This window comes from Pseudanabaena sp. PCC 6802, from assembly GCF_000332175.1.
In the GTDB taxonomy this organism is placed as follows: Bacteria; Cyanobacteriota; Cyanobacteriia; order Pseudanabaenales; family Pseudanabaenaceae; genus PCC-6802.
Genome location: NZ_KB235914.1, coordinates 1,662,382 through 1,893,067 on the forward strand (window position 1 = coordinate 1,662,382; position 230,686 = coordinate 1,893,067).

224 protein-coding genes, 3 tRNA genes, 5 pseudogenes and 1 CRISPR repeat array (1 of these 233 cut by a window edge) are annotated in these 230,686 nt (G+C 48.1%); of the genes and pseudogenes, 93 read left to right on the plus strand and 139 right to left on the minus strand.

The window, feature by feature from the left end:
- The 3 genes from PSE6802_RS28845 to PSE6802_RS0112765 all read right to left on the minus strand — a co-directional run.
- Positions 1-1,094 carry the 5' portion of a GTPase gene (locus tag PSE6802_RS28845; RefSeq protein ID WP_019500449.1) on the minus strand. It extends 58 nt beyond the left edge of the window, so 1,094 of the gene's 1,152 nt are visible here — the first part of the coding sequence; it begins with the start codon at positions 1,092-1,094; its stop codon lies beyond the left edge, outside the window.
- Between the two features lie 81 nt (positions 1,095-1,175).
- The gene (locus tag PSE6802_RS0112760; protein ID WP_019500450.1) at positions 1,176-1,913 is read right to left on the minus strand and encodes a type 1 glutamine amidotransferase; all 738 of its coding nucleotides are present in this window, start codon (positions 1,911-1,913) and stop codon (positions 1,176-1,178) included.
- A 288-nt stretch (positions 1,914-2,201) separates the two neighbouring features.
- A complete protein-coding gene (locus PSE6802_RS0112765) occupies positions 2,202-2,756 on the minus strand; it encodes a TetR/AcrR family transcriptional regulator (protein ID WP_019500451.1) in 555 nt (184 codons plus the stop codon).
- A gap of 100 nt (positions 2,757-2,856) precedes the next feature.
- Between PSE6802_RS0112765 and PSE6802_RS0112770 the strand changes: the two genes are divergently transcribed.
- Positions 2,857-3,516 (plus strand): DJ-1/PfpI family protein, encoded by a 660-nt coding sequence (locus PSE6802_RS0112770; protein WP_019500452.1) that lies wholly within the window; start codon positions 2,857-2,859, stop codon positions 3,514-3,516.
- Between the two features lie 262 nt (positions 3,517-3,778).
- On the opposite strand, the gene PSE6802_RS0112775 is transcribed toward PSE6802_RS0112770, so the two are convergent.
- From PSE6802_RS0112775 to psbA, 5 genes are all read right to left on the minus strand, one after another.
- Positions 3,779-5,416, minus strand: a complete 1,638-nt coding sequence (locus tag PSE6802_RS0112775; protein ID WP_019500453.1) for an acetolactate synthase large subunit — start codon at positions 5,414-5,416, stop codon at positions 3,779-3,781.
- Positions 5,413-6,780: an NAD-dependent succinate-semialdehyde dehydrogenase gene (locus tag PSE6802_RS0112780; RefSeq protein WP_026103270.1), complete on the minus strand. Its 1,368-nt coding sequence runs from the start codon at positions 6,778-6,780 to the stop codon at positions 5,413-5,415. Before PSE6802_RS0112780 ends, PSE6802_RS0112775 begins: the two co-directional genes overlap by 4 nt.
- A 185-nt stretch (positions 6,781-6,965) precedes the next feature.
- Entirely contained in the window at positions 6,966-7,709 is a 744-nt protein-coding gene (locus tag PSE6802_RS0112785; RefSeq protein WP_019500455.1) for a Uma2 family endonuclease, read from the minus strand.
- Positions 7,710-7,788: 79 nt separating this feature from the next.
- Positions 7,789-9,300, minus strand: a complete 1,512-nt coding sequence (gene ilvA, locus PSE6802_RS0112790) for a threonine ammonia-lyase, biosynthetic (protein ID WP_019500456.1) — start codon at positions 9,298-9,300, stop codon at positions 7,789-7,791.
- 254 nt (positions 9,301-9,554) lie between these two features.
- A complete protein-coding gene (gene psbA / locus PSE6802_RS0112795) occupies positions 9,555-10,640 on the minus strand; it encodes a photosystem II q(b) protein (protein WP_019500457.1) in 1,086 nt (361 codons plus the stop codon).
- A gap of 279 nt (positions 10,641-10,919) precedes the next feature.
- On the opposite strand from psbA, the gene PSE6802_RS0112800 reads away from it, so the two are divergent.
- Positions 10,920-11,432, plus strand: a complete 513-nt coding sequence (locus PSE6802_RS0112800) for a methyltransferase family protein (protein WP_019500458.1) — start codon at positions 10,920-10,922, stop codon at positions 11,430-11,432.
- A gap of 357 nt (positions 11,433-11,789) precedes the next feature.
- Here the strand turns inward: PSE6802_RS0112800 and PSE6802_RS0112805 are convergent, their stop codons facing one another.
- The 14 genes and pseudogenes from PSE6802_RS0112805 to cas6 all read right to left on the minus strand — a co-directional run bounded on the left by PSE6802_RS0112805 (position 11,790) and on the right by cas6 (position 27,181).
- A complete protein-coding gene (locus PSE6802_RS0112805) occupies positions 11,790-12,191 on the minus strand; it encodes a hypothetical protein (protein WP_225902674.1) in 402 nt (133 codons plus the stop codon).
- A 245-nt stretch (positions 12,192-12,436) separates the two neighbouring features.
- A pseudogene (locus PSE6802_RS28850) lies at positions 12,437-13,229 on the minus strand (transposase).
- Between the two features lie 123 nt (positions 13,230-13,352).
- A CRISPR array of direct repeats spans positions 13,353-16,626; the repeat unit is 36 nt; unit sequence GTGCTCAACGCCTTGCGGCATCAGAGGTTCGATCGC.
- Positions 16,627-16,877: 251 nt separating this feature from the next.
- Entirely contained in the window at positions 16,878-17,171 is a 294-nt protein-coding gene (cas2, locus tag PSE6802_RS0112820) for a CRISPR-associated endonuclease Cas2 (RefSeq protein ID WP_019500460.1), read from the minus strand.
- Positions 17,172-17,174: 3 nt separating this feature from the next.
- Positions 17,175-18,833 (minus strand): type I-MYXAN CRISPR-associated endonuclease Cas4/Cas1, encoded by a 1,659-nt coding sequence (locus PSE6802_RS0112825; RefSeq protein WP_019500461.1) that lies wholly within the window; start codon positions 18,831-18,833, stop codon positions 17,175-17,177.
- 172 nt (positions 18,834-19,005) lie between these two features.
- Complete coding sequence (locus PSE6802_RS0112830; RefSeq protein WP_019500462.1) at positions 19,006-19,218, minus strand: hypothetical protein; 213 nt, start codon at positions 19,216-19,218, stop codon at positions 19,006-19,008.
- 147 nt (positions 19,219-19,365) lie between these two features.
- On the minus strand, positions 19,366-19,668 hold the full coding sequence (locus PSE6802_RS33415) for a hypothetical protein (RefSeq protein ID WP_156815508.1): 303 nt from the start codon (positions 19,666-19,668) through the stop codon (positions 19,366-19,368).
- A 212-nt stretch (positions 19,669-19,880) separates the two neighbouring features.
- Positions 19,881-20,525 (minus strand): type I-MYXAN CRISPR-associated protein Cas5/Cmx5/DevS, encoded by a 645-nt coding sequence (gene cas5, locus PSE6802_RS0112840; protein WP_019500464.1) that lies wholly within the window; start codon positions 20,523-20,525, stop codon positions 19,881-19,883.
- A gap of 25 nt (positions 20,526-20,550) precedes the next feature.
- Complete coding sequence (locus tag PSE6802_RS0112845; RefSeq protein ID WP_019500465.1) at positions 20,551-20,922, minus strand: DUF5615 family PIN-like protein; 372 nt, start codon at positions 20,920-20,922, stop codon at positions 20,551-20,553.
- Positions 20,919-21,149, minus strand: coding sequence for a DUF433 domain-containing protein (locus tag PSE6802_RS0112850; RefSeq protein WP_019500466.1), 231 nt, complete (start codon positions 21,147-21,149; stop codon positions 20,919-20,921). The genes PSE6802_RS0112845 and PSE6802_RS0112850 overlap by 4 nt, the downstream gene beginning before the upstream one ends.
- Before the next feature lie 18 nt (positions 21,150-21,167).
- On the minus strand, positions 21,168-22,067 hold the full coding sequence (gene cas7i / locus PSE6802_RS0112855; protein WP_019500467.1) for a type I-B CRISPR-associated protein Cas7/Cst2/DevR: 900 nt from the start codon (positions 22,065-22,067) through the stop codon (positions 21,168-21,170).
- A gap of 195 nt (positions 22,068-22,262) precedes the next feature.
- Complete coding sequence (locus PSE6802_RS34090) at positions 22,263-22,466, minus strand: DUF433 domain-containing protein (protein ID WP_162139223.1); 204 nt, start codon at positions 22,464-22,466, stop codon at positions 22,263-22,265.
- A gap of 13 nt (positions 22,467-22,479) precedes the next feature.
- On the minus strand, positions 22,480-24,126 hold the full coding sequence (gene cas8a1 / locus PSE6802_RS0112865; protein WP_019500468.1) for a type I-MYXAN CRISPR-associated Cas8a1/Cmx1: 1,647 nt from the start codon (positions 24,124-24,126) through the stop codon (positions 22,480-22,482).
- Positions 24,114-26,522, minus strand: coding sequence for a CRISPR-associated helicase/endonuclease Cas3 (locus tag PSE6802_RS0112870; protein ID WP_019500469.1), 2,409 nt, complete (start codon positions 26,520-26,522; stop codon positions 24,114-24,116). The genes cas8a1 and PSE6802_RS0112870 overlap by 13 nt, the downstream gene beginning before the upstream one ends.
- Complete coding sequence (cas6, locus tag PSE6802_RS0112875; protein WP_019500470.1) at positions 26,522-27,181, minus strand: type I-MYXAN CRISPR-associated protein Cas6/Cmx6; 660 nt, start codon at positions 27,179-27,181, stop codon at positions 26,522-26,524. The genes PSE6802_RS0112870 and cas6 overlap by 1 nt, the downstream gene beginning before the upstream one ends.
- A gap of 674 nt (positions 27,182-27,855) precedes the next feature.
- On the opposite strand from cas6, the gene PSE6802_RS0112885 reads away from it, so the two are divergent.
- Positions 27,856-28,038 carry a hypothetical protein gene (locus PSE6802_RS0112885; protein ID WP_156815510.1) on the plus strand — a complete coding sequence of 61 codons (183 nt, stop codon included), beginning with the start codon at positions 27,856-27,858 and terminating at the stop codon, positions 28,036-28,038.
- A 117-nt stretch (positions 28,039-28,155) separates the two neighbouring features.
- On the opposite strand, the gene PSE6802_RS0112890 is transcribed toward PSE6802_RS0112885, so the two are convergent.
- Positions 28,156-28,719, minus strand: coding sequence for a Uma2 family endonuclease (locus PSE6802_RS0112890; protein ID WP_019500473.1), 564 nt, complete (start codon positions 28,717-28,719; stop codon positions 28,156-28,158).
- A gap of 40 nt (positions 28,720-28,759) precedes the next feature.
- Positions 28,760-30,508, minus strand: coding sequence for an arginine--tRNA ligase (argS, locus tag PSE6802_RS0112895; protein WP_019500474.1), 1,749 nt, complete (start codon positions 30,506-30,508; stop codon positions 28,760-28,762).
- An 88-nt stretch (positions 30,509-30,596) separates the two neighbouring features.
- Between argS and PSE6802_RS0112900 the strand changes: the two genes are divergently transcribed.
- Positions 30,597-30,947 carry a histidine triad nucleotide-binding protein gene (locus tag PSE6802_RS0112900; RefSeq protein ID WP_019500475.1) on the plus strand — a complete coding sequence of 117 codons (351 nt, stop codon included), beginning with the start codon at positions 30,597-30,599 and terminating at the stop codon, positions 30,945-30,947.
- On the opposite strand, the gene PSE6802_RS33420 is transcribed toward PSE6802_RS0112900, so the two are convergent.
- Positions 30,944-31,120 (minus strand): hypothetical protein, encoded by a 177-nt coding sequence (locus tag PSE6802_RS33420; RefSeq protein WP_019500476.1) that lies wholly within the window; start codon positions 31,118-31,120, stop codon positions 30,944-30,946. The genes PSE6802_RS0112900 and PSE6802_RS33420 overlap by 4 nt on opposite strands.
- A 23-nt stretch (positions 31,121-31,143) precedes the next feature.
- On the opposite strand from PSE6802_RS33420, the gene PSE6802_RS0112910 reads away from it, so the two are divergent.
- Positions 31,144-31,926: a Uma2 family endonuclease gene (locus tag PSE6802_RS0112910; RefSeq protein ID WP_019500477.1), complete on the plus strand. Its 783-nt coding sequence runs from the start codon at positions 31,144-31,146 to the stop codon at positions 31,924-31,926.
- A gap of 20 nt (positions 31,927-31,946) precedes the next feature.
- Here PSE6802_RS0112910 and PSE6802_RS0112915 read toward each other — a convergent pair whose 3' ends face one another.
- Positions 31,947-33,275, minus strand: coding sequence for a four-carbon acid sugar kinase family protein (locus tag PSE6802_RS0112915; RefSeq protein ID WP_019500478.1), 1,329 nt, complete (start codon positions 33,273-33,275; stop codon positions 31,947-31,949).
- A 177-nt stretch (positions 33,276-33,452) separates the two neighbouring features.
- On the opposite strand from PSE6802_RS0112915, the gene PSE6802_RS28860 reads away from it, so the two are divergent.
- The 4 genes from PSE6802_RS28860 (at position 33,453) to PSE6802_RS0112935 (ending at position 37,840) form a co-directional block, all read left to right on the plus strand.
- Entirely contained in the window at positions 33,453-34,511 is a 1,059-nt protein-coding gene (locus tag PSE6802_RS28860; protein WP_071592292.1) for a DMT family transporter, read from the plus strand.
- Positions 34,512-34,531: 20 nt separating this feature from the next.
- Positions 34,532-35,623: a glycosyltransferase family protein gene (locus PSE6802_RS0112925; RefSeq protein ID WP_019500480.1), complete on the plus strand. Its 1,092-nt coding sequence runs from the start codon at positions 34,532-34,534 to the stop codon at positions 35,621-35,623.
- Between the two features lie 61 nt (positions 35,624-35,684).
- A complete protein-coding gene (locus PSE6802_RS0112930) occupies positions 35,685-36,902 on the plus strand; it encodes an NAD(P)/FAD-dependent oxidoreductase (protein WP_019500481.1) in 1,218 nt (405 codons plus the stop codon).
- Positions 36,903-36,913: 11 nt separating this feature from the next.
- A complete protein-coding gene (locus PSE6802_RS0112935) occupies positions 36,914-37,840 on the plus strand; it encodes a VOC family protein (protein WP_019500482.1) in 927 nt (308 codons plus the stop codon).
- Positions 37,841-37,951: 111 nt separating this feature from the next.
- On the opposite strand, the gene glyQ is transcribed toward PSE6802_RS0112935, so the two are convergent.
- Complete coding sequence (gene glyQ / locus PSE6802_RS0112940; protein ID WP_019500483.1) at positions 37,952-38,866, minus strand: glycine--tRNA ligase subunit alpha; 915 nt, start codon at positions 38,864-38,866, stop codon at positions 37,952-37,954.
- A 181-nt stretch (positions 38,867-39,047) separates the two neighbouring features.
- Positions 39,048-39,689 (minus strand): response regulator, encoded by a 642-nt coding sequence (locus PSE6802_RS0112945; protein ID WP_019500484.1) that lies wholly within the window; start codon positions 39,687-39,689, stop codon positions 39,048-39,050.
- A gap of 669 nt (positions 39,690-40,358) precedes the next feature.
- Here PSE6802_RS0112945 and PSE6802_RS28865 point away from each other — a divergent pair.
- The gene (locus tag PSE6802_RS28865; protein WP_051050576.1) at positions 40,359-41,771 is read left to right on the plus strand and encodes an LCP family protein; all 1,413 of its coding nucleotides are present in this window, start codon (positions 40,359-40,361) and stop codon (positions 41,769-41,771) included.
- 421 nt (positions 41,772-42,192) lie between these two features.
- Here the strand turns inward: PSE6802_RS28865 and PSE6802_RS0112955 are convergent, their stop codons facing one another.
- The 5 genes from PSE6802_RS0112955 to PSE6802_RS0112975 form a co-directional block, all read right to left on the minus strand.
- On the minus strand, positions 42,193-42,624 hold the full coding sequence (locus tag PSE6802_RS0112955; protein WP_026103275.1) for a YidH family protein: 432 nt from the start codon (positions 42,622-42,624) through the stop codon (positions 42,193-42,195).
- Between the two features lie 88 nt (positions 42,625-42,712).
- Complete coding sequence (locus PSE6802_RS0112960) at positions 42,713-43,357, minus strand: hypothetical protein (protein WP_019500487.1); 645 nt, start codon at positions 43,355-43,357, stop codon at positions 42,713-42,715.
- A gap of 77 nt (positions 43,358-43,434) precedes the next feature.
- Positions 43,435-44,106 carry a cadmium resistance transporter gene (locus PSE6802_RS0112965; RefSeq protein WP_019500488.1) on the minus strand — a complete coding sequence of 224 codons (672 nt, stop codon included), beginning with the start codon at positions 44,104-44,106 and terminating at the stop codon, positions 43,435-43,437.
- Positions 44,107-44,128: 22 nt separating this feature from the next.
- Positions 44,129-44,830 (minus strand): cadmium resistance transporter, encoded by a 702-nt coding sequence (locus tag PSE6802_RS0112970; RefSeq protein ID WP_019500489.1) that lies wholly within the window; start codon positions 44,828-44,830, stop codon positions 44,129-44,131.
- A gap of 23 nt (positions 44,831-44,853) precedes the next feature.
- Complete coding sequence (locus tag PSE6802_RS0112975; RefSeq protein WP_019500490.1) at positions 44,854-46,308, minus strand: APC family permease; 1,455 nt, start codon at positions 46,306-46,308, stop codon at positions 44,854-44,856.
- 484 nt (positions 46,309-46,792) lie between these two features.
- Between PSE6802_RS0112975 and cysK the strand changes: the two genes are divergently transcribed.
- The 4 genes from cysK to PSE6802_RS0112995 all read left to right on the plus strand — a co-directional run bounded on the left by cysK (position 46,793) and on the right by PSE6802_RS0112995 (position 50,316).
- Positions 46,793-47,755 (plus strand): cysteine synthase A, encoded by a 963-nt coding sequence (gene cysK, locus PSE6802_RS0112980; RefSeq protein ID WP_019500491.1) that lies wholly within the window; start codon positions 46,793-46,795, stop codon positions 47,753-47,755.
- Positions 47,756-47,786: 31 nt separating this feature from the next.
- Positions 47,787-48,713, plus strand: a complete 927-nt coding sequence (locus tag PSE6802_RS0112985; RefSeq protein WP_026103277.1) for a LysR substrate-binding domain-containing protein — start codon at positions 47,787-47,789, stop codon at positions 48,711-48,713.
- A gap of 312 nt (positions 48,714-49,025) precedes the next feature.
- Positions 49,026-49,517 carry a hypothetical protein gene (locus PSE6802_RS0112990; protein WP_019500493.1) on the plus strand — a complete coding sequence of 164 codons (492 nt, stop codon included), beginning with the start codon at positions 49,026-49,028 and terminating at the stop codon, positions 49,515-49,517.
- A gap of 4 nt (positions 49,518-49,521) precedes the next feature.
- Positions 49,522-50,316, plus strand: a complete 795-nt coding sequence (locus tag PSE6802_RS0112995) for a sulfite exporter TauE/SafE family protein (RefSeq protein WP_019500494.1) — start codon at positions 49,522-49,524, stop codon at positions 50,314-50,316.
- 106 nt (positions 50,317-50,422) lie between these two features.
- Here the strand turns inward: PSE6802_RS0112995 and PSE6802_RS31975 are convergent, their stop codons facing one another.
- Positions 50,423-50,638, minus strand: a complete 216-nt coding sequence (locus tag PSE6802_RS31975) for a hypothetical protein (protein ID WP_071592294.1) — start codon at positions 50,636-50,638, stop codon at positions 50,423-50,425.
- A 401-nt stretch (positions 50,639-51,039) separates the two neighbouring features.
- Here PSE6802_RS31975 and cysE point away from each other — a divergent pair, with 401 nt between their 5' ends.
- Entirely contained in the window at positions 51,040-51,882 is an 843-nt protein-coding gene (gene cysE / locus PSE6802_RS0113005; protein WP_019500496.1) for a serine O-acetyltransferase, read from the plus strand.
- A 38-nt stretch (positions 51,883-51,920) separates the two neighbouring features.
- Positions 51,921-52,253: an NIL domain-containing protein gene (locus PSE6802_RS0113010; protein ID WP_019500497.1), complete on the plus strand. Its 333-nt coding sequence runs from the start codon at positions 51,921-51,923 to the stop codon at positions 52,251-52,253.
- Between the two features lie 135 nt (positions 52,254-52,388).
- Here the strand turns inward: PSE6802_RS0113010 and PSE6802_RS0113015 are convergent, their stop codons facing one another.
- Entirely contained in the window at positions 52,389-52,979 is a 591-nt protein-coding gene (locus PSE6802_RS0113015) for a Crp/Fnr family transcriptional regulator (protein WP_019500498.1), read from the minus strand.
- Positions 52,980-53,735: 756 nt separating this feature from the next.
- Here PSE6802_RS0113015 and phaA point away from each other — a divergent pair.
- The 4 genes from phaA to PSE6802_RS0113035 all read left to right on the plus strand — a co-directional run bounded on the left by phaA (position 53,736) and on the right by PSE6802_RS0113035 (position 58,388).
- Positions 53,736-54,926: an acetyl-CoA acetyltransferase PhaA gene (phaA, locus tag PSE6802_RS0113020; protein ID WP_019500499.1), complete on the plus strand. Its 1,191-nt coding sequence runs from the start codon at positions 53,736-53,738 to the stop codon at positions 54,924-54,926.
- 95 nt (positions 54,927-55,021) lie between these two features.
- Complete coding sequence (gene phaB / locus PSE6802_RS0113025; protein ID WP_019500500.1) at positions 55,022-55,744, plus strand: acetoacetyl-CoA reductase PhaB; 723 nt, start codon at positions 55,022-55,024, stop codon at positions 55,742-55,744.
- A 352-nt stretch (positions 55,745-56,096) separates the two neighbouring features.
- Positions 56,097-57,269 (plus strand): class III poly(R)-hydroxyalkanoic acid synthase subunit PhaE, encoded by a 1,173-nt coding sequence (phaE, locus tag PSE6802_RS0113030; protein WP_019500501.1) that lies wholly within the window; start codon positions 56,097-56,099, stop codon positions 57,267-57,269.
- 21 nt (positions 57,270-57,290) lie between these two features.
- Positions 57,291-58,388 (plus strand): class III poly(R)-hydroxyalkanoic acid synthase subunit PhaC, encoded by a 1,098-nt coding sequence (locus PSE6802_RS0113035; protein ID WP_019500502.1) that lies wholly within the window; start codon positions 57,291-57,293, stop codon positions 58,386-58,388.
- Between the two features lie 402 nt (positions 58,389-58,790).
- Here the strand turns inward: PSE6802_RS0113035 and PSE6802_RS0113045 are convergent, their stop codons facing one another.
- Positions 58,791-59,075, minus strand: coding sequence for a hypothetical protein (locus PSE6802_RS0113045; RefSeq protein WP_019500503.1), 285 nt, complete (start codon positions 59,073-59,075; stop codon positions 58,791-58,793).
- Positions 59,076-59,522: 447 nt separating this feature from the next.
- Entirely contained in the window at positions 59,523-59,858 is a 336-nt protein-coding gene (locus tag PSE6802_RS0113050; RefSeq protein WP_019500504.1) for an antibiotic biosynthesis monooxygenase family protein, read from the minus strand.
- A 380-nt stretch (positions 59,859-60,238) separates the two neighbouring features.
- Here PSE6802_RS0113050 and PSE6802_RS0113055 point away from each other — a divergent pair, with 380 nt between their 5' ends.
- Positions 60,239-61,417 (plus strand): low temperature requirement protein A, encoded by a 1,179-nt coding sequence (locus PSE6802_RS0113055; protein ID WP_036946141.1) that lies wholly within the window; start codon positions 60,239-60,241, stop codon positions 61,415-61,417.
- 10 nt (positions 61,418-61,427) lie between these two features.
- Here PSE6802_RS0113055 and PSE6802_RS0113060 read toward each other — a convergent pair whose 3' ends face one another.
- From PSE6802_RS0113060 to PSE6802_RS0113070, 3 genes are all read right to left on the minus strand, one after another.
- Positions 61,428-62,018, minus strand: a complete 591-nt coding sequence (locus PSE6802_RS0113060; RefSeq protein ID WP_019500506.1) for a rhomboid family intramembrane serine protease — start codon at positions 62,016-62,018, stop codon at positions 61,428-61,430.
- Positions 62,019-62,330: 312 nt separating this feature from the next.
- Positions 62,331-62,403, minus strand: a tRNA-Glu gene (locus PSE6802_RS0113065).
- A gap of 215 nt (positions 62,404-62,618) precedes the next feature.
- On the minus strand, positions 62,619-63,047 hold the full coding sequence (locus PSE6802_RS0113070; protein WP_019500507.1) for an NUDIX domain-containing protein: 429 nt from the start codon (positions 63,045-63,047) through the stop codon (positions 62,619-62,621).
- Positions 63,048-63,444: 397 nt separating this feature from the next.
- Here PSE6802_RS0113070 and PSE6802_RS0113075 point away from each other — a divergent pair, with 397 nt between their 5' ends.
- The gene (locus PSE6802_RS0113075) at positions 63,445-64,248 is read left to right on the plus strand and encodes a response regulator transcription factor (protein ID WP_019500508.1); all 804 of its coding nucleotides are present in this window, start codon (positions 63,445-63,447) and stop codon (positions 64,246-64,248) included.
- A gap of 3 nt (positions 64,249-64,251) precedes the next feature.
- Here the strand turns inward: PSE6802_RS0113075 and PSE6802_RS0113080 are convergent, their stop codons facing one another.
- Together PSE6802_RS0113080 and PSE6802_RS0113085 are read right to left on the minus strand one after the other, a co-directional pair.
- On the minus strand, positions 64,252-65,394 hold the full coding sequence (locus PSE6802_RS0113080) for a DUF1501 domain-containing protein (protein WP_036945639.1): 1,143 nt from the start codon (positions 65,392-65,394) through the stop codon (positions 64,252-64,254).
- Between the two features lie 62 nt (positions 65,395-65,456).
- Positions 65,457-66,704 (minus strand): DUF1800 domain-containing protein, encoded by a 1,248-nt coding sequence (locus PSE6802_RS0113085; RefSeq protein ID WP_019500510.1) that lies wholly within the window; start codon positions 66,702-66,704, stop codon positions 65,457-65,459.
- A 172-nt stretch (positions 66,705-66,876) separates the two neighbouring features.
- Here PSE6802_RS0113085 and PSE6802_RS0113090 point away from each other — a divergent pair, with 172 nt between their 5' ends.
- The 4 genes from PSE6802_RS0113090 to PSE6802_RS0113105 are packed head-to-tail and all read left to right on the plus strand — an operon-like array spanning position 66,877 to position 70,490.
- Positions 66,877-67,188, plus strand: coding sequence for a TMEM14 family protein (locus PSE6802_RS0113090; protein ID WP_019500511.1), 312 nt, complete (start codon positions 66,877-66,879; stop codon positions 67,186-67,188).
- A gap of 46 nt (positions 67,189-67,234) precedes the next feature.
- Positions 67,235-68,980 (plus strand): ABC transporter ATP-binding protein, encoded by a 1,746-nt coding sequence (locus tag PSE6802_RS0113095; protein ID WP_019500512.1) that lies wholly within the window; start codon positions 67,235-67,237, stop codon positions 68,978-68,980.
- Between the two features lie 19 nt (positions 68,981-68,999).
- Positions 69,000-70,082: a hemolysin family protein gene (locus PSE6802_RS0113100; protein ID WP_019500513.1), complete on the plus strand. Its 1,083-nt coding sequence runs from the start codon at positions 69,000-69,002 to the stop codon at positions 70,080-70,082.
- Positions 70,083-70,097: 15 nt separating this feature from the next.
- Positions 70,098-70,490, plus strand: a complete 393-nt coding sequence (locus PSE6802_RS0113105) for an Npun_F0494 family protein (RefSeq protein ID WP_019500514.1) — start codon at positions 70,098-70,100, stop codon at positions 70,488-70,490.
- 31 nt (positions 70,491-70,521) lie between these two features.
- Here the strand turns inward: PSE6802_RS0113105 and PSE6802_RS0113110 are convergent, their stop codons facing one another.
- From PSE6802_RS0113110 to purN, 7 genes are all read right to left on the minus strand, one after another.
- The gene (locus PSE6802_RS0113110) at positions 70,522-71,868 is read right to left on the minus strand and encodes an ATP-binding protein (protein WP_019500515.1); all 1,347 of its coding nucleotides are present in this window, start codon (positions 71,866-71,868) and stop codon (positions 70,522-70,524) included.
- A 5-nt stretch (positions 71,869-71,873) separates the two neighbouring features.
- Positions 71,874-72,272, minus strand: coding sequence for a hypothetical protein (locus tag PSE6802_RS0113115; protein ID WP_225902676.1), 399 nt, complete (start codon positions 72,270-72,272; stop codon positions 71,874-71,876).
- A gap of 204 nt (positions 72,273-72,476) precedes the next feature.
- A complete protein-coding gene (locus tag PSE6802_RS0113120) occupies positions 72,477-73,508 on the minus strand; it encodes a M23 family metallopeptidase (RefSeq protein WP_026103282.1) in 1,032 nt (343 codons plus the stop codon).
- A 79-nt stretch (positions 73,509-73,587) separates the two neighbouring features.
- Positions 73,588-75,777: a TolC family protein gene (locus PSE6802_RS31080; protein ID WP_019500518.1), complete on the minus strand. Its 2,190-nt coding sequence runs from the start codon at positions 75,775-75,777 to the stop codon at positions 73,588-73,590.
- A gap of 236 nt (positions 75,778-76,013) precedes the next feature.
- Positions 76,014-76,379 (minus strand): hypothetical protein, encoded by a 366-nt coding sequence (locus PSE6802_RS0113130; RefSeq protein ID WP_019500519.1) that lies wholly within the window; start codon positions 76,377-76,379, stop codon positions 76,014-76,016.
- Positions 76,380-76,532: 153 nt separating this feature from the next.
- Complete coding sequence (locus tag PSE6802_RS0113135; RefSeq protein WP_156815512.1) at positions 76,533-77,327, minus strand: 4'-phosphopantetheinyl transferase family protein; 795 nt, start codon at positions 77,325-77,327, stop codon at positions 76,533-76,535.
- Positions 77,328-77,330: 3 nt separating this feature from the next.
- Positions 77,331-78,002: a phosphoribosylglycinamide formyltransferase gene (gene purN / locus PSE6802_RS0113140; protein WP_019500521.1), complete on the minus strand. Its 672-nt coding sequence runs from the start codon at positions 78,000-78,002 to the stop codon at positions 77,331-77,333.
- A gap of 95 nt (positions 78,003-78,097) precedes the next feature.
- Between purN and PSE6802_RS0113145 the strand changes: the two genes are divergently transcribed.
- From PSE6802_RS0113145 to PSE6802_RS0113160, 4 genes are all read left to right on the plus strand, one after another.
- Positions 78,098-78,484 carry a DUF4346 domain-containing protein gene (locus PSE6802_RS0113145; protein ID WP_019500522.1) on the plus strand — a complete coding sequence of 129 codons (387 nt, stop codon included), beginning with the start codon at positions 78,098-78,100 and terminating at the stop codon, positions 78,482-78,484.
- Between the two features lie 84 nt (positions 78,485-78,568).
- Positions 78,569-79,486 (plus strand): 50S ribosomal protein L11 methyltransferase, encoded by a 918-nt coding sequence (gene prmA, locus PSE6802_RS0113150; protein WP_019500523.1) that lies wholly within the window; start codon positions 78,569-78,571, stop codon positions 79,484-79,486.
- 2 nt (positions 79,487-79,488) lie between these two features.
- Positions 79,489-82,410 (plus strand): excinuclease ABC subunit UvrA, encoded by a 2,922-nt coding sequence (gene uvrA, locus PSE6802_RS0113155; RefSeq protein ID WP_019500524.1) that lies wholly within the window; start codon positions 79,489-79,491, stop codon positions 82,408-82,410.
- A 59-nt stretch (positions 82,411-82,469) separates the two neighbouring features.
- Positions 82,470-83,282 (plus strand): Uma2 family endonuclease, encoded by an 813-nt coding sequence (locus tag PSE6802_RS0113160; protein WP_019500525.1) that lies wholly within the window; start codon positions 82,470-82,472, stop codon positions 83,280-83,282.
- A 17-nt stretch (positions 83,283-83,299) separates the two neighbouring features.
- On the opposite strand, the gene PSE6802_RS34810 is transcribed toward PSE6802_RS0113160, so the two are convergent.
- Entirely contained in the window at positions 83,300-83,965 is a 666-nt protein-coding gene (locus PSE6802_RS34810; RefSeq protein WP_019500526.1) for a hypothetical protein, read from the minus strand.
- A gap of 120 nt (positions 83,966-84,085) precedes the next feature.
- Here PSE6802_RS34810 and PSE6802_RS0113170 point away from each other — a divergent pair, with 120 nt between their 5' ends.
- Entirely contained in the window at positions 84,086-85,609 is a 1,524-nt protein-coding gene (locus PSE6802_RS0113170) for a peptide ligase PGM1-related protein (protein WP_019500527.1), read from the plus strand.
- A gap of 39 nt (positions 85,610-85,648) precedes the next feature.
- On the opposite strand, the gene PSE6802_RS0113175 is transcribed toward PSE6802_RS0113170, so the two are convergent.
- Positions 85,649-89,446, minus strand: coding sequence for a hydantoinase B/oxoprolinase family protein (locus tag PSE6802_RS0113175; protein WP_019500528.1), 3,798 nt, complete (start codon positions 89,444-89,446; stop codon positions 85,649-85,651).
- The gene (locus PSE6802_RS0113180; RefSeq protein ID WP_019500529.1) at positions 89,447-90,091 is read right to left on the minus strand and encodes a bifunctional 4-hydroxy-2-oxoglutarate aldolase/2-dehydro-3-deoxy-phosphogluconate aldolase; all 645 of its coding nucleotides are present in this window, start codon (positions 90,089-90,091) and stop codon (positions 89,447-89,449) included.
- A gap of 121 nt (positions 90,092-90,212) precedes the next feature.
- Between PSE6802_RS0113180 and PSE6802_RS0113185 the strand changes: the two genes are divergently transcribed.
- From PSE6802_RS0113185 to PSE6802_RS0113195, 3 genes are all read left to right on the plus strand, one after another.
- Positions 90,213-90,908: a J domain-containing protein gene (locus tag PSE6802_RS0113185; protein WP_019500530.1), complete on the plus strand. Its 696-nt coding sequence runs from the start codon at positions 90,213-90,215 to the stop codon at positions 90,906-90,908.
- A 26-nt stretch (positions 90,909-90,934) separates the two neighbouring features.
- On the plus strand, positions 90,935-91,501 hold the full coding sequence (locus PSE6802_RS0113190; protein WP_019500531.1) for a Uma2 family endonuclease: 567 nt from the start codon (positions 90,935-90,937) through the stop codon (positions 91,499-91,501).
- 125 nt (positions 91,502-91,626) lie between these two features.
- Positions 91,627-93,117, plus strand: coding sequence for a multicopper oxidase family protein (locus tag PSE6802_RS0113195; RefSeq protein ID WP_019500532.1), 1,491 nt, complete (start codon positions 91,627-91,629; stop codon positions 93,115-93,117).
- Between the two features lie 449 nt (positions 93,118-93,566).
- Here the strand turns inward: PSE6802_RS0113195 and PSE6802_RS0113205 are convergent, their stop codons facing one another.
- Positions 93,567-94,817 (minus strand): M16 family metallopeptidase, encoded by a 1,251-nt coding sequence (locus tag PSE6802_RS0113205; protein ID WP_019500534.1) that lies wholly within the window; start codon positions 94,815-94,817, stop codon positions 93,567-93,569.
- Between the two features lie 217 nt (positions 94,818-95,034).
- Positions 95,035-96,351: a M16 family metallopeptidase gene (locus PSE6802_RS0113210; protein WP_019500535.1), complete on the minus strand. Its 1,317-nt coding sequence runs from the start codon at positions 96,349-96,351 to the stop codon at positions 95,035-95,037.
- Between the two features lie 174 nt (positions 96,352-96,525).
- Between PSE6802_RS0113210 and PSE6802_RS0113215 the strand changes: the two genes are divergently transcribed.
- The 14 genes from PSE6802_RS0113215 to hisS all read left to right on the plus strand — a co-directional run bounded on the left by PSE6802_RS0113215 (position 96,526) and on the right by hisS (position 107,742).
- On the plus strand, positions 96,526-97,035 hold the full coding sequence (locus PSE6802_RS0113215; RefSeq protein ID WP_019500536.1) for an NUDIX hydrolase: 510 nt from the start codon (positions 96,526-96,528) through the stop codon (positions 97,033-97,035).
- Positions 97,036-97,129: 94 nt separating this feature from the next.
- Positions 97,130-97,438, plus strand: coding sequence for an RNA recognition motif domain-containing protein (locus PSE6802_RS0113220; protein WP_019500537.1), 309 nt, complete (start codon positions 97,130-97,132; stop codon positions 97,436-97,438).
- A gap of 113 nt (positions 97,439-97,551) precedes the next feature.
- Positions 97,552-97,749: a 30S ribosomal protein S21 gene (rpsU, locus tag PSE6802_RS0113225; RefSeq protein WP_019500538.1), complete on the plus strand. Its 198-nt coding sequence runs from the start codon at positions 97,552-97,554 to the stop codon at positions 97,747-97,749.
- Between the two features lie 128 nt (positions 97,750-97,877).
- Positions 97,878-98,954, plus strand: coding sequence for a PstS family phosphate ABC transporter substrate-binding protein (locus PSE6802_RS0113230; RefSeq protein ID WP_019500539.1), 1,077 nt, complete (start codon positions 97,878-97,880; stop codon positions 98,952-98,954).
- A 19-nt stretch (positions 98,955-98,973) separates the two neighbouring features.
- Positions 98,974-99,933, plus strand: coding sequence for a phosphate ABC transporter permease subunit PstC (gene pstC / locus PSE6802_RS0113235; protein ID WP_019500540.1), 960 nt, complete (start codon positions 98,974-98,976; stop codon positions 99,931-99,933).
- 5 nt (positions 99,934-99,938) lie between these two features.
- Positions 99,939-100,901, plus strand: a complete 963-nt coding sequence (gene pstA / locus PSE6802_RS0113240) for a phosphate ABC transporter permease PstA (protein ID WP_019500541.1) — start codon at positions 99,939-99,941, stop codon at positions 100,899-100,901.
- A gap of 57 nt (positions 100,902-100,958) precedes the next feature.
- Positions 100,959-101,765, plus strand: coding sequence for a phosphate ABC transporter ATP-binding protein PstB (gene pstB, locus PSE6802_RS0113245; RefSeq protein ID WP_019500542.1), 807 nt, complete (start codon positions 100,959-100,961; stop codon positions 101,763-101,765).
- A gap of 373 nt (positions 101,766-102,138) precedes the next feature.
- Positions 102,139-102,951: an ABC transporter ATP-binding protein gene (locus PSE6802_RS0113250; RefSeq protein WP_019500543.1), complete on the plus strand. Its 813-nt coding sequence runs from the start codon at positions 102,139-102,141 to the stop codon at positions 102,949-102,951.
- Positions 102,952-102,956: 5 nt separating this feature from the next.
- The gene (locus PSE6802_RS0113255) at positions 102,957-104,180 is read left to right on the plus strand and encodes an MlaD family protein (RefSeq protein WP_019500544.1); all 1,224 of its coding nucleotides are present in this window, start codon (positions 102,957-102,959) and stop codon (positions 104,178-104,180) included.
- Positions 104,181-104,193: 13 nt separating this feature from the next.
- Positions 104,194-105,075 carry a prolipoprotein diacylglyceryl transferase gene (gene lgt, locus PSE6802_RS0113260; RefSeq protein ID WP_019500545.1) on the plus strand — a complete coding sequence of 294 codons (882 nt, stop codon included), beginning with the start codon at positions 104,194-104,196 and terminating at the stop codon, positions 105,073-105,075.
- A complete protein-coding gene (locus PSE6802_RS28880) occupies positions 105,068-105,697 on the plus strand; it encodes a DUF2232 domain-containing protein (RefSeq protein WP_019500546.1) in 630 nt (209 codons plus the stop codon). Before lgt ends, PSE6802_RS28880 begins: the two co-directional genes overlap by 8 nt.
- 151 nt (positions 105,698-105,848) lie before the next feature.
- A complete protein-coding gene (pedR, locus tag PSE6802_RS0113270) occupies positions 105,849-106,163 on the plus strand; it encodes a photosynthetic electron transport-dependent transcriptional regulator PedR (protein WP_019500547.1) in 315 nt (104 codons plus the stop codon).
- Positions 106,156-106,428, plus strand: coding sequence for a hypothetical protein (locus tag PSE6802_RS0113275; RefSeq protein WP_019500548.1), 273 nt, complete (start codon positions 106,156-106,158; stop codon positions 106,426-106,428). Before pedR ends, PSE6802_RS0113275 begins: the two co-directional genes overlap by 8 nt.
- 33 nt (positions 106,429-106,461) lie before the next feature.
- A complete protein-coding gene (gene hisS / locus PSE6802_RS0113280) occupies positions 106,462-107,742 on the plus strand; it encodes a histidine--tRNA ligase (RefSeq protein ID WP_019500549.1) in 1,281 nt (426 codons plus the stop codon).
- 69 nt (positions 107,743-107,811) lie between these two features.
- Here the strand turns inward: hisS and aroF are convergent, their stop codons facing one another.
- The 6 genes from aroF to lipA all read right to left on the minus strand — a co-directional run bounded on the left by aroF (position 107,812) and on the right by lipA (position 112,353).
- Entirely contained in the window at positions 107,812-108,873 is a 1,062-nt protein-coding gene (gene aroF / locus PSE6802_RS0113285) for a 3-deoxy-7-phosphoheptulonate synthase (RefSeq protein WP_019500550.1), read from the minus strand.
- A gap of 343 nt (positions 108,874-109,216) precedes the next feature.
- Positions 109,217-109,642: a PAM68 family protein gene (locus PSE6802_RS0113290; RefSeq protein WP_019500551.1), complete on the minus strand. Its 426-nt coding sequence runs from the start codon at positions 109,640-109,642 to the stop codon at positions 109,217-109,219.
- 1 nt (position 109,643) lies between these two features.
- Positions 109,644-109,913 carry a 30S ribosomal protein S15 gene (rpsO, locus tag PSE6802_RS0113295; protein WP_019500552.1) on the minus strand — a complete coding sequence of 90 codons (270 nt, stop codon included), beginning with the start codon at positions 109,911-109,913 and terminating at the stop codon, positions 109,644-109,646.
- Between the two features lie 196 nt (positions 109,914-110,109).
- Positions 110,110-110,244, minus strand: coding sequence for a membrane protein (locus tag PSE6802_RS35350; RefSeq protein ID WP_036945642.1), 135 nt, complete (start codon positions 110,242-110,244; stop codon positions 110,110-110,112).
- A gap of 242 nt (positions 110,245-110,486) precedes the next feature.
- On the minus strand, positions 110,487-111,137 hold the full coding sequence (upp, locus tag PSE6802_RS0113300; RefSeq protein ID WP_026103289.1) for a uracil phosphoribosyltransferase: 651 nt from the start codon (positions 111,135-111,137) through the stop codon (positions 110,487-110,489).
- Positions 111,138-111,429: 292 nt separating this feature from the next.
- Positions 111,430-112,353 carry a lipoyl synthase gene (gene lipA / locus PSE6802_RS0113310; RefSeq protein ID WP_019500555.1) on the minus strand — a complete coding sequence of 308 codons (924 nt, stop codon included), beginning with the start codon at positions 112,351-112,353 and terminating at the stop codon, positions 111,430-111,432.
- A 130-nt stretch (positions 112,354-112,483) separates the two neighbouring features.
- On the opposite strand from lipA, the gene PSE6802_RS0113315 reads away from it, so the two are divergent.
- Complete coding sequence (locus PSE6802_RS0113315; protein ID WP_026103291.1) at positions 112,484-113,089, plus strand: response regulator; 606 nt, start codon at positions 112,484-112,486, stop codon at positions 113,087-113,089.
- A 165-nt stretch (positions 113,090-113,254) separates the two neighbouring features.
- On the opposite strand, the gene PSE6802_RS0113320 is transcribed toward PSE6802_RS0113315, so the two are convergent.
- Both PSE6802_RS0113320 and PSE6802_RS31085 read right to left on the minus strand, forming a co-directional pair.
- Positions 113,255-113,539 carry a DUF3288 family protein gene (locus PSE6802_RS0113320; protein WP_019500557.1) on the minus strand — a complete coding sequence of 95 codons (285 nt, stop codon included), beginning with the start codon at positions 113,537-113,539 and terminating at the stop codon, positions 113,255-113,257.
- Positions 113,540-113,639: 100 nt separating this feature from the next.
- On the minus strand, positions 113,640-114,803 hold the full coding sequence (locus PSE6802_RS31085; RefSeq protein ID WP_019500558.1) for a hypothetical protein: 1,164 nt from the start codon (positions 114,801-114,803) through the stop codon (positions 113,640-113,642).
- Positions 114,804-115,195: 392 nt separating this feature from the next.
- Here PSE6802_RS31085 and PSE6802_RS28895 point away from each other — a divergent pair, with 392 nt between their 5' ends.
- The 3 genes from PSE6802_RS28895 to PSE6802_RS0113340 all read left to right on the plus strand — a co-directional run bounded on the left by PSE6802_RS28895 (position 115,196) and on the right by PSE6802_RS0113340 (position 119,220).
- Positions 115,196-116,743: a diguanylate cyclase domain-containing protein gene (locus PSE6802_RS28895; protein WP_019500559.1), complete on the plus strand. Its 1,548-nt coding sequence runs from the start codon at positions 115,196-115,198 to the stop codon at positions 116,741-116,743.
- A gap of 97 nt (positions 116,744-116,840) precedes the next feature.
- Positions 116,841-118,019, plus strand: a complete 1,179-nt coding sequence (locus PSE6802_RS0113335; RefSeq protein WP_019500560.1) for a glycosyltransferase family 4 protein — start codon at positions 116,841-116,843, stop codon at positions 118,017-118,019.
- A gap of 250 nt (positions 118,020-118,269) precedes the next feature.
- Positions 118,270-119,220 carry a F0F1 ATP synthase subunit gamma gene (locus PSE6802_RS0113340; protein ID WP_019500561.1) on the plus strand — a complete coding sequence of 317 codons (951 nt, stop codon included), beginning with the start codon at positions 118,270-118,272 and terminating at the stop codon, positions 119,218-119,220.
- Positions 119,221-119,465: 245 nt separating this feature from the next.
- Here PSE6802_RS0113340 and PSE6802_RS28900 read toward each other — a convergent pair whose 3' ends face one another.
- The 4 genes and pseudogenes from PSE6802_RS28900 to PSE6802_RS0113360 form a co-directional block, all read right to left on the minus strand.
- A complete protein-coding gene (locus PSE6802_RS28900) occupies positions 119,466-119,711 on the minus strand; it encodes a tetratricopeptide repeat protein (protein WP_019500562.1) in 246 nt (81 codons plus the stop codon).
- 15 nt (positions 119,712-119,726) lie between these two features.
- Positions 119,727-119,924 carry a hypothetical protein gene (locus PSE6802_RS28905; RefSeq protein WP_202950781.1) on the minus strand — a complete coding sequence of 66 codons (198 nt, stop codon included), beginning with the start codon at positions 119,922-119,924 and terminating at the stop codon, positions 119,727-119,729.
- Positions 119,908-120,165, minus strand: a pseudogene (locus tag PSE6802_RS28910) (DCC1-like thiol-disulfide oxidoreductase family protein); the annotation flags it as partial. The gene PSE6802_RS28905 and the pseudogene PSE6802_RS28910, both read right to left, overlap by 17 nt.
- 27 nt (positions 120,166-120,192) lie before the next feature.
- Positions 120,193-120,594 carry a hypothetical protein gene (locus tag PSE6802_RS0113360; RefSeq protein WP_026103292.1) on the minus strand — a complete coding sequence of 134 codons (402 nt, stop codon included), beginning with the start codon at positions 120,592-120,594 and terminating at the stop codon, positions 120,193-120,195.
- Between the two features lie 492 nt (positions 120,595-121,086).
- Between PSE6802_RS0113360 and PSE6802_RS0113365 the strand changes: the two genes are divergently transcribed.
- Positions 121,087-121,323: a hypothetical protein gene (locus PSE6802_RS0113365; RefSeq protein ID WP_019500565.1), complete on the plus strand. Its 237-nt coding sequence runs from the start codon at positions 121,087-121,089 to the stop codon at positions 121,321-121,323.
- Here the strand turns inward: PSE6802_RS0113365 and PSE6802_RS0113370 are convergent.
- Both PSE6802_RS0113370 and sbcD read right to left on the minus strand, forming a co-directional pair.
- Positions 121,320-122,186, minus strand: coding sequence for an alpha/beta fold hydrolase (locus PSE6802_RS0113370; protein WP_019500566.1), 867 nt, complete (start codon positions 122,184-122,186; stop codon positions 121,320-121,322). The two genes, PSE6802_RS0113365 and PSE6802_RS0113370, sit on opposite strands and share 4 nt — an antisense overlap.
- 13 nt (positions 122,187-122,199) lie before the next feature.
- On the minus strand, positions 122,200-123,513 hold the full coding sequence (sbcD, locus tag PSE6802_RS0113375; protein ID WP_019500567.1) for an exonuclease subunit SbcD: 1,314 nt from the start codon (positions 123,511-123,513) through the stop codon (positions 122,200-122,202).
- Positions 123,514-123,748: 235 nt separating this feature from the next.
- On the opposite strand from sbcD, the gene PSE6802_RS0113380 reads away from it, so the two are divergent.
- Positions 123,749-124,096, plus strand: coding sequence for a hypothetical protein (locus PSE6802_RS0113380; RefSeq protein WP_019500568.1), 348 nt, complete (start codon positions 123,749-123,751; stop codon positions 124,094-124,096).
- Between the two features lie 16 nt (positions 124,097-124,112).
- Entirely contained in the window at positions 124,113-124,571 is a 459-nt protein-coding gene (smpB, locus tag PSE6802_RS0113385; RefSeq protein WP_019500569.1) for an SsrA-binding protein SmpB, read from the plus strand.
- A gap of 477 nt (positions 124,572-125,048) precedes the next feature.
- Here smpB and PSE6802_RS0113390 read toward each other — a convergent pair whose 3' ends face one another.
- From PSE6802_RS0113390 to PSE6802_RS31090, 5 genes and pseudogenes are all read right to left on the minus strand, one after another.
- Complete coding sequence (locus PSE6802_RS0113390) at positions 125,049-125,462, minus strand: ester cyclase (protein ID WP_162139224.1); 414 nt, start codon at positions 125,460-125,462, stop codon at positions 125,049-125,051.
- 158 nt (positions 125,463-125,620) lie between these two features.
- Complete coding sequence (locus tag PSE6802_RS0113395; protein ID WP_019500571.1) at positions 125,621-127,912, minus strand: CHASE2 domain-containing protein; 2,292 nt, start codon at positions 127,910-127,912, stop codon at positions 125,621-125,623.
- 15 nt (positions 127,913-127,927) lie between these two features.
- Positions 127,928-129,049, minus strand: a complete 1,122-nt coding sequence (locus tag PSE6802_RS35825; RefSeq protein WP_412973443.1) for an ATP-binding response regulator — start codon at positions 129,047-129,049, stop codon at positions 127,928-127,930.
- Between the two features lie 36 nt (positions 129,050-129,085).
- Positions 129,086-135,646, minus strand: a pseudogene (locus tag PSE6802_RS0113400) (Hpt domain-containing protein); the annotation flags it as partial.
- Positions 135,647-135,708: 62 nt separating this feature from the next.
- Entirely contained in the window at positions 135,709-139,833 is a 4,125-nt protein-coding gene (locus PSE6802_RS31090; protein ID WP_019500573.1) for a methyl-accepting chemotaxis protein, read from the minus strand.
- Between the two features lie 540 nt (positions 139,834-140,373).
- Between PSE6802_RS31090 and PSE6802_RS0113410 the strand changes: the two genes are divergently transcribed.
- The gene (locus tag PSE6802_RS0113410) at positions 140,374-141,426 is read left to right on the plus strand and encodes a 1,9-bis(guanidino)-5-aza-nonane synthase (protein WP_019500574.1); all 1,053 of its coding nucleotides are present in this window, start codon (positions 140,374-140,376) and stop codon (positions 141,424-141,426) included.
- A 55-nt stretch (positions 141,427-141,481) separates the two neighbouring features.
- Here PSE6802_RS0113410 and PSE6802_RS0113415 read toward each other — a convergent pair whose 3' ends face one another.
- Positions 141,482-142,666, minus strand: coding sequence for an AAA family ATPase (locus tag PSE6802_RS0113415; RefSeq protein WP_162139225.1), 1,185 nt, complete (start codon positions 142,664-142,666; stop codon positions 141,482-141,484).
- Positions 142,667-142,970: 304 nt separating this feature from the next.
- Between PSE6802_RS0113415 and PSE6802_RS28920 the strand changes: the two genes are divergently transcribed.
- Both PSE6802_RS28920 and PSE6802_RS0113435 read left to right on the plus strand, forming a co-directional pair.
- Positions 142,971-143,525: a hypothetical protein gene (locus PSE6802_RS28920; RefSeq protein ID WP_156815514.1), complete on the plus strand. Its 555-nt coding sequence runs from the start codon at positions 142,971-142,973 to the stop codon at positions 143,523-143,525.
- Positions 143,526-143,613: 88 nt separating this feature from the next.
- Positions 143,614-144,689 (plus strand): ISKra4 family transposase gene (locus tag PSE6802_RS0113435; RefSeq protein ID WP_156815358.1). Its coding sequence is split into 2 segments (ribosomal slippage): positions 143,614-143,769 and positions 143,772-144,689, totalling 1,074 coding nucleotides; the frame shifts between segments, so codons are not numbered across the junction.
- A gap of 129 nt (positions 144,690-144,818) precedes the next feature.
- Here PSE6802_RS0113435 and PSE6802_RS0113440 read toward each other — a convergent pair.
- Both PSE6802_RS0113440 and PSE6802_RS0113445 read right to left on the minus strand, forming a co-directional pair.
- Positions 144,819-146,159, minus strand: coding sequence for an SCP2 sterol-binding domain-containing protein (locus PSE6802_RS0113440; protein WP_019500578.1), 1,341 nt, complete (start codon positions 146,157-146,159; stop codon positions 144,819-144,821).
- A 57-nt stretch (positions 146,160-146,216) separates the two neighbouring features.
- Entirely contained in the window at positions 146,217-146,672 is a 456-nt protein-coding gene (locus PSE6802_RS0113445) for a MarR family winged helix-turn-helix transcriptional regulator (RefSeq protein WP_019500579.1), read from the minus strand.
- A gap of 274 nt (positions 146,673-146,946) precedes the next feature.
- On the opposite strand from PSE6802_RS0113445, the gene PSE6802_RS0113450 reads away from it, so the two are divergent.
- Together PSE6802_RS0113450 and PSE6802_RS0113455 are read left to right on the plus strand one after the other, a co-directional pair.
- Positions 146,947-148,104 carry a pyridoxal-phosphate-dependent aminotransferase family protein gene (locus PSE6802_RS0113450; protein ID WP_019500580.1) on the plus strand — a complete coding sequence of 386 codons (1,158 nt, stop codon included), beginning with the start codon at positions 146,947-146,949 and terminating at the stop codon, positions 148,102-148,104.
- A gap of 190 nt (positions 148,105-148,294) precedes the next feature.
- The gene (locus PSE6802_RS0113455) at positions 148,295-148,570 is read left to right on the plus strand and encodes a hypothetical protein (protein ID WP_019500581.1); all 276 of its coding nucleotides are present in this window, start codon (positions 148,295-148,297) and stop codon (positions 148,568-148,570) included.
- Positions 148,571-148,593: 23 nt separating this feature from the next.
- Here the strand turns inward: PSE6802_RS0113455 and PSE6802_RS0113460 are convergent, their stop codons facing one another.
- Complete coding sequence (locus PSE6802_RS0113460; protein ID WP_019500582.1) at positions 148,594-148,950, minus strand: nuclear transport factor 2 family protein; 357 nt, start codon at positions 148,948-148,950, stop codon at positions 148,594-148,596.
- Between the two features lie 230 nt (positions 148,951-149,180).
- On the minus strand, positions 149,181-149,864 hold the full coding sequence (locus tag PSE6802_RS0113465) for a diacylglycerol/polyprenol kinase family protein (protein ID WP_019500583.1): 684 nt from the start codon (positions 149,862-149,864) through the stop codon (positions 149,181-149,183).
- A gap of 156 nt (positions 149,865-150,020) precedes the next feature.
- On the opposite strand from PSE6802_RS0113465, the gene PSE6802_RS0113470 reads away from it, so the two are divergent.
- Together PSE6802_RS0113470 and PSE6802_RS0113475 are read left to right on the plus strand one after the other, a co-directional pair.
- A complete protein-coding gene (locus tag PSE6802_RS0113470) occupies positions 150,021-150,332 on the plus strand; it encodes a hypothetical protein (RefSeq protein WP_019500584.1) in 312 nt (103 codons plus the stop codon).
- 40 nt (positions 150,333-150,372) lie between these two features.
- Positions 150,373-150,747 carry a cysteine peptidase family C39 domain-containing protein gene (locus PSE6802_RS0113475; RefSeq protein WP_019500585.1) on the plus strand — a complete coding sequence of 125 codons (375 nt, stop codon included), beginning with the start codon at positions 150,373-150,375 and terminating at the stop codon, positions 150,745-150,747.
- A gap of 13 nt (positions 150,748-150,760) precedes the next feature.
- Here the strand turns inward: PSE6802_RS0113475 and PSE6802_RS0113480 are convergent, their stop codons facing one another.
- The 4 genes from PSE6802_RS0113480 to PSE6802_RS31095 all read right to left on the minus strand — a co-directional run bounded on the left by PSE6802_RS0113480 (position 150,761) and on the right by PSE6802_RS31095 (position 154,920).
- A complete protein-coding gene (locus PSE6802_RS0113480; protein ID WP_019500586.1) occupies positions 150,761-151,885 on the minus strand; it encodes a metallophosphoesterase family protein in 1,125 nt (374 codons plus the stop codon).
- 18 nt (positions 151,886-151,903) lie between these two features.
- The gene (locus PSE6802_RS0113485) at positions 151,904-152,239 is read right to left on the minus strand and encodes a XisI protein (protein ID WP_019500587.1); all 336 of its coding nucleotides are present in this window, start codon (positions 152,237-152,239) and stop codon (positions 151,904-151,906) included.
- Positions 152,227-152,643, minus strand: coding sequence for a XisH family protein (locus tag PSE6802_RS0113490; RefSeq protein WP_019500588.1), 417 nt, complete (start codon positions 152,641-152,643; stop codon positions 152,227-152,229). Before PSE6802_RS0113490 ends, PSE6802_RS0113485 begins: the two co-directional genes overlap by 13 nt.
- A 117-nt stretch (positions 152,644-152,760) precedes the next feature.
- Positions 152,761-154,920: a pentapeptide repeat-containing protein gene (locus PSE6802_RS31095; RefSeq protein ID WP_019500589.1), complete on the minus strand. Its 2,160-nt coding sequence runs from the start codon at positions 154,918-154,920 to the stop codon at positions 152,761-152,763.
- A 137-nt stretch (positions 154,921-155,057) separates the two neighbouring features.
- Between PSE6802_RS31095 and PSE6802_RS0113500 the strand changes: the two genes are divergently transcribed.
- From PSE6802_RS0113500 to hemC, 6 genes are all read left to right on the plus strand, one after another.
- The gene (locus PSE6802_RS0113500; RefSeq protein WP_019500590.1) at positions 155,058-155,600 is read left to right on the plus strand and encodes a hypothetical protein; all 543 of its coding nucleotides are present in this window, start codon (positions 155,058-155,060) and stop codon (positions 155,598-155,600) included.
- Positions 155,601-155,641: 41 nt separating this feature from the next.
- Complete coding sequence (hflX, locus tag PSE6802_RS0113505; RefSeq protein ID WP_026103293.1) at positions 155,642-157,294, plus strand: GTPase HflX; 1,653 nt, start codon at positions 155,642-155,644, stop codon at positions 157,292-157,294.
- A 226-nt stretch (positions 157,295-157,520) separates the two neighbouring features.
- On the plus strand, positions 157,521-158,882 hold the full coding sequence (locus PSE6802_RS0113510; protein ID WP_019500592.1) for an MFS transporter: 1,362 nt from the start codon (positions 157,521-157,523) through the stop codon (positions 158,880-158,882).
- 323 nt (positions 158,883-159,205) lie between these two features.
- Positions 159,206-159,409, plus strand: a complete 204-nt coding sequence (locus tag PSE6802_RS0113515) for a hypothetical protein (RefSeq protein WP_019500593.1) — start codon at positions 159,206-159,208, stop codon at positions 159,407-159,409.
- A 62-nt stretch (positions 159,410-159,471) separates the two neighbouring features.
- Positions 159,472-160,143 carry a magnesium protoporphyrin IX methyltransferase gene (bchM, locus tag PSE6802_RS0113520; protein WP_019500594.1) on the plus strand — a complete coding sequence of 224 codons (672 nt, stop codon included), beginning with the start codon at positions 159,472-159,474 and terminating at the stop codon, positions 160,141-160,143.
- Between the two features lie 323 nt (positions 160,144-160,466).
- Complete coding sequence (gene hemC, locus PSE6802_RS0113525) at positions 160,467-161,414, plus strand: hydroxymethylbilane synthase (RefSeq protein WP_019500595.1); 948 nt, start codon at positions 160,467-160,469, stop codon at positions 161,412-161,414.
- 97 nt (positions 161,415-161,511) lie between these two features.
- Here the strand turns inward: hemC and PSE6802_RS28930 are convergent, their stop codons facing one another.
- The 8 genes and pseudogenes from PSE6802_RS28930 to ssuD form a co-directional block, all read right to left on the minus strand.
- On the minus strand, positions 161,512-162,933 hold the full coding sequence (locus PSE6802_RS28930; RefSeq protein ID WP_019500596.1) for an FAD/NAD(P)-binding protein: 1,422 nt from the start codon (positions 162,931-162,933) through the stop codon (positions 161,512-161,514).
- Positions 162,934-163,183: 250 nt separating this feature from the next.
- Positions 163,184-164,395, minus strand: a complete 1,212-nt coding sequence (locus PSE6802_RS0113535; RefSeq protein WP_019500597.1) for an acyl-CoA dehydrogenase family protein — start codon at positions 164,393-164,395, stop codon at positions 163,184-163,186.
- Positions 164,396-164,659: 264 nt separating this feature from the next.
- A pseudogene (ribBA, locus tag PSE6802_RS28935) lies at positions 164,660-165,952 on the minus strand (bifunctional 3,4-dihydroxy-2-butanone-4-phosphate synthase/GTP cyclohydrolase II); the annotation flags it as partial.
- 28 nt (positions 165,953-165,980) lie between these two features.
- On the minus strand, positions 165,981-167,195 hold the full coding sequence (locus tag PSE6802_RS0113545; protein WP_019500599.1) for an SfnB family sulfur acquisition oxidoreductase: 1,215 nt from the start codon (positions 167,193-167,195) through the stop codon (positions 165,981-165,983).
- A gap of 226 nt (positions 167,196-167,421) precedes the next feature.
- On the minus strand, positions 167,422-168,522 hold the full coding sequence (gene sfnG, locus PSE6802_RS0113550) for a dimethylsulfone monooxygenase SfnG (RefSeq protein WP_019500600.1): 1,101 nt from the start codon (positions 168,520-168,522) through the stop codon (positions 167,422-167,424).
- A 550-nt stretch (positions 168,523-169,072) separates the two neighbouring features.
- Positions 169,073-170,374 carry an NF041680 family putative transposase gene (locus tag PSE6802_RS0113555; RefSeq protein ID WP_019500601.1) on the minus strand — a complete coding sequence of 434 codons (1,302 nt, stop codon included), beginning with the start codon at positions 170,372-170,374 and terminating at the stop codon, positions 169,073-169,075.
- 146 nt (positions 170,375-170,520) lie between these two features.
- On the minus strand, positions 170,521-171,129 hold the full coding sequence (gene ssuE, locus PSE6802_RS0113560; protein WP_019500602.1) for an NADPH-dependent FMN reductase: 609 nt from the start codon (positions 171,127-171,129) through the stop codon (positions 170,521-170,523).
- Between the two features lie 51 nt (positions 171,130-171,180).
- Complete coding sequence (ssuD, locus tag PSE6802_RS0113565) at positions 171,181-172,344, minus strand: FMNH2-dependent alkanesulfonate monooxygenase (protein WP_019500603.1); 1,164 nt, start codon at positions 172,342-172,344, stop codon at positions 171,181-171,183.
- A gap of 390 nt (positions 172,345-172,734) precedes the next feature.
- Here ssuD and PSE6802_RS0113575 point away from each other — a divergent pair, with 390 nt between their 5' ends.
- Entirely contained in the window at positions 172,735-174,033 is a 1,299-nt protein-coding gene (locus tag PSE6802_RS0113575) for a dihydroorotase (RefSeq protein ID WP_019500605.1), read from the plus strand.
- On the opposite strand, the gene PSE6802_RS0113580 is transcribed toward PSE6802_RS0113575, so the two are convergent.
- The 3 genes from PSE6802_RS0113580 to rpsT all read right to left on the minus strand — a co-directional run bounded on the left by PSE6802_RS0113580 (position 174,011) and on the right by rpsT (position 176,143).
- Positions 174,011-174,241, minus strand: a complete 231-nt coding sequence (locus tag PSE6802_RS0113580) for a DUF7219 family protein (RefSeq protein ID WP_019500606.1) — start codon at positions 174,239-174,241, stop codon at positions 174,011-174,013. The genes PSE6802_RS0113575 and PSE6802_RS0113580 overlap by 23 nt on opposite strands.
- Positions 174,242-174,506: 265 nt before the next feature.
- Positions 174,507-175,313, minus strand: coding sequence for a calcium-binding protein (locus PSE6802_RS28940; protein ID WP_019500607.1), 807 nt, complete (start codon positions 175,311-175,313; stop codon positions 174,507-174,509).
- A gap of 542 nt (positions 175,314-175,855) precedes the next feature.
- Positions 175,856-176,143: a 30S ribosomal protein S20 gene (gene rpsT / locus PSE6802_RS0113590; protein ID WP_019500608.1), complete on the minus strand. Its 288-nt coding sequence runs from the start codon at positions 176,141-176,143 to the stop codon at positions 175,856-175,858.
- 192 nt (positions 176,144-176,335) lie between these two features.
- Between rpsT and PSE6802_RS0113595 the strand changes: the two genes are divergently transcribed.
- From PSE6802_RS0113595 to PSE6802_RS0113605, 3 genes are all read left to right on the plus strand, one after another.
- Positions 176,336-176,614 carry a hypothetical protein gene (locus PSE6802_RS0113595; protein WP_019500609.1) on the plus strand — a complete coding sequence of 93 codons (279 nt, stop codon included), beginning with the start codon at positions 176,336-176,338 and terminating at the stop codon, positions 176,612-176,614.
- Positions 176,615-176,852: 238 nt separating this feature from the next.
- Entirely contained in the window at positions 176,853-178,157 is a 1,305-nt protein-coding gene (locus PSE6802_RS0113600) for a condensation domain-containing protein (RefSeq protein ID WP_019500610.1), read from the plus strand.
- A 78-nt stretch (positions 178,158-178,235) separates the two neighbouring features.
- Positions 178,236-179,156, plus strand: a complete 921-nt coding sequence (locus PSE6802_RS0113605; protein WP_019500611.1) for an alpha/beta fold hydrolase — start codon at positions 178,236-178,238, stop codon at positions 179,154-179,156.
- A 394-nt stretch (positions 179,157-179,550) separates the two neighbouring features.
- On the opposite strand, the gene PSE6802_RS0113610 is transcribed toward PSE6802_RS0113605, so the two are convergent.
- From PSE6802_RS0113610 to tsaD, 4 genes are all read right to left on the minus strand, one after another.
- Positions 179,551-179,970 carry a DUF4019 domain-containing protein gene (locus PSE6802_RS0113610; RefSeq protein ID WP_026103296.1) on the minus strand — a complete coding sequence of 140 codons (420 nt, stop codon included), beginning with the start codon at positions 179,968-179,970 and terminating at the stop codon, positions 179,551-179,553.
- A gap of 71 nt (positions 179,971-180,041) precedes the next feature.
- The gene (locus PSE6802_RS0113615) at positions 180,042-180,770 is read right to left on the minus strand and encodes a potassium channel family protein (protein WP_019500613.1); all 729 of its coding nucleotides are present in this window, start codon (positions 180,768-180,770) and stop codon (positions 180,042-180,044) included.
- Between the two features lie 39 nt (positions 180,771-180,809).
- Positions 180,810-182,141: a TrkH family potassium uptake protein gene (locus PSE6802_RS0113620; RefSeq protein ID WP_019500614.1), complete on the minus strand. Its 1,332-nt coding sequence runs from the start codon at positions 182,139-182,141 to the stop codon at positions 180,810-180,812.
- Between the two features lie 28 nt (positions 182,142-182,169).
- A complete protein-coding gene (tsaD, locus tag PSE6802_RS0113625; protein WP_019500615.1) occupies positions 182,170-183,198 on the minus strand; it encodes a tRNA (adenosine(37)-N6)-threonylcarbamoyltransferase complex transferase subunit TsaD in 1,029 nt (342 codons plus the stop codon).
- A gap of 276 nt (positions 183,199-183,474) precedes the next feature.
- Between tsaD and PSE6802_RS0113630 the strand changes: the two genes are divergently transcribed.
- The 3 genes from PSE6802_RS0113630 to PSE6802_RS31100 all read left to right on the plus strand — a co-directional run bounded on the left by PSE6802_RS0113630 (position 183,475) and on the right by PSE6802_RS31100 (position 186,709).
- Positions 183,475-184,044, plus strand: a complete 570-nt coding sequence (locus PSE6802_RS0113630; protein WP_019500616.1) for a hypothetical protein — start codon at positions 183,475-183,477, stop codon at positions 184,042-184,044.
- Between the two features lie 32 nt (positions 184,045-184,076).
- Positions 184,077-184,193: a hypothetical protein gene (locus tag PSE6802_RS0113635; protein ID WP_019500617.1), complete on the plus strand. Its 117-nt coding sequence runs from the start codon at positions 184,077-184,079 to the stop codon at positions 184,191-184,193.
- Positions 184,194-184,669: 476 nt separating this feature from the next.
- Positions 184,670-186,709: a DUF1574 family protein gene (locus PSE6802_RS31100; protein WP_019500618.1), complete on the plus strand. Its 2,040-nt coding sequence runs from the start codon at positions 184,670-184,672 to the stop codon at positions 186,707-186,709.
- A gap of 27 nt (positions 186,710-186,736) precedes the next feature.
- Here PSE6802_RS31100 and PSE6802_RS28950 read toward each other — a convergent pair whose 3' ends face one another.
- From PSE6802_RS28950 to recF, 4 genes are all read right to left on the minus strand, one after another.
- Positions 186,737-187,246 carry a diacylglycerol kinase family protein gene (locus PSE6802_RS28950; RefSeq protein ID WP_083901760.1) on the minus strand — a complete coding sequence of 170 codons (510 nt, stop codon included), beginning with the start codon at positions 187,244-187,246 and terminating at the stop codon, positions 186,737-186,739.
- A gap of 32 nt (positions 187,247-187,278) precedes the next feature.
- A complete protein-coding gene (gene ybeY, locus PSE6802_RS0113650) occupies positions 187,279-187,830 on the minus strand; it encodes an rRNA maturation RNase YbeY (RefSeq protein ID WP_156815515.1) in 552 nt (183 codons plus the stop codon).
- Between the two features lie 102 nt (positions 187,831-187,932).
- Positions 187,933-188,115: a DUF3285 domain-containing protein gene (locus PSE6802_RS0113655; RefSeq protein ID WP_019500621.1), complete on the minus strand. Its 183-nt coding sequence runs from the start codon at positions 188,113-188,115 to the stop codon at positions 187,933-187,935.
- A gap of 79 nt (positions 188,116-188,194) precedes the next feature.
- Complete coding sequence (recF, locus tag PSE6802_RS0113660; protein ID WP_026103298.1) at positions 188,195-189,319, minus strand: DNA replication/repair protein RecF; 1,125 nt, start codon at positions 189,317-189,319, stop codon at positions 188,195-188,197.
- A 14-nt stretch (positions 189,320-189,333) separates the two neighbouring features.
- Between recF and PSE6802_RS0113665 the strand changes: the two genes are divergently transcribed.
- Positions 189,334-190,011: a DUF2459 domain-containing protein gene (locus PSE6802_RS0113665; RefSeq protein ID WP_156815516.1), complete on the plus strand. Its 678-nt coding sequence runs from the start codon at positions 189,334-189,336 to the stop codon at positions 190,009-190,011.
- 122 nt (positions 190,012-190,133) lie between these two features.
- Here PSE6802_RS0113665 and PSE6802_RS0113670 read toward each other — a convergent pair whose 3' ends face one another.
- Genes PSE6802_RS0113670 through PSE6802_RS0113680 form a run of 3 tightly spaced genes read right to left on the minus strand, consistent with a single transcriptional unit; the run spans position 190,134 to position 193,109 of the window.
- Positions 190,134-190,331, minus strand: a complete 198-nt coding sequence (locus PSE6802_RS0113670; protein WP_019500624.1) for a hypothetical protein — start codon at positions 190,329-190,331, stop codon at positions 190,134-190,136.
- 2 nt (positions 190,332-190,333) lie between these two features.
- Complete coding sequence (locus PSE6802_RS0113675) at positions 190,334-191,872, minus strand: site-2 protease family protein (RefSeq protein WP_019500625.1); 1,539 nt, start codon at positions 191,870-191,872, stop codon at positions 190,334-190,336.
- Positions 191,873-191,897: 25 nt separating this feature from the next.
- Positions 191,898-193,109, minus strand: a complete 1,212-nt coding sequence (locus PSE6802_RS0113680; RefSeq protein ID WP_019500626.1) for a glycosyltransferase family 4 protein — start codon at positions 193,107-193,109, stop codon at positions 191,898-191,900.
- Between the two features lie 448 nt (positions 193,110-193,557).
- On the opposite strand from PSE6802_RS0113680, the gene PSE6802_RS28955 reads away from it, so the two are divergent.
- The 3 genes from PSE6802_RS28955 (at position 193,558) to PSE6802_RS0113695 (ending at position 196,974) form a co-directional block, all read left to right on the plus strand.
- Positions 193,558-193,818, plus strand: a complete 261-nt coding sequence (locus PSE6802_RS28955) for a DUF1830 domain-containing protein (protein WP_019500627.1) — start codon at positions 193,558-193,560, stop codon at positions 193,816-193,818.
- 46 nt (positions 193,819-193,864) lie between these two features.
- On the plus strand, positions 193,865-196,444 hold the full coding sequence (gene leuS, locus PSE6802_RS0113690; protein ID WP_019500628.1) for a leucine--tRNA ligase: 2,580 nt from the start codon (positions 193,865-193,867) through the stop codon (positions 196,442-196,444).
- 89 nt (positions 196,445-196,533) lie between these two features.
- Positions 196,534-196,974, plus strand: coding sequence for a DUF29 domain-containing protein (locus tag PSE6802_RS0113695; RefSeq protein WP_019500629.1), 441 nt, complete (start codon positions 196,534-196,536; stop codon positions 196,972-196,974).
- 137 nt (positions 196,975-197,111) lie between these two features.
- Here PSE6802_RS0113695 and PSE6802_RS0113705 read toward each other — a convergent pair whose 3' ends face one another.
- A complete protein-coding gene (locus tag PSE6802_RS0113705; protein WP_019500630.1) occupies positions 197,112-197,738 on the minus strand; it encodes a Uma2 family endonuclease in 627 nt (208 codons plus the stop codon).
- 364 nt (positions 197,739-198,102) lie between these two features.
- Positions 198,103-198,174: transfer RNA gene (locus PSE6802_RS0113710), tRNA-Ile, on the minus strand.
- A gap of 210 nt (positions 198,175-198,384) precedes the next feature.
- On the opposite strand from PSE6802_RS0113710, the gene PSE6802_RS0113715 reads away from it, so the two are divergent.
- The 3 genes from PSE6802_RS0113715 (at position 198,385) to PSE6802_RS0113725 (ending at position 202,548) form a co-directional block, all read left to right on the plus strand.
- Entirely contained in the window at positions 198,385-198,780 is a 396-nt protein-coding gene (locus tag PSE6802_RS0113715; protein ID WP_019500631.1) for a hypothetical protein, read from the plus strand.
- Positions 198,781-200,208, plus strand: a complete 1,428-nt coding sequence (locus tag PSE6802_RS0113720; protein WP_019500632.1) for a hemolysin family protein — start codon at positions 198,781-198,783, stop codon at positions 200,206-200,208.
- An 87-nt stretch (positions 200,209-200,295) separates the two neighbouring features.
- Positions 200,296-202,548, plus strand: coding sequence for a PhoX family protein (locus tag PSE6802_RS0113725; RefSeq protein WP_019500633.1), 2,253 nt, complete (start codon positions 200,296-200,298; stop codon positions 202,546-202,548).
- A gap of 65 nt (positions 202,549-202,613) precedes the next feature.
- On the opposite strand, the gene PSE6802_RS0113730 is transcribed toward PSE6802_RS0113725, so the two are convergent.
- The 3 genes from PSE6802_RS0113730 to PSE6802_RS0113740 all read right to left on the minus strand — a co-directional run bounded on the left by PSE6802_RS0113730 (position 202,614) and on the right by PSE6802_RS0113740 (position 203,683).
- Entirely contained in the window at positions 202,614-203,009 is a 396-nt protein-coding gene (locus PSE6802_RS0113730; protein WP_019500634.1) for a YidB family protein, read from the minus strand.
- A 114-nt stretch (positions 203,010-203,123) separates the two neighbouring features.
- On the minus strand, positions 203,124-203,426 hold the full coding sequence (locus PSE6802_RS0113735) for a type II toxin-antitoxin system RelE/ParE family toxin (RefSeq protein ID WP_036946189.1): 303 nt from the start codon (positions 203,424-203,426) through the stop codon (positions 203,124-203,126).
- 8 nt (positions 203,427-203,434) lie between these two features.
- Positions 203,435-203,683: a type II toxin-antitoxin system ParD family antitoxin gene (locus tag PSE6802_RS0113740; RefSeq protein ID WP_019500636.1), complete on the minus strand. Its 249-nt coding sequence runs from the start codon at positions 203,681-203,683 to the stop codon at positions 203,435-203,437.
- 123 nt (positions 203,684-203,806) lie between these two features.
- On the opposite strand from PSE6802_RS0113740, the gene PSE6802_RS33430 reads away from it, so the two are divergent.
- The 5 genes from PSE6802_RS33430 to PSE6802_RS0113760 all read left to right on the plus strand — a co-directional run bounded on the left by PSE6802_RS33430 (position 203,807) and on the right by PSE6802_RS0113760 (position 207,329).
- Positions 203,807-203,953 (plus strand): hypothetical protein, encoded by a 147-nt coding sequence (locus PSE6802_RS33430; RefSeq protein ID WP_156815517.1) that lies wholly within the window; start codon positions 203,807-203,809, stop codon positions 203,951-203,953.
- Positions 203,954-204,011: 58 nt separating this feature from the next.
- Entirely contained in the window at positions 204,012-204,809 is a 798-nt protein-coding gene (locus PSE6802_RS0113745; protein WP_019500637.1) for a cation diffusion facilitator family transporter, read from the plus strand.
- Between the two features lie 130 nt (positions 204,810-204,939).
- Positions 204,940-206,739, plus strand: a complete 1,800-nt coding sequence (locus PSE6802_RS0113750) for an EAL domain-containing response regulator (protein WP_019500638.1) — start codon at positions 204,940-204,942, stop codon at positions 206,737-206,739.
- Positions 206,740-206,944: 205 nt separating this feature from the next.
- Positions 206,945-207,133, plus strand: coding sequence for a DUF6888 family protein (locus PSE6802_RS0113755; protein WP_019500639.1), 189 nt, complete (start codon positions 206,945-206,947; stop codon positions 207,131-207,133).
- Positions 207,117-207,329 carry a DUF6887 family protein gene (locus tag PSE6802_RS0113760; protein WP_019500640.1) on the plus strand — a complete coding sequence of 71 codons (213 nt, stop codon included), beginning with the start codon at positions 207,117-207,119 and terminating at the stop codon, positions 207,327-207,329. Before PSE6802_RS0113755 ends, PSE6802_RS0113760 begins: the two co-directional genes overlap by 17 nt.
- 13 nt (positions 207,330-207,342) lie before the next feature.
- Here PSE6802_RS0113760 and PSE6802_RS0113765 read toward each other — a convergent pair whose 3' ends face one another.
- Positions 207,343-208,815 (minus strand): alpha-amylase family glycosyl hydrolase, encoded by a 1,473-nt coding sequence (locus PSE6802_RS0113765; protein WP_019500641.1) that lies wholly within the window; start codon positions 208,813-208,815, stop codon positions 207,343-207,345.
- 262 nt (positions 208,816-209,077) lie between these two features.
- Positions 209,078-209,221 carry a transposase gene (locus PSE6802_RS31980; RefSeq protein ID WP_083901702.1) on the minus strand — a complete coding sequence of 48 codons (144 nt, stop codon included), beginning with the start codon at positions 209,219-209,221 and terminating at the stop codon, positions 209,078-209,080.
- A 549-nt stretch (positions 209,222-209,770) separates the two neighbouring features.
- Here PSE6802_RS31980 and PSE6802_RS0113770 point away from each other — a divergent pair.
- Positions 209,771-210,460, plus strand: coding sequence for a Uma2 family endonuclease (locus tag PSE6802_RS0113770; protein WP_019500642.1), 690 nt, complete (start codon positions 209,771-209,773; stop codon positions 210,458-210,460).
- Positions 210,461-210,498: 38 nt separating this feature from the next.
- Here PSE6802_RS0113770 and PSE6802_RS0113775 read toward each other — a convergent pair whose 3' ends face one another.
- Positions 210,499-211,800 (minus strand): NF041680 family putative transposase, encoded by a 1,302-nt coding sequence (locus PSE6802_RS0113775; protein WP_019498766.1) that lies wholly within the window; start codon positions 211,798-211,800, stop codon positions 210,499-210,501.
- A 102-nt stretch (positions 211,801-211,902) separates the two neighbouring features.
- Between PSE6802_RS0113775 and PSE6802_RS35830 the strand changes: the two are divergent.
- Together PSE6802_RS35830 and PSE6802_RS35355 are read left to right on the plus strand one after the other, a co-directional pair.
- Positions 211,903-212,019: pseudogene (locus PSE6802_RS35830) on the plus strand (Uma2 family endonuclease); the annotation flags it as partial.
- Between the two features lie 9 nt (positions 212,020-212,028).
- Entirely contained in the window at positions 212,029-212,157 is a 129-nt protein-coding gene (locus PSE6802_RS35355; protein WP_019500643.1) for a hypothetical protein, read from the plus strand.
- A 214-nt stretch (positions 212,158-212,371) separates the two neighbouring features.
- Here PSE6802_RS35355 and PSE6802_RS0113790 read toward each other — a convergent pair.
- Both PSE6802_RS0113790 and PSE6802_RS0113795 read right to left on the minus strand, forming a co-directional pair.
- Positions 212,372-212,442 (minus strand) — tRNA-Gly (locus PSE6802_RS0113790).
- Positions 212,443-212,496: 54 nt separating this feature from the next.
- Positions 212,497-212,865 carry a hypothetical protein gene (locus tag PSE6802_RS0113795; protein ID WP_019500645.1) on the minus strand — a complete coding sequence of 123 codons (369 nt, stop codon included), beginning with the start codon at positions 212,863-212,865 and terminating at the stop codon, positions 212,497-212,499.
- Between the two features lie 38 nt (positions 212,866-212,903).
- Here PSE6802_RS0113795 and xseA point away from each other — a divergent pair, with 38 nt between their 5' ends.
- Positions 212,904-214,169 (plus strand): exodeoxyribonuclease VII large subunit, encoded by a 1,266-nt coding sequence (gene xseA / locus PSE6802_RS0113800; RefSeq protein WP_019500646.1) that lies wholly within the window; start codon positions 212,904-212,906, stop codon positions 214,167-214,169.
- A 10-nt stretch (positions 214,170-214,179) separates the two neighbouring features.
- A complete protein-coding gene (gene xseB / locus PSE6802_RS28960) occupies positions 214,180-214,428 on the plus strand; it encodes an exodeoxyribonuclease VII small subunit (protein ID WP_019500647.1) in 249 nt (82 codons plus the stop codon).
- 15 nt (positions 214,429-214,443) lie between these two features.
- Here the strand turns inward: xseB and infA are convergent, their stop codons facing one another.
- From infA to PSE6802_RS31110, 23 genes are all read right to left on the minus strand, one after another.
- A complete protein-coding gene (infA, locus tag PSE6802_RS0113810) occupies positions 214,444-214,680 on the minus strand; it encodes a translation initiation factor IF-1 (RefSeq protein WP_019500648.1) in 237 nt (78 codons plus the stop codon).
- Positions 214,681-214,695: 15 nt separating this feature from the next.
- Positions 214,696-215,259 carry an adenylate kinase gene (locus PSE6802_RS0113815; RefSeq protein WP_019500649.1) on the minus strand — a complete coding sequence of 188 codons (564 nt, stop codon included), beginning with the start codon at positions 215,257-215,259 and terminating at the stop codon, positions 214,696-214,698.
- The gene (gene secY / locus PSE6802_RS0113820; protein ID WP_019500650.1) at positions 215,259-216,575 is read right to left on the minus strand and encodes a preprotein translocase subunit SecY; all 1,317 of its coding nucleotides are present in this window, start codon (positions 216,573-216,575) and stop codon (positions 215,259-215,261) included. The genes PSE6802_RS0113815 and secY overlap by 1 nt, the downstream gene beginning before the upstream one ends.
- Before the next feature lie 128 nt (positions 216,576-216,703).
- Positions 216,704-217,153 carry a 50S ribosomal protein L15 gene (rplO, locus tag PSE6802_RS0113825; RefSeq protein WP_019500651.1) on the minus strand — a complete coding sequence of 150 codons (450 nt, stop codon included), beginning with the start codon at positions 217,151-217,153 and terminating at the stop codon, positions 216,704-216,706.
- A 124-nt stretch (positions 217,154-217,277) separates the two neighbouring features.
- Entirely contained in the window at positions 217,278-217,892 is a 615-nt protein-coding gene (gene rpsE, locus PSE6802_RS0113830; RefSeq protein ID WP_019500652.1) for a 30S ribosomal protein S5, read from the minus strand.
- Between the two features lie 54 nt (positions 217,893-217,946).
- Positions 217,947-218,309 carry a 50S ribosomal protein L18 gene (rplR, locus tag PSE6802_RS0113835; protein ID WP_019500653.1) on the minus strand — a complete coding sequence of 121 codons (363 nt, stop codon included), beginning with the start codon at positions 218,307-218,309 and terminating at the stop codon, positions 217,947-217,949.
- Between the two features lie 34 nt (positions 218,310-218,343).
- Complete coding sequence (rplF, locus tag PSE6802_RS0113840; protein WP_019500654.1) at positions 218,344-218,883, minus strand: 50S ribosomal protein L6; 540 nt, start codon at positions 218,881-218,883, stop codon at positions 218,344-218,346.
- A gap of 30 nt (positions 218,884-218,913) precedes the next feature.
- Positions 218,914-219,315 carry a 30S ribosomal protein S8 gene (gene rpsH / locus PSE6802_RS0113845; RefSeq protein ID WP_019500655.1) on the minus strand — a complete coding sequence of 134 codons (402 nt, stop codon included), beginning with the start codon at positions 219,313-219,315 and terminating at the stop codon, positions 218,914-218,916.
- A 23-nt stretch (positions 219,316-219,338) separates the two neighbouring features.
- On the minus strand, positions 219,339-219,884 hold the full coding sequence (gene rplE / locus PSE6802_RS0113850) for a 50S ribosomal protein L5 (protein ID WP_019500656.1): 546 nt from the start codon (positions 219,882-219,884) through the stop codon (positions 219,339-219,341).
- Between the two features lie 81 nt (positions 219,885-219,965).
- Positions 219,966-220,328 carry a 50S ribosomal protein L24 gene (rplX, locus tag PSE6802_RS0113855; RefSeq protein WP_019500657.1) on the minus strand — a complete coding sequence of 121 codons (363 nt, stop codon included), beginning with the start codon at positions 220,326-220,328 and terminating at the stop codon, positions 219,966-219,968.
- Positions 220,329-220,330: 2 nt separating this feature from the next.
- Complete coding sequence (rplN, locus tag PSE6802_RS0113860; RefSeq protein WP_019500658.1) at positions 220,331-220,699, minus strand: 50S ribosomal protein L14; 369 nt, start codon at positions 220,697-220,699, stop codon at positions 220,331-220,333.
- Positions 220,700-220,792: 93 nt separating this feature from the next.
- Entirely contained in the window at positions 220,793-221,041 is a 249-nt protein-coding gene (gene rpsQ, locus PSE6802_RS0113865) for a 30S ribosomal protein S17 (RefSeq protein WP_019500659.1), read from the minus strand.
- Between the two features lie 3 nt (positions 221,042-221,044).
- On the minus strand, positions 221,045-221,266 hold the full coding sequence (gene rpmC, locus PSE6802_RS0113870) for a 50S ribosomal protein L29 (RefSeq protein WP_019500660.1): 222 nt from the start codon (positions 221,264-221,266) through the stop codon (positions 221,045-221,047).
- A 4-nt stretch (positions 221,267-221,270) separates the two neighbouring features.
- Positions 221,271-221,684 (minus strand): 50S ribosomal protein L16, encoded by a 414-nt coding sequence (rplP, locus tag PSE6802_RS0113875; protein WP_019500661.1) that lies wholly within the window; start codon positions 221,682-221,684, stop codon positions 221,271-221,273.
- Positions 221,685-221,698: 14 nt separating this feature from the next.
- Positions 221,699-222,448, minus strand: a complete 750-nt coding sequence (gene rpsC, locus PSE6802_RS0113880) for a 30S ribosomal protein S3 (RefSeq protein ID WP_019500662.1) — start codon at positions 222,446-222,448, stop codon at positions 221,699-221,701.
- Positions 222,449-222,451: 3 nt separating this feature from the next.
- Entirely contained in the window at positions 222,452-222,811 is a 360-nt protein-coding gene (rplV, locus tag PSE6802_RS0113885) for a 50S ribosomal protein L22 (protein WP_019500663.1), read from the minus strand.
- A gap of 3 nt (positions 222,812-222,814) precedes the next feature.
- Positions 222,815-223,093 carry a 30S ribosomal protein S19 gene (gene rpsS, locus PSE6802_RS0113890; RefSeq protein ID WP_019500664.1) on the minus strand — a complete coding sequence of 93 codons (279 nt, stop codon included), beginning with the start codon at positions 223,091-223,093 and terminating at the stop codon, positions 222,815-222,817.
- An 82-nt stretch (positions 223,094-223,175) separates the two neighbouring features.
- Positions 223,176-224,039 (minus strand): 50S ribosomal protein L2, encoded by an 864-nt coding sequence (gene rplB / locus PSE6802_RS0113895; RefSeq protein ID WP_019500665.1) that lies wholly within the window; start codon positions 224,037-224,039, stop codon positions 223,176-223,178.
- A 94-nt stretch (positions 224,040-224,133) separates the two neighbouring features.
- The gene (locus tag PSE6802_RS0113900; protein ID WP_019500666.1) at positions 224,134-224,448 is read right to left on the minus strand and encodes a 50S ribosomal protein L23; all 315 of its coding nucleotides are present in this window, start codon (positions 224,446-224,448) and stop codon (positions 224,134-224,136) included.
- Between the two features lie 14 nt (positions 224,449-224,462).
- Positions 224,463-225,095, minus strand: coding sequence for a 50S ribosomal protein L4 (gene rplD, locus PSE6802_RS0113905; RefSeq protein WP_019500667.1), 633 nt, complete (start codon positions 225,093-225,095; stop codon positions 224,463-224,465).
- An 18-nt stretch (positions 225,096-225,113) separates the two neighbouring features.
- The gene (gene rplC / locus PSE6802_RS0113910; protein ID WP_019500668.1) at positions 225,114-225,755 is read right to left on the minus strand and encodes a 50S ribosomal protein L3; all 642 of its coding nucleotides are present in this window, start codon (positions 225,753-225,755) and stop codon (positions 225,114-225,116) included.
- A 364-nt stretch (positions 225,756-226,119) separates the two neighbouring features.
- Positions 226,120-227,028, minus strand: coding sequence for a hypothetical protein (locus PSE6802_RS31105; protein ID WP_019500669.1), 909 nt, complete (start codon positions 227,026-227,028; stop codon positions 226,120-226,122).
- A 338-nt stretch (positions 227,029-227,366) separates the two neighbouring features.
- Positions 227,367-228,086, minus strand: coding sequence for a hypothetical protein (locus PSE6802_RS31110; protein ID WP_019500670.1), 720 nt, complete (start codon positions 228,084-228,086; stop codon positions 227,367-227,369).
- 480 nt (positions 228,087-228,566) lie between these two features.
- Here PSE6802_RS31110 and PSE6802_RS0113930 point away from each other — a divergent pair, with 480 nt between their 5' ends.
- On the plus strand, positions 228,567-229,328 hold the full coding sequence (locus tag PSE6802_RS0113930; protein WP_019500672.1) for a superoxide dismutase: 762 nt from the start codon (positions 228,567-228,569) through the stop codon (positions 229,326-229,328).
- Positions 229,329-229,365: 37 nt separating this feature from the next.
- Here PSE6802_RS0113930 and PSE6802_RS0113935 read toward each other — a convergent pair whose 3' ends face one another.
- Positions 229,366-230,046 carry a response regulator gene (locus tag PSE6802_RS0113935; protein ID WP_019500673.1) on the minus strand — a complete coding sequence of 227 codons (681 nt, stop codon included), beginning with the start codon at positions 230,044-230,046 and terminating at the stop codon, positions 229,366-229,368.
- Positions 230,047-230,137: 91 nt separating this feature from the next.
- Positions 230,138-230,677: a peptide deformylase gene (gene def, locus PSE6802_RS0113940; protein WP_019500674.1), complete on the minus strand. Its 540-nt coding sequence runs from the start codon at positions 230,675-230,677 to the stop codon at positions 230,138-230,140.
- Positions 230,678-230,686: the final 9 nt, after the last annotated feature.

Here is a 230,686-nt window from a genome sequence, read left to right on the forward strand (position 1 = left end):
TCCTGCCATTTGTCTGGAGTTGTCTCGGTCAAACTAGTGACAACGGTATTAAGATGTCGCGCTAACTCTGCTTCGCCATTGCCTTGGGTGAATTTTACTTGCTGGCGCAACATTTCAACCAGGGTGAGCAACATGGCTAAACCATCGGCGATCGCATCCCTAGTGGTGGGAATATCCAGACTCAGATGCGGCGACGAGCCGCCAACCCACAGGAACCCCCAGGCGCATGGTTCGCCCGATGCCAGCAATGCCATGATCTTTCTGGTTTCCGCTCCCGAGGGAGTTTTACCGTGGAATAAATGCTGGATCTCGGTGACGGCGATCGCCAGCGTACCGAGTATGTAGGGGCTGGACTGCGGCTTTAGTGCCTGCTCTGCCAGCTTCACCATTGCCTTAGCAATAATATCGAGGATCGCGGTTCTGGTTTCGCTAAAGGCACGGGCATTGACGATATCTTGCCATCTTTGCTGCAGGAGGCTCTCTATATCCGCCCTCAGAACATCAACGCCACGAATGTCTAACTGCATGGCATAGTTAACTTCAGGATCGTAACCAAAAGCACAAGTAGGGTAGATGGTCTCAACGCCCAAATCCTGTTTCCATTGTGCAATAACACGTTCTAAGACAATAGGCTGCCACTTGTCATACTCATCAATTTTGTTGAATACCACAAATACGTGGGCGCATTGCCGCCGCAGATCGTCTAAATGTTGCTTTTGTCTGGCATCAGAGGAACCATCCACAACCAGGATGCCTACGTCAACCCGTTCGAGGAACTTGCGCGTAATACTGCTATGGTCGGCGCGCACGTCATCCAGGCCAGGTGAGTCGATTAACCGGACGCGATCGTTGAGGCGGAGACACTGTACTTTTTGCGTTACGCCAGATTCTGCTCTGACTTTAAATAAGGAATTCTTACGAACCTTGCCCAGTAAAGCATTAATGAGGGAGCTTTTACCGGAGCTAACTCTACCAATCACGATTATATTTAACGTATCTAGACCATCTTGCATCTCTTCTTCAAATCGGGCATGGCTGCTTTCAAAGAAAGAGCTAGCAACCTCACGGTTAACGCGGTCTGATTGTTGCGACATAGAACTAAGTACAATATGGGGATTGGCAAATCAGACTATATATTTTAGGCTGATTTAGTCCTGAGCAAATAATTTGAGCCGTTAGCGAATTAATATGCGCTCGACAAACTTGGCTAAAAGGCGGTGGGATTCTGGTGTTTCAGCCGCGCTATCCAACACTGATTGGAGTTGATCGTCGCTCTCAGTGTACTTGTGTTTGTAAATAGTCAGGCGTTCTACCAACGTGGCGCGATCTACTTCAGGGTGAAATTGGAATGCCCAAAATGGCTTATCCGTAACGCGAAAAGCATGGCAACAAGCAGATGTATAAGCTAGAGGCTGACAGCCTGCTGGTGCTCGTACGGCGCGCTCGCGGTGTACGGAAACAGCAAGGAAGGGATCGGGAGTATCGCACAAAAGGGGATCGCTGGTGGCCGATCCAGTGAGCTGGATGGGAATCGTTCCCATTTCAAAATCTCGCTCGTCGCGCAGGATCTTGCCGCCCAAAGCTACTGTTGCCAGTTGAAACCCAAAGCAGGAAGCAAAAACGGGAATATCCGACTCAACGCAATGGCGCAGAAGATTCTGGCTGGGGGTAAGAAAGCTATAGTTTTCGGGTTCTAGAACGCTAGCTTCGCTAGCACCACCGACAAAGAGAGCATCGTAGGTTTCAGCGCTGTGGATGGGAAAGTCTGGCGTATCGAAGACGTTCAATACATCAATTTGCGACACATGTAGACCAGTGTGGCGGGCAAAGCTGGCAAGTTCCTCGCAGCGTACTTTTTGTTCGTTGCGAATTTGCAGGAGTAAGACACGGAGCTTATGTTTTTTATCGAGCATATCATTCAGAACAACTAACCAGCTTGGGAGGGACAGAATCCCCTTTAAGTCAGCACGCACTCGCCCATGTTATACCAATTTTCTACAGATTGCGGTAAGGGCGAACGATCGCAGGCCACTATATATAGCTGCATTCAACAGGCTCAGGACGGTGCGTGGGCGCTGTGCCCCACACCCCCTGTCCTAACAGATCTGCATACGGCTATAAATTAACGCATAGTTCTATTTTGAATAATGGGTATAAATCCGCATGTTGCGAAAGCTACCATTCCACCATTGTCGAAATCGCTACCGATCGCTTTTTAACAATTCCAGCGGTAAAGTCTGCATAAGCCGCAGAAAAGGCTCGGTGCGATCGAGTCCTCGTACCAATACTAAAGCCCCCTGAATTCGTAAAACTGCATCTTCAGCACGATATTTTGCTAACCGATTTTCTAGCCCGGCCTCTTCTAATACGGATGCGATCGCTTCGATCCATTGGCAGAGCGATCGCCCGATCTGCTGGTGAAACAAATCGTTGCTAGATCTACCCAATGCCAAAACTGCCCATAGACAGGAGTTATGCCCTTCGTTAAAAAATTGCTTCACTTGCTCGCACATGGTCTGTAGTTTGTCGATCGGCTTTGCCTTGCTATTCAAATTAGCCAAAATACTTGTCTCCAGCCACAGGTCGACTCGTTCGAGCGCAGCTTCTGCCATCTCCTGCTTGCCGCCTGGGAAATAGTGATAAAGATTGGTTTTACCCACGCCCGTCGCTTTAGCAATGTTGGTTAGACTAGCTCCGTCATATCCATACACGCGAAATACATCCACTAGTTGACCGACAAGTTTCTCTCTAGACATTGGGGGAATCAGGTGAATTGCAGGCTTGACATTTTAACGAACGTTCAGTAAGTTAATTGTAACAAAGCTTCGGTAAATTATTCAACACCAGGAAAAATTCATGTCTCACAAGATTGCTGGCTTTCGTTTGGGGATTTATGTTTTTAAAGATGCCGAAATCGTTGACTATGCTGCACCCTATGGCGTGTTTTCGGTAGCGCGGCGGTTCGATCCAGAGCTAGATGCTTTCCTAATCGCAGAGAATCTACGCCCAGTTCAAACCCAGGCAGGGTTTACCGTAATGCCCAATTACGGCTTTAGCGATCGCCCGGACATGGATGCATTTTTGATTCCAGGTGGATTTGGCACGCGCCAGGAGCTGCACAATAAAAATTTGCATAATTTTATTCGCCAGTTACCGGAATCGTGCTTGCTGACAAGCGTTTGCACTGGATCTTGGATTTACGGCAAAATGGGATTGTTAGATGGGCTGCCAGCCACCAATCGCAAGGAACCGGATCGCTTAGAAGCCTCAGCAATGGGAAAAGTGCCATTGGATAGACTCGCGGCGATCGCACCTGCTTGTCGCATTAGCCGTGCCAGAGTTGTAGATGCAGGGCGCATCATTACGGCGGGAGGGATTTCTTCAGGAATGGAAATGGGATTCTATCTGCTCAAGCGCGCCGGGTATGACGATGCCTTCATCCAGGATGTCGCTCGCACCATGGAATATCAACAAGCCTACGAGTTATATCGTCACGACATCGAGATCGCCAATTAATACCAAATTCTGGCTTGTTAGCCCCTTTTCTCAGAGTCTGCGAAGGCAGACTTTGCTCGTGTAGCCGCGACTTCTAGTCGCCAGGCAATACAGAGATATAGCGGTTTTCAGATGAAAACGAGAAGGGGGTTTGGGGGCGTTGCCCCCAAGAAGGGGTTCTACCCCTTCACCCCATCAATAAAACCCGTTCTCAATTGCAAAGCGCTATAATGGGTGCAGATTTGGGATAATTCAGTTTCTGGGCAGTATGATGATTGGCAACCTAAATCGCACAACTCTGATCGGTTGACTTCCGCGTGAATAATAGATTCTCGCGATAGTCCACCGGACAGTCAATAATGGTCGGAACTGACTGCTCTAATGCCTCTTTGAGCGTCGGCACCAGATCGATTGTAGATTCAATGCGATAACCTTTGAGTCCCATGCTGTCCGCTAGCTTAACGAAATCGGGATTGCCAAATTGGATGAATGCCGACTCGCCATAGTGAACTTGTTGTTTCCATTCAATCAAGCCATAACCACCATCGTTAAAGATCAGCGTTACGAATGGCGTACCGATGCGAACGGCGGTTTCCAGTTCCTGCATGTTCATCATGAATCCACCATCACCCGTTACCGCAATCACCTTGCGATTTGGATAAACTAGTTTGGCCGCGATCGCACCCGGAATTGCAATGCCCATGGCCGCAAATCCGTTAGAGATAATGCAGGTGTTGGGGCGATCGCAGTGGTAGTGTCGTGCCATCCACATCTTGTGGGCACCCACATCGCAAATCACGATATCGTCTGGACCCATCACCTGCCGCACGTCATAGACGATTTTTTGGGGTTTGACGGGAAATCCCTCATCACGGGCGTATTGCTCGTAGTCGGCGCGAATACTGGTGCGCAAATGCACCGCATGGGGTTCCGGCTTGCCAGAGCGATCGGCACGATGCAAGATTTCAATCAGCGCATCTGAGATATCGCCTACTACTTCCACGGTGGGGACGTAACTGCTATCTACTTCTGCGGGCGTCTCACCAATGTGGATAATTGGCACCTTGCCAGTGAAATTCCATTTCTTGGGTGAAAACTCAATCAGATCGTAGCCGATCGCGATCACTAGGTCGGTTTCCTCAAACGCACAGGTAATGAAATCGCGTTGCTGCAATCCCATCGTCCATAGTGCCAGGGGATGGGTGTAGGGAATCACTCCTTTACCCATAAACGTATTCACCACCGGAATATTAAGCCGCGTGGCAAATTCCGTCAGTACTTCGCTCGCTTGGGAGCGAATTGTCCCATTACCAGCCAGGATTAAGGGATTTTTGGCTTTAGAGACTAATACTGCCGCTTCGCCCAGACTGCGGTAGGAAGCATAGATTTTACCCGTATCCGTCGTGCAAAGTGGAGCGCCTTCAACTTCCATCGCTGCGATGTTTTCAGGCAGGTCAATGTGAACGGCACCGGGTTTTTCAGATTGCGATACTTTAAATGCTTTGCGCACGATTTCCGGCGTAATGCTGGGGCGCACAATTTGGGCGTTCCATTTCGTGATCGGTTCAAACAACGCCACTAGATCGAGGTACTGATGCGATTCAATATGCATTCTATCCGTGCCCACCTGACCCGTAATTGCCACCAACGGCGCGCAATCGAGATCCGCGTCGGCAACGCCAGTCATTAAGTTAGTAGCGCCAGGTCCCAGAGTAGATAGACACACGCCAGGCTTGCTCGTCAGCCTGCCATAGACATCTGCCATAAATGCCGCACCCTGCTCGTGACGGGTGGTGATAAATCGAATCGAGGATTTAGAGAGTGCCTTCAGCACCTCCATATTCTCCTCGCCAGGCAGGCCGAAAATATACTCTACGCCTTCATTTTCCAAACAACGTACCAATAGCTCTGCTGTGTTCATTTAACCCACACCGTTTTAATATTGACGAATTCTTGAATACCATGAAGCCCTAACTCGCGCCCGTAACCCGATCGCTTCACGCCACCAAACGGCATCCTGGGATCGGACTTGACCATGCCATTAACGAACACGGCACCTGCTTCTATCTCCGCGATCGCGCGTTCCTGTTCCTGTAGGTCATTTGTCCAGACGCTAGCGCCCAAACCAAAGGAAGTATCGTTGGCAATTTTAATTGCCATATCTAAATTCGGTACCCGAAATAGAGCCGCGACTGGACCAAACAATTCCTCGTCATAGGCAACACTAGTGGGAGGGATATTCGTCAGGATCGTAGGAGGATAAAAATTTCCAGCGCGATCGCTCAGTGGCTCGCCACCCAATAGAACCTTACATCCTTGCTGAATGGATAACTGTACCTGTTTATGCAGATCTGTCAACATTTGTGGTGTTGCCAGTGGCCCGATATTAGTTTCCGGTAGAAGCGGATCGCCCACTTTCAGGGCTTGAAACTTCTGTACTAACAGTTCCGTAAAGGCATCAGCGATCGCCTCTTCAACAATAAAGCGCTTCGCCGCAATGCAAGACTGTCCGTTATTCAGCATTCTTGCCGTGACAGCAGTACTCGCGGCCAATTCCAGATCGGCGCTTTTGAGTACGATGAATGGATCGCTGCCACCTAGTTCCAAAACCGTCTTTTTCAACTCGTGGCTGGCAATGGAAGCCAGACTTTGCCCTGCTGCCTCGCTACCCGTCAGTGTCGCTGCCTTTACGCGCGGATCTTTGAGCAAATTGGCAACGCGATCGGCTCCAACTAGCAAGGTTTGGAATACGCCGGGCGGAAATCCTGCCTCTAGCAAAACCGCTTCAATTGCTAAGGCGGACTGCGGTACGTTAGAAGCGTGTTTGAGCAAACCCACATTACCCGCCATTAGTGCTGGCGCGGCAAATCGAAATACCTGCCAAAGTGGGAAGTTCCAAGGCATCACTGCCAGAATAATTCCCAGTGGTTGATAGCGCACGTAGCTATGACTGGCATCCGTGGCAATGGCAACATCTGCTAGAAATTGGGCAGCATGTTCGGCATAGTAACGACACACAAGCGCGCATTTTTCGACTTCAGCGATCGCAGAATTAATTGGTTTGCCCATTTCCAGGGTCATTATTTCTGCGTACTGCTGCTTATTTGTCTCCAAAATCTTGGCAGCGTTGTTGAGCCATTCACCTCTTTGGGCAAAGTTTGTCTGTCTGTAGGTGGAAAAAGCCCGCTCGGCATTGTCTAACTTGGCGGCAATTTCTGCATCAGTCAATGGCGTAAAAGTCTTTAGCGTTTCTCCTGTGGTCGGGTTGATGGAAGCAATAGCCATACCCTCATCCTCATAAACCCTGTCTTTCTCTATTCCACTCCTTTTAATCAGATTGGGAACGGAATAGTTACAAAACTTAATGCTTGCGGCGAACATTTTAGAGGTAGGAGGCAACGCAGTTAGCCTTCCTTAAGTCCGAGCGATCGCCCCCCTGCAAATACTAGAAAAATTGTTGACGATCGCCTCTAATCTTCGGGGAGGCGATCCGGATCGAATCCTTGCGATCGCAAAAATGCCTCTAATTGTTCGCGTCGTCGTCGCTCGGCTTCGGCGCGTTGTCGCTCCGTATCTGCGCGTTGTCGTTCGTCTGCGGCTCGCTCTTCTGCAGTGAGGTAGCGATCGCCCTTGACATCAAACCAGGCTAACTGCTCTTGCAACTCGCGATCGAACATCACCTGACTTCGGCCAATGCCTAATCCCACCTCTGGCATCCAGTACGGCTCCCCCTTCTGTAGCTGATATTTGCCCCCTGTCAGCTTGTAAACTTCAAACGGCTGATGCTGGCTCTGTTGCCAATACTCTGGGTTATACACCACATAGTACAGCACCCCTAGCTTGGCATAGATGTTCATCTTTGTGCCGTACTCCCCTCTAGGGGTTTGCGACACCATTTCCAATACCATAATCGGGACAACCTCAGCTTCTTCCCACACGGCATAGCTTTTGCGGGATTTGCCTCCTTTTTTACGCTCCACGCCAATGCTCAAAAAGGCATCGGGAACCACAGGAATGCGGGGATTGTTTCCTGTGGTGTGATAAACTGCCATATCTACGCCAAAGTACCAATCCATCCGCTGTGCCCAGATCGCTTTGAGCAGAAATAACAAGATATTAGGTAGTAGATTCTGGTCTTCGTTATCCACAGGTGTATCGTCAGAATCTGGGAGTTCATCCGTGGTGGGCAGGTTTTTCAGGTCTATCTGAAGCATGAGCAAACCTCAATCGTCCTGGATATACTAAATTATAGGCGATCGCCACCAAGCCCCAATCGGTGCCAGGATCGTTGTGCTAGCCCAAAAACAGCTTATAGGCGGGGTTCTGGCTTTCATCCCAATAACGATAGCCGAGGGTATCGAGAAATGCCTGCCACTCCGCCATCTCAGCCGGAGGTACCTGCATCCCTACAACAATGCGTCCGTAATCGGCACCGTTGTTGCGATAGTGGAACATGCTGATATTCCAGTTGGGACTCATGGAGTTGACGAACTTCATGAGCGCGCCCGGTCGTTCGGGGAACTCAAACCGATAGAGGAGTTCGTCGTGTGCCAAGGAGGAATGGCCGCCCACCATGTGGCGGAGATGCAATTTGGTTAGTTCGTCATCCGTGAGGTCGATGGTTTTGAAGCCGCGCGACTCGAATGTTTTCACCATCGCGATCGCATCGGCACGGTTCTGAATTTGCAACCCCACAAAAATATGCGCTTCTTCTTTATCGGCAATGCGATAACTGAATTCAGTCAAGTTACGCTTGCCCAGGCATTCACAAAACCGACGCAGGCTACCCGGCTGCTCGGGAATTTCCACGGCAAAGATAGCCTCGCGGCGTTCGCCAAACTCAGCGCGTTCAGCCACAAAGCGCAGGCGATCGAAATTCATATTGGCACCGCAGGCCACAGCCACTAAGGTTTTATCCTGGATTTGTTCGCGCTCTACATAGGCTTTGGCTCCAGCGATCGCTAAAGCCCCGGCTGGCTCTAAAATCGAGCGCGTATCTTCAAATACATCTTTAATTGCGGCACAGGTATCGTCAGTATCGACCAGAATAATCTCATCGACGTACTCTTGGCAGAGGCGAAAGGTTTCTTCTCCCACCTGGCGGACTGCCACGCCATCCGCGAATAAGCCCACATTAGCCAGACGCACTCGATGACCCGCCTGAAGGGATTGGTGCATGGCATCGGCATCGACTGGCTCCACGCCAATAATTTTAATTTCAGGATGCAAGCGTTTGACGTAGGCGGCAATTCCTGAGATTAGACCGCCTCCGCCGATCGCGACAAAAATAGCATGGATAGGTTGCTGGCACTGCCGCAGAATCTCCATCCCGATCGTGCCCTGCCCCGCAATTACATCTGGATCGTCAAAAGGATGAATGAAAGTCAAGCCCTTTTCTTCTTCCAATAGTCGGGCATGGGCATAGGCATCGTCGTAGGTATCGCCATGCAAAACCACCTCTGCCCCGAGCGCTTTCACCGCGTCCACTTTCACCTGCGGTGTAGTTATGGGCATCACAATAATTGCCCTTGTCCCCAGTCGAGATGCCCCTAAAGCCACGCCCTGAGCGTGATTTCCTGCCGAGGCAGCAATAACACCCTGTTTGAGCAAATCCGGCGGTAGGTTTGCCATTTTGTTGTAAGCGCCGCGCAACTTAAATGAAAAAACCGACTGCATGTCCTCGCGCTTGAGCAGGAGTTTGTTATGCAGTCGTTTAGAGAGGTTAGGAGCGCATTCAAGCGGTGACTCTTGCGCCACATCATAGACGCGGGCAGTCAGGATCTGTACCAGGTAGTCGCAAAACATGGAGTCAAAAAGCGAGCAAATGCCGTATGAGAGACAATTTTACTCTATAGCGGTTAATCGCCACAATGAATCAAAACGTCACCATCAGCCCAATTCAACCAACGCCGATCGCTCTTAATTTTACCAACTCACCCTCAAGCAGAAGTTTTGAAACCATCATCCCTATACCCTTTTCCTACAAAAGAGGGGAACAGCACCAAGTACCAAAGCGGAGGCTATGCCACTGCCCCCCTTGAGCATAGGCATCTTATAGATTAGCTAGGGATAGCCGGAGCGACTAGCGCGATCGGCTCAACTTCACTGAAAGCCAGATCTAGTGGGAAATTGTGGGCGTTACGTTCGTGCATTACTTCAATTCCTAGATTGGCTCTGTTGATAACATCAGCCCAGGTAGGAACTACACGTCCGCGAGCGTCCTGAATGGATTGATTGAAGTTAAATCCATTCAGGTTGAAAGACATGGTACTGATACCCAACGAAGCAAACCAGATACCGATTACGGGCCAGGCCGTCAAGAAGAAATGGAGCGATCGCGAGTTGTTAAAGGAGGCGTATTGGAAAATCAGGCGACCGAAGTAGCCGTGAGCAGCAACGATGTTGTACGTCTCCTCCTCTTGACCAAACTTGTAGCCGTAATTTTGAGACTCGTCTTCAGTTGTTTCGCGGATTAGCGAAGACGTGACTAGAGAACCGTGCATGGCAGAGAATAAGGCTCCCCCAAACACCCCGATTACGCCTAGCATGTGGAAAGGATGCATGAGTACGTTATGCTCTGCCGTAAACACGATCATAAAGTTGAAGGTTCCCGAAATACCCAACATCAAGCCATCGGAAAAGCTTCCCTGACCGATTGGATAGATCAGTAATACGGCTGTAGCTGCTGAAGCAGGTGCAGAAAACGCAATGGGAATCCAGGGACGCATTCCCAGTCGGTAGCTTAGCTCCCATTGCCGCCCTAAATAGGCATAAATGGCAATGAGAAAGTGGAAGATTATCATCTGATAGGGGCCGCCATTATAGAGCCACTCGTCCATACTGACGGCTTCCCAAACGGGGTAAAAGTGCAGCCCGATCGCATTAGATGTCGGAACGACCGTAGCGGTAATCAAATTATTCCCATAAAGCAGCGATCCACTTACTGGTTCGCGGATACCATCGATATCAACTGGAGGAGCGGCAATAAATGCCAGTACAAACACCGTTGCCGCAGCTAGGGCTGTCGGAATCAATAGCACTCCAAACCAACCAATGTATAAGCGGTTGTTCGTGCTCGTTATCCAATCGCAGAAACGATCCCATAAACTGGCATCGTTTCTATGCTGTTTCAAAGCAGTAGTCATAATTTCAAAGAGTATGAGTAGAAATTTAGCTTATCAAATAATTATATAACTATAAAAGAATATAAATGTCAATGACTTTAGCTTTGCAGCAAATCAGTTTTAGAAGCCAAACTACTTTATAGCTTTATAGTAATATATATGTATTGCAAACTTGCCTGACTCAGAAGTTTGGCAAACCTCACTCTTAACCCTTCTCCCTCAGGAGAGAGGTTAGGGGACAGAACAGGGGCTGTGCCCCCTGCGATCGCTACCGAATAAACCAGGGAAAATGCTATGAATATGAATCAACTCAAACAATGGGGATTCTCAGCCCAATGGTGGCGCGGTGAAAGAGGCGAATACTGGGTAATTGCACAGATCGCTCTCTTCATCGGTTTTATCCTGTTACCCGTCTATCCTGCTGTTGCTCTAGATAGTTTGTCTCCTATTTGGAAATACACGGGTTGGATAATGACTGGTCTTTTTAGTTTGATTGCCACATTGCTATTATTTGGGGGAGCGATCGCGTTAGGGACAAATCTTACACCCTTGCCCCACCCCAAGGACGATGGGGAATTAGTTACCAATGGAGTTTACGGAATTGTCAGACACCCTATTTATAGTGGCGTATTTTTTTTAGCGATCGCCTATAGTTGCTGGCAATGGAGTTTATCTCACGCGATCGGAGCCATTCTCTTGCTGCTATTTTTGGACTTCAAAGCTAGAAAAGAAGAATTCTGGCTGAAGAACAAGTTTTCTGACTATGATGCCTATCGCTCGCGAGTCAAAAAACTAATTCCTTGGATCTATTAAGTCTGACACGCCAACTCTGAATATTATTCACTTCGGCTTTTGAGTGCGAATCGCCATCTTAATGCCATCAATGCCGTGCAACTTGTCCATCACTTGCACTACGCTGCCATGACGGGTATCTTCATCTGCTTCGATTGAGACAACAACATCTTGTCCCTGGCTTTTACTAACAACTTCCTTTAGTCCGGGTTTAACCTACCGCGTGGCGCTCCAAAGTAAGTTCTAAGCAGATATATATAGCGGTTTTCATATGAGAACATTTTTGGGGGTGAAACCCCTTGTTGGGGCACTGGCCCCATACCCCATACTCTTTTCGATCTGAAAACCGCCATACTCCATACTCATCGCATGCGCATTCTATTCAGCCTCAGCCTCCTGAGGCAATGCCTGGCTGTCCTCGGTTGACTCTGCTTCTGGCTGAGCTTCTGCTTCAGTCACTTCCTCAATAACTGGGGGCTTAGCTTTGACAGGTTTTGGCCCGCGCATCAAGGCTGGATTTACCGCTTTTGGTTCCTCGGGTTTGCCACCCTTACCTCTGCCACCTTTACCACGATCGCGGTCTTTGCTACGGCTAGAGCGATCGGCACGAGGCTGTTCTGAAGGTTGGGAAGAAAAGCGATCGCCGCCGTCACTAGAGGAGTTTTTAGCTTGTTGCTCGGATTTTTTAATTGGACGCTCTACCATATGTTTATTTAAACCGTCAGCCATATCATACCCTGAAACCTGAGCTAGCGTTGAAGGTAGAGATCGTATAACCATAGACAGATCTATTAGGACATGGGGCGCAGCCCCCACACCCCCACGCAGCGGTGGAACCCCTGCACCCCGTCCTAACCTGCATTATTCATGAGGTGTATGAAGAGAAACAAATTTTGGCTAATTCTGGGAAATAGGGATAGTTGTAAAGAGTAAGAAAGGGAGCAAGCGCTATCAAATGCCTCGAAAAGGCTAAAAATGCCTAAATTCACTACAAATGGACACACTAATCCTATGCAGGCTAAGAGCTACTCAAATTTCAGAGTCTGGGATGTGGATAAGCGCTGAGCAATCAGACGCAGTTCCTTGGCAAAAGGACAGAACGTTGCCAACTCCACCAGAACGCGACGAGCCGAGACCGTCACCTTGGCCGCTCCTTTAATCAGGAGCAAGCGGAGGCGCTCTACCTGAGCGTTTGCCAGTTGAGTTCCAGCCGCAGCTTGGCGAATGGCGATGGTCAGAATGTAAGCGGCCTGAGAAAGCAGCAAGCGAAACTGATTGGCAATAAAGGTAGTGCAACTGAGGCGATCTGCTTTTCAATTGCTGATGGCCATGCGTCGGATCGTCCCAGCCGTCAATATCTAACACAATCTCTTCAGGTGCAGTCTTGTAACCCTGGATAAATCCATCCACCATCCGGCGGCGCATCGCTGCCACTTCCGCTTTGCTGACATGGTTCTCCAGTCGCGTTATCGTTGCTTGGCTTGCCAATAAATCTTGCTCTGCTATTGGCAGTCGTTCGCAAGCTATTTTGTAAATGGGGTCGTGCCGCAATACATTACTATCATTGGCATCTTCATATCCTCCTACCAGTTGATACACTTGTTGGCTGACCAACTGATTCAGGCTATGCGTGATTTTGCTGGGGTCGCGCCATTCCTCAATACACTCTGATATCCCCAGACAGACTTGCACTTGTTCTTCCGCTTGACGAGCAAGCAATATACCTGCATCTGAACTTAATTCCAGCCCTGAAAATCGAACCACTAGCCCTCGGCGTGAGTAAAAATCATAGGGCAGTTCCGAATTACACTCTGTCATGGCAAAATGAATGTACTAAAAATTCTAGAGAGCTTGATTCTAAATCGTTTCAAGCTCTTTTTTTGTTCTCTTTCTTCTTTCTTATGAATTATTCAGGTTAGGCTCTCAGCACGTTAAAGTAACGTGCTCAACGCCTTGCGGCATCAGAGGTTCGATCGCTAATTTTTTACTGTCGCTTTGTGTTAGATATAGTCTCGTGCTCAACGCCTTGCGGCATCAGAGGTTCGATCGCAGTCCTTGGGCAAACTGAGTAAAGCTTCATCAGCTAGTGCTCAACGCCTTGCGGCATCAGAGGTTCGATCGCTCGTAGGCAATCTGGAAATCCCTGTTTATGGCTAGTGCTCAACGCCTTGCGGCATCAGAGGTTCGATCGCATCCCAGCGCCGCTGTACCTCGGCGATCCATTTCCGGTGCTCAACGCCTTGCGGCATAAGAGGTTCGATCGCAACATAGATTTCAAAAACAATACTTCGACCAGCAGTGCTCAACGCCTTGCGGCATCAGAGGTTCGATCGCTTATTGCTAAGCATAGTTTCTTCTACTATTAAGAAAGTGCTCAACGCCTTGCGGCATCAGAGGTTCGATCGCCATATCGGCCACAACTACACCCAAAAGCACGTAACTATTGTGCTCAACGCCTTGCGGCATCAGAGGTTCGATCGCGGGGTAACCCAACAAAGGCACATTGCGATTCTGTGCCGTGCTCAACGCCTTGCGGCATCAGAGGTTCGATCGCAACCAGATAAAAAGACCTACTCCTAGCGTATTTAGGCAGTGCTCAACGCCTTGCGGCATCAGAGGTTCGATCGCAGAGTACAATGTGACTTCTCCCATGACATTTAAGTTGTGCTCAACGCCTTGCGGCATCAGAGGTTCGATCGCCCACATTAGTGCCGATCGCCGCTACTTTGTACTGAAGTGCTCAACGCCTTGCGGCATCAGAGGTTCGATCGCAAAAAAGCGTCATTAGACACGCCTAAGCCCACACGTGCTCAACGCCTTGCGGCATCAGAGGTTCGATCGCATCGAGCAAAAGCAGGCAGCAAATTAAGTGCAAAAGGTGCTCAACGCCTTGCGGCATCAGAGGTTCGATCGCTTGATTACCCTCTTCCAAGAACATGTAGCGATCTTGTGCTCAACGCCTTGCGGCATCAGAGGTTCGATCGCTAATCCTCTCGAATTGATTTATCAATTTTTTTAGCCGTGCTCAACGCCTTGCGGCATCAGAGGTTCGATCGCGGCTAATACCACATGTGGCTGCTGTTAGGCTATGGAGTGCTCAACGCCTTGCGGCATCAGAGGTTCGATCGCTTCTGTGGTGGGTGTATCCACATTACCCGCATTTAGGTGCTCAACGCCTTGCGGCATCAGAGGTTCGATCGCTCCACAAAGGGGTAAGGATTGCTGTAAGGAGGATTGTGCTCAACGCCTTGCGGCATCAGAGGTTCGATCGCAAAATCTTACCATCGATCCATCACCTAACTCTCCCAGTGCTCAACGCCTTGCGGCATCAGAGGTTCGATCGCAAGTCTTCGTTAGAAACTGAAAGGCTCTATTTGCTTGTGCTCAACGCCTTGCGGCATCAGAGGTTCGATCGCAATATAAGACTTTTAGAAATATGTCAATACTTTTTTGTGCTCAACGCCTTGCGGCATCAGAGGTTCGATCGCATTTTGATCGTCTCATGATGATATTCCGTATTTGGTGTGCTCAACGCCTTGCGGCATCAGAGGTTCGATCGCAGCGGATTGGTAACGGATATACGCCGAAAGAGTTAGTGCTCAACGCCTTGCGGCATCAGAGGTTCGATCGCACCTATTCGGCAATCAACCATTTGTGCTGCTGCTGTGCTCAACGCCTTGCGGCATCAGAGGTTCGATCGCGTGCTGACTGTCGCTATTCTAGACTGTTTTACCAGTGCTCAACGCCTTGCGGCATCAGAGGTTCGATCGCTGGAGGGCTTGCCCATAAAAGAGATACTTCAGGTATCTGTGCTCAACGCCTTGCGGCATCAGAGGTTCGATCGCACGTCCTCATCTGGAGGGTACCAGCACCACCATCTTCGTGCTCAACGCCTTGCGGCATCAGAGGTTCGATCGCTGTATTGATTGCTTTTGCTTTTCGGTTAGAGTCGTTAGTGCTCAACGCCTTGCGGCATCAGAGGTTCGATCGCACTCTCTTAGTGGCACATAGAAAAAATTATGAAAGAGTGCTCAACGCCTTGCGGCATCAGAGGTTCGATCGCCGCGGCTGAAATTTGGTTCAGATCCTCCCATTAAATAGTGCTCAACGCCTTGCGGCATCAGAGGTTCGATCGCGGTGTTCCAAGATTGATCCTTGTTCTATAATACCGTGCTCAACGCCTTGCGGCATCAGAGGTTCGATCGCGACGATCGCTATAACCTTAAAGCTTTCAGCGCTTGGTGCTCAACGCCTTGCGGCATCAGAGGTTCGATCGCTCTCTTATTGCTAAATGAGGGCAACAGTTTGTCGCGTGCTCAACGCCTTGCGGCATCAGAGGTTCGATCGCAAGACCTATGCAAGCGATTTAGTACGGGGCTTAAGAGTGCTCAACGCCTTGCGGCATCAGAGGTTCGATCGCGTTCAAAAGGTTGAGATCCTTTGAGTATTCCTTTTGGGTGCTCAACGCCTTGCGGCATCAGAGGTTCGATCGCGTTATCAAGGCAATGGGCGATCGCTCAAGAATACCCGTGCTCAACGCCTTGCGGCATCAGAGGTTCGATCGCGTCTCAAGTTGAGACTGATGAGACACAGCCCTAGACAGTGCTCAACGCCTTGCGGCATCAGAGGTTCGATCGCAAATCGAAGCAGGTATTATCTTCACGATTGGGAAAGTGCTCAACGCCTTGCGGCATCAGAGGTTCGATCGCTCCTATGGCTAGCTGCATAGTGCGCGGCAGAGTGTCGTGCTCAACGCCTTGCGGCATCAGAGGTTCGATCGCCTTAATATTTCTTAACATGCAACAAACAGAAGCCCGTGCTCAACGCCTTGCGGCATCAGAGGTTCGATCGCATCGGCTACAACTACACCCAAAGACACGTAACTGTCGTGCTCAACGCCTTGCGGCATCAGAGGTTCGATCGCAGAACGGTAAAAGGCTTAAACGAAATAGAGTTTTTACCGTGCTCAACGCCTTGCGGCATCAGAGGTTCGATCGCCTGGCCAAGTTTTTCTTCGGTATCGCAGCGATCGCAGTGCTCAACGCCTTGCGGCATCAGAGGTTCGATCGCATATTAGTTAATCAGTTGAGTCAATCGAATTGTATGTGCTCAACGCCTTGCGGCATCAGAGGTTCGATCGCCTGTTCGAGACACCGAACCAAATTAGGGCATCTGTTTGGTGCTCAACGCCTTGCGGCATCAGAGGTTCGATCGCGCCGATGGCTCGAAGCCCTATAGGGCAAGCCACCGTAGACGAACTTGCAAGAACCACCTTAAGACTACCAGACTTATCCATTTCGTTAAAGTACAGTATGACAAAGTGCAGTGTCAAACCCTTATACAGAAAGACTTTCATCAAATACATGTACCTATAACCTTCAGCTAAAGGCCACACGTAGCTACCTGCAAAGCGATCGGAGACAACGTTTGCGTAACAGACTTTCACAAACAGCGATCCTTGCATTTCTAGATAATCCGATGGCGATCGCAAGGAGCAGACCAAACTTCCGGGCGATTACAAGCGATCGTTCTTTCCACACAGCGATTGCACAAGCCTGCCAGCAAAAGACTATCCTCAGGTTTAAGAATCTTCTCAAGCTCCCAACGCAGTTTCTCTCGCTCTCGCATGGTTAGCGCGCAGCGAAAGATAGAATATTGAACTCTCTCACCATATCCCTGTACGAGTTTGTATGCCTTACGCCAGCGCTTGGGTTCGCGAATGTCGTAGCACACCAAATACCAGTTTTTAGACTCAGCCATAACTTACCTCAAAATCAACTGAGCGAACAATCCCTCCTCTCCACACCATTCCTTTTCCAACAAACGTACCTCCAACTCAAATAACCGACGATAAGTAAGCGAATAACCCAAAGCAGGATGTTTCCAACTTTCTTCCTTGCGCTTTTCATAGAGGTCGATCGACTTGCGCCGCCCCGCATCGCTTAACCATACCTGCTCCCCTCGCACGTCAAAATCCTCCCGCACGTTCCACTGCCCCCGGTTAATCGAACCGACAATGGGTAAGTCCACCAATGGAACGCGAAAGATTTCTAGCAAATCTAAAGCTAAAGGTGGAGCTTGCGTGCGCGGCTGGTGATAGAAGCCCAGAGCAGGTTCCAAACCAACCGTTAAGATCGCACTCATCACATCTTTCAGCAAAAGTGCGTAGCCAAAACTCAGCAAAGCGTTGAAGCGGTCTTTGGGAGGACGGCGATTGCGACCGTCAAAACGCATTTCTGGCGGTACATCTGCACCAAGCAAGTAAGGTATAGCCCCAAAATATGCCGCCGCTAAGTTTCCCTCTAAGCCCAATAAAGATTCCAAAGAAGGCGCTTGCGTTACTTGTTTGAGTAGTGTTTTCATATGGGCGATCGCTTTCTCCAGCCCTTCAGGAACCCGTGCCATGCCCCGCTGTCCCCGCATCAGAAACTTACGCTGCCCTTGCCCTCGACAAGCAACGAGTTTTCGGGCTAGCTCCAAACACTTTGCCGAATCGCTCAAAGCACCGTACTGGCGGATGCGTCTTTGAATGCTGCCCTGCCGACTGTCGAAACTCCCAACGTACCGCCCGCCGCCAGACACGAAATGTACGCCGATGCCCTGGTGCGCGCAAAAATGCAACGCCTGGGTAGAAATTTGCGAAAAACTGTGCAGGACAACCTGAGCGATCTGGCGGGCGGGAACGATCTCGACTGGCCGATCGCGACGAGAGATTTTCAGTTGCTCGCCCGTTCGACCCACACTGGTACCAGCCTCAAGGACGTGCACGATGTCGCGATCGTCGTCTTTGGGAAATAGACGAACTGGCTGCCACGCACGATCGTGGGCTAGCCTCGCCTCCTCTGGCAAGCATACAGGCGCAAGCGAGCACCGAGCGCATAGCCGCTCGTTTGCCGTTACAGGTGGGCGATATGGAGAGATGCGTAGTTCGCGGGCACGGGCGATCGCCGCTCTCACCTCTGCCCTCCCCGCATCATCCAGCGGTACGCGCACCAGCACGTTATCGGCATGGTAGCGAATCCTCCCCTCTTGAATGGGAATTCCTAACGCCGACTCCATCAAACACGCATAGGCTAGAATTTGCAGGCGATCGCTTTCCCAGGCTTGCGGTTGTTTGCGATCGTCCCGTGCCGCTTTACCGCGCTTGTGTTCGTAGGGAATTGTCTGGCGATCGCGGGTTCTGAGCGCATCGACTTTGCCCCGCAAGCCTAATTCTGCACTTTCGAGAAACAGTTCTTCCCAGTCTTCATCTTCTTGCTTTTCTAGTTCGACATGCAGCCTGCGTCCGGCAAACACAGCGGCATCTTGAGTATAGAGTTCCTCTACCTCTTCGAGATAAAACAGGCGCGGGCAATAGGCCAGCGCATGGAGGGCAGAGACACGAATGGTGTCCTGCGCAATATCGATAGCAGGCGCAAACATAATTGGAATTCCTTGTAAATAATAATCAGTTCAACGCCTGACGGCATCAGCGGTAGGATAGTAGCAGTATCAAAGGGTCAGTTGATTCCAGTTCTGTAAATACAATCGCCTCAACTCTTTCTTGCCCATCTTTAGGCAGTTTGGAAGTTCTTTTAGAAATCTTTTGGTGTATTCAGCTTTCCACATGGTTGGCTTTCAACGATTGGTAATAATTTCTCGCGTCTTCTCCAGATAGATGGTCTTCATCGGCCACTTCATCAATCAGTTTAGCCAAGCCGAAGTTTTCTAGTATTTCCTCGATTTTCTCGAATTCGACAATAGGAATCTGGACGGCAAGAGGAACTTGATTTTCATCCACTACATAGGTTTTATGAATTTGCAACATTTTAGTTCCTTAGATATTTAAGTTTACTGCAAGTGTATCAGGTCGTCAGGAGGCGAAAGTCCAAGTTTTTTTGTGAATTAATTGATGGTTATGAAATTCATCAAAATAGATAATTCGTGGTTTTACTGCGATCGAGGCGATCGCTACCTACAACAACCCTAACAGTTCTAGTATTCTCTCTGCCCACAATTGCGATCGCGCAGCTACCTTTTCCCTCTCTTCGGGATTCTGCCAGATAGTTGACCAATGGAACTGCCAATGAGAAAGTTGTCTTTGCAGTTCGAGCAACTCGACAGAAGTATCAATATCTACTTCTATTGCTGCCCATTCGATGAAATATTTACTTTCTTGCGAGAGGTACTCAACAGTTGTAAGACTGAGGGCTTTTCGCGTGAGCGTCTTGATTTGGCTCAGATTATCTGCCATGTTACCGATTCGCGTTGGAGACATATCCCTCAAATATCGCACTTTTAGACTATTCCAATCCTTCATTGGCTTCCAACCTCTCTCTGACAATTTTCTCAATTTCGCTACGGATCTCAGGATCTTGAATCTCGTTACTCCTGTTATTCTGTGAGGGACAAATGTTGAATCATCTATCTGTAGTTGATTTAGATTGTCTGGATACTTTTGTTCGGACTTTTTGGTGTCTATCCCAAGCATCAGTGGGTGAAACTATACTTGGTGCTAATCGATGTCCATGCCAATGTCGGCGGCTCATATTCTTGACTTGCTTCCCTTAAGTTGTAGCGTCGCTCTCGAGTACCTTTTGAGCCAACATGATCTACCCAATAAGGCAAAGTTAGTATACCGTCTTCGTCTTGCACGAGCCATCGCCAAGAATCAGTGCGATCGCTCTCTTTTAGAAGCTGCACGGAATTGACTAAATCTCGACTTTCTCCTAAGCATAAACCGCCAAATCGAGAAATAGACTGTGGGCTAGCAAATGCCGACCGTAGGCGATCGCATAAATTAGGTGCGGCAAGATCGGCTCCCTTCTCAAGAAACACAACCAATTCAATATCAGTAAGCAATTCCTGGTAATCAGGGCGAGCATTAGTTGGATCGGCTATTTCTTTTTTCTTAAATCGGCGAAATGTGCGAATCACTGTTGATTTCACTGGGTTTGAAAGCATTGCGATCGCTAGCTCTACTCCACAGTGCTTATAGCGATCCATTTCGCCAACCATAGATAGTAGCATCCCATAAATTGTCGATGGCGGCGGGACTGGATAAGTTTCTGCGTATTCGCGAGCGCGAGACTGGCGAAAGCAAGCAATTGGAACTTCAATTTTTAATGAAATCATTCTGATAAACCTGCAGTTTCAATATTCATAACCTTCCAATCGGCAAGATGCGAACTCTCGAACGCAATGCATCTACAGATACAAGAGCGCCAGCCTCAAGCTCGGTCTGAAATTGGCGAAGTGCCGAAATCACCAGAGTGGCGATCGCATCTGGTAGGGGGTCCTGTATGCGAACTTGAATAACGCTGGGAGCTTCTGCTTGCGTTGCGGCCAGCAAGGTGCCAAAGTCCAGGTCGTGGGTAAAGATAATATAGCCATTGCTCGAGGCGTACGACGCGATCGCGCGATCGGTTGCGCGAATATCGCCAACTGTTGACCAGTGTACGGACTCGATACCTGCATCTGCGAATGCCTGCACCCAATCGGGTGACAAATTCATATCGATTAAGATTTTCATGCAGAAGCGAGTGGAATATCAACCTCTTCAACGCGCCAGGCAGCGTAGGCCAGGGCTTCGTAGATGTCAGCCAGTTCCAAATATGGATAAGCTTTGAGAATTTCCTCCGGCGTATGCCTGGATGCGATCAAGCCGACGATCGTGCCAACGGTGACGCGCATTCCTCGAATGCATGGCTTACCGCCCATTACTTCGGGATTAAATGTGATGCGAGTGAGTTTTTGCATACAGAGATTCTCCTTTATTTATAGCTTTAGATCCGATGCAATTCGTGACTTCAAATCCTCTACAGCGGCCTTAATACCTCTAAATACGTTTGCCCCCTGTGTTTCCAGCGTATCGCCTGCTTTGGTATTAGCGATTGCACCTGCAACCCATACTTCCTGTGGATCTACGTCTTCTGCCTCAATGCGACGGATCAGATCGGGAACTGAAATGTCTCTATCTTTTTCTGCAAAGCAGTAGAGAAGGCGAGGAGAGAAATCATGCGTCCATCGAAACACTAAACTGTCAGGTGAAAAATCATAGAGAAAGCGCGAGTGATTCCCAGCTACACCACCAATAGAAATCAATCCATCTAGGATGGCATGAATGCGAGATTTATCTTTTAGGCGATCGGGCGTGAGGGCAAAGCCATATTGATAGCGGGTAGCATGAACTTCCGTACCATAAAGTGAGGTGCGATTTTTCTGTCCGCTAGCGGCATTGAAAGTAACATCCCCTTCATAGGGAAGTATAGACACAGCACGAGTCACTTCGAGTACCCCACGCTTTGCATTAGTTGTTCCTTTAGGTGCTTTTTTGCCTTTTTGCTTTGGTTCATCTGAGGCTTCGACTTTCGCCCCTTCTGCTTTCATATAGCCAAGTACATCATCATCAATGTAAAGCTCATCATCAAAAGCAGGATCTTTCCATATGTTGTCATTCTTTGCATCATCCCACTGACGATTAACCAGATCGCCATTTCCTGACGTTTGCCAGTAGTAACGCAATGCCCAACGAATCGCCTCTGCCGAGACGGTTGTATGAACCTCGCCTTGCCAGATCATCTTTTGCAAAGTTGTAATATTGCCTTCATTCTCACCGCGATTATTTGCTGCGGTGCCATAGTTTGTAAGAATGTTACCGAAAAGATGCCAAGTCATAATTTTTACCCTGAAATAGATTTGTGGATTTTGTGTTCTTACGCCGTATGGCATCTAAGGAAAAAATATCTAGAGGAACTGAAGTCGAATTTGTATAGTCATGTTCCACTTGCTTTAGGATGCTTGAGTACTTGCGATTTCCAAAGCTCTACATCTGAAGCATTGGTAAGCTCTTGATCGATCTCCTGCTGATGGTCAAAATAATACGCTAGGGCAGAATGTACCTGTGAAGGTCTTAAATGGGGGCAGCGTTGTCAAAATTTCATCAACGCTCATACCCATTTGGTAATAGCCTGCGATCGCTCGAACTGCGATGCGCGTGCCTTCAATAATTGGCACACCGCCTAAAATAGTTGCATTGGTTGTGATGTATGGATAAACCGTTGCTGCATAACTCATAGTAATTTCCTCTTTAATCTTCGTCATCAAATTCAAAGTTCTTAATTCCTGGAGAAATAGATGAGTTTTTGGGAACTTCAAGAACTGGGGGGAATGTTTCTTGATTTTCTGATTCTTCGGTAATAGATACGTTGAAGTCATAATTATCTCTGCCTTTGTAGCTAACTAGAGCAAGCAAAGCCAGATCTCTTGCTGCTTTCCAATCATTCATCATGAACTGCATAAAGGTTTCCCAGTTAGATTGTACCGTAGGTAATCTCCCCGCTCTAGCCCAGAAGTCCATCACAAATTCGCGTACAGCATTAGGGGTCTTACAACGACTAAGACGAGTTCTAAATCGCTCGTTTACTTTGTCAAAACGAATTTGCTCATCTGCTTGGGTGCGACTTGACAATTGCCCATAGGTATAGCTTAGGGCTTCATGAAATGCTTGCACAAATAGACGATGACTAGGATCGCTCCATTCCACTTTTTTGTTTTGGATCATTTGGTTTAGTCCTTCTCGCTCGTAGTTTAGTTTTTCAAATAAATCCTTACTCGTAATTTTGCTAGAAAGCTCTGCATACCAAGGCTTACCCCTAGCAAGGTTGTCAGCAATTAACTCTCTCGCCAGACTTGTAGCAATAAAGCTATCTCCATCTCTATCTCTAGCAATCACTTTATCCTGCAAACATTCTCGACTTACTTTGTAAGTTCGAGCGATTTCTTCCCCTGTCCGATCGTCAACCTTGACAAGATACAGATCGGTACGTGTTTTTTGTTGGGTTGACCATGCGACTGTTCCCATCGTCACGACTTGACAAGATAACAGATCGTAATCGCGAGCTAGCTTTTCTGTCATTGTCAGAAATTGCAATCCTGCATCTCCCAAACTTGATGCCCAAAATTCCTTAAAAGTTCGATTGCGGAGACTCATGCGATATTTAGCATATTTTTCCAGATCGCAGATTTCAGGAATTACAAGCGCATATTGGGCGCGTTGTTCGCGGAGGCGCGATCGCAAAACGAAATAGCAACAGGCAACAGGAGCAAATAGCAGGATTAGAGCTAGATGAGCGGGTTCTTCAAAACTAGTATCGCTGCTAAATGCGGTATGACGAACGGCTGCACCTGGGTTAAGCCAGCCCGCAATACTAATTGGCTTGGTTAAGAGATTTCCACCCTTATCGCAAAGATTTCCAGCAAATTCTTGATAGACATAGGATGTCAATGCTTTGTACCGAACAATAATTGGATAGGATTCCTCATCTTCGTAGTAAATCTTGGTTTGCACTCCCATACTTTTGTGGGTGCTGTTGTGTTGGAGTAACGTACCTAAAATACCTTGATGGGCGATCGCTAAATATTGCGGTGGCATTTGCCTAGCATCCAGTCCGCGCAAGCAAATCATGCCATCTTGTAACTGAAAAGATTGCTCAAATAACCATTTTAAGGCATCAAGAGCTTTACCTTCCCAGCGTAAAGTTATAGATCTTCGATCGAGCGTCCATTGCAAAGGAATCTGTGAATTATGTTGGAAATTCTGATTTTCGCGATCGAGTTGTCGAAGTGTCATGTATAACCCTGCTAAACCAGCACGATGCATTAAAGTCATCTGTGGATCGGCGAGATCGAAAGTAAGTGCTTGTACTTCAGTGTCTAATGGGTTTAATGTCTGCATGGCTCTGCTCCCATTTCTTCACTGTATTGAACTGCATCACCTGGTGCTCTCAGATAGAATTTACAGCGCTTCCAAGTTTCCCATCCTTTCACCAGCCGGATTGGCACGCTCCAAGCCTGAGTTTCTTGCATGAACGATTTTTGGTTAGCTTGTGATGCTTCCTTGATTGCTGCCATATCATCTTCAAGAAGAACTGTTATCGTTCCACCACCTTCACGTAAGGGCACAGGATAATTTTCCCAATCAAGTTCGAGCCAAGCTGAAGATATATCTTCTTTTTTAGGAATAGGTAGAGCAATTTCCTTAGCAGTGCTGGCAAGATCCTCTTGGCTAATTGCGTCATAATCGTTCAATGCTTCAACCAAACGAATTCCTGTCCTCATTTCTTCATTGGTATAAGGCATTCCATCCCAAGCATAAAAGATCGCAGTACAGATTTTCTCAACTCGAAACTGTTCGGGGGCATATTCCTCTAGTTTGCGATTTAGCCGTCCCAAACGTTGAATCAATGCAGCGGCAGGAGCCATTGCTGTAACTAAAAGATCGGCACTCAAATCGAGCGACATTTCACAAACTTGGGTAGTAATCACCAAACATGGCACAGCGCTGTCAAAAGCTTGAATCACCTGTTCGTGCTTTCCTAGTTGCTTAACACCTTTCTTATCTATGTATCCAGCACGATCTCTATAGCGAAATCGACTGTGATAGATGAGATGCTTGATATTTGGGTCATCTAGTTTGGCAATATATTCCTTCGCCTTACGATAGATGTCAATGCAAGATTGGACTGAATTTGTCACCCACAAGACTTTTTCGCCCCGTTCTAAAGCTTGTGTCACGGCTTCAAACAATGGCTGCAAATTTTCGATTTTAGAGTCAATGTCTGGGCGATAGTCAAATTTATAACGCTTGATTTCTTCAAGAGGTTGATAGCCTTTATCTAGAATATTAATTCCCTCATTGAGATCTTCTTCGATTATGTTCTGAATTGCTTCCTTCTGCTCTTCGCTAAAACTAGCACTCATTAGTAAGATTGGCGCACCGCGACAGGTTTTGAGAAATTTTAATAATGCTCCAAATAGGCGATCGTCGTAGGCATGAACTTCATCAAATACAAACGCTGCCTGCATTAACGCAGGGAAAGCATACAAAGGACGGCGATTGTTTTGCATTAACCCTAAGACTGTATCTACTGTGCAAACCACAATTTTTTTTGTCCATGCTTGCAATGACGATAACCGCGCATCAATACTCTCTGAGTCATCTTGTTCCCCAGAGAATAGCAATTCGCGATCCAGATCGGAGCGAGAATGCATCAGTGCTGACTCGGTATCACTGCCGTTAGCATAATCGATAAATCCCTGCGTCGCTGTGCCTGTAGTGGGATAGCAAAAGAAAAGCTTACGAGCGGATTGATTTGAATTTCCTGTTGCCCATTTCTGCGCCCAAGCATAGGCAGCAATAGTTTTGCCAGTACCACAACCTGCTTTAACTAGCGTGACGCGATGGTTCGTATTGGCAATCTCCTCTTGAAAACTACGCAACTTTCGATCGCCTAGCTTTTCCTGAAGAACATTGTGTAGATCTCCAGGTTCTAAAACCAATTTCAACATTTTGGGAATCCAAGTTTTAATGTCTTCTCCTTGCTCTGTTAAGGCTGAACCAGCAAGATCGGCGGCGATTACCGTCGCTTTGACAGTGGCAATAAATCGCTGTTCGTATTCATTGCGTTTTTCTAAAGATCCAAATTCCTTGGTGAGATTAGCGATCGCTCGTTCCAGTTCTTCTCGACTCCAATCACGGGTTGGCACAGTAGGAACTGACGCGGGCAAACCTAAATACTTTACGCCCATCTTCTTAGTAACTAACTCAAAGTCTTCATGGGATGTAAAGACCTTCAGACTCGCCCCCGTTCCATTGGGAAAACCATCGATTTTATTAGCATCAAGTTTGAGATGATGCCCCATTGCTGCCCATACTGCAACAATTAGATCGGCATCAGGTATTTGCGAAAGCCATTCCCGAAACTCTGGAACTTGTAAGGCTAAAATACCGCTGAGAACTTCATGACGAATCATCTGGCGTTGTCCATGCGATCGCCATGACTTTTTTCCCTTTGTTAAATCTACATGAGCTAGACCCTTAGATTTGAGATACACCATTTCCTGAAAGTGCTGATTAGCTTTGCCCCAATCATGTAGATAAGCGGCTAATTCCACCGTTCTCTCAAATCGTTTGCGATCTTCTGCCGCTAGTCCTAACTGTTGAAAAATGCGATCGCCAATTTCCGCAATAATTGTTTTGGTAGACTTATAAACTGCCCAAATATGACCTGTAAAGGTTGCTGAGGTACAGGTTACTGAGTTAGTCGATTTCGCCAGCAATCTTTCAAACATTATGTTCTCTCCTTGACTGGAATGAATACACCACAACCCATGTGGCGTTTACCACCAAGTCCATAAACTTGTAATTTCAATGAATCTTCTTCACTCAAGTGAATCGCTTCTACTGTAAACCCAATTACTGTAAAACGTTTGATTTTGATAGTTTTCCTGGCAGGATTACCATCGCGATCGCAAGGGATAGATAATTCTGCCTGAATTCCCAGCACTTCTAGCTGTCGTTTTGCGGCTTCTAAAAAAGATTCTGGCTCTTGATAACCTTTAATGGTGACGACACGCGATCGCAAGTACGGTCGCGGTCTCAGGGTCTGAATTTCGGGAATCCCTAGCTGTATATCATGAATACCAAGCGTGAGATGCTTACCTGCAAGCACGTACACAAGTGGAATTTTTGTGACTGGAACGCGAATGCGGAAGCAAGAATGCTCGGTGAGCAAAATCTTACCTTCGCGATCGCCAAAGCCAGCAGCAGTTAGAATTGCAATATCATTATGTTCTTTGATTTTGGGAATGTGACGCGCGATCGCCCCTAAAAGCGCGTAGCCATGATCGGCAGGCAAGTATTTGCCACGGAGAGGGAAAGATAAATCAATAAACGGTTCCAACCACTCGTCTTTAGGGATCTGATGAGCCATCTGAAACGAAGAAGTCATTGTAATTCTCCTATTTAGTTGAAGAAAATTTCTAAAACCTAGTGTTTGAAGCGTGGAGTTAATCTCTCCAAGCCCCACTGACTAATTAATCAATCCGAATAATTTCCCAGCGATTACGCCCCTTATGCCAGATGCGATGGCTTTTATACTCTACACATTGACTAATTAAAACTAGTCGTAGATCGAGTGCTTTACCAAAACGTTCTGATACTTGGTCAGTTTGTAAGACTTCTAAGCGCGGGGGATCAGGAGGGAATTGAAGGCAAAGTTGCCCCCTTCCTGAGGAGAGTTTTTGTGTTAACATGAGGAGTAATAATAAATTTACAAAGCGGAGATAGCTATTTGGCTGCTCCACTTTTTTATTTATATACTAGGGTGTCTGCATTAGTCAACACATTTACCATTAGTATCATCAGGAGTATCATTAATAATTGTGCTCAACGCCTTGCGGCATCAGAGGTTAAGAGCAGTTAGCAAGGTTAAAGCATACCTGCTCGGCACTTTGCACGATCGACTAACATTGATCATCAGTATGTGCTCAACGCTTTTGCACAAAGCTTTAAAGCATCAAAGAATTTATTTAGCCTATCACCTTTATAGGCTTGGCAAACTCATATTACACTCCTACTTGTAAAATGTCTGTAGCAACCAAGCTCAACTCATGATTCAGCTAATTGGATTTTGTCAATTCCTCTACCCAGAAGACAGAAGTAGCAGCGAGTGCAGCGATCGCCCACCCCATAAAGTTCAAACGCACGGTCGTGCAGAGTTTGCCCGCATCCGGAACGTTGACGATGACTGCTTGGGCTACGATCGCAGCAAACGATCTATTTCCAAAAGCCGCTCCAAGTGTCTAGACATATGACTAAGTTATTAACTTGAAGCTATCTTACCCAGCCTACCCTGCAAAAAACTTGCAGTCTAGAAAATAGACGGTGTAGTGTACCCAAAGCAAGTTGACTGCACGTGCGTTACTAGCGGAAAAACTCAGCCACATTACAGCTAAAATCCGGTAGGACTGGAGAGGTGAGGGTATCAGTTGCAAACAGGGTTGCCACCAATCGCAACAGCAGGCCTTGACGGCGATAAACTTCGAGTTGTTGAATGCGCCAGTCCAAAATCCAATATTCCTGTACGCCTCGCTCTGCGTAGAGTTTGAGTTTAGCTTCGCGATCGCGGCGCTCGTTCTGCATTCCCGGAGAAAGTACTTCTATAATTAGTTCCGGTGCGATGGTGAAGTGTCCCTCTTCATCCACTCCCACTGCCAGTCGCTCATGGCTTATCCACACAACATCGGGAATGACATTATCGGCATCATCGAAAATGATTCCCGGTGTGGACACTGTTTCCCCCAACTGAGTTGTTTCTGCCCAGGCATCCAGAATCCTGGATGCTTTAACAATTGCTTTTTGATGTTTCCAGTGCGGGGCACGGGTCATAAACAACTGTCCATCAATAATTTCGTAACGATTGTTACTCTCCGGCAAAAGCTTGAGATCTTCAGTAGTCCAATAGATGCGATCGGTGGCAGGGGACATAGGGCAGGCTAGTATGCGATCGGTAATGCTTTCATTATAGCTATATGCGATCGAGCACCTTCATGCCTAGGAATTCCAATCCTTTTTTCAAAACCTTAGCTGTGATGTAGCATAAAATCAGCCGAGAGGTTCTCTCTGGTTCCTCGGATTGTAGGACTGGGCATTGCTCGAAAAATTGATTGTATTTCTGACTGAGTTCAAATAGATATTGACAGATTCGATTCGGCATTAAATCTTCCGATACCGCTTCAATTATCTCGGCGAACTGCAACAGATGCTTGCCCAGGTTAACTTCCTCTTCCGCATTGAGATGAATGGATTGCGTATCTATAAGTTGAGAAAAGTCAATATTGCCTTTACGACTAATTCCCTGCACCCTCGCATAGGCATAGAGCATATAGGGCGCAGTGTTACCCTGTAAAGCCAGCATCTTATCGTAGCTAAACGTGTAGTTGCTCGTGCGATTCTGGCTGAGATCGGCGTACTTAACTGCACCCAAACCTACAGCTGTGGAAACTTCTTGTTTAAATTCTTCAGAAGCTTCGGGGTTGTATTCTTCTGCAATCCTATGAGCGCGAGCGATCGCTTCGTCTAACAGACTTTTGAGCGTTACGGTTTCACCCGATCTCGTCTTCAATTTCTTCCCATCTTCTCCCAACACCAGACCGAAGGGAACGTGCTTGACCTTGACGCTGCTAGGTAACCAGCCCGCCCGATTTGCCACCTGGAAGACTTGAGCGAAGTGATCGGACTGTCCGGCATCGGTAACGTAGATAATTCGTTCGGCTTTGTCGGTATGAATGCGATATCGCAATGCCGCCAGATCCGTGGTAGCATAGTTGTAACCACCATCGGATTTCTGCACGATTAAGGGCAACCGATCTCCATCTTTATTGGTAAATCCTTCCAGAAACACGCATTGAGCGCCCCGATCTTCTTCCAATAACCCCAATGTCTGCAAGTCTTTGACGACATCGGCTAAATAGGGGTTGTAAAAAGACTCGCCGCGTTCGGTGAGTTCGATATCCAATGCATCGTAGATTTTCTGGAATTCCCGCCGCGACTGATCGCACAGTAACTGCCATGCCAGTTTGGCCTCGCGATCGCCCGCTTGCAGTTCCACCACTGCTTGACGGGCAGCTTCTTTAAACTCCTCATCTTCATCAAACCGCTTTTTAGCAGCGCGATATAATGCTACGAGGTCGCCTAAGTCCAGGGCATCGGATGTGGTTAGGGCGGCGGGATAGGCTTCGCGCAGGTAGGTAATCAACATGCCAAATTGCGTGCCCCAGTCGCCGACATGGTTGAGACGCAGGACATCATGCCCCTGAAATTCCAGAATGCGGGCGATGCTATCGCCGATAATCGTCGATCGCAGGTGTCCGACATGCATTTCCTTAGCGATGTTGGGACTGGAAAAATCAACAACGATCCGCTGTGGGTTTTCAGTGGGGGGAATTGCCAGGCGATCGCTCGCTTGCATGTTCAGAAGTTGAGCTTCTAGATAACTGAGTTTGAGTTTGACATTTATAAACCCCGGCCCGTCGATGCTGGGGGCTTCGCAGAGGTCGTCGATCGCCAGATTCTCAATAATTTTGGTAGCGATTTCGCGGGGATTTTGCTTGAGCTTTTTGGTTAACCCCAAAGCGGCATTGCACTGATAGTCGCCAAACTTGCGATCCTTGGCAGCGGTGACGGCGGGGTCGGCATCGGCAAACTCTGCCCCAAACGCCGCAACGCAGGCATTGGTAAATCTTGTCTTTAACTCTGATAAAACTGAACTAGCCATGAAAAAATTAACTTAACCCTAAGTGAACGATTCCTGCGAGGTATGTAGATTAAACTCTATCTCAGCTTACATAAGATATGGAGCAGTTATGCCCGAACCTTCTGAAACTATTTTTAGCAAAATTATTAAGCGCGAAATTCCAGCCAAAATTGTCTACGAAGACGATCGCGCTCTAGCCTTTCATGACATCAATCCCCAAGCTCCCGTCCATATTTTGGTAGTACCGAAACAACCCATACCAATGCTGTCGCAGGCTCAGGATCGAGATGAATCCTTACTCGGCCATCTCCTCCTGGTTGCCGCAAAAGTCGCTCAGGATGCGGGTCTAGAGCAAAATTTTCGTTTAGTTGTCAATAACGGGCGCGGGGCAGGGCAGACGGTATTTCACTTGCACCTCCACATTTTAGGCGGGCGATCGCTGGCATGGCCGCCAGGTTAGGTGCGATTCCCACGACGAAGATGTCCCAATAACTCTAGGGACAGTGCCCCCGTGCCTGCGCCCCATTCTTGTCCCCATGCCTGCCCCATACCAACCCATTGAGCGATCGCGACAATCGCTAAGGTTAAAATAACAATGCGAGCATATATGCAGCAGGATCGAACTAATCGCACCAACCCAGCTAATCAGTCAAGTTATGTACAATCCTACCCAAATAATCGACGAGGATTTGCTGTATCCAAGCGAGGACGGTAAGCCTATGGCAGCAAATACCGAGCATTTCAACTGGATCGTCTTGTTAAAAGAGAATCTCGACGCTTTGTTTGCCGATCGCGAGGATGTCCTGGTCGTTGGCGATGTATTCTGGTATCCCGTGCGATCGCAACTAATTGCCCCCACTGCTCCCGACGTGATGGTGGCTTTTGGTAGACCAAAGGGCAAACGCAAGTCTTACCGCCAGTGGCGCGAGGAGAATATTGCCCCACAGGTTGTATTCGAGATCCTCTCTCCCAGTAACGATCCCGATGAAATGAGCCGTAAGTTCGAGTTTTATCAACAGTACGGCGTAGAGGAATATTACACCTACAACTTAGAAACCCATGACTTTGACGTATGGTTGCGCCGTCGGCACAGGCTCGTCCCGGTGCGCCGTACTAATGGCTGGTTCAGCCCGCGTTTGGGCATTCGGTTCGAGCTATCGCACGGCGTTCTGGAGGTCTTTTACCCCAATGGAGAAAAATTCCTCACCACCATAGAAATGATTCAAAGACAGAAGGCAGCAGAGCAGTTCGCCGAACAGGAACGACAAATCGCCGAGCAGGAACGACAAATCGCCGAACAGGAACGACAAATCGCCGAGCAGGAACGACAAATCGCCGAACGGGAAAAACTAAGGGCTGATTCTAGCGAGCAGCAATTGCAGCAACTAATGGCGGCGTTGCGCGATCGGGGAATTAATCCTGAAGAGTTGTTGAACTGAATACCAAGTGCGATCGGATTTCATGACGGTTGCCCAGTTAGGCGTAAATACACCGTTGCTAGAGCCTTAGCATCTCCCACATTGCCTGGGAATAAAACTACTGGCAAATTGGGAAATAATGGGTGGTTGTCGGGGGTAGTGACAACGGAGCAGCCAGCCAGAATTTGACCCAAGAGACGAGCCGCAGGCAGCGCCAGACCCGTACTTAAAACATCATTCGACGTAATGCCGCCTTTACTGATTAAAAAGCCGATATCTTGGGGTAACCCGCGCACGACATCCATTAACAGCCCCGACACAGCTTGACCGAATTCTAAACGGGTTTGTGCGTCCGCAAATGTCAATTCCTGACGACTGGTAAAAACGACTGCGGTTTTTCCCGTTACATGGGCAGACTCTACCTTTGCCAACACCTCAGATAGCAGGGCGGGGGCGGAAACAGCAGGATTATCTAATAGGCGCGCTACCTCCACTTCTACGGGTTCAGTACCTGCAGTTTGCAATAGTTGTTCTAACTGCTCCGTGGTCTTTTTAACATGCGAACCGACGATTACCGCTCCAGGTTTCTGCGATCGCACGTACTGCGACATCGACTCCGCCGCGATCGGTTGTGGTGGTAGCTGTGCTAGGGCAGTGAGCAAACTGGCGGCGCTACGAAACAGGAAGTGCTTGCCCTCAGAGGCAGCCTCCAGCAAATCGCTGGCAAAGCGATCCAGATCCGCCTGTACTTCGGCATCCACTACGCAGCACTGATTGTTGCTTAATTGCATTAAGCGCTCCAGGCTGCCCTGGCGGATTTCGTCTAATAAAAATCGCGTTACTGCCGTGGCGGGAATTCTGCCTTTGGTCTTTTCCTCCACGTAATCGGGCAAATAACTATGTTGGTAGCCAAATACGGAATCCTTGGCAAATTCCGTCAAGTGCGTAGGTGTAGGCACGCCATCGACGATCAGGTAATGCACGCTATCGCGGGTAAAGCGTCCTCCCTCAAAAAACGCTGGTACCAGGAAATGGGCATCGAACGGCCCCACCTCTGCCGCGATCGCATCGGTTTCAATTGGATAGTGTCCCCGCAGAGTGGAATCAGAACGGCTGACTACTAAAAATTCTGTAATCTGCTCCGCTGCGAGAGCTAGCTTGAGGTTGTGGCAAACTTCACGGGTAATGGCATCGGCGGCATCCGGCGCGATCGCTCTGGTATTAGTGAGAACGAACATCAGCGGCGACGCATCGGCTAAACCAATTCTGAGCGCGTCCACGTCCCAACGGGTTAACAACAGGCAGCTATGCACGGTTTGCGATCCGGTGGGGTCGTCATCTAACACGATAATCTTGGGACGTGTATTCATCTAGGTATCAAAGGTGTGGATTTAAATTATTGTTTCACATGTTGGGAATTGGGGATTGGAAGTATCGACCAATGGGGGAATGCGGAGTTCGGTAAAATTGTTTACGATTTTTTATTACAAAAACTTTACAATTTAACAATCGCATTTAGTTGAATTGCGATCCTTAACTAAGCCACTATGTCCGTTAAAATGCCTGCTCACATGCCTGCCATCAGTCGCCAGTCTGTTTTTGTCATCTTGCCTTTTTTCCTGTGGGGTACGGCAATGGTGGTGATGAAGTCGGTTTTGCCGCACACCAGTCCTTTCTTTTTGGCGGCGGTGCGCTTGATTCCGGCTGGCATCTTATTGCTAATTGCTGCTAGTTGGCTGGGGCGACAGCAGGTGCAAGGGTGGCGGGCGTGGCTGTGGGTTGCTTTATTTGCGCTGGTGGACGGGACGTTATTTCAAGGTTTTTTGGCATTAGGCTTAGTAAGGACTGGTGCGGGATTGGGTTCGCTCCTGATTGACTCGCAACCTTTGGCGGTAGCGGTTCTGGCGGCATTATTTTACCAGGAGCGCATTGGCCCGATCGCAATAGGAGGATTGCTGCTTGGCATCTTGGGTATAAGCACGATCGGTCTGCCTGCTAATTTAATGAATGCTTTGCTAGCGGGGGATTTAGCTGCGGTCTGGCATGGCGGTATCTTCACGCTGGGGGAATGGTTTATGTTGGGGGCTTCTCTCTCGATGGCGGTGGGAACGATTTTGATTCGCCCTGTGGTGCGGAATGTCGATCCTGTCGTGGCAACGGGTTGGCATATGATTTTGGGCGGGTTGCCACTGCTGGCGGTTTCGGCTCTGACGGAAACGCACCAATGGCAGGATCTCAGTACTTGGGGCTGGTTGGGCATGTCGTATATGACGGTCATGGGTAGCGCGATCGCCTACGGTCTATTTTTCTACTTTGCCGCTTCGGGCAGTCTCACAACATTGAGCGCCTTAACATTTTCTACACCCGTGTTTGCATTACTATTTGGGAGTATATTTTTAGGGGAAAGCCTGACCAAAGTGCAGTGGATAGGGGTAATTCTGACTTTGACCAGTATCTATCTGGTGAGCGTCCGCCAGAGCGATCGACCTGAGGTAGAAGATTCGTCCTCAAGCAAAGCGATCGCTGGTAGCGAAACATCCTTCCCAGACCTATCTCAGCTAGAAACATTGTCAACATTGGCACAGGAAGTTACAATCCGCGAGTGAATGGAGTGAGCGAACGAAATATGCCAACTGCTTATTTTGCTATTACCAACCACGGCTTCGGCCATACCACTCGTCTATCCTCTGTCATTGCAGAATTGCAAGCTCGCTGTTCCGACCTTAATGTCATCATCGCTACTACCGCGCCGCGCTGGCTGCTAGAGTCATATATTTCCAGCGACTTTATTTATCATCAGCGTTCGTTTGACGTGGGCGTAATCCAATCGGATAGTCTGAATATGGATAAAACCGCCACGCTCGATAAGCTGAACTACATCCGTACTAACCAGTCCGAGCTGATCGAGCAAGAAGTGGAGTTTCTCCATGCTCATAATGTGGATCTAATTGTGGCTGATATTCCGCCGTTAGTTGCCGCGATCGCTGCTGCTGCCGATATACCCTGTTGGATGACTGGGAACTTTGGTTGGGATTTCATCTATCAGGATTGGGTAGAGCAGGGTGAGACGGAATTTACAGAGGTTACGAAATGGATATTGCAGTTACACGGTCAATGCGATCGCCTGTTTCGTCTGCCGTTCCACGAACCGATGTCTGGCTTTAGTAACGTGCAGGATATTGGTTTTACAGGGGGCAATCCCAGATTTAGCCGCGAGGAACTCTGCGATCGCTTTGAGATGTGCAGCATCCAACCCAAAGCCCTGCTCACATTTGGCGGTCTGAGTTTGAATGCCATTCCTTACCACAATCTCTCCAAATTCCCCGACTGGCAATTTATTACGTTCGATCGCGATGCTCCCGACTTACCGAATCTCAAGCAGATTTGCGGGCATACGTTGCGCCCTGTAGATTTGATGCCCATCTGCGATCGCGTCATTTCCAAACCAGGATACAGCACTCTTTCCGAAGCCTGTCGCGTCGGCGTACCCGTTGTGTGCCTCACTCGCGACGGTTTCTCCGAGGCAGAAATCCTGATTGACGGATTGCAGGACTACAACCACCATCTGATTATCTCACCAGAAGATTTTTATGATGGCGATTGGCAATTTCTCAATACCGACATGCAGCCACCGCGCCAACCAGATTGCATTCCAGATCATCACGGTGAAGTAGCGATCGCCACAAGTATTTTGGAATATCTAGGAGCAGGAGGATAAACACCCTATACCACTAACAATTCGCTACAATACGAGGCAGTGGAGTAAAAACATGGCCTAGATGAGTCGCATTTGTATTCTTGGTGGTGGATTTGGCGGTTTGTATACCGCCCTCAGCCTTACGCGTCTGCCCTGGGCAGAAACGCCAGAAATTATTTTGATCGACAAGAGCGATCGCTTTTTGTTTACACCGCTATTGTACGAGCTGGTAACGGGCGAGTTGCAAGCATGGGAGATCGCGCCAACTTTTGCCGATCTGCTAGCTGATACTGGCATTCATTTCGTGCAAGGTCACGTCAACGACATCAATATTGCCGATCGCGAAGTGAGCGTTGCCATTGCCTCTCAAATTGCTACTATGAGCTACGATCGCCTGCTGCTTGCGATCGGCGGCGAAACGCCCATCGACCTCGTACCCGGTGCGTCAGAATATGCCATCCCATTTCGTACCCTTGCCGATGCCCAGCGTCTGGAACAGCGTCTGAGCTTTTTGGAAAAGTCCGATCGCGAGAAAATTCGCGTTTGTATTGCTGGTGCGGGTGCAAGCGGGATCGAACTAGCCTGCAAGATTGCCGATCGCCTGAAAGAGAGGGGCAGAGTCCGCATTGTCGATCGCAATCCTACAATCTTGCCCGACTCGACTGCGACTAACAGGGCGATCGCCGAACGCGCGCTTCTAACCAGAGGAGTATGGCTGGATTTATCAACGAGCGTTTCCGAAGTGACCGAGCAGGAAGTAACACTGGACTACAGTAGCGGCAGCGACACCTTACCTGTTGATATTGTGATGTGGACGGTTGGCAACAGTTTTTCCAGACTAATTCAGAAACTGCACTTACCCCACGCGCAACGGGGGCAAATCCTGACGGAACCTACATTACAGGTACAAAGCCATCCAGATATCTTTGCCATAGGCGATCTGGCAAGCTGTCCTGACGAAAATGCCAACCCGTTACCCGCCACGGCGCAAGTAGCGTTCCAGCAGGCTCAATACTGTGCCTTTAATATCTGGGCTAGCCTGCACGATCGCGACCTACTGCCCTTCCGTTATCTCGCCTTGGGGGAGTTCATTTGTCTGGGCACAGATAGCGCTGCTATGTCAGCATTTGGACGCTTTTCCGTTGATGGCATTCCTGCTTATGTCCTTCGCCGCTTTATCTATCTTCTGCGCATGCCAACATTACAGCATCAACTTAAGGTAGGCTTTAACTGGATTGGTAAGCCGATTTTAGAAGCGATTTCGTCCCGAATGCCTCCGACCGCCAACCAAAGAAGATAACTCTTAGCAACATGCTCGATTCTGCTAGAGCTAAATTCAAGCCGATTGGGTTTCACCACGTGCATTTTTATCTGGAAGATGTCGGGTATTGGTGCCAATGGTTTGAGACCTGTTTGGATTTCAGGGCGATCGCCACTGAGATCGATTCTCTAGTCAAAGATGCCCAGACAAGCATCTTACAGCACGGTTCCATCCAAATTCGCCTGTCTGCCCCCCTGCGCGCCAGCAGCCCGGTTGCGCAGTTCCTCTCAGTACATCCACCTGGCATTGCCGAAGTTGGGTTTACGGTCAATACCGATCTGCTTGAAGATATTGTTATCCCAGCTTGGGGAGATTTAACCCATCGTTTAATTGGTAAATCTCACAACCAGTTACCCACAAAATCTATAACTTCTAGTTTGTTCAGCCACATCGATCATATCGTGCTCAATGTCCCTGTGGGAGAAATGCATGCGGCTATGCAGTGGTATACCGAACGAATGGGCTTGCGGGCAAGCGATCGCTTCTCCATTCGCACCGAGCGATCGGCGCTGAAAAGTATCGTGATGGAAAACGAAGATAGATCGATTCAAATGCCCATCAACGAGCCATCCACATCCAACTCGCAAATCCAGGAATTCCTGGACTACAACTGCGGTGCTGGCATTCAACACCTGGCTTTACATACTTACGATATTGCGATCGCTGTCGATCGCTTAGAGCAAAGCGGCGTGAGATTCCTGAAGACCGAACCCAAAATTCTCATCGATACTCAGCCAACCCATCCAAATAAAGCTCTATTACAGATATTTACCCAGCCAATCTTCGATCGGCCTACATTCTTCTTTGAAATCATCCAGCGCCGCAATGATGCCCAGGGATTTGGTGAAGGAAATTTTCAGGCTTTATTTGAAGCGATCGAGCGCGAACAAATATCTCGGTCTACCTCACTAGCGTAAGGCGATCGCTCCCCCATCTCAAAATCTATCCCATACCCGCAGATCGCAGCGGCTAATGCACCGCACGACCAGCTTTGAGGGATTCTAAGCGATCGGTTTGGAGCATCTATCTTAGGCTTTCGCAACTTGCATTTCAGGTGCCGTACACAGAGGAAATCCCATATTCTCCCTTTGGGTGAGATAAAGCTTGGCAACTTGTCTGGCTAAATTACGAATGCGTCCGATATATCGCACCCGTTCAGTAACGGAAATGGCACCCCTCGCATCCAGCAAATTAAAGGTATGCGAGCATTTCAAAACATAATCAAACGCAGGTAAAACTAAATCTACTTCAATTAGTCGCGCTGACTCTTCTTCATACTGATTGAATAAGCGGAATAATAATTCCGTTTCCTGGATCTTTGTGCCAAAGTTGTAATGGCTATGTTCGACTTCGCTCTGGTGATGTACCTGTCCGTAACTGACCTGCCCCAGTTCGGGATGCGATTGCCAGGTAATATCGAAAACAGAATTCACGCCCTGCAGGTACATGACCAGTCGCTCTAAGCCATAGGTAATCTCTACGGAGACAGGGCGACAATCCAAACCACCTGCCTGCTGGAAATAGGTAAACTGCGTTACTTCCATGCCATCGAGCCATACTTCCCAACCTACACCCCAAGCTCCAAGAGTAGGCGATTCCCAATCATCTTCTACAAAACGCACGTCGTGATCGGCGGGGTCGATTCCCAAATATTTCAGACTATCGAGATACTGTTCCAGAATGTCATCGGGTGATGGTTTAATCAATACCTGAAACTGGTAGTAGTGTTGCAAGCGGTTAGGATTTTCCCCATATCGCCCATCCGTCGGTCGGCGACAGGGTTCGACATAGGCAACTCGCCAGGGTTCGGGACCGATTGCTCGCAAAAAAGTATGCGGGCTCATAGTACCTGCCCCTTTTTCAGTATCGTAGGGCTGGGCAATTAGACAACCGCGATCGCTCCAATATTTTTGTAGAGATAAGATAACTGATTGAAAATCCATGAATTTCTAGCGAGGATTTTGCTCCTGCTCTAGTTAAAAATTATTTCGCCCTCAATTTTACAGGGGTTAGTGTCGATCTGGTCGATCGTATGCGTTAAGGAATTAAGAGAAAATTTCACCCCTCGCAGGGATTTTGTTTCTACAGTCGCGCTTGAGATCGCCGGGCATTTAATTTTCGATCCTAAACCAGGCCCGATCGCAGTGCGACAACGGCTGCCTGCACGCGATCGTCAACTGCTAACTTGTTCATAATGCCGCGTACGTGAGTTTTCACGGTATTGGGGCTGAGGTAAAGTACCGCTGCAATTTCAGGATTGCTTTTACCATCGACCATGAGTTTTAGTACCTCTAGCTCGCGCTGCGACAGTTGCCCCAGGTTAGCAGATGGCGTAGGGGGTTTTAAATGCTCGACTACCTTTTTGGCAATTTGCGGATCCAGGTAAGTAGCACCTTCTTGGGCAGCAGCGATCGCGGTAATCAGGCGATCTAAGCTGGCTCCCTTAATGCAGTAAGAGTCTGCCCCACTAGCCAGAGCTGCCACAATTTCTGTTTCCGCTGTATGCGAAGTTAGCATGACCACATGTATATTCGGTAGCGCTGCTTTAATGCGTTGCGTGGCAGCAATGCCATCGAGACGCGGCAAGCCAATATCCATGATCACAATATCAGGCTTGAGTTTTAAAGCTGCTTCAACCCCAAGATAGCCGTCCTCTGCCATCCCCACCAGGGTAATCTGAGGGTATTCCTGCAATGACTGCTCTAGTCCCAATTGCATTAGAGGGTCGTCTTCTACAATTAACACCCTTACTGGTGATGTATTCATAGACAAATTCATAAATTGGCTGAGAAGGTTCACCTACAACATCTAGAATATGCCAGGATCGAGACAATTGTGAAAGATCAAGTCGTAGATGAGGCGTTGTGTTAGACCTTACGAAATAGTGTTAGGGCGGGGTGTAAGGGTTAGACGTGCGCGGTGACTCAATCCCCATCTACCCAGAGCAAACCAGATTGCTTGCTGCCATAGCTATAAAAATATAGCCATAGACAGATCTGTTAGGACATGGGGGTGTGGGGGCTGCGCCCCCACGCAGGGGAGGCAGGGCGGTCTTGGGGGTTTCCCCCTAGAGCCACTGCCGTGTTCCACCCCTGCACCCCGTCCTAAACCTGTTGGCTATAGCTATATAAATAAGAATATAAACAAAATGTAAAAATTGCTTAACAAAATAATTGTCGTTCGCACTATACTTTTTATGGCTTTGGTATAAGATACTCTGAACTTTTTACATAAAGAGGCGATTCAGAGTAACTAAATTACTAACTGTGTGTATTATTCCTGAACTACGCCCAAAATTTATGTAGCTCCAGACCGAACCAGATCGATAAAACAATAGGAATATACTGACTAAAGCTCATAAGGCAATTTGTTCCTAGAGGTTAAGTAGCACCATTATTGAGTTAAATGCTGTTGTGAGGAGCATATAAGTAGCCTGTGTCAACCAACCCCATTACCAATCTCGTCAAGAGTTCACAACGAGGCAAGTTCATCAAACGCTTGCCAAAGATCTCAACCAGGTTGAAGGTTTTACTTGTCAGTCTTGCTTTACTTTCAGGTAGTATGGGAGCTGCTTTAGCATTTCTCATGACAAGCAAGCCGTTTCAGCAAACCCAGACCTCAGGAATTACCAACTCTAATAGCATGACAGCCACTACGGCTGGACTGCCGGAGTTAACTCGCTCTGTTAACATCCTGATCCTGGGCACGATCGTCCTTACTTCAGATTTGCCGGATGCCGAACAACAGCCTAAGGGTAGATATTTAGCCCAAGTCAATTCCACACTCAATGGACAAAGCGATGCGATTTTACTAGTACGCTTTGACCCATTTACTAAAAAGCTTACAGCACTTTCTATACCGCGAGATAGTCGTGTAAATATTCCAGAACTTGGCTACCGCAAAATTAATGCGGCAAATTATGTGGGTGGGGCTTCTCTGTCAGCCCAAATCGTCAGCCAAACTCTAGGTAACGTTGAGATCGATCGCTACTTTCGCGTAAATGTCGATGGGTTTGGGAAGTTAATCGACGCTCTAGGTGGTGTAGACATCTACGTACCCAAGCGCATGAAGTACCAGGACGATAGCCAGCACCTCTATATAAATCTCAATCCCGGTCAGCAGCACCTGGACGGCAACAAGGCAATTCAGTACATGCGCTTCCGCCATGACGATCTTGGTGATATCGGACGAGTTCAACGCCAGCAAACACTTATTCGCGCTCTGATCGAACAAAAGTTAAACTTGGCAACCATCTCGCGTTTGCCGGATATCCTGGCTGTTTTGAAGGAGAACATCGATACTAACCTCTCCGTTGAGGAAATGCTAGCTCTTGCAGCTTTTGCCGCTAAAACAGATCGTAAAAACGCGCAGATGCTGATGGCTCCCGGTCGTTTTAGCGCTCCCAATGAATATCCCATAAGTTATTGGATTTTGAATGAAAGGCATCTAATGCGATTAATGGCTAACTATTTTCAGGTTAACGTTCCTTCTGAAGCTTTAGATGAGGTCAACCGCTCGCCTAGCAGTCTTAGGGTAGCTGTTCAGGATAGTATTTCTAATCCTGAAGGGGTGAAAGTAGCTAAGGATATCCTGGTCAAAGCAGGTTATGGGGACGTGTTTCCTGCAGATGAACCTTGGGCGAACCCCTTAGAAAAGACTAAGATTATTGCCCAGCAGGGAGATCTAGAAAGCGCTGAGGAGGTACGCAATACCTTGGGTATTGGTGAAATCGTGTTGGAGTCTACTGGATCGTTGGAATCCGATGTGACAGTAAGGCTTGGTAGGGATTGGCTAGATCTCAAATCTATTCAAGTATACAAGCCCAAACCATTACTAGATAGAAGCTAAGATGCGATCGCAAAGATAATAACGGATCTATTTCAAGCGCTTGTTAGACTTGAGCACTGACTTGTCCTAGTTGTACCTTACATCACATAGGCTCAACCGTTAGCTTAAAGCCCAGTGCCTTAACCACTTTGGCTACCGTTGAAAAGTGGGATTTCCTTCAGGAGATATAGCGTTTTTCAATTGAGAACAGGTTTTATTGACGGGGTGAAGGGGTTCCACACGGCAGTGGCTCTAGCGGGGAACCCCCAAGACCGCCCTGCCTCCCCTTCTTGGGGGCAACGCCCCCAAACCCCCTACTCTTTCCGATCTGCAAACCCCTATAAGGCTTTATACAGTCCTTCCCTACTTATGCTTGTAACTCGGGATAACTGACTCAATTGAGTAAACCCTATGTTGCATAATTAATTGTGCGCTGTACTAGCTATTCGGGTACGAGCAATCCCATAGGAGTGATAGGGGCTGTAAACACAAAGTAAATTACGCCCGCGCCTAAGAAGGCGATCGCCAAACTAAAGAGAATCACCCACCGATCCGGCGGTTCGTAGACATCTTCATCGATGTCGTAGCGAACCGCAAAGTAGTGCTGCGTAGTCAGCAGTACGGTCAACAAGCCCGCGATCGCAAAGGCTAACCCCAACTTCCAACCGTTACCTGGTTCGGGAGATAGAGGAGGTTTAAGAGCGCGCAGTCGAATGATGACAACACCGAACCCCATCAGGGCGATCGCAGTTCGCATCCATGCCAAATAAGTGCGTTCGTTGGCAAGGTGATCTCGCACCCGCGATGGATTGGATCGTTTGGCTTTCTCAACCTTCTCCGGTTCGTATTCTCTTGGTTTGAACAGATACATCATTAGCAGCGATCGCGAACTACTTAGCTAAGGTGATAATGCGTTAGGCGGAGGCCATGACGCATCCTACAGGTATTGGCAAATTCTATCCTCAGTCATCCACTTCAGCATTGGGGATGCGCGTATCGATGAATGATTGAGATACTTCAGGAATATACCAGTTAACTTCACCGGATTTCAAGATCTTAGGGTTAGGAATATTCAGTTCAATTGTTCCATCAGGATCGCTCTTTGCCACTAAGCTCGTACCGTCGAGAATCTCGATCGCTGCGGCACCGCTGGTTGTTTGACCCTTTAACTTGACATCGCTGGGTAGATAAATGCCATTGCAATCCCACTCTTCCTCCGTTACTTGTTCGTTGCCTAAGAAGTAAATGGCAGTATCGTAGGGATCGGTCGTTCTTTTAGGTTTTGGCCCGTAAACAGCGATGGTTTTGCCCGTTTCGTTACGGCACTGTCCCCAGTTAATCCCAGAGGCTTGGGCGTATTTGAGAAACTCCTGTTCATCGCGAGCTTGAGTTGCAACTGGAACGCTTTTTTCTGTTTTTACCTGCGCCCCCTGCGTCGCACTTATTGTTGGATTGACAGGACTACCGAGCGGTTTGTTGAGTTCAGAGTTGACAGGGGTTCGATTGAAATTGGTCTTTTGCGCTAAGGATGGCTGGGCAAAAATTAAGTTAGCCACAACTAAAAGAGCGATTAAAAATAACTTCAAGTGCGATTTCAAAAATTGCATTGTTTTTCTCCTTGTAAGTTGATATAGATTTTTGTGTCAAAATTAATACCAGATCGATGCCTTACCGCCATCGCATTCTAAGCAGTAAATAAGCTCTTTTGCAGTAACTGCAAGCTGCCGCTTTCAGCCAGAATGTAGATTCCCAAACCGATCAGAACGAATGGCATGACCTTCTTCCCGTAACGGGCGATCGGGCGGGCGATCGCCGATCGGCGAGTCAACCAATAAGCGATAAAACACCACACTCCAATCAACAGATAGAAAACGCTCAGCGTTACTCCCAAGCTGGGCAGATCGCAGTTCGCGAACAATGGGATGTAAATACCGATGTTGTCTCCTCCGTTGGCAAAGGTCACGGCGGCAACATTGAAAGTGTGGGGAGTCAGAAGATGGGCGATTGATGTAACCATAGGGGAATTGCGAAATTTGGTGCGAGCAAATTCTACTGATACTGTTTTGACCTCTCCGTTATCTGCGTTTCGATTCATCAGATTTGCGATCCCGATAATTAGGGGAACGATTCCCAGAAAACCAATCCATGCTCTCGGCAAAATCAAACCGCCAAAGAATCCAGGTAGACTCAAAAGGATAATTGCGGTAAAACCTAGATACTGTCCGATCGCGATATGTTTGGGATGGAAAGAAGCATTTACCTGGGCAAAGAAGAGCGTCAGAATGACAAGATCATCGATGTTAGTAGCGACAAAGGAGACAATCCCTGCAACTATTACACTTGTTAGCCAACCCATGACAATGCTGCCATCTCCTACTTCAATTATTTTCTACTTCCGTTGGCTGACTGCGATCTTTGACCAATCCCATTAAGCAAAAACAACTGCCAGCCAGTGCTAGGGGAGTTAGCGCATTGCTATCTAAAACGATCGCTACACCTAAACCAATTAGAACGTATGGTACGAAGTAATTACCATACCGCGTCAAAAGAGGAGCGATCGCTGGTTGCAGTGTCAACTTATATGTAGCATAGCACCAAACTCCTACTAAAGAGAGAAAAATGGCGACGATTACCAGTAAGCTTTTCCACTCGCTATTGGCGAATAAAGGTACGTAAATACCAATGTTGTCGCTACCATTGGCAACTGTAATCGCTGCTACACTGTAGACTTGGGGAGAAAGTAGACTCTGTAAAGGAGAGAACTCCGATGGTTTGGGATCTACTTTAGATTCTCCCGAGGCATCGTTCTCAGGATTCAGCAGTCGGCTCAAACCCATTGCGATTGGCACTAGACCCAGCAATCCAATCAGGTGGTGGGGCAAGATCGACCTACCAAAGAACCCTGGGAGGCTGGCTATGAGTAGGGCCATAAATCCGAGATATTGTCCGAATACGATGTGCCGACGACGGAACGTAGCGTTCGCTTGCGAAAATAACAGCGTCAAGATAATCAGATCGTCGAGATTTGTAGCCACGAAAGCCGTTACACCTGTTGGAATTGCGGTCGCTAACCAGTTCATTTAAGTTTGTCCTTCTTGCGGGTTCATTTGATATCGCTAAATTGGATGTGAATTTCCTCAATGGATTGCTGCATTTTTCCCATTAAGATTGGAGAGCGTACTCTTTGGAAGACGTACCATCCAAAACCTACTGTAAGATACAGCAGGAACAGATAAGGAAACATGTTGTTGGGAAATGCTGGAGTAGGGAACAATTCGCTGCCGGGAATGCCCAACGTACCCACGACTGGCAGTAGCATAAAGCCGATCGCCAATATCGCAAAAACTACATCTCTCAACCGCAGTTTGCCCAGGCGATAGAGGTAAACTGGTGCTGCAATCGAAATCAGGATATACGCCAACAGAAATCCGTAGGTGCAAATCGTCCCAAAGTAGCCCTGACTGTCAAAGGTTTTCACTCCAAATAGATTCACTAAAGCAGGCACCAAAAAGGTGAGCAGGGATGACACGGCGATCGCCATATGGGGCGTAAGGTTGAACTCGTGGGCTTTGCCCAGCGAATTGTGCAGTAATCCATGCCGCGCCATCAAGAATAGTAATCTAGCCGTCGGATTGATACAAGCGAGAACGCAAGAGAAGAAGCTAAGCAATGCACCCAGGCTAATTAGAACTCCTAAAAAATCTACTCCTGCTTGGTGAGCGAGGAAATCTAGAGGAGCTTCGCTTTTGCCAAGATCGATCCCAGCACTGTTAAACCCCAGGATCTCGATGTAAGCCATTACGATAAAGAATAAACCAGCCAGGATTACGCTTTGCGTCACGGATTTGGGAATGGAGCGCAAGGGGGTTTTCGCCTCATCCCCCAAGGAGGTTGAACTCTCAAACCCAGAGAAACCAAATACGACCAGCACGATGCCCATCGTAATGCCGCCAGGGGTTGCTCCTTGTAGAGTTAATTGCGATCGATCGATCGCAAAACCTTGATGCGCCCAGACGATCGAGCCTAAAAGCAGAATCGAAGCGATCGAGACTCCCTCCAGTACCAACATCATTTTTGCCGATAGTTTGATGTCTCTGTAGGCCATATACCAGGCAGAAGCAGCGCCAGCGCCGAATAGCAGCAGACTCTCTACATGAATGCCGAGGTTGCCCAGCATCTTCTGACTAAAAATAGCAAATCCGCACAGGGTGGACATGCCGGTAAATAAATAAGCCAGGACCAATCCCAAACCGCACAAAACTCCCGCACTAGGTCCGAGACCCTTGACAATATAGGAATATAGCGATCCTGGAGAAGCAGAGCGGCGAGCAAACTGATTGATGTTGATACTGACAAACACCAGACCGATCGCGCCTAGCAAAAGGCTCAACCAGGTACCGCTGCCAGAGGAGGCAAAGATAAGACCCATGACTGCTGCTGGTACAGTGGTAGGAGCGATTACGGCAATTGATTGAGCCAAAACCTCCCCATAGGAAAGACATTCGTGTTTTAAGCCATGCAAACTCCTGTTTAATCTCGCATTTTTGGTTATCGTCATTCAAAATCTCCTTATTAGATCGAGCGCTCGATACATTGCTCGATACATTGCTCGACTTGAATTAGCAGGTTTCTACTTCATGCAGATATCTGCGCTGAAACGTACTAGCTTCAATGTAGGTAAACCCTCTAATAGAAGCAAACATTCTTTATTGTCGAATCGATAAATAGAAGTTATCGAACTTGGAGACTGATGTACCGATTGACAAACTATGTAATGAAAATACCTTTTATAGCCGTAGACAGATCTGTTAGGAGGGGGTGTGGGGGCTGTGCCCCCACGCAGGGGTTCTCCCCCTGCACCCCGTCCTAAGCCTAGTGGCTACAGCTATATCAGATATCCTTTTGTTACAAAGTTGTTACAACAGTTAAATAGTTCTTTACAACATACTTGCGATTTATGCGTTTGTATGAAATATTACTTTAATTACACGATAAATACGTAGGATTATCGTAGATTATTTTTACTATTACTATACCCCGTCATGCAAATTGCTCATAACATTACAGAACTAATCGGCCATACCCCATTAGTGCAGCTAAACACCATCCCCCGCCTGGAACACTGCGGGGCCAGAGTCGTAGTCAAGCTAGAGTCTATGAATCCTTCGTCTTCAGTTAAAGATCGCATAGGCGTTGCCATGATTAACGCGGCAGAGGAGAATGGGGCGATCTTGCCCGGTAGATCTGTAATTGTGGAGCCGACTTCAGGCAATACAGGTATTGCCCTGGCTATGGTAGCAGCAGCCAAGGGATACCGTCTGATTCTAACCATGCCAGAAACCATGAGTATAGAAAGACGAGCGCTGCTCAAAGCCTATGGTGCGGAATTGGAGCTAACACCCGGCCATGAGGGCATGAGAGGTGCTATTCGTCGTGCTGCTGAGCTAGCGGAAACGATTCCTCATGCTTTCATGCCACAACAATTTCGTAACCCGGCCAATCCTGAGATTCACAGAAAGACTACGGCAGAAGAAATCTGGAGCGATACCGATGGGGAAGTTGATATTTTAGTGGCTGGAGTAGGTACGGGTGGCACGATTACAGGCGTAGCTGAAGTAATCAAACAACGCAAGCCTGGTTTTCAAGCGATCGCGGTAGAACCTGCCAACAGTCCCGTGCTATCGGGTGGAGATCCGGGTGCGCATAAGATTCAGGGAATTGGTGCTGGATTCATTCCCGAAGTCTTGCGAACCGATTTGATCGATGAAGTGATTGCAATTGCCGATGAGGAGGCGATCGCCTACAGTCGCCGCCTTGCCAGAGATGAAGGGATATTATCAGGAATCTCATCGGGGGCGGCGCTAGCTGCCGCCATTCGTGTCGGTCAGCGCCCAGAAAATGAGGGCAAGTTGATTGTATTAGTGCAGCCGAGTTTTGGCGAGCGCTATCTAAGTACGGCTTTGTTTGAAGATCCGAGAATTGTGGAAGCTTCAGCAATTAAGTAGCGGGAGAGAGCGCGTGTGGATTTGATATAAGATGGCAAGGATGACCCTCGAACAGCTACGAATTTTTTTAGCTGTAGTAGAGCATTTGCACTTTACCCGCGCGGCAGAATTCCTTTACATTACCCAGCCTGCTGTTAGCGCTGCAATTCAAAGTCTAGAAGCAGAATATGGACTCAAGCTGTTTCATCGCATCGGTCGCCATATTGAGATTACTGAAGCAGGCACACTCCTGCAGTCAGAGGCTCAAAAAATTCTCGATCTGGTCGCCCTGACCGAACAGGGGCTGCGAGAATTAAACGACATGCAGCGGGGAGAATTGAAGTTAGGCTCTAGTCTCACGATTGGCAATTATTGGTTACCCGATAAACTCAGCCAGTTTCAACGTCAGCATCCCAATATTTCAATTAAATGTACCCTCGCCAATACAGAAGAAATTTGCGTGGGAGCAGCAACTGGTTTGTTCGATCTGGGGTTGGTAGAAGGAGAAGTAAAACCGTCTTTGCGCGGGAACTTGGAACAAGAAGCTGTGGGTAGCGATCGCATCTTGATCGTAGTCGGACGAGAGCATCCCTGGTTTGCCAGAACTGAAGTTAGCCTGTCAGAACTGAAGGATATCCCTTGGGTAATGCGTGAGTCGGGATCGGGTACGCAACAAAGATTTGAGGAAGCTCTGTACAATTGGGGCATCGATCCTCATCAGTTAAACGTAATTATAGTGCTCAACAGCGGCGAAATGGTGAAGGCCGTGCTGGAGGGCGGTATGGGGGCAGCAGGGATTTCCGAGTTGATGGTAAAAAAAGAACTCCAGCTTGGTTCTCTACGGGCTGTTCCCATTATCGATAATAGAAACGATTCTAAAGTAAATGCGGAAATTATCCGCCCCTTTCTGAAATTAAAGCACCGTCAGCGATTTCAGACGCGAGTGTCTAGGGTCTTTGAACAGATGTTGGTTTCTTGAAATATAGCGCTTTTCAATTGAGAAAGGTTTGAGTTTATGGGGTGCACGGGTGGAACCCCTGCACCCCGTCCTAAGCCTAGTGGCTATAGCTATAGCGTTTTTCAGATCGGAAAGACTAGGGGGTTTGGGGGCAACGCCCCCAAGAAGGGGTTCCACCCCTTCACCCCAAAAATAAAACCCGTTCTCAAGTGAAAACCGCTATATATCGATAAATATGGGAATAAATGCAATCGCCTGTAGACATTTGCGCTCCATTTGTATTAGACTGATAACACGAATCTACAGTAATTCTATCGGAATAGTGTATTTAGTATGAAGGTAATCCCTAAAAACAGCAATGAAAATAGGCTTTTAGAGCAACCGCTTAGCGTACAAGACCTTTCTGTCCAGTCATTCCAGGCTTTGTTAAGCAACTTGCTAAGCAGCATGAAGGCAGGCTTTACGCTCAAGCAAGTGAGGGGAGGCCTAATGCTTGTGATGGGATATTTACTATCGCCCCTGTGCTGGTGGAACGACCTATTTTTCAATCTACCCGTCGCCTATGGTTTTGGGGTTATCTGCAGTTGGATTTCAGCAGACTTACTGATTCCTGGATCGATCGCAGGATACTGGCTTTCCAATATTGCAGGTATCCTCTTAATGCAAGCAGGTGCGGGCGATATGTTGCAAAAACGAGCAAAGGAGCGCGATCGCAAAAAGGAAATCCTGAGCGGTCTATTCACCTCAACCGCCTTCACAGCGATCGTTCTGGTCTTAATCCATCTTAATATCCTCGACACTCCCAATCTATTTAACGGTGGATAATATCGTGGACTATGTACTATTGACTGCGCTTAGCTTTGCCGTCGGTATTGTCGTTGGCTTGACGGGGATTGGCGGAGCTTCGCTAATTACACCCATGTTGATTTTGATATTTCGCGTTCCACCCGCGATCGCCGTTAGTTCTGATGTGGTAGCAGCCACGTTGATGAAGCTAATTGGAGGCTACAAACACTGGCAGCAAAAAACTCTCGATTTGCAGGTGGTCAAGTGGCTGGCACTGGGCAGCGTTCCAGGAACGCTGCTGGGGGTAGGAATCCTGCATCTACTCAAGCACGTTGGAATTAGTCTTGATGAAGTGCTCCTGCGCCTGCTGGGAATAGCAATCCTGTGCGTGACTTTATTGGCACTGCTGCAATTATTAATTTTGGTGTTCGTGCCTAAATTGAAGCTGCCAGAACCGCCGAAATTCGATTTAACTACTCAACTGGGGCGAATCTCAACCGTAGCGGTAGGAGCAGCTTTAGGTTGCGTTGTGGGCTTGACGAGCGTATCTTCGGGTTCGATGTTCGCACTCGTGCTAATTACTTTTTTCCACCTCGACGCTCGCAAACTCGTGGGAACTGATATCGCTCAAGCTGCGATTCTATTATTTTTTACATCACTGGGACATCTCAGTCTCGGTACGGTAGACTGGAGCCTGGTTTTGCCTATTTGGTTGGGGACGGTACCGGGGGTATTAATAGGTACAAAGCTGTGCAAGCTTACTCCTCAACGAACTCTGCGCTTGATTATATATTCTATTTTGATGATGGTGAGTTGGAAGTTAGTCTACCAAGCATAGGTTAAGTACTTGCCTCCTCAGTATTAGCAGATAGCCACGCCTTGAGAATGCAAGCGCCCCGCTTCCAATCCCTGTCGCTCGAAGATGTACTGATATGTTATTTATGTTATTCCAACGCACTGATTCCTTCCCAAGATGGTGCAAACGGCGGTAAAGCTAACGGACAAGTTCGCCAGTGACTGCTAACTGGAACTCCAAGTCGATGACAATAACCGTCACTACGCCCTTGAAACTTGTAGAACTGACAGCAACGACATGCTGACAACTTTTCTTGAGGTTTTGCAGCTAATTGTGGTGTAGGGTTAAGTGTAGGTGGTATCATTTCGTCAAAGAACCTCCATTACTAAAGTCTATTGAGTTAAAAAATAAAGAACCCCCGCTCGGGTTCTTGTTGTTCCTCAGATCGCGGAGAGGGTCTAACTGCGAGGGTTCAATCTATCTGTGCTTAACAGAATTTATGAGGTGTAAAAGATTATCCTACAATTACAAGGAATTGGAAGTATAAGGCATGACAATTAGTACAATTCAGCAATTGTCTCGCGATGGATCTTGGGATTAGCGGGATTTTGGAACAATTTATCGAAGATTACTTTGCAAGTGGATCGTATCTATGCTATTGTCGATCGCAAAACTACTAAATTTCGATAGGAAAATCGTAGTATATTCACTCGAAGCCCAAGCGCGATCGAAATAGCAAATACGCGAAACCGTTAGGCATTCTAAATGAACGACACTCAATCCCCACCTGAATCAGCCCCGAACAAGCCAACGGTCTTGCTTTCCGGCGGCCTGGGTTCGTTAGCAATCAGTCTCCGCACGGTCATAGCTAGAGCGATCGAGATCCCGGTCGCTGATTGGAAAGCAATTTACGAGCGCGATCCATCTGCCCGTAATTGGTTAGAAGTTTTGTTTTGCTATCCAGGATGGCAAGCGCTGTGTTGCCATCGCGTCGCCCATTGGTTGCATAATCTCAACATTCCTTTTCTGCCTCGTTTTCTGTCACATTTAAGCAGGTTGGTGACGGGAATTGAGATTCACCCAGGAGCCAAAATTGGCAAAGGCGTGTTTATCGATCATGGTATGGGAGTTGTCATTGGGGAGACAGCAGCGATCGGCGACAACGTTATTATCTATCAGGGGGTAACCCTAGGAGGAACGGGAAAAGAGACGGGCAAGCGCCATCCAACTGTTGGCAGTAACGTTATGATAGGTGCGGGAGCCAAACTATTAGGTAATATTCAGATTGGCGATTGCGTTCGAGTTGGGGCCAGTTCGGTAGTTTTGCGCGATGTCCCCAGCCATTGTACGGTAGTGGGAGTACCAGGGAGGGTAACTCATAATTTGGCAGGAGCCGAAAAGTCTCTAGGGAATGGCAGCTTACCCGATCCAGAAGCATCAGTAATTCGTAATTTATTCGAGCGGATCAAGAATTTGGAGCAACAAGTTGATGATTTGCAGGCTCAATTATCCCATCCCTCATTATTGGGCATCGAGGAAAGGTCATTAAATAGCTTAATAGCAAGCGATCTGGCAATCGAAGAATTTCTCCACGGCGCTGGAATTTAAGAAGTTCAAAATTGAAGTTCAAAAATAAGAGACTGATAATGACTTTTCCTCAAGGTATTTCTTCCCAAACCCCAAATTTGTCTATCTTACAAAATATGCATAACGAACAGTTGGTAAAGATGCGCATCCAAGTTTGGATTCCTAGGGAATACCATCAAGAACCTGTTCTATCTCAACTGATGGTTGGATTTGGTCTTTTAGTCAATATTACAGGGGCAAAGCTTGGCCCTGAGACCAACGGTCATGGTTGGTTCGACCTGGAATTGCATGGCAAACCATCTCAGATTCAGAACGGCCTGTCATATTTACGAGAGTTAGACTTAAAAATCGCAGGCAAGCCTAACTCCGATGGCGATGGATGGCATTACTAGTGTTGCAAATCATAAATTTTGCAACATGGGGGAATGGGGGCAAAGCCCCCAGAAGGAGATTTCACTCCCTCCACCCCCTCCAAAACTTTTGTTTTGGCGTACTAGGATGCGATCGCTGAGGTTTTAGAACTCATTTCAGATTTCGTAATGCCAGAAAGGTTGTCGATCTGGCAGTACAATTAACTGATGAGCTTGACGGCTAATAATTCCCTGTCTCTCCAACTGATTTAGCGTGCGAGTTACTGTCACGCGGGTTGTCCCAATCAATTCGGCAATGTCCTGATGGGTTAAACGCAGATCGATTAGCTGTCCTGCTTCGATTTCGCGCCCAAATCGATTAGCCAGCCAGTTTAGTAGCTGCAATAGAGATGACTCAGTTACCTTGCATCGCAAAATCTTGAGAAATTGCTCGCTCCGCTTTATGTGCTGAATCATAATCTCGGTGACTCGATGCCATTCCGAACGAGGCAATATTCTTGCCTTTACATTAGTGAGGCACTCCATTTCATAGGGATTCATGCTTGAGAGCGCGCTGCCAACAATATCACCATCACTCCACAATCCCAGACCGATAACAGTACCATCTTCTTGCCACGTGAGCGTGCGCACCACACCCGACTCAATGTGCCAGAAAAAGTCAGAATCCTGGGGAAGTAGCGATCGCCGCTCAAACTTATAGTAGGTTGACTCCGATACTTCGACGGGTAAAAGTGATGCGATCGCCATAATAATTTTAAGTGTTGATATTTTGTGGGGTAGTGAGCTAGGTAGAACTTAGTAAAGAGATGTAGTTCATCAGTATGCGCCAATAAGCACCCTGCTTGTTTATTACTAACTTACCTTACGCGGAATATCCTGAATCCCTCACCCTAGACCTCTCCCAGAACGGGAGAGGGAACAAGAAAAAACTGAATTACTCCCCTTCTCCCTTTTGGGAGAAGGGGTTGGGGGATGAGGGAAGTTTTGCTCTGCGTCACATCAGTTACTAATAAATTCTTGCGAAGGTATTCTACCACAATCTACGCTATATCGATCGAGATAGTGTAGATTTGCAAATTAGTTGCAATCTAGCTGTAGACCACGCAAATCTTTAGCGGCGTTATTTCTTTGTTGAATCAACGTGCTTTTCACTGATAATCGGATGTTTCGTCTCGGATCGAACCAATAGTCTTTTCAGCCAATCCCGTCAATTCTGCTTGGCCGGTTTTTCGCCCACTTCAGCGCAGTCTTGCAAATACTCATACAGCAGTTCCTTGGGAATTTTGGGAAACGCCGGACTAACCTCGGCTCCTGTACCTCTGTTCCTGTATAGTTATTCTCCAAAATGCTAATTGAAGAATAACTATAATGTTATGGTATTATGTTCCTAGGAATTTAAACCTACCAGTGCTGTAAATTGATGGTAGGAGGAGGCGTATCGCGAAATGGCTTTTTTTGCAAACTAACGGTCTCGGCATTTTGTAAAAAATCAGGTGAGGATATATGGTTGAAGCCTATATTGTCTCAGCAGTACGCACGCCCCTCGGTCGGTTTGGTGGCGTGCTAGCAGATGTTTCCGCAGTGGATTTAGGTGCCCATGTTATGCAAGCTGCCTTAGCGCAGGCGGGGATTGGAGGATCGGCTTTAGATCTCTACATTATGGGCAACGTTCTCAGAGCCGGTCACGGTCAACTGTTGCCCCGCCAGGCGGCTTTTAAAGCCAGAATTCCTGAAGCGGTGAATGGCTACGCGATCGATATGGTCTGTTCTTCCGGGATGATCGGTTTGATTAACGCGCTCTTAGCAATTAGAGCTGAGGAAGCCGATATCGTTCTGGCAGGAGGCATGGAATCGATGTCTCAAACTGGTTTTTACCTCTCGCATCGAGCCAGATGGGGTTACAAATTCCTCTTGGGAGCGCCAGAACAATTAGCCGATCTCATTCTGTGCGATGGGCTAACAGATACGACCACGAACGAAGGAATGGGAGAGCAAACCGAACGAATCGCTGAAATCCGTGGGTTTACCCGCAAAGACTTAGATGAGATTGCCCTCTATTCCCATCAGCGAGCAGCGGCAGCTACGACACGAGGTAGCTTTAAAAATGAGATCGCTCCCATTGAGGTGGCAAACAAAAAAGAGCCGCAAATTGTCGATGCCGATGAGGGAATTCGCCCCGATACCACCGTAGAGAGTTTGGCAAAGCTTCGCCCTGCTTTTAAAAAAGATGGGGTACTCACTGCCGGAAATAGCTCTCAGATTTCAGACGGAGCAGCAGCCTTAATCGTAGCCAGTCAGTCGGCAGTAGAGAAATATGGACTCAAGCCGATCGCTAAAGTGCTGGGAGGAACATGGGAAGGCGGTGAAACCTGGCGGTTTACCGAATTACCAGTGCAAGCAGCCGAGAAATTGTTAGAGAAACTAAAGTTGAAGATCTCTGACATCGACCTGTTTGAGAATAATGAGGCTTTCGCCGTTAGTTCCTTGTTATTCCATCGCGTCCTTGGAGTTCCCCTCGACAAGCTAAACGTCCATGGCGGCTCGATCGCTCTGGGACATCCCATTGGCGCTTCTGGAACGCGCATCGTTGTTACCCTGCTCAATGCCTTAAAAGAACAGGATAAAACCCTGGGCATGGCTGCTCTCTGTCACGGAACGGGTGGCGGCACGGCGATCGCTGTCGAACGAGTTTAGTTAGTGGTTTGGTTCGTGGTTCGTGGAAATCAGCTTTAGGTTTTTCCAATCAACAATCAACAACCAACAATCAACAATCGACGGAGAAGAAAATTATGGTTTCTCTCGGATTAGAAGATAAAGTTATCGTAGTCACAGGTGGCAATCGCGGTATCGGTGCGGAGATCGTTAAGTTGCTAACGGAGTTGGGAGCGAAGGTTGCTTATACTGACATCAAGATCGATACCGCTCACAGCGGAGCCTTAGCCATTGCAGCGGATGTCACTGACTTAGCTTCCATGAAAGCTGCCGCTGCTCAAATTGCCGAGAAATTGGGGCCAGTTTACGGCGTAGTTGCTAACGCTGGAATTACCAGAGACAACTTTTTTACCAAGCTGACGGCTGAAGATTGGGATGCCGTAATCGACGTGAATTTAAAAGGAGTTAACCATACGATCGCTCCCTTTATTGAAGGGATGTACGAGCGGGGATCGGGTTCGATTGTCTGTATCAGCTCGATTTCTGGCGATCGCGGTAATGCCGGTCAAACCAACTACGCCGCTACCAAAGCTGCTGTCATCGGTTTAGTGAAATCCCTAGCTAGAGAAACTGCCCGCTATGGGGTACGAGTCAATGCGATCGCGCCAGGATTTATCAACACCGAAATGACTAAGGCCATTCCAGAAAAAGTCAAGGAAAAAATTGTGGCTGAAATTCCTTGCCGTCGCTTTGGCGAACCGGAAGATATTGCCTGGGCTGTCGCCTTTCTCCTTTCTCCTGTCGCCAGCAACTACATTTCTGGTGAAGTCCTGCGGGTTAATGGTGCCCACCACACCTAGACAGAGAAAGTAAGGGACTTGCATGAAAATAAGCTACCCACCATGCGTTACGGCGATCGCCTAACACATCCTACAGTGAGGAAATTATTTAACTGCACCTCCCTTAAAAAAGGGAAAGAGAGGAGATAATGGGAGAATTATCCCCCTAACTTCTAACTCCGAATCCCACTATAGCGGTTTTCAGATCGGAAAGAGTAGGGGGTTTGGGGGCGTTGCCCCCAGGTCGGGGAGGCAGGGCGGTCTTGGGGGTTCCCCGCTAGAGCCACTGCCGTGTTCCACCCCTTCACCCCATCAATAAAACCCGTTCTCAATTGAAAAGTGCTATACCCATATTTTTACGGAGAAAAGAGAAATGGAAAGAAAAGTCAGTTCCTGGAACGAAATAGCGGGTGACTTCGCCCAAAGTTGGGCTGACACTGGAACTCAGATGTGGAAAAACTGGTTCGATCTCGTAGGCTTAGCGCCAAATTCGCCACCAGTTGCCGATCGCCAGCTAGAATTTCCGTATTTTGCCCAGCGATTTACCGAGCATCAGGAACTATTTGCCCGCTGGCTCAAATTGTCGTTCGATGCCTGGATGGATATCTTTCCTCAAGTGTCAGCGGGTGAAGGCTGGCAACAAGTTTTGAAAAAGTATACAGAACAGATCCGCCATCAGTTTGACGATTTCTTTGGCAGCACCTTGGCAGCCAGTCAAGATACAGCCCAGTTGTGGCAGCTTTACATGCAAGAAACGCAAAAGTTTAATCAACTGTGGACAAATGCGATCGCCTCCTCGATAAAACCGATGAGCCAAACGGTAACGGGAACTAGCGCCCCCTGGATCGAACTGAACAATCTTTATTGGAACTTGTTATACGAGGAAACTTTTGGCAGTTTGATGCAGAGTCCGATTCTGGGGCCGACTCGCGAGTTGAATGGTAAATTACTCAGGGCATTTGATGCTTGGACAGTTCTTTACCGAACCAGCATGGACTATCAGGTGGTATTGGGTAACGTCCAGGTGCGATCGCTCGAAGCCCTAATGCAGGAGTTAGTCTCCTTAGCCGAAAAAGGTGAAAAAGTTGATGGTTGGCGAGAGTTTCAGCAGATCTGGAGTCGCGTGGCTGATGATGTATTTGCGGCTGAATTCTGCGACGATCGCAACCTCAAAGTGCGCGGCAAGTTCCTCAATGCCCTCAATACCTACAGGATCTATCAGCAAGAACTGATGGAATTGGGCATGAAAATGATGAATATGCCCGTCCGCAGCGAAGTTGATGAAATGCACAAAAGCATCTACGAGTTGCGTAAGGAGGTAAAAGCTCTGAAAAAGGCCCTGGCAAAATATGAAGATGAAGCGCAGGCATCAACAGCTAGGCAGGAGCGATCTGCAACCGCAGATAAAACTGATGCAGCGACCCCCCCCGCAGTTCAGCCACCAGAAACTAGCGAGACTGAGGAATTAGCAACTCCTGAAGCTCCGTCACCAGAAACAGGCGTGCCACATAAGCCCAGAAATAACCGCAAGCATCGAACTAGCTAATACCAACTGGAGGAAATAGTCATGCTGCCATTTTTTACTCAGATGCGACTGGAAGATTTGACTCACGAGTATACCGAGTTAGCAAAAAAGGTAGTTAAGGGGATCGAAAATTTAAGCAGCTTGCGAGAGGAAGATATTCAAATTGGTGTCAGCCCCAAAGAAGCTGTCTATCGGGAAGACAAACTAGTGCTATATCGCTTCCAGCCGATGGTAGAGCAGCCATTGCCGATCCCAGTTTTAATCGTCTACGCTCTGGTCAACCGTCCGTTTATGGTCGATCTCCAGGAGGATCGCTCTTTAGTCGCCAACTTGCTCAAACTGGGTGTGGATGTCTACTTAATCGACTGGGGTTATCCCAGTCGCGCCGATCGCTGGCTGACATTGGACGATTACATCAACGGTTATATCAATAACTGCGTTGATGTTGTCAGAGCCAGACACGGCATGGAAAAAATAAATCTCTTGGGAATTTGTCAAGGAGGAACTTTCAGTCTTTGCTACAGCGCGATCTACCCAGAAAAGGTCAAAAATGCGATCGTGATGGTGGCTCCAGTCGATTTCCATATTCCTAATGCTCTGTTGAATATGCGGGGAGGTTCCACATTAGGAGCAGAAGCCCTTGATGTCGATCTGATGGTAAATGCTTTAGGAAACGTTCCTGGCGATTTCCTCAACTTGGAATTTTTAACGCTCAAACCTCAGCAGTTAGGCTTGCAGAAATATCTTGACTTCCCAGAGATTATGGAGAGCGAAGAAAAGCTGCTGAACTTCATGCGCATGGAAAAGTGGATCTTTGATAGCCCCGATCAAGCAGGTGAAGCTTACCGTCAGTTTATCAAGGATTTCTATCAAGAAAACAAGCTGATTAAAGGAGAGTTAGAAATCGGCGATCGCCATGTCGATCTGCAAAATGTTCGGATGCCAATATTGAACGTTTACGCCGAAAAAGATCACCTGGTTCCTCCAGCATCTTCATTGGCGCTGGAGCAACATGTTGGCAGCCAGGACTATACAGCCTGCTCGTTCCCCGTAGGACATATTGGGATGTATGTCAGCGGTAAGGTGCAGCGAGATTTACCGCCAACAATTGTTAATTGGTTGCAGTCGAGAATTAACTGACTAACTCACCTTACGCGGAAGGTTCCGAAACCCTCACCCCTAACCCCTCTCCCTCAGGGAGAGGGGAATAAAACCAGAGCGGGGGCTACGCCCCTGCGACCCTTATGTATAAAAGGTACGTACAGGTTAAAGAAGATAAGGATTCCGCGTAACATCAGATGATAATATAGCGATTTTCACTTGAGAACAGGTTTTATTTTTTGGGTGAAGGGGTGGAACCCCTTCTTGGGGGCGTTGCCCCCAAACCCCCTTCTCGTTTTCATCTGAAAACCGCAATACCAATCTTGTTCTCTTCTCCTGCAACAGATAAATGCACCATTTGCCCCGCTCTTCGGGCGTAAATGGTGCATTTCACAGTGTGAGGAAAACATTGGCTTGCGATCTAGGGAGATCGCTTTCTCTTTAAGCGACATTAGCAGGGGTTTTCTCTGCCGATTTAGTTCGCATCGTCTCAAAGTAGTCAGCCCAAAACTGTTTTTGCGATTCAATTATCGTTTGAGTTGTTTTCTCCTGGACTTCGAGGTAAGTTTTGACTGCTTCCTCTTGAAGCTTCAAAGCTTTCTCAAAATTCTCTGAGAAATTCAACTCTTTTTTCCCATTTGGTAAACTTTCGATCCACGTGTCTACCAATTTTTTCTGCCACTCGCGCAATTGCTGTTGGTACTCGTCAAAAAACTTGGTATCCATTGAAATTGACCGCTAGATACTCCATCTTATTGGAGGTGGAGAGGAAGCAGGGCGGAATGTGCCACTTCCTAATTGACTCTACTTTTCTCGTAATTATTATAATCGCTTTTTCGCTGAGAAAAAATAAAATTTTAAAATCTTTATAGCGATTCTAGTTTTTATTAAAAACTCACCCTATGCGGAAGATCCTGAAACCCTCGCTCCTGAACCATTGCTTTCAGCGAGAAGGAAAACCAGGAAGGAGCTGCACATCTGCGATCCTTATGTATAAAGGTACATACAGATTAAAAGAGATAATGATTCCGCATAACATCAGTTAAAACCATAACCTTAGAAAAGTTATGGTTTTATGACAATTAATTTCCTCAAGCAACTGATACCAAATCCTGTTTAGTTACTCTTTTTACTTGAAGTCTGCGAAGGCTGACTTTGCTTGTGTAGCCGCGACTATCTTGGCACTTGGGCAGGTACTTTGGTCGTGCTGACAACTTCGTAGAATGTGGTTTTGGGTGCTTTGACAAATAAATAAGACATCCGATCGAGAATGGCTTGATGAGCCGCATTGTGATTGGCTTCCATATCTCCCATGCTTTCCCAAAAAATGACGGCAATTCCTCGATCGGTTCCGGGTTCCTGCAACAGATAAGCTCCTTGAAAGCCTTGAGAGTAAGTCGATACAGCTTGTTCGTAAAGCTGCTTGGCTTCCTCAAATTTGCCTGGTTTAAATTCGCCGATCGCCACGTAAGCGAATTGGTGTCTGAGAAAATCTAAAAATTCTGCCATGGTTCTATCAACCTCCCAATTGCTAATTTAGGAGCTGTCAAACTCATGTGTAGTTAAGGTCGAATCGCCCCTACTAACAATTGCTTTACTATTCCATTATGATACCACGTGGCTCATCTATTGCGATGCCCCATAACTAATTAACATTTATGGCAGGTTTCAGATTGGAAAGAGTAGGGGGGCAACGCTCCTAAGAAGGGGTTCCCCCCCTTCACCCCAAAAATAAAACCCGTTCTCAAGTGAAAATCGCTACAGCACTTGCGATCGCAGTATTCCTCATTAAGCTCGTAATCTGCTATGTTTTTGATACTCTCCATCACCGGCGGGTGATGTATTTCACAAAACTTGGAAAAACTAAGAGTAAAAATAAGCAGGTAATCATGGCAAAGCGTCAATTGTGGCAAAAGCCGCAACTGCGAACCGATGAGGAACAGCATATACATCGCAAAGTAACCTGGTTAGAGTTATTTTTCGATCTAATTTTCGTTGTTGTTGTGGCGGAGCTGTCGCACTATCTAGCCAAACATGTATCCCTCGATGGTGTGGGCAGTTTTATCCTTCTTTTTTTGCCAGTATGGTGGGTTTGGATTGGCGCTACCTACTACAACGAGCGCTTTGAAACCGAGGGTTTAGAAAATCGCATTTTTACCTTCTTGCAAATTTTAGGTGCGGCGAGTCTGGCCATCTTTACCCATGATGGTTTGGGTAAGACTTCAGTCGGGTTTGCCCTATCCTATGTCCTATCGCGATCCATCGTGACCTACTTGTGGGTGCGCGGTGGCTATCACGATCGCCGCTTTTTACCAACTGCCAAACGATTTGGCCTATGTTTTAGCATTTCCATCGCCTGCTTTATTCTGTCCGTATTCGTATCGCCACCCCAAAGATTCGTACTCTGGGGCATAGGATTGCTGCTCGATATCAGCGCTCCTTTGTTTGCCTATAGGCATCAGGCGCAATTACCTAAATTTAGCTCCTCCAAACTGCCAGAAAGATTTGGTTTGTTTTTGATTATCGTTCTGGGCGAATCTGTAGTGGCAGTGGTGCAGGGACTGGCGGCCAAACCAGAACTTTCGCCGCAGGCGGCTGGTACGGGAGTTTTGGCAATGGCGATAGCGTTTGGCATGTGGTGGATCTACTTCGATTTCGTGGCGCGGCGATCGCCTAAGTCCGGTATTTTCTGGGCTTATGCCTGGGCTTACCTGCACATGCCTTTAGTTATGGCGGTAACGGCAACGGGTGCGGGCATTCTCAATGTCATTGCGAGCGAACAGGCTGGACTGCCCGATCCCGCCAGGATGTTAATTTCGGGTTCTGTGGCGATCTCGCTGACCGTAATTGCAATGCTGGAAAATACTCTACATCGCGAAGCCGACGAGCCAACGCATCCGCACTTGAGTCCTGCTTTAAAATTAATTGCCGCTGCGGGCGCTGTAGGTTTGGGCATATGGGGGACGGGATTGGGCGCGATCGCGCTACTCGCCTTGCTATTTGGCTTGCTGGCAATCCAAATGGTTTATGGTTTGATTGTCTGGTTCAACATGGAGTTAGACGGATAGAGCAAATCCCTTATGCTTCAGCAGAAGATTTTTGGGAGAGCATTTTTGCTGCCACGATCCCGCCGATGAAGCCAAATAAATGTCCTTCCCAGGAAACACCCGCTCGCTGTGGCAAAACGCCCCAAATGACACCGCCGTACATAACCGCCACGAGTATTGCCAGAAATATAGCGATCGGTTTGCGCTCAAAGTAGCCGCGAAATAGCAAATATCCCAAATAGCCGTAGATCGTGCCGCTAGCCCCTACATGAATGGAGTAGGGGTTGCCAATCAGCCAGGTGCCCAGGCCACTGATAAACGCGCCAATAATCGAAACTGTAAAAAAGTCGCTGATACTGCGCAGCATCACCAGCCAACCCAACACCAAAAACGGTACCGTGTTGGCGGCGACATGGGGAAAGCTACCGTGCAGGAATGGTGCGAATAGAATACCGACTAAACCGTCCAGATTGCGAGGGCGAATACCAAAGCGATCGAGATTACCCCTAAAGACTATGTAGTCAACTATTTCAATAATCCAAATAATAGCGACGAAGCCGCCCAATATCTTAGCTTGGTCTTTGAGATTGCGCCCCAAAGATCTCAGGTTGTCCTGACTCATTCACCCTGCTCCATTTGTGTTGATATTCTGTATTGATATTGAGCGCTTGCCGAACACAAAGCTACTTTTATAGCTATAGTCAACAGGCTTAGGACGGGGTGCAGGGGTGAAACACGGCAGTGGCTCTAGGGGGAAACCCCCAAGACCGCCCTGCCTCCCCTGCGTGGGGGTGCAGCCCCCACACCCCCTGTCCTAACAGATCTGTAGCTATAGCTATACTAGTTTAAGCGATCGCTAAGCCTTAGGACGGTGGGTAGAGGGAAAGGAACCCCAAATAGCACAAAACCAACCTTATATAGGTTGGCTCATATATACCCCCAGGGGAATTCGAATCCCCGTCGCCTCCGTGAAAGGGAGGTGTCCTAGGCCTCTAGACGATGGGGGCTTGCTTCCATTGCCTGATTGGCTTAACTAGAGTATCTAATAATGAATGGGTTTGTCAACTTTTATCTACAATTTTCTCTCAATTTTCTTTAGGGCTTATTAAGGCTCGCGCAGTTCAATGCTGAAACCATTTATCCACATCGGCTTTGCCTTCCTGTAAGGGTAGGGTAGGGGGGTGGCGGATCCAATTTGCTCGGGCGTACGATCCAATAATTTTCACGGACGAGGTCTGATGCCATAGTGGCAGTAGCGCCAGTAGTCGTGCAGGATTTGGGCGTGATCGAAGCACAGCGGGGTGGGGAGTTCCCAAGCTGCAAACAAGCCCAGATTTTTGGCATCGTCAGCAGCTTTGGGCGTGCCTGTTGCTTCGGCAAGGAATACGGTGCTGACTGTATGTTGCCTGGGATCGCGAGCGGGGTTGGAGTAGACGTAGAAAAGCTCGATTAAATCTACCTGCAAACTGGTTTCTTCTTCCGCTTCGCGTTTGGCGGCTGCTTCTATGGTTTCGCCATAATCGACAAAGCCACCTGGAATTGCCCATCCATACGGTTCGTTACGACGCTCGATCAGGACTATGGGGCGGTTGGGTAGATTTGCGATCGCAATGATAATATCTACCGTAGGCACGGGGTTGCGATAGGGCACGAGTTTGACAGGATAATTAAAAAGTAGTTAAGAAGTATAAGTATATAGAGAAATGTCAATGGCACGTAGCCCCAGTTACAAAATGCCCTATTGATATTGGTTATGATAATTACCACATATTTAAGAATTAAAAGCGTGTAGCTATAGGCTAATCGCTTGGGTTTAGATTGCTATATCGATCCAACTTTATTAGGACTTACGCATTGAATGCTGAAATTCAAGATCCCCCCTGGCCCCCCTTAAAAAGGGAAAAATCCAAAAGCCCCCTTTTTAAGGGGGTTGGGGGATCTGTATTTGGGTAAGTCGTGTTTATCTAACCTTGTTATTAGTCTTCTGGTTGGTTTAATTACTTCAGCACTTGTTTGAGCAATATTCAACTCCAGAGGAGCGAACGATTTTGATTCCTATCAGTACTATTCAAATTGTCGAGGGTAACCCTAATCTTGGCTCGTTATTGGGATGGCACCTGCAACAGGCAGGCTATTCAGTGTGTCAGGCTACAAGCGTTCAACAAGCAAAGAGCACTTTTCAGAAGCAGCAACCTCATTTAATTGTCTTGGACACGGAACTTCCAGATGGCGATGGCATTGAACTGTGCAAGTGGTTGCATTGGCAAAAGAGAGCGTTAATATTTTTAATTTCATCCCGTACGTCTGAGGGAGATATAGTGGCGGGTTTGAAAGCAGGTGCAGACGACTACCTCACTAAGCCATTTGGCATTCACGAATTTCTGGCTAGAGTAGAAGCTTTGACAAGGCGTTTGAACAGCACTATCCCACCTGCTCTGCTCGATTACGGCCAATTGAAAATTGATTTGGTGCAGCGGCAAGTACTCTTCAAAGGTCATATTATCGACCTGACACCGCAGGAGTTTAGCCTTCTATATGTCCTGGCACAGGCAGCAGGAGCGCCAATCAGCCGCTCTGATCTACTTCAGAGAGCTTGGCCGGATGAAATTAACAACCCGCGTACCGTCGATTCCCACATTTTGTCGCTGCGCAAGAAGATCGAACTCGACCCCCAGCAGCCCAGCTTAATTAAAACCGTTCGCAATGTCGGTTACCGCTTTAATATGGAAGTCCTGACGCGATCGCAGGCACGCTCTAGCGGTAATATCTCCAAAAAAGCTAGCAATCAAATCGTTGCCTCCCCCTCCAGTCGGGATGGCGAGAGAGTTAAGGCGCAATACGCGCGAAACTAAGAGCTATGTCAGCACTCCAACAAAGTTGAACGATGCGCCCAACACTGGTTTGGGATCTTGTCTTTCCCAACGTTGCAGGATTTCGGCATAGATACTGCGGAAGTCTACTTTGACGGGCAAGTTACCTTTCTCCAGGCTATCTAAACTGGGATCGCCACCATAGAAGCCAGGTTTCACAGGCCCTAGCAATAGTACAGGGCCAGTTGTGCCGTGATCTGTTCCCCCAGAACCATTTTGGGCAGGGCGACGACCGAACTCGCTTTGTATCAAGATCAATACATCTTTGTCCTTGCCTCGGGCTTGTAAATCTCGATTGAGTGCTGCTAGACCTAGACTCAGTTGTTCTAGTAACCGCGCGTGGCGTTGTGCCTGACCAGCGTGAGTATCCCAGCCGCCAATCGTAATGTATAGCACGCGGGGACTTGACTCTAGCAGTCTGCCTGCCAGGGCAAACTGTTGCCCGATGGGAGTTTTAGCATAACCATGATTGGCGCTGCGCTGCTTGACTTCTTGGGCGATTTGCTTAACAGCGGCTTCGCTTTCTAATACGGTGCGGCGTACCTGTTCTGCTAAGGGAATCGATTGTGGGGTCGCGTAAATTGCTTGAATGGCTTGACCGAGCTTTCCAGTGCTTCTGACCGCCAGTCGGGGCGATAGTTGTAGAAAGCGTTCCGTGCTAGCTCCCGTCAGTGCCAGGGGATACTCCTCGCCCAGAAAAATAGCATCGGCGGATTTAGCTTTGTTAATTTCTAAATACCGTGCCAACCATCCGGTATTGGTAGATCCAGTGGGATGGGCGCTCTGCCATATATCCTTAGAGCGGAAGTGCGAGAGGTTGGGATTAGGATAGCTGACATTTTGGATTACTGCGAGGCGATCGCTCTCTAAAATCGGTTTTAGTTCTTTGAGGGAGGGATGCAATGCGACTCGATCTGTGACGGGAATACCATCCGCGATCGCGAGACTCGGGCGCAGTTTGCGATAGTTGGCATCTTTATAGGGAATGAATGTATTCAGGCCATCATTGCCACCCGCTAATTCGATTACCATGAGCGTGCGTCGATCTTTGGCGGCACCTTGCAGGGGATTCGCTGCCGTTAGCAGCGCGGCAGCGGTCATTGTGGTGAGAAAGTCTCTTCTATTCATGATTTTTGAGTATTATTAGTGATGGTGAGGTGATGATGCGTTAGGCAAAGCCGTAATGCGTCCTACGCTAGTTGGTAAGTGGGCGACGATAAAATTAGTCCCGTTGCCTCTCGGATCGATAAGCCGCTCATGGCATTACTTAAACCAGGTTCGGGTTTGCCATCCAGTAGGAGCGTTACCAAATCTGCAGTCGTAAAGCGTTGGGCATCGTACTCAAACCCGAGATCGTCATCGCCTTCTTTGACAAGTTGTTGCGCTAAATTGAGGCGGGTGAGCAATGAGGGTGCCGTCAACCAGCCTGCATCCTGCGGCCATCCTTTGACGGTGGGTGCGTTATAGGGAATCTGTCCCATTGCTCTGAGGCTGGCAATTACCTTGGCGCGATCTGCTTTGATTTGTAACTGACGCAGCGAACCTACTATGAAATATATCGGTGGTTTGAGACGGCTGCGATATGCCCTAGTACTGTAAAACTCGGGTGCGGTGAATATGGCTTCAACTAAGGCTTTAATACTGCGATCGCTCTTTTGATAAACCCCAGCCAGCCGTTGCACGATCTCTGGTTCGGGATTGGGATAAACAAATGTACTCCACAGTTTGGTGCCAATCAGCTTGGCGGTAGCGGGATGATTGGCCAGAATATCCACGATATCTTCGGTTTTGAAGTTGCCACTGCGTCCTAGGAAAGTTTTATTTCCGCGATCGTGGCGGCGGGGCAGAAAGTTAACCGCTGTTATCCCCGTATTCCGATCGGTTCTAATTATCCAACCCGTAAGCGATCGCGCTCCTTCCTGGATATCTCTTTCCGTGTAATTTCCCCGCCCAATCGTAAATAACTCCATCACTTCGCGGCTGAAATTCTCGTTGATCCTACCAGCTCGATTGCGGGCGTTGTCCAGGTATGCCAGCATGGCGGGGCTGGTGGTAACGCTCATGAGTAGTTCGCGGAAATCTCCAAAGGCGTGAGAATGGAGGCGCTGCTCGTAGTCTGTGAGTAACTGTGGGAAGGGAATTTTATGCATGGAAACGACAAAATGATCGCGCCAGAAGTTTGTCACCCTTTCCTGTAAAGGATTGGCGGGATTCACCATCTGTTTGAGCAACCAATCGCCGAACTCTAGAAACCGTTTTCGCTTCTTTCCTTTTATCTGCACGGGAGCGCTCAGATCTGGCACCTCAATTGACGTACTCGTTTGCAGCCAACGGTGCAGGAGATCGGTATTGCTTTCCGTACTATTTAGTTCTTCCAGGGTGGCTCCAAAACTTGCCCTCCGCCAGAAATGTGCCTTTTGCTGCATCTTATCCATCATGTTCTTCCCGCTTTGCATGGATCGTGATGTGTCTGACTGGGGAAACCGCCTAAAGGTTCAAACTTCAGGTATAGCGTTTTTCAATTGAGAACAGTTTTTATTGACGGGGGACAGGGGTAGAACCCCGTTCATAAATGATTTACGATCGCTATATTTATTATTGGTTAAGATTATGAGCTTAGGTATTGTGGCGGCGATCGCCTACGGCATTTTGGCAATTGTGGGCGGTATTTTGGGGTACGTCAAAAGCAAGAGCAAAGTCTCGATTATCTCTGGCAGCATCAGCGGCGCTTTGTTAATCGCGTCTGCGATCGCCCAACTACAGGGCATCAGTGGGGCGCGGATTGCCAGCATTGCGATCGCGGGGGTATTAGTCATCGTGTTTGCGCTGCGCTTCGCAAAAACCAGGAAATTTATGCCAGCCGGATTGATGATCTTTGCAGGCTTGGTATCACTTGCCGCCATGCTTTTGTCTGCGACATAGAGCAGCTATTTTCCGAACGATCGCGATCGAAGCTAACATATTACGCATGGCGCGATCGCAACTACAGAAACTCAATACCTACCTCCGTCCCCACTATCGGGATTTGATTTTGGGCACGCTTGCCCTCCTTGTCGTTAATGCCATCGGCACTTACATCCCCTGGCTAATTCGGGTAGCAGTTGACGAACTAGGCAGAGCCTTCACCACGGAAAAGGTGATGTATTACGTCTGGATGGTTATAGTCCTGTCTTCGGTGATGTGGGGCATTCGCATGGCATCGCGCATGTTGATATTTGGCGTGGGTCGGCAGGTGGAGTTCGACCTCAAGCAAAAACTATTTACCCACTTACTCAAGCTTTCACCCAGTTATTTTGCCAATAATTCCGTTGGTAACTTGATCAGCATTGTGACCAGCGATGTTGAAAATGTGCGCCGCCTGTTGGGCTTCGCCATACTCAGTTTAATTAATACGGTATTTGCCTATGCGATGACGCTGCCGCTCATGCTGGTAATTGATGTCAAGCTCAGTTTGCTGGCGATCGCGGTTTATCCCTTGATGTTTATCCTGGTGCAGAGCTTTAGCGGTCAACTGCGCGACGAGCAGTTACGGGTGCAGGAAGAACTAGCCACGATTAGCGCTCTGCTGCAAGAGGATCTCAATGGCATGGCTTTGATCAAGACCTATGCCCAAGAAGCAAACGAGCGGCAGGCTTTTCACCAACTCAATCAAAAATTGCTCGCGGCTAACATCCAGATGGCAAAAACCCGTAACTTCCTATTCCCGATATTGGGTGGTATTGCCAGTGTCAGCCTGCTGGTTTTGCTCTGGGTAGGTGGCGGTATGCTAGCCGAACCAAATACTAGCTTTACGGTGGGCAAGCTCATCGCGTTAATTATTTACGTGGAGCGGCTCATATTTCCCACTGCTCTCCTTGGCTTTGTCCTCACTACCTATCAAAGGGGGCAAGTTAGCATAGCGCGCGTCGAACAGATCCTGGATGAACCGCCAGGCATAGTCGATCGCGATGATGCCATCAACATCGATATTAAGCAGATTAAAGGCAAGATCGAAGCACGCCACCTCACCTATCAATATCCCGGTGCCCCCAACCCTGCGCTTGCAGATGTCAGTTTTACGATCGAACCGGGAGAAACTGTGGCTGCGATCGGTACGGTCGGTTCGGGTAAGTCTACGCTGGCAAACGCCCTACTGCGACTCCTGGATATTGCACCCGGACAACTGTGGATTGACGGGATGGACGTTACCCAAATCCGAGTCGGCGATCTCAGAAGCGCGATCGCCTACGTACCCCAGGACAGCTTCCTGTTCAGTGCGTCGATCGGCGATAACATTCGCTATGGCAACCCCGACGCTACCAATGCCGCAGTCGAATACTATGCCCAGCAGGCACATATACAAGGCGAGATTTTGAACTTCCCTCGTCGCTACGATACTTTAGTAGGAGAACGGGGGATTACGCTGTCCGGCGGTCAGCGCCAACGCACGGCGCTTGCCCGAGCGCTATTGGTAGATTCACCAATTTTGCTCCTGGATGATGCGCTATCCAGCGTTGATAATCAGACAGCAACGGATATTCTGGCTAATTTGCCCAAACAGAAAACCGTAATCTTTATCTCGCACAAACTTTCTGTGGCTGCTAATGCCGATCGCATTATCCTCATGGATCGCGGACAAATCGTTCGGGTTGGCACGCATCAAGAATTACTTACAGAATCGCCGCTGTACAGTAAACTTTGGGATCAATATAAGTTAGAAGAAGATCTTAAGTAAACGTCGCTGTCCCAGATAAGTGCTCACTATACCTGAATTTACAGTTGCAGCTTACCTTTCCGTCAATAGTGCCACAGTTAGCGGTTTTGTTTATGATGCTTTACTACTGATAGCACTATTGATGGCATCAGCGTTGTGTTCTGCCTCCGAAACTGCTATTACAGCTTTGGACAATCTGAAGTTACGCTCTCTGATCCGCGAACAGGGCGATCGCGACGGCATCTTTACTTTAGTCATGGAGCAACGCACTCGTTTTATTACCACGCTCTTAATCGCCAATAACCTGGTTAATATTGGTGCTACGGTAATTGCTGCCGATGCCTTTATTAAGTGGTTTGGTAATGCGGGCTTAGGAATTGCCACTGGGATCATGACACTGTTAGTCCTGGCATTTGGCGAAATTACGCCTAAGTCGATCGCCGTGAATAACGTCATGCCCATTTTTCGGGTAGTGGTAAAACCGATTTACTGGCTGTCAATAGCCATATCCCCGGTAATCTTTTTATTTGAAACCATTGCGCAATGGGCAATTCACGTGTTTCAGGTCAATAGTATGCCCAGGGGCGAATCGATGCAGGACTTGCAGTTATTAATCGAAGTCCTCAGCGGTAAAGGTCAACTAGATTGGGACAGGCGGCAGATTCTGCACAAAGCCTTGGAACTAGATCGCCTCAGTGTGCGTAAGGTGGTGAAATCTCGCATTGATATGCAAACCATTTCCCATGATGCTCCCCTGGATGAAGCGATCGATCTATGTTTAGATACAGGCTTCTCGCGCCTGCCCGTGCAGGAGGCTTCTAAGGATGAGATTGTAGGTGTGGTCACCCTCAAGATGGCATTGCAGCATCGCCGTAACATTGGCAATGGCCTGGTGAGCGACGTAATGGTCGCACCTGTATACGTGCCAGAGACCAAGCGGGTAGCAGACCTGCTCAAGGAAATGCTATCGGAGCAATTACACCTGGCGATCGTTGTAGATGAGTATGGTGGCACTGTAGGATTAGTCACTTTGGAAGATGTTTTAGAGGAACTTGTCGGTGAAATTTACGATGAGAGCGATACGGCAAATCGAAGTAGGCGGATAAATGAAAAGAGAAGGTAGTTAGAATCGGCAACCATGACAAAACAGAGCATTGATTTCACAGCCCCTAGCCTCAAAAGAGCTGAAAGCGCAGTAATCTGTTCTCCCTTTACGCTCAAATTGCTAGCGGAATTAGCCGAAAGGGGAGTTCCTTTGCGCGCGATCGCTGCGCCAGAAGGCATCAAGCTTCAATATCTCAACCGACCTTTGGGATTAATCCCAACTGAGAATGCTTTGTTATGGTTGGTACAGGTAGGCGTACTGCGTCGTGAAGTGGACGGACAGGGCATTACCGATAGTTTTCGCCTGACCCCATTGGGCTTTCAGGTTCTAGAGAAATGGCGATCGCAACAGCAATTTCCCTCACCGACATGGCGCGATCGCTTCCAAAATTTCCTCGCTCAGATCCAACCATCACGCTTTATCTAGGCGATATATAGCGGTTTTCAGATGAAAACCGCTATAGTGCTGCGATTGCTTCTGCTTGCAAAAAGTCGATGAATTGCTGAGCCGTGCGTCCCGACCGCCCATTATGCCTGGTTGCCCACTGCAAAGCGCGATATTCCAAGTCCTCTGGACTAATCCCAATTTTTGCGCGTGCGGCTAAATGCGTGACGATTTGTAAGTAGGTATGCTGGTCGGCTCCGGTAAATGTAATCGTTAAGCCAAAGCGATCGCTAAGTGAGAGTTTTTCTTGAACTGTATCCCAAGGGTGAACTTCATCGCTGTCACTGGGACGGGGGCGATCGCTAAAATATTCGCGTAAGAGGTGGCGGCGATTGGATGTGGCGTAAACAATTACGTTCTCTGGTCGAGCAGTCAGGTTACCTTCTAACAAGACTTTCAGTGCTTTGTAGTCTTCTGATTCCTGCTCGAATGAGAGGTCATCAACAAAGATAATGAACTTCTGCGGAGCATGACGCAATTGCTCGACAATAATTGGCAAATCTCTCAGATCGGATTTTGCGACTTCGATCAGTCGCAGCCCGCGATCGCTATATTTCAGGAGTAGAGATTTTACCAGCGATGACTTGCCAGAGCCACGACTGCCATAGAGGAGAACGTGCAAAGCCTTCGCTCCTGCCAGGAAAAACTCTGTATTTTTGAGTAAGGTCTCTTTTTGCAGATCGTAACCTATTAGATTCTCTATTTGGACGAGATCGGGATGGCTGATGCCGACTAGCTCGCCCGATCGCCAGGATAGAGCAGCATATTGGGCAAATACCCCCGTGCCATATTTGTGATAGCGATCGGCGAGTTGCGGTAATGCTTCTGCCCAATTACTTAGCGATCGCAGTAGATGTCTCAGTGCTATATGCGAATCGCTTGTAGATGCATTACCATGCCATGCCACCGGCTCGAAGGGCAGATCGATCGCGGCTTGCAGCCATTGCGTCAAGCAGTTACTGCCCACAGAACTCAAATTGTGCAGTACTTTAAGATCGTGCTGAACTGCTGAAACAAGGTCTAGTGGGAAGTTTGAAAACTCCGTAGTTTGCGCGAGTTGGGTAAATGGGTTACTAGCAGTTAAAATGCAATCTATAAGATAATCTTGCCAACTACAGTTAACCGTCGCCATCGCGAGAAACCACTGACCGTAGGCTTGCAAACATTCTGATGCCGTGCTTTTAGATGATATCGACAATCCATCAGCGATCGCGTTCTGGTTGCTAATCTGCTCGCTCAGAGTTTGCAAAACTCGCAGAAACTTCTGACCTGGCTCCTCTGCCAAGATATCTCGATAGATGAGCAGCGATGCAGCTTGCAGTTGACACGTCCGGATCGATTCTGCTATTTCTTGGTACATATAGATTAATCATGGGGTTCCTGACCGCGATCGTCCCAGTTACGGCGGTTCATAAACCGAATCTCTTCCAGCAAAATATTAAAGCGTTGGTCTGTCTCAGCTTGCCGCTCTTCAATTTTAGCTTGACGCTCTGCACTTTCGGCTTGACGCTCAGCATATTCGGCTTGACGCTCAGCATATTCGGCTTGTTGCCGTTCAATAGCTGTTTGCCGCTCGTCCATCCTGGACATTAACACGGTAAGCGTACCGATGTTATCTGCCAACATGCGATGCGTTTCTGCCATGTATGCCTGGTTAGCTTGTAACTCGCGTTGGCTAGCCTGTAACTCGCGTTGAGTCTCCGTCATAACGGTTATAGCTTCTTCTACCGTGTGGATTCTTCTTTCTAATGGCTCTTGAGTCATGTCTTTACCCTACAAAATTTCTTTATCGCCTTGGCCTCAACGCCAGTAATACCAGTATAAACCACAATATCCCAGCCAGAATTTTCTAACTAATCGAGAATACCTGAGGAGCTTATTCCCTGTCATGGCACAAAATCCCAATTCCCATTCTCTTTGACTATCAGAGTAAACTCCTGATATGCAGAAATTGTAGCGTATCAGAAATTAATTGATTTTAATTTCTCGCTTTACGTCAATTAATGCTTTACCATTGCGGATCAGTTGATATTCGCCTCGCCAGGTACCTGTCGCTAGTTTTTGCTCGGGTTTGTTGCGCTTACCCGTAAAGAGCATCCAGGTGCGACTGGGTTTTTCGATATTTTTTTCGCTATTTGCAATGACAGAACCATTAGGGGCAATCAGACGAATGCGCTCCAGGTCGTCTTTAAGCACGCCGTAGGTTCTCACCCAAAATACGATCGCACCTGCATTCGCACTCAGTGTAATATCGTCAAACTTGCCCTGCTCGGCATCTTCTAATTTTGGGACGCGATCGGCAAAACCCGCATTCATCAAACCAGTTGGCACGTAGACAAGTGGAGTTCTCCACATGGACTTGGCAGGGACTTTACACCCCGGTTTGCGCTCGATTTGAGCATCTACACCCAGGAACGGATCGACTGGCTTGCCTTGGTAGCGCGCCTCAAAGTGAACGTGGGGAAATGAAGCCGCTCCCGACTGACCCACCAACCCTAAGACAGTCCCAGATTTGACCTGAGTGCCCGGCTTTGCCACCACCGAACCATGGCGCATATGGCAGTATTGGGTTTCCCACCCCTGCCCGTGATCGATGACAACCCCATTGCCACACTCTTTGCCCTCAATCCCAGAATCCTTAGTATCGAGAGTTTTGCGATCGACGATGCCATCTCGCACTCTTAAAACTTTGCCATTTGCTGCCGCAATTACAGGTACGCCCTGGCGCATAACTCTCTCATCGGGAATCGCGAAATCCGTGCCGGTATGTCCGTTGTAGGTCATGCGTCCGCATCCAAAATCCACTGCCTCGGAACCGGGATCGCGATCCGTATAATTCAGTACGAAGCAATCTTTACCCAAATTGCACTTAAGCGGCAGATCGAACTTCATATCGGGTGCATTGCTCTTCTGGCTTAACTGCACGGGAACTTCGCTGCTTGCTGACGAGCAGGAGAGAAGTGCGATCGCTGTGAGAGTAGGAACGAATAGTTTATGCATATGAACTGACCGATCCACCGACAAAATGCGAGTCTGTGTCGCTCTTTACCAACCTCCATCCCTAATCCCTACCCCCTACTTACAGACCGTTGATCGCCCTTTGCAGTTGAATGAGGGAGAGGTTAAAGCCAACAATGGCATCCAGGCGGTTGACATCGGCTTGGGTGAGATCGTCCTCAGAGCGCAGTACTTCTAGTTGGGTACCGACTCCGGCACTGAGGCGTAGTCTGGAAAGACGTAGAGCTTCAGTTGCTTGCTGCACTGCTAGTGTGGTTGATTCGATCTGCTCTTGCCGCGCTCTGAGATTATTGTAGGCGCTCTCTACGTCAAAGCGAGCCTGGTCGCCAGCCTCTGTAAAGCGGGATTCTGCTAGGGCGCGATCGGCTTCAGATTGCTTGGCACGAGCATTGGCAACACCACCGTCAAATATAGACCAGTTAAGCGAGGCACCAAGGGTATAACCCAATGTTAAATCGCCAGCTTGGTTGAGGTTGTCGTTATGATCGAGCCTGGCAAATATGTTAAGCTGCGGCCCAAGATTAGCAAGTTCGGCTTTGGCGCGATCGTTAGCGATTTCTCTTTGTAGTTTGGCAATGTCCAGTTCGGAGCGATTTTTGTAAGCCAGGAGAATGGTTTCCTCTAATCCTAGTTTCCAATCCTCATTGGGTTTCACTTCATCGGATGGGAATAGGGCAAGATTAGACGGATATGACAACTGGCGTGCTAACTCGCGGCGGGTAATGCTCTGCTGTGCCCGAGCGTTGCTTAAAGTTTGTTTGGCATTTGCTAACTGTACCTGAGACTGCAAAACATCGAACTTGGTACCAACCCCTGCCCTTTCTAGAGCCTGAGTATCTTGTAAGCTACGTTCGGCATTTTTTACCTGTTGCTCGCGAATGCGTACCTGTCCATCAGCATTCTGAGCATCGTAATAGGCAGTAGCGATACGCAAGCGGGTAGTTTGGGAAATACGGTTAAGATCCGCCTCTGCCACGCGCAGAGAATTCTCTGCGACTCTGATGTTAGCATCCACCCGCCCAGAGGTGAAAAGGTTGTAATTAAGAGTCACTCCACTGTTTAAAGTGTGCGAGGTGGGAGATCTTCTGCCAATGAAGAATGAGGAGTTGCCGTAGTTATATGTAGATTGCGCGCTGAGGGTTGGGTTCTTTTCTGCTAAAGCTTGATCCAATACGGCTCTGGCTCGCTCTACCGCGATTCTGGCCTGGGCAATTGTGGGGTTAGTGCGATCCGAAAGCTCCAGGGCTTCTTTGAGGCTGAGGGGTTGGGTGCGTTCGATCTTGACCTGACTGGGAGTTGTGGGTACAACCAGAGGTTGTCGGGGATCTAGACCGATCGCAACTTTATTTGCCGAGTTTGCAGATGTTGCAGATGTTGCAGATGTTGCAGGGGTACTTGTTGGGGTGCTGCTATTAGTAGTCGCAGGCTCGGTTGATGGCGAGACAGCCGCTATATTAGTGCTTGGTTTAACCTCAACACCTGTGACTGAATTAGGCTTAGCGATCGCGGGTTTATTTACCCCAGGGATATCATCGAGAGGGTTAATGGTAGCAGTTGCTGTGACAGCGGGCTTGGCAACCGGAGATTTGGCGATCGCAGAGTTGCTCTGTGGCTTGCTCTGTGGCTTGCTAGAAGGTTTACGATCGGGCTTACTGGCAGCGGGGATATCATCTAGAGGATTAATGGCAGTAGCGATCGCAGTTTTTACGCGAGGTGGAGAATTATCCGGCTCCAGGACAGCTAAGTTAGCAGGCCGAGGTAATTTTGGAGAAATCTCGGCAAATTTAACGGTGCGATCGAGAGGGGTTGGTTGAGCAGATGCTTTAGGCGAAACTTTTCTGGTTGGTGATTTTACAGACGCTACTATGGGGGTTGGTGGGGTGGGTTGCAATGGTGCTGATGGCTCTGCGGCTGGTTCTAAAGAGCTGGCACGTTGAACCTGAGTAATTAGCTTCGTGGTATGGCGAGAATCGATCGGTGTGGGTTTGAGCGCAGTGGAATGGATCTCCTGCAAATTCACCTTGGCAGTTACAACGCCTAATTTCCCGTTCTGTTGAACCCGTGGCTTACTGAAATTAGCATCCAGCACAGTCTTAGAACCCGGCTGCTGCTCCGAGATTTGAGAAGCGGGAAGGTAGGTTGTGGGATTGGGGTTGGCATTAATGATGGCATTTTGGGCATTGACCGTAAGTGTCGGCATCAGAACGACTAAGCTGGCACTTAATGGCATCCAATAGGAAGAAAATCGCATAAGCTACAGTTTGTCACTCCTTATCACTCCTCGTACAAACCTGCCAATACTTTTAGAACTGAGCAGGCGCAGTTTGGTTCCTGCTTTGAATTTGCAAGCCTGACAAGTCAAGCGAGCACTCCAAAGAGCAACCTCTGTTTAATTATGGCGGATCTTGTCAGATTGTGGCAGCAAATCACCCGATCGCATGACCTAGAGCCTTGCAGCATCACACGAATCATTTTGGATTGCTATACCTAGTTTGGGTTGGATGGGTTGGACTCAAAGAAAAGTTTGTAAAGCACCCAGACTACCAATGCTAGAACTGCTAAGGAAATCGCTACTTCAACTAGCTTAAGCACAAAGCCAATTACGGTGAAAACAAGCAACCCCAAGACCACAACTGCGACAACTCTAGTAGCACCAGTCATGCCGTTAATCCATCGTACTAAATCCGCTAGCGAGGTCTTGAAAGCACCCACGATCCCACCACTCGAAATTGGGCTGGACTGGCTGAATTGTTCGGAGCGATCGGAGTAATCCGAGTTAACTTCCTCCTTTACGTCGTTAACCTCGCGCTCAAGGCGGCGAAATTTTTCTTCGAGATCGTTTAGTCCACTCATAGTGATTTTTACAACAATTAAACTAGTTAATTTATTCTAACTGTAGGGGCTGTGCCTTGTGCCTGCCCCGAACCAACCAGGCTGATGACAAAGCGATCGCACATCGTACGAGGATTTTATTGACGAGAAACCTCTAACAGGCAAAATCGACTATTATTTTTCACAATCTGCCGATCGCAGCGATTTCGGCAAATCCTGCCAGTCAAATTTCCAGCATTTGAGCTGCCAGTCTTGACCGGCAACGGCGATCGCCGCAGCATAATCGCTCCAGTCAGGTAGAGCAAGGGGAACGATCGACCAGCGATCGTAGTAGGTAAAACGTGCTGCCGAGGCGAGCATCGATCCTAGATCGAGCTGGTCTAAGCCTTGAGCGATCCCTCTGCCATGTGCTTTTGCCTGTGCCTCCTTGCAGGTCCAGCACCGGAAAAATTCGGTTTGTTGTTGTGCTGAGGGCAAGCCAAGCAGATAAGCCCGTTCCGATCGCGTGAAAAATCTGGTAATAATTTCTGCGACCGGGCGATCGCGATTTATTTGTTCGACATCGACTCCTACATCTCGCCCTTGCGCCACGATATAAAGTGCCAGCCTGCCGGAGTGGGAGAGGTTAAACTGGAGCGAATTAGCAACATCGCGGGGCACTGCCAAAAAAGGCTTGCCATGACTGCCGTAACTGAATGCGATCGCCTGGGGCTTGAGGTTTAAGTACCTGGACAAAATAACCCTCAAGATCCCTCGCCCGCAAGTATAGAGGTGTCGGTGCTGCGAGAAATGAAAGCGGATGGCTCTGGCAGTTTCGTCCTCGGCCAGTAAAGATTGCCACATTGGCAAATGGGCGATCGCTGCCTCTAGATCTGCCAGCCAAACGTGTACCTCATCTGCACCCAGTTCGAGATCCAAAGGCGGCGGCAACCAGGACGACATGAATTGGTGGGTGGGATCGCAGTTCAAACCCTAGCCTCCTAAATTCCCCGATTCAAAGGAACTTCGATCTGCAATTTCCGCCAAGATCGGCGGCTGGGGGGCACTTTTTAACCTGGCGGCATAGGCGGCGATCGCTTGGGGATAAATGATATGCTCCTGTACCTGAATTCTTGCTTGTAGGGAGTCAGGTGTATCGTCGTCCATTACGGGTACGGATGCCTGGCGCAAAATGGGGCCGCTATCAACTGTAAGGCTGACAATATGGACGGTACAGCCCGCAATTTTGACACCATGTCGCAAAGCTTGCTCGGCTGCGTGAATTCCTGGAAAACTGGGCAGCAAGCTGGGATGAATATTCAGGACTCGTTCGGGAAATGCATCCAGCAGCACCTGCGTGACGACGCGCATCCATCCCGCCATGATCGTCAGTTCCACCTCATACTGACGCAGCACATCAATAATTGCCTCATCGAGATCTTCACGGGTTTTGTAGAGGCGATGATCGAGCAAAACTGCTGGAATGCCAAACTTGGCGGCGCGACTGGCACAAAAGGCATCGGGCTTATTGTAAATCAACACAGCGATGCGGGCATTCAATTCGCCATTGTGAATAGCAGCGGCGATCGCTTCGAGATTGCTACCGCTACCAGATGCCAGTACGCCTAAAATGGTAGGCGAGTTTTCAGTTGAGCTTTTGGACATGCCCCTAAGATATGATGGATAAGCGCTAATTATAGGCGCTGACGATTAAGATCGCTATTAGATTGTCACTAATACTGCCAGTAAGTCTTTGCCCTATGTCTTTGACTGTTGCCGACCAAATTACCGAAATCGATCGCGAGTTATCTAAACGACCGATAGATCTCGATCCTAGCGGTTACTTCATTATCTACGTCGATCGCGAGCAAGGACTGATCGGTGCTAAGCACTTTACGAATGCGATCGACGAGCGCGGTTTGGCTGTTGACCCGGACACCGGAAAACCCATTCCCGCCAGAGGCAAAGTCAGCCGGCAGGCAAATGCCATCTTTCAAGCCAGGACGGCAAAGGAATTATGTGTTGAGATTTTTGAGCGCGCTCGACCCTGCCCCGTATCCATGCTCGATCATGCTGCTTATATTGGACGCGAAGCACAACGGGCAGAATGGGCACTAGTCAACCGTCAAGAGTATATTCAAGATTGAACCTGTAGGCTGGGCATTGCCCGCCTTACTATAGATATTTCTGCGTAAGTTTCATTGGATAATCCGCAATCACACCGTCAAAATATGCAGCCATTAACTAATACCTGGTGGGAAATTCAGGTTTTGTCTAAGCAAGCCTTGGAAGAGTTAATATTTTGGCGATTGCAGGATTTTGGGTGTCAAGGTACGGCCAGTCATTTCACAGGAAATGAGGCTCTGGTGAAAGCCTACCTACCCATCGAAAAAGCCGCATGGCTGGATTTATCTGCCCTTGCCCTCTGGCTCCGTCAAGATGCGATCGCTATAGGTGAAGAAACTCCCACTGTCAAGTGGTCTTTAATCGACGATGAAGATTGGTCGAATAGTTGGAAGGATCACTGGCAGCCAGAACCAATTGGCGATGCATTTATTATTTATCCTGCCTGGATCGCACCGCCTACGGATCTATCGCGCCACGTGCTGCGCCTCGATCCTGGTAATGCCTTTGGTACTGGCTCCCATCCCACTACCCAACTTTGCCTAGAGGCCATTGAAATGCGATTAACCGGGTTGCCAAAGGATAATCAGTTGAGTTTTGCTGATATTGGCTGCGGCTCCGGCATATTGAGCATTGGCGCAATTTTGCTAGGCGCATCGCAGGTCTATGCTGTGGATACAGATATATTGTCAGTGAAAGCCACGCAACACAACCGCGATCTCAACGGTATTCCTGAAGATAAGCTGTGGGTGTCGGAAGGCAGCCTGCTGCATCTGCTGCAACATATCCCGAAACCCGTGGACGGCTTTGTCTGCAACATTTTGGCAGACGTGATTGTCGATCTGGTACCTTACATGCAGCAACTGATCGAACCAAATGGCTGGGGCATTTTGAGTGGTATTTTGCTGGAGCAGGTACCGTCGGTAATTGATATCCTCGAACAATATAACTGGGTGGTAGGGGCGCTGTGGAAGCAAAAGGACTGGAGTTGCCTGAATATCCGTAGAAGCGAGGCTATATCCTGAAAATGCCGGATCTTAACCACATTCATATTCGAGGTGCTAGACAACATAACCTCAAAAACATCGATCTGACGATTCCACGCGATCGCCTGATTGTATTCACTGGCGTTTCCGGTTCGGGCAAATCTTCGCTAGCATTCGACACCATCTTTGCCGAAGGACAGAGGCGCTATGTGGAATCCCTCAGTGCCTATGCTCGCCAATTTCTCGGTCAAGTGGAGAAACCCGATGTTGACTACATCGAAGGTCTCAGTCCGGCAATCTCCATAGACCAGAAATCCACTTCCCATAACCCTCGTTCTACGGTGGGCACGGTCACCGAAATCTACGATTATCTCAGACTTCTGTTTGGCAGAGCTGGCACGCCGCACTGTCATATCTGCGATCGCAATATTGCCCCCCAAGCGATCGATCAAATGGTGGATCGGATTATGAGCCTCAGCGATCGCACTCGTTTTCAGCTACTGGCTCCAGTGGTACGCGGGAAAAAGGGAACGCACAAAAAACTACTGGCAAGTCTCGTCACAGAGGGTTTTGCCAGGGTACGCATTAACGGTGAGGTGCGAGAACTCAGCGACAATATTGAATTGGATAAAAATAAATTCCACGATATTGAGATCGTGGTCGATCGCCTGATTCGCAAAGACGGCATCCAGGAGCGCCTGACCGATTCTCTTGCTACTTGTTTAAAGAGAGCTGAGGGGATCGCGATCGCCGAGATCCTGACCGCAGATCGAGATGCTCAAGCATCCACAGATAGCGATCGCACTGACGAGAATGATGAGAAAGACGATCTATCCTCACATGCCAACGGTTCTCACCTGATTACTTTTTCGGAAAATTTCGCCTGTCCCGAACACGGTGCTGTAATGGAGGAATTATCGCCACGGCTATTTTCCTTTAATTCCCCCTATGGCGCTTGTCCTGCCTGTCACGGTTTGGGTCACATCAAAACCTTCGCGCCGGAATTAGTAGTGCCCGATCCCAAGCTACCCGTATACGCGGCGATCGCGCCGTGGGCGGATAAAACCCACACCTATTATCTATCCCTGCTGGTTAGCGTCAGCGAATACGCTGAATTCGATATTGGCACTCCTTGGGATCAACTGAGCGATTATCAAAGAGAAGCTATCCTCTTTGGTACGACAGAGAAGATATTTATCAAAGCCGACTCTCGCTTTAGCAGCCAGGAGCGGGGCTACTACAAGCGGTTTGAAGGTGTAATTGCCATGCTGCAACAGCAGTATGCGGAGGCAAATTCCGAGTCGATGCAGCAAAGGCTGGAACAATATCTAATCGAACAGCCCTGCAGTACCTGTCATGGTACTCGTCTCAAGCCAGAGGCTTTATCCGTGCGCGTGGGTGGCTATCGCATTACTGATTTCACCTCTGTGGCGATCGGTACCTGTCTGGAGCGGTTCGAGCATATCCAGTTGGATAATCGCACTCAACAAATTGCCACCCTCGTCCTCAAAGAAATTAAAGCGCGATTGCAGTTTCTGTTGGATGTCGGTTTGGACTATATCACGCTCGATCGCCCGACCATGAGTCTATCTGGTGGCGAAGCACAACGCATTCGTTTGGCAACGCAAATCGGGTCGGGGTTGACAGGGGTATTGTACGTGTTGGACGAACCCAGTATCGGCTTGCACCAAAGAGATAATGCTCGCTTGCTTGCTACTCTTACTAAACTGCGGGATTTGGGTAATACCCTGATTGTAGTCGAGCACGACGAAGAAACCATTCGCATGGCCGATCACGTCGTAGATATCGGACCAGGTGCGGGCGTGCATGGCGGTGAGATTGTCGTCCAGGGGGCTGTACAGAAGATCGAAAACCATCCCCAGTCAATTACGGGGGCTTATTTGTCAAAGCGATCGCTAATTCCCACACCATCGCAAAGACGTGAAGGTAATGGCAGATATTTGGAAATCAAGGATGCCCATCGCAATAATCTCAAGCATATTAATGTCAAAATTCCTCTCGGAAAGTTGGTATGCGTGACGGGTGTCTCCGGCTCGGGCAAGTCCACATTAATTAACGAGATTTTACATTCATATCTCGAACATCATTTCCATCGCAAAACTGCGATTCCACACGGTGTAGGCGAAATCGCTGGATTAAAGTCACTCGATAAATTTATCGTTATCGATCAGTCGCCCATCGGACGCACGCCCAGATCGAATCCTGCCACCTATACGGGTACGTTCGACGTGATTCGCGAAACGTTTGCCCTCACCACCGCCGCTAAGTCGCGGGGCTACAAAGCCGGACAATTTTCGTTTAACGTCAAAGGCGGGCGTTGTGAAGCCTGTAGCGGTCAGGGAGTAAACGTAATTTCCATGAATTTCCTACCCGATGTTTACGTGCGTTGCGATGTCTGCAAGGGCGCTCGCTACAATCGCGAAACGCTGCAAGTCAAGTACAAAGAGAAAACGATCGCCGACGTGCTGGATATGACGATCGAGGAAGCTATGAATTTCTTTGAGAATATCCCTCAAGCCCATACGCGTCTCAGCATGTTAGTGGATGTGGGTCTCGGCTATATTCGCTTGGGACAGTCGGCACCGACTCTATCCGGTGGTGAGGCACAGCGAGTGAAGCTGGCTACCGAACTGGCACGACGCGCTACGGGCAAAACGCTCTATCTCATCGACGAACCCACCACGGGTTTGAGCTTTTACGACGTGCACAAGCTATTGGACGTAGTGCAGCGCCTGGTGGACAAGGGCAATAGCGTCTTGACGATCGAGCACAATCTGGATGTGATTCGCTGTAGCGATTGGGTAATCGATCTGGGGCCAGAAGGCGGCGATCGCGGCGGTGAGGTCGTCGCTGAGGGTACGCCGGAGGATGTGGCAAAAGAATCCCATTCCCATACGGGCAAATATCTCAAACAGGTTTTAGCTCAATTCCCCAAGTCTTGATTTATTGGGGTTTGAGTAAGTCTTGTATAATTTAGGCAATACGGTTCCGGTTACCACTTATGACTCAACAACTTTTCGGCGAACCAACGATAATTACCGTTCCCAGTACTGAAGAGGTCGAGATTGTTACCGAGCTTAATATCGACCATCTTGTCATTGAGGACGATACTCCCGTGGACAATTTTCAATCTGAAGTGCAACAGCGGCTACTAGTGGAACCAGTCTACAGTTCTAAAGCTCTGCCACAGCCTTTCCTAGCTGCTGCCAACGTGGGTCTGTTTTACAAAATAACAGGCGATTGCGTTGTGCCTGATGTTTTACTCAGTCTTGGCGTGCAGCGGGGAGAAGATTTTTCCCAGCGAAAAAATCGCGCGTATTTTGTCTGGGAATTTGGTAAAGTCCCAGATGTCTGCATTGAAATCGTCTCCAATCGAGAAGGCGATGAGTTGACTCTCAGCAAAAAGTCGCAGCAAAAAGGTAAATTAGCTAGCAAGAAAGAAGTCTACGCCCAGATTGGCGTACCCTACTATGTGGTATTCGACCCACTCCGCCAAATTCAGGGAGAAACTGAGATGAATGGAGCATTATTGCGAGCCTGGAGACTGGCAGCGGGACGATACGAGGAAATCACACCAGTTGATGGCATTGTAGAAGTGGGGCAGCCAGTTTGGTTAGAGACCACTGGGTTAGGGCTAATGTTGTGGGAAGGTCAGTTTGAGGAAGCTATAAATCGGTTATGGTTGCGTTGGTGCGTGCGCGAAGTAGGAACGGAGGGTGCTGGCAAGGGACAGATGATCTTGACAGGAGCAGAACGTGCCGAACGGCTGGCCGCACGGTTGCGGGAATTAGGTGAAGATCCAGATTTACTATAGTGGACGATTACGAGGCATTATTTAGGTCGTGTTTCCGTAATCTCAAGCAGGTAGGGAAACGAGGCATTCTTTTCATAGGAGCCAACCCAAATTTCGTAGGAGCCGGGAAGCCATTTACCGCCGATCGCCGGGTTGCGATCGCTTTCATCGTCGCTACACCAACTGCCACCTGGCCCCCGCACTAGCAAAATCGTATCGCCGGAACTCATTACTTTCAGGTTCAGGTAGCTAAATCCCTGCGGCATTGTCAGGCGATGATCGGGAGCGCTATCCACAAAACCTATGCAGGGGCCAGTTTCCGTTTTTGCTTTGCCCGAGTGCTTCTGCGTCTCGTCCTTACCACCACTAATGCCGCGCAACACCTGCGGATCTGGCCTGAAGTTAGGCGAAAGAGTGATATTTTCAAACAGCATCACGTCGGACTTTTTTGATGGAGTTTTTACAGGTTGGGCTGTTTGAGCGATCGCCGTCAACGCGACAGAACCGCTAGTAGCAAATAGCGCGATCGCAGATATTAAGGATAGGTGCCATTTACGAGATTTCTTGCAAACAAAATGTCTGTGGCGGCAATCCTCCCGAAATTGCCTCGATTGGTCTAGGACAGGCACGGGGGCACTGCCCCTACATTCTCGAACGTTATATTTTTGCGTGGAAATCACCTTAATCGATGCAGGCTGAGGCATATTTACATTAATGTTTATCTGGCAACCATACTACAGTTTTATGGTTTTATCGCCATTACGTAAAGACGTACATTTAAGATTAATTGCTCCTTACGCCAATTTTTTAACGGATCCATCACCATGAGCAGCGAACAGCACCTGAATCAGCTCTCGGCAACGGTAACTAAATTTCGCCAGTTACAGTCGCAGTTGTGCGATCGCTGGCAGACAATCGAGCAGTTCGATCTGAGCGATTATGACATTCTGGTCGTACCCTCGCTGAGCCTCGATTCCAGGGAACTGACCAAGGTGCCAGGCAGCCATCACTACGAGGAGCGCTTGCTATTTTCGCTAATCCGGCTGCGAAACCCCCGTACGCACCTGGTTTACGTTACATCCCAACCGCTAGCTCCAATCATCATCGACTATTACCTCCAACTATTACCTGGGATTCCCTTCTCCCATGCCCGCGAGCGACTTACTCTGCTTTCCACCTATGATGCATCTCACGTACCGCTGACTCAAAAGATTCTGGCTCGACCGCGACTGATCGAGCGCATACGCAAAGCTTTGCGCCCGCAGAAAGCATATATGATTTGCTTTAATTCCACGCCTATAGAGCGAGAACTATCCGTAGAATTAGACATCCCACTGTGGGCGCTAGATCCGGATTTGCTACCTCTAGGTACAAAGAATGGCAGCCGTCAGATTTTTGCTGAGACTGATATTCCTCATCCCGATGGTAGCGATCTGGTGTGGAATGCAAAAGATCTGGCGATCGCAGCGGCAGCGCTATGGGAGCGTCAACCACACCTCAAACGCATGGTCGTGAAGTTGAACGAAGGATTCTCCGGTGAAGGTAACGCTGTGTTGGAATTAGACCCCATCCGATCGATAGCACCAACGCAACGGGTAGAAGCGATCGCCAACCAATTCCCACAAATGCGGTTCCAAGCGCAGTCGGAAAACTGGACAAATTTTGCCAGTCGCATTCGCGATCTCGGCGCGATTGTGGAAGCTTTCATCGAAGGAGAAGAGAAGCGATCGCCCAGCGTCCAGGGTAGAATTGCACCTACGGGCGAAGTGGAGATTCTGTCTACCCACGATCAAATTTTAGGAGGAGCGGATTGTCAGGTTTATGAGGGCTGCAACTTTCCTGCCGATCCCAGTTATCGCCTGCAATTACAGGAGTTGGGAATGAGGATTGGTAAAACTCTGGCAGCGCGAGGTGTATTGGAACGCTTTGGCGTGGATTTTGTTGCGGTTAAACAGCCGGATGGTAGTTGGGATTTACAAGCGATCGAAATTAACCTGCGTAAGGGCGGCACAACTCACCCACTCATGACGCTTCGGTTCATGACTAATGGGACATTTAACCTCAGCGATGGTCTGTTTTACAGTAAACAAGGACGACAGAAATATTACATCGCGACAGATACACTACAAAAAGAGCAATACAAAGGGTTACTGCCCCACGATCTGATGGATATTATTGCGTACCATCGCCTGCACTTCGACAGCAGCACGGAAACAGGTACGGTGTTTCATCTAATTAGTTGCCTATCGGAATTTGGTAAACTGGGACTGACGAGTATTGGGAACTCTCCCCAAGAGGCAAAGGCTATTTACGATCGCGTGGTGCAAGTACTGGATTGCGAAACCTAAGTATAAGGTGGTCGCTGCCCACCCTAATAACTACTCAGATTATTTCCCGAATCCTCCGCCTCCGGGTGTTTCAATTACAAATACATCGCCAGGTTGCATCTGTACGGCGGCACTGCTGGCTAGAATTTCAACTTCCCCATTGCGGCGCTGTACTGAATTGCGACCGACTTGACCCGCGCTTCCTCCCTGCAAGCCAAACGGTGCAACTACTCGATGCCCTGACAAAATTGCCGCTGTCATTGCTTCGCGAAATTGTATGCGTCGCGTTACACCGTTGCCACCACTGTATCGCCCCTCACCGCCACTGTTGGGGCGAATCGCAAAATCCTCAATTAGAACTGGGAAGCGCCACTCCAGCACTTCAGGATCGGTAAGGCGAGAGTTAGTCATGTGGGTTTGGACGGCATCAGTACCACTGAAACCTGCGCCTGCCCCAGAACCACCGCAAATAGTCTCATAATATTGATATTTTTCATTCCCAAACGTGAAGTTATTCATCGTACCTTGGGAAGCAGCGAGAATACCAAGTGCACCGTATAAAGCATTCACGATCGCCTGCGAAGTCTCCACATTACCAGCTACTACCGCAGCCGGAAATTTGGGATTGAGCAGGCAGCCTTCTGGCACGATTATCTTCAGCGGTTTCAGACATCCCGCATTGAGGGGGATATCATCATCTACTAGGGTGCGAAATACATAGAGAACGGCTGCCTTACATACAGCTAGCGGTGCGTTAAAGTTACTCAACTGTTGAGGGGACGTTCCAGTAAAGTCAACTGTGGCAGAGCGATCGGTGCGATCGATCTCGAGCCGCACCTGAATTCGATTGCCCGCATCAGTGAGATAGGTGAAGCTGCCATTACTTAAAACATCGATCGCTCGACGTACCGATGCCTCAGCATTATCCTGAACGTGCTGCATGTATGCCTGCACCTTTTCTAGTCCATAATGGGCGATCGTGCGATATAGTTCTGCCACACCGCGTTCGTTGGCAGCAACCTGGGCTTGAAGATCTGCAAGATTCTGAGTGGAGTTGCGCGCGGGGTAACTACCACTTTTCAAAAGCTCCGCAATTTCTGTTTCTAGGAATCTGCCTCGATCCACGAGTTGGATGTTGTCGAGCAAAATCCCTTCTTGCTCGATAGTGGTGCTGTAGGGCGGCATGGAACCAGGTGTGATACCGCCAATGTCGGCATGGTGTCCGCGCGATGCTACATAGAATATTGGGCGGGCTATATCTGCTGCTTTAGAATCAACAGGGAAAACCGGAGTCATCACAGTAATGTCGGGCAAATGGGTACCGCCGTTATAGGGATTATTGGAGAGATAGACATCTCCAGGTTTGAGCGTATCGCCTTTCGCTGCAATCAAAGCACGAATACTTTCGCTCATCGAACCCAAATGCACGGGAATATGCGGTGCGTTTGCCACTAACTGCCCCTCTTCGTCAAAAATGGCGCAGGAGAAATCCAAACGCTCTTTGATATTGACCGAATAGCTGGTATTTTGGAGCGTAATACCCATTTCCTCAGCGATCGCGCGAAACAGGTTATTAAAAATTTCCAACAGCACTGGATCGGGATGTCTGTAGCGATCGTTCTCGCTGGATTGCGGCGATCTATCGAGGGCAGGCACGGGGGCACTGTCCCTACCGTTTTTATCGCCCGCGAACTGGACGATAATCAAATGATTCCGTGCGGTTAATTCTGCGTACCAACCCGGTTCGATGACATTGGTACCTGTCGGTTCGATAATCAAGGCTGCACCGCGAACGCGATCGCCAGGCTGCAAATCCCGTCGTTGATAGACAGGCACGCGATGCCATTCCCCTTTCGCGTACACCTCAACTGTATCAATTGGCTCTAGTGGTGTTGTTCTATTCGCTGTCAAAATTGGCTCTTCCATTGCCGTCATTTGGGCGATCGCCTCAACAGCCAATGCTTCTACGATTAATTCTTTATCCGACATAGTGAAGCCATAGCGCTGGCGATATGTCCGTTCAAACTGCGATCGCATGGTGGCAACATCCGCGAATTCTACAATCGATGCCGCATCTGTCCCCACGTAGCGTAAATAGACGCGGCGGATTGCCTGGATATAAGTATCTTCTACTCCTTGAGCGATAATCTCTTGTTTGGCCTCCATTGCCAGTACGTCTAGAGTTGACTTTAGAATGGGGATAATTTCTGCGGTTAACTGCACCTCTACGGCTTTATCCTTAAGCGATCGCAGATCGGCTAAGCCCATACCATAGGCTGACAGTACGCCCGCCAAAGGATGAATGAAAATTCGGGTTATGCCCAAAGCTTCTGCGATTAAACAGGCGTGCTGTCCCCCTGCGCCACCAAAACAGCAAAGCGTATATTCCGTCACGTCATAGCCGCGTTGCACCGAGATCTTTTTAATTGCATTTGCCATTGTGGCGATCGCGATAGTTAGAAAGCCTTCAGCGACTTGCTCTGGAGGTTGCGGCGCTGGATCTCCACTAGAAGAATCGCCTATTTGCTGGCTAATTGCAGCAGCCAGGGTTGTAAACCTTTGCCGTACAATTGCCGCATCAAGCGGTAAATTTCCAGATCCACCGAACACCTGAGGGAAGTACGCCGGTTGTATTTTGCCCACCATCACATTACAGTCCGTCACCGTCAACGGGCCACCACGACGATAGCAGGCGGGTCCTGGATTAGCTCCTGCTGATGCAGGGCCGACGCGGTAGCGAGCGCCATCGAACGAGAGAATCGATCCGCCCCCTGCCGCTACGGTATGAATCGATAACATTGGGGTACGCAAGCGCACGCCAGCTACTTCTGTTTCAAATCTGCGTTCGTATTCACTATTAAAATGGGAGACATCAGTGGAAGTCCCTCCCATGTCAAATCCAATAATCTTGTCAAACCCTGCTGCCATACTAGTCTTGACCGCTCCTACGATCCCCCCTGCTGGCCCCGACAGAATGCTATCTTTACCCTGGAATAGCCGCGCATCTGTCAGTCCCCCATGGGACTGCATAAATAAAATCCTCATGCTATCTTTTTCTTCGTTGGATATCGCTGGTGGAACCGATGGGTTTGGGGCAGGCACGGTGGCACTGCCCCTACATCCTTCCTCCACCCCCTGCAAACCAACCCGTAACTGTTCCACATAGCGCCGTAGAATTGGTGAGAGATAAGCATCCACCACTGTAGTATCGCCCCGTCCCACTAATTTCATTAATGGACTAACCTGATGGGACACAGAGATTTGTGTGAAGCCGATCGCGCGCGCGATCTCAGCTACTCGATCTTCATGCTCGGGATAGCGGTAGCTATGCATGAAGACAATGGCACAGGCGCGAATATCATCGTCATAAGCAGCTTGTAGGGATTCCATTAGCGACTCATTAATTTGCACGGGCATTAATGCCTCACCGTCAGACGTATAGCGCTCCTCTACCTCAATTACACGCTCGTAGAGCATTTCCGGTAGGATAATCTGACGGGCAAAAATTTGAGGACGCTTTTGATCGCCAATGCGCAGAGCATCGCGAAATCCCTTTGTAATTAAGAGAAGCGTGCGATCGCCCTTCCGCTCCAAAAGCGCGTTGGTCGCCACCGTCGTGCCCATCTTGATTGCTGCGATCCGATCGGTGGGAATGGGCATGTCGAATGGTATGCCTAAAATATCGCGAATTCCTTGAACGGCAGCATCCTGGTATCGCTCGGGATTTTCCGACAATAACTTGCGAACGATAAGTTCGCGATTGGGACTCTGCGCTACGATATCAGTAAACGTACCGCCACGATCGATCCAAAACTGCCACTGCGAGAGATCGGACTTAAGATCGATGTCGGTATCCATTTACGATCGCCCTTGAAATGGTTGTACCTGTTGCATGAGTAACTGAGCTTTCGATATTACAGTTGTCCAGTCGCCCTCAGCTACTGCTTCATGGCAGAAGAGGTTGCTGGAAATACCCACGGCGATCGCCCCAGCATCGAGAAATAAACTAGTATTTTCCGCCGTGACACCACCCGTAGGGATGAGGGGAATATCGCCCAATACTGGTTGGAGACATTCCAGATAACTAACTCCTCCCACTGACTTAATTGGAAATACTTTAACGGCAGCGGCACCTGCTTGCCATGCTGTAACGATTTCCGTAGGGGTCAGCGCTCCTGCGATTACAGGTATGTTGGCAGCACGACCTAGTTCGATAATTTCCGGGCTGGTGTGTGGCGTGAAAATAAAACTGCAACCACTGGCGATCGCCTCAGCAGCCATCTCGGGATTAAGTACCGTGCCGGTGCCAATTTTACAGTCGGGTAGTTCCTGTTGCAGTTTAGGAATTAATGAGTCTGCCTTGTCAGTATTCCAGGTAATTTCCATCAGCTTAATACCACCTGCCGCAGCAGCTAAGGCCATCTCGCGCGCTACGATCGCGTTCGTAGCACGAATTACAGCAATTACACGTTGTTGTTGGAGTAAACTTAACCAGGCGGTCACGGTTGTAAGTTTTTGTAATTAATAAACATACGCACGATCATGGCACAAGAGCGCGCCCGATCGGGAAGTAGGTTTGCAACCCTTGGCAACCCTTAGCAACAAGAACGCTAAAATAGCATTTATGTCTCTGTTAACCGATCGCAATACCCACTACCATACCTTAGGTGTGACTCATCAGGCTGCCCAGTCTGAGATTAAGCGCGCTTATCGAAGGTTGGTAAAGCAGTTCCATCCCGACTGCAACCGCGATCTGGCAAGCCACGATCGCATATCAGCGATTAACGTTGCCTACGAAGTCCTGGGCAATCCCCAAGCACGTGCCACCTACGATCGCAGTCTTGGCATTGCTAACCTTAAAGCATCCGATGGTGTAAATGTTACTAATGGGCGATCGGCGCGGTCATCCAGTTTAGATGAAGAGCGAAAACTAGACCTGTGGATTAGACAAGTCTATACCCCCATCTCAGATTTATTAGAAGAAATCCTTGGCGCGATCGACGAACAAATTGACGATCTATCCGCCGATCCCTACGACGATGAGTTAATGGGAAATTTTCAAGACTATATCGATGAATGTCGCGGCTCGTTTACGAAGGCGCAGATCCTATTCCGAGCGATGCCAAATCCAGTCTCTGTTGCGAGCGTTGCTACTCATCTCTATCATTGTCTCAGTGTTTTGGGAGATGGCATTGAAGAATTAAATTACTTTACACTCAATTTTGACGATCGTCACCTGCACACGGGACAAGAAATGTGGCGCATTGCTGAAGAAATGAGGAGTTACGCCCAAACCGCCATGCACAATTTGAGTAGGTGAGGAAATCTTGCCCAAGGAGCCATACCATGAATTCTGTTGTCCTGAATCTAGAACCCGTCCTGCATCTCAGTAACGAACAGTTTTATCAATTGTGCATTTCTAATCCAGACTTAAACTTAGAGCGCAGCGCTAAAGGAGAGTTAATTATCGTGCCACCAGTAGGAGGAGAAAGCGGTAATCGAGAAGCAGGACTGATTGCAGATTTAGAAATATGGAACCGCCAAACAGATTTGGGAATTACGTTCAGCTCGTCTACCATATTCATCTTGCCTAATGGAGCCAATCGTTCCCCTGATGCGGCATGGGTATCGCTAGAGCGGTGGCAGAGTTTAACACAGAGCGATCGCGAGAAATTTCCACCCCTTTGTCCGGACTTTGCGATCGAGTTACGCTCTCGCACTGACTCACTTAAAACGCTGCAAGAAAAAATGCAGGAATATTTAGACAACGGTCTGCGTTTAGGTTGGCTGATTAATCCCCAAAACCGACAGGTAGAAATTTATCGATTGGGGCAACCAGTAGAAGTAGTTGCCATCCCAACTAAGCTATCTGGGGAGGACGTGTTACCAGGATTTGAATTGCAAGTATCGTAAGCAGTATCACAAAAAAACACAAAGTTTGACAAATTGTCAATAATTATCTCTTGGCGATCTCAACTTAAACTAAAGAGGATATATTCATGGATATATTCAATGACAATTGATGGTGTTGATTTGCCATGAAAATCACTAGACGAGAAGCAATTAAGCTGGGATTAGCTAGTAGTGGAGCGTTACTTTCCCCCTTTGGGTTCTCCGATCTTGCCCTTGCCCAGTTTAGTCCCCAAATCCCGCGCTTCGAGCAACCATTCCGCCTCCCACCCGAACTCAAACCCGCGCGCAGCGATGCCACGACCGATTACTACGAGATCGTCATGCAAAAGGCTCAAGTTGAGTTTTTGCCCGGCCTTAAAACAGAAATCTGGGGCTACAACGGCATTTCACCGGGGCCTACAATTAGACAACAACGCGATCGCAAATCAGTCGTCCGATTTATTAACAATCTGGATGTCAGTACTTCAATTCACTTGCATGGCATGGCTTCACTGCCACAATACGATGGCTATGCCGAAGATTTAATCCCACCTGGCTATTACAAAGATTATCGCTATCCCAACAACCGCGCTTCAACCCTGTGGTACCACGATCATGCTATTCGCCATACTTCCCGTAACGTCTACATGGGTTTGGCAGGCATGTATATCGTCGAAGACGATGTCGAACGCAGTTTGAATTTACCTCAGGGTGAATATGAGGTGCCTTTGATTATTCAAGACAAGAAATTTGCGATCGATGGTTCGTTAATCTTTGACGATCGCGGTCAAAGGAGTCTTTATGGCGATGTCATGTTGGTTAACGGCGTACCCTGGCCGCGCATGGAGGTGGCAAACCGCAAATATCGCTTCCGCATCTTGAATGCTGGAGCTTCTCGCACCTGTCAGCTATCTCTCAGTACTGGTGACGATTTGATTGTCATAGGTTCCGATGCTGGTTTATTAAGCGCTCCAGTCAGGACAAAAACGCTACGGTTGGCGATGGCAGAGCGCTATGGTTTCATCGTTGACTTCTCTAAATATCCCATTGGCACCAGAGTTATTCTGAGAAATCCCATTCTCCCTACTAATGGCGATATCGATGCACGTACGAGTGAGATTATGTGCTTTGATGTCGTGCGTCGCGAAAGCGACGATAGCTCGCTTCCCGATAAATTACGTTTGGTGCAACCAATCCCAGTATCTGCTACTACCCCAGTCAGAACGTTTCGGTTTGGTCGCGGCGGTAACCAATGGACGATTAACAACCAGACTTGGAATCGCCATCGCGTGGATGCTAATCCCAATTTAGATGGCATCGAGATTTGGAATCTAGTTGGAGCGGGAGGAGGATGGATTCATCCCGTACATATACATCTGGTTGACTTGCAACTCCTGGATCGCAACGGTTCGCCGCCACTACCCTACGAACGCGGGTGGAAGGATGTTTTCTATGTGGGTGAGAACCAGACAGTCAGGGTAGTTGCCAAGTTTGGCCCCCATACAGGCAAATATATGATGCACTGCCATAACATCGTGCATGAAGACCATGACATGATGACTCAGTTTGAAGTAGGGCAGGGTGGTCCTGACCCCATGTCAGTACCTGCCCAGCCTCTGCCAGCACCACCTTTGTAGGGAAGAAACAGCATATCGCTGCCTAACATCAGTCTACGATCTAAACCTTTAAATTGAGAAGTGATGTTAACTAGTTTCGTTACAAGGTTAAGTATAGGTTAAAATCTAGATATAGATGCTTGTTTTCTAGGGAGGTGTAAAATGAGCGATCGACAAAAAGAAGTTGACAAAGCCGAAGAAAGTCTTCCTGGAACGCTCTTTTTCATTGCAGTTGCCATTATATTCGTACCGCTGGTGTTCGCAGGTTTTTTCTTCCAATAGGCAGGCGTTCGGGTTACGGTTTTTAATCTGTCAGCATGAGATATTGCATGAGATAAATTCAATTATCTGAGATTTCGAGTAAGATCCGGTACCCCAAAACAAAAGTTTTGGAGGGGGTGAACCCCCTTCTGGAGGCAAAGCCCCCATTCCCCCATGTTGCAAAATTTATGATTTGCAACACTGGTTTTCTATGACTTAATCTCTAGAGCGCTAGCTGGCCCTACCAGGGAAATTGCTGGGGTGGAGAGATAGGTGTTGGCTGCCCTTTGTAAATCTTCAACGGTGACGGCTTCGACTAGCGTCGTAAATTTGGGATCGAAGTCCAGGCCTAAGCCCAATGTTTCGTACCAGCCAAATATCTGGGCAATCTGGCTGTTGGTTTGCTTTCCTAGCGCATATTGCCCCAGGAGCTTGCTTTTTGCAGTTTCGATTTCCTCAGGTTCTAAGGGGGCGTGCCTCAGGCGATCGCATTCGGAACGCAAGCCATCTAAGGCCGATTGCGTGTTGTGCGGTGCCGTGCCCATGTAGGCGACGAACTGGGATGTGTGGAGCCGGGTGGGATAAAAGGCTGAAACCTCGTACGCCAGTCCCTGCTTCTCCCGCAACTCCACGAACAAGCGGCTGGAAAGCCCATTGCCTAAATAAGTTGCAATCAATTTTAAAGCAGCGTAGTCGGTCGAAGTAACGGCGGGTGCGGGGTAACCCAGCATCACGATCGCTTGCTGAGTATCCTGCGCTGTAGAGACAACCTGAGGATTGAATTGAGCCTTCATATCAATAATCGGAAACGAGCGATCTGGGATCTGCCAGTCCCCAAAGGCTTTTTCGATTTGCACGATCGCGCTGACGGGATCGATGCGTCCAGCAATACTAACCACCATGCGATCGGGACGAAATTGAGTTTGGTGAAATTCAACCAGGTCTGCCTGACTGATACTGCTAATCGTATCTGCTTTACCTAGGCCAGGAAATCCATAGGGGTGAGCGCCATAAATCAAAGGCTGTAGCTGTTCGTAGGCAACCGAGAAGGGGCGCTCTTGCTGCGCGGCGATCGCTTGCAAGGTAAGGCGGCGCTCCAGTTCTAGTTCGCTATCTGGAAATGTGGGCGATCGCAAAATTTCTGCCGCTAAATGCAAAATCTCCGCAAAGTCAGAACTAATGGTTTTAAAGCTGAGTAAAAAATAATCCACAGCGGCTTCCGTTCCCAAAGAAGCACCAATCGATTCCACCTGCTCGGCGATCTCTTGCGACGAGAAATTAACCGTTCCTTTAGTAATTAAAGCAGCAACGAGATGCGATATACCAATTGTGGGCGGCAGCTCTAAACTAGTACCACCTCGCAAAAAACAGCGCGTCGCCACAATGTCAGCCGTAGGATTCTCTACTACTAGCACTGTTATTCCATTGTCTAAAACCTGGCGGTGATGTTGGCGCTGCATATGTAAATTTGTGAGCGGATCCTTAGAAAATTTTTACCCCTTTTAGGGGCGAACAGCCGTTCGCCCCCTACGCAAGACGGTGAATTTTCTGCTATAGCTATAGTCCATAGGCTGAGGACGGGGTGCAGGGATGAAACCCCGGCGTGGGGACGTAGCCCCCACACCCACTGTAATCACCAATCTGTCTACGGCTATAATTTCTATTCTGTAAATCTCCTCAGGTGGGGGGTAGCAGAGTAGCGATCGCATATTTTTGGGGCGATAAGTACTTCTGAGCTAGTTGCAGTAGATCCTGCGGTTGCACCTTCGCGATCGTATTAGCGTAAACCTCCGACCAATCAGAGCACAGCCCCTGGCAACCGAGTAAGCCATAGTACCCTAAAAAGCTGGCAAGTTGATGCGGAGACTCGACTGCGAATGCAAAGCTATTACAGAGGGAACGTTTGGCACGTTTCAGTTCTGCTTCTGTAACGGGGGTGGTGGTAATTTGATGAATCTGTTCTAAGATCTTGTGCTCGACTGGCTCCAGGTATTGCCTATCCAGATACGCGCCAACGGTAAACAGTCCTGGCTCTTTTTGCATGGTGAACCCGCTACTAATATCGTGCACCCAGCCCAACTCTTCCCGCAACTCTTTAACCAAACGCGAAGTACGTCCTTCCGCCAGAATGGTGGAGACCAGTTCCAGTTGCAAAGCATCTTCCAAGCGATCGACACAGGGGCCGATCCAGGCCATCGTCATGCGACCGTGTTGCAGGCGCGGCAGGTGCTCGGTGTGACGGCGAATATCCAATAGAGCGGGCAGGCATGCCAGATCGAGATCGGCTAACTGTACCTGACTGGAGCTAGTGGAGTTGAAAGGCAATTGGCACCCAGCGAAGGACTCGGACACAACCGCGATCGCCTCTTCCTGCGAGATCGCGCCCACCACCGCTACAGTCATCAGTTCGGGACGATAGCAACTGCGATGAAAGCAGCGCATGTGTTCTGGGGTCAAGCTCAGTAAGATTTCCTCTGAACCCAGTACCGAGCGGTTATAGGGATGCTGCCCGTAGGCAGTCTGCATCAGGTTTTGAAATGCCAACCAGTCAGGGTCATCCTGGGATTGGCGCATTTCTTCGAGTACGACTAAGCGCTCCTGCTCGAACTCGCAATCGGGGATACTGGCATTTAGCAGCATTTCTGCCAAGTAGGGCATCGTAGAGGCAAAGCTGCTGGATGCAGTCGTGAACATGTAATGGGCGTAGTCGTGACTGGTGGCGGCATTGGCAACCCCGCCTTCTAATTCGATCAAACAGTCAAACTCACCTGGCACGATCGTGTCAGTGCCCTTAAAAATCATGTGTTCCAGAAAATGAGCCATCCCAGACCATTCTTCTGGCTCGGCAGTAGTTCCCGCCTTTACCCACACATCGACGCTGACAACTGAAGTGGCGGGAAGTTCTTGATGAATTAGTGTTAAGCCATTGTCTAGTTTTAGAAACGTTGCGCCTAGACTAGATTTTTCCGCGATCCTGCTACAGGTAATTGGCACGTTGTATGTAAAATCAATAATTTCTTAAGATTAAATTATTCAAGTATTCGCCGACACATAAAGTAGCAAAAAATACAAAATTGGGAATTGGGTGAGGGGTGATGGGGGTTGTGATATATAGGATCGGGCTGGGATTATTCTTGGATAGTTACCATATCGTCGGCAAGCTAAACAGTGAACCCCAAAAGTCATAACATTAGTCAAGATCGCAACAGTCAAGATCGCAACGAAGAGCCAGAAATCCAGGTGGCGATCGCGATCCTCTCCCGTCAAAGTAAATTCCTGCTCCAACTGCGCGATAACATTCCTAACATAATTCATCCTGGTTGTTGGGCTTTGTTTGGTGGGCACCTGGAACCCGGAGAAGATTCAGAGCAGGGGCTAAAACGCGAATTACTAGAAGAAATCGGCTATGCTCCACCAGTTGTCAATCTATTTGGGACATATCCCCGTCCAGGTGTAATCCGGTACGTTTACCATGCCGAACTAAGCGTTGATATTGACGATCTCAAGTTGGGTGAGGGCTGGGATATGGCTTGGGTATCGGTGGAGGATATTCAAACAGGGGAGTGCTATTCCGCGATCGCCAAACAAGTTCGCCCCATTGCATTCCCACATCAACAAATCTTGTTAGAATTCGTGCATATGGGGATCGGCTATTTCAGGTCATCTGTGCTAGGATGAGGCTCAGTAGACTTATTCGGTTCATTACTTTGTTTTTACAGACTATCTCCGAATCTAGCTCTCTACATCACTTAAATTTTCGGAGACAATTTTAATGTCAATTTATGTCGGCAACTTATCCTACGAAGTCACACTGCAGGATATAACCAATGTATTTGCAGAGTATGGCTCGGTCAAACGGGTTCAACTCCCAACCGATCGAGAAACTGGACGCATGCGCGGGTTTGGCTTTGTGGAAATGGATACTGAAACAGAGGAAACGGCGGCCATCGAAGCTTTAGATGGTGCAGAATGGATGGGGCGCGACCTCAAAGTTAATAAGGCAAGACCCCGAGAAGATCGTAATTTTTCTGGTGGCGGCGATCGTAGAGGCGGTGGCAATAGAACTTCTCGCCGCTATTAAGTTTGGCAGCTAAAAACTTAGTTTTACTATTTGGAGTGCAGTCGCTTCGTCTGCACTCTACGTTTTAGTTGCACATAATCCATGGAAATTTCTTAAGATTAAGGAGAGCGTGCGTGACCCAGATAATTCTTGGCGAGAATGAAGGGATTGAATCAGCCTTGCGCCGATTTAAGCGGCAAGTAATTAGAGCAGATATTTTTGCAGATATAAAAAAGCATCGTTACTTTGAAACACCTTTACAAAAAAGTAAGCGAAAGGCAAATGCTAAGCACAAGCGAAGAAAGCATAAATCTACCTTTCGACTTAAATAATCGAACTACGCAAATGTGACTTAACCCAAATTTAACCTTGCCTTTGCGCTGACTTAACCTTTAATTAATACAGGCAGTTTAGTATCAGGATTGACAACCTGTGCTTGTGTTAAAAAAACTAAATTCTCATGGCTTTAAAAATTTTCAAATCCCGTCCAAGCATTGTTGCTGCAACAGTAATGATGGCTCTAGCTTTGGTTGCTTGTGGTGACAATACTGCGACTAATGTGGGCACCACGACACAACCAGCCCAAACAGGCTCTAGTCCTAATGCTGCAACTACTGAAAGCTTAAGCGGTAGCATTAGAATAGATGGATCCAGCACGGTTGCGCCAATTAGTAAAGCTGTAGCTCAAGAATTTTCTAAAGTTAATTCAGGAGTCAAGGTGCCTGTTGGTACTAGCGGCACTGGAGGTGGCTTTAAGAAATTTTGCTCTGGCGATACTGATATTTCCAACGCTTCTCGCCCCATTAAGTCCAAAGAAGCTGAGGATTGTGCCAAGAACAAAGTTGAGTTTGTGGAATTACCAATCGCAGTTGACGGCTTGACTGTGGTTGTGAACAAAGAGAATACCTGGGCAAAATGCCTAACCGTAGACGAGCTTAAGAAGATGTGGTCTCCTGATTCTCAGGGCAAAGTAAACAACTGGAAGCAAGTGAAAGATTCATTCCCAGATGAAAAACTAAGCTTATTTGGCCCTGGCCCAGATTCAGGTACGTTTGACTACTTCACAGAGGCAGTTAACGGCAAGTCAAAGGCCAGTCGTACCGATTACCAACCCAGCGAAGACGACAATATTCTCGTACAGGGTGTAGTTGGTAGTAAAGGTGGTCTGGGCTACTTTGGGGTTGCCTACTATGAAGCAAACGCCAACAAACTGAGCGCAGTTGAAATTGATGCTGGTAAGGGCTGCGTTGCACCAACCATTGAAAATATTAACTCTGGTAAATACGCTCCCCTATCTCGCCCTCTGTTTGTGTACGTGAACAAGAAATCCTTGGAACGTCCGGAAGTTAAAGCTTTTATGGATTTCTACCTGGCTCAAGACGAAGCTTTGGTGCGCAAAGTAGGTTACGTCACGTTGCCCAACGAGGCACTGCCAAAAGTAAAGGAACGGTTGAAGGAAGGTAAAACCGGCACCACATTCTCTGGCGAACATGCCGGTAAATCGATCGCCGAACTTCTCGCTAAAGATCTCAAGTAGGAAATAAATAGGGATTTAGATGGCAAGCTTGTCAGAATCTTCACAAAGCTCAGATCTCGATCTTAATAAGCGAGTCTCTCGTAACTTTACAGAGCTGGCGATCGCGATCGCGCTTTTCCTATGCGCTCTGGTGTCAGTGTTGACTACCCTGGGTATTATCTATGTTTTAACTGAGGAGACATTGAAATTTTTCTCTCAAGTGAGCTTAGGTGAATTCTTTTTAGGTAGTACTAAAAACGGTGTGCACTCCTGTACCTGGACCCCCCAGTTTGAGGATAAAAATTTCTGTATCTGGCCGACAATTAGCGGGACAATTCTGGTCGCAACTATTGCTATGCTGGTTGCAACGCCATTGGGTTTAGCAACTGCAGTTTACTTAAGCGAGTACGCCCGACCCCGCGTCTCCAAAATTCTGCGTCCTTTGGTGGAGCTGTTAGCTGGAGTACCTACGGTTGTCTATGGCTACTTTGCCTTACTACTCGTGACGCCTTTTCTGAAGCTATTCATTCCTGGACTAGAAGGCTTTAACGCTCTCAGTGCTGGGTTAGTGATGGCAGTAATGATTATCCCTACAGTAGCTTCTATTACAGCGGATTCTATGCGAGCCGTACCGCAGGCTTTACGAGACGCAGCCTACGGTTTGGGTGCAACTAAAAAAGAAGTGACGACTAAGGTAGTAATGCCCGCTGCCCTATCGGGTATTATTGCAGCAATCATCCTGGGGATCTCGCGGGCGGTGGGCGAAACGATGATTGTTGTAATCGCGGCAGGACAGAAACCCAACCTGACCTTTGATCCGCGTCAAACCGTTGGAACTATGACTGCTTACATTACCCAGGTTACTAAAGGTGATGCTCGCTATGGCAGTATCGAGTACGAAGCTTTGTTTGCAGTTGGTATGACCCTATTTATCATTACTTTGATTCTGAACATCATTAGCAAGCAGATCTCCAAACGTTTCCAAGAGAAATACGACTAAGATTTATGGCGAATACAGAAGGCTTACCAAGCATCGCTGCCGAAAATTTATTTGAACCTAAGTTAGCAAAAAGACAAACAGAAGGAAGCATTTTTGCCACTGCTTGTTTGCTCGCTACTCTGTTTGGATTGGTCATTCTAGCAGTTTTAATTGTTGACATCGTTCATGATGGCTTGCCAAGGCTTAATTTAGGACTAATTACGAATCCCCCCGACTCTTTGGATGCATCTCAAGCTGGATTTAGGGTGGCTCTGTTGGGATCGTTGGGAATGTTAGTGTTTGTGTTGCTACTGTCCATCCCAGTTGGTGTAGCGTCCGCGATTTACTTGGAGGAATACGCACCTAAGAATTGGCTGACGGATTTTATCGATCTGAATATTTACAACCTGGCGGGCGTACCTTCAATTGTCTATGGCATCCTGGGGTTGGGTTTGTTTGTGCGCGGTCTTTATGGCGGTGGAGCCGTACTGATGGCTGGTGTTTTAACCATATCATTACTCATTTTGCCGCCGATTATTGTAGTAGCAAGGGAATCTATCCGTGCCGTGCCACAGTCTATTCGGCAAGCTTCCTATGGTGTGGGGGCTACCAAGTGGCAAACTATTCGCCACCACGTTCTGCCAATGGCTTTACCAGGTATTATGACTGGAGTAATCATTTCTACTTCTCGCGGAGTAGGTGAAACTGCGCCATTAGTTGTTCTGGGTGTGGGAACCGTTCTTACTAATCCAAATATTTCTCTCATTAATTTGTCAGCTTTGTTTAGCGGTCAAATAAATCGGCTTTTTGTCAATACTGTATGGTCAAAAGATAACTATTTCTCAGTATTGCCCTATCAAATTTACGAATGGGTAAGCGATGCTAAAGACGAATACAGAACGCTTGCTTCCGCTGGGATTATTTTACTCATGCTAGTGGTATTGGGAATGAATGCCTTTGCGATTTTTCTACGTAACCGAGCCAACTAGCTCTCTAAATATTACCCATCCATATTTAGCCCACTCTTAAAAACCTTAAGTAAGAAAATGAATTCAGGTAAATCAAGCGATAAACCTACTGCAATCATTAGTGCTAGGGACGTCTCTGTTTTTTACAGTTCGGCATTCCCCGCTGTTTCCGATGTCGATCTGGATATCCAAAAAAATCAAATCACTGCCTTTATTGGTCCTTCAGGCTGCGGCAAGAGTACGATTTTACGTTGTTTTAACCGTCTGAACGATCTAATTGTGGGTGCTAAGGTGACGGGCAGCATCAAATTTGGCGGACAGGATCTGTATGCTTCCAGTATCGATCCAGTCGCGGTGCGCCGTCATATTGGCATGGTGTTTCAGCGTCCTAACCCATTCCCAAAATCCATTTACGAAAATATTGCCTTTGGCCCGCGTATCAATGGCTATAAGGGCAATATGGACGAGTTGGTAGAGCGATCGCTCAAACAAGCCGCTATCTGGGATGAGGTCAAGGATAAACTCAAGGAAAGCGGCCTGGCTCTATCCGGCGGTCAGCAGCAACGGTTGTGTATTGCCAGGGCGATCGCCGTGCAACCAGAGGTAATTCTGATGGACGAACCGTGTTCGGCACTCGATCCCATTTCAACCCTGCGGATCGAAGAGTTGATGCAGGAACTCAAGCAGCGCTACACGATCGTGATTGTCACGCACAACATGCAACAGGCATCGCGGGTTTCAGATATGACGGCTTTCTTTAACACGGAACTCGACAAGCGCGGTCAGCGGACTGGCAAACTAGAGGAATTCGATCGCACTTCGGTAATTTTTGGCAACCCGACTAAAGTCGCCACCGAGGAGTACATCAGCGGTCGCTTTGGCTAATTGCTAGATTTTCGTCAAATACCACCAACACGAACGAGTTTGTAGCCGATCGTCTCGTTCCAAATTCTGTTTAGTTAACCCTTTCTACTCGAAGTCCGCCTGCGCGGACTTTAGTTTGTGTAGCCGCGACTTTCAGTCTTCAGGTAATATTAGGCATAATTAACTTTGACTTATAGCCGTAGACAGAATCTATTAGGACAGGGGGTGTGGGGGTTGTGCCCCCACGCAGGGGAGGCAGGGCGGTCTTGGGGGTTTCCCCCTAGAGCCACTGCCGTGTTCTACCCCTGCACCCCGTCCTAAGCCTAGTGGCTACAGCTATATAAAGTACGTCTTGCTGTCCGCGCTGTAGTTACCTCCTGACCTAAACTGCTCTATGGGTGAATCAATTACAACTACGCCGCTACTGGAGCTTAAGGGAATTCACAAGCGCTTTGGCAACAATACAATCCTCGATGGTGTAGACATCAAGCTGTACGCGGGTGAGGCGGTGGCAATTATCGGCCCCTCTGGGACAGGCAAGTCCACTATCCTCAGAATTATGAGCGGCTTGCTGGAACCCGATCGCGGTGAAGTGTTAGTTGATGGTAAACGTCTGGCCCAGGTGGCTGGTTCGGACAGTAACGTGAATATTGGCATGGTGTTTCAGCAGGCGGCACTGTTTGACTCGCTCACGGTGGCGGAAAATGTAGGTTTCTACTTATTCGAGCATTCGCGCTTGACAAGGCACGAAATTTTAAAGATTGTCGAAGAAAAGCTCAGACAAGTTGGGTTGTCGAATATTTGCGATCGCTATCCCAGTCAACTATCCGGCGGTATGCGCAAGCGCGTCAGTCTGGCGCGGGCAATTATTACCGACCCCACCGCTCAGGAATCGTCTAAACAGAGCAAGCACGTACTGCTTTACGATGAGCCTACGGCTGGCTTAGACCCAGTTGCTTCCACGGTTATTGAAGACTTGATTTGCAACCTCAAAGACGAGCAAAACGCCTGCGATAGCTACGTCGTAGTCACCCACCAGGACAGTACCATCCGCCGTACAGCCGATCGTGTCATCATGTTGTATGGTGGTAAAGTGTGTTGGCAGGGGAGTGTTGATGAGCTAGATGCAACTGATAATCCTCATATCCGCCAATTTTTTAGCGGTAGCATTAACGGACCAATTCAAATTCTGGATAGGGAGGCATGAAGTAAATGCAAGCAAGAACAATCCGAGAAGGTACCCTGGGTCTGCTAATTGTGGCTGGTGTGGCGGTATTTGGTGGTGGGTTGCTATGGCTGCGAGGCTTTCGCCCTGGAGGTGGAGAAGCTTTTTCCTTTGTGATTGACTTCAAAGATGCCAGTGGTCTGGGTGTAGGTAGCCCCGTGCGCTTCCGAGGCGTGCAGGTAGGTAAAGTGCAGAGCTTGCAGGCCGAAAGTGCTGGTGTCAAAGTCAGCGTGACGATCGACAATCCGAAGCTTGTAATTCCGCGCAATTCTATTATAGAGACGAATCAGAGTGGCTTTTTAAACAATACGGCGATCGATATCTTTCCCAAATCTACCTCTTCTGAGAGTACTGCTGGTCTCGATCCTCTCAGTCAGAACTGCGATCGCAACGCGATTATTTGTCGCGGCAGTACGATTGAAGGTACAACGGGCGTGAATTTTACCCAGGTGGTGCGCGAAACCAGTCAGACGCTCCGCAAGCTCAACGATAACGAACTATTGACGAACCTGAATAATACGCTGAAGAGTACCGATGAAGCAGCTAAAAGCTTCAAAACTCTAGCTCAGTCTGCCACCAGGCTGATAAATTCTTTCCAAGGGCCAGTATCTCAGTTCAGTACTACGGCAGAGTCGATTCGTCAGGCGGCTAATAGCATCGGTCAAACTGCTAGCCGTGCCGATGCCTTGATGCTAGAGAACAAAGAAAGATTGGCACAAACCCTGGATGGCATTAGTGCTGCCGCTAAGGAGGCTAAAGCTTTGATCGCCAATACCCGTCCTCTACTGGAGGATGGTAAGTTTGTGGCAAATCTCCAAAAGCTATCGGAAAATGCGGCGGAAACAGCCGCTAATCTACGTCAGCTTTCCAGTGAAGTTAACAATCCCAACACGCTGACAGCTTTACGCGAGACTTTGGATTCAGCCCGCGCTACTTTTGCTAATACCCAAAAAATTACTGCCGATCTAGACGAACTGACTGGCGATCCGAAGTTTCGCTCTAACATTCGCAACCTGGTTAACGGCTTAAGCGGATTGCTCTCATCCGCTCCCAATGTGATTCCTCCCGTTGCCTCTCCTCTCGCTCCTGAAAACAGTCAGGAGTCTACTCTCATTGCGAAGACCAAAAAATCAAAGGACAATCCCAACCATAAATCCCCAGAGCAGAAAGCCGATCCTATTCCATTAGAGCAACCGTTAGAGCAACCATAGGAGTTGGCTGGTAATGATTTCGAGCATGATGCCCTTTGCTTTTGAATTTACTTCTCCCTCAGATCGCCTGCAAATTGGCCTGATCGCCATTCGCTGGTACGGGCTATTAATTGCAACTGCTGTGATTGTCGGTACTATCCTGGCGAGTAGATTAGCCCCAAAACGCGGGATTAAATCCGAACTGATGGAAGATCTGGTCATCTGGCTGGCAGTTGGCGCGATTCCTGGCGCTAGAGCCTATTACGTAGCATTTGCTTGGCATGAAAAATTCCAATTTCAACCCTGGTATAAGGTCTTTGCAATTTGGGAGGGTGGAATTGCCATCCACGGCGCTATTATTGGGGGCGCGATCGCCGCGATCCTATTTGCACGGCGCAATAAAGTTTCATTCTGGAAAATTGCCGATCTCGTCATGCCATCCCTCAGTCTCGGTCAGGCGATCGGGCGTTGGGGTAATTTCTTCAACTCTGAAGCCTTCGGCTCGCCCACCGACCTACCTTGGAAGTTATTTATCCCGCCTTGCTCAGTTAGAGAAGATGGCGCTAGGGTCTGCTTTCGCCCTCCAGATTTAGAGAATAGTCCTGGCTATTTTCATCCCACCTTTCTCTACGAATCGCTTTGGAATCTCATGGTATTCGGGATATTAATGTTTATCTTTAACCGTTTCCCCAAAGCCAAACCAGGTACGCTTGTTACGATCTACGCGATCGCCTATAGTACGGGACGCTTCTGGATCGAGGGATTGCGGACTGACAGCCTCATGCTTGGCCCGCTGCGTATGGCTCAGGTAGTTAGCTTAACTTGCATCGCGTTGGGAATTTTGGGTTTGTGGTGGCTCTACGGTCGGCGGGGCAGGTTTTGGGATACTGTGGCCATTAATAGCGAAAATGAATAGAAAACGTCTAAATCCGGCTTTGGCAATGGTAGAAACGGCATTTTTAGCCAGTGCCACGGGCATGATTTTTTTAGTTAACTTCTTCTTCCCGCTAGGCCCGTTCCTGCGCATGTTTTTCCCCATACCCACAGCACTTGCCTATCTGCGTTGGGGTAGCAAGTCAGCCTGGAAAACAATGGTGGTCACCGTACTTTTGCTTACGGTTTTGATGGGGCCGACTCGTAGCATTCAATATGCGATCCCGCATGGGTTTCTGGGCGTGCTCTTAGGTTTTTTATGGAAGCGGCGATCGCCCTGGTCGGTATCCCTAGGTCTGGGTACTCTAACGGGGACGCTCGGCACCCTGTTTCAACTTTTATTTCTCTCAGTACTGCTAGGTGAAAACATTTGGACATACGCAACCGTGCAGATTACGAGCTTTATTTCCTGGTTGCTCCAGTTGTTTGGCTCCTTAGATGAACCAGAGCTACTGGTAGTTCAGGCTTTTATTATCGCCGCCATAATTTTCAGTAATTTTATGTACATGTTGCTGGTGCATTTGGTGGCATGGATGTTACTCGATCGCTTAGGAAACCCGATCCCGCCCGCACCCAAGTGGTTGGAAGAAGCGCTTCTAGTTTAGGGACTCGAAATCGCTGTGATGTTTTAAAGGTTGGCAATAACGCAAATTTATGTTACCTATTCTGAAAAACAGACGCGATCTCACATCCACAGCGATCCCATAGTTGCTAGGATAGTGGTACAGTCACTAAGTAGTTAAACTTATTGTCGCCATGACCAACATCATAGAGCTCGATCATTCGCAAAGCCCATCTCCCATAAGCCTTTCTGAACGAGAACTTCAGGTGATCGAGCTGGTGGCTGCTGGGTTGACCAATCAAGAGATTGCAGTTGAGCTAGCCATCAGCAAGCGCACTGTGGACAATCACATTAGTAATATCCTGACCAAAACCCATACGGATAATCGCGTGGCGTTGGTGCGTTGGGCGCTCCAGTGGGGCAAGGTTTGTATTGACGAAGTTAATTGCTGCACGATCGCTAAACCTAATAAGGCTAAAGTGAAAGAGGAAGGATTGCAGAGTGTTTAGCGGAGATCGCATCAGGATCGCCTATAAACCCGAGTTACCACTCGCAATGTACAGAGAGTTAGCAACGCATTTATCGCAGGTAGATGGTGTGACTATCGATCTGATTTGGCAAGATCGTCAAGATTTTAGTTATGATGCCAGCCAGATTGCTGGTATGTATATAAGTGCGGCCTCCCTTTCAGAGCGATCGCAGGCACTAGTACGGTCAATTCTCGATCGTTATGGTAGTTGGCAGATCCAAACCGACTCTGCGGCTACTACATGAGTTTTATAATTTTTCTTCGTCTCAAAATTTTTCATGTCTTCCCTGCAAGCTTCTCGCGGTACCCGAGATATCTTTTCTCCTGAAATTGCCTATTGGCATCAACTTGAGTCTGTGGCGCGACGGATTCTCGCTCAAGCTGGTTATACAGAGATTCGCACGCCAGCGTTTGAGTCAACCGAGCTATTCGCCCGTGGCATTGGCGAAACCAGCGATATTGTTGGCAAGGAAATGTACACTTTTAGCGATCGCGGCGATCGCTCCCTCACGCTCCGACCGGAAGGTACGGCAGGTGCAGTGCGCGCCTTTATCGAACATAAGCTCTATGCCCAGGGTGGCGTACAGCGTTTGTGGTATACAGGGGCGATGTTTCGCTACGAGCGCCCCCAGGCGGGCAGGCAGAGGCAGTTTCATCAGTTAGGCGTGGAGGTGTTGGGCAGTCAGGATCCGCGCGCTGACGCGGAAGTAATTGCGATCGCGTCTGATTTTCTGACCGAGTTAGGACTGACGGACTTAGTAGTCGATCTCAACTCTGTTGGTAGTGGGGAGGATCGCGCTGCCTATAGAGAAGCTCTGGTGGAGTACTTTACTCCGTATGCCAGCGATCTAGATCCTGACTCGCGCGATCGCCTCAGTCGCAATCCCCTGCGCATCCTCGATAGCAAAGATCTCAATACTCAAGCGATCGCTCAAGCCGCACCGAGCATCCTCGACTATCTCAGTGTGGAGTCGCAAAAGCACTTCGAGCGAGTGCAGGCATTGCTAGGCGATCTGGGGATTGCCTTTAAGCTCAATCCCCGCCTCGTAAGAGGTTTGGACTACTATACTCACACTGCCTTCGAGATCCAATCCTCGCACCTCGGCGCGCAGTCAGCCGTCTGTGGAGGCGGACGCTACGATCGCCTCGTGGCAGAATTAGGGGGTCCCGATACGCCTGCTGTGGGTTGGGCGATCGGTTTAGAAAGGCTGGTATTGCTTTTGCAGCAAGCTACCTCGCCGCAGGGGAATAAGGCAATCGCAGACTTGTATGTTGTCTCCAGAGGGGAACAGGCAGAGCGTAAATCATTACAGGTCGCCCAGAGCCTGCGTCGGGTTGGATTCTGCGTGGAATTAGACCTGAGCGCTGCTAAATTTGATAAGCAACTCAAACGGGCTGCTAATAGTGCGATCGCCGCTTTAATTCTTGGTGATGCGGAAGTAGCAACTGGGAACCTTCAGCTTAAATGGCTAAGTTCTGGGCAACAGGAAGCGATCGCTCTATCAGAAATTCTCAACGATCCGCACAAATTTCGCCAAAGGTTAGATGGAGCAGCATAGGCTAGCCTCAATCTTTTCTCTTGCCGTTTGCGCTCCATATCGATCCAGATTCCCAATTGGAGGATTGACTCACGATACCATTGCTGGTTGTTTCTCTGCCGATCGCCCCATCACTTTTGCCATCGCATGAATTTCCTGCATCAGGCGATCGAACTGATCGGGCGTGAGGGACTGCGGCCCATCGGACAGAGCTTTCTTGGGATTGGGATGTACTTCAATCATGAGCGCATCTGCTCCGGCTGCGATCGCTGCCATGCTCATGGCAGGTACGTAATCCGACCAGCCAGTACCGTGACTGGGGTCGATCGCGATCGGTAAGTGGGTAAGTTTCCGCAGGACTGGAATCGCCGATAGATCGAGGTGATTGCGGGTATATTGGCGATCGAACGTACGGATACCCCGCTCGCACAGAATTACATTTGGATTCCCTGCTGCCAAAATATATTCCGCTGCCATCAACCAATCCTCAATAGTGGCAGCCATACCCCGTTTTAGCAATACGGGTTTATTTTGCTTGCCCACCTGTTTCAGCAGCGAGAAGTTTTGCATATTGCGAGCGCCAATCTGCAAGACATCCGCCACCTCGGCAATTTTTTCAATGTCCGGCGTATCCATCACCTCGGTAATAATGCCAAGTCCGCTAGCATCTCTAGCTGCAGCCAGCAAAGATAAAGCGCTTTCACCATGTCCTTGGAAAGCATAGGGAGAAGTACGCGGCTTGTAAGCTCCACCACGCAAGAAGTGCGCGCCCGCAGCTTTTACCCGCAACGCAGTCTCGACGATCATTTCCTCATTCTCAACCGAACAAGGCCCAGCGATGATTACTAAAGGATGATGCTCCCCAAAGTACACGTTGCCATTTGGAGTTGGTACCATTACTTCACTCGGTTCGTGATGGCGATACTCGCGGCTAGCTCGCTTAAATGGTTGCTCTACGCGCAACACAGATTCGACCCAGGGGCTTACCTCTTCAATCCGAAACGGATCTAACTCAGCCGTGTCGCCAACCAGACCAATTACCACTTTGTGTTTGCCAATAATTTTTTCCGGAGTCAGCCCCCAAGTCGAAAGCTCCTCACAAACCCGGCCAATCTCTACATCGGGCGTGCCAATCTTCATGACTACAATCATCGTAATATAACCTTCACTGATTGATTACGTCCAATCTAGCATTAGGTTCCCAATAGGGCATCACTATGAAAGCATAAGTATTGAAATTATCACGCGACAGGCAAAAATCCTCGTACTCCTGTCGTGCCTGAGCCTTCTTAATACCAATTTAAATTATTGTGGTTACGGATGGGGGTGGAGGCGTTGCCCCCACGAAGGGGTAGAACCCCTTCACCCCGTTCGAGATCTGTCTTGTTTACTGTTCAAATTGGTATAGGTATCGGCGTGGAACGCAAAAAGGGTGGCAAGTCCTGCAAAAGCTATGCAGTCTGGGAATACGATTGCTGAGAGTCCTTTGAACTTGTTAGCTCGAACCTGTACCCTGACGTTGCGCTTTCCAGGCTTCGCGCAGATTGCCGAAATTCTGCTGAAACTCTTGCCAGCCGAACCAACTACCTACTCTGTCTTCTTCCCAAGAGGCTGAAAGCGCGCCATAGGTTAGTCCCAATACCCCAGTTCCTAGAAACGCCATGCTCACCAAAACCACTGCTGTATTGGGTAGCTCGAACCATTTATTGATAACAATTACATAACTAACAACAAACGTGGCAAAACCGCATAGGGTTGGTATGCCGCAAAACAGAGCCATACGTCTCACAATGCGGCTATTCACCTCAGGCGGAATTTGCAAGTTGGTTTTGGAAGCCGGAGGAGCAGGCCGATCGCTTTGCTTCTCTAGTTTCTTCTTCTTGCCTTTGCCACTTGGTTCAAAGGGGAGACGATCTGACACTTTAGCCTCTCAAGCCCAGGCGTTGAATCAAGTTTTTGTAGCGCTCCGTATCTTTTTGGCGGATATAAGCTAGCAAGCGCTTGCGTTGTCCGATCATTTTCAGCAAGCTGCGGCGAGATGAAAAATCCTTAGAATGGGTCTTCAGGTGAGCGCTGAGTTGATTGATGCGCTCGGTTAACATTGCCACTTGTACATCAGAAGAACCCGTGTCAGTGGGGTGAATTTGATAGGCAGCAAACAATTCTTGCTTGCGCTCTTGCAACAGTGCCATATGCAGACTTTGTATACTCTAGATTCTTAATGCTTAAAGATAGTCAGGTTTACTAGCCTACCATACTTTTTAGGCTTTCCCCGACACAAATTTCTATCGATCGGTTTTATAGACAGGTAGGTCTGGCTGACAATTCCCGATCGCTACCAATTGCGGCCATACAAAACCTGCTTCCTACAACAACAACATCCCATTTTTAGTGGGCAGAGCCATTGCCGTGATACTTATCCGTATCGTAGAAGCCGTTGCGAGTGCCAAAGAAGAGGCAGCTAACTGTAAATAAAACAGTTAGACCAATGAGGACGAGTTTAAAGTCTAAAAGGAATTCCATGGATATTTCAACAATAAGTGTTTCTACTCTACATAAATATGGTAGCCCACAGACTTGAGTAGAACGCGACCCTTAACGCCAGCTTAAGCCTGTGGCTTTACGGTATGAATTTCGATCGAATGATCGTGCCACATCCTGGTTGGCTACCCCCCTTTTCTCGGAGACTGCGCAGGCAAACGTTGTTTGTGTAGACGCGACTTCTAGTCGCCAGGCAATCTCAGGGTGAATTGCCTGGGCGTAATCTAGGTGCCAAAGGTGCGATCGCCTGCATCCCCCAGACCTGGTACGATCCAACCTTTTTCGTTCAATGTTTCATCGATCGCTGCGGCGTAGATTTTGATACCAGGAAATTTTCGATCGATCTTTTGGAGGGCAGGAGGAGCGCAGATTACATTCACAATCCGAATTAAACCAGGCTCTGCGCCACGCTCTACCAACATTTCCAGTGTGGTCATAATGGTGCCCCCAGTGGCAAGCATCGGCTCGGTAATCAGAATGCGAGTGTCTGGGGCAAATTTTTCTGGCAGCCTGTTCACATAACAGCTAGATTCTAGAGTTTCCTCATTGCGAACAAACCCTAGATGATAAATGGCCGCCGTGGGTAATAGCGATTGACAGCCATCCAGTAAAGATAGCCCAGCCCGCAGGATCGGCACGATCGCCAGCAATGCATTAGGATCGATAATTTTGCCAGCACTCGGCCCTAGAGGTGTTTCTATTCCCACTTCCTGTACTGGCAGCCACTCTCGCATTGCCTCATAGGTCAGCCAGCGACCGATTTCATGCATGGCGCTGCGAAACAAAGGTACGGGTGTATTTTTATCTCTTGCTACGGTTAACCAATGTGCCACGAGAGGATGGGGTGGAACATAGATGCGTAGTTGCATTGGCATAGTGGTTTCTTGTTTTTTGTTAATGATAATGATACTGAAGGGGTTAAGCATTTGCGCAGAATATCTGCGTTTAACGCAAGGATTATGAGGCAAATGCTTAACCCGTACCCAGGAGAGCGCTCAGAGATCGCGATCGCGGGGGGGAGGGAGTTAGGTTAAGCTATTTAGCTGATGAAATAGGCTATTGGTTTGTGGGAATTTTATATTGCGTCTCAATTGTTTCATTGAACAATAGTCGGCGGATAGTGGGTTTACTGACGTTTCCATTGTCCGCTTCTTTATTTTTGGTCATTTAGAGCTGTCCGTCCTCTCCAGCATGATAGGAACTGCGTACTAATGGGCCAGAACGGATGTGGGTAAAACCAATTTGGCGAGCGATCGCTCCTAGCTGGGCGAATTCGTCCGGCAACCAGTATTTTTGCACGGGTAAATGTTCTAAGGATGGGCGGAGATATTGGCCGACGGTCAGCGATCTACAGCCAACTTTGTAAAGATCGTGCATAGTTTCTGCAATCTCGTCAACTGTTTCGCCGTGTCCTACCATCAAACCAGATTTGGTCGTAATCTCTGGATTTAATGTCTTGACGTGCTGTAAGATGCTCAGCGATCGCTCGTATTTTGCCCCCCGCCGCACTACTCCCTGCAAACGACGCACGGTTTCGATATTGTGGTTGTAGCAAACTGGATTAGCCGATACTACGGTGGCGATGCAATCGCGATCGCCCCTAAAATCAGGCGTGAGTACTTCGATTTTGACTTGGGGCCTGAGGTGGCGGATGGCTGCGATCGTTTCCACAAAGTGTCCTGCACCCTGGTCGGATAAATCATCTCTAGCCACTGACGTTAGCACTACATAGTCCAGACCCAATAAATTAACGGCATCGGCAACCTTAGATGGCTCGCGCGGATCTAGAGGCATGGGTTGATGACCTTTATCCACCTGGCAAAAAGCACAACTGCGGGTGCAGGTTGGGCCCATTAATAAAAAAGTGGCTGTCTTTTGGGCATAACACTCAGCCCGATTAGGACAGCGACCCTCTTCACAGATGGTGTGGATGCCCTTTTGTTTAATAATTTGCTGTACGGTGGAAATCTCGTTAACTTTGCCAATCTTTGGTTGCAACCATTTAGGCAAGCGCAATACCTCTGTAGCGGAGCGAGTTTTAGCTATATCCTTCACATTTTTCAACAATTCATCGATACTAATTGATAACATATACGTCTACACTCTTTTTGGTATCGTCGATCGCGATTTTAAGTTGCAAGTCAGTTGCACATTTAGAGTTTTCTGAGGGTAGCCTAATGTTTAATGGACGACTATTAAATTATCAGAGGGGATTTGTGTAGTGGCACCTCACAAGATATTGGTAATCGATGATAGCCGAGTAATCCGTAACATGGTGCGTGACATGCTACCAGCGGATAATTTTGAAGTTATTGAAGCACCAGACGGAATCAAGGGGTTAGAGTTGATTCAGCAGGAGCGCCCCTGGATGATCATGCTGGATTTTTTTCTGCCACGCATGAATGGATATGAAGTTTATGAAAATATTCAACAAAATAGCGAATTAAGTCGCATTCCCCTCGTCCTCATGTCTGGGCGCAAGGAAGAAGTCACGAGTAAAATTCCCGAACCATTTGAAGAAAAGTATTTAGTATTCATTGAAAAACCGTTCGAGCAAAAAGCTCTGATCGCAGCGATCAAAAAAGCCATGATCCTGGCGCAGAAGCGCCCTCCTGCTCCTATGCCCGCCTCAGTCGAAGCAGGTGCTGCCTCCGGTGAAGCTGGTGCAGTTGATGCAGCCCTAATTGCGCGGATCGATGCCCTAGAAACAAAACTCAAAGATGTGCCAGAAATGGAGAAAAGGATTAAGTCGCTGGAGCAACAAGTAATTGCCCAGCAAAAACAAATTCAACAGATTGTTGCCTTTATCAAACAAAAAATTAAATAACGCGATGTGCAACTAACGTACTCCCTCATCACCCAGCCCCTTCTCCCAAAAGCAGGAGAAGGGGAGCTAGAATCGGCCAAAGTCCCTCTCCCGCTCTGGGAGAGCGATTTAGGGTGAGGGCAATGGGGGAAGAAGAATTTATGAGAAATCAATGCCCAACCCCCATCAAGCCCAATCATCGCGACCATCATTGTGCGAGCTAAATACCTTAGTTGTAGCGTGAATTTCCCTGGTTTTCGCAAATAGCTCTTCCTCCGTAAGTTTCCATCTTGCCAAAACCTTGAGCAAATCTGCTTGAATGTCCCTAGCACCAGGGAACCCCTGATAGCGAATGCACAAGCGAGCCAGGTCTGCGAGATTTCTATCGCTCGGCTCCGCTTGCAACAAAGTATTGACAATCTGGCGATCGCCAAAATATTGAGGATGCTCCTGATCTTTAGGTTCAGCCATAGGGTAAACGCATAAACTTTGGAGAAAGGGGTAGGAGCAGGTTTAGTCAGAAATCATCGATAATTAGCAATTGATTTTATCCAAAACCTGCTCCTACCAGCTACGATTCCCGCTTTAAGATCACCATTTCCTTCCCAACCATAGGACTGCGGGCAATCAGATGTTGTGAGGCATCAGATACTAGCAGTTTTTTGAAATTAAGCTTCTGCGATCGCCCCAATAGTTCGGCCATCAGTTTATCCTGCTGGCCGGGATCTAGTTGGTACCAAGCATCGGTTAACTGCACGATCAGGCGACCCAGCTTAAAGTTAGTTTGAACCGACTGGATCAGCGCCTCGCCATATTTCTTGGACACATCCGTGACCTGTATCTGAATATTCGAGATCGCAACTTTGTCCGGCGATAGAGGTGAATCGCCGCGCTCGGGTGGAGCTAAGCGATCTGAAGTTTTAGCGGTTGGCGTCAATGATGTGGGTAGCTTAGGAGCTTTGGTAGCCAATCGCGATGCGGGTGTTGGTTTGAATAAAATCAGCAGCACCAGGGCAACAATCAAAGTGGTTGATGCCGCTCTCTTCTCTAAAATAGGCTTGACGTTGTCGGGAACTTTAATCGTCGCCAGCTTTTCACTGGCTGCTCTCCAAGTCGGCGCTGTAGCTGTGCTGGCTTTCTGCCAAAAGCTACTTGCCTTTAGCTTTTCCCAGTTATTAACGATCGCGGGCGTGGCTTTTACCTTGTCTGAAATAGCTCCATAGGCTTTCGTGAGGGGCGGATCGATTTTGTCAACTACTTTAGTCAAAAATGACAAAACTACGGGCACGAGTTGCTCGCGTACGAACTTCCAAGCAATTGATAGTTCCTGGCGAACCTGGTCTGCTAGAGGTGGTTTAGCCGCTGGCTCAGATGCGGGTGTAAGTACTGCCGCTGGCTCAGGTGCTGTAACTTGGTTAGTGGTGGCAGTATCGCCTGGAGCCGCCTCAAGTCGCTGGCGGAGATTCTGCAAACCCTGGATTAGCGATTTTAAGAGCTTATCGGCTTGCGATCGCGCTGCACTAACACTTGAAGATACTTGCTCTGCTTCGTCCGTCCCACTTTCAGATTTAGTGTCAGGTTTAGTTGCTAGTCTAGCATCGAGTTTTTCCAGGGCAGGGATCAGAGTAGCTAATAGCTTGACAAGTTGCGATCGCAGTGTCGGAGCGACTTTGCCCCATCCTTGCTTTAATTGCTGTAGTAGATTGCCCAAGGTATCTGGAGCCTTCTGTGACATAACTGCCTCCGCGTAGAATCCGTTTCAGGTTTTAGCAAGCTTAGCAGCTTTGCTATATTTCTCTTCAACCAAATCTAAACTTTTCAAACTGCTATATATAGCCGTAGACAGATCTGCTAGGACAGGGGGTGTGGGGGCTGCGCCCCCACGCAGGGGTTCCACCCCTGCACCCCATTCGTAAATGATTTATAGCCATAATAGATCTTTTAGGACAGGGGGTGTGGGGGCTGCGCCCCCACGCAGGGGTGAACCCCCTGCACCCCGTCCTAAGCCTGGTAGTTGAACCAGACCGATCGCGCGATCGGTCGAGGACAATTGTGTTTCTAAGTTGCTTAAATATGGGCATATTTAGGTAAAGAAAATCAAAACCAGATCCTAGGGTCTTTGCCCTCATGACTGACTTGTCACCAGAAAATACCAATCAATTTAATAGTCAAATGGGCAACTATTCCGAGGCAGCAGACAACCTTGGAGCCGAGGCATGTTTGCAGGCCGTGGTTAACAGTTTGCCAGCGATCGTGTGGGCTACGGATCTTGCCGGAACGATCGCATTTATCATTGGCAGTGGGTTGGATGCTTTGGGGTTAAAGTCGGAAGAACTCGTAGGGCAATCGATCTTTGTTTTGTATAAAGCCCATTCTGGCAATGTCGAGAATATTAAACGGGGATTGTCAGGCGAACAACGAGCTTGGATATCAACTTTTCACAATGTCATTTACAATCATCGGGTTATACCCGTAAGAGATCGAAACGGTAATGCGATCGGCTTAACGGGGGTTTCGCTCGATATTACCGAACGCGATCGCGTTGAAACAGCTCTACGGCAACAAGCCAGACGAGAGCGTTTGGTGGCGACGATCGCTCAACGCATTCGTGCTTCTCTGCAATTAAATGACATTTTGAACACTACGGTGGCAGAATTGCGACAGTTCCTCCAGATTAATCGCATGGTAATTTACCGCTTTAGCCAGGAGGAACGGGGGATAGTTGTGGCGGAGTCTGCCGATCCCGAATACTCTGCCAATCTCGATGCAAACGTTGATAATTTGAGCGTTGATATTAGGTGTTTGGGAGAAAGCATAGAAGCATATAGTCGAGGCGAATTTCATGTTATCCATGATGTCGAGGTGGCAAGCCTGAGTGCCGAAACTCAACAATTCCTCAAGCAAAGGTATGTTAAGTCTCGCCTAGCAGTTCCCATCCTGGTTGATGGTGAAGAGGAAGGTAGCCCATTGCCAAGCAACTGTGCCAGACCTTGGGGCTTGCTGGTTGCCGATCACTGCGCTCAAGTGCATCACTGGCATCCTCAGGAGATTAACTTACTAGCTTCCCTCTCCACTCAGGTCGCGATCGCGATTCGTCAGGCTCAGCTTTATGCAAAGCTGGAGGAAAACAAGCGACAGCTAGAAGAATCTAACAAAGAGTTGTTGAGACTTGCGTCTGTGGATTGGCTGACTCAAACTGCTAACCGCTTGCGATTCGACGAATATATCAATCAAGAATGGCGGCAAATGGCCCGAGAGGGCGCGCAGATCGCCCTGATTATGGCTGACATCGATTATTTCAAAGATTACAACGACACCTACGGGCACCCAGAAGGCGATCGCTGTCTCCAAAAAGTCGCAAGGGCAATCAATCAAACTGTCAAACGTCCCCGAGATCTAGTTGCACGCTACGGTGGTGAAGAATTTGCGATTGTTTTACCCATGACTGACATTGAGGGAGCAAATTACTTAGCAGAACAAATCAGAACTAATGTCAAGGCATTGAACATCGTCCATGAAGAGTCCCTCATCGACGAATATGTCACCGTTAGCTTGGGGGTTGCATCCATGAGCCCAATTGTCGGCTCCACGCCATCGGTACTAATTGCAGCGGCAGATTACGCACTCTACGAAGCAAAAGGAAGAGGTCGCAATTGCATTTACAGTATTGGATGATAGCTGTATATTGCTGCCTAATGCGCCTAATGTTAATCGGCAACCTGTCCTTGTGTAATTATGTAATAATTAACCCTCCCTGTGCCTGTTTTGTCCCATGAATATCCTGGTTTTAACTTGGGAGTTCCCACCACGCATTATTGGCGGTATTTCCCGCCATGTGGCGGAGCTTTATCCTGAGTTGGTGAAGCTAGGTCACAAAGTTCATTTAATTACCGTCCAGGCCAGTGGGGTCAGCGACTACGAGATCGTTGATGGCATATCGGTTTATCGCGTTCCGGTTGCCAACAATTCTGACTTCTTTGGCTGGGTAGTCCACATGAACGAAAGCATGGTGACATGTGCCACCAAACTGCTAAGCGAGGATTCCTTTGATATTTTGCACGCCCATGACTGGTTAGTCAGCGACGCTGCCATTAACATTCACCAAAGATACTTAATTCCCCTGGTCGCGACCATTCACGCTACAGAATACGGTCGCTATAACGGCATCCACACCGATACACAACGATACGTTAACAATAAAGAGATCGATTTAGCTGCTGCTGCACAACGGGTAATTGTCTGTACTAACTACATGCGCAGTGAAGTGGAACGAGCCCTACGCTGCTCTTTAGATAAAGTGGACGTTGTTAATAATGGACTCAGCATCGAACGCGCCACGCGATCGCAATATATGAACTTCGACCGCGCTGCGTTTCGCCGCCAGTTTGCCGAGCCAGATGAAAGTATCGTTTACTATGTCGGTCGCCTTACCCACGAAAAAGGAATTTACGTGCTGCTGAATGCCGCACCTAAAGTCATTGCCGAGACCAATGGCAACGTTAAATTTGTGATTATTGGCTCTGGTGATGCCTATTCCATCCTCTTGCAACACCAGGCATGGGATCTGGGCATATATCACATGGTCGTATTTACAGGTTTTATGTCCGATGACGACCTGAGTAAATTTCAAACCATTGCGGACTGCGCTGTCTTCCCCAGTCTTTACGAACCATTTGGTATTGTTGCGCTTGAGAGCTTCGCTGCTAAAGTGCCAGTGGTGGTGTCTGATACAGGAGGACTCCCCGAAGTCGTGCGCCATGGTGTAACTGGTGTAGTCACCCAGGTCAATAACAGCGACTCTCTTGCTGCTGGCATTTTAGAAGTCTTGCAAAATCCTGGATATGCCAAGCAGTTAGTGGAAAATGCTCAACTTGAGTTAAAGGTGCGCTTTGCGTGGCCGCACCTCGCCCGCCAAACTGAAACCGTCTATAAATCTATAAAAATGTATTAATCCAAGTGCAACAAAAAGCGATCGGCAGTCAGGCACTTTATTTAAGATCGCGAGCGGGAGCATTGTAAAAAAATCGTAATAGTGCTGCCATAAAGAGATAAGATGACTAGTGGCTTAAAATTTATGCCTCTTTACTTGTGGCAACTATTGTTTAAAAACATTGCCAAAACTATTTAGCAATATGCATAGCAAAACGGCTTGCTATTAATTCCCCAACGTTAGTTCTTATCACTTTTACAGCATTTTACTCATGCCAAACCTCAAGAATATTCGCGATCGCATTAGTAGCGTTAAAAACACACGTAAAATCACTGAGGCCATGCGTCTGGTGGCGGCTGCCAAGGTGAGAAGGGCACAGCAACAAGTACTCGCTACCCGTCCCTTTGCCGATCGCCTCGCCCAAGTTCTCTATCGCTTGCAAACGCGACTGCAATTTGAAGATGTCAGCAGCTTGCCACTCCTGCAAAAGCGTCCGATTAAGAATGTAGGCATTGTCGTTATATCTGGCGATCGCGGTCTGTGCGGCGGCTACAACGCCAACGTCATCCGCCGCGCTGAGGCTCGTGCTAAAGAACTAACCGAACAAGGGGTTGGCTATCAATACATTCTGATCGGTCGCAAAGCCATTCAATATTTCACGCGCCGCGAGCAGCCGATCGAAGCTACCTACAGCGGTCTTAACCAGGTACCCAGCGCTTCAGAAGCCAACAAAATTGTCGATGAGATGACTTCGTCTTTCTTGTCCGAACGTATCGATCGTGTCGAACTGGTTTACACGCGCTTTGTTTCGCTGATCAGTTCTCGCCCCGTTATTCAGACTCTCGTGCCTTTAGATCCGCAGGGGCTAGAACCCACCGATGACGAAATCTTTCGGATGATCGTACGTGGCGGCCAGTTCCAAGTCGAACGCGAAAAGGTAGAAACCACAGTCAAAGAATTGCCAAGCGAAATGATCTTCGAGCAAGATCCGGCCCAAATTTTGAACGCCCTACTACCGCTTTATCTGGAGAACCAATTGCTCAGAGCATTGCAGGAGTCAGCCGCCAGCGAACTAGCTTCCCGCATGACCGCCATGAACAATGCTAGCGATAACGCCAGCGAGCTAGTCAAGAATCTGACACTTGTTTATAACAAAGCCAGACAAGCCAGTATTACGCAGGAAATTCTAGAAGTTGTCGGCGGTGCCGAAGCTTTAAATTAACGCGATTAACTGAGCGATTCGATGCCAAAATCTCCGTCCCTTACTTGATTAAGAACGGAGATTTTGCCTATCTCAGCCATTTTCGAGCAACCTCACGAGCTTTAATCGCATCAGCAAAATCAGCTCTAAGCGAAATCGCCTTAGCAAAAGAATTGATCGCATCCTGATATAGCCGTAGACAGATCTGTTAGGACAGGGGGTGTGGGGGCTGCGCCCCCACGCAGGGGTTTCACCCCTGCACCCCGTCATCTCTTCATGGCAGAGAGAGATAGTCCACGGGCATACCAGGAGTTCGCAGCATTGGGTTGGATTTGCAGTGCCTTGTCGAAGGAAGCCAGTGCCTCTTCATAACGTTTTAATTCTCTGAGCGCAACACCGCGATTAGACCAAGCCTCGGCAAAGTCAGGTTTAAGTTGAATTGCCTTGTCGTAGGAAGCCAGTGCCTCCTTTATAACAGAATTCTTAGCAGAGCGATGACTGAAGCCACACAAGCTAACGCCCCTGCTTTAAATTTCATCAGAATCGATCCCCAAAGACCTCAAATAAGCTGCCAACTTCTCTTTTTGTTGGCGCTCTGCAAGAGCGATCGCCTCAGCCTGCTGCTTTTCCTGTTCAGCTATTTGTTTAGCTAAATTTGCTTGGTCAGCGATCGCTTCAGCCTTATGTTGCCCCTGTTCGGCTACTTGTTTAGCTAACCTCATCATTCAAGCGACAGCGTCCCTCAGACTCGACATCAAGTCGCTGCTGCCGTTCGCGGACAAGCGTGGGCAAATTCGATCGCCCAGTCAACGCCAGCCGCCAGTCTGCCCAAATGCCATACAAAAAATCAACCGCAGCCCCAACCAGAGGCCATCTGGTTGCAGCATAGATCCAACCCATTCCCAGAGTCTCGTAGATTTGCCGAAAGACCTCGACATTTTTGACAATCGTTCCATCAGCGCGAATGATTTAATTGAGACATTAATCGCTATATTACCTGTAGTACCCTGGACGATAGTAATTATCGTACAGACTGCGATCGTAATAGCTAGGGCGACTATAGTTAGGCACGACGTAGGTTGGATATGGCGCTACATAGACTCTAGGGGCATAAACTCTAGCAGGATATCTGTAGGCGGGATAAGAGTAGTAGGTGTAAGGATATCTCCGCCCGTAATTTGAGTAGGGATGGCGACCGTAGTAGTCAGTATAGGGGTAGGAGTAGGCAGGATAGTAATTGGTGCGGTAGGGATCGATCGATCCGTATTGCAAAACTACACCCGTATCACCCAGGCGTACGGTACCGCCGATAAAAACATCTGCCTCCGCTGGCAAAGCGATCGCAACGGACGAAATACTTACACATAAAGCTGCGGTAGCGATTAAGTTTTTCATAGCAATCTTGCAACCTTATTCAGAGCTTATTTGCAAGAGGTGGTCTTGTACCAACATCTCCTCATACCGCAATTCAAAGTTACCTCTTATTCCCATCGTACTTAAGAATTAAAGCCCTGAACTGGCATGACAAAAGCAAGCAACATTTATTAATCGTTTTTGCGGTAATTACTATTAGAAAGAAGTAGCTAGTTGAGTAGTTTACTTGGCAAAGCGATCGAGCATTTTTTACCTATTTTCTATTTGCAATTCTTGAGGATATATAAATCTGAGAGCCTGTAAACTTTAGCCTGGTCGTGGGTAGTATGAATAACGTCAACTCTTGAATCGTTATTTATAGCTATAGCCGTCAGGCTTAAGACGGGGTGCAGGGGTAGAACCCCTGCGTGGGGGGCGCAGCCCCCACACCCCCTGTAAGAAAAGATCTGACTATAAGCTATACCTATTACCTAATTAAATAGCGATCGCCCATTCATTAGGATTTTCGATCTTATGCAACAAATCTATTTGGAAATGCTTGAACTCTCGCAAGATCCAAACTTAAACCTCTATATTGCGATTTGTGCGGGTATTAGTGCCACCTTGTTCCTGGCGGCTTCCTTTATCGCGATCGCAAAGCAATTCAAATCGACTAACAAAAAACTTGCAGGGGGTGAAATTTCTCGCGATCGCCAACAAGTGGCTAGTTTCAATGCGCTAGAAGAATCTACTGCTACCTACAGCATCTAGGATATAGCGGTCAGAAACTCTCTCATATATTGGTTCACCAGTTTTGGCTGCTCTTGTTGCACCCAGTGGCTGCAGTTGGGAATATATTTCAGGGTCAAGTCCTTGACGTATAGTTCCGTACCATAGGTCAACTCCTTGCCAAGAGCAGCATCGTTTTCCCCCCAAATCATTAGAGTTGGTATCTTAATTGCACTCCAGGTTCGCGAACCGATCGCGCCAGATTGAAAGATATTGCGATAGTAATTAAGCATGGCAGTAAGGGCACCGCGCCTGGAGGCTGCGTCTTTGAATGCTGCAATATCCTCTGCGGTAAATGCGCTTTTATCAATTGCCCATTCGGTAAATGCTGCGGCGATCGCCCTGTAGTCGTTAAAAGCTAGCAACTGTTCCGGCAGCCAGGGGATTTGGAAAAAGAAGATGTACCAACTTTTGAGTAATTGCTTGGGCGTGCTCAATCCTTCGCTAAATTTGGCAGGGTGGGGTAAATTCATCACGATCAGCTTGCTAACCATGTCTGGATAGACATAGGCAAAGTGCCAAGCGATCGCGCCTCCCCAGTCGTGGGCAACCAGAATACAAGTACCATATCCCAGTCCATTAATTACGCCTCTAATATCCTCGATCAGCGTTGCCATTGTGTAGGCAGAAACACCAGCAGGCTTGTCGCTATCGTTGTAGCCGCGCAGATCCAGTGCCACGACTTTGTAATCTTCGGAAAATTCATCAATTTGATGCCGCCATGAATACCAGAATTCGGGAAAGCCATGCAGCATCAACATCAACTCCCCCGCTCCAGCAGTGACATAGTGTAGCTTGATGCCATTGGTTTTGACGTAACCATGCTGCCATTTATCTATCCACATAAAGATATCCAAATTAGTTTTTACTAGTGGCGAGATCGATAGTTAGTTGTCTATCTCGATCGGATTTTAGGGCAGTAGGACGATTGCCGTTCATTTCACCTTCCATTACGCCCATCTCTTCACCCATCAGTTCCCGTGCCGCTTGCATCAGATCTGATTCGCTGTGGCGCAAGTCCTCGCGCGTGCTGAGATATGCTTGTAGCGCCGCGATCGGGTCGAGTGCCTCTGCGGTGCTCAGATCCGGCAAGCGAGCGCGATTGGTTCGATCGCTTGCTTCCGGGATAATTACGTAGTTATGGGCAACAGACAAAGCTTCATGCAGGGCGCGATCGTCAATTTGACCGATTTGTTCTAATCGGAAACAGTAAATTAACCGCGTAATGGCATTGTCGATCCTGGCGATCGCGATCGCTTTGAGCAAATCCGCTTGCGGATCTTTCGCCTCTGTCACATCTACCTGTATCGTGCGAAAAGGGCGGGCATCTAAAGGGCAAAACTCAAATTTGGTGCTGTCCTTCGCAATTTGCACCCAACAGTAGCCCTTCTCTTCTTTTTCTTCGCCAAAGTCCACCCGTTCGATACTGCCAGGGTAGACTACTAGCGGGTGTTGGCAGAGAACTTGATGGCGATGCACGTGACCTAACGCCACATAGTCAAAGGCATCGCGTGCGATTAAGGATAGAGGAATGGTGAAGCCCTTACCGGCAGCAAGGAAGCGCTCTGCTCCATAGGTAGCAGTGTCTACCATGAGATGTCCTAGCAAAACGGTAGGCAGTTCGGGATCGAGCTGGCGGATTTCCGCTTCTAACACTACCGTCAGTCGTTCGATCAGCAATTGACTCACTTCTGCCATCGATAAGCCCTCCGTATCCTGGCGAGCCAGTAAAGCCGATCGCGTCAACCAGGGTAATGTTATCACCTGAATATCGCCGGAGCGCGTTGTAATGCGGTGGGTTTCGATGCGATCGCCAACGATAAACCCCGGCACTGCCAAACTGCGATAGATGGCCAAACTTGCCCCACCCTGACCCTGCGTGTGCTGATCGTGATTGCCGACTAGTAAAACTGTGGGGATGCCAGCATCGGCAAGGCGACGGAACTGGCGTGCAAATGCCTGTTGCACGATCGGTGCGGGCGTGGCATCGGGAAAAGCATCGCCGCCAAATAGAACTAAATCGGCTGGCTCGGCGATCGCGCGATCGATGCAAGCAGTTAAGGCTGCTACAAAATCCTCAAATCTGGTATTTAAACCTGTTTGCGGATTGACTCGTCCGTGCGTTGTACTGCCCAGGTGAATATCGGCAAGGTGTAGAACTGCGATCGGCATACCTGTTAGTTTTTGTGAAAAGACTAAGCTTAATTACGCAAATGACTCAAATAACATAGTAGAATCTTACGACCGTCCATACATTTAAGTCAGTCCAGTTTAAGTTCATGTCATTTGGTAACACGTTTTGTGAGCGACTGCATCATAAATGTTTTACAAAAATGTACTTGACTTAAGAGCGATCGCCTTGATAATTCTGGACAAACACTAATCATTCCATCATCATGCTTGCTCTATGGCTAGGTATACTCAACAATACGTGCTTAAGATTCTGCCTGGAAAGCTACGCCAAGCCATAACTGAAAGCCTTGAGTCTTGTAAGCTCAATATAACTTACAGCACGGATGATTACATAAGGGCGCAAGAAGCTGCTGGCAGCGTATCGTTTTCGCAGTTGGTAACGGTAGAAATCCTGATCCATCAGAACGCAACCAATGATGGCACTATTAAGTTCACCTGCGTAGCTAAGAATGAGGAGCTACCACTGCGAGTCAACAATCACTGTCACGAAGTTTCCGATCTCGTGAACAAGGCACTTTCGAGTAATAAAAGCTGGAAGGTGGTCGAGACCATTTCGGGCTAGGTTGAGTCTTTTTTAGATGAGTACGTACAATCGCACATTTGCCGAGAATCGACAGGCCAGGTTTAACTATGAGATTTTAGAGACCTACGAGGCAGGTATTGAGTTACTAGGCACTGAAGTCAAATCCATCAAAACTGGCCAGGCAAATTTGCGCGATGCATTTGCCCTCATTCGTAACGGGCAAGTTTTGTTGCTAAATATGTACGTGGCACCCCATAAAACCACCAGCGCCTTTTTCAACCACGAACCAACTCGCACGCGCCGCCTGTTGATGCACAAGCAGGAAATTCGCAAGCTTACGGGCAAAGTGCAGCAGAAAGGACTTACCTTAGTACCGCTAAAGCTATACCTGAAAAATGGCTGGGTTAAAGTTGACGTAGCTTTGGTACGCAATAAAAAGCTATATGACAAACGCGAGGATATTAAGAAACGCGAAGACAAGCGGGATATGGAAAGAGCGACGAAGATGCGATAAATGGTTTTGATAACATAAAAAGATTTATGCCCTTTCTGTCCAAACTGCTATGCTATGATGCATCGACGCTCCCCTCCATTGAGAATTGAAGAGATTACAGAATTAAAGAGATCTATAGAATAGAGGGGTAAACCTGATTTATAGCCATATTCGGCAGGAATCGAGCTTGGATACGAAATGGTAAGCGATTCGATGATGCCGATCGCGTCCATCCGCTAGTTTTCAAAACCATAAGTGGCAAAAAAATCAGCATTAATCCACTCTTGATGATGCCAGTATTAGGTTGGCGCGATCGCTTGCCAATTCCAAAGTCGAAAGCAATAGGGCGTATTTTTCAGATGTGCGTTTTGTTGTTTGCTATAGCGGTTTTCGGATCGGAAAGATCAGGGGGTTTGGGGGCGTTGCCCCCAAGAAGGGGTGGAACCCCTTCACCCCGTCAATAAAACCCGTTCTCAATTGAAAAACGCTATAAAATTATCAGCCGATTTGCTTCATAATTTTGGGCATTTGATCGCCAATGCCACCCCAATGTTCGACAAACTTGCCATTCTCAACGCGCAAGATATCAATACCCGACACCTTAATTGTTTTACCCGTTGCTTTTACCCCAAACAAATCTCCTTGATGGGTAGCCTCCATCGTCCAGTGGATCGCTACTTTATCCCCATCCCCCATTAATATATCTTCATTGGAATGCAGGTCTGGGAATGCTTGGAACAATGTCGCTAAAAACTCCTTGGAACGCGACGAACCCTTGGGAGCATCAGGAGGAATGGCATGGCTTGTAAACTCAGGTGCAATAAAGTCATCGATTGCATCTATCCGATGTTCGTTCCAAATGAGTTCGTGATAGCTGTGCAATAAAGCTTTATTTTGAGCAACGCTATCCATACGCATATCCTCCAAAGGGTGCATAAAAGAAATGTAGCATACCTTTTCCCTCAACAATAGCTATATTCAAAAGGCTTAGGATGGGGTCAGGGGTAGAACCCCTGCGTGGGGGCGTAGCCCCCACCCCCGTTTTCCACAAATCATTTGTGATTGCTATATTACTGGTAAAGGTCGGCTTGAGTCAGTATCTTGCTAAGCCAATCCTTAGCAGCAGCAGGCATGCTGGTGAAATGAACGTACGCGCAGTTAGGCGCATCAACCTTTTTGTCCAGGACTTTGGCATAAATTTCGTACTCTGGCACAGTTGAGATTACTGGATCGGTTGGATTGGAGAGATCGAGATTTGTCGCATGGATTCTAATATTGCTCAGGGGTAAGAGAGTACGATCGACTTCTAATTCTGCGGCGCGATCGGATAATCTCATCAACTTGCCAGAAAACATGACATCATCTAAATGCTTGTCTTCTATAACTTTATATTGCACTGGAATGGGTTGTTTGAGAGTAACAAACTTATTTTCCTGCGATCGCAGAAATAAGTTATATTCGCCTGCAACGCCGCTGACATCGTAAATAGTAATTGGCTGCTTTACCCCTTTTGGCTCCACTTGCATGTGGCCGTAGGTTTGGACGATATCGCCTGCTTTCTGAAAGGTCGATTCTGAAATCAGGATTTGACCGCCGACAGTATAGGATTCGATGCGCGATGTGAGGTTGACATGGCTACCTACAACTGCGTACTTAGCCCGTGTCTGCGAGCCAATATTCCCAACTACGACTTCGCCGGAATTGAGGCCGATGCCCATGGCAATTTCAGGTAAATTAAGCTCTGCAATCTTAGCATTTACTGGTTCCATCGCTTGCTGCATTGCCACGGCGCAGGCAACCGCTCTAATGGCATCATCCGGTTGTTGGATGGGCGCGCCAAAGATCGCCAGAATCGCATCGCCGATAAACTCATCAATCGTGCCTTGATAATCGTCAATCACCTCAGTCATGTGACCGAGGAAAATATTGAGAATTTTAACAACCTCTTCCGGTGGCAAGCTTTCAGAGGTGGAAGAGAATCCTCTAAGGTCGCACATAAGAATCGTCACTTCCCGTCGCTCGCCGCCGAATTTTAACCCTTCTGGATGCTCTAGCAAGCTTGCCACTACTGTACTGGTCAAATAGCGCCCGAATTGAGCGCGAATCTCGGCGGCGGTGCGAGCGACATAGCCAAGCGCGATCGCCATCCCACCACCAAATCCCATCAACGCTGGCACCAATGGTATCCACCACCCACCCAGGAAGGCAATGTAGCAACTGCCAATCAATGTACCGGCCAGTAATATCAAACTTAGCGGACTCAGAACGTTAGTGGAAGTCAGCATCATGGCAGTCAGACCTTTAAGCTTAGATTCTCGATCCTGACTTGTTTTAGTGTTGCCGTGCCGCCCAACCCAAACTGGTGCAGCTCCCAGGAACGTCCATACTATAATCCAGAGCCATTCCATCGGTTCGGACCAGGTTTTGATGAACGCGCGATCGCCCAAAACACCGCTAAGTAATTGGCTGGCAATATGGGCGTGTATGACGACTCCGGGAGTTTGCGATCCGAAATCCAACGGTGTAATAAATGTATCTTTGAGACTAATAGCTGTGACACCGACAAAAACGATGCGATTGCGCATGAGATCCTTGGGGATACGATCGTTCATTACATCCAACATGGATACAGTGCGAAATGGCTGTTCCCCTCGCCTATAGTTAATCAGGATCTGGTGACCGCCGCGATCGGCATTTACGTAACCACCATCATTCGACTCAAACCGCTCGGGATTGATGGCTTCAGGATGGGGAACTTTGTCTTCTTTAGCGAGATAGACGAGTGCGGTCTGCAAACCCAGCCCCAGCAGGAATTCATTAGTATCTGGACTTTCTAAGGATAATAGACCCCGTCGTACTTTTGCATCGCTATCAAATACTAGATTAGCTGCTGCCACTTGTTTGAGGCGTTTGAGTACGGGTGGCGGATTGATTCTTTCATTCAATGCAGCTTTGCCAAACGTGTCGCGATCGGGAACTTTCTCAACGCCAAATAGATTGGGTGTGGTACTGAACGTCTGATATAAGTCTCGACGACCTGGATCGACTGGCAAGTCTCGGGCAATATCCAACCCAATTGCTCTTGGTTGTTGCTGCCTGATTTTGGCGACTAAATTCGACAGGGCAGTATCTGTAATCGGCCAATTCAAATTTCTGACATCGGATTCATCAATACCGACGATGATAATTCGGGGATCGACTGATTCAGATGGGGCAATTCGGAAGAAAAGATCGAGAGCGCTCCATTCGAGGAACTGTAAAGCACCTGCCAAACGCAGCAGGATGACAAGTACTGCGGCTGTGGGGGCAGCTATTAAAACCCCACGCCACGACCAGATAATTTGTTTCAGTTTTAATCGCATCGCTTATAGCACGGTTCAGTTAGATTTAGGTTGTGTTAATTCTCTTAAAGTTTCGATCAATTCTCGCTCTTGATATGGCTTGGTAAAGTAGCCCGTTGCCCCTAAATTCATCGCTAAACGACGATGCTTGTCGCCACTGCGCGAAGTCAGCATAATGACGGGTAATTTGCCGTACTCGGGTTTGGCGCGAATCTGAGACAGCAACCCGTAGCCATCTAGGCGCGGCATTTCGATATCTGAAACAACAGCATCTACTCGCAAACCTTCGACAAGCTTGGATAAAGCATCTTCTCCATCTTTTGCCTGTTCCACGCGGAAACCTGCTTTTTCTAGCGTGAGGGCGAGAAAGCGGCGCACGTTGATGGAATCATCGACTACTAGAATTGAGGTGCGGGTTGGCGGTTGGCGGTTGGCGGTTGGCGGTTGGGGAGTAGGAGGTTTTAGATCTGCAAGAGCAGGAGCAGGAGAGATAAGAGATTCGATGAGGGGGGTAGTAGGCTCAGGTGATTTAGGAAGTTCAGGTGGTTCGACTAGAGCAGTAGGCGCGGATGATTCAGGTAATTTCGCAGATTCAACAGATGCGAGAGATTCAAGTGATTCAGTCAATTCGGTAGATGCGGGAGACCTTACAGGTTCAGCGGATTCAGTTGATTCAGGGGAATCAATAGGTTCGGCAGGCGCGGCGGCTGGTAGTTCGGGTGCGGGAGGGATAAGTAACTCCATGCCAGTGAGAAACTGTAAAGCTACTTCGTTAAGGTCTAATAAGGGTACGGCTTGACCGCTACCCAGGATGATACAGCCTGAGAAAAGTTTTGGTAGTTTGATATTGCCTTCAATCTGGCGAATAGTCGCTTCTTGTTCGCTCCAGAATGCATCCACGAGGATGGCAGCTAGTTCGTTCTTTAACTCCACAACGATCGTGGCAGATCCGGAGGTCACAATGCGATCGTCGATATAGTCGATTTGGTGCTGACAGTTTAGCTTGAGCCGATCGCTTAGCTGCACTACTGGTATAGTTTGTCCCTGCCATACAAATCCGTATCTATTGTCCTGCTTGAAGATATCTGGGGAGCTACATGCCACCACGCCCGCGATCGCAGAGCTTGGAATTGCCAGGATTGCCTGACCGACCTGCACTAGCAAAACACGGGTGGATAGGAGGGTAAAGGGAATACTAATCGTAAAGGTCGTGCCTACCCCCACCTCAGTATCTATTGAGATTTTAGCGCCAATTTGATTCAAGTTAGTTTGTACGACATCCATCCCCACACCGCGACCGGAGAGCGATGTCACTTTATCTGCCGTACTAAAGCCAGGTTCAAAAATTAGAGATAGCAATTTCTGCCGGGGAATAACATCAATTTGCGATGTATCTTTACCTGATTCAATCGCCATTTTCCGTACTTTGTTACGGATTTTTTCTGCATCAATACCGCCGCCGTCATCTTGAATTATGACGAGGATTTTATCGCCCTGAAATAGAGTCTCGATCAGGATTTTTCCTTGGGCTGGCTTGCCGCGCTCTGCCCGCACGGAGGCCACTTCAATGCCGTGGTCGAAAGCATTGCGCAAAATATGATTCAAAGGGTCGCTGAGAGCATCTAAGATCGCGCGGTCAATTAGCGTGTCGCCGCCCTTAATTACTAAGTCCACATCTTTGCTATGTTGCATAGATAGGCTGCGGATCACCCTGGGGAACTTACTGACAATATCTGAAATCGGACGCATCCGAATTTGCGCGATCGCTGTTTGTAATTGTTTAAAATGGCGATTTTGGTTGGAGGCGTTCTGCTCTGCTTCGGCAAGGGTTAGATTAACGTCAGCGATCGCTTCTTCCAATTGCACAATAGTTTCGATCACGGACTGCGAAAGGGAATGCATCTCGCCATATCGATCCATCTCCAGGTTGTCGAAATCAGTATAGGCTGAGGTTTCAGATGCAATGGCTGGCTCTGCTACAGCGTGTGCTGCACTGGTACTGGCATGTTCGTCGTATTCGTCATTGGCTTGCCGATCGGATTGCTCTAAGCCCAAGCTATTTTGCAGCGTCATCCGATCGTAGGCGGATTGCAACTGTAAGTTTGTATTCTCTAAATCGCGCATCCGTCCATCTAGTATTTTTACTAGCGATCGCATCCGTCTCAATTGCCGATCGACTCCATTATTACCAATCGATAGCTCTTCCGAGATATCGTACATTTGTTCCAGACGGCTGACTGGCAGTCTGATGCTTGCCTCTTTGAGATAAGCCGCAAGCATGTCGGATACCGACTGCGGGAGCGATACTGGCAGATCGTTACTTTCCTGGCTTGTGTCGAGGTCTTCAAATAGCTCAAACAAACTACCCGCTGCATCTTGCGATTTAGAAGTCTTTTGAGCCTTATCAGGTGTTTTGTCTGCTTCGGGCTTGACGTAGGCAGAGAAATCTTTGCCTTTAATAGTTTTTAAAGCAGGCATGTCCGAACTGGACTTTCCAACCTTATCTTGCTTATCTTTTTTAGCAGCTTTAGAACTCGCGCCTGCTTTGACTGGCGATCTGGCATTACTGGCTTCAGTCACCCGATCTAGATTTTTATCCTCATCTACCTTTTTAGATGTTGTAACTCGTACCGCATCATTGACAATAGGGGTTGCAGGGACATCTAGAGTAGCAGGTTGATGGGAACTCTCCTTTGGAGTTATTGGCGTTACTGGTGTGGGTGCATCGCTTAGAGCAGAAACTTGGGGAGAACTCTCTTCGCGATCTGCTGATGTTATTGCATCAGGGGCATCGCTCAAAAAGTTATCTAAAGTCTCAACTTGAGGGTAACTTTCCTTTGGGGTTACTGTTGATACGGGATCCGGGAGCGCGGTCGCAGTATCGTCTAGAGCATCAACTCGAGGGGAAGGGGTCTCGTCAGTGCTGGCGCGATCGCGACTTCCTGGCAACTTATCTTCTGGCTTGGGTGGATTATCGACCCGCGTACCAGTTTGAGCGTTAACTGTTCGTTTATTGTTTTTATTTGCAGTGGAAATAGCGGAATTACTCGATCCGAACAAATCGATGCCGTCAGCAACATCAAATATTGAATCAAAAATAAACGCTTCTAGGGCTTTGTCTTGGAAAGGTGTATCCAGTCGCTCTGGCTCAAATATCAACTCGTTTTCCAGGTCGCCTTCCAATTCATCTTCCAATTCATCCGGCTGGGGCGCAAATACATCGAGATCGTCAAAACTATCTGTAACTTGCGATCGCTCTAATTCATCCACATCAATGCTATCTAGATCCAGATCGCGCTCTAGCTCTGTAGTATCAGTTAGAGCAACTTCGCTAACTATTCCTGTATCCATGCTGGAATTTGCTGCCACAGCCTCTAGCTCTGTGGCAAATTCGTCAATATCAGTTGCAAACTCGCCAACGGTAATGTCCTGAGGTAGTAAGCCTTCAAATTCCTCAGGTGTGATATCAGGGAGGGGAGCTACATCCGTAATGTTTGCTTCTTCCACCAAGGTTGGCAGGGAGACTTGGGTAGCGATCGCTCCGGTATTATCGATGATAACGAGGGCTTGGGCGTTACGCCATCCTACCAGCGCCGCTTCGGCAATTTGCTGAGTAGGGTGAGATTGCGCTGCGAGGGCTTGGGTTACCGATTGGCAGAGAGAGACGAAATTTGGCAGCTCCAGCATCTCGCCGATACCAGCGAGATCTTCAGCGATTGTAGTAAGCTCTGCAGCCAAAGTGGAAGATGTATCTGGATTTGCAACTAGTGCTTCGAGGCGATCGATGTACGATCCGACCTCGGACTCAAACATCATAACAGCGAGATTGGTTTCTTCTTCCTCTTCTTCGGCAGCGGACTCTATCGGTTCAGCAGCATTTAATTGTGTTTCCAGTTGTGCAAAGATGGGAAAAGCATTAGTATTCAGCCACTCCGATGTTACTTTTACACCTTGTTTGCACTGTCGGACGATCTGTCGCAAAATCTCGGAGCTACTGAATAGAAGTCTTGCGATGTCGGGGCTGACAGCAGGGCGGTTTTCTTTAAGAAGCTTGAAGCTGTCCTCCAGACGGTGAGCAGCTTGACTGAGAACATCAAACTGCATCATCGCAGCACCGCCTTTGAGCGAATGAGCTGCTCTTAGTACCTGGTCGATTCGCTGTTTGAAGTTACTAGCTGCAGTATCAAAGTCGGCCAAGCCATCATCAATGCTGTCGATGTATTCTGATGCCTCTTCGAGGAACATCATGCGAACTGCTTTCTCCTCCTCGTCCAGAGGTTCTTCCTCAGCGATCTCAGCACCAGGTTCCTCCAGTCGTCCTGGCTCGAGAACCTCCATTGCTTCAACTTCATCAAAATTCAGATCGGCTTCAGGTTCATCCGATCGCTCTAGTTCGAGAAACTCTATGGCATTTTCAATTTCATCGAGATCCAAATCGGCAATAGCATCCATAACGCTATCTACTTCATTGGAACGCAAATCCTCTTCCATTGCATGTTTTGCAGTTTCCCAAACATCGGATTTAAGTTCAGTAGAATCGCTATCCACACTCAATTCATCTTCATCAGCTAAGCGCTCTGTCAATTCAACCGCATCAGTCAGGAAGTTCGGATCGGCGATCTCTAACTCTGTTTCCAGGCTTGGGGCATCTTCTGAGAGTTCGGCATATACTTCCTCTAATATTTCGCTTAATTCTTCTTCTGCTAAGGGTGGCAAGGTAATTTGCGTAGCGATCGCCTCTGTATTGCCAATCGTCACGAGAGCCTGAGCATTACGCCACGCAGCGAGGGCGGATTCCGCAATCCTGGGAATGGGGCAAGATCGGTCTGCCAATGCTTGGGTTACCGACTGACAGAGGGAAACGAAATTAGGCAACTCTAACATTTCACCGATACCCGCCAGATCCTCCGCGATCGCGGTAAGTTCTGTATAAAGCGTAGAGTCTGAATCGGTAACTAATCCTTCTAAGCGATCGAGGTAGCTTTCCACCTCGGACTCAAACATCATTACAACGAGGCTGACTTCCTCTTCCTCTTCTTCAACTGCTTCCGTTGCTTCAGCCGCATTTAACTGAGCTTCTAATGCCTCAAAGGTGGGAAATGCGTTAGCTTCCAGCCATCCTGATGTTACCTTGGTACCCTGTTTATATTCTCGAGCGATCTGGCGCAGAATCTCGGCACTATTGAACAGAAGCCCCTCGATCTCAGAAGTGATGGCGGGGCGGTTTTCTTTAAGGATTTTGAAACTATCTTCAAGACGGTGGGCAGCACGGCTGAGGGCATCAAATTGCATCATTGCCGCACCACCTTTAAGCGAGTGGGCGGCTCTGAGCACGCGATCGATTTGCTGCTTGAAGTTGCTGGCGCTGGTATCGAAGTCGGCCAAACCATCGTCAATGCTGTCAATATATTCTGATGCCTCTTCCAGAAACATCATGCGAACGGCTCTTTCTTCTTCGTCTAATGTTTCCTCATCTCCTTCTGCGATCTCCGTTTCGGATTCCTCTAGTTGCAATGTATCGGTAATTTCTTCTTCAAAATTCAAATCTTCGACAAGCGCGATGTCATTTACTTCAGACGCTAGGATTGAATCTAACTCATTATCTGCCTCAGCTTCATCTAGTTGCAATATATTGTTAGTTTGTTCTTCAGGATTCAGAACTTCAGCAGGAGTTAGAACACTCTCTTCAGATGACAGGATGACATCCAATTCACTTTCCAGATCTAAGCTAGCTTCTAAAGTTGATTCATCTTCAAGATTTAAACTTGAGTCTAATTCATTTCCTTCTAGACCTTCTAGATCTATATTTTCTTCAGGATTCAGTCCATCTGCGAGATCTAGATCTCTTTCTAATTTACTAGCCAAACTAGGGCTAGCTTCTAAATTTAACTCGACTTCAATACTTCGGCTACCTTCCAGTTCATTTTCTGGATTCAGGCTATCCTCTAGATTTAACTCGTTTGTAAGACCCAGGCTTACCTCTAATTCGTTTTCTAGCTCCAGGCTATCTTCTAACCGATCTTCCGGTTCGAGATTGAGATCGTCTTCTGCATCTGACCCAGCTTCAATATCCAGGCTATCTCCTGGGTTTAGCCCATCCAAGTTTAGATTGTTTGCTGCTTCGCTTTCCAGGGTCAATCTATCTTCCAGATTTAATTCATCTTCAAAGTTGAGGCTTGACTCCAGTTCGCGCTCCAACTCTAGATCTAAGCTATCTGCTAACTGAGTCTCAAGATCGAATCCCACATCGTTTCCTAAACCCAAATCGGTTCCAAGATCCAGGCGATCGCTCGACCTCATCTCAGGCTCAAGACCGAGTTTTTCTTCTAGTCCCAGTTCGTTTTCCAGATCTAGCCGATCTTCAAAACCAAGCTCCTCATCTAAATTTAATTCCTCCACTGCATTTAACTCGCGATCGAGACCCAGATCCTCTTCTCGATTTAGCCTGTTCTCAGGCTCCCATCTGTCCTCGGAGTTCGGTTTGTCAGCAAGTTCCAAACTGTCCTCTGAACTCAGATCGTCATCAAGATTCAGGTTGTTTTCTAAATTTAGCTCGCGTTCGAGATCTAATATGCTTTCGAGATCCAGGTTGTCTCCCAGATCCGAACCGCTTTCAAGCTCTAAGCGATCGTCTGAGTTCCGATCGCGATCGAGCGCCAGGCTATCCTCTAGATTCAATTCATCTGCAAAACTTAGATTGCTGTTTGAGGTTGTATTCTCCAGTTCAGGCTCGTTTTCCAGATTTAGATAGCTTTCTAGATCGTCGAACATTTCCTGAATGCCAGGTTCGGCTTGAGACTCTTCAGCTTCCACGGAAAGTTCGCGTTCGGATACCACCGTCTCTTCTCCATCAGCGAGCGAACCCGCCTCGGTAATTTCCAGCACTTCTTCCAACTCTGCTAGCAATTCCTCAGTAGTTGCCAGATCCGGCGTATCTCTCCCCACCGTTTTCTCTACTGCCTTCTCTGCCTTTCTCTCCTCTAACGGTGGCAGGTTAATATAAGTAGCGATCGCCCCAGTATTCCCAATCATTACTAGAGCTTGAGCGTTGCGCCATGCTGACAGAGCCGCTTCAGCAATCTCAATGGTGGGATGAGATTTAGCTACTAAAGCTTGGATTACCGATTGACAAAGGGCAACGAAATTTGACAGCTCTAGCATTTCCCCCATCCCCGCCAGATCCCCTGCGATCTCTAAAACATCGGCATCTAATGTCGGTGATGTTTCCGGATCGGTAACTAACCCTTCAAGCTGTTCCAGGTAGCTTTCCACTTCGGACTCGAACATAATCGCAGCAAGGTTAACTTCCTCTTCTTCCTCTTCCTCAACCCCCTCTGCGGCAGCGGCGTTATTTAGTTGCGTTTCTAGTTTCTCGAAAAGGGGAAACACTTGGGTTTCTAACCATTCGCGATCGACAAATTGTTGGCTTCTGCTTTGCCGGACAATCTGACGTAAAATCTCAGAACTATTAAACAGGAGTCCTTCAATTTCAAAGTCGATTTCAGGACGATTTTCTCTGACGATCTTAAGGCTGTCTTCGAGCAGATGTGCAGCATGGCTGAGATCTTCAAATTGCATCATTGCTGCCCCGCCTTTGAGCGAGTGGGCAGCGCGCAATACACTATCAATCTTCGATCTGAAATTAGAAGCATGGGGATCGAGATCGACCAAACCATCTTCGATGTTCTCGATGTATCCGATCGCCTCTTCGAGGAACATCATCCGTACTTCTAGTTCTTCGTCATCCTGGTGCATAAGCCTTTATCCCTTTACATGCCTGCTGCTAATTAACGATCGATTCTGTCCGTTGTATTTATTTACTGTTCGAGTTCTAGCTGACTCACTGTTAGCCTCAACTGTTCTAGTGATTCTGCGGTGTCTTGCAAAGACTGGTTTAGTTGCTGTGACGATCTCGTCGTGCGTTGAGATATGTGGGCAATATCTTGAATTAAGTTGGCGATCGAACCGGAGTTGGTTGTTTGCGATGCCGTAAATTCCACCATTGGTTCTGCAAGCTGGTTAATCTGCTGGGAGGCGATCGCAATTTGCTGCAGATTTTGTTTTGCTGCCTCGACTAGCTGCGTGCATTCAACTACCTGTGTCGTGCCTAACTCCATAAAATTAATTACTTCACCCGAGTCTGCTTGAATGTTATCAATCAGTTCCTCAATTTCCTTGGTAGCCGCAGCGGAACGGGTAGCTAGCTCTCCGACTTCCTCGGCAATGTTAGTAAAACCACGACTATCTGACCCGCTACGGGATGCTTCTAAACTAGCATTAATCGCTAAATAGTTTGTGCGGACTGCCACTTCATTAATCAAAGCCGAAACCTTCGAGATATGTTGTGATGATTCCCCTAAGCGCTTAACTTTTTTCGCGGTGGCGGCAATTGTGGCACGAAGCTGGGCGATCGCTTCGGCGCTCTGCTCGATTGCCTGGTTGCTAGTGAGGGCAGAGTCTGAAGCGGTATGGGCAGTGCTGGCAAAGCGATCTGCCATATCAGCCGCTGACTGTATAGAAGCGGCCATAGTTTGCAGGAAGTCGACCGTGCAAGTAATTTCATCAACCTGCCTGATGGCATCGGCGGAAATCTGTGCCGTTGCTTGTTCGCTATGACGAAGCGCGGCTTCGATCCTTTGCAAGTAACTTGTCGCCTGAGCGATCGCCTGCTTCAGTTGTTCGGGTGCCATACCAGACAAAGCGGGGATGCCAGCAGGTATAGGACCGGACTGCTCGAGAGTAGATTTAGGTTGACTGGCTTGCAGGATTTCATCAAGCTCATCTAGCTCGTCTAGCTTATCGAATACATCATCAAATGCTTTGCTAAGCTCGTCCTCAGGTCTTGCTTCTAGCGCTCGGAGTTGCTCGATCGCCTCCAGTTCCGTTTCATCTGCTGAGGTTTGTAGCGGGAACTGGGCTTGCAACCTGGACACGAGCAGATCGATACTGCGATCGGAAACGATCGATTCAGGTGGCTCTTTGGTTGCTTCGGCTAATTGCTGAATTGCACTCAATATGCTCTCAGATTGCTGTTGCGATTGCTCCTGTGCCGCGTGTTGTTGCTCGATCAGTTGTTGCAGGATGTCGCTAACATCGCGATCGACATCTGGCCCAGCCATTCGATCGGTTACTCTGTCAGTTACTCTGTTTGCCAAAGCATCAATACTGGCTTCCGAAATGCTCAGATCCTGAGGTTCTGGCTGCGTTGGAGCTTGGTTTGCGAACTGCTCGGTCAGACGTTCGTTTAGCCGATCGCTTAACTCAACATTTAACCTGGCATTCGATTGACTCAATTCCTGGATGGCATTTAATATTTCCGCAGTCTGCTCCTGTTGGTGTTGCCGCTCGGCGTATTGCTGCTCGACTAGCTGTTGCAGAGCTTGCAAGCGATCGCCGATCTCCGGCTGGGCGATCCGTGCCTGCACTCTCTCTGCCATGGAATTAATACTAGCTTCAGAAATGGTAAGTTCCTGGAGTTCTGGCTGGGTTGGCGCTTGGCTTGCAGTTTGCGCGATTAATCGATCGCTTAACTGGTTATTCGATTGACTGAGGGCTTGCAATGCGCTCAATATTTCTGCGGACTGCCGCTGGAGCCTCTCTTGCTCTGCTTGCTGCCGCTCGGCTAATTGCAACAACAACTCGCTGATGTCGCGCTGTCCGATCTGAGCCTGTACCCTCTCCGCGAGGGAGTTGAGACTGCGATCGGAAATCGTTATTTCTTGAGGTTCTTGGGAACTTGTATCGGATCGGTTTAGGGCTTGAATCGCGTGCAATATTTCTGTAGTTTGCTGTTGCAGCCGATCGCGTTCCGCACGTTGTTGGTCGATTAATTGCAGCACCAGATCGCCAATCTCTTGCCCACCTTGCTCGCTCGTTAGGGTATTGGGGACAGTATTGGTTCGATCGAACTGGGCTACTCTTGCAGCGATCGCGTCAATACTGCGATCGGAAATTGTCAGCTCTCCAGGCTCCGATCGTGCGTCCGTTGAAGTTGTTAAACGTCCGATCTGGGCAATTGTTTGGGCGATCGCCTCGGAGTTGGAGCGGTTGAGTTCCTGAATTGTATGCAAGATGGCGGTGGACTGCTGTTGTCGCCTTTCCTGGTCGGCATGTTGTTGAGCGATCAGTTGTTGTAGGTATGCGATATCTTTGCTGTCCCGTTGGGCAAGCTGTGCCTGGACTTTTTCCACCAGAAAACTAATACTCTCGTTAGAGATTTGCAGATCCGCAGTCTCCACCTGAGCTAGCTTTTGTAGGGCTTTAAACAGTTGCGTCCTCTGCTGTTGCAGGTGTTGTCCCTCTATTGTTTGCTGCTCGAACAAATCCTGCAAATTGGCAATTTCTTCTACGCCTTTAAGTAAGGCATCGAGATCGTCTCGAGCGTTGTCTAAATTGGCACGATCCGCCAAAACTTCCTCCACTGTATTTTTGGCAGTCCTGATGCGATTAATCCATAGGCGGGAGATGAAATAAGCGATCGCTCCTACCAGAATTAGAGATAAAACTGCACCGATCAGGCACAGTTCCCATACTCCCCTTAAAGAAGCCAGTGCCTTGTTTTCATCGATACTGGTCAGCGATCGCCAATTTAGTTCTGGTAAGCCCGCCAGTTGGACTGGTGGCACATAGGACAATAGTTTTTTCTCCCCATCCAGGATCGCTTCTTTGGTATCGATGGAGTTTGCCGCCAGTAACTCTTTAAGCACGACGGGGTAGTTCCCCGTAGCATCTTTGCCAATTAAACTCGTATCGGTCGCCAGGACATAATTACCATCGGCGTTAACCACAAAGAAGTTACCAGCTTCATTACCCCCCAGCGCGTCAAGCAAGTGAGGCAACGTCATACGGGCTTGGATTGCTAATTCGACTCGCTGGGTGGCAGGATTAGCAATGGGAGCAGCAAAGTCTATGACATAGGTTTGCTCCACGGCTGTGGGTTTGGCAATTACAGTCGTGTTCCCTCGCATCACCCTTTGCAGAGTTTTTGGGTCGATGGTGCTGGGAATGGAGTTACCTGAAGACTGCGCCACCAATTTGCCACTGGTATCGAATATGGCAATGCCATCAAAACTTTTGTAGGCTTGCTTGTAAAGATTTAAGCGATTTTGAAGCTGGAGTTTCTGACGCAGCTTGGGTTTAGCTGGCGTGTCAGAGTTTGTAAACAGCCCCCCCAGCATTTTGGCATTTTCATACTGGTTCAGTAAAAAGCGGTGCAGGTTCCTGGACAGGCTGGTTGCTTTATACTCCTGAGCGCGCTTAACTTCTTGTCGCAGCGATTGACTGCTCAGGTAGTAGGCCGTAAGCCCAACTGCCGTAACGGGAATAGCCGCAAGCGCGATCGCCAAACCCACAACTTTAAGATGTAGTTGAGTGGAACGATCGCTTTTCTTATGCTTTTGACGAGTCGACCTAGCACTTGTTTTGGTCGAATGCCCTGGATTGGCAGGAGTATCGACAGATATTGCTGGTTTGGGGCTATCTGCGCCGTCGTTGGCATCGCTACTCATAGGACTCGGTAGGTGACTTAGGTCTGCAAAGTCGCTGTCAACATCATCCAGTTCGTCGCTCCGTGCAGAATCCCGATCTGCGGCACGCGCAGGGCGATCGCTACTTTGATTGTGTTCGACACCTTTGGGGTTAGATTTAGGTTCGCTAGAGCGATCGCTTGCAGCAACTTTCTCTCGCGACACCTGCGCGCTAGGTACCACTGCCCCCACAGCATAGCTGATTAATTCAGGATCGTCGCTCAGTTTAAATACTTGCTGATAATGCCAATTGGCATTATCAACTTGACCGGCATAACGATAAGAGTCGGCTAGGGAGACATGCAACTCCGGATTTTCGGGATCTTCGCGCAAAAGCTCTAGGAGCTGTTGGATGGCATCCTCATAGCGACCTGCTCTGTAAGCTTCTAAGGCTCCCTCATAACGGGCATTGCTCATAAAATAACCAGCTGACCTGAATAAGGCATAAAATCTACTCCTCTATAGCAACTTTGATGCATTTTCTCAAGTAGGTGGTATTATTATTTTGCCCTGTTGTTTTTAATTGTATAAACAAAAATTGAACAGACTACTGCATATTCAGGGATGCGCGTGGCATCTAACCATTAAACTAGATGAACGCAGGCAGTCTGATCCCGCTCTTTCCTGGGACGACAGCTGTGAAGGACCTAGTATACGCCGATCGGCCTGGTAACTTTTAGGGTTGTGGCTACCTTCCTGTAATCGCGAAGCCAGCAACCTTGGTCGATCGCTTATCTAGCTCACAAGAGCGAAATCTTTTCTACAACTAATAACTTCGGAAACTCATCCGCGATGCTGAAGCGACTCGCTTGCAGCACAAATAACCTGGCGTTAAGCAATCGATCTGATGCCTTGCTATTTTCGTGCCGAGACGACTTGCTCGTGAGGTGTTTCGTGGGTTGCCGATTCTACCATTTCGTCTATGCCTACATTCGTTTAGGGAATATTTAAAGATTCATGAAACGCGAACAGTTACTTACTCAAACCGTAGAACACATTGATATCAAGGCTTTTGATGTTGTGGGGTTAGTCGATGCTATGGCGCAAACCGCATTTCAAGGCAGAAATTTGGGGCGCGCCGCCCGCATCTACGATGAAATGATCCGGGACAAAGACTGCGCCATTATTTTATGCCTGGCTGGTTCTTTGTTCAGCGCTGGTTTGAAGGGGGTAGTGTACGACCTGATCGAAAACAATATGGTGGATACGATCGTTTCCACTGGAGCCAATATTGTCGATCAGGACTTTTTTGAGGCGCTCGGCTTCCGTCATTATGTTGGCGATCCGTTGGCAAATGATGAGGTGCTGCGCGAGGAGCGCATCGATCGCATCTACGACACCTACATCGACGAAGATCAGTTGCGCGTTTGCGATATGACGATCGCAGAAATTGCCGAGTCGTTGCCGCCGCGCCCCCATTCTTCGCGGGAGTTCATCCATGCTATGGGCGAATATCTCGACAAACACGCTAAGAATCGGCATTCCGTGGTGCTGGCTGCTTACAAGCATCAGGTGCCTATTTTCGTACCAGCCTTTAGCGATTGCTCGGCTGGGTTTGGCCTGGTACACCATCAGTGGTACTCGCCCGAATCGCATCTGACCATAGACTCGGTACGCGACTTCCGCGAACTGACTCAATGCAAGCTGGCTTCGCCCCATACGGGTCTATTTATGATCGGTGGCGGCGTGCCCAAGAACTTTGCGCAGGATACGGTGGTTGCCGCCGAACTGTTGGGCTTTGAAACCGCCATGCACAAGTACGCCGTCCAGGTTACCGTAGCCGACGAGCGCGATGGCGCTTTGTCTGGTTCTACCCTGCGCGAAGCTCATTCCTGGGGTAAGGTAGACATCGTCACCGAGCAAATGGTATTTGCCGAAGCAACCTTGGCAATGCCGCTAATTACTGGCTATGCCTATGGCAAAGGTAACTGGCGCGATCGCCCAGCCCGCCGTCTGACCAAGCTGTTCCAGTCACAACCAAACAAGGTACTGGCCACCGCTGGGGTTTAGGTATAGATATCCCACAGGATTTTAGGGCTTAAGCCCTAAAATCCTGTACTGGATATCATGGCTGAGAAAAGCTAAAGAGATCTTCCTGACTGATTAGATTTTTTGCCAAGCCACTCATAATTACATACGGTTGCATCATGGGATTGACAAATCGAAATTTGTAATTTCTTTCACTTCCTCTCTTACACAAAACCTTGCCTCTTTTATCTTCACAGAAATCACTAAGATGACGAGCAAAACCTGAAGTGCGATACTTTTTACCCATGATTAGAGACATGGGAGTTACAACATCAGGTGGGACAAAGAAACCCAAATTATCTTTTTTGGCTAAAGCACAGGCTAGTAAGACTTGTGCATAAATAGTTTCCCTAGAACTAGATGTAGCCTGATGATAAGCATTAAGAATACTTTGATAGGCTTTATCAACAGCTACTCGAATTGCTGAATCCAAGTCTGAATCTTCGATACTTTTAGAGCTTCTAGCAATTGCTTTTTGGGAAGCATGTAGTGCTAGCAAATGCGTGTAGCTTGGTAAACCTTGGGACAAAAACGCAATACGTTTCTTAATTTGTTCCGGCACCTCTATTTTGAGCAAGCCAAATCTCTTATCAAGTAGTTCATATAGCTCGCTTACAGACATTCTAGGCATTTGAACTTGAACTAAAGACCTTTCTATCGATGCATGTTCGGCAATGAGTTCATTAACGGAATCAGCAACACCAACAAGAATGAGAGTGGTATCAACCAGGTGATCGGATAGCGTTTTAATTGTGTCAGCTAATAACTCAGTAGCAACACGCCCGTTACCAAGTCTGTCTAGCTCATCAATAACAACAATGGTTTTACCAGGATTTCTTTGCAGAATATATCTAATAGATTCTGGTGTAATTTCTTGGGGAGGAGTGTCAGCATGTGCTCTCAAAGAATCTACCTCACGGAATATTTTTTGCCATAGAGAGGTGAAGTCATCTATGCCATCACAATTTACGATAGCAGAATGAACTTCCTGTCCTGAAACGCTACGCATAATCTGAGAAATAACATTAGCAAGTGAGGTTTTTCCTACTCCCCGCTCGCCGTACAGGATGACATGCTGACCTTTTTGAGATACAGCGCTAATGACCTGGCTAATTTGTTCAAATCTCCCAGCAAATAGGTCTTGACTATCAATCGGAGCGCTTGGGGTAAATACCGCAGCAGCTTGTACGTAACGTTGTAGCTCCTCAGGACTAGATGGCACAAAGTTTCGATCCACTATTATTGTTTAAATGACTACAATCATCTAAAACTATAGCATTATCTGTAAAAATGACAGTGATAACATCTAAAAATAGGGCATCAGCATCTAGTTAAGCAGAGTTAACATCTAATTAAGCCAGCTTAACGTCTAATTAAGTTGCGGAGGTTGTACGAACCCAGGACTCACCTCATCCTCGCTCAACTGCTGTTTATGTTGTACGTTGATATTATTTAACGTCTAATTAAATGGGGCTAACGTCTAATTAAGCTGCATAGGTTGTACAAACCATATCTTTAACTGCTAATTGCGTTCTGCAAAATACGGTGCGCGATCGCGATCGCACAGAACTATTTCTGCTCTTGCTAAGATCGAATCGCCAAGTGGTTCTACAACCAACTTATTTAAACTCGGATCTCAGTCGATGAAAGCTAAAAATCTGGCTGTGTTTATCCCATCCATAGCTGTGCTATGGGGACTAACAGCAACAGGCGCGGCGGCATCGAAATCGTGTCCAATTGCTCAAAGCATTTACCGCGATGGTGATGGCAAGGGTTTTCAATTGGTTTTCAGACCACCACTTCCAGGTAGTACGGCTCATGCCACAGCAGCGATCGCTCACCCACAACAGGGGCAGCTTTATCAATTTCAAGTGACTCAATCAAGCGGCTATGGTTCTATCTGGTTATCAGACATGGATGCTTCCAACTCAAAGCGCTCCAAGAGTTTGTGGATGGCATTTTTCGATCGGAACTTGAAATCTGCCACGCCGACTTTCCTAGGAGAAGAAACAGAAGCACCTGAATATGCCGTTATCTCCGAGTTAGGCAGTTACGACGGGAGCATCTCAACTTTGCACTGAGTAATAATGCTTAATATAGATGGGTAGCCAAAAGGGGGAAGAAATCAGAAGATAGGAATACGAGAAACCAACCCCAAGGAGAGCAACCATGACTCCAGAGCAGGAAAAAGAAATGCAAGCGCACGTTCAAGCTATTGCCGCCATCCTTTATCAGAATACACCATCGGAACAACTAACCAGCTTGGAAGGGATCGAAATCGCTGTGCGGCAGCAAATCCTCGAACATGTCAGCCCAGAAATAGGGAGTTTTTTATCCGCACAGTTACGGGCACAGAAGCAGGACGCCGCAGGCGAGTGCAAAGCAGCATCGGACAGCTCCACCTCACGCAAAAGCAAGCGCAGAAGCTCAAAGTAGCCCCCTATAGCCAGGTGAGCCCGTATGTGGAAAGATGTAGCCTGATCTTGAGTGCGAATGTATCCTACGAACAAGCCGCCAAAGACTTAGCCATGTTGATGGGAGTGCAAATATCGCGCAGTACACAACAGCGCCTGGTGCATCGCCATGAATTTAGCCCCCTAGAGGTAGAAGAGTCGGTCGAGGAATTAAGTGTCGATGGAGGCAGAATCAGACTGCGCACGCCACTTGGACAGCCAAGTGAGTGGAAGGACTATAAAGCTGTGAACTTGCATGGACAAGCCATATTTGCCACATTTCAAGATAACATTGCCTTAACAGACTGGGTAAATCGACAGCCTTTAGCAGATATGGTTACCTGTATTGGGGATGGACATGATGGGATTTGGAATATTATTGCCCAGATCTCTATACCTGATAGTCGCTATGAAATCTTGGACTGGTTCCATTTGGTGGAAAACCTGCATAAAATTGAGGCTACAGCTCAACTTTTGACTGGGGTCGAAGCTTTTTTGTGGCGGGGTAATGTAACTGCAGCTATTGCTGAGCTCAATCACTTAGCTAGTCCTCAGAGCATCAATTTTATTGCTTATCTGCACAAGCATCGCCATCGTATTCCTGATTATTGGTATTTCCAAACCGAGCAGATTTGCTCTATTGGTTCTGGCGCAGTGGAATCTGCTGTTAAGCAAATCGCTAGACGCATCAAAATCTCTGGCGCTCAATGGAACCGTGATAATGTGCCACAAGTCCTCAAACACCGTTCTGCTTACCTTAATGGCTCTCTTAACCTTGCCTTGCAAAACTGAGATGCTCCCGTTACGACTATTATAAAAGGAGAGGCACTGTCGCGCCAAGCACCTTACTATTGCGAGATGTAATCTGGATTCGCGATCGCTGCCAAGCTTCTTGACAACAGAGGGCATAAACAGACTTCATTAGGCAGGAAAACACTTGCCAAACGCTTGAAGTAGCTTAGGAGAGCCGCTGAAGCGAATTTTACCCCTTAGTAACGCCCAAATTAGATTCTGCTCCTTAGCAAGAAAGCCCAACCAGTTTCTGCTATCCGCCGTAACAGAAAGATTGGCGTTCCCTACATGACCTTCCTGAACTCGTACCGTTTTATTTTGAATTTTCACCGTTGCACGATAGAACTCAGAACCAGTGAATGTGAAGTGGTAAATGGCATTCAATCCCTCCGATCGCTCGCGTTGAAATAGCAATGGCAATCCAAACAGAAAACCTTGAATCGACTGGGGGCGAATGCCGCTGCTGACTCGTTTAACTGTTTTATGGGGGAAACGCCGCGCCACGTAGGTTTCCGCGTCCGATCCCGGAATCGCATAGATAGTTTCGGGTTTATCCTGTAATGGCTTGACTACATCTTGAATAAATGCCTTGCGATCGCTCAAGAACGCCCCAATTACATCTTCTCCAGCAGGACAGACAGCCATGCAATAGGCGGCTTTATAGTTCGCTTTGAAAGACAAACTCTGCCACAGAGAAGCTGATTCAGAATCGCTCACTTTTTGACGATAATCGCGGGCGCTCTTACTTTCAGCGATCGTCTCTGCCCAATCGGTAAACCCGCTCATAAACTCGCGGTAATTATGGGTGTAACATGCTGAGAAACTAAAATGCCCATCTGCACCAATCGCACCTACCGGACAAGCTGCTACGCATAACTTGCACTCCAGGCAGGGATTGTAGTCGATGGGATGAGTATATTCCGTCACTTCTGCATCTATTAAAATCGTTCCCAGGGAGATGAAATTGCCAAATTTGGGATGGATGACCAGTCGATGAATTCCCATATATCCCAAGCCTGCGGCAACCGCAACTGGCTTATGGGAAACCACCCACACTTTCCCAGGGAATCGATCCATCTCCATTGGGAAACTAGCTCCAGGCACCATTGCCCTTACTCCGACCTGTTCCAATGTTTTGGCAATACTTAGCGCCACCTCATTGGCGCGATCGTAGTTGGCGTGAAATTCAACATTTGTTGCAGACCGAACTGGAGTGCGAATATTTTCCCGATTCATGCGACAGACAAAGCTAATCAGGGTTTTGGTCGGTGGAAAGGCAGCCAGGATGTCTGCACGTTGATCTGCGATCGCAGATCGGTGAATTTCCACAAATCCCACATCATCAGCACCAGCCTCCAAGCACAGCGCTCTCAACGAGTCTGAATTTAGCACGGCTGGACTTGTCGAACGGTCATTTATTGACTGCTCGCGCCACCATTTTACTGTGGGATGACGATCGAATTTAGCCATTCAAACCTCCAGAACCGATGGTTATATGTATATACATATTTTGGGGAAATTTTTTACCTAGTTCACAGTTGTTACATCAGACAATAGAGATAGCAGGGCTTGCCACTTCTGTTGTCCAAAGTGCTGCATCACTTCAGCTTGAGCCTGCTCCCACAGTGGGAGCGCTTGAGCCAGAATAGCTTGCCCCTCAGCCGTCAGGGATACTAATTTAACTCGCCGATCTTCACCAGGTGCGATCGCTACTAATCCTCTTTTCTCTAATAACTTGAGATTTCGGGTTAAGGTGGTTTGATCGGTAAATAACTCTTGAGCCAGACGAGTAATTGGCGTGAACTCAGCCAGGTGAATCGCTACCAGCAGCGTAAATTGGTTTAGCACCAGTCCCACTGGGCGCAATGCCGAATCATACACCTGCGTCATAATGCGCGAAGCACGACGAACGTGCATACCCATACATGTTGCAGGCACCTCGCCTACCTTGGCAAGTTTAGCTTTGAGCAAACGATCTCTCATATAACATGTATATACATATAAATTAGAGTTGTCAAGAGGAATATGCTTTAAGGGCTTAGCGAGTTCTACTAGTTTGAATGCGATTGTGAGGAGATAACCTCAACCAACACGTCAGCCTTAATCTACGGTTGTTTTGAGCATGACTAGCGATCGCTTTTGAGCGGAGACAAATTTTGTGGGCTTGAGCAACCTCAAGTCAGGTCTAGGCTGGGGATCAAAAACTATAGGTTAAAATGCAGAGACACAAAATTAAGCAAGTAAACATTCGGCGATTATGGAAGATAAATTAATGCTCATGATCCCAGGCCCGACACCAGTGCCCGAACAGGCATTGTTGGCTCTGGCAAAAGCACCAATCGGCCACCGCAGCGGTGACTTTAGTAAGGTCATGGCAGATGTAACCGAGAAATTGAAATGGCTGCACCAAACCCAGAATGACGTGCTGATTCTCACATCCAGCGGAACGGGGGCAATGGAAGCGGGCATCATTAATTTTCTGAGCAAAGGCGATCGCGTTTTAGTTGGAGATAATGGTAAGTTTGGCGAGCGCTGGGGCGATGTCTGCGATGCCTATGGCATTAATGCCGAAAGGATTAAAGCGGAATGGGGTAAGCCATTAGATCCCGAAGCGTTCAGAGCTAAGCTAGAAGCGGATACAAATAAAGAGATCAAGGCTGTAATTATTACCCACAGCGAAACCTCTACGGGTGTAGCCAACGATCTAGAAACGATTAACCGTCATGTCAAAGCCCACGGACAAGCATTGATTATCGTGGATGCCGTGACCAGTCTGGGGGCGATGAACGTGCCGATCGATGCATGGGGTCTGGATGTTGTCGCATCCGGTTCGCAAAAGGGTTACATGATCCCGCCTGGTTTGGGTTTTGTTGCCGTGGGGCCAAAGGCATGGGAAGCATACAAAACCGCGAATCTGCCTCGCTACTACCTGGATTTAGGCAAAGCCCGCAAAGATGCTGCCAAAAACTCCACCCCATTTACCACCTCAGTCAATATGGTGATGGCTTTGCAAGTAACCCTGCGCATGATGCAAACAGAAGGGTTGGAAAATATCTTTGCTCGCCATCTGCGCCATCGCAACGCCACCCGCGCCGCAGTTAAAGCAATGGGACTGACGCTATTTGCAGATGATGCCGCTGCCAGTGCCTCGATTACCGCCGTAATACCACCCGAAGGACTGGATGCGGAAAAAATTCGCGCTACGATTAAAAAGCACTTTGACATCGTGATGGCAGGCGGACAGGATCATCTCTCCGGTAAAGCTTTTCGCATTGGGCATCTCGGCTTTGTCAACGATCGCGATATCCTCAGCGCGATCGCCGCTCTAGAAGCAACCGTGCAAATGTTGGGTTATGAAGCTTCGATCCCAGGCGCTGGCACTAAAGCTGCCATTCAGGTTTTGCATCAGGGATAAAGAACTAATTATTCAATTAACAAGGATGTGTTCTCAGCCTATTCAGGGCACATCCTCTTAATTTCCCCGGCGGCATAATAAAGTAAAGTATTCGCGTCAGTTGACTCGATTGTGGCTCTCAATCCGAATGCGATGCAATCTATGGAGTTTAGTTTAAACTTGGCTTAAGCCAAACAGATGTTAAGCCAGTATGTTGCAACTACTATATCCAGTCATACATTTCATACAGCCTCTGCTAGTGCCAATCTGCGCGGGTTTTGCCTGGCTATTTACGTTTTTGCTGGTTTGGAGCTTGTTTTCAACACTTACTAGAGGTGCCGCTCAGGTCAAACGACTGCATCAAATTCCTTGCCCTAATTGTCAGTTCTTTTCAGGTGACTATCGCCTGAAATGCACGATTCGCCCCTCCACTGCTCTTAGCGAAGAGGCAATTAATTGTATTGATTACAAGCTCAAGGGTTACTAGCTTTTGATTAGGACGCTCGGAAATTAATTACTAGTAGCAAGGCGAACTTCGAGGGCGCGAATTTTGCCTTCAGTATCTAGCTGTGCCAAATGTATGCCCTGAACTGCAAATACATTGCCATCTTTGTGAAGACCTGCGATCGCCCAGGTAGCTTCTAAGCCATTTTCCGTCTTTTGGGTTGACCAGACGTGCTGGATTTTGCCATACATCTGGAAAAACAATTTGTAGAGCTGCTCGATCGCTTCTCTGCCACTAACTTTAGAACCTCCGGCAGGCTGAACTTCAGCTTGCTCGGCAAATAGATTGACTAATTCTTTAAATGCGGCCTCATCAAAACTAGCACGATCTGATAACTCGAAATACCTATCCAGAACGGTCATGATGATTCCTTACCTTACAATTGCTTGAGTTGATAGATGGAGCTTAGACAAACCCGAGACTGTTTGTTAAGTTATCTAAACTTAAAGATTAAGGCGTGTTAATAATTTTTACATCACCCGTTGGAATTAGCCATTAGTGATGATTTTGGCGGTTTTTTGGTAGCTATAGCCGTAGACAGATCTGTTAGGACGGGGTACCCCGTCCTAAGCCTATTGGCTATAGCTATAAATTAACCAATTAGACTCAGACCGTAACATAGCGATGCGCTAGTTAAAGGTACGGTGAGGTTATCAGTGCCGCCAGGGGAAACAGATTCCAAAACCGCAGCCACAGCAGCAACTGGCAAAGGAATCAGAAAGGTTTCTAGATTTATACCCTGAGCTATGCCCAGAATTAAGCAGGTGGCAGCGTAACTCGTGACTAGCATTGCTAGCGAGCCTTCCAGCGTTCGTTTATTGCCCATAAAGTGATAGGCGTGTTGCCCCCATCTTTGCCCTACGAGTGCAGCCAAACCATCCCCCCATGCCATCACAATAATGCCAACCACAGCGTACTGCGGCAGACCTATACTCCAGAACCAGGTGACCAGACAGGTGATACTGACAGCGTAGTAAAAAACCCCGTGCGTCTTACGTCCCACATCGTCCAGCATGGGTAAAACAGGTAAAAAGTAAGATAGTAAAGCGATCGCCGTAAAAGTAACCGAAGCCCCAAAGCATAGCCACAAAGGAATATTCAACCCCCAGGCCAAAAATAGAACGTTGCCAGTCCCAATATGTACGACCTTGCGGACTAGCTCGGGTTCGTGCCCGAGACGGCGCATAATCGTAGAAGTCAAAAATACAAACCCCAGCCATAGGCCCACAGCAGTAATCTGGAGCCAGAGAGGGATAGGTTCAGCGATCGCAAACATTAGCTACTTAACATATCTTGGTAATCCTTTTAAATCCTTGCGGAAAAAGTATGCTTTGGCAACAGCCATAGTGTTTTATTTCAATAACTTTTACTTAGGCACAAGATGCGAGTTTGTTAAAATATGGGTGCGAGGTAGAGAGATTAAGTATAGATAATGAATCCACTAACTCCTGAAATCGAGCATAGAGTGACTGCCCTTGAGGCTCAAGCTGTAGTCAATGATTTTTTGAGTAACTGTCTACCAGATTGTTTTACAGCGAATATAGCAAAGTGGGCAGACGATCGCTGGCGAGTTCCAGTTATTTTGACATATCCTCGAATTGGCTCTGTAGGGGAAGTAGGCGAAGTGCAGGTAGATGCAGAAATGGCTGCAATACTAAGTCATACACCCTTAGAGCTAATTAAACAAAAAGGGATAGACCTATATAAAGCAAATCAGGATGCCATCGAAGCTGCCTTTCTATAGACAAGAAAAGCCATACTCCTGTGTTCCAGCTTGTTTGCGAATGGTTTTAGCCGCAAGGGGTTGCGTTTTGAGTGAGATGGAATTGCGAGAACGTTGCGATTGCACTATTTTAGGAACGGAGGCATTGAAAGCAGTAGATGTATTGAGGTTGATGGGATTTATCAATTCCAATAAATATACATTAGGAATTATGGAATTGACGGAGGAGATAAAGGCGGGGTTTTACCCAATTGTGTTTGTTAATTTGTTACCAATTGATGGGGTTAATGATGCTCACGCAATGGTAGTAATTTCAATAGATGAAGATTGGATAAGGGTGTGCGATCCACTTCAAGGAGAAAGGATTCTACCTAGATCTACATTCGAGCCAGCATGGGCAATGATGCGGAATTTGACAATTATAGTACGGGATTAGCTACTTGCATCGCCTAGATTTCATCGGCGGCAAGATAAGATAACCCCGTCGCCACAAAGCGATCGCGATCTACACCCGCCGGTAATTCCTGCTGTTGTAAAAATTCTCTCGCCTGCTCCAATAGACTGCCTTGTCGCTTTTCTGTCTCATTGCCATCGCTTTCTCTCGTATTCGCTTCTGGCGATCGCGCCTCGAATAGATAATGGGTCGCTCTGGTTTGCAAAGCACGAATCGTTTGATAGTCCAATTGTCGCTGGATCGACTTTGGTAGATTAATTAGTCGTTGTCGTACGATTTTATCCGTGATGTCTACTTGTTGGGCGCGATCGCTAATCAATCGATCGATCTCTTCCGCTTCTTTCCCGTGTGCGTCGATTGCTGGTAGATCGATGGTCGGGCGAGGCGTAGTGAGGGCGTGGAAATTGGCTGCGTGAGTTTCTAAGTTGAATTCTACAAATCCCTTCGACTCGTTTGCCTCTTTCCAAATGTCGTTGCTGGTACGCTCGATCGCGCCCGCATAGTAGGCATTACGTCCGAGATGAGTAAAGCTATGGTAATGTCCGCAGGCAACGTAATCCCAGGGCATCTCCATCAAATCTGCGGGGATATCGTAGCCGCCGTAGTCATTAATGCGATCGCTGTCCACCGTGCCGTGCAGCATCAGCAGGTTATAGGTGAAATCTGGATCGGGACGAATTTGCACTGGGTCAAATTGCTCTAAGGCGCTATGGGGCAGGCAAAATATCTTGGCATGGCGATCGTCAGTGGCTATTGCTTCTGGCTTTTGCGTGACTACGCTAACATCGGGGATCAGACTGAGTAATTCCAAAATGCAGCGGTTGTCGGAGGATTTAACTGATTCGTGATTACCAGCAATTACGACAATCTTAGCATCGCACTTTTGACGGAATTTGACTAATTCTCTCTGCGTTTGCACTACGGCTAAATTGCCAGGACGGGGGACGTGGAAAACATCGCCAGCAATCAATACGATATCTGGTTGCAGGGATACAGTGCGTTCCAATGCTTCTCGAAACGCATTAAAGACATCGGCTTCCCGCCGATTCACGCCCTGACTGGTCATGCGGCTGTAAGCACGATATCCCAAATGCAGATCGGCAAGATGAACCAGGCGCATATGTTTTTCGCTCCATAATTAACCAACTGCAAACTCGGTAAACTTGCGTTTTGAGGGAGACTGAAATCCTAACACAATGTCTTGCTTAGCCACTCCCAATGCCACTAGATCGTCAGCAACTTGCCGTTCTGTTCCATTGTGCTGCAGCCATATTTTGCCATCCTTAATATCGAGATGAAGAATACAACCATAGACTCGGCGATCGTTTTGCCATCCCACCTGAACTAACTGATAGTGATGATGTTTGACATCAGCGATCGTTTCAGTCTCAACCTCTGAATCCGATGACCTCAGTTGACAGTACTGACTTAAAAGCATTTGAATGATTTTTGCATATTTCTCTAACTTTTCCATTTCACAATGACCTCCCGATTGATGTCATACACTAACAACTTCATTTGATTCTGTTGTACGATCTCTTGAGTAAAAGGCAGCTTAAAGAAAGTATCGTAAGTATCCAATGGTACTGCTAAATATAAGGTGCGCTCTGCTTCTTGCTGTTGCAATACTGCTCGATAATTGATGAACTGTCCCAAAGCTAAATGAAATTCATAAATTGCCGACTGTCCTAAAAAGCTTTTCACCTCAACAGCGATTTTCTCACCGTTGCGCTCTGCTCCAATTACCTTTTCAGCACCTAGATCGATATACATTTCCACTGCTCCCCAACGAATTTCGAGGGGATCGGCCGTGATGTTCCAGCCTTCATTTTGTAATGCAACTTTAACTACTTGATGAAAGGCATCTTTGGCAGACATTGTATAAACTTGGTATATATAACTTGCTTAAAATCTAGTGGTCTAACAGATAGAGCTTCACAGGCGGCAAGTGCATAACTCAGCATGAGCGTGTACCGACCGCCCTGTGCAAGAGCTTTATGGGAGCGGGAGACCAGCGGAGCGAATAGCAAGTTTGACAACCCCTTTTACAACATCGCTTATTGTTGCGCTTATTGCTGCATCTCCTAGAGACTGACCCCACTTGAGCAACTTATCACGGATAGAGGGATTACTCTCAACTTGCAGTGCTAAGTCTTGAGCAATCTGAGTTGAAGCAACATCAATTGGAACACCGCTATTGTGCAACTGGTTAAGTAAATCCTGAATTTGAGCCGCCGCTTGAGTCAAATTCTGACTCATACTAATAAAATCACCTTGAACATAGGTTCCAGTGTTAGATTCAATGTAATTGCCACCGCCTGTATTGATGATTCGATTTTGTTGTCCTGTCATGTGATTCATAGCCTCAAATGATTTGTAACAACGCATGAAGTCGCTGTGAATTTTTATTGTATCTGCTTCTGGAGGAACGCTAACCCTAATTACAACAACTCCGTCTCCTTTATTTTCAATACTCTGGATGGCTAGTCTGACTCCTTCATTCTTGACTTGTATATTATTAAATGAGTATTCAAAAGCATTCCATTTAATAATATTCTCAAAAACAAGGTCAAAAGTTTCTAATGGTTTTTGAACTAACTTACCAAATTCTCCAGGTAAGAAATTGCTACTACTAGGACGACGTTCGTAGTAAGTACCAGAGTTGTAATCATATTTTAAATATATATATTCACAAACAACTTCTTCAAGATTTGTATTATTATCAATATTCCAATTAGCGATACAAGCTCCTGTTAAATTAGCACCTTCAAAATTAGTACTAAGTGCTTGTGCTTCTGCTAAATTCGCACCACTAAGATTGACATGTTTAAAGGTAGCTTCACTAAGAACAGAACGAAATATGCTAACTCCTTTAAGATCGAATCCTTCAAGGTTAGCACCTCTAAGATTCAGATTATCAAACATATTCTCGCTGCAATCGCCTTTTGTCAGTAGGTTACGAACTTTCGAGTTACTGAGAATAGTTCCGTAAAGGAGAGATTTATGCAGATTCCGACTGTCTAAAAAGCGAGTTCTAGTTAAAATTGCATCCCTAAAATCTGTATTTGCAAGATCGGCTCCTGTAAAATTTGCTCCTGTAAGATCTGTACCTCTAAAACTTGTTCCAAAAACAGTAGATATCCTTAGAACAACATTAGTAATAAGAGTATATCTTGGATCGCCGACCAAGACTCTCCAGGAAATATAGAAGCATAGAAGTATACAAATCAAAATGCTGGCTATTACTACCTCATATGAGCAAAAATGTGTCCGACCACCTGGAAGGCAATTTTGGCTAATATACATTACTGCTTTAGCAAATCCAAATGCTAAAGAACCATTAGTTGCAACTGCCTTAGTATCAACAAATGCTAGTGATATAGGAGTAAAAGCACTAGCTGCAAAAATTAAAGATGACAACAAATAGCTTGCAGTCATTGAAAATTTTTTATTAAATATAGTTGCTGAACATGCGATGGCAACTAAACCTAAAATAGCTCCAATATAGGCACTGCTAAAAGCGGATATGAATGAACTAGCAATAACAAAAGAATTAATCAATCCACTCTTAATAGAGTCGATATATGCACTAGTAAAAAAAGACAAAAAAGAACCTATTATGCCTACTATAACGATGTTTAAATTGGGATTTAATCGAATTTTACTTTGAATAAAACTCTCGTTGGCTATGAGGTATATTATCCAAGCAATTATATATGGAATACCTAAAGGATTACAAAGTCCAATACATGAGGATGAGCTTGGATCGATTGGACAAGCTATTAATGATTGACGCTGAATGTAATCTAATATCAGCCCAGTACTGCATCCAATGGCTGTTAAAGCTCGATTAATATTGATGTGAAACTTGAATGTTACTGCACATACCATTACAAGGAAAGTAATTGGTACTATTAACCCAGAACATCTTGTAACTAATGTTACTAATGTGAGAGTACTAGAAATACCAAAGACACTTCCTGATAGGGCAGATAAAAAACAGGTAAAAAGTAATATTAATATAACATTAGAGGCTTCGATTCCTGCTTGAGCCTTCTCAAAGTTAGCGTTATTTAGTACCAATCGAGAGAAATTTTTACCCTTAATGTTGTCCCCCAAGAAATTGACTTTTTTGTTGGTGCGTAAGTTCTGCATACATTAGCAACTTAGAAAATCTGACTTGATTAAAATGATTAAAATATTTATAGCACTTGTAAAACTGTTCAGCTTGTAGCTGTTGGCTCGATCGCTGGCAGTTATGTCCGTAAATAAATTCTCAATAACTTAAAGCCATGCGCGTTCCATCACTCACACTCATACCAACTTTTATCGCTGCTTCCGCATCTTTGTACCTATACCTGCCACAGCAAGTAAGAGCGCAAACCACAACTTCCTTCACTAACCAGTGCTTCAATGAAGCCGTAGCCAAGTATGGCTTAGCCAGGGCGCAACAAATCTGCCAGAATGCCACTCCTTCCACCTCGTCGTGCTTTAACGAAATGGCTCCTAGATACGGCGTTGCCCAGGCACAGCAAATCTGTCAGGGTGCTACCCCTTCTACATCGTCGTGTTTTAGCCAGATGGCACCCAGATATGGCGTTGCCCAGGCACAGCAAATCTGTCAGGGTGGTGCAACATCAGCGACTTCCCAATGCTTTAACGAGAATGCCGCTCGCTTTGGCATCCAGCGCGCTCAACAATTATGCTCGCCGACTCCCAACGACCCACTGGCAATTCAAGAGTGCATTAAATCTTACCTATTCGATGCCCAGGGCAGGCGCACAAACATCTCCGAAAGTGCAGCGGCGATCGCTTGCCAAAGAAGCGTGCGCTAAAATCGGGGGAGCCAACCAAAATATTTAACCCGAGGTAACTTATCGAAACCATCTACGGCAACCTGCAAGGTCTGAAGTCCAGTCAACTCAAGCAGCTACAACGCTTGTACAGGCAACGGCTGCCGTTGTCTAGTTTTACTACGCCTGAATTTGCCCAACGCCTGGCTGCTATCAGTACGGAAATTAAGCAGCCGATCTGTGCCTTTGTCAATCGGCGGGGGCAGATTATTCGAGTCGGTCTGGGTACTCCCAATCAGGCCAAAATCCCGCCGCTCGAACTTCCCCGCTACGGTGAAGAGCGCTTGAGCGGTCTGCGCTGCATTTCCACCAGCCTCAAGCCAGAACCCCCCAGCACTGCCGATCTGACCGCGATGGCAATGCAACGTTTGGATGCCTTAGTGGTGCTTACCTTAAATGCAGATGGGTATGTCAATCGCTCCTATCTGGCGCACCTCCTCCCGGAGTCGATGGCGGAACGCGATGCCGCATTCTGGACAGTGTCACCGCCTCAGAGCTTAGACGCGATCGCCAAACAAGATTTCCTCGATCTCGTGGCAGGTTTAGAAGATGAGTTTCGCCGCGAATTTGTAGCTCAGGTGGTTGAGGAAGATCGCGAAAGAGCGATCCTGGTGGGATTAGTCACCAATGACAGAACGCAGGGCGATCTCGATCCGTTGGTGGAACTGCGACAACTGGTAGAAAGTGCTGGTGGTGTGGTGTTGGATGCCATCTCGCAAAAACGCGATCGCCCCCATCCTCAAACTGTGCTGGGCGAAGGCAAAATCCAGGAAATCGCCCTGATCGCCCAAAACCAGAGGGCAAATCTGGTGGTATTCGACCGCGAACTTTCCCCAGCACAAATCCGTAATTTAGAGCGACTAATCGGCCTACGGGTCAGCGATCGCACCGAAGTCATCCTCGATATTTTTGCCCAACGCGCCCAGTCTGCCGCTGGAAAACTCCAGGTCGAGCTAGCGCAGTTGGAATATCGTTTACCGCGCTTGGCAGGCAGAGGGGCAACCCTATCGCGCCTGGGTGGTGGGATCGGTACGCGCGGCCCTGGGGAAACCAAATTAGAAACCGATCGCCGTGCGATCGAAAAACGGATCGCCCACCTGCAACAACAGGTAAATCAATTGCAGGCACATCGCTCGCGCTTGCGCCAACAACGCATAGATCGAGAAATTCCCAACGTGGCGATCGTGGGCTATACAAATGCGGGTAAATCGACATTGCTGAATGCCCTGACCAAAGCTGATGTATTTGTCGCCGATCGCCTGTTTGCCACGCTCGACCCTACAACCCGCCGCCTGCATCTGGGCAATAACGAAACAATTCTCTTGACCGATACAGTGGGATTTATCCACGAACTCCCACCCCCGCTCGTAGACGCATTCCGCGCCACGCTCGAAGAGGTAACGGAAGCCGACGCTCTGATTCATCTCGTCGATGCCTCCAATCCAGCTTGGGAGGCACAAGTGGGATCGGTGAAGCAAATCCTGGCGGATATGCCGATTGTGGTAGGCCCAACTTTACTGGTGTTTAACAAAGTAGATCGCGTTGTAGATTTGGATGCTTTCAAAGCTAAGGTGCAAGCAAACTATCCTGATGCGATCGTGCTCTCCGCTGTCAAACGTCAGGGTCTGGACATCCTTTGTCAAGCATTGTCAAAAATGCTGAAGGAAAACTTGTAAGAATTTGGGGAAATAGTTGGTCTGCGAAGAGCTAGATGCTGGTGGGCAAGACGCGCAATCTGACGACAGGAAGTTCAGGTGTGGCGATCGCTCTCAGTTAGAGATTGGCTGACTTAGTCTTCTTCCCAGGCTGAACTTGAGACATGGTCTCAAGTTGCGCTTGTATAATTTAGCCACTGTGCAATCGCTCAATTAAAATCGATCGCATAAAATCGATCGCAAACAGATGAAACATCGTCCTCGGTGGCTTCAAGGGCTGGAAAATCCGATCTTTGTCCGACTGTATCTGGCTCAAACCATTAACCTCGTAGGAGACTCGCTGACTTGGGTTGGGTTAGCTCTATTGGCGTTTGAGCTAGCGGGAGAGCAAGCGGGAACAGTTTTAGCAGGGGCGCTGACGCTGCGCGTAATGGCATTTGTCGTGTTATCTCCGATTGCGGGGGCGATCGCCGATAGAGTCGATCGCAAACGCCTGATGATTGCGACTCATTTAGCGCGGATGGGAATCGTCTGTCTGCTCCCCTTCGTCACTCAAGTCTGGCAAATCTACGCGATCGTGCTGTCGCTGAACGTGTTTTCGGCATTCTTCACTCCGACTTATACAGCAACCATTCCACTCGTGACAAAGGAAAAGGAGCGTTCGCAAGCGATCGCGCTATCCAGCGCAACTTACCAGCTACTCGGCATTCTAGGTCCCGGTTTGGCTGGCAGTATCGCGGCATTTATAGGCACGAGACAAATCTTTTTCTTGGATGGCATCACCTTTTTGGTTGCCTCGATCTCGATCTTCAGGTTACCTGGAGAATTAATGGTAGATCGAGATCGAAAAACAACCCAAACCGTTAGCAGAACATTACAAGACATCCGCACCGGAACCAGTTGTCTTTTTCTCGACCCGCCAATTCGGTATGCCCTGGCACTGCAACTGATTGCGGCGATCGCCGGTGCAGAAATTCTGGTTAATACTGTCGGCTACGTTCGAGGTACGCTCAGTTTGGACAAGCTTGAATATGGTTGGGTGATGGCGGCATTCGGCATGGGGGCAACTGTAGCATCCGTTGGGTTGGGTAATATCCAGAAAATTAGCCCTGTTTTGTTGACGAGCATTGGAGCGTTTTTAATTACGGTGGCTTTGTTACCTGCCAATCTAGTCAACCTTAGTGGATTATTGCTGCTGTGGGCGATCGCGGGAGTCGGACAAACGTTGGTGAACGTCCCAACTCAAACGGCGATCGCCGATCGAGTTGCCGTTGAAGTGCAGGGGCGAGTGTACGGCGCTCATTTTGCCTGGAGCCACTTATGGTGGGGATTCTCTTATCCATTGGCTGGGTGTATGGTCAGCCATTTTCCCAACCAGAATTTTTTCTACAGTAGTCTGATAGGTCTTGCGTTGCTGGCGATCGTATATCTAGCCTTCAAGCCACGAAATTTGGACGACTTAGAGGATGGACTGTGGCACGAGCATCATCACAGGCATGACGAGCAACATATGCACATTCATTCGCCGAATACAATAATCCAAGATTCTCACAGTCACTTACATTTCCACTCCATTACACAAGCTACCAGAAGTAGTCAGGCTAGCTAGAGCTAAGCAAACTGCAAACTACTGCCACAAACTGCAACCAAAGTATCATCTAATACCAAAAAAGTTGTGGCTATAGATGGGGGTTAAGGGGGATGCGCCCCCTTATGAGAACGTCCCACACCCCCTTTCGCCAATGTGTAGTTTTAATTGGGAGAATTGGTATAAATTTCTTAAAATGTTCTTCACATTTAGTTGGTAAATCTCATCTTAAGATATAGGCAGTAATGGCAGCCGATCGCTAGCTCGGGTGATATTTACCACTGGCTAATTGATACTAATTGATAACCGACTAATTGATAACCGACTGAAAGAGGGGAAGTGTTATGAAATTGGGGGAAATTTTGGTGCGTAAAGGGCTGATTTCGCCACTACAGCTTGAAAATGCTGTGGCAATGCAAAATAAGAATGGAAAACATCAGAAATTAGGCGAGTTGCTGATGTTTCAAGGTTTAATTTCCAAGAATCAGTTGAATGACTCTTTGCTAGAGCAGCAGTGGCGACAGCAAGGGTTGTGGGTAATTGACTAAAAGTAACGTAAAGTTAATAACTGGTAGTTAATTACTAGCTTTATTAACCGTTAGCAGAAGTCATGACCACAAACGATAAGCAAATTGTTCGCGATTATTTTAACTCTGTTGGTTTTGACCGTTGGCAGCGCATCTATGGTGATGGTGAAGTCAATCGCGTGCAAAAGGATATCAGGGTTGGGCATCAACAAACAGTAGATAAACTACTGGGGTGGCTAAAAGATGATGGCAATCTTGCTAGCCTCACAATTTGCGATGCGGGGTGCGGTGTGGGTAGCCTCAGCCTGCCTCTGGCGGCGGCAGGTGCCAGAGTGTTTGCCAGCGACATTTCCGAGAAAATGACGAATGAAGCAAAAAGCCTTGCCACCGATCCTGATAACCCCAAGTTTACAGTCGGCGATCTAGCCGCTCTTACGGGCGAATACGACACTGTTATTTGTCTGGACGTTCTGATCCATTACCCGCTAGAAGAAGCAGAGGCAATGATTGCCCATCTTGGTTCGCTAGCAAAATCGCGTTTGATCCTCAGCTTTGCGCCCTACACGCCCTTTTATGGCGGACTCAAAAAAATCGGTGAATTTTTCCCTGGGCCGAGCAAAGCTACCCGCGCCTATTTGCACCCAGAAAAAGAAATTAAAGATATGATGGCAAGGGCGGGCTTTCGGGTAAAGCGCGAAACCATGACCAGTACGCGCTTCTATTTCTCGCAGATGCTAGAAGGATTGCGTTGGTAAATTTATAGGTTGCTAGTTTTTTTAAAAGCTGACTGCTGCAAGCTAATTCAAAGCCTGTCGCAATACTTAACAATTATGCGATCGGCTAGCCCTTTAAGATTTAGACTGAATAAACACTCTCTATAAAGCCTGGCAATAAATTGCAGGCTAAGAGCTAAAACCTGTTGAGACAGGTTATTCGTAGCTGTCTATTTTAGTCTGCTCTAGCTGACTTTAGCTCTGAGTCAGGAAATCAATTTCTTGGCTGGCGATGCGTAATTCCTAAAACCTCGACGTTCTAACTTTCGTAAACTTTGTAATCAAAATTTTTCAGCTTTATTCATATGCTTACTACTCGCACTGTCCGCATCGGCTCCCGCAAAAGTCAACTCGCCCTGGTTCAAAGCCATTGGGTACAAGCGGAATTGCAGAAAGCGCATAGCGATCGCACATTTGAAGTAAAAACCATGAGCACGCAGGGCGATAAAATCCTCGACGTGCCGCTAGCCAAAATTGGCGACAAGGGTTTATTTACCAAAGAGCTAGAAGTTGCCATGCTGGCAAATGAAGTGGACTTTGCCGTACATAGTCTCAAGGATCTGCCCACCAATTTACCCGAAGGCTTAATGCTGGGTGCAGTGACAGAACGCGAGGATCCCGCCGACGCTATGGTCGTGCATCCCAAGTATCAAGATCTGAAACTAGAAACCCTACCTGCGGGTGCAGTAGTTGGCACGTCGTCGTTACGCCGCCTCGCCCAGTTGCGCCATCACTACCCCCACCTCACGTTTAAAGATATTCGCGGCAATCTGAATACGCGCCTGCAAAAGCTGGATGAGGGCGAATACGATGCAATTATCCTCGCCGTAGCAGGTTTGCAGCGACTGGGGATGGGCGATCGCATCCATCAGATCATCGACCCAGATATATCCCTACACGCCGTCGGCCAGGGTGCCTTGGGGATCGAATGCCGCGCCGATGACGCAGAAATTCTGGCATTGTTTGCACCGATTTCCCACTATCCCACCACGCAGCGTTGTTTGGCCGAACGCGCTTTCTTGCGAGAATTAGAGGGCGGATGTCAGGTGCCAATTGGCGTTAACACTGCGATTGAAGGCGATCGCCTGACGCTGAAAGGGATTGTGGCGACATTAGACGGTCAAACCCTGGTGCGCGGCGAGGTACAGGGTAGCGTTACCCAATCCGAAGAAATCGGCACTGAATTAGCAAACCAGCTTAAAGGCAAAGGCGCTCAAGCCATCCTTGATGCGATCGTCGCCGAATTTCGCTGACTTAGGGAGGTGCGGTTAAATAATGTCCCCATCGTAGGATGTGTTAGGCAATAGCCGTAACGCATCATGGGAATCTTATTTTCATGCAAGTCCCTTATTACGATAGACCTGTTTTAACTAGGGCGAGTAACTCCCGAGCGATCGCCGCAGCCTGCTGCCGAATTTCAGGCACAGCTGTTGTTTCCCAGAGATTACCTTTGCACGGAGAACCCAGTGTAAATAAAACCTGTGATGCGGTTCCTTGAGTATCTAAGATCGCACCATTGTCTGCAACATCCAGACCGAGGTGTAAAAGATCGGGGCGAGACAACCCCGATCTAAATAGAGCGGCAATTAAAGGATGCTGAAACTTCCGATAGTCGCATTCTGGCCCCGTACAGTTGATGACTCGACCGACTCGAATAACCGTTGATTCGGCATAACTGCGCTTGCGAATCAAAACATCTACACCATCGGCATCTTCTCGAAAAGCTTGAATGCACCCCGCGCAAATAACGAGTCGATGGAGGTTTCGCATTGTCGCGATCGCTTCTGAGATCGCCGGAGCCATGCGATGTCGATGTACCTCCCAGTAAGGGCGAACGTGGCGAAGAAATCGTCGCTTTTCCTCGATTGGTAAAGCTTGCCAAATTTGTTGGGTAATTGGACGCAACGAATCAATTACTGCACGCCAGTCATGTCCTTGTGTAGCCGCCGCCTCAACTTCCCTGCGCACTCGTTTTAATAATGTCCGGGTATTTAGCGCAGCTAGATCGATATCTAGAAATGGAGGGTAAGGGAATGTTGCTTGATGGCGATTAGGGAGCAGCCCATGCCGAGATACAACATAAATCTTTCCCATGTGGCCTTTATCGTGGAGGGCGATCGCCCAATCCAGCATAGTCAGTCCCGAACCAATTAGCAGTACGGGATCGTCGCGATCGATGTCATCAAACGCATCGCTAGCCCAGGCGTAGCTAATATAGCGTTTACTGCTGTAGAACGACCGATCCGATATAGCAGGATCGCTAGGGGGAAAGTTGCCCAATGCCAAAATGACTTTATCTGTTCGTATCGTTTTTCCACTTTGCAATTTCACGATCGCGCCCTCCAGGTGGGGCTGGATGGAGATTGCCTCATCTGCGATTCTTTGTAACGTTACATCCGTGCGAGCATGGGATTCTGCTCGAGCGAGAATTGCTTGCACGTATTCTCCAAACAGAAAGCGGGGGACATAGGCAGTTGCGTCCAGATTCTCTAACCTTGGCGATCGCTCTTGCAACCAGTATAAGAAGTGGTTGGGAAGATCGGGGAAAGCGCTCATTTTGCCGACAGGAACGTTCAATAGATGACAGGGGAAGGGAGTGCTATACGCAACCCCCAAACCGATCGGATTCCTGCGTTCGATTAGTTTGATATCGAGAGGAGAATTAGCATGTTCGAGCAGGTGAACTGCCACGATCGCTCCACTGAAGCCGCCCCCAACTATAGCAATTGTAGGGATGGAAGTTGCATTTGATATTTTGTGGATTTTATTCATGCAATATAGCGTTTTTCAATTGAGAACAGGTTTTATTGACGAGGTGAAAGAGTGGAACCCCTTCTTGGGGGCAACGCCCCCAAACCCCCTTCTTGTTTTCATCTGAAAACCGCTATATCTCAATGTCATAGCGGTTTCACTTGAGAATGGGTTTTATGTTTGGGGTGAAGGGGTTTCACCCCTTCTTGGGGCGCAGCCCCCAACCTCCCTACTCTGTTCGATCTGAAAACCACCATAGAACGCCTCGAATTTACGAATAAAAGCTAGGATCTGGGTACTTCCCATTCAGCGCCCAATCGCCGATCGCCCGAACCTTATAGGCCACCGGATCGTGTAGCGTGAAGGTGCGCAGGTTCCGCCAGTAGCGATCGAAGCCGTACTGGCCAGCAGTCGCTCTCGCTCCCATTGCTTCAAAAATGCGACTGGTAATCTCTAAGCCTACTTTCGTCGCTGCAACTTTAGCCGTGGCGATCGCCACCGCACATTCCCCTCTCTGTTCTGCTGGCATCGACGATCCCAATTCCCAGGTAGCTTGCAGCAGTTCTCCCGCTTTGTCCGTCAGGCAAGTGGCTGCTTGCAGGTCAACCCACATATCGCCGTAATGCTGGAGGATGTAGGGATCGTCTGCAGCACTTTCTACCCCAGAGTTGAGCCAGGGTCTGGTGAAGGCGCGCGTATATTCTCTCGCCGCATCGTACGCTCCTGCGGCAATACCAAGGTAGATGTTGGTAAAGTTTAGCTGCGTCAAACAAGCACGAAAGGTTTTGAAGGGTTCGTTCGCGCTACTTCTACCGCCAAATATCTCTTCTGGGAAAATCCGCACGCGATCGAAGCTGACGCTACCGCTGTCCGTTTGCCGCTGTCCCATATTATCCCAATCATCGTGGATGGTAATCCCCTCTCGCTGGCTGGGAATGGCAAGGGCGATTAATTCGGAAGTCTCGGGATAGACCGCCGTAACTGGCATCATATCCGAATCTTTAGAGCCAGAACAAAAGCTTTTCTTGCCGTGCAAGCGAAAGTTCTCTCCGTCAGGCACGAGAATTGTTCTGCGATCGAGCGGGTTGAGGGCATTACACCAGAACCAATTTCGCTTGACAGTTTCTACATAAAATCTCTCCTTTTGTGCGGGGGAACCAAAGATATGAGGTATGGTTAACCCCAAATGATGGTAGGAATATACGTGAGCAATAGAAGCATCAACCTTTGCGAATTCGCGTGCAATTTTCATTGCTAGAATCCAAGACTCCCCAATCCCTCCATACTGTTTGGGAATTATTAAGTGTAGCAACCCGCTGTCTCGAATGCGATCGCGTTCGTATTTTGGCGTTCCTCCTGCTTTATCCCGCTCTACCGCTGTCGTCGCAAACTCCTGCGCTAAAGAAATTGCTACTGCCAGATAATCCTTGGAGGTACTGAGTTCTTCCACTTGCTTCTCGATAGTTTTTTCATATATAGCCATAGACAGATCTGTTAGGAGGGGTTGTGGGGGCTGCGCCCCCACGCAGGGGAGGCAGGGCGGTCTTGGGGGTTCCCCGCTAGAGCCACTGCCGTGTGAAACCCCTGCACCCCGTCCTAAGCCTATTGACTATAGCTATAGTTTTCTCATATATAGCATTACACTGTTTTGTGGTAATCGTTAGATTCTCAGTCTGCGCAGGCGGACTTCGTTTGTGTAGCCTTTGTTTCAACTGCCAGGCAACTCGCGTTAGGTAAGCGATGGTAGAAGGTGCCCCAGTTTCTCTTGCTTGGTTGCCAAGTAGCGGGCGCTATAGTTGTTCGCTCGCACCAACAATGGGATGCGTTCGACGATGTTCAAATCCCAACCGCTCAGACCTACAACTTTGAGAGGATTGTTAGTCAGCAAGCGGATATCTCGCACTCCCAAGTCCTTAAGAATTTGCGCTCCCACGCCATAGGTTCGCAAATCTGCCTTGAAGCCGAGTTGCTCGTTCGCCGCAACCGTATCCAAACCATTGTCCTGTAGCGAATAGGCTTTGATTTTGTTGACCAATCCAATCCCGCGACCTTCCTGTCGCAGGTAGACGACAACTCCCTGTCCCTCTGCTTCGATCGCCTTGAGAGCAGTATGCAATTGTTGGCGACAGTCACAGCGCAGCGAACCAATTGCATCTCCTGTAAAGCATTCGGAATGAATCCGCACTAGCGTCGGCTGTAGGGAAAAACGAGCTGGATCGCCCTTAACGATCGCTGTTGCTTCCGAGCCATCCAGGTCATTGCGATAGCCATAGATTTGGAAATTCCCGAATTCGGTAGGTAAATTAGCGATCGCTTCTCTGCGCACAAAGCGATCGGATCTCAAACGATAGCGAATTAAATCTGCAATGCTGATAATTTTGAAGTCGTGCGTTCGGGCATAGGCAAATAATTCCGGCAAGCGCGACATCGACCCATCTCTATTTTGGATCTCGCAAATAACACCAGCGGGATACAATCCCGCTAGCTTTGCCAGGTCAACTGCTGCCTCAGTATGTCCGGCTCGTTTTAAGACTCCTCCTGCCTGCGCGCGTAGCGGAAAGATGTGTCCCGGCCTTCTCAGATCGCTGGGGCGAGTGTTGGGGTCGATCGCGACCTGAATTGTGCGAGCGCGATCCATCGCCGAGATGCCAGTGCTAACTCCCAGATGGGCAGCAGCATCAATGCTGACAGTGAAAGCAGTTTGATGGCTTTCTGTATTGGTTTGCACCATGAGCGGTAACTGGAGCCGATCGAGGCGATCGCCCGTCATGGCCAGACAAATCAGCCCGCGCGCGTGAACTGACATAAAGTTGATCGTGCTGGGAGTAGCAAACTCAGCCGCGCAGATCAGGTCACCCTCGTTCTCGCGATCTTCATCATCCACTACCACTACAGGTCGTCCATCTTTTATGTCTTCAATAGCACTAGAGATGGAATCAAATGAGTGAGAACTCACTACTGCATCAGTTTGTGATAAATCTGACGAGAGCGAGCAAGCGACTGATGCGGGTGACTCGGTCAAAATGGTTTGCTTGGGCATACTGGATAGAGGCATATAGATGTGGATATTACAGCCACGGATGGCGGGGAGGATTGACCCCGTTGAGGAAGTAATTGCCAACGGCATAGTATTTCCAGCGCACGGGATCGTGTAGTGTATGTGCTCTGGCATTCCGCCAGTGACGGTCGTAGTTGAATTCTTGCAAGGTAGACTTGGTACCTGCTAGTTCGAACAGCTTGTTGGTTGCCAGTAGAGATGCTTCTGTTGCTAGAGCTTTGACTTCAGCAACGGCGATGGATGACTCGACCACCTTCGATTCCTCAAGCCCTGACTCATAGGCGAGATCGATGAACTCGCCAGCACGACGCAGGAGTTCTTCCGACGCATGAACTTGAATAATGACATTGCCCAGATTGTAGAGAGTCAGAGGGTCTTCATATCCCTTTTCTAAGTTGCTATCTACCCAGGGACGAGTGTGGTTTCTCACAAAATGAAGCGTATCGCGGAGAGCAGCTTTGGCAATACCTACATCCACCGCTGCCTGGATAATCTGTGCTACGGCTCCCATTGGCGTTGCGCGTTCAAATGCCAGATAGTGAGGGATGACATGCTCTGGCTTCACCTTGACATTTTCTAAAATGGTCGTACCGCTAGCTGTAGTCCTCTGTCCGAAGCTCGTCCAATCATCCAACAGGGTCAGCCCTTCGGCATCTCGTTCGACAAATGCCACGACTGTTTTGCCATCTTCGTCAGCGGCGATCGTGGGAATCCAGTGAGCCAAAAGCGCTCCAGCCGAATAGTATTTGCGCCCGTTGAGTACGAAGCTGTCGTCCGATCGCGTCAACCTGGTTTGCACGTCGGTTACGGATTTAGTCCCGATTTCGGAAAAGGCGTTGCCAAAGCGTTTGCCTTGTAACACCAGATCGAAGAAGAAGCGTTTCTGCTCTTCGGTGCCATCTAGCTTGATAGCTTCCACCATGTAGAGATGATTTTGCGGAATTTGTCCCAGACTAGAATCCGCTTCCGCAACGATCTTAATTACCTCTGCTAGCGTGGCATTCGAGACTCCCGCCCCGCCATATTGCTTGGGAACGATGATGCCCCACAGTCCGCTTTGTGAAAACCTCTTGACTTCTTCTACGGGCAATTTCCGATCGCGATCGCGATCGGAGTCACCTTTGCGAAATTCGGCTGCCAACTCTTTGGCAATGGCGATCGCCTCGCGATCGTCTCGAATGATGTGGGCTTTCGGTTCTGTTTCAATGTTGACTAGTGCTGTCATAGATATTTTTCCTAGTGATGTATGTATGTTGTGTGCATTCTGCAAGTGGTATAGCGGTTTTCATCTGAAAACGAGAAGGGGGTTTGGGGGCGTTGCCCCCAAGAAGGCGAGGCAGGGCGGTCTTGGGGGTTCCCCGCTAGAGCCACTGCCGTGGGGAACCCCTTCACCCCGTCAATAAAACCTGTTCTCAATTGAAAAACGCTATATTTCACTTCCAAGCCAATCCTTAAGCTACTCCAACCAATTCTGGGGTCGCTTGACGGTGAGATTTAAGCTCGCGAACGAGGGGAATTACCTCCCGTCCAAAGGCTGGCAGATCGTCCGTGTAGTGTAAAAAGCCGCCGAGAATTAGATCGACACCAACGCTATGAAACTGTTGAATCTTTTCAGCCACCTGCTCCTTGGTTCCAATCAAACCAGAACGGAATCCATCGTTGTACTGAACTAAATCTTCAAAATTGGAATTTGCCCACATCCCAGTTTTCTCGAAGGTAGATGCGCCAGCTTGCTTTACAGCTTCTCCAAAGCCTTCTACAGCTTCGGTATCGGCACGAGCAATAATCTCGCGCAGTACCTCGTGGGCTTCCTTTTCAGTATCGCGCACGAGGATAAAAGAGTTCAAACCAAACTTAATCGTGCGTCCTGCCGCATGCGCTAGAGCCGAAACTTCTTCAATCTGCTCCCGTACGCCTTCGATAGTGTTGCCGTTCATAAAGTACCAGTCAGATACCCGACCTGCCATCTGGCGTGCGGCTTTTGAGTTGCCGCCTTGGAAAATCTCTGGATGGGGGTTCTGGTTGATAGGTCTGGGTTTGACCCAACCTCCATTAATGCGGTAGAAGTCGCCTTTGAAATGGAAGTCATTTTCCGTCCACAAACCCCTGAGAATGCGAATGAACTCTTCAGAGCGACGATAGCGCTCGTCGTGCTCTAACCAGGGTTCGCCGTAAATGGTGAATTCTCCTTTGAACCAACCACTGACGATGTTCAAAGCAAAACGTCCCTTGGAAATGTTGTCGATAGTTGCCCCTAGCTTAGCGACGACACCAGGATGCCACAGTCCGGGGTGAACCGCCGCAATCAATTTGATGCGTTCGGTGACTGGAGCCAGCGCCGCAACTGTTGCTAGAGCCTCAAGCTGATACTCTGCTCCATAACTGGCAATAAAGCGAGCCTGTGCCAGCGCGTATTCAAACCCTACTTGTTCTGCGATTTGCGCTAACCAGGTGTTATAGTCGTAGGTCCAGTCCGTATTTTGGGCGATTTTACTAATGACTAAACCGCCGCTGACGTTAGGAACCCAATACGCGAACTTGATATCAACCATTTTTACTCCTACATACTTGCAGTTTGTTTTCGAGTTGTTTAGGTGTGTTGTTCGGAAAAGCTTATAGAGCTTAAGAAAAAATGCTGAAGCCGATCTCCTGAATCGAGGGGTGAACCCCTGCACCCCGTCCTAACACGACTTCGTAGTGCTATGAAAATGCTAGAGATATCGTAGATTGCAATTTAACAATCTACGATATATTGATAGAGATACTGTAGATTTGATGCTAGATTGTAACCTATCACGATTATTTCTGGAGGGCAAGTTATATTCACTACATTTCCGACTAATTCTGGGCACAGCGATCTGGCACAAGAGGTGGCAATCCCATTTGCATCGTAAAGGTAAGGTGGTTTATGTTACTTGAGTTTTTATGACTGCATCAATGAGGAAAGCAGCCAGATGCATCTGTCTCATCTCATAGCTACCTCACGCAATCTCCGCGAGCGATCGCTCGTCAATAGAAACTGGAGTTTAGACTAAAAGGCAACAAGAAGCATCTCGCTAGATAGAAACTAGCGAGAGAGAGGATAAAAGGGAAGAAGTTGAGCTAAGCAGTTGCAGCGGAAGCTTTTTTGAGGGGCTTGGCATAGCGTTTTTTGACAGTAGGATAACGAATCCGTTGGGTTCGTTTTTTCCCAAGAGGCCAACCTGGAGACTTACCGCGAGGTTTAGGGTCAGGGGAAGGAGAGCCAATCCTGACCAAAACTAAAGCAAAAGCATTTGCAACTCGACCAGGAGACAATTTAGTCATCGGTTTCTGCCAAGGCAGAGGAGAGTCTTGGACAAGTTCACGAGCGAGCCACAATTGCCAAGTAAGTAAAGGCATCAAGTCCGACCAAGTCTCCATCTGAGCAGGGGTAGAAAGCTGAGGGATTGTCCAATGGAGACGTTGACGCACCAAGCGATACCAATGCTCAATGGCAAATCTGCGCAGATATTTTTGCCATACCTCACTCAAGATTGGCTCGTCTTTAGCGACCCAAATCAACCACAGGGGTTTCGATTCAGGCATATCAAGACGTTCGACCAGAATGAGTGTAAAGGGATGGTCTGCGGCTTGCTTTAAGTGCAGGTTTGGCCATCGACGAATTTGCAATCGTCCCAGTTTAGGCTCTGCAATTGTGATGTCTGCTTGGGGAATAGACCAAGTGTCAGAGTCTTTGAGGCTAAATTTCTCTCCATGCTTATGGGGTCGCCCATGCCCCTCGTAATCCTTTGGGGCATGATACAGAACCCGGTTGGGGCGTAGCCTGAGCAGCTTGATACACGGGATGTCTGCTGTTTGCTGCAAAAATGGTGCGCACCCATACTCGCCATCCCCCAGGAAAAGCACAGTCCCAGGAATTTCCGCACAAACCAAGCGTAACTGACTAGCGGCTTTCTGAATCGGGTTCTCGAAACTGGTGATCCGCTCATGCCGCAACGGTAAGGCAAAACTCCCTTCTGACTCTGGAATCCAGGCAATTGTGCTGTATCCTTGCCCCACCGTAACAGGTTTGCTTCCTACTCCCGGTTGAGGTTGATGTTCGTAGGTGCGTTCTTGTAATGTCACCGCATAGGGACGCGACCAGGCTGTATGGCCCCCCGCCAATATCGTCACCTCTGCTGCCGGCATTTGCTGTATGTATTGCTTCATCAAGTCTTCACGTGGAGGATGACTATCTTGCAGTGCTTCATAGATACTCGACCACTCCCTCCGAAATAATGGGCTTAACGAAAGTTCCACAAACGATGAAACACTCCGACTCGTCAGTACCGCATCCATCAAGTCGAACAGCGCATCTCTCCCGTTCCCTATAATTTCGTACGTGTACTTGCGAAATTGCTCAAGTTTATCCAAACTAATCATGATGAAGCTGTTGATTTTATAGTCTTTTCAGCTTCCATCATCAAGCGGTCAGTCTGCAATGGCTGGCTGCTTTTTACCACTTTTTAGTCTAAACTCCAGTAGAAAGATCCAGGACATTCAGTAATTTCTCTTTCCAATGTTGGAAGCTAAGATCGTTGTGCTGGCGCGGTCTGGGTAAATCGAGAACTAACTCCTGATGAATGCGTCGAGGATCTTTGCGGAGAGAGACTAACTGCTAGCAGCAGATCGTCGATCGCCTGTTTGAGTCTTTGCTCGATTTCCTCCTCAAGTTGAACGCTAGTATTGTTATCGTTCCATGCAATCTGCTTGTCTACGGCGTAGACACCACCCAGGATATGCCTCGCCCCCAGTTCGGATAGTAAGGGTTTCAGGGTGAAATCAATAGAGAGTAAGTGGGCAATGGTACCACCAGTGGCAATGGGAAGAATTACTTTGTCTGATAGAGCTTGCTGCGGAAGCAAATCTAAAAATGCTTTTAGCACGCCAGTATACGCTGCTTTATAGATGGGAGTGGCAACGATCGCGCCATCAGCTTCTGCCAGTAGAGCCTTTGGTTCTTCCAAAGATGGGCTGTTATAGCGTCCAAATACTAGATCCTCAGGAGGTAGGTTGCGCACAGCGATGAGATTCGTCTTTACTCCTTGTTGTAACAAAAGCGCGTTCGCGTACTCCAATAAGCCGTGCGTTTTAGAAGGGTGAGATGGACTGCCACTGATTAAGAGAATACTTGTCATATATAATGTCTCCTTTGATGAATTGGAAAATGTACGCGCGTTTTAGCTTTGTCAATCTACTGTTGTAGCCTCTTTCTCCCTGGCTTGCTGTTTGGGAAAGGCATCGTTGGCGACAATCTCTCCGAAGGGACTCAGCACGTGTTGCTTTTCTGCTACTGGCAGATTTTCTAATGGCAATCGAGGGAACAGTAATTCTGCTACGCGATATGCCTCCTCTAAATGGGGATAACCAGAGAGGATAAAGGTTTCGATCCCTAAATCGACATACTCTAGCATTCGAGCTGCAACTGTCTCTGGATCGCCTACTAGAGCAGTTCCCGCTCCTCCGCGCACCAGTCCAATACCTGCCCACAGATTTGGACTAATTTCCAGCGCTTCTCGACTGCCATTGTGCAATTGAGTCATGCGACGCTGTCCTTCCGAATCCATGCGGGCGTATGCTTTTTGCGCTGTAGCGATCGCCTCTTCATCCACATAGCGAATCAGGCGGTTAGCGGCATCCCAGGCTTCGCTCTCAGTTTCTCGCACGATAACGTGCAGCCGAATGCCAAAGCGCAAGGTACGTCCTTCTCGCTCTGCCAGTTGCCGCACTGCCTCGATCTTTTCTGCTACTTGAGCGGGAGGTTCGCCCCAGGTCAAATAGACATCGACATGTTTGGCAGCAATGCGCTGAGCAATAGGAGAAGAACCGCCAAACCAGAGTGGTGGATGGGGAGTTTGCACGGGATGGAAAAGCAACTTTCCTCCCTTAATCTGGAAGTATTTGCCCGCCAAGTGAGATTCCTTGCCAGCAGAGATTTCCCGCCAAACAGTTAAGAATTCATCAGTTAACTCATAGCGATCGTCGTGGGATAAATGTAACCCATCACCCTCCAGTTCCACAGGATCGCCACCTGTTACGACGTTAATTAACAGTCTTCCTTTTGACATGCGATCGAAGGTGGCAGCCATACGAGCCGCTGTTCCTGGTGACATCAGACCAGGTCGAATTGCCACTAGAAATTTCATCCGTTGGGTAATCGATGCCAGGGTCGCAGCGACGATCCAGGCATCTTCGCAAGAGCGCCCAGTTGGTAATAATGCCCCCGTGTAGCCCAGGCGATCGACGGCTTGCGCAATCTGACTTAAGTAGCCGTGTTCTGTTGCGCGCCCGCCGATCGCCGTACCTAAATAGCGTCCGTCTCCATGAGTGGGAATGAACCATAACAATTCCATTGCTTCTATCCTTATCTCTGTCTCTAAATGCGATATATAGCGCTTATCAGATCGGAACGATATAGGTGGTTTTGGGGCTGCGCCACTGAATTAACAATAGTTAGCCCTCCATTTATTCCTAAGAACCTCCATTTATTCCTAAGAAAAATTGGGAACACAAGCTAAACAAATGAAAACTTTGAAAACAAAAACTACGATAAATTGATCGGAATATAGTGGTTTGTTGCAAGCCATAGTATGGCACAAGCGATCGCCAAAGATCAAGATGCAAGCAGCCTGAATCTACGATATGTATGTCGGGATGCTGTATATTCGGGTATTAGTAAAAAATCTCAAAGGGCGATCGCCCTCTGCTAAATTTATGAAGGCTTATTTTTGGCTTTGGGTGGTATGGAATTAGCAGAGCTAGATTTAACGCATCATCCGGTACTACTGAAACAAGTACGCATTATCGATGCCACAGAATCCGATCTCTCCGATCGCTTCGCCGACGTTTTAATTTCGACCGATGATGTCATGCATGTTGGGGTTCAGGATGCCGATCTCCCAGCCGACGCACGCATACTAGATCGATCTGGTCTAGTTTTGGGGACTGGTCTGGTGGATTTGTACAGCACCAGTGGCGAACCGGGGTTTGAACGCCGCGAAACGATCGCTTCTTTAACTAAAGCCGCTCAGTGTGGTGGTTTTAGTAGGGTGGGAATTTTACCGCATACTAAACCCGCGATCGATAATCTGACTGCCTTAGAATTTTGGAGCAGGCACGATCGCGCGCGATCGCCACATCATCCCCAACTAATGCCCTGGGGGGCAATTACCCTGGATTGTGCCGGGAACCAACTTACAGACCTGGCTGAGATGGCAGAGGCGGTAATTGGATTTACAGATGCCAAACCGCTCCCAAATCTCATGCTTGTCCGCCGCGCTATGGAATACATTAAGCCCCTTGGCAAACCGCTGATGCTATGGGCATACGATCCCAATTTGGCGGGCAGTGGCGTAATGAGAGAGGGGAAGCGATCGCTGCAATATGGTCTGACGGGTAGCAGCGCCACGGCGGAAACGGCGGCACTGGCGGCGTTGATTGAGTTAGTCGCACTGATTGGCACGCCCACCCACTTCATGCGAATTTCTACAGCCCGCAGCGTGGAATTAATTGCCCAGGCCAAGTCGCAAGGGTTACCCATTACCGCTAGTGTTGCCTGGATGCACCTGTGGCTTACAGATAAAGACTTACATACCTACGATCCCAGCCTGCATCTGAAGCCACCATTGGGCAGCGACACCGATCGCGATGCTCTGATCGCCGCCGTCAAGTCAGGCATCATCGATGCGATCGCCGTTGACCATGCCCCCTACACCTACGAAGAAAAGACCGTCGCCTTTGAGGTATCGCCGACGGGAGCGATCGGTCTGGAGTTTGCCTTGCCCGTGCTTTGGCAAGAATTGGTGGAAACTGGTTTGCTGAGCGGGCTGGAGCTATGGCGATCGCTCAGCTCCGGAGCGGCACGATGTCTTGGGATAGATACTAAAGAAGAAAGCTTACCTCTAGCTACGCTATTTGACCCCAGTTTAAGCTGGACGGTGACATCTGAGGCGATCGCCTCACTAGCTCAAAATACACCCTGTCTCGGCAAGTCTATCGTCGGGAAAGTCATTCCCATTGCTAATCTATCAAGTTCTGCTTAGAAGCCTTGAGTTCTTTCCATAGCTTCTTGATTTGTTCGTAGGCTTCACCAGGAGGAAGCTTACCACCATTTTCGAGGGCGCAAATAATTGATATGCGGTTGGCAAACTCCTGTAAATTCGCATCAAATACCAAATTTTCTGGAGTGAATTCCCCTTGATAGCGACTTGTAGGGTTGAGAAACTCTTCTTTGCTTGGCTTGTCAGACATTAAATTTCTCTCAATAGTAGTTGGTAATAGAGAGCGATCGGGTTGCAGCTTTAGCGTAGAAACTTACCCAGTAGCATTACCCAGCAAGAGCGTAGAAATGCTCATTTATTCAATAGATATATTGTAGTTCCTCAACGGATGGTAGGGGTCAATTTGAAGGGGTTGTTTGCTTTATTAGATGCAACCAGAATGTTAGCTGAGACGTACGCCGTGCATTTTTATCCCTATGAATATTATGACCCCCATCGTCGAAGGTTGGCGAGGTTTACATAATCAAAATGTTAGCGCTGCTTAACAAAGGAATGCTAAACCCTGTAGATAGCGTTGCTATTTGCATTTGGGGAGCCAAACCAGTACCATCTATATCTGAGAATAGGGCACCTGTACGGGTATCGTAAATGAAGCGATCGTCAGCATCAAGTGCTGTCGTACCGAGGACAAACTGATTTTCCAGCAACCCCCTAATAGATCCGGGCACGCCACCTTGTCCTAAACCGAAAGCTTGACCGAGCACGAGGATACTATCTTCGGTAACAGAGAAGTCGGTAATGTTGTCAACTCCTACAATTGGACTATCGAAATAAAAGCTATCGGAACCGAAACCGCCAGTCAGCGTGTCGTTCCCAATTCCACCAACTAGCCTGTCGTTGTCTCCCCCACCCCAAAGCATATCATTACCCCCTCTACCTTCGAGCGTGTCGCGACCCAGTCCACCGTCAAGGGTATCGTCGCTAATGAGATCGCTGTCGAAGAGAAAGTCATTGCCTGTACCACCATCAAGGATGTCACTGCCCGCTTGACCGTCGAGAGTATCGTTACCAACCCCTCCTCTAAGGGTATCGTTGCCATCGCCGCCCTGCAAACCATCATTGCCGGATAAGCCGACGAGGGAGTCATTCCCAGCTAAACCCAGAATAGTGTCGTCTCGCAAGTCGTTGCCAATGAGGGTGTCGTCGTTATTAGTACCAACAATTTGTGTTACAGGTGGAGGTGGTTCGTCTATGACAATTATAGGAGGGCGTAGAGGAGGAATTAGTCTGCCACCTAAGTTATTAAGCTCGAAAGTTTCCATGTCGTTTTTTCCTGTTTAGCTATGGTTAATTTCGGGTTTTAACCCGTTAACCGTTAGCTTGTCTCAAACCATTACTCACTTTCCAGACCAATAAGTGTTCACTTTTTGCTTATTTTTGTTAGCTTCACGTTCACATGGTATTGATATAGCTATAGCCAATAGGCTTAGGACGGGGTGCAGGGGTTCCACACGGCAGTGGCTCTAGCGGGGAACCCCCAAGACCGCCCTGCCTCCCCTGCGTGGGGGCGCAGCCCCCACACCCCCTGTCCTAACAGATCTGTCTACGGCTATAATTACCGGGAATTTTCAGGCCAGTCCATGAAAAACTTACACGTATAATCTCATTGCAAATCGGGCTTTGCCCGATCAACAAAGCCCGTTTCTTTTAATATTTTTTAGGATGAGCCTGCTGGCGTTTTTTAGCAAGCTATCACTTCGACTATCAAGCTGGCAACCACGCTAGAGCAACAAAGAGTTGGCGAACCTGATGAATTGCCAACCAGAAATCTTGAAGGTTCCTGTCGTAAATGCTGACTAATAGCTTATGCTTCTATTGCCTTGATTGCTTGGGCTAGTCTGGCTTTACGACGAGCGCCGGTGTTGCGATGCAATACTCCCCGCTTAACGGCTCTGTCAATTTTGCTATAAGCCAGAGACATTTTGTCCTGTACCGTCTGCATGGCTTCAGTGCTGGGGGAGGACTGATATGCTGTTACAGCCTCAAAATAATTTTTCATCAGGGTTCTTACCGCTGATTTGTATGCTTTATTTCGCAATCTATTGCGCTCGCTAATTTGAGCGCGTTTGGCTGCGGATTTGATGTTTGCCACAGGTTACCTCTTGGGAAAATTAAAATAAGGCGAATGTTATTGTAGCATTTCAGTCGGCGATTAGAACCTTCAATTTTTTGGGGTCAGTTAGGGGAGGTAGGTTATACCTATTGTCCATGCTAGCTTTTTGGCACCTCCAAGGGTGAAAATTGTATTTTTAGAGCAATTCTCTTTATTGCAGGGCAAGACTTTATGGATGCTTTTGAGCTAATTCCACCCGACTGGACGAGATCGGCTACCCACGCTCGTAGTTTTTGTTGTCCGAGCTGCAATCTGCCGCCCAAACAGGCTAAAGCCGTCTGGATCAATCGTCGATCGCCAGTATATACAGACGATCGCCGCAGAAAGTGGCAAGAGTTTTACCTTTGCGAGTGCGATCGCGTGTGGTGGGCGTGGAGTAGCGATCGTCCACCCAGCGAGTTTAGCAATCGTCCCAGCTTTGAGGAAATTATTCCAGATGACTGGGTTTAAGCATGAAGATTTGACTCTCCATAACGCCTCTACTAAACCTGCCCTTACACCTAGGTATATTGTTTCGTAGAAATCTCCTAAGTCTCCGGGGCGCGGCGATCGTATGGGACAGATCCATCGCAAACCAATTTGACGTATATCCCTATTGAAAACGTTAAGCAGCACCGTTGCGCGCAGCCTCAACGCAGGATATGCAAGTACCAACGATCGCATTTAGTAAAGAATTCGGGAGTTATGCATGGAACGCCCACTTGGTGCATTGGAGCATTCGTTTTGGTTATACGACCAAATTCACCCCATCCATTTTGCCCTCACTGCCAGACTCGAAGGCCAGTTCGACCTCGATCGACTCCGTCAATCCCTCCAACAAGCACAACAGCAACATCCACTGCTGAGAGTACGCATCGAGACCGATCGTACGGGGCAACCAAAGTTTGTAGAACAAACTGCAGAGATTCCCCTCAGAATAGTTGACCGACTGGACGATCGCCAATGGGAGCAGGAGTTAGAGGTGGAACTATCGAGATCGTTTCATTGGATGACGGCTCCGTTGGTGAGGGTAGTAGTGCTGCATTCCCAGCGCATATCCGAGCTAATTGTGACGTGCCATCATGCGATCGCAGACGGACTGTCGATGGCGTATCTAATTCGAGACATCGTGCGAGGGTTGGAAATGCCTTCCCAGAAGCAGAGACATCTATCCGAATCCTTAGCGATCGAGCATCTAATTCCAGACACGTACAAACTAGATACCGCAGTATATAACACCGAACAGATGGCTCCAACTGAAACTCAATGCGATTATAATTTTGAGGTCTCCACGCGATCGCGTCCGCACATTAGAACGGTATTACTATCGGTCGAACTAACTCAATGGCTCCACAGACGCTGTCGAGAAGAGGCAACCAGCGTGCATAGTGCCATTAGCGCCGCTTTTTTGCTAGCGCTCTCTAGTCGAAAGCAATCCCCCTCCTCTCTTAAATGTTTGTCACCAGTGAGCGTGAGAGAACATCTATCGCAGTCGGTAGGCGAATCCGTAGGTCTGTACGTTGCATTTGCAGTCACAAACCACGATCTAAATTTAGATGCATGTTTGTGGGAGACGGCGCGATCGCTGAAATCCCAGCTATCAGAGGCGGCTACACCACAGCGATTATTTGCAGAGGCTCGCTATCGTCAGGCAGCGATCGCAAAGCTTCCCAAGGCCGAAATGGTGGTACAGGGAATGCGGCAACAGCGCCGCTACGATCTTTTGGTGACAAATCTAGGACGCTTGCATTTGGAGCAACAGTTTGGCACGCTGAGGATTGCGGAGTTTTATGGGCCAACAGTAATGTCGGAGGTAGAACAAGAGCGCGTAGTTGGAGTCGCAACGTTAGGCGATCGCCTGTCTTTAACAGTCGCTTTCCCTTCAGCTACCACCTCGGATGCGGAAGCAACTGAATTTTTAGCGGAAGCATTGCAGATCCTGCGCCAGGACAAGGGTTTGCCGCCAATCGATCGCTCGATCCCCAGAGCATTGGCAAATGTCGCGATCGCTTAACCTGACACGGGCGACAACTGAAGTTAAACTGTTATGCAACCAGGTTAGTTGAAAAGACAAAGCAAAGACATAACAGATATGGTTGGCAATCTCCAGGGCGACACTAGGGACAAAACCGATTGCGAAACGCAGTTTTGGCTATGGCGGGGATATCGGATTAGTTACCAAACTAGAGGCGATCGCACCGATCGCGATCTTCCTGCTGCGATCCTGATTCACGGTTTCGGTGCTTCATTGGGGCATTGGCGCAAAAATATGGAGGCTTTGGCAGAAGTCAGTCGAGTATTTGCCATTGACCTGATTGGTTTTGGTGCTGCGGATAAGCCTACCCCCGGTCAAGAGATCGACTATACGTTTGAGACATGGGGCACGCAAATAGTAGATTTCTGTCGAGAGGTTGTCGGTAGTGCGGCGATTTTGGTGGGAAATTCCATTGGCGCGATCGTGGCGATGCAGGCGGCGGTGCTGGCACCGGAATTAGCGAGTAAGGTTATTGCGATCGACTGCTCTTTACGCTTACTGCAAGAGCAAAAACAATTAGGACTGCCCTGGTACAAGCGCTTAGCCGCAAAAGCAGCACAACAAATTCTGGGCAATCGAGCGATCGCGCAGTTATTTTTTGACCAGGTACGCAAACCCTCTGCTGTGCGTAAAATTCTCAGCCAGGCCTATGCGCGATCGGATGCCGTTACCGACGAACTAGTTGACATGCTGATCGAGCCTGCTCGCGATCCGGGTGCGATGGATGTATTTATGGCATTTGTGCGATATTCCCAAGGCCCCACGCCAGAGGAATTGCTGGCCAACTTACCATGCCAGGCGACTTTGCTGTGGGGCGAACAAGACCCGTGGGAGCCAATTGCCCTGGGACGGGAACTGGCAAAGTACGACTGCGTAAAGGAATTCATCGCGATCGCAGATGCCGGACATTGTCCCCAGGACGAAGCACCAGAAATGGTCAATCCAATTCTGGTGCGACAAATTCAATCGCTGAAGTGACATCCTCCCCGCCGCAAGCGGACGGGACATCCTAACCTCACGATTAGACATTTCTGCCCAACGCCACTGATCTAGAGCCGCCTCATGACGTACTCCCCGACAGACCGACTTGACAGACTGTTTCCCTTCCCCAGAGTCCCTGGTTACAATACAATTCCCGAACTTTGGAGGTCCCGGCAATGCCTGACTTTCACTCTCAATCGGTGGGCTGCGAACCACAACAATTTTATCACGCCCCAAGGGGCGGGGAATTCGACCCTTAGCGATTAAAGAGGTGTCAGTTTGTCCCCTTTTCTCCAAGTTTGCGCAGGCAGACTTTGTTTGTCTAGCCGCGACTTCTAGTCGCCAGGCAATATAGGGATAATTCGTACGGATTTGGGATGAGAGGCATTCCTCACTTAATGTAATAGCCTGCGACTCTCCAGGAGCCATCCTTTTCGTGCATCGGTGTAACTGTTTCAACAGCAGAAGCCTTATTGGCAAATTGGGTATTGAACTGAATGACTACATATTCGCCATCAGGAGCGCCAGGGAGCGTGCGGGTAAACGTTGCAGACTTAACAGTACGGGATTTAAGGATTCCCAGAGGAGAACGAACAGATCGAACCGCCTTCACCCAATCGGACTGTGTAATAGATGACTTAAACAGAGAAGCGGCACTATCCCAACTCAGATCGTACTTGCCAGCATCCGTAAGTGCCAGCCATGTCTTAGCAGCGGTTTGGGCCTTGGCAACCGCATCGGTCTCTCCCGCACGGACGGGCAATGCAGTTAGTGTAAGTGCAGCTACAAAAATGGGAATGGCTGTTTTCAAGGTGTTCGCCCTCCGAATGAAGTGGTAATTTGTATTAGTATAGCTGCAGACAGATCTGTCCACAGCTATGCCTATACAACCTTCTCGTTTTGCTTGGAGCTACAGACGGCAGTAAGGCGCGAGATATCCTTGTTATTCCCAATTACCACCATTGCCGTACCTCGACATAACCTGTACGTCGGTTCGGGATTGATTTCAAACTTTTCGTCTCGGCTGACGGCCAGAACGTTGATACCGTATTTTCTACGCAATTCTAATTCGATAATAGTTTTGCCATGAAACTCATTGGGCACCATGACTTCCACGATGCTGTTGTCTGGATCTAGCTCGAAGCGATCGATAATACCTGGCTGGGTCAGCGATCGCGCTAGGGCAGCTCCCGTCTCTGCTTCGGGATACACGACCAGATCGGCTCCCACCTTTTTGAGTAAAGTGCCGTGTACTTCCGAGGAGGCTTTGGCTACTACGTGCTTGACCCCTGCTTCCTTGACGTTGAGCGTAGTGATGATGCTTTCTTCTAAATAATTCCCGATCGCTATAACTACAGTATCGAGGTCGAGCAAACCAGCTTCGCGCAGAGCGTGGGGATTGGTGGAATCAATTTTGACGCAATGGGCAGCTAACCGCTCTGAGATAATCTGCGCTACGCGTTCGTCATCGTTATCGGCACCAAATACCTCAAAGCCCAATCCCGTGAGCGTACTGCAAACTGACCGACCAAAGCGCCCCAATCCAATCACGCCATATTGCTTGTTGTCCGAACGCAGGCTTTTAAAGAAGTTCAAAGACGATAGATCCACAGAAATATACCCTTATTAATCCTTATTAATAGTTAATATCTAACCTACAAGCAAAGTCTCTTCAGGATATTCAACAAGACTGGGTTTAGGCGATCTGACCAGAGCGGCAATCAGCAGTAATACCCCTACACGACCGATGTACATTGTAGCAACTAGAATTAATTGTCCCACTTCTGTCACCTTAGGCGTGATGCCAGTTGATAAACCCACTGTCCCGAATGCCGATACTGCCTCAAACAAAATTTGGATAAATGTAAAATTCTTTTCCGTTACTGATAGTAAAGCGGTAGAGCCAATCACTGTAAGCATCGAACCTAACGCTACCCCCACTGCTTTAAAAATAAGACTGCTAGGTACCTGCCGTTTGTACAGATAGATGGCTTCTTTACCCTGAAGAGTTGTCCTCGTGCAAGCTCCGAGCAACCGTGCTGTCGTAGTTTTAATCCCGCCGCCCGTACCCCCTGGCGAAGCCCCAATGAACATCAGAGCGATTGTGACAAACAAACCCGTTGGAGTCATGAGGCCATTATCGATCGTATTAAAGCCTGCCGTGCGGCTAGTGACAGACTGGAACCACGCCGCCATAATTTTATCCGGCCAGGATAGTGCAGCAAAGGTGTCAGTGCGATACTCTGTCAACAAAATCGCCAGAGTGCCGATCGTCAAAAGCGCGATCGTCGTGCTCACCGCCACTCTGAACGTAAGGCTAAAGTGAATGCGATCGCTCCTGCGTCCGATCTTGGCACGCAACCACAGAAACGCTTCCAAAATCACCTGATAGCCAATACCGCCGAAAATAATCAGTCCTGTAATCGTAAAGTTCATGACAGGCGAACTGACATAATCCATGAGGTTATTAGTAAACAGACTGAAGCCCGCATTATTAAACGCGCTGACACTGTGAAAGATGGCTAGCCAAATGCTGTGTCCCCAGTCATATTTCTCCAGGAAAACAGGGATGAGGAGAAAAACACCTGTCAACTCAAAGATAAGTGTGGTGGCAATAATCGATCGCACCAATTGCACGCTACCGCGCAGTCCTGGTAGATCGAGGGATTGCTGGAGGGCGATTTTTTCGCGCAGGCTGAATTTTCTGCCAACTAGCAGTAACAGGAAGGTAGTGGCCGTCATGTACCCCAGACCGCCGATCTGCGTTAGCATGGCAATGAATCCCTGTCCGGTAGGCGAGTAAAACTTACCGACATCAACAACAGCAAGCCCAGTGACGCAGACCGCCGATGTAGAAATAAATAAAGCTGTAATTGGATTCGACCATTGCCCATTGCTGGTGGAAATTGGTAAGGTTAGCAGCAGGGCACCGATTGTAATTACTGCCAGAAAGCCCAGACAAATAGTCCTAGCTGGTGTCACGTTCACCTCTCACAAAAAACAGCTATTGCTAAATATACAACCTGTAGCTGTCGGAAATATTCAGGCGCGACTGGGCTGCCAGGTTAAGCGACGACACGTCTCCTCGTGCCAGGTGCATCGCTCCCGCACAACCAATCATGGCAGCATTATCGGTACAAAGATGGAGTGGAGGAAAGACGATTCGTAGGTTTTGCGCGATCGCTGCTCGTTGTAAATGCGATCGCAAAGCACTATTTGCTGCCACACCACCCACCGCCACAATAGTATTCAGGTTATGCGCTAAGGCACAGTTAATCGTGCGGCTGGCTAAGGCGATCGCTACGGTCTCCTGGAAACTAGCGGCAATATCGGCGGTCGGCAATGGCTGCTGACCTTCGCGCTCTAGCTTTTCTGTAAGGCGCAGTACCGCCGTTTTTAAGCCGCTAAAACTAGAGTCAAACGGGCGATCGGCAATTTTACCCTGGGGTAAAGCAAATGCCTTGGGGTTACCCGTAACAGCCAGGCGATCGATCGCGGGGCCGCCTGGATAGCCTAAACCTAGCAATCTAGAGACTTTATCAAATGCTTCGCCCGCCGCATCGTCGCGGGTTTGTCCCACGATTTCGTACTTGCCGTAGTCTTGCATTAAAATCAAGCTGCTGTGACCGCCGGACACTAACAAACACAGTAAAGGTGGTTCCAGAGCTGGATCTGCAAGGAAAGCCGAGAATATGTGCCCTTCCAGGTGATGTACGCCGATTAGGGGTTTGCGATGCAGTAAAGCTAGCGTCTTTGCCGCCGTTACACCTACCATCAGTGCGCCAATTAGTCCTGGCGCTGCGGTGACGGCAATACCATCGATTTCTGCCCAGGTTGTGCCGGATTCTAAATAAGCTCGGGCAATTACCTGATTAATAGTCTCTACATGGCTGCGAGCGGCGATTTCTGGCACTACACCACCATAGGGTGAATGCAATTGAATTTGCGATGCCACGACGCTACTGAGGCAGTGGCGATCTCTAACCACCGCCGCTGCCGTTTCATCACAGCTTGTCTCAATTGCAAAAACAGTTGCCATTTTAAATGTAATTGTAAACTAATATTAAATTTTGGTAAGCATAAATCAATAGCCTACCTTAGATATAGTAACAACCTGGATTTACTCGCTCAAGGCGATCGAAGTCCGATCGGGCTTAGCTTTCAGCTTTTAAAAAGAAGCTAGGTGAAGTACGAATTAAATTTACAGCTTGTGAAGTTTGCTTTACCTAGATACACGCGCAGAGCTATCATTAACAGCCAAGTTCTTAACAAGAATAACCAGTTTAGCTTTACTTATCTTTACAGAAGCAAATCTATGCGAAGATTGTTTGCTCTTATTCTAGTAATTTGCTTGTGGTTTGGCGTTGGCCTTACCACAGCTCCTGCTGCCCTAGCAGATTTAAATCATCTTACTCCCTGTGGTTCCTCCGCAGCTTTTAAAGACAACTTGGCCTCCCGAGTTGACAGTCTCCAAGAACGCTTGGCTTTGTATAAAGCTGGTACGCCTCAGTACGATGCGATCCAGGCTACGATCGCCAGGACTAAGGCGCGCTTTGATAGTTATGGCAAATCTTCACTACTCTGTGGTGATGATGGTCTACCACATTTGATCTCAGATGGTCGTTGGAGCCATGCTGGTGAATTTATCTTCCCCAGCTTGCTGTTCCTCTATATCACTGGCTGGATCGGCTGGGTAGGTCGCGACTATCTACGCGCCACGGCTAAAGATCCCGATACCGCTTGCGAGAAGGAAATCATTATTGATACCAGTCTCGCTCTGAAGTTTATGTTTACTGGCTTCATTTGGCCATTGGCAGCACTGAAAGAATTTGGTACTGGCGAACTGCTGGCATCAGATAAGGAAGTTTCGGTATCTCCTCGTTAGTTTAAATTTTATCTTTGGAGACATCTGTAAATATGCAAAGATTTTTCGCCTCAGCCCCTGTGCTGGCAACAATTTGGATGTTCATCACGGCTGGTATCCTAATCGAAGCTAATCGCTTCGCCCCAGACCTATTGATCTTTCCTTTTTAACCGATCGCTGCGCCTAGTCTGTAGCGCATAAATTTTTAATTTAAGGTTTTATTCGAGGGAGTGCATTTTGACACTTCCTTTTTTGTGGCTCAAATTAATTTGGGGTATAGCGTTTTTCAATTGAGAACAGGTTTTATTGACGGGGTGAAGGGGTTCCACACGGCAGTGGCTCTAGCGGGGAACCTCCAAGACCGCCCTGCCTCCCCTTCTTGGGGGCAACGCCCCCAAACCCCCTTCTCGTTTTCATCTGAAAACCGCTATATAGCCATAGACAGTGTGAGTACAGGAGAAGTGGAGGCTGTGTCTCCCTTAACCAACATCTGTAGCCACAATTTTTGGACTTAGAATAAGTCTATTGGCTATAGCTATAAAAAATAAAACTAACTATTGTAAACTGGCTAGGAAATTGTGCCAGGTAATGTATAAGCAATTTTTTGCATATGTAATGCACGTATAAACTGCACGTTTAGGCTCAAATGCAAAAGTCTCAAGTAGTAGAAGCTAATCCCCAAAATACCGTCGTCGATCCCGTTCGCCGCTGGCAGCTTGGCGTAGAAGAAATCTTGCAAGCAGTTCAGAAGCAAGAAATTCTCTATTTGCGCTGTCAGGGCGATCGACCGCATAAAATTCTCACTGCGATCGCCGACAACTATTTTGTTGGCATGCAGGCAAAGGGAATTAAGCACATCAAATTTTACAGTCAGACCTGGTTGCTGGGTGTCGATTTGCCGATTAATCCATCTGCGGTGGTAGCAGCAGAAATTACCCAATATTTACTACTAGACAAACGTATTGGGAGTATTGCAGTTAAGGTATTGCTCAAGCAGGGGCACCTCCATATTCTCTGCGAGAAAGCCACAGACATATCTAAGGCATTGATGGTACTACCTATTCTCGATGCCTTAAAGCAAACTCAGACTGAGAATTATCTGCGCGGCATTACCGTTTATGGCAAACTCACGCAGTCAAAATCAAACTCTTGGAAGTTTGATATCGATCCCGCCACGATTGGGATGCGACCTGTCACTGTGCGATCGGGTTCTCATGCTAACGGATCGACAACGGCAAAGCCGCCATCACCTGCAAGTAATAAGGTAGGCACAACAGTTGCCAAAGGCACTAAAGCTAGTGCTAAAGAGGCCAAAGTAGCTGGAGTTCCGAAGGCTCAACCGAGATTACAACCTAAAACCCATCTCAAGCCTCAACCTAAGCCTCAAGTCAAGCCTCAAATCTCCAGGCAGCCTGCTTCCATTTTTACACCGGCCTATCAAGCCGCTCAAAACTTTTTCCTGCTTAAGTGGCTTGGAGAACGTAGCGATCCAAGCGATACTTCTACCACCACTGCCACAAATTTAAAGATTGCTTCCGGTATTGCTAGCGTAGCGATCGGTGCAATCGCGATCGCTGCGATCGATCGGTCGATTGCTATGTTGAATAAGAAAGATGCGGAGTTGCAACCACAGAGAATTATAAGTGCAGTCAATTCGAGTATCAACGATCGCCATCAAATTATTGACTATAACAACCCTTTCCTCAACCAAAAGTTGATTCTGATTGATTCGTACATGGCATCAATAGGGCGGGCTCCCGATGTGATGATTGTAGGCAGTTCGCGGGCATTAAGGGGAATCGAGCCGCATACTCTAGAGCAATCTCTTGCCCGGCGGGGATATCATGGCATCAGAGTATTCAATATGGGAGTTAATGGTGCTACTGCCCAAGTGGTACAACTCCAGATTATGAGGATTCTCAGCAGCCAGCAACTACCAAGATTAATTATCTGGGCGGATGGAGTGCGAGCCTTCAACAGCAATCGCGTAGATGAGACCTTTGACGCGATTGCGAGTTCTCACGGTTATACCTTGCTGCAAGAAACTGAAAAAAAGGGGGAGCAACCTGGCCGTGCCCTCGCACCGAATATGTCGCCACTGGCTGATTTCCTCGATCGAACTTTAGCTACCTGGTTGCCCGCCTATGCCAATCGCGAGCAAATCAGGTCGTCGATCGTGTCAAATTACAATCGTTTAACTGCGAGATTTACCAATGGTGCCTTAACCACTACGACGACTTTAGCTAATGCTTTGAGAATGGATAAAAACGGATTTGTCAGCGTCGATGTCCGTTTCGATCCGCAAACATATTTTAAAACCTATCCTAAGGTATATGGAGACTACGATCTAGACTATCGCGATTTTGATATGAATGGCAAGCAATTGGATGCTTTGCATGCAATTATCGAGTTCTGCAATCGCCACAAGATCGCACTGGTATTTGTGAACATGCCCATGCATAGTTCCTATCTCGATTCCAGCCGGCTGCGCCGCGAGAAAATACTCACGCAACGCATGGAAGAATATTCCCAGCAGGGCAATTTAATCTACATCGACCTTAGCTCGATCTGGAAGCATCAGCCCCAGTATTTTTCCGATCCCAGTCACCTCAACTATACAGGAGCGATCGCGATCGCTTCAAAACTAGCAGCAAATCCTAAAATGCCCTGGCAACTGTTTCGCTAAGTTTATTCGCTAAGTTTAGCGGGATCGCTAGGAAAACAAAACTAGCACATGTGGCAATAGCAGCGTACCCGCAACCATGAGAGCAGCGATCGCGGCAATTAGCACAGCCGCCGCCGCACAGTCTTTGGCAATTTTAGCAAGGGTATGGTATGTCTGGCCGATGGTTAGATCTACAACTGCTTCGAGAGCCGTATTTAGTAGTTCCATCATTAACACGGCACCAACGGTAAGACTAACTACTGCTAACTCCATTGCCGATAGATGAAAATACAGGCTCATCCCAAGAGCTAGCGAACCGATCGAGACGTGGATGCGAAAATTGCGCTGAGTCGCAAACGCATAGCTCACACCCGCCCACGCAAACCTGAAACTAGCTAGTAGATTTGGGGCAATCTGGAGAGCCTCAATGCGTCTGTGGAGCATTTTAGCTTTAAACTTTTGTTCGAGAATAGCCTCATCTAAATCTAAGGTACCGAGCTTAGCACTGTGGCTCAGGTCTGGCGATAGATTCGCTGAAATTGAAAAGTTAGATTTCATATGCTCTGAATAGTTGAGATAGATTTTCTGCACTACTTGTGCGCTATTTCTGACAAACTTGTAACTTTCCTAACAGGTTGCACGCTCCATCGATCTGGTTCTTTGATATTAATTAGACCCAATAAGGCTTCCTGTTGTGCCAACATTTTTTCCAAGCTAGCGGCATCGGGATGATCCCACCCTAACAGGTGCAGCAATCCGTGTGCTGCCAGCCAGGCTAGCTCGTACCGATGTGAATGCCCCCGCTCCCGAGATTGTGCCAAAGCAGTAGGTGCCGAAATGACTATGTCACCCAAATATGTCGGTTCTAATTCTACTGCGATCGCTAAATCTGGAGGTAATTCTGGTATGTCTGCTTCCAGGGCAGCAAACGCTAAGACATCGGTGGGGCGATTCTGTTGACGGTATCGGGCATTTAGCGATCGGATCTCATCATCATCGGTTAAACGCAAGGCAATTTCGCAGTCACGTTCGGGTTGGAGATGTTGGAGCCAGACTTGAAACCACTCCTGCCAATCCTGGACTGAAATGGGATCTAGATCGGTAATAGTAGGATTTCGCTCTAGATGAAGATCTATACTCAAAACTTGGGTCTCCCAAAGCTTAGACTTTCTGGAATGAAGTATACCCACTCAGCGTTTTTTGCTGTCGCTGATGTGGAAATGGCAAGTCTAATACCACAATATTCAATGAAACACCACTGCTAAACCGATTAGCAATCCTAATACACCTAAGATGGTTAAACCGAAATGTACTAGAGAAGTACTGCCGTTTTTCACCATGTTGCGCATCGCCAGCTTGACATAGCTGGAGTCTGCCTCTGATGCTAAAGGCTTTGGTTTGCTAGTTGCAGTAGGATCTGATGCCATTGCGACCGAGATGATGGTTAAGACTATAACTTGGCTCGATGCGAAGCTAGTGGGTTCGATCTGGCTTAATTATGCTTAACTAAACTTTACTTACTACTTTACCACTTTCAACCTGGAAAATTTGCGCAGAATTTAACCATTGAGCATCAAATGAACCCAGATGCGTAGTTGTCACGATTGTTTGCACCCGATCTTGAATGGCATTGAGCAGTTGATTTTGTCTTTGCAGGTCTAGCTCCGCCAGTACATCATCCAATAGCAACAGGGGGGGTTCTCCAATTACGGACTCAATTAGTTCTAATTCCGCCAGCTTCAGCGCCAGGACGAGGGTACGCTGCTGTCCTTGGGAGCCATATTCGCGGGCTGGGGTTTGGTTTATGGTCATGATTACCTCATCGCGGTGCGGCCCCACTAGACTGCTGCCTTGTTGCTGCTCCGCGATCGCCTTATTTTTTAGTTCCAGTAAAAATGCTTCCCGAACCTCCTCAACGGAGTGGCGATCGGCAAAGTTAAATTTGGGGGCATAGGCAAGGTGCAAGCGCTCGCTCCCCCCGCTGATTGCCTGATGCCAGCGATCGGCAATGGGTGTTAGTCGTAGTAGTAAACGCGATCGCCGTCTGGTTAAGCGCGTTCCAGTCATTGCTAATTGGGCATCCCACAGCGCCATCTGTTCGGGATCGAAAACAGTTTTACCCTGGCGAATTGACTTGAGTAAAGCATTGCGCTGCCGCAGTACCTGTTGATATTGCTGGAGCAGGCTGGAGTAAATTGGTTCTAACTGGATCAAGACGCTATCGAGCCAATCGCGGCGGCAGTCAGGACTGCCTCGCACCAAATCCAAATCCAGGCTCGAAAATAGCACCGCATTAATTTGCCCCAAAAACTCAACGTGACGGGTTAAACTCACACCATTAATCGACAGCGATCGCCGTCCGCTCCTGCGCAAGCTCATCGATATCTCTATCGGCACCTGCGATCGCTTACATACCGCCTTGATTTCTCCCATGGCCTCGCCTTCCTGGACGAGATCGCGATCGCGGCTCACGCGATGCGATCTCAAGGTAGCCAGCAGTTGAATTGCCTCTAATAAGTTGGACTTGCCCTGGGCATTATTACCAACCACAATAGTCTTAGGAGCGGTAAACTGCACTGTTAGATCGGTATAATTGCGAAAATGCTTGAGGCTCAGGCTATTTAAATACATCCAGGGTACAAAAAATGAGGGCGCGTAAAAGGAAGTGCGCGATCGCACTTTGCTTGGGAATTGTAAGCATACTAACAGCAATTTTCCTGCCATTTTGCCCTACACCGTCGCCGGGACTGTTCCCACCCCAGGCTGGTAAACCAACCCGTTCTGTTTATATCATTCAGCACGATTGGCACACGGGCTTAGCCTGGTCGCAGCGGGGGCTAGTCCCCATCGGGCCAGAAGGATGGCGAGATGCACCCTATGTGGAGGTAGGTTGGGGCGATCGCAATTTCTACTATGCCGGTGACAGATCGATTGTCACGATCTTCAAAGCATTTTTCTTACCTACACCCAGCGCTCTCCACGTAGTTGGTTTTGGCGAATCGCCAGAAGCATACTTTCAAAAAGACAAGTCGGTTTGGCGTTTAGATCTGTCCGAACCGGGCTTTCTCGGTTTGATTGGCTATGTGGAGGACACGTTTAGCAAGAATACCAAGGGCGATCGCTTACCACCTTTACCTGGTAGCGGTCAGTATGGGGTCAGTAATTTCTATGCAGCGGTACCGCAATACGGTTTTTGGTTAACCTGCAACGCCTGGACGGCCAGTGCCCTGAATGCGGCAGGTGTATCTGCCTGTCCCAGTCGGATTTTGCTCCCATTTCATCTGATCGATCGGATTCGGGATGTGGGAACGCGGTTGCGTTGATGGAGGTTGGGGGGGTAGCGCATGACGCATGACGCATGACGCATGACGGACGCAGGGGTTTAGCATTTGTCAATAATGCTGACATTTGATGCGTAGGTTATCGGACAAATGCTAAACCCTTACTATCGGTTCCACCAGAGGAGGAGGGCGAAGAGGCCGATGGGGAGACCGATCGCGCCAAGGGCGATCGCGTTTAGATCCCAGACACTGAGGGAAATGTTGACGATCGCCGGGATGTAGGGACAGACGTATTTAATTACGGCTGAGGCGATCGCGGAAATAACCATTACTTTAATTACAAATATAGCGTTCGATCTCATAATCAACCACCTATACCTAATTGTTCTGCTACTGCTGAAGTCATGGGTAAAAGCGTGACCAGCATCCAGAATAGGGCAAATATGCCAAGGGCATCGCGATCGCCGTCCAGTTCGGATACCTCATTCAGTAGCGGACGCTCTAAATCGCGCAGCAGGACTAAAATAATGCCGCCCCAGTATAGAGCCAGGGAGTTAATCAAAGCGGCGATCGCTAGAAAGATCAGCGTGGCGATCGTCGTCCAGCCTGCGGTTTTGCGACCGTAGACTGCCTGGACGATTCGGCCTCCGTCAAGCTGACCGGCAGGCATCAGGTTAAGTGCGGTGATGACCAGCCCCAACCAACCCAGGATGACGAGCGGGTTAATATCGACTAACTCGATCCGCAATAGATCGCCCATAATCAACTTCGCCAGACCACCCACCAACACGGAGGCATGTAAAATCTGCGTGGGAATTTCGACACCGCCGTTATGGTTGGCAGACAGAAATAAGCCCGTTACCAAAAGTACGAGGGAGAGCAAACCGCCAGCTACGGCGGGGGCGATGCCCAGGTCGAATAAAACTTGACGATTGGGCAAATTGGACAGGACTCGACTAAACGCGCCAAATGAACCTAGCTGCAAAGATGGCAAGCATGAGGGCAAACTTAAGTTCACGTTATACTTGCGCGACATCCAGCGTAATGCCGCCTCTCGACAAGCCAGGATCGAGATAATACCTAAGGCAAACGGCACTGTGGCTAGATACTGCTCCGGGTGTTGGGACAGATCGATCTTCTGTAGTTCTGCACCTAGAGATATGGCGGTAAATACATTGGCAAAAAACAAAATGCCAATCAGAATTTTTTGCGGCACGGTCATGATGAATTGTCCGGGATTGTGGGGCAAAACTATCACTACCGGCTTTTCCTCCTGCCCTTCCACTAAAAATAGATCGTATTTATCGCCCAGGCGATCGCGCAGTGTAGAAGATAGCCGCTGATGCACCTCCGCAGGTTCGCCCCGCATATTACCTTTAAAAATGATGCCTTCCATATACGGTAGCGTCTCGGTGGCGTAAAAGGTTTCGATGCCAAAAATCCCTTGGATCGACTTCAGATCTTCACCGACTTTGAATTTATTCTCTTTAATCTCCCTATCCTCAGTTATTTGAGGTTTAGCAGCGTCGTTGGCAGTTTGGGATGGGGTGCCAGTGGGTTCTGGCATATCAGTAGTCGGTGCCGATGGAGGATTATCCCTACCTTTAGCTAGTGGGTTGTTTTTGTCATTCAGCGCGATCTTGCGCATTTGATTGCCGATCGCGATATAGGCCACAGACGAAATTACCAGCAGCACCAGAAGCAGCGTAAAGCTAATGAAAGCACCGGAGAGGAATAGACCAAAGTAGGCAATCCAGGGGAGTAGGAGCGCTACAAGTTGCAACCAGGCGAGAATGCCTGGCTTGCCCAGCTTGCGGGCGCGATAAAAACCCCAACCCAGCAGTGATAGCGAGATGGCAAAAACTACCAGTGGAATAATCGGAATAGTAGGTGTGGATGGCATCAATAAATCAGTATCTATCTTCGATCTAAGTCCGATGAGATCCTAGCCTATCATCGAATCGCGTTATCCATGCCTGCTTTATGTAGTCTCTAAATTCTTGCCGAAATCGCTCTGGCGCAAAACGTAGGGCGTTGGTGCGGCAAAATTCCGGATCGATCTGCGTTTGATGCTGCTCGAATGTAGCGATCGCAGCTTTAATACTGGCAGCAGTTTGCTCGTAGAAGAAAACGCCCGTAGGTTTCTCTATAGCTCGTTCTACATTAACCGCATTAACCGCCCGTACGGTCTCTAATGCCCCACCTTTCCCAAAGGCAATTACGGGCGTGCCACAAGCCTGTGCTTCCACAATCGTGATGCCAAAATCCTCTTCTGCAGCAAATACAAACGCTCGCGCTTTTTGCATGTAGTGCTTGAGGACATCTGGCTCCTGATAGCCCAGCAGCGTAATATTGTTACTGAGCTTAGCGCGCACTTTATCTAGACCAGGGCCATCACCAATTACAACTAGTCGGCGATCGCCGATCTGGCTAAATGCTTCGACGATTGAATCGACCTTTTTGTAGGGGACAAAGCGAGAAGCGGTTAGATAAAAATCCTCTTTAGGTATTTGTTTTGTATCTAGCGCGTCATCAGGGGGCGTGAATTTTGCCACATCGACGGGGGGATAAATTACCTGCGACTCGCGGCGATAGACTTTGCGAATGCGGCGGGCAATAAACTGTGAGTTTGCCACAAACCCATCGACCCCGTTAGCCGTGCGCGCATCCCAGATCCGAATTTGATGCAGAAACCACCTGGCGATCGCACTTTGTAAACCTCGATCTAAACCCGACTCCTTTAAATACTGGTGCTGCAAATCCCAAGCATACCGAATTGGTGAATGCACGTAGGAAATATGCAACTGATCCGGCCCCGTTAATACCCCCTTGGCAACGGCATGGCTGCTGGAAATAATCAGGTCGTAGCTGGATAGATCGAACTGCTCCACAGCGATCGGCATTAACGGTAAATATTGCCGATATTTAGTCCGTGCCAACGGCAACTTCTGAATGAATGAAGTACGAACCGACTTATTTTGAATAAACCCTCTGAGTTTGGGTGGCAGGAAATCGACTAAAGCAAACAGGTCTGCTTGGGGAAACAGCAACAAAATTTGCTCCAGCACGCGCTCCGAGCCAGAATAGTCCACCAACCACTCATGGACAACCGCAACACGCAAATCGCTCAAAAACGGCATTACAGTATCTTATGCTTTGCTGTGACATCCTCCCGACGCTCATCGCAAGCGATAGAGCGCGGGCTTCCTACCTCACGATAGGATATTCCTGGTTCCTTCCCCAAAAGGGGTGTTTCGCCTACAGGTATTTTATTCTCTAGGGGGTAGATTTCCCGCAGCTCTGTAGCGAAGAAGACAAAATGCAATCCGATTCTTCAGATTTGGGAGCAGTTCCACTGCTATACCCCGCTGCAAGCAGGCGGGGTATGTTTCGGGCTAAGCAGAGGGCAGTTCGTACAAATTTAAAGAAAATATTAAAATATTAAGTTTTATGACATATGTTAAATATACTGATTAATAAAGGCAAGTTTATATCGCTAATTGCGTCAGGCTGTTACCTACATGGAAACAGCCTGACGAACAGGCATGTTAGCTGTCATTAATTTAAGCTCATTTATATTTCCAATTTATGTCTGTTACTGAAGTTACGAAAGCATCGCAACGCTGTCTTTGCCGCTATCGTAATGTTGAGAGAAATGTGAGAGTGGTACGTGCTTCTAACAGCAAAAACAGCTATATTGAGCGCACCGTATATCCACAACAGTATTTTGTATTCTGGGCCGATCGCGATGCCACATTAGAGGTTTACTCTAGCGTTTCCGCGCATCTACTCTTAGAAGATAGAATATCTTGCGATCGCCTGGAAGTAGGGGCGAGCGATCGGGATTGACAGTCTCTATAAGCCGATCTCGTAATTACATTTCGCAACTGACGATATGGAAACACAGGAACCCAAGAAATACAATCCGCAAGAACTTGAACCAAAGTGGCAGAAAATCTGGGAGCAAGCAGGTCTAGATCTGACCCCAGAGCAGGATAGCCGTCCCAAGTTTTATGCCCTGTCAATGTTTCCCTATCCCTCCGGCAACCTGCATGTCGGCCACACCCGCAACTACGTGATTACCGATGTCGTGGCTCGCCTCAAACGCATGCAGGGCTACCGCGTATTGCAACCGATGGGTTGGGATGCCTTTGGTTTGCCTGCGGAAAATGCCGCGATCGATCGCGGTATCCACCCAGCCGGATGGACGTTGCAAAATATTACCCAAATGCGATCGCAACTGAAGCGCATGGGGTTGTCCTACGACTGGTCGCGGGAAGTGACCACCTGCCTACCAGATTATTACCGCTGGACGCAGTGGTTATTCTTGCAATTTCTCCAGGCGGGGTTGGCGTACCAAAAAGAAGCCACGGTTAACTGGGATCCCATCGACCAGACCGTGCTAGCGAACGAACAGGTGGATAATGAGGGTAAATCCTGGCGATCGGGCGCAAAGGTAGAAAAGCGCCAGCTAAAGCAATGGTTTCTCAAAATTACCGACTACGCCGAGCAATTATTGCAAGATTTAGACAAATTACCCCATTGGCCAGAGCGGGTTAAAACCATGCAAGCCAACTGGATTGGCAAGTCGGTGGGTGCGGAACTTAATTTCGAGATAGTTGGCAAGAATAGCGGCAAATCCAAGCAAAAATCCAAGAGTTTACCTAAAATAACCGTCTTTACCACCCGCCCCGATACGGTGTACGGCGTTACCTATGTCGTGCTAGCGCCGGAACATCCCCTGGTCAAACAGATCGCTACGCCAGATCGGAAAAAAGCGGTAGAAGCATTTGTCGCGGAAGTAGCCAATATCAGCGAAATCGATCGCACCGCTGAAGACAAACCCAAACGCGGCGTACCTACAGGTGCGATCGCGATTAATCCCTTTACTGGCAAAGAAATACCGATCTGGATTGCCGATTACGTCCTCTACGAATACGGCACGGGTGCGGTGATGGGCGTACCAGCCCACGATGTCCGCGATTTCGCCTTTGCCAAGCAGTACGATCTAGCAATTCAAACTGTAATTTTGCCGACAGCGGATGCACCGCAAGAGTTAACCGCAGCCTACGTGGAACCAGGCATCATGGTCAATTCCGGTGAATTTGATGGTTTAGATTCGCCTACAGCTAAAACCAAAATTGTGGAATTAGCGGAAAGCAAAGTTTGGGGTAAAGCACGGGTGCAGTATCGCCTCCGAGATTGGCTAATTTCGCGCCAGCGCTATTGGGGTTGCCCGATTCCCGTCGTGCACTGTCCTGAATGCGGTGTCGTCCCCGTACCCGATGCCGACTTGCCCGTGCAACTTCCCGAGGACGTGAAATTCACGGGTAGGGGTGGCAATCCATTGGCACAGTTAGAGACCTGGTTGAACGTGCCTTGTCCCTCCTGCGGCACGCCTGCCAAGCGCGAAACCGATACGATGGATACTTTTATCGATTCCTCCTGGTACTATCTTCGCTATAGCGATGCCGGTAACGATCGCGCCGCATTTGATATCGACAAAGTCAACGATTGGATGCCCGTAGATCAGTATGTGGGCGGCGTGGAGCACGCTATTTTGCATTTGCTCTATTCGCGCTTTTTTACTAAGGTGCTGCGCGATCGCGGTTTGCTCAAATTCGACGAACCATTCCAACGGCTATTGACACAGGGCATGGTTCAGGGCTTGACGTACAAAAATCCCAAGACTGGGAAGTTTATCCCTGCCGAGCAGGTCGAGATCGACCGGCCAGTCGACCCCGAAACCGGAGATGCTCTGGTACGGGTATACGAAAAAATGTCCAAATCCAAATATAACGGTGTCAGTCCCGACGACGTAATCGCTAAATATGGTGCGGATACGGTGCGAATGCTGACATTATTCAAAGCTCCCCCTGAGAAAGACTTGGAATGGGATGATGCCGACGTAGAAGGCCAATTCCGGTTCTTGAACCGCGTGTGGCGCTTGGTGACGGAATTTGCCGCACAAAAAGGAGCGATCTCAAAAACTGTGGATAAGGATTTACGCCGCGCCATCCATACCGCAATTAAGGAAATCAGCGACGATCTAAGCGGAGATTATCAATTTAATACAGCGATTTCGGAATTGATGAAACTGAGCAACGCCTTGCAGGATAACAAGGACAAGACTTCTGCTACTTACGCTGAAGGCATAGATACCCTGATGCGTCTCATGGCTCCCTTTGCGCCTCACATCACCGACGAGCTATGGTCTCTACTCGAGCGATCGGAATCCATCCATACCCAACCCTGGCTAGAACTCGATCCCGAAGCTCTAGTGGTGGATGAAATTACGCTAGTGATTCAAGTGAATGGCAAGGTGCGGGGTAATATTCAAGTGCCATCGGGTGCGGACAAAGCCGCCCTCGAAGCCTATGCTCGCGCATCTGAGGTAGCGCAGCGATATCTCGAAGGTCAGGAAATCAAGAAGGTAATTGCTGTACCTGGCAAACTCGTAAATTTCGTAATTTAGCGATTATGTCGCAGTTAACAACCAGGTTTCAACAGTTTGCTTTTTAATAGCCTTATGCTGTCATGCGCTTCTAGGAGTTAGGAAAAACAATGACCTCAAAACTTTACGATACAGATTTCTATGCTTGGGCTATCGAGCAATCGCAGTTTTTGCAAGAGGGCAAGTGGCAAGCACTGGATATTACAAATTTGGTAGAGGAGATCGAGGCATTGGGTAAGCAACAAAGGCAAGAATTAAGAAATCGACTTGGTGTTTTAATCGGACATCTTCTGAAGTGGGACTACCAGAGCGATCTGCGCGGCAAAAGCTGGAAAGCAACAATTCGAGAACAGCGCAAAGAAGTACTGAGATTATTAAAAGAAAGTCCTAGTTTAAAGTCTTATCTGCAAGAAGGAGTCATCGATGCTTATGAATCAAGCCTGGCTCTTGTTGTTCGAGAAACACCCCTGGATTATCAAGACCTTCCTTCAGAATGCCCCTACTCTAACGAACAAATTCTCGATCCTGCTTTCCCCAAGGGATTATTATAATGCTGGAGATTGCCCTTGCAATCCAACCCTATCGATTCAAGGCGATCGCACTATACCAGTTTATACCAAATCCTATTTAGTTACCCCCTTTTACTTGAAGTTCGCGCAGGCGGACTTTGCTTGTGTAGCCGCGACTTTCAGTCGCCAGGCAATATTTTCAAGATCTGCTCGGCTGCGATCGCAAGCTCTGGGAAAGTGCGCGACACGATCCGTTCTTCTCCTCGATACGGTTTAACCTGATAAACGCCATTCTCATCGAGTAAGTAAACAAAAACAGTCGGCACTTTGGGATTCCCCAGATAATTTCTGCTACCCAGAGCCAAATAATCTACAATCCAATATTCAAGGATGCCAAGGCGCTGATATTCATCTAGTTTGTCAATATAGTCATCTTCCCAATTTGTCGAGACAACTTCCACTACGAGTTGCAGCGGATCGAGCATGGCAGAGTATGCCTGCGGTTGTGCCTCCCACTGTGCCTTATCCACCACGCTAACATCGGGATGACGAGCTTGCTCCTTTCCATCCTGAGTTAACGTCCTCACGACAATTCTACCTGAAACCCTATAGTTTAAACTGAGGCGTTCAACCTCTCGGTCAAAGAGCTTTGCAATAAGATCTGCTCTATCTTCATGCTCTCTGGTTGCTAATATTCTCATTATTTCTCCGTTTACAAGCTCGTAGCGCCCTTCTTCATCGGGTAACCCTTCGATGAATTGCAAAAAAGTAAGAGATTGCTTAGGCGAGCTAATCGTTGTTATCATGGCTGTCGCTCCTGAATTATCCCTATTTTACTAATGGCGATCGCTTTGCCAAAATATATTCGGGAAACCCCGAAAGGTTGTTGTCAGTGCTTGGTGACTCCACAAAATTAAATGTATAGCCGTAGACAGATCTGTTAGGACGGGGTGGCACCCCGTCCTAAGCTTATTGGCCATAGCTGTACTACCTGGTGTGACGCGGAACTATAATCTTTCCTAAACTGCATGTAACTACATTAAAGGGGCGCAGGGGCGCGTACGGAACGTAGGCGTAGCCGATAGCCCCCGTTCTGGGCCTGTTCTCTTCTCCCTCCGGGTGAAGGGTGAGGAGAACAGGCTCTTCCACGTAAGGTCAGCAATATAAATATCCTGGGTGTGGGAATTGAACCCACATATCAACGATTATGAGTCGTTTGCTTTACCAATCAGCCAACCCAGGCTAAACCCACATTTGTTTAATTCTGCTATAAGATTATATGCTATAGCTTAGGTAAACTATGCCTAAATGTTATAGCACCTAAAGGATTAGTTTGGATGGGGCATAGTGTAGAACTCCTGTTTGGGGACTTGCACCCACAGCCCTGTCTAAAACTAGATCGGTTACCGCTATAAGTAGTATTCCGATCGATAAATTGGCTACTATGTTGTGATGGCTAAAACTGAACCACAAGAATATTCTGCCAGGCGCGGAAAGAAAAAGCCAAAGGCCAAAGGCCAGATCAGCTACACTTTTGTCTTGCTTATCCTCATGCTAGCTATTGCCTGTATTAGCGGGGTAGTGGCGTTTGTATTTGGGCAGCAGGCTTTACAGGGAGTCAACCCAATTCCTTTGGGTGGTAAGTTGCCCAGACAGATAGCCTCACCGGACAAGCCTACTGCAAAGCCCACATCAAAGCCCACATCAAAGCCAGCAAATACAGATAAAAGTTCTTTGGTGGACGACGATCGGCAAAGCATTGCCCGATCGCGGGAGGATGTCGCTGGTGCTGTGGCGAGCATTGCAGACGAAGAGCATCTCGGTGATGTGGTAGTACCTATTGACTAAATGGCAGTCATTTTTCCCCTCATAGCCGATCTGGCTCAGCCAGTTAGCAGTCCTAGTCTGGATACTGCAACCTATATTGGCGTTCTACTAACACTGGTAGCTATAAATGCTTTCTTTGTGGCGGCGGAGTTTGCCATAGTTGCAGTTAGACGATCGCGAATTAATCAACTGGTAGAAGCGGGTTCTTCGAGAGCGCTGTCAGTGCAGCGGCTGCAACGACAAATCGATCGCTTTTTGTCTACAACCCAGTTAGGCATTACGCTGGCCAGCGTGGCTTTAGGGTGGCTGGGGAAAGATGCGATGGCGATCGCTACAATGTCGTGGTTGCAAGCTTTACCCTTGCCATCTGACATTAGCACGCCTATGGCTCAAGGTTTGGCAGTGCCGATCGCTTTTTTGCTCATCGTCTATCTGCAGATCGTGCTGGGCGAGCTAGTGCCTAAATCAGTGGCTCTATTGAGTGCGGAAGGGGTGGCGCTTTGGCTTGGTAGACCCAGTGAAGCGCTTGCCGATGCGCTCAGTCCGTTTTTATGGGTTTTGAATCAATCCACGCGACTGCTGCTTAGAATTGTAGGGGTTGAATACACCTCTAAATCCTGGTATAGCGCTGTTAGTGCCGAAGAACTCCAGATGATCATCACTACCTCCACGGAGTCGAGCGGTCTAGAAGCCGAAGAAAGGGAGTTACTCAAAAATGTATTTGAGTTTGGCGAGGTAACCGTAGCAGAGGTGATGGTACCCCGCACCAGCATTCAGTATGTGGAATTTGACGCGACGGTACGAGAGCTGCTAGAAGCGGTGTCTGACTCAAATCACTCTCGCTATCCTGCGGCGGGGGAATCGCTCGACGACATTCGCGGCATCGTGCATATTAAAGACATCATTGGCAAGCTCAGCGATCGCAGTTTCGATCTGGATCGGAGTATTAATGCCTTTATACGTCCCGTGCGCTTTGTATCCGAGGATACATATTTGGGCGATCTTCTGCCTCAAATGCAGCGATCGCTGCAATCTATAGTCATGATCGTTGATGAGTTTGGCGGTACGGCAGGTCTGGTTACGCTTGAGGATATCGTATCGGAGATTGTCGGTAATTTCAACGAGCCATCTTCTAGCGCCACCCCTGATATTCACACTATTGATGAGAGAAATTTCCTGATCCAGGCGCAGGTGAATCTCGAAACCGTAAACGAATCCTTAGGGCTAGCTCTCCCTTTAACCGATGAATATCAAACCCTTGGTGGATTCGTGATTTATCATCTGCAAAAAATTCCGATACCAGGTGAAAAACTTGTCTACGAGGAGCTAGAAATGACAATTACTGCCACTGACGGGCCTCGCATCGAATGTATTCGACTGCACAGGCTAGAAAAGCTTTCAGAACAGGATTCAGCGGGATCGGCAACATCTCCTACTTCCGAATCTTAACCTTTTGATTACCCAAGCTTAACCTGCTGACTCTAAAGTTGGAAAAGTCTGCTTAATAACAAAAGCTATCTCCTGAAAATTGATACCATGACTCTTAAACGCAGAGATTTCCTTCTATTCCTTGGTGCGGGTACTGGCGCGATCGCATTTGATGCCATGTCTAATGTGAATCGCAAGTTCTCCATGCCTTTTATGGATAGAAGTGATGCACTGAAATTCTCCGATGCTGACAAGTTCGCCGAAGCTGCAACCCAGTCTAATCCATTCAGTTTCAAGCCTATACGCGGCACCATGCCTTTGGCAACTGACGGCATGACAAAGGAAAAGCAACAATCTGCCTACAGCACGTTTGAAGTAAAAGACGATCTAGTACTCCCAGAGGGCTATACCTACGACGTAATCGCTGCTTGGGGCGACAAGGTTGGCGATTCCCGCTTTGGCTACAACAATGACTACAATTCCTTCATTGAGACGAGTAAGAATGAAGGTTTCCTGACCGTGAATTTTGAATATATCAGCGCCCTACCTTGGGAGCAAGGATATGAGAAAATAATTGGTAAAACATTGCCGCTCCAAGAAATGAGAACCACATTCAAAGCTGTTGGAGAAGATGGCATGAATGTATTTGAGCTGTCAGATAGCGATCCGATGAAAGCTAATCTACAGAAAATCGCTAAAGAAGCTCTCATCGATCTCGGCATCGGCGTAATTTTGATCCGACAAACTCCTGAAGGTAAATGGGTGCGGGCAAATTCAAGTGCAGATCGTCGCATAACTGGGATTTCGGGACTGGAAGACGGTCGCTATCTCAAAGCAACGGGACCTGCGATCGCAGTCTTTCGCAAGAAATCGGGTTTGGGTTACATCGATAAGCTAGGCGATCGCATCATCGGGACCTTCAACAACTGCGCTGGCGGCACTTCACCTTGGGGTACTGTCTTCAGTGGTGAGGAAAATATTCAGAACTTCGTACCAGAACAAGTCATGGCAGATGGGACATCTCTTTCGCCTGCCAAGAAAAAGTTTGGCAAAAATGATGAAGATGAGTTTACTGGGTTAGGTAATGTATTCGGTCTAGCTGGCAATAAATATGGCTGGATGGTTGAAGTCGATCCCGCCAACCCTAATGACTATGGCACCAAGCACACCTGGTTGGGAAGATTTCGGCATGAAGCTGTTGGCATCCGTGCTGAGGCTGGTAAGCCTTTAGCTTTTTATTCTGGTTGCGATCGCCGTGGCGGTCACCTATACAAATTCGTCAGTCAGGGAAAAGTAGGCAATCCTAAAGATAAGGCCAACTCGCGCTTGCTCGAAAAAGGCATGCTTTATGCCGCCAAGTTCAAACCCGATGGCACGGGAACCTGGATTGCCCTAGAAGCCAACACTCCCGTCAACCCCGATTCGCTAGAAGTTCTGGCAGGTAAAATGCTGACTTTGCCAAAGCGTCCTGAAGGAGGAGCTTTTAAGGCTACCAAGGAAGAAGAAATAATTGCCTTCAAAGAAAAGTTCAAAACTTTAGGCGATCTCTACGAAGGAGATCCTACGGAAAAACAAGGTGCGATTCTCATCGACGCGCATTATGCTGCTAATGCCGTTGGGGCTACCTGTACGGCGCGTCCGGAAGATACGGATATCAATATCGATGGCTCGCTATTTATCAACTTCACATCCGGCTCCATCAGTAGCAGTGATGGTAGCCCAGATGTACGGATTTTTAAGGGAAGAGATGGGAAGGCATACGAATACGGTTGGATTATGCGTCTGGTCGAAGATGGCAACGAACCCGCAGCGATGACCTTTAAATGGAAAATCTTTGCCACAGGCGGCGAGCCATCGGAAGGCGGTCTCGGTTTTGCCAATCCTGATAATATGGTATTTGATGGTAGTGGCAACCTCTGGATGGTGACGGATATATCAAGCGATAAGTACAACAAAGCCATTCCCAGCCGTCAGGATAAAGAAGGGAAACCAGTAAGCCAATCGAACCTGCGGGGACTGTTCGGTAATAGTTCGATCTGGTTTTTTCCCACTTCTGGTCCTAAAGCTGGGGAAGCCTATCTATTCGGTTTTGGCCCCATGGAATGCGAAAATACGGGGCCATTCTTCTCACCCGACCAGCAAACTTTATTCCTCTCGGTGCAGCATCCTGGTGAGGTGAATGGCACTCGCAAGGACATGGCATTTGAGATGCGTAAGTTTGCTATGAAAACTCCCGATGGAGAAGAATTCATGCAAACTCGCAAAGTCCCAATCGGTTCTAATTGGCCGGGATTAAAGCCAAACGACATTCCCAAACCAGCCGTTGTTGCAATTCGCAGGATCGGCAAAGGTTCTACATAGCCTGTAGGATGGGCAACGCATCGAACGGTCTGTTAGGGTGGGCATCGCCCACCTTAACTTGAGCTTTATTTCAAGAAATTCGACTTCAGCACTTCCAATGCTTGTCCGAGGACATTATTGTCATCAGGTACTTTGCCCTCTGGCGTGAGACTATCGATCACTTGGGGCAGCATACCAGCGATTTGCGAGGCAAATTGATTGTGGTCTAAGCCAAATTGTTGTGCTAGTTGCTGAATTTTACCACTACCAATCACCTGCATGATGCTATCGGCAGAAATCTTCTGATTTTCGCCCAGACCAACCCAAGAACCTACAACCTCAGATAGACCGCTGTCTTGAAATTTCTTGAGCAGGCCATTGAGACCGCCGCTTTCGTCCATCAGATGTGTAATCACACCCAAGATGTTGTTAGCACCTTCTTTGTTACCAACCATGCCCAAAATATCGTCTAATAAAGCCATGTTCCTTTGCTCCTAAGTATTTAAGGTATTCAAGCGATGTATTATCGGGGGAATTCAATGTAAAAGGGGGAAATACAAGCTTAAGCATAGCAAACAGCGATCGCGCTTCTGGAACTACTCGTCCTCTTCTAGAATTGCCTCAATATCTTGAGATGAATGGATTATCCTGAAAATTTCTATAACCTCATCATCCACCCTATAGAAAATGAAGTAATTCTTAAAGTTTTTAATTGCCCATTTTCTCAATCCAAACTTGTAGGATCTCCCAATCCCTGGCATTAAGGCTAATTGAGCAAATGTTTGCCTGGCAGAATCGAAAAATTTTAATGCGATATCAGAATTGTTAGCAGCAATATAATCAAAGGCATTTTTAAGATCGAGACTGGCTTGGGGTTTAACAAGAATTTTTTTGCCCATGCCACACTTCATTTATTGAGCTTATCAACAAGTGATGCTTTCATTTGCTCCCACCATTCGTCATTTATTTCGATAGATTCACCACTGTTTAAGCCTTCCAGAAGCATAGCATCAAGCTTGGCTTGGGCTACTCGCTTCTGTTCTTGACGCACTAAATGCCGCAGATATTCACTAGCTGTACTATAGCCTTCCGCTTTAGTTTGTTCTTGAATAAACTCTTTCATTGCATCCGGCAAAGAAATGTTTAATGTAGTCATATCTGGTTTTCCCTGTTTTACTTATACAATAACAAATATTGGCAAAATTTATTAATATTTGTCAAACAGATGCCTTTAATTGCGCAAGATAAGTCTAAATAACCTGGAGCTCAAAATGTTTCTATGCAGTCAAATACAGGTTCGGAGGCCAATCTCCAATTCCCTGAATATGTACTACATTCCCAAGCATGCTTGGATACCCGCAACCGCGATCGGTATTCGGGGCGATCGCTGAGGGTAGATTTAGGGTTTGGCAAACTCCACCTGTAGGATCTGTTACGGCTAGCGCCTAGCACCTCGCGGGTATCTTAGACAGGATTGCTATATAGTGAAGTCGGGAGAATTTAATGACAAGACTCGTCAAAGTTTGGCAAGTAATTGGCGCATTTGGAGTACGGTTTTAGTGCATAACCATCAGCATATTCACCACGATTTTTGCAACCATTCCCACGACCTCAGCGTGTTTTCGATCGCAGGCGAGCTAGATCGGCCCTCCGATCCTTCTATGCAACCAAGGGATCGAACTGAGCATAAAGTAAGGCGCTTAACCTATGTTTTGCTCCTGGTGGCAAGCTTTTCCGCGATCGAGCTGGCAATCAGCAGGTACAGCCACAGTACGGCTCTGCTGGCTGATGCCGGCCATCTTTTTACTGATTGCTTTGCCCTGTCACTTGCCCTATTTGGAGCATGGCTCGCTCAAAAAACTAAGTTTGTGGGGCAACGGGTAGAAATTGCGATCGCCCTTTTTAATAGTCTTAGCCTGCTGATAATTGGTGGAGGGATTGCGATGAAAGCGATTTTACAGCTACAAGCCCCAGCTCCAGACATCTTGAGCCTACCAATGACGATTACCGCAGTAATTGGGCTGGCAGTCAATAGCATCAATATCTTTCTGTTGCACGATCGCAGCCACGATGACTTAAATTTAAAGGGGGTCTTCTTGCACATCATTGCCGACGCACTCAGTTCGTTGGGGGTATTAGTGGCAGCTTTAGTGGTGTGGAAAGTGCACTGGCTTTGGGCAGATGGCGCGATCGGACTGCTAATTGCGGTTTCGATCGTAGGTAGCGCCTTACCCTTGGTAAAACAGAGCTTTAGTCAACTAGCAAGCCTGCTCGAAGTGTAGGAGTTGTTCCTTTATTTCCGATTAAGTCTATTTCTTTAGGGTTAATGCAGAGTATTTTTCTTGCCACTTGGGTAATATAAGAACATCTTTTTTAACCTTATTGCATTTAGAGAGCGATCGAGATAGATAAATGGGGGCTTCATTGGTGAACGATCGGGTATCTATACTTGTGGTTGATGACGAGCCCACGAATCTCGACGCGATCGAGATTTTGCTGAGCAAGTCTGGCTATCAATTAAGCTATGCCGCCAACGGCCATGAGGCATTAAATTACCTGGCGGAGAATCAACCGGATGCCATCCTCCTGGATGTGATGATGCCTGGTTTGGATGGTATTGAAGTGTGCCATAGAATCAAAGCAAATCCCCATTGGCAGCACATACCGGTCATTATGGTGACGGCACTCAGTGCCAAAGAGGATCTGGCTGATTGTATGGAGGCAGGGGCGGATGATTTTATTAGCAAGCCAGTCAATGGGATAGAACTACGTTCCAGAGTTCGTTCTATGCTGAGACTGGGGAGGCAATATAAAGATATCCAAAGCTTAAACCAACAACTTCAGCAAGCAAATCACGAACTAGCAGAGCTTAACGGCATTTTAGAAGAACGGGTATTGCAGAGAACGGCTCAGCTAGAACGGATGGTTCTCTATGACAATCTTACCCAATTACCCAGTCGAAATTTTCTCCTCCGCCAACTCGAACAGGCTATCCAACGCAGTCTCAACGAACCTGATTATCAGTTTGCTCTGGTTTATATAGACTGCGATCGCTTCAATCTAATTAACGGATCGCTAGGATATGATGTGGGTGACAAACTCTTAATTGCAATTGGCGATCGCCTCTCAACCTACTCCTATCAGGGCAGTCTTCTATCGCGTTTGGGAGAAGACAAATTTTGCTACTTTTTGGATGAAGTTAAAGATCTCGATCGAGCACGACAGATCTCTAAGGAAATTCTCCAAACATTTAGCGCGCCTTTTACAGTTGAAGGCTGCGATTTGTTTATCTCTGCCAGCATGGGAATTGTGATGGGAAGTTCGTATTATCGCAATCCTTCCGATCCTTTGCAGGATGCGAGTACGGCAGCCTGTAAGGCTAAGACTCAGGGACAGGGAGGAGTACAGGTCTTCGATCGAGCCATGCACAGTGCTGCTGTGAAGCGCTTGCTGCTGGAAAACGATTTGCGTCGCGCCGTAGAGGCAGAAGAGTTCCAACTTTACTATCAACCGATAGTAGACCTGAAAACTGGTCGTATTAGCAGTTTTGAAGCATTAATTCGCTGGTTGCACCCGCGCATGGGCGTGATTTCTCCAGTAGAGTTCATCCCTTGCGTTGAAGAAACTGGCTTGATCGTCCCTATTGGACTGCAGATACTGAAGCGAGCCTGCAAGCAAATCCAAACATGGCAACAGTTGGGAGTAAGAGATCCCAAAATCGGCGTTAATCTCTCCGTGCGACAGTTTGCTCACCCGTTATTACTCGACGAACTCGATCTACTCTTGCAAGAAACGGGAGTATTGCCAATACACTTGCAGTTGGAGATTACGGAAAGCGCCATTATGGATAACGCTCAAGCCGCGATCGCGATCGCGGAACAACTGCGATTTCGGCAAATCCATCTCAGCATTGATGATTTTGGTACGGGCTACTCTTCGCTGAGCTATTTAAATCACTTCCCAGTCAATAGTCTCAAAATCGATCGCTCGTTTATTCGCACGATCGGTGCCGATCGAAAGAGTACGGAAATCGTGCAAGCGATTTTGACCTTGGGACATGCCCTGAATATGAAGGTAGTAGCCGAAGGCATTGAAACCGCCGAGCAGCATGATTGCTTATGTCGGTTAGGCTGCGATCTCGGACAAGGATTTTTCTTTGCCAAACCTCTAACAGAGCCAGAGGCTACAGAGCTGATTTTGAGACAACAATAGTAATTCATTGCCAGTCGAGCGAGCGATCGCATATACTAGAGCACTTGGTCGATCTACTAATACCTAGTGTTGCAAATCATAAATTTTGCAACATGGGGGAATGGGGGCAGAGCCCCCAGAAGGGGATTTCACCCCCTCCACCCCCTCCAAAACTTTTGTTTTGGTGTACTAGAGCAATGCCATATAGGAAAGCGGTTTAAGAATAATGCCAACCGTCGAGCAAATGTTTGCCTGCATACGAGTCTGTCAAACTTTGTCTAATTTTTATACTGAGATCCACTTGTTTCGCTATGATGGAAAGCGAGAAGAAATTTACATCCTGGCTGGCGAAACTCTAGGCATCACCATTTTTAGCAACGGACGTTGGGAGTTTGATGATGACACAGAAACTTGATTTTCAACAGATGAGTCGTAAAGAACTCAGAACTTACGTACTTGCACATCGCGAGGACGAGGAGGCTTTACGAGCTTACATGGAGCGACTGCACAACGAACCAGGCGTAATCCGTCAGGTTGGAGGTCTGAATGAAGAAGACCTCAACCGACTAGAACAATTCATTGCCAGACGAGCAGGCGATCGCAGTTCATAAACCCTATGTCTGTTTAACTCAATTCAAACACATGGTAGCCCCATGCTGGTAGATCTAGATAGAGTCCGGTTGAAAGTAGATCCGTCCCTCCGCGATCGTAAATTGCAGATCCCATTAAATCCTTAAGTTGATAGACGCGATCGCTAAGGTTAGACCAGGGCAGCTTAACGTAACACTGGCTCTGGTTCGGTGCATAGTTGACTGTAACGATCGCCCGTTTCCCATCCTGTCCTTGCCAAGCAAGAGCAATAAAGCAATCCCACGTCCAATTGCCAGCCCAAGCAGGTTTGCATTCCAGTAGTTGCCAATCTGCATCGCGAAATACGCTCAGACGCAGAACCTCAAGCAGCTTACCGTAAAACTCCTGTAAGCCTGCATTGGTTGGTTGTTCGGGGCTGCGACAGAGGTGAACGGAGATTTTCTTTGGCCAGCCTTGTAATTGTCCCTGATGGAAGAAGCGCAAGCCAGGACAGAAGTACGTTAATATCGCAGCCGCTTGATGGATCCCTGGCGGGAAAGTCGCAGCGGCACGTGGTTCATCGTGATTCTCTAAAAAGCGAGCAGATTTTTTCTGATAATCCAGGTCAGCCCAGAAATGCTCGCGTACAGGATGGGAGTGATGTTCTCGCAGGCGATCGTACAATCGCTTGTCGTAGGTATAGTCAAATCCATGCTGTTGCAGCGTCCATTCCAAATCCCAGTAGACCTCTGCCATGAATATAAAATCTGGATGCTGTTCCCGCACCTTTTGCGTTGCTTTCTCCCAAAACGGTTCAATCGCAATTCCCCACGTGCGTTGAAAGATTTCTGGTAATACGAGCATCGCCATGTCGCAACGCAGACCATCGCACCACTGAGAGATGTTTGATAACTCATCGATTAGCGCTGTCTGTAAAGCGGGATTGCCGTAATTGAGTTGCAGGGTATCGGGCCAGCCGTCAAAATAGGGATCGCGACCGTAAGCCAGAATTGTCGAACCTTGAGGTAAATCTACTTTGATGTAGTTTTGCGGCTGTTGGCTCAGTTGTTCTTCGGTGCCAGAGACGTAATATTCCGGGTGTTCCCAAACCCACGGGTGGTCTGGTGCTGTATGATTGGGAACGAAGTCCAACATCAATTTCAATCCTCGTCGATGCAGGCGATCGCGCAGTCGAGCTAATGCCTCTGGTTTTCCCAAACTACGATTGAGGGTGTAACTGGTAATGGCAAATCCCGACCCGCAGATATCCTCCTCTTGTAAATCTGGCAGGAGGTCCCGATATTCAGCTAGCCATTGGGGATTAGAACGCGAGACTTTACGCCCTGCTTCTCCAATCTGCCAGACGCTGAGAAAATAAACCCAGTCAAATCCCAGGTTTGCTATTTCGTCTAATTCCGTGTCGGTAATATCATCGAGCGTTGCTGGGCGATCGATGTGGCGAGACAGGCGATTGAGCCAAACACGAGTGTTGATTTGATAAAGAGAAGGATAAAGACATCTATTCATAATACTATAAAGCCTATTTGAGATTTTAGGAAGCAGCAGCGAGATACTTCAACATAAGCCTGATAAAGCAAAGCTTAATCCTAGATTCAGCATGAGCCAGAGTTCTGTCAAAGTTCTTGACCGGACTTTTACATCACTCCATCTAAGCATTGGATCTTTCCACAATCAAGCGTTGGGCAATATATAGCCATAGACAGATCTGTTAGGACAGGGGGTGTGGGGGCTGCGCCCCCACGCAGGGGTGGAACCCCTGCACCCCATCCTAAGCCTGTTGGCTATAGCTATAGAATATGCCGTCAAGTATTTGGTGCTTTGTCCGTTTCGGCGGTCTGGTCTTTTTCTTTTGCGGGAACAGAGGTTCTACGATCGCCCACTCTCGATCGGTTAAACTACTTGCACGTGCCATCTTTATGTACCTTTTATTCCTTACCTTAAAATACCAAATAGGCTCTACATGGTTCCCAATAGTAATGTTGAAACCCGTAGAAGCTAATACTTAAGGGTTATTTGAAGATAAAAAGCTCTTAATGCGGAACCTGGGACTTGAACCCGGAAGTCTGTCAACACATGAACCTGAATCAGCTTTATCTCTTTATATTAGACTTTATCGGCAATAAGTAAGACAGAAGCTGATACGATTGCTTTATGTCTAGAGAGGTAATGCGCTGAATCTGTGGTTACTGTTTCTTTGCAAGCTCTGCCCTCATTAATTTCATAATGTCAGTTCACAGATCTGGGACATTACCTATTCTGTTCAATTAGCATGGGTCGATCGCTGGAAAATCTTCTGTTATCTATTGTGTCAGAAGTAAAAGGGAATGGTAGCACCGTTTGCAGTGTAGGCGTTGGGTTCACCGATCGGGCGGCGGAACGCATTCGGCACGAAATCGCACTTATCTAGCTCAGCAATATGTTAACCTAGGCTTGGATATCACATGTCTTGGAGTGCCGCATCATGACTGTTTCTGGCGAACTCAAGCTAACCCCCACAATTGAATATTTGGAAGAGGACTTTGAGCCGATGGCTGAAGGCGATAAACAGAGGCGTAATCTCAGCTATACGACAGAGGCTCTCAGGCTTTGGTTCGAGCCACGGCAGGATGTCTATGTGTCTGGGAATCTATTCATTTTCTACGAAGAGAATAATCCCGATAAGAAGATCGCATCAGACACGTTTGTCGTGTTTGGTATGAGTAGTGGAGATCGCCTCAGCTATAAGATCTGGGAAGAAGGCGGTAAAGTTCCCGACTTTGTCTTAGAGATTACCTCTAAGGGTACGGTACGCAAAGATCGCGATGAGAATCCGTTAATTTATCGCACTCTGGGAGTGAAGGAATATTTTCAGTTCGATCCATCTGGGGACTATTTAAAACCGCTGCCTTTACAGGGGTTGCGTCTGGAGAAAGGGAAATATGAGGCGATCGCTCCGTCTATTTTACCCGATGGAGTGTTGTCATTGCATAGTGAGGTACTGGGTTTAGACCTGCGCTTGTATCCAGATCGACGGTTTCGCTTCTTTGACTCCAAATCAAATCAGGTCTTGCGTTCTTATGCAGAGGCTGAACAGGAGCGATCGCTGGAAAAACAAGCGAGATTAGAACTGGAGTTTAGACTAAAAGGCAACAAGAAGCATCTCGCTAGATAGAAACTAGCGAGAGAGAGGATAAAAGGGAAGAAGTTGAGCTAAGCAGTTGCAGCGGAAGCTTTTTTGAGGGGCTTGGCATAGCGTTTTTTGACAGTAGGATAACGAATCCGTTGGGTTCGTTTTTTCCCAAGAGGCCAACCTGGAGACTTACCGCGAGGTTTAGGGTCAGGGGAAGGAGAGCCAATCCTGACCAAAACTAAAGCAAAAGCATTTGCAACTCGACCAGGAGACAATTTAGTCATCGGTTTCTGCCAAGGCAGAGGAGAGTCTTGGACAAGTTCACGAGCGAGCCACAATTGCCAAGTAAGTAAAGGCATCAAGTCCGACCAAGTCTCCATCTGAGCAGGGGTAGAAAGCTGAGGGATTGTCCAATGGAGACGTTGACGCACCAAGCGATACCAATGCTCAATGGCAAATCTGCGCAGATATTTTTGCCATACCTCACTCAAGATTGGCTCGTCTTTAGCGACCCAAATCAACCACAGGGGTTTCGATTCAGGCATATCAAGACGTTCGACCAGAATGAGTGTAAAGGGATGGTCTGCGGCTTGCTTTAAGTGCAGGTTTGGCCATCGACGAATTTGCAATCGTCCCAGTTTAGGCTCTGCAATTGTGATGTCTGCTTGGGGAATAGACCAAGTGTCAGAGTCTTTGAGGCTAAATTTCTCTCCATGCTTATGGGGTCGCCCATGCCCCTCGTAATCCTTTGGGGCATGATACAGAACCCGGTTGGGGCGTAGCCTGAGCAGCTTGATACACGGGATGTCTGCTGTTTGCTGCAAAAATGGTGCGCACCCATACTCGCCATCCCCCAGGAAAAGCACAGTCCCAGGAATTTCCGCACAAACCAAGCGTAACTGACTAGCGGCTTTCTGAATCGGGTTCTCGAAACTGGTGATCCGCTCATGCCGCAACGGTAAGGCAAAACTCCCTTCTGACTCTGGAATCCAGGCAATTGTGCTGTATCCTTGCCCCACCGTAACAGGTTTGCTTCCTACTCCCGGTTGAGGTTGATGTTCGTAGGTGCGTTCTTGTAATGTCACCGCATAGGGACGCGACCAGGCTGTATGGTCGCCCGCCAATATCGTCACCTCTGCTGCCGGCATTTGCTGTATGTATTGCTTCATCAAGTCTTCACGTGGAGGATGACTATCTTGCAGTGCTTCATAGATACTCGACCACTCCCTCCGAAATAATGGGCTTAACGAAAGTTCCACAAACGATGAAACACTCCGACTCGTCAGTACCGCATCCATCAAGTCGAACAGCGCATCTCTCCCGTTCCCTATAATTTCGTACGTGTACTTGCGAAATTGCTCAAGTTTATCCAAACTAATCATGATGAAGCTGTTGATTTTATAGTCTTTTCAGCTTCCATCATCAAGCGGTCAGTCTGCAATGGCTGGCTGCTTTTTACCACTTTTTAGTCTAAACTCCAGTTAGAAGCTGAGGCGATCGCCGATCGTGAACGTCAAGAAAAATTACTGGAGCGTCAGGAAAAGGAAAGGCTGGCAGCATACCTTAGATCGCTGGGCATTAATCCTGATGAAATTCCATAAGCGATCGCCATGCAAGAAAAATTAGCCAAAGAACAAGCTGAAGCGATCGCTGCTCAGGAAAAATTTACCAAGGAACGGTCTGAACGAGCTAAGCAAAAGGCTGAAGCGATCGCCGAACAAGAACGGAAAGAAAAATAACCTGTCACGAGTACCTGGGATGGCAAAGTTGGTTGGGGCAATCGCAGCGACATTGCCTACACTTTCCCAACAGCAATTTTCCAGATGAAGTATAGCGGTTTTCATCTGAAAACGAGAAGGGGGCTTGGGGGCGTTGCCCCCGAGAAGGGATGGAACCCCTTCACCCCAAAAATAAAACCCGTTCTCAAGTGAAACCCGCTATAGCATTGCCTCAAGCGGATGGCGGGAATCGAACCCGCAACTAAAGCTTGGGAAGCTTTCGTTTTACCACTAAACTACACCCGCATTGTATTTCGTTTACTCTAGCATAGCAGCCGATATTTAGTAGATGGCAAAAAACTAGGCTATTAATTTATATGCACCATCAACTTTACCAACTGGGGCCGATGCACTAAATTTCTCGCCTTTACCTTCGTACTTTAGGTATGCTACGCACTCAACCTCGATACCATCCTGCTCCTTTTTGAAAGCAAACTTTGCCCGATCTACTTCAGATAAAGTATCAACTTGACGAGCTGACACCACGAAATCTTTTTCATAAAAGACCTCAAATGGCATTAATAGCATTTGCTGATAGTCGTCTCCCAGCCCCATGCGCTGGCACTCGGCCACAATACGTTCCGGGACGAAAATTAGCTTGAGCAATTCTGCCGAACTACCATGTTTAATTGCTGTAGTTAAATTTTGCAGAAAAGTGTCAAGATCCATATTACTTGCATTTCTCTAAACAAATACCCCAGCATAGCATGACCGATCGCCAGGATAGTTTAACCCTCAGCGTTTCCGACTTAACTCACAAAATTACGCAGTTACTTAAAACCGAGATCGGTTACGTGCGCGTGTCGGGGGAAATTTCTGGGTTTAAGGTTGCCTATTCGGGGCATCGCTACTTCACGCTTAAAGATGAATCGGCCCAAATTGATTGCGTCCTCTGGCATAGCCGCCTCGTAGATTTTGTGATCGCTGACGGCATGATGGCGATCGTTACCGGGCAGATCGCTGTCTACGCTACCAGAGGGAAGTATCAAATTGACTGCCACGCGATCGCTCCGATGGGACAGGGCGATCTTTACCTTGCTTTTGAAGCGCTAAAACGAGATCTGGCAGAGAAGGGATTTTTCGATCCCGATCGCAAACGTCCTTTGCCCGTTCTGCCCTTACGCATTGGAGTTGTCACTTCCGCTACTGGTGCAGCCGTGCAGGACATTCTCAGTACATTAGCGCGGCGATCGCCCCATTGCCGCGTCTATCTCTGTCCGGCTGCTGTCCAGGGCGAAGCGGCTCCCTATGAAATTGCTAATGCGATCGCTGCGCTCGATCGGGTGAATGTGGATGTGGCGATCGTGGGGCGTGGAGGAGGCTCTCTCGAAGATCTGTGGGCATTTAATACCGCAACCGTCGCCCAGGCAATTTATGACTCGGTCGTTCCCATTGTTGCGGCGGTGGGACATGAAACTGACTTTACGATCGCCGATTTCGTGGCGGATGTTAGGGCTGCCACCCCTACAGCAGCGGCTGAGCTAGTTACCCAATTTCATCAGCTAGCGTTAATGCAGCTACTCCATCAAAACGCCGAGCGTCTTTACGCTGGGATACAAAATGCAATCGTGCAACGCCATCAGCAGATTGACTCTTTATCTCGCAGTTATGCCTTTCAACGGTTTAAAGATCGCCTGCAAAACTACGCGCAACAGGTGGATGATGCTGAAACCAGTTTAAGATCGGATATTCGACGATGCATCGATCGCTCGAACTCCAAACTAGAGGCGATCGCCTCCCATGCCAAGTCTCTACATCCCCTCGCACCCCTAAAGCGGGGGTTTGCCTTACTAGAAGCCGATGGGCGCGCGGTTAAAGTCGATGAGTCATTGGAAAATTGCGATCGCATTGCGATTATCCGCCAACACGAAGTGGCATATGTCAAAATTGAGCAGGTTCAACCTGGACAAGGGTTAAACCCATTAGCTGAGGATTGGGATATCAATACCAACGTGGAAGATAGTGGAATATAGTTAAGATTCTATGCCTAGAGCAAAATCAACATCAACGCCATCATTTGAACAGCAACTCGAACGCCTGGAGCAAATTGTTGAAGTTTTAGATCGGGGTGATGCGCCCTTAGATGAATTATTGAAGCTGTATGAAGAGGGGATGGCACTTACCCAAACCTGTCGCCTTTATCTGGAAACAGCACAACAAAAGATCGTAATAATTGACGGTCAGACTTCTGCATCCACTGCCAACCGGATCGATTCAGAGGATGAATTTTAAGCGATCGAACCCAATCTATTTTTTGCCACCCTGAGTACGCAGGCGGTAAGTGATGCGTCCTTTAGTCAGATCGTACGGGGTTAGCTCCACCTTGACGCGATCGCCTGGCAAAATCTTGATATAGTTGCGACGAATCTTACCGGAAATATGAGCCAAAACATTGAAGCCATTATCCAGATCGACTCGAAACATAGCATTAGGCAGCGAGTCAGTCACCGTACCTTCCATCTCGATCACATCTTGTTTAGACAAGCAATTTCTCCAGTTTTAATGTTGGGACAGTTTCGTTTTGATGGCCTGGCTTACCTCAGCCATTGATGGCGTACCATCAATTGGGGTAACGTCCTTTCCATAGAATTCTAGCAAAGGTCTTGTTTTTTCGTAGTATTCCTTTAGGCGGTTCTCGATTACAGCTTCATTATCGTCTGACCGCCCCTGCTCGCCAGAGCGCAGAGCGAGCCGTTCGATTAAGGTGCGATCGGGCACGTCGAGATTTAACACAAAATCGTATTTTTGGTCGATCTCTGCCAGCAGATCGTTCAAAGCCCGTGCTTGCTTGGTAGTGCGAGGAAAGCCGTCTAAGATCCAGCCAACATTGGTATCGCCTTTAGAAAACCGACTGCGCATTACCTCAATAACTACCTCATCTGGAACTAAAGCCCCAGAATCATTATAAGCCTGCACTTGTTTGCCCAATTCCGTACCCTGCTTAATCTCCGCTCTAAAAATATCACCAGGGGAAATGCGCGGTATGCCTAAATCCTGAGCTAAAATCTCTCCCTGCGTTCCTTTGCCAGATCCTGGCGGCCCCATCAGAATAATTCTAGGCATTACTGCTTAACCATCCCTTCGTAGCGTTGCGAAATAACATATGTTTGAATTTGCTTAGCAGTTTCAATCGCCACACCAACCAGAATCAGCAAAGAAGTTGCGCCAATCCCGCTAAAAGTCTGTACGCCTGTAGCCCGTTCTACAGCAGTCGGAACCACTGCCACTGCACCCAAGAAAATTGCCCCTAATAACGTAAGCCGATTCAGCACGCCGCTGATATACGTGGAAGTAGCAGTGCCAGGACGAATGCCGGGGATACTCGATCCCATCTTCTTGAGGTTTTGCGACAAATCTACGGGGTTGATAATTAACGAAGAGTAAAAATAGCTGAACCCTAGAATCAAGACTAAATAAAGTGCTACGTATCCCCAAGTATTTGGTGCAAGAAAAGTTGAAACTTGCACCAACACTGGGTTGTTAGAAAACTGCCCTAGTGAAGCAGGCAAAATTAATACCGAGGAGGCAAAAATAATTGGCATCACGCCTCCCTGATTCAGCTTTAAGGGCAAATAATTAGCCTGCTCTCGATAAAGCTTGCGTCCTACCTGGCGGCGAGCAGAAATAATCGGAATGCGCCGCGTTCCTTCTTGCACAAATACAATAGCAACGGTCATCAGTAAAAAGACTGCCAGCAAGAGAATCACGCCACCTACTCTAGAACTATCTTCCTGAGCTAGTTTAATCGTGCTGCCCAACGATCTAGGTAAACCAGCTACAATACTGATAAATATCAATAATGAAGCACCATTGCCCACGCCCTTTTCAGTAACCAGCTCGCTTGCCCACATCACAAACATCGAGCCAGCCGACAACGCCAACATGGTTTCAATCAGAAATACTGGTCCGGGGTTTTCCACAGCAGGCACTCCGTTGTAACCGACACCTTGCAGCCAGATGCCAATACCAAACCCCTGTAGTAGCGCCCAACCAAGCGCAACATACCTCGTATATTGCGATATTTTACGCCTGCCAGCTTCACCCTCATTTTTCTGAAGATTCTCCAGGGTGGGCAGTGCCGCCGTCATCAGTTGCATGATAATTGAGGCATTGATATAGGGAATAATACCTAGTGCAAATATCCCTAAAGCTGATAAACCGCCGCCAGAGAAAATATCAATAAAGTTGATAATCTGGTTGCCTTTGACTGCTTGAGAGAAAACTTGTCTATTTACATCAGGTAGGGGAAGGAAAATTCCCAGTCGCACGAGGATCAGTATGCCCATTGTAATTAGCAGCCTGCTTCGGAGTCCGGCTGCCTGTGCCATCTGCATGAATGTTTCCTGTGCTGATGGCGTTTTGCCTTTACTGATTACCATGACGCTTTTGCCCTGAGACGTAATTAAGACCTAAAGAGAAAATAAAATACCTAGCTCTAATTCTACGATATTAGGTATTGGTATAGACCCATGTAGGGTGGGCAATGCCCACCTTGCAAATGCGATAACTAGGCACTCGTGCTGTGACAAGTGCCCCCAGCAGCTTCTATTTTGCTCTTAGCTCCAGTTGAGAAAGAATTTGCGTGGACGGTAAGCGCTACGTTTAGTTCGCCTCTGCCCAAAATCCTCAGCGGCCCATCATTTTGGGTGACAATTCCAGCATCCATCAGCGATTCCATCGTAACGCTGCTACCCTTGGGTAACTGTGCCAAGTTTTCGACGTTAACTATAGTAAAGTGCTTGGGATTGACTATGGGAAAATGCTTTAATTTGGGCAAGCGACGGTAAAGGGGAATCTGACCGCCTTCAAAACCCGGTCTGGTTGGTCTGCCGGAACGCGATTTTTGACCGCGCATTCCAAAACCACCGCTAGCACCCTGCCCGGCGGAGATGCCGCGCCCAACGCGCCGCTTGCGGTGCTTAGCGCCAGCTTGAGGTCTTAAATCTTCGATCTTCATAATCTAAAAGTTATCGGTTACTTAGTTGTGGGCTGGCGTAGGGAGAGATTTAGGCAAAATCCAATGGTTTTAGCTGTATTGAATGCAAAAACTGCCCCTACAGAAACTTTGTTTTCTGGAAATCCTAGTGGTAAAGCGCATCTACAGGGATTTCCCTAGCATTGGCGACATCGCGGAACGTACGCAATGCAGACAAGGCACTAACAGCCGCACGAGCATTGTTGAGCGGGTTGCCCGAGCCTAGTTGCTTGGCCAAAATATTTTTCACTCCAGCTAGTTCCAGAACCGTGCGCACGGCACCACCAGCAATTACACCTGTACCTGGAGACGCGGGACGGATCATCACTTTAGCACCACCACCTACACCACTACTGGGATGGGGAATGGAGTCAGACTTGGTCAAAGGTACTTGTACCAGATGTTTTTTGCCATCAACCACGCCTTTTTTGACGGCACCAATTACGTCGCTGGCTTTGCCAACACCAACACCGACCTGCCCTTTTTCGTTGCCAACGATCACGATCGCTCTAAAACTAAGCTTTTTCCCGCCTTTGACAACTTTAGTGACGCGACGAATTTGCACGACGCGCTCTTGCCATTCCGAATCTTTTTCGGTGCGGGCGGCGCGATCGCCACCTTTTTTAGCATCGCCGCGCTTACCTTTACCGCGCTTTTCCTCAGATCCTTCAGCATCTGAGCCACCGCCGCGACTATTTCTATCTCTTCTACGTTCTGCCATTTTTTTGTTATCTTTTGTTAGTTATCGTGCTAGTTCTCTTTAGTTGCATAACCATTAAAAATCTAACCCAGCTTCGCGTGCTGCTTCAGCCAGTGCTTTGACTCTGCCATGATAGAGGTTGCCGCCGCGATCGAATACTACTTGAGAAATGCCTGCTGCCAAGGCTCGCTTTGCTAATAGTTCGCCCACTTTGGCAGAAGCATCGCAGTTAGAGGTCGATGCTAAGCTTGACTTTAGTTCTACTTCGAGGGTAGAGGCAGCAGCCAGAGTATGCTGTGCGACATCGTCAATCACCTGGGCCACAATATGCTGGTTGGAACGAAATACAGATAGACGCGGGCGATCGGCAGTTCCCGATAGGTGACGGCGAATGCGTTGGTGACGGCTGTGGGTTGCTTGTTTATGACTAACTTTCATAGTGTTTATTTGTGTTAGTAACGAGTTCTAGTTTCTACTTCTTACCTGTCTTACCAGCTTTGCGCCTGACCACTTCACCTGCGTAGCGAATTCCTTTGCCCTTATATACTTCAGGTGGTCTCACCGCACGAATTTGCGCCGCGATATTACCGACAGATTCTTTGTCAATGCCAGTAACTATCACATTAGTGTTATTCTCCACGGCCAGTTGAATTCCTGCTGGTGCTTCTACGGGAACGGGGTTGCTATAGCCCACATTGAGGATGAGAGTAGTACCTTGGACTTGGGCACGATAGCCTACGCCCTGAATCTCCAGGCGGCGTTGAAAACCTTCCGATACACCCTCGACCATATTCGCAACCAGGGTGCGACAGAGTCCGTGCATCTGCCTGGCCGGTCGAGAATCATCGCGACGATTTACCTGTAGAACGCTATCGCTCTGGACAACTTCCACCTGGTTGGGCAAAGTACGTTGTAGTTCGCCTTTAGGTCCCTTAACCGTGACATGCTGCCCGGCAATTGTAACGGTCACCTTATTAGGGACGGGAATGGGGCGTTTACCAATACGAGACATAGACTTTAGCCGTTAGTTTATGAGTAGTAATTACCAAATGAAGCAGAGTACTTCGCCGCCTACACCCTGGCGACGAGCCTCGCGATCTGTCATGATCCCTTGGGATGTTGAAATAATCGCTATACCAATGCCACCCAACACCCGTGGTAAGTCCTTGTGATTTGAATAGACTCGCAACCCAGGACGGCTGACGCGCTTTAGCGTGTTAATAATTGGCTGTCGATTTTTACCCTGATATTTGAGCGAAAGCATGAGGCGGCGGTCAATCCCTTCACCTACTTCTTCAAAATCAGCAATATAACCTTCCTGCTTGAGCACGCGAGCAATGTTCTGCGTCATCTTGGTGGCAGGAATCGCCGTAACTTGATGTCTCGCTAAACAAGCATTGCGAATGCGCGTCAGCATATCGGCGATGGTATCAGTGGTTGCCATCTGTATCTCCTAATTGATCCCGCTTATTGTTCCCGAAAAGGCATATTCATCGCTTTGAGCAAAGCACGTCCTTCTTCATCCGTGTTTGCTGTGGTGACGATCGAAATGTCCATACCTCTAATCTGATCGATGCTGTCATAACTGATCTCTGGAAATATCAACTGTTCGCGCACGCCTAGCGTGTAGTTGCCGCGACCGTCGAAACTCTTGGGGCTAACGCCACGAAAGTCGCGAATCCGAGGCAATGCGAAGTTAATCAGGCGATCTAGAAAGGCATACATGCGATCGCGCCGCAGTGTCACCATCATGCCAATGGGCATACCTTCGCGAATCTTGAACCCAGCGATCGCTTTTTTAGCTCTAGTCACTACGGGCTTTTGGCCTGTAACGATCGCGAGCTCGCTCAGGGATGCTTCCAAAGCCTTGGCATTTTGAGAAGCCTCACCTAGACCGCGATTGACCACAACTTTGTCAAACCTGGGCACTTCATGCACGTTTTGATACTTAAATTGCTCGATCAGCTTGGGGACAGCTTGATTTTTATAGGCATCTTTGAATCGATTAGACATTTCAGTAACTCTAAAATTGTGAATTCCTGGTCTTGGTCAGGAGTGTAAAACTGGTTGCTACGACTTGGCAGGTTTAGCAGGTTAAGAATTCAAAGTTTCCCCTGTTTTCTTTAACATGCGTACCTTTTTCCCAGATTCGGTAAAGGTGTAGCAAACTCGACTGGCAACTTTCTCTTTCTCGGAATAGAGCATCACCTTCGAGCTATGAATGGGAAACTCTTGGGTAAGGATCTGACCGACATCGCCCTCACGTTGGGGCTTTAAGTGCTTCGTCTTAGTGTTAACCCCTTCAACAATCACTTCGCTGGTTTGAGGTAAAACTTTGAGAACTTTACCAACTTTACCCTTACTAACACCGGATATCACCTGCACCATGTCGTCCTTCTTGACATGCATTTTGAATGAGGTGCGATTACCCCTTAACTTGGCTGGCTTATGGGACATTTTTAGAGTACCTCCGGCGCTAAAGATATGATTTTGGTGAAGTTTTTATCGCGCAATTCTCTTGCCACGGGACCAAATACGCGCGTACCTCTGGGATTGCCTTCCTGGTTAATAATCACCGCCGCGTTGTCATCAAACCGGATGCTCATGCCACTTTCGCGGCGAATGCTGTTACGAGTCCGTACGATCACGGCTCTCACGACATCAGACTTTTTCACTGGCATATTGGGAGTGGCATCTTTGACCGCTGCAATAATCACGTCGCCGACTGCGCCAAACTTGCGATTGCCACCAGCTAGAACGCGAATGCAAAGTAGCTTTTTTGCACCGCTGTTATCAGCCACATTTAAGTATGTTTCTTGTTGAATCATCTGTTTCTTCCTGTGTCTCCTGGCTTTTGCCTTGCTGCTAATTTTGCTAGCCCCAGCAATGCCAGAGAGCAATAACTAATAACTACGATTTAACTACTCTGCATTCGATCCGATAATTTCGGTGACAGTCCAGCGCTTGGTGCGGCTGAGGGGACGAGTTTCGCGGATGCGGACGCGATCGCCTTCTTTGCACTTGTTACCCTCATCGTGGGCTTTAAATCGTTTGGTTTTAACCACGATTTTGCCGTACTTGGGATGCGGGGCGCGGTTTTCAATTGCCACCACCACCGTTTTTTCCATCTTGTCGCTTACGACTAGACCAACTCTTTCTTTTACCGCCATCTTTTACGATTCTCCTGACGCTTGCGCTTGGATTTGTCTTGACCGCTCAACTGTCATGAGTTGAGCTAGTTTATGCTTGGCATGTTTAAACATGTGCGGCTGCACTGGTTGCCGGGTTGCCAACTTGAGGCGGTAGTTGAATAGCTCTTTCTTAACTGCAACGATCTCCGTTTGCAGATCCTCGTCGGAAAGCTCGTTTGCTACTTGAATCTTGGGGAGTGCCATGAACTTAATCCTTCTCGCGCTTGATGAATCTGGTTTTGATTGGCATTTTGGCAGCCGCCAGTCGGATTGCCTCTTTGGCAATGTCCTCGGGTACGCCAGCCACTTCAAACATGACTCGACCGGGTTTGATTACCGCTACCCAAAACTCGGGAGCGCCTTTACCAGAACCCATGCGGGTTTCAGCAGCGCGCTGGGTGACGGGTTTATCTGGAAACATGCGAATCCAGATCTTGCCACCACGTCGGATGTAACGGTTCATGGCGCGGCGGCTGGCTTCGATCTGACGAGAAGTAATCCAGGCTGGCTCCAGAGCCTGCATGCCATAATCGCCAAAGTCAAGTTCGTTACCTCTGGTAGCGGGGCCTGCCATGCGACCGCGCTGTTGCTTGCGGAATTTTGTTCGTCTGGGACTTAACATAAGATTTACCCTTTTTAACCCTCTGCTCCGGAACGATCTTCAAACTGCGGACGGCGGCGTTGCTGGCGACGGCGCGGCTGATTTTGTGGCGGCGCAGTTTCTTCACCCGCGATAATCTCGCCTTTAAAAATCCAGACCTTAATCCCGATTACACCGTAGATAGTTTGTGCCGTCTTATAGCTGTAATCAATATCAGCTCTGAGCGTATGCAAAGGCACTCGACCTTCTCTCACCCACTCAGTACGGGCGATTTCTGCACCGTTTAAGCGTCCGCCGATCTGTACTTTGATGCCCTCGACTCCAGCTCGCTGCGCCCTTTGAATTGCCTGGCGGACTACACGACGAAAGGAAACGCGGCGTTCGATCTGTTGGGCAATGTATTCAGCGATCAGGGGGGACTCGGCATCTACTCGCGCCACTTCGACGACATTAATGCGAATCTGGCTGGTGCCGGATTTACGCATGCCATCGCCTTGGGACAGGTGCTTGACCAGACCCTGGCGTAGTTGCTCGATCCCCGAGCCACCACGTCCGACCACAACACCCGGACGGGCGGTACGGATTTCAAGATCGACCTGGTCGGCTTTGCGCTCGATCAGAATTTCGGCAATCCCCGCGCTACTGAGGGTTTTCTCAATGTATTGACGAATTTTATGGTCTTCTTCGGCTAGGGCGGGGTAGCGATCGCCACCAGCAAACCAACGGGATAGGTGAGGTTGCGTAATGCCTAGGCGTAGACCAGTGGGGTGAATCTTCTGACCCATCGATTATGACTCCTGCTGCATTGGTCTAACTACAATCGTGATGTGGCAAGTTGGCTTGCGGATTTGGTAGGCTCTACCTTGGGCGCGGGGACGAAAGCGCTTCAGACTCGATCCCATGTCAGCGTAGGCTTGACTGATCATGAGATCGCCGCGATCCATGCCATTGTTATGCTCGGCGTTTGCCACGGCAGAACGCAAAACCTTGGTAATCGGATCGCAGGCACGGTAAGGCATGAATTCTAAAATCATCAGCGCCTCGCGATAGGAGCGACCTCTGATTTGATCCAGTACCCGTCTGACTTTGTGAGGTGACATGCGGATGTACTTGGCTACGGCCTGCACCTCATCCATTGCTAATAGCATTTCTTACCTCCTTGCCTTTTTATCGCTTTTGGCATGACCGCGAAACGTGCGAGTGGGCGCAAATTCCCCTAGCTTGTGACCTACCATCTGGTCGGTAACGTAGACGGGCACGTGGGTCTTGCCGTTGTGTACGGCTATCGTATGCCCGATCATCTGCGGCAAAATTGTCGAGGCACGGGACCAGGTTTTAATAACCTGCTTGTCGCCCTTGGCATTGAGGGCTTCTACTTTACTGAGAAGGTGATCGGCCACAAATGGACCTTTCTTTAGCGATCGCGGCATAGACTTATACTTTGAATCTGAAACTTTTTATATGGAAACTGAATAGCAGCAAATCATTGGGATTGAGCGCTCAGGTTAATGACTAGGCATTACGTCCGCCCTTACCACGCTTCGAGCCTTTACGACGACGGCGGACGATCAGGGCATTGCTCAGCTTTTTCTTCTTACGAGTTTTGTAACCCAAAGTAGGCTTGCCCCAGGGAGTGACTGGTCCGCTGCGCCCAATAGGGGCACAACCTTCACCACCGCCGTGCGGGTGATCCACAGGGTTCATCACGGAACCGCGTACCATGGGACGACGACCGCGCCAGCGATTGCGACCAGCTTTGCCCAGACTTTGGTTGTTATGCTCGGTATTACCAACCTGACCGATCGTGGCATAACATTCGCGTCGCACCATCCGCACTTCACCAGATGGCAGCTTTAAGGTGACAAAGTCGCCTTCTTTAGCAGCAATCTGAGCGCCAGCCCCTGCTGCCCGTACCATCTGACCGCCCTTACCAGGTGTCATCTCTACGTTATGCACCACAGTACCCAGTGGAATATTAGAAAGAGGTAAAGCATTACCCAGCTCTAATGGTGCGGATTCTCCAGACTGAACTATGGCTCCAACTTCCAAACCTTTGGGGTGCAGGATGTAGCGCTTTTCACCGTCTTGATAAAACAGCAGAGCGATCCGAGCATTGCGATTGGGGTCGTACTCCACTGCTGCTACTTTAGCTGGAATATTGTGCTTGTTACGCTTGAAATCGATGATGCGATACAACTGTTTGTGTCCGCCACCACGCCTGCGGCTAGTGATTACACCGCGATTATTGCGACCTTTTTTACGGTGAACGCTTACTACCAGGGATTTCTCTGGCGTTGACTTAGTAACTTCGGCGAAGTCAGATACCGCTAGCTGCCTGGTACTGGCTGTATATGGTTTGTATACGCGAATGCCCATGATTTTGGTTTTGGTGATTGGTGACTGGCTATTGACTGCTGCAGAAGATCTAAGTCTAAGAACTCAGATAAAAGCTCACAGCAGGCTAGGAACTTTAAACTTCAGGGAAGAGGTTAATTTCGCTACCCGGAGCGAGAGTAACGATGGCACGCTTGTATTGAGGGCGCTTGCCAGCAAATTTGCCAATCCGCCTGGATTTGGCAGGCAGAATATGGGTATTTACTTTTTGCACCTTAACGTCAAACAAAGCTTCAACCGCTGCTTTCACTTCAGGCTTGGTAGCATTCTCAAGCACTTCAAATGTATATTTGTTCTGCTCTAATAAAGCTGTTGCTTTTTCATTCACCAAGGGTCGTCTTAGGACATCGGCAAGACGACGTTGGTTAAATTCTGTTGGTATCTTAGCCATGCTGCTCGTTCTCCCTACTGCTGCGTTCCGTAGACTGCTTGAATCTTCTCTAAAGCGGGCGCTGTAATCACTAGCTTGTCCGCCGTCACCAGGTCAAAAACGTTAAGCTGATCGGCTGTAATTAATACCAAATTAGCTATATTACGAGCTGAAAGGTAGATATTTTCCGCTTTCTCAGCCACAATCAACAAAACTTTCCGATCTGGGGTTACGCCCCAGCGACCTAGAGCTGCAAACAGTTCCTTGGTTTTGGGTTGAGGTAGTTCGGCAGCAAAATCTGCAACTACGACCGCATCGTCCAAACGACCGTGCAAAGCCGTACACAGAGCTAGACGACGTTCTTTACGATTCATCTTGAGATTAAAGTCTCTGGGCTTGGGGCCAAAGATGACACCGCCACCGCGCCAGAGCGGCGATCGCGTCGATCCTGCCCTGGCTCGACCAGTACCCTTCTGCCGCCACGGCTTGCGACCGCCACCGCGCACCTCGGCACGGGTTTTAGCACAAGCATTACCCTGACGAGCATTGTTAAGCTGGCGTATCAGCGCGCGATGCACGATATCAGCAGCACTAGATTCTTTAGCAACGCGCAAATCTAGACTGACTTCACCAATCTGTTTTCCTGTCCAATCTTGTAATACAGGCATATCCTTCTCGATCCTCTCTTAATTCGCCTTACCTACAACCTTGGCGGGAACGATGCTTAACAAAGCACCCGGTTTGCCAGGAACTGTACCTTTGATTAGCAGCAGGTTATTCTCTGCATCTACCTGGAATAGCATCAGCTTGCGACAGGTGATTTGCTTTCCACCCAGGCGGCCTGCCATCCGCTTACCCGGGTAAACGCGACCCGGTGTAGTACCCGCACCAGTGGAGCCAGGCAGACGGTGGTTTTTAGAGCCGTGAGCCATAGGTCCGCGTTTAAATCCATGTCTCTTCTGATAACCTGCAAAACCTTTGCCAATACCCGTACCAATTACATCTACAATCTGTCCGTCATTAAATTGACTGACATCTAAGACCTGACCGAGTTGATAGTTACTAACATCTGGCACGCGATATTCTTTCAGGTGCTTGACAGGATCGCTTTCAGATTTCTTTAAGTGACCCATCTCTGGTTTAGAGATCAGCTTTTCCCTAGTCGTGCCATAGCCAAGCTGAATGGCTTGATAGCCTTCCTTAGCTGCAGTTTTGATTTGCGTAATTTTGCATGGCCCAGCTTGAACAACTGTGACAGGGACGGCATTGCCATCATTGTCAAATAGTTGAGTCATACCGAGCTTTGTGCCGAGAATACCGACAGACATGTTAAAGACTTCCCTTTCTTCTAGATGAAGGCTTTGAGAGGGTTCTGATGGATGGTGAATGAAGCTAGTAAAGTTAGACTAACGATCCGAGCGATCCAGAACTTCAGAAACTCAAACTTGCTTAATAGCTAAGCCACATTTGCAGTAGCAGCTATATTTATGACATGGACACAAGAAGTAAAAACCTCTCAGTTTCCTTTTTAGTCACAGTAAACGAATATAACCTAAATCGGCAACGATTGTCTAGTAAATATTCAAGTATTTTTAAGAATTGCTTGAAATCAAAAAAAACAAGGATGCCCTCTATACTTTACCTTACTTGAGAGGACATCCTGAGTTTTTGCTTGCTGCTAACTAGCCAACCCTATTGTTGTTGAGGTAAAACAAGGCCAGGTAGGGGTGGCACACCTGCGGGTGTCACAATTGGTCTATTGACCGTATCTTGGGGCAGGACAGGTGAAGTTGCATTAGGCGCAGGCGGTAAGATTACTCCAGTAGGTGGGGTAACAGTGGTGCCAGTATTGGGAGTAGGGGCATTAGGATTGGCCAACCCTGAATTAGCAGGCGCATTTGGAGCCACAGCTAATAAACCAACTGGACGAGGTACCTCGACGTTAAATTGCTGAAATATTACTGTTGGCGTACCTGCCGTCTCAATCCTTTTAACCAAGACCTGGTTGTTGACTAAACGTTGTCCAACCTTGACGTATCTGGGTGTAGGCTCGCCCGGTACGTTGACGATCGCATACTGAGTGCCATCCATCTCCATTACGCCACTTACGTTGATCGACTTAGCTTCTGTAGGATCGGGTGGTGGCAATACAGGTGGCTTGCCAACACGTACGCGAGGTGCCGGACTGGGTAGTTGCGGTTTAGTTTGGCTCGGTAATACCGGCAGGGGAGGAAGAGAGCCAGGCAGCACGGCAAAAGGATCGCGCTGGCGATTAGTTGTAACGTTAACTTTCTTACTCAGTAAATCCAGTCTTTGCAGTTTATCTGTCGTGTTTATCAAGCCTGCAATAGTATTTTGAGAAGCTACAAAGGCTTTATTAAACAGGGGCTTCTTCGCCGCGTCAGGGGTTACTTTGACAGCGGACTTGCTAGTACTAGGTGCGGTAGTAGTTGACGTAGCAGGAGATGGAGTTGTAGCGGGTGGAGATGCTGCAACTGGTGAAGGTGAACTGGTTGCTGTTGGAGTACTCTCACCAACAGTACAGGCACTTAATAAAACAGTTGTCGTAACTAGAACGCCAGACCAGTAAAAAACTCGCATCGTACCACTCCTCTATTACCAATTACGAACCAATACTTCAGTTAGATATTGGCTACTTTACGAACAGTCTAAACTGTTAAATTTTAGTACTTAAATATGGAGATTGCAATTAATTTATACAGCGATACGAAATTATTCGCTATGAGTTATAGCACTTTTCAATTGAGAACGGGTTTTATTGATGGGGTGAAGGGGTGGAACCCCTTCTTGGGGGCAACGCCTCCAAACCCCCTTCTCGTTTTCATCTGAAAACCGCTATAGAGATCGGCGTTTAGAGGTCGGTTTTTAGGAAAGAGATTTTACAATTCAGATTGGGATTGTTTTAGTCTAAGGATTGCTTACTTAATATAGCGAGCGAACTCAACTCCATTTTGTTGCAGAATCACCATGGGAGTACCGCCAGTCTCAATATACTTTACTAATACCTTATTGCCCGCAATGCGCTGTCCCTCCCGCACGTATTGCGATGTGACATCGCCCGGTACCGATACAATTGCATAGCGGCGACCAGCAATTTCCACTGTGCCAGTCACTTTTACTGTCTCTGCTTCTTTGAGTACTGGTTGAGGTAGGACGTAGGGGCGAGGCGGCTTAACGGCCAATGGTTGCGGAGGCACCAGTGGGGGCAATTTTAGTGGCGGTGGCGGTGGCGGTGGAATCGCCACTGTGCCAGGTAGAGTGGAGAAGGGATCGCGATCGGGATTGGTTTGCACGTTGACTCGTGCTAGCAGTTCTTGCTGTCGTTTGGCTTTACTAGTAGTTGCTATCAATCCGTATGGTGGTGGGGCAGCTTGTCGTAAAACAGCAGACACATTACTGACAGGATTTTGAGTAGTTACGGGCTTATCAAGAAATATTTTGGTTTTTATAGGTGTTGTGGGAGTCCGAGCGGCCAATTTAGGAGCGCTAGCAGGACTGGTGGTGGCAGTACTCGTTTTATGCACAGCAGAGGTTGGAGTTGCAGTAGAGGTAACGATCTGAGGTGGTTCTGCATTGCTACATGCATTTAGCAATAGAGTTGCTATCCCTAGAGATATAAACGCTTGCAAACTACGCATTTGTCTCCTCCTAATCGCAAATTCCTAAAGTGTTCAGTCAAATTGTAGGGCTGTTCCCCGTACGTCATCGTTAACCATTCCTCGGTCGAAGGCGATCGCACCTTCGGCAGCCAGGCGATCTAGGCGGCATCGATGCGATCGGAGATCGCCGCAATTTTGCCTTGTCGCAGGAGGACATCTCCTAACAAAAACTCGCCGTTTGGCAGCAAAATCTGACTCTGTCGGATCGGGATAGCCAAGGTTATATAGCAGTTTTCACTTGAGAACGGGTTTTATTTTTGGGGTGAAGGGGTTCCACCCCTTCTTGGGGGCAACGCCCCCAAACCCCCTACTCTTTACCGATCTGAAAACCGCTATATCTCCAATCTAAGAAATGGTAGCGTTGTGGAAGTATAAGGTTGCAAATCTTTCTTAACCTCCAATTCGTTCCATAAAGGTCATAATTCTAGCTTAGAAATTAGTAATAACTGTTAAATATCTATGACTCTGAAACGCCGAGATTTCTTAATGTTTTTAGGGGTTGGCACTACACTAGCACTTTCCAGCACCCTACCGCTAGGTTTGTTCGAGCAGGCTTGGGCGGGGGCGGACAATACTGCCTCTGACTTGGGGGAAAAAGCTGAGACAGCCGCAGATTTTAAGCTGCCACCCCTTCCCTATGACTATGCTGCGCTGGAGCCTCACATCGATACGAGCACCATGCAATTTCACCATGACAAGCACCATGCTGCCTATGTCAAAAACTTAAACGATGCGGTGGCTAAATATCCCGAACTCAAGGGTAGGAGCGCCGAAGACATGATTCGCAACCTGAATAGCGTCCCTGAAGCCATTCGTACGGTTATTCGCAATAACGGCGGCGGACATATCAATCATTCCATGTTTTGGGAGATTATGAGTCCTAGTGGAGGTAAACCAACGGGCGATGTGGCTAAAGCGATCAACAAATCTTTTGGTAGTTTGAGCGCCTTTCAGGAAAAGTTTAACGAAGCGGGAGCCAAAGTATTTGGTAGTGGTTGGGTTTGGTTAGTAATGGACAGAGAAGGTAGACTCAAGGTTACCAGTACGCCCAACCAGGATAGCCCTTTGATGGTGGGAGAATTCCCGATCGTGGGTAATGATGTTTGGGAACATGCCTATTACCTCAATTACCAGAACCGCCGTGCTGACTATTTAAAAGCATGGTGGAATGTAGTTAACTGGCAAGAAGTTAACAAACGTTTTCTAATTGCTGTGGGTTAGTAATATTTTCGTACAGCCATAATAGTTTGGATATTAATTACTGCTTGCTGGCGAGGGTTGCCTGCAAAGATCTAATTTCTTTTAACAAAACCATCATGCCCTTGCTTTGGTAGTCAAGCTGCCGCGTTAGTTTGTCTACTTTTTGATCCAATTGAGATATTGTATTCTCTTGCTTTTGGATGATGGAGTGCAGATCGACTACCCTCGCTACTACTTCTTTCTGAATGAGTTGCTCGATACCCTGGGTCAACATAGACTCTGTGGCTGTGAGCTTAGCCATTAGCATTTGTGAAGAACTTTGTCCTTCCAATTGCCCCTCCTCCAGGCTGGGGCCAGGTGCTGGGCTAGCTTTGGTCGGCAGTAGCCGCTGGATCATGCCGATCAGAGTATCTGCCTCAAAAGGTTTCTCGAGGAATTCAAACCCAACAAAAGGTTCGGGCACGTGTTCGGCTACCTGCTCCTTTAAGCCAGAAATCATGATGACAGGCGTATCTTTTAAATTGTCAAACCGACGTATCGCTTGCAGTGTCTGATAGCCGTTGTATTTTGGCATAACAAAGTCCAGCAAAATCAGATCTGGGTTGGAGCGCCGAGCTATATCCAGTCCCGTTTTGCCATCATTAGCTTCTAGGACTTCATACATGCCTGCCAATATATTTTTGACCGTCTTGCGGATCATGATGCTGTCATCAATCACCAATATTTTTTGTGCTGTCATCTTAAAAGCCCATGAAATAATGTTGGTGTTCGGAACATGATATTAGCTAATAGCCAGATATTGTTGTAATTTCCGAGAGAGTATAGATTATTTAACTTGTCTGAACAAGCTTTAGATATTCCTCCTCAGTAACAATCTCCAGGCTACTTTCGACTCGATCTAAAAAGACCTTACCGCTCAAGTGATCGTATTCGTGCTGGAATACCCTGGCAATAAAATCGGTAAATCGGCGATGCTCAACTTGACCTTGGCAATTAGTATACCCAACCTCGATCGCTTGATATCTCGGCACTAAGCCCCTAATGCCTGGAATTGACAGGCAGCCCTCCCAATCTTTGACTAGTTCATTAGAGCAAGATTCCAGCCAGGGGTTAATCATCACCACTGGCTCCATGTAAGGAGCATGCGGGTACCTGGGATTGGGGCGGGAAGCAACTACGATAATTTGTAGCGATCGCCCTAACTGAGGTGCAGCGATACCAACGCCATTGCTTGCACTTAGAACTGACATTAATCGCTCGATCGAACTCTGGACGGATTCGTCCAGGACGTTTGTGACGGGATTAGCGCGCGATCGCAGTATAGGGTTGCCTAACTGACAAATAGGTAATGTTGTATGGTTAGTAGTCATTAGAATCTA

Bases quoted from the DNA above. Each gene is read 5' to 3' on its own strand.
- rplE (WP_019500656.1), bottom strand. From the start codon at position 219,884: ATGTCTAATCGATTCAAAGATGCCTATAAAAATCAAGCTGTCCCCAAG.
- tsaD (WP_019500615.1), bottom strand. From the start codon at position 183,198: ATGGCAACTGTTTTTGCAATTGAGACAAGCTGTGATGAAACGGCAGCG.
- PSE6802_RS0113095 (WP_019500512.1), top strand. From the start codon at position 67,235: ATGGCGCGATCGCAACTACAGAAACTCAATACCTACCTCCGTCCCCAC.
- PSE6802_RS0112845 (WP_019500465.1), bottom strand. From the start codon at position 20,922: ATGAAAATCTTAATCGATATGAATTTGTCACCCGATTGGGTGCAGGCA.
- hemC (WP_019500595.1), top strand. From the start codon at position 160,467: ATGCTTACTACTCGCACTGTCCGCATCGGCTCCCGCAAAAGTCAACTC.
- PSE6802_RS0112960 (WP_019500487.1), bottom strand. From the start codon at position 43,357: ATGCAATTTTTGAAATCGCACTTGAAGTTATTTTTAATCGCTCTTTTA.
- cas2 (WP_019500460.1), bottom strand. From the start codon at position 17,171: ATGGCTGAGTCTAAAAACTGGTATTTGGTGTGCTACGACATTCGCGAA.
- PSE6802_RS0113680 (WP_019500626.1), bottom strand. From the start codon at position 193,109: ATGCCGTTTTTGAGCGATTTGCGTGTTGCGGTTGTCCATGAGTGGTTG.
- PSE6802_RS0113740 (WP_019500636.1), bottom strand. From the start codon at position 203,683: ATGACTACATTAAACATTTCTTTGCCGGATGCAATGAAAGAGTTTATT.
- PSE6802_RS0113575 (WP_019500605.1), top strand. From the start codon at position 172,735: ATGGAATTAGCAGAGCTAGATTTAACGCATCATCCGGTACTACTGAAA.
- pedR (WP_019500547.1), top strand. From the start codon at position 105,849: ATGACCAACATCATAGAGCTCGATCATTCGCAAAGCCCATCTCCCATA.
- recF (WP_026103298.1), bottom strand. From the start codon at position 189,319: ATGTATTTAAATAGCCTGAGCCTCAAGCATTTTCGCAATTATACCGAT.
- PSE6802_RS35350 (WP_036945642.1), bottom strand. From the start codon at position 110,244: ATGGAATTCCTTTTAGACTTTAAACTCGTCCTCATTGGTCTAACTGTT.
- PSE6802_RS0113010 (WP_019500497.1), top strand. From the start codon at position 51,921: ATGACTTTTCCTCAAGGTATTTCTTCCCAAACCCCAAATTTGTCTATC.
- PSE6802_RS0113105 (WP_019500514.1), top strand. From the start codon at position 70,098: ATGACAAAACAGAGCATTGATTTCACAGCCCCTAGCCTCAAAAGAGCT.
- PSE6802_RS0112760 (WP_019500450.1), bottom strand. From the start codon at position 1,913: ATGCTCGATAAAAAACATAAGCTCCGTGTCTTACTCCTGCAAATTCGC.
- PSE6802_RS0113320 (WP_019500557.1), bottom strand. From the start codon at position 113,539: ATGGCTGAACCTAAAGATCAGGAGCATCCTCAATATTTTGGCGATCGC.
- PSE6802_RS0112990 (WP_019500493.1), top strand. From the start codon at position 49,026: ATGAAGGTAATCCCTAAAAACAGCAATGAAAATAGGCTTTTAGAGCAA.
- PSE6802_RS0112830 (WP_019500462.1), bottom strand. From the start codon at position 19,218: ATGTTGCAAATTCATAAAACCTATGTAGTGGATGAAAATCAAGTTCCT.
- lipA (WP_019500555.1), bottom strand. From the start codon at position 112,353: ATGTTATCAATTAGTATCGATGAATTGTTGAAAAATGTGAAGGATATA.
- PSE6802_RS0112930 (WP_019500481.1), top strand. From the start codon at position 35,685: ATGAGTCGCATTTGTATTCTTGGTGGTGGATTTGGCGGTTTGTATACC.
- PSE6802_RS0113045 (WP_019500503.1), bottom strand. From the start codon at position 59,075: ATGGATACCAAGTTTTTTGACGAGTACCAACAGCAATTGCGCGAGTGG.
- PSE6802_RS0112870 (WP_019500469.1), bottom strand. From the start codon at position 26,522: ATGTTTGAAAGATTGCTGGCGAAATCGACTAACTCAGTAACCTGTACC.
- PSE6802_RS0113775 (WP_019498766.1), bottom strand. From the start codon at position 211,800: ATGATTAGTTTGGATAAACTTGAGCAATTTCGCAAGTACACGTACGAA.
- PSE6802_RS31975 (WP_071592294.1), bottom strand. From the start codon at position 50,638: ATGATACCACCTACACTTAACCCTACACCACAATTAGCTGCAAAACCT.
- bchM (WP_019500594.1), top strand. From the start codon at position 159,472: ATGACCACAAACGATAAGCAAATTGTTCGCGATTATTTTAACTCTGTT.
- phaB (WP_019500500.1), top strand. From the start codon at position 55,022: ATGGTTTCTCTCGGATTAGAAGATAAAGTTATCGTAGTCACAGGTGGC.
- uvrA (WP_019500524.1), top strand. From the start codon at position 79,489: ATGCCGGATCTTAACCACATTCATATTCGAGGTGCTAGACAACATAAC.
- PSE6802_RS31980 (WP_083901702.1), bottom strand. From the start codon at position 209,221: ATGGCACGTGCAAGTAGTTTAACCGATCGAGAGTGGGCGATCGTAGAA.
- rpsE (WP_019500652.1), bottom strand. From the start codon at position 217,892: ATGGCAGAACGTAGAAGAGATAGAAATAGTCGCGGCGGTGGCTCAGAT.
- PSE6802_RS0113655 (WP_019500621.1), bottom strand. From the start codon at position 188,115: ATGGCATCAGATCCTACTGCAACTAGCAAACCAAAGCCTTTAGCATCA.
- PSE6802_RS0112780 (WP_026103270.1), bottom strand. From the start codon at position 6,780: ATGGCTATTGCTTCCATCAACCCGACCACAGGAGAAACGCTAAAGACT.
- rpsQ (WP_019500659.1), bottom strand. From the start codon at position 221,041: ATGGCGGTAAAAGAAAGAGTTGGTCTAGTCGTAAGCGACAAGATGGAA.
- PSE6802_RS0113220 (WP_019500537.1), top strand. From the start codon at position 97,130: ATGTCAATTTATGTCGGCAACTTATCCTACGAAGTCACACTGCAGGAT.
- PSE6802_RS0113170 (WP_019500527.1), top strand. From the start codon at position 84,086: ATGAGCAGCGAACAGCACCTGAATCAGCTCTCGGCAACGGTAACTAAA.
- PSE6802_RS0113115 (WP_225902676.1), bottom strand. From the start codon at position 72,272: ATGACTCAAGAGCCATTAGAAAGAAGAATCCACACGGTAGAAGAAGCT.
- smpB (WP_019500569.1), top strand. From the start codon at position 124,113: ATGAGTACGTACAATCGCACATTTGCCGAGAATCGACAGGCCAGGTTT.
- aroF (WP_019500550.1), bottom strand. From the start codon at position 108,873: ATGATTGTAGTCATGAAGATTGGCACGCCCGATGTAGAGATTGGCCGG.
- cas8a1 (WP_019500468.1), bottom strand. From the start codon at position 24,126: ATGCAGACATTAAACCCATTAGACACTGAAGTACAAGCACTTACTTTC.
- PSE6802_RS0113205 (WP_019500534.1), bottom strand. From the start codon at position 94,817: ATGCAGCGCCAACATCACCGCCAGGTTTTAGACAATGGAATAACAGTG.
- PSE6802_RS0113500 (WP_019500590.1), top strand. From the start codon at position 155,058: ATGCGCGTTCCATCACTCACACTCATACCAACTTTTATCGCTGCTTCC.
- PSE6802_RS28905 (WP_202950781.1), bottom strand. From the start codon at position 119,924: ATGATGAGGTTAGCTAAACAAGTAGCCGAACAGGGGCAACATAAGGCT.
- PSE6802_RS0113900 (WP_019500666.1), bottom strand. From the start codon at position 224,448: ATGGCTAAGATACCAACAGAATTTAACCAACGTCGTCTTGCCGATGTC.
- leuS (WP_019500628.1), top strand. From the start codon at position 193,865: ATGGAAACACAGGAACCCAAGAAATACAATCCGCAAGAACTTGAACCA.
- PSE6802_RS0112935 (WP_019500482.1), top strand. From the start codon at position 36,914: ATGCTCGATTCTGCTAGAGCTAAATTCAAGCCGATTGGGTTTCACCAC.
- prmA (WP_019500523.1), top strand. From the start codon at position 78,569: ATGCAGCCATTAACTAATACCTGGTGGGAAATTCAGGTTTTGTCTAAG.
- PSE6802_RS28860 (WP_071592292.1), top strand. From the start codon at position 33,453: ATGTCCGTTAAAATGCCTGCTCACATGCCTGCCATCAGTCGCCAGTCT.
- PSE6802_RS0113410 (WP_019500574.1), top strand. From the start codon at position 140,374: ATGAAACGCGAACAGTTACTTACTCAAACCGTAGAACACATTGATATC.
- PSE6802_RS0113675 (WP_019500625.1), bottom strand. From the start codon at position 191,872: ATGCCATCCACACCTACTATTCCGATTATTCCACTGGTAGTTTTTGCC.
- PSE6802_RS0113485 (WP_019500587.1), bottom strand. From the start codon at position 152,239: ATGGAAAAGTTAGAGAAATATGCAAAAATCATTCAAATGCTTTTAAGT.
- PSE6802_RS0113340 (WP_019500561.1), top strand. From the start codon at position 118,270: ATGCCAAACCTCAAGAATATTCGCGATCGCATTAGTAGCGTTAAAAAC.
- PSE6802_RS28880 (WP_019500546.1), top strand. From the start codon at position 105,068: ATGAATAGAAAACGTCTAAATCCGGCTTTGGCAATGGTAGAAACGGCA.
- PSE6802_RS0112965 (WP_019500488.1), bottom strand. From the start codon at position 44,106: ATGGGTTGGCTAACAAGTGTAATAGTTGCAGGGATTGTCTCCTTTGTC.
- PSE6802_RS0113130 (WP_019500519.1), bottom strand. From the start codon at position 76,379: ATGAGTGGACTAAACGATCTCGAAGAAAAATTTCGCCGCCTTGAGCGC.
- PSE6802_RS0113160 (WP_019500525.1), top strand. From the start codon at position 82,470: ATGACTCAACAACTTTTCGGCGAACCAACGATAATTACCGTTCCCAGT.
- PSE6802_RS0113720 (WP_019500632.1), top strand. From the start codon at position 198,781: ATGGCAGTCATTTTTCCCCTCATAGCCGATCTGGCTCAGCCAGTTAGC.
- PSE6802_RS28955 (WP_019500627.1), top strand. From the start codon at position 193,558: ATGTCTGTTACTGAAGTTACGAAAGCATCGCAACGCTGTCTTTGCCGC.
- PSE6802_RS28950 (WP_083901760.1), bottom strand. From the start codon at position 187,246: ATGAAATCTAACTTTTCAATTTCAGCGAATCTATCGCCAGACCTGAGC.
- secY (WP_019500650.1), bottom strand. From the start codon at position 216,575: ATGGTAATCAGTAAAGGCAAAACGCCATCAGCACAGGAAACATTCATG.
- PSE6802_RS31105 (WP_019500669.1), bottom strand. From the start codon at position 227,028: ATGCGAGTTTTTTACTGGTCTGGCGTTCTAGTTACGACAACTGTTTTA.
- PSE6802_RS0113450 (WP_019500580.1), top strand. From the start codon at position 146,947: ATGGAAGATAAATTAATGCTCATGATCCCAGGCCCGACACCAGTGCCC.
- PSE6802_RS0112785 (WP_019500455.1), bottom strand. From the start codon at position 7,709: ATGCTTCAGATAGACCTGAAAAACCTGCCCACCACGGATGAACTCCCA.
- PSE6802_RS28940 (WP_019500607.1), bottom strand. From the start codon at position 175,313: ATGGAAACTTTCGAGCTTAATAACTTAGGTGGCAGACTAATTCCTCCT.
- PSE6802_RS0113195 (WP_019500532.1), top strand. From the start codon at position 91,627: ATGAAAATCACTAGACGAGAAGCAATTAAGCTGGGATTAGCTAGTAGT.
- PSE6802_RS0113145 (WP_019500522.1), top strand. From the start codon at position 78,098: ATGTCTTTGACTGTTGCCGACCAAATTACCGAAATCGATCGCGAGTTA.
- PSE6802_RS0113365 (WP_019500565.1), top strand. From the start codon at position 121,087: ATGCAACAAATCTATTTGGAAATGCTTGAACTCTCGCAAGATCCAAAC.
- PSE6802_RS34810 (WP_019500526.1), bottom strand. From the start codon at position 83,965: ATGCCTCAGCCTGCATCGATTAAGGTGATTTCCACGCAAAAATATAAC.
- PSE6802_RS0112970 (WP_019500489.1), bottom strand. From the start codon at position 44,830: ATGAACTGGTTAGCGACCGCAATTCCAACAGGTGTAACGGCTTTCGTG.
- PSE6802_RS0113490 (WP_019500588.1), bottom strand. From the start codon at position 152,643: ATGTCTGCCAAAGATGCCTTTCATCAAGTAGTTAAAGTTGCATTACAA.
- PSE6802_RS0113755 (WP_019500639.1), top strand. From the start codon at position 206,945: ATGCCAACCGTCGAGCAAATGTTTGCCTGCATACGAGTCTGTCAAACT.
- PSE6802_RS0113185 (WP_019500530.1), top strand. From the start codon at position 90,213: ATGTCTCTGTTAACCGATCGCAATACCCACTACCATACCTTAGGTGTG.
- PSE6802_RS0113535 (WP_019500597.1), bottom strand. From the start codon at position 164,395: ATGGCTATATATGAAAAAACTATCGAGAAGCAAGTGGAAGAACTCAGT.
- PSE6802_RS0112955 (WP_026103275.1), bottom strand. From the start codon at position 42,624: ATGATGTATCTGTTCAAACCAAGAGAATACGAACCGGAGAAGGTTGAG.
- cas5 (WP_019500464.1), bottom strand. From the start codon at position 20,525: ATGATTTCATTAAAAATTGAAGTTCCAATTGCTTGCTTTCGCCAGTCT.
- hisS (WP_019500549.1), top strand. From the start codon at position 106,462: ATGTCTTCCCTGCAAGCTTCTCGCGGTACCCGAGATATCTTTTCTCCT.
- def (WP_019500674.1), bottom strand. From the start codon at position 230,677: ATGACTACTAACCATACAACATTACCTATTTGTCAGTTAGGCAACCCT.
- PSE6802_RS0112925 (WP_019500480.1), top strand. From the start codon at position 34,532: ATGCCAACTGCTTATTTTGCTATTACCAACCACGGCTTCGGCCATACC.
- PSE6802_RS0113510 (WP_019500592.1), top strand. From the start codon at position 157,521: ATGAAACATCGTCCTCGGTGGCTTCAAGGGCTGGAAAATCCGATCTTT.
- PSE6802_RS0113715 (WP_019500631.1), top strand. From the start codon at position 198,385: ATGGCTAAAACTGAACCACAAGAATATTCTGCCAGGCGCGGAAAGAAA.
- PSE6802_RS0113110 (WP_019500515.1), bottom strand. From the start codon at position 71,868: ATGTACCAAGAAATAGCAGAATCGATCCGGACGTGTCAACTGCAAGCT.
- PSE6802_RS0113475 (WP_019500585.1), top strand. From the start codon at position 150,373: ATGGTTTTAGCCGCAAGGGGTTGCGTTTTGAGTGAGATGGAATTGCGA.
- PSE6802_RS0113390 (WP_162139224.1), bottom strand. From the start codon at position 125,462: ATGGATAGCGTTGCTCAAAATAAAGCTTTATTGCACAGCTATCACGAA.
- PSE6802_RS34090 (WP_162139223.1), bottom strand. From the start codon at position 22,466: ATGAGTTATGCAGCAACGGTTTATCCATACATCACAACCAATGCAACT.
- PSE6802_RS0113455 (WP_019500581.1), top strand. From the start codon at position 148,295: ATGTTGCAACTACTATATCCAGTCATACATTTCATACAGCCTCTGCTA.
- rplV (WP_019500663.1), bottom strand. From the start codon at position 222,811: ATGCTATTAGCAATGGATGAGGTGCAGGCCGTAGCCAAGTACATCCGC.
- PSE6802_RS0113395 (WP_019500571.1), bottom strand. From the start codon at position 127,912: ATGCGATTAAAACTGAAACAAATTATCTGGTCGTGGCGTGGGGTTTTA.
- PSE6802_RS0113445 (WP_019500579.1), bottom strand. From the start codon at position 146,672: ATGAGAGATCGTTTGCTCAAAGCTAAACTTGCCAAGGTAGGCGAGGTG.
- PSE6802_RS0113795 (WP_019500645.1), bottom strand. From the start codon at position 212,865: ATGGATCTTGACACTTTTCTGCAAAATTTAACTACAGCAATTAAACAT.
- PSE6802_RS0113760 (WP_019500640.1), top strand. From the start codon at position 207,117: ATGACACAGAAACTTGATTTTCAACAGATGAGTCGTAAAGAACTCAGA.
- sbcD (WP_019500567.1), bottom strand. From the start codon at position 123,513: ATGCCGATCGCAGTTCTACACCTTGCCGATATTCACCTGGGCAGTACA.
- PSE6802_RS0113930 (WP_019500672.1), top strand. From the start codon at position 228,567: ATGACTCTGAAACGCCGAGATTTCTTAATGTTTTTAGGGGTTGGCACT.
- upp (WP_026103289.1), bottom strand. From the start codon at position 111,137: ATGCCAATGCAACTACGCATCTATGTTCCACCCCATCCTCTCGTGGCA.
- PSE6802_RS0113635 (WP_019500617.1), top strand. From the start codon at position 184,077: ATGCAAAGATTTTTCGCCTCAGCCCCTGTGCTGGCAACAATTTGGATG.
- PSE6802_RS0113360 (WP_026103292.1), bottom strand. From the start codon at position 120,594: ATGAAAAACTTAATCGCTACCGCAGCTTTATGTGTAAGTATTTCGTCC.
- PSE6802_RS0113705 (WP_019500630.1), bottom strand. From the start codon at position 197,738: ATGATAACAACGATTAGCTCGCCTAAGCAATCTCTTACTTTTTTGCAA.
- PSE6802_RS0112975 (WP_019500490.1), bottom strand. From the start codon at position 46,308: ATGACGATAACCAAAAATGCGAGATTAAACAGGAGTTTGCATGGCTTA.
- PSE6802_RS0113770 (WP_019500642.1), top strand. From the start codon at position 209,771: ATGACTGTTTCTGGCGAACTCAAGCTAACCCCCACAATTGAATATTTG.
- PSE6802_RS0113595 (WP_019500609.1), top strand. From the start codon at position 176,336: ATGGATGCTTTTGAGCTAATTCCACCCGACTGGACGAGATCGGCTACC.
- PSE6802_RS0113765 (WP_019500641.1), bottom strand. From the start codon at position 208,815: ATGAATAGATGTCTTTATCCTTCTCTTTATCAAATCAACACTCGTGTT.
- xseB (WP_019500647.1), top strand. From the start codon at position 214,180: ATGCCTAGAGCAAAATCAACATCAACGCCATCATTTGAACAGCAACTC.
- rpsH (WP_019500655.1), bottom strand. From the start codon at position 219,315: ATGGCAACCACTGATACCATCGCCGATATGCTGACGCGCATTCGCAAT.
- PSE6802_RS0113935 (WP_019500673.1), bottom strand. From the start codon at position 230,046: ATGACAGCACAAAAAATATTGGTGATTGATGACAGCATCATGATCCGC.
- PSE6802_RS0113090 (WP_019500511.1), top strand. From the start codon at position 66,877: ATGAGCTTAGGTATTGTGGCGGCGATCGCCTACGGCATTTTGGCAATT.
- PSE6802_RS0113605 (WP_019500611.1), top strand. From the start codon at position 178,236: ATGGTTGGCAATCTCCAGGGCGACACTAGGGACAAAACCGATTGCGAA.
- glyQ (WP_019500483.1), bottom strand. From the start codon at position 38,866: ATGGATTTTCAATCAGTTATCTTATCTCTACAAAAATATTGGAGCGAT.
- cas6 (WP_019500470.1), bottom strand. From the start codon at position 27,181: ATGACTTCTTCGTTTCAGATGGCTCATCAGATCCCTAAAGACGAGTGG.
- pstB (WP_019500542.1), top strand. From the start codon at position 100,959: ATGAATTCAGGTAAATCAAGCGATAAACCTACTGCAATCATTAGTGCT.
- PSE6802_RS0113250 (WP_019500543.1), top strand. From the start codon at position 102,139: ATGGGTGAATCAATTACAACTACGCCGCTACTGGAGCTTAAGGGAATT.
- PSE6802_RS28930 (WP_019500596.1), bottom strand. From the start codon at position 162,933: ATGAATAAAATCCACAAAATATCAAATGCAACTTCCATCCCTACAATT.
- phaE (WP_019500501.1), top strand. From the start codon at position 56,097: ATGGAAAGAAAAGTCAGTTCCTGGAACGAAATAGCGGGTGACTTCGCC.
- PSE6802_RS0113735 (WP_036946189.1), bottom strand. From the start codon at position 203,426: ATGGGCAAAAAAATTCTTGTTAAACCCCAAGCCAGTCTCGATCTTAAA.
- rplD (WP_019500667.1), bottom strand. From the start codon at position 225,095: ATGCCTGTATTACAAGATTGGACAGGAAAACAGATTGGTGAAGTCAGT.
- PSE6802_RS0113255 (WP_019500544.1), top strand. From the start codon at position 102,957: ATGCAAGCAAGAACAATCCGAGAAGGTACCCTGGGTCTGCTAATTGTG.
- PSE6802_RS0112800 (WP_019500458.1), top strand. From the start codon at position 10,920: ATGAATCAACTCAAACAATGGGGATTCTCAGCCCAATGGTGGCGCGGT.
- PSE6802_RS0113440 (WP_019500578.1), bottom strand. From the start codon at position 146,159: ATGGCTAAATTCGATCGTCATCCCACAGTAAAATGGTGGCGCGAGCAG.
- PSE6802_RS0112775 (WP_019500453.1), bottom strand. From the start codon at position 5,416: ATGAACACAGCAGAGCTATTGGTACGTTGTTTGGAAAATGAAGGCGTA.
- PSE6802_RS35355 (WP_019500643.1), top strand. From the start codon at position 212,029: ATGCAAGAAAAATTAGCCAAAGAACAAGCTGAAGCGATCGCTGCTCAG.
- PSE6802_RS0113555 (WP_019500601.1), bottom strand. From the start codon at position 170,374: ATGATTAGTTTGGATAAACTTGAGCAATTTCGCAAGTACACGTACGAA.
- rplN (WP_019500658.1), bottom strand. From the start codon at position 220,699: ATGATTCAACAAGAAACATACTTAAATGTGGCTGATAACAGCGGTGCA.
- cas7i (WP_019500467.1), bottom strand. From the start codon at position 22,067: ATGACTTGGCATCTTTTCGGTAACATTCTTACAAACTATGGCACCGCA.
- PSE6802_RS0112825 (WP_019500461.1), bottom strand. From the start codon at position 18,833: ATGTTTGCGCCTGCTATCGATATTGCGCAGGACACCATTCGTGTCTCT.
- PSE6802_RS0113335 (WP_019500560.1), top strand. From the start codon at position 116,841: ATGAATATCCTGGTTTTAACTTGGGAGTTCCCACCACGCATTATTGGC.
- xseA (WP_019500646.1), top strand. From the start codon at position 212,904: ATGACCGATCGCCAGGATAGTTTAACCCTCAGCGTTTCCGACTTAACT.
- ilvA (WP_019500456.1), bottom strand. From the start codon at position 9,300: ATGTTTTGCGACTACCTGGTACAGATCCTGACTGCCCGCGTCTATGAT.
- PSE6802_RS31085 (WP_019500558.1), bottom strand. From the start codon at position 114,803: ATGTCACAGAAGGCTCCAGATACCTTGGGCAATCTACTACAGCAATTA.
- PSE6802_RS0113015 (WP_019500498.1), bottom strand. From the start codon at position 52,979: ATGGCGATCGCATCACTTTTACCCGTCGAAGTATCGGAGTCAACCTAC.
- PSE6802_RS31095 (WP_019500589.1), bottom strand. From the start codon at position 154,920: ATGCAGAACTTACGCACCAACAAAAAAGTCAATTTCTTGGGGGACAAC.
- rplP (WP_019500661.1), bottom strand. From the start codon at position 221,684: ATGTTAAGTCCCAGACGAACAAAATTCCGCAAGCAACAGCGCGGTCGC.
- PSE6802_RS0113230 (WP_019500539.1), top strand. From the start codon at position 97,878: ATGGCTTTAAAAATTTTCAAATCCCGTCCAAGCATTGTTGCTGCAACA.
- PSE6802_RS33415 (WP_156815508.1), bottom strand. From the start codon at position 19,668: ATGTCTCCAACGCGAATCGGTAACATGGCAGATAATCTGAGCCAAATC.
- PSE6802_RS0113630 (WP_019500616.1), top strand. From the start codon at position 183,475: ATGCGAAGATTGTTTGCTCTTATTCTAGTAATTTGCTTGTGGTTTGGC.
- PSE6802_RS0112850 (WP_019500466.1), bottom strand. From the start codon at position 21,149: ATGCAAAAACTCACTCGCATCACATTTAATCCCGAAGTAATGGGCGGT.
- PSE6802_RS0113035 (WP_019500502.1), top strand. From the start codon at position 57,291: ATGCTGCCATTTTTTACTCAGATGCGACTGGAAGATTTGACTCACGAG.
- PSE6802_RS0112915 (WP_019500478.1), bottom strand. From the start codon at position 33,275: ATGAATACACGTCCCAAGATTATCGTGTTAGATGACGACCCCACCGGA.
- rplB (WP_019500665.1), bottom strand. From the start codon at position 224,039: ATGGGCATTCGCGTATACAAACCATATACAGCCAGTACCAGGCAGCTA.
- cysK (WP_019500491.1), top strand. From the start codon at position 46,793: ATGCAAATTGCTCATAACATTACAGAACTAATCGGCCATACCCCATTA.
- PSE6802_RS0113380 (WP_019500568.1), top strand. From the start codon at position 123,749: ATGGCTAGGTATACTCAACAATACGTGCTTAAGATTCTGCCTGGAAAG.
- PSE6802_RS0113060 (WP_019500506.1), bottom strand. From the start codon at position 62,018: ATGAGTCAGGACAACCTGAGATCTTTGGGGCGCAATCTCAAAGACCAA.
- PSE6802_RS0113460 (WP_019500582.1), bottom strand. From the start codon at position 148,950: ATGACCGTTCTGGATAGGTATTTCGAGTTATCAGATCGTGCTAGTTTT.
- PSE6802_RS0112890 (WP_019500473.1), bottom strand. From the start codon at position 28,719: ATGTCCCCTGCCACCGATCGCATCTATTGGACTACTGAAGATCTCAAG.
- PSE6802_RS28895 (WP_019500559.1), top strand. From the start codon at position 115,196: ATGACTGACTTGTCACCAGAAAATACCAATCAATTTAATAGTCAAATG.
- PSE6802_RS0112765 (WP_019500451.1), bottom strand. From the start codon at position 2,756: ATGTCTAGAGAGAAACTTGTCGGTCAACTAGTGGATGTATTTCGCGTG.
- PSE6802_RS0113055 (WP_036946141.1), top strand. From the start codon at position 60,239: ATGGCAAAGCGTCAATTGTGGCAAAAGCCGCAACTGCGAACCGATGAG.
- PSE6802_RS0112910 (WP_019500477.1), top strand. From the start codon at position 31,144: ATGTACAATCCTACCCAAATAATCGACGAGGATTTGCTGTATCCAAGC.
- PSE6802_RS0113190 (WP_019500531.1), top strand. From the start codon at position 90,935: ATGAATTCTGTTGTCCTGAATCTAGAACCCGTCCTGCATCTCAGTAAC.
- PSE6802_RS0112900 (WP_019500475.1), top strand. From the start codon at position 30,597: ATGCCCGAACCTTCTGAAACTATTTTTAGCAAAATTATTAAGCGCGAA.
- rplO (WP_019500651.1), bottom strand. From the start codon at position 217,153: ATGAAGATCGAAGATTTAAGACCTCAAGCTGGCGCTAAGCACCGCAAG.
- PSE6802_RS0113080 (WP_036945639.1), bottom strand. From the start codon at position 65,394: ATGAATAGAAGAGACTTTCTCACCACAATGACCGCTGCCGCGCTGCTA.
- argS (WP_019500474.1), bottom strand. From the start codon at position 30,508: ATGGCTAGTTCAGTTTTATCAGAGTTAAAGACAAGATTTACCAATGCC.
- PSE6802_RS31090 (WP_019500573.1), bottom strand. From the start codon at position 139,833: ATGAGCAATGCCCGTTATGAGGGAGCCTTAGAAGCTTACAGAGCAGGT.
- PSE6802_RS0113120 (WP_026103282.1), bottom strand. From the start codon at position 73,508: ATGCATAAACTATTCGTTCCTACTCTCACAGCGATCGCACTTCTCTCC.
- PSE6802_RS0112985 (WP_026103277.1), top strand. From the start codon at position 47,787: ATGGCAAGGATGACCCTCGAACAGCTACGAATTTTTTTAGCTGTAGTA.
- PSE6802_RS0113545 (WP_019500599.1), bottom strand. From the start codon at position 167,195: ATGACAGCACTAGTCAACATTGAAACAGAACCGAAAGCCCACATCATT.
- PSE6802_RS0113695 (WP_019500629.1), top strand. From the start codon at position 196,534: ATGACCTCAAAACTTTACGATACAGATTTCTATGCTTGGGCTATCGAG.
- rpsS (WP_019500664.1), bottom strand. From the start codon at position 223,093: ATGCCGCGATCGCTAAAGAAAGGTCCATTTGTGGCCGATCACCTTCTC.
- PSE6802_RS31080 (WP_019500518.1), bottom strand. From the start codon at position 75,777: ATGCGATTTTCTTCCTATTGGATGCCATTAAGTGCCAGCTTAGTCGTT.
- PSE6802_RS0113515 (WP_019500593.1), top strand. From the start codon at position 159,206: ATGAAATTGGGGGAAATTTTGGTGCGTAAAGGGCTGATTTCGCCACTA.
- rplR (WP_019500653.1), bottom strand. From the start codon at position 218,309: ATGAAAGTTAGTCATAAACAAGCAACCCACAGCCGTCACCAACGCATT.
- rplC (WP_019500668.1), bottom strand. From the start codon at position 225,755: ATGTCTGTCGGTATTCTCGGCACAAAGCTCGGTATGACTCAACTATTT.
- PSE6802_RS31100 (WP_019500618.1), top strand. From the start codon at position 184,670: ATGCAAAAGTCTCAAGTAGTAGAAGCTAATCCCCAAAATACCGTCGTC.
- ssuD (WP_019500603.1), bottom strand. From the start codon at position 172,344: ATGGAATTGTTATGGTTCATTCCCACTCATGGAGACGGACGCTATTTA.
- PSE6802_RS0112805 (WP_225902674.1), bottom strand. From the start codon at position 12,191: ATGGTTATACGATCTCTACCTTCAACGCTAGCTCAGGTTTCAGGGTAT.
- lgt (WP_019500545.1), top strand. From the start codon at position 104,194: ATGATTTCGAGCATGATGCCCTTTGCTTTTGAATTTACTTCTCCCTCA.
- PSE6802_RS0113815 (WP_019500649.1), bottom strand. From the start codon at position 215,259: ATGCCTAGAATTATTCTGATGGGGCCGCCAGGATCTGGCAAAGGAACG.
- purN (WP_019500521.1), bottom strand. From the start codon at position 78,002: ATGTCCAAAAGCTCAACTGAAAACTCGCCTACCATTTTAGGCGTACTG.
- rpsC (WP_019500662.1), bottom strand. From the start codon at position 222,448: ATGGGTCAGAAGATTCACCCCACTGGTCTACGCCTAGGCATTACGCAA.
- PSE6802_RS0113465 (WP_019500583.1), bottom strand. From the start codon at position 149,864: ATGTTTGCGATCGCTGAACCTATCCCTCTCTGGCTCCAGATTACTGCT.
- PSE6802_RS33430 (WP_156815517.1), top strand. From the start codon at position 203,807: ATGCAGTCAAATACAGGTTCGGAGGCCAATCTCCAATTCCCTGAATAT.
- PSE6802_RS0113175 (WP_019500528.1), bottom strand. From the start codon at position 89,446: ATGGATACCGACATCGATCTTAAGTCCGATCTCTCGCAGTGGCAGTTT.
- PSE6802_RS0113730 (WP_019500634.1), bottom strand. From the start codon at position 203,009: ATGGCTTTATTAGACGATATTTTGGGCATGGTTGGTAACAAAGAAGGT.
- PSE6802_RS0113750 (WP_019500638.1), top strand. From the start codon at position 204,940: ATGGGGGCTTCATTGGTGAACGATCGGGTATCTATACTTGTGGTTGAT.
- PSE6802_RS0113480 (WP_019500586.1), bottom strand. From the start codon at position 151,885: ATGCGCCTGGTTCATCTTGCCGATCTGCATTTGGGATATCGTGCTTAC.
- ssuE (WP_019500602.1), bottom strand. From the start codon at position 171,129: ATGACAAGTATTCTCTTAATCAGTGGCAGTCCATCTCACCCTTCTAAA.
- PSE6802_RS0113725 (WP_019500633.1), top strand. From the start codon at position 200,296: ATGACTCTTAAACGCAGAGATTTCCTTCTATTCCTTGGTGCGGGTACT.
- PSE6802_RS0112945 (WP_019500484.1), bottom strand. From the start codon at position 39,689: ATGAATACATCACCAGTAAGGGTGTTAATTGTAGAAGACGACCCTCTA.
- PSE6802_RS0113580 (WP_019500606.1), bottom strand. From the start codon at position 174,241: ATGTCTGACAAGCCAAGCAAAGAAGAGTTTCTCAACCCTACAAGTCGC.
- sfnG (WP_019500600.1), bottom strand. From the start codon at position 168,522: ATGGTTGATATCAAGTTCGCGTATTGGGTTCCTAACGTCAGCGGCGGT.
- PSE6802_RS0112770 (WP_019500452.1), top strand. From the start codon at position 2,857: ATGTCTCACAAGATTGCTGGCTTTCGTTTGGGGATTTATGTTTTTAAA.
- rplF (WP_019500654.1), bottom strand. From the start codon at position 218,883: ATGTCTCGTATTGGTAAACGCCCCATTCCCGTCCCTAATAAGGTGACC.
- PSE6802_RS0113665 (WP_156815516.1), top strand. From the start codon at position 189,334: ATGAGGGCGCGTAAAAGGAAGTGCGCGATCGCACTTTGCTTGGGAATT.
- PSE6802_RS0113600 (WP_019500610.1), top strand. From the start codon at position 176,853: ATGGAACGCCCACTTGGTGCATTGGAGCATTCGTTTTGGTTATACGAC.
- PSE6802_RS0113370 (WP_019500566.1), bottom strand. From the start codon at position 122,186: ATGTGGATAGATAAATGGCAGCATGGTTACGTCAAAACCAATGGCATC.
- pstA (WP_019500541.1), top strand. From the start codon at position 99,939: ATGGCGAATACAGAAGGCTTACCAAGCATCGCTGCCGAAAATTTATTT.
- phaA (WP_019500499.1), top strand. From the start codon at position 53,736: ATGGTTGAAGCCTATATTGTCTCAGCAGTACGCACGCCCCTCGGTCGG.
- PSE6802_RS0113470 (WP_019500584.1), top strand. From the start codon at position 150,021: ATGAATCCACTAACTCCTGAAATCGAGCATAGAGTGACTGCCCTTGAG.
- psbA (WP_019500457.1), bottom strand. From the start codon at position 10,640: ATGACTACTGCTTTGAAACAGCATAGAAACGATGCCAGTTTATGGGAT.
- PSE6802_RS0113085 (WP_019500510.1), bottom strand. From the start codon at position 66,704: ATGATGGATAAGATGCAGCAAAAGGCACATTTCTGGCGGAGGGCAAGT.
- PSE6802_RS31110 (WP_019500670.1), bottom strand. From the start codon at position 228,086: ATGCGTAGTTTGCAAGCGTTTATATCTCTAGGGATAGCAACTCTATTG.
- rpmC (WP_019500660.1), bottom strand. From the start codon at position 221,266: ATGGCACTCCCCAAGATTCAAGTAGCAAACGAGCTTTCCGACGAGGAT.
- rpsO (WP_019500552.1), bottom strand. From the start codon at position 109,913: ATGGCACTGTTGCAAGAGCGCAAGCAAGAATTGTTTGCTGCCTATCAA.
- pstC (WP_019500540.1), top strand. From the start codon at position 98,974: ATGGCAAGCTTGTCAGAATCTTCACAAAGCTCAGATCTCGATCTTAAT.
- PSE6802_RS0113050 (WP_019500504.1), bottom strand. From the start codon at position 59,858: ATGGCAGAATTTTTAGATTTTCTCAGACACCAATTCGCTTACGTGGCG.
- rplX (WP_019500657.1), bottom strand. From the start codon at position 220,328: ATGTCCCATAAGCCAGCCAAGTTAAGGGGTAATCGCACCTCATTCAAA.
- cysE (WP_019500496.1), top strand. From the start codon at position 51,040: ATGAACGACACTCAATCCCCACCTGAATCAGCCCCGAACAAGCCAACG.
- PSE6802_RS0113670 (WP_019500624.1), bottom strand. From the start codon at position 190,331: ATGAGATCGAACGCTATATTTGTAATTAAAGTAATGGTTATTTCCGCG.